This window comes from Flavobacterium ginsenosidimutans (assembly GCF_037478105.1).
GTDB classification, from domain to species: Bacteria; Bacteroidota; Bacteroidia; order Flavobacteriales; family Flavobacteriaceae; genus Flavobacterium; species Flavobacterium ginsenosidimutans.
This window is the reverse complement of record NZ_CP147988.1, coordinates 2,076,173-2,306,858: the sequence shown is the minus strand read 5'-3', so window position 1 is coordinate 2,306,858 and position 230,686 is coordinate 2,076,173. Positions and strand designations below refer to the sequence as shown.

Below are 230,686 nucleotides of genomic sequence, written 5' to 3'. Positions count from 1 at the left end.
ATATGATTTAACAAGCAAACAAATCAATGTTGTTTCTGATTTTATAAAAAACATTGACACATCAAAAGTGGAGTCGATACAGATTTATGGCTATTGTGATGATAGAGGTACCGATCAATATAATTACAGATTATCTATCAATCGTGCCAATACAATTCAAACCTTACTAATAAGCAAAGGATTCAATCAAAGTAAAATTGTTATCCTGGAAGGAAAAGGCCGAATTGTTGTAAAAGCAGATACAGTTGAAAATTTATACGAAACCCGTCTTCGAAATCGGCGGGTTGATTTAATTGTCATTAAAAAAAATAGCTTTGGAAAAGGCATTCACAATTCCTTCAAAGACAAATTAAAAGTTGGCGATAAGGTTTATCTGGAATCCATTTTATTTGAAATTGGAAGTGCGAAATTAACTCCAATTGCGAAAAAAGAATTAGACAAAGTTGCCGTAACGCTTCAAAAACACAGAAACTTAAAATTTGAAATACGTGGACATGTTTGCTGTACACCCGAAATCTATAGTGACGGAATTGACAGAGACACCAAAGAAAGAAGACTTTCCTGGAATCGCGCCAAAACTGTTTTTCATTATTTAATTTCCAAAAAAATATCAAAAAGCCGCATGACCTATGTCGGATGCGGCAATCAATACCCGTTAGGAAAGGGCGATAGATACGATCGACGAGTTGAGTTTTTGATTACGCAAATTTGATTTATTTCTAAATTTAGGAAAAAGAAAAAGTCCACAGAGCTCTCCAAGCATAGAAAACAAACAAACAAACACAAATCATAAAAATGATTCATTAATTTCCATTACAGAAAATGTAATAAATATTATTCTAGACCTTAATTTTTGATAACATAAATTAGGTAAATTTAAACTTCTTTAAGCAAAAGCCATTCAACAATATCTTTAAAGACATCATCCCAATGATAAGTAGTTTCTAATTCCTCACCATTAGCATTAATCTTTCTAAATTCAAAATTATGCCCATAATTTGGATAACTTTTGAGTTTTAAATTTTTCTTATTTAATAAAAATGGCAACAAATCATTTTGCAAAGAACCAATGTCTTTAGTACCGTAAACAATTAAAAGTGGATTTTTATAATGTTTAAAGCTTTCAAAACTCAAGTTTTGATTATAACTTAACCAATTCTTATACTTGATGTTATTGCTATAATTATTTTTATCATATTTAATAGTTAGATAATCTTTCAAATCTTCTTCTACATTCTTTTGAGATTGGTCATCAGTATCTCTATCAATACTATAAAATCTTTCTTTTAAAATACTTTCAGCAATCCTGTTAAATGGATTAGCTGACAAGCAAACCATCTTTGCAATTTTTTTATTATTTTCTGCCGCTTTAGCAACTACACGATATCCCTCAGAATGTCCAATTACAAATAATGGTTCATTTTTAAAATGTTTATTCTTACTAAGATCATTAACAACTGAAACAACTTGTTTTACACGATATTCTAAATTATCATTCTCTATAAAATTTTTAGGAACTTCTCCTTTTTCATTTACATATCCGCGGGAATCTCTATCATAACTTCCTATTAAAGGAATCCCTTTTCTCCCTATAATAACAAAATTAAACTTTGATCGATAATCATCAATTTTAAAAGGAATTATTGAGCCTGTACTAATGTCATCATAAAAAAGAATTGGCAAGGGTAATGATCCCTGTACAAAAACTAATGTTGGTTTAGGAACGGATGTTTTTTGTTTTGTAGTAAGATAAATAATCGTGTCATTTTTTGTTCTCAAGATGGTTTTATAAAAACCAGCCTGTTCTAAATAAAATTTTTCATCGTTTTGAGAATAAATATGATCTATAAAAACGAAAAAACACAATATTACTATTTGTATCCCTTTATTCACTTGAGAATTTATCTTTAATAATTTCGTCATAATTTAACTTTTGTAATTTTATCTTTTGCAAAACTTCTTGTGATAACCGCTGCAATAGTTCATTCTGGATATGACATATAATCTGAATGATTTCTTTGCAATAGATAGAAGGATTGTTAAATTTTTTTTCCAACGAATATCTGTGTCCTATAAATCCTCCTCCGCATATTGGCTTGAACAAACAACTCTCACAAGTTTCACACAATTTATCATGACTATAATAATATAATCTTGCTAATTCGGAGTGCTTGTAAATTATATTCAAGTCATGGTTGAGTACATTAAAACTTGTTTTAGTAAAACCATCTCCACAAGTTTTCAATGTATCAACTGTTTCAATACTTCCATCAGTTTCTATAACTAAAGTTTTATTTATTCCACAACCAAAAATTTCTGATTCACCACCAAATCCAAGAATCAGATTAATAAGATCAGAAAATGGTCTGACATTTGGTTTTTTTGATTCGTTATCATTTATCCATAAATCAAACATTTCTACAAGCCAATTGCCAATTTTAGGCACTTTATTACTATCAGAATTTATATAATTATAATCTTGAAATAAAAAATGAACATTATTTACTTCCAATTTTTTAAAATGCAGATAAACTTCTTTTGGATCATCACTTACATCAATTACGCATAAACAATTAGCAAAATCATCTCCAAATACATTTTTAATCGAGTTAAATCCATTTACAATTTGAAGATACATATTCTCTCCTTTATGGCCTACTCTATTAATACTATTAGATTTTGGCGTTCCATCAATGCTAATTCCGACTTGAATATTTAACTCTTTAAGATGCAATGCTATTTCTTCGTTTAATAATGTACCGTTAGATTCATACCATATTCAATACGAATTTCTTTTGGTATTATTCTTTTTTGAGTTTTAATAAAGTTCTCATAAAATCCAATGCCTGCCAATAGAGGTTCACCTCCATGAAAAACTACCAAAAATTCGCTAAGATTATTTTCAATACAATTATCTTTTATTCGCAATAGTAATGATTCGATAACATTCTGAGTCATAAATTTAGGCTGCAATTTATAACTTGTATCACCCATATTATATACGTAACAATAACTACAATTCAAATTACATCTACTTGCAACTTTAACTACAAGATTGTTAGTTACCATAAAATTATTCAATTAAAATGGGCGATCACTCGCCCAATAATTAATACATTTTTTTTAACGTCTTACATAAGTACTTTCAGTATATGTTCTGCCTGCTGGCGGATCACGATCCTCCATAACACCTCCAAATATCTTTTGCATTTCCGTTCTTAATAAAGGTCTTAATGAATCATCCTTTTTTTCAACATTACTAGTCTTGTCTAAAAAAAAACTTTACTTTTTCTTTCTTCATAATAAAAAATTTAATTTTTTAAAATCATAATTAATAACTAATTCAAATTTATAGGCTCTTCTTCAAAAACATTATTCAAAACTATGCAGTTTTTATGCGAATTGATTAATTAAAAAAATCAAAATGAAAGATTAAATTTTTAAAAGTTTAAAAAAAATGATATAATTGTAAGAAAAAAAATACAGTAATGAGAAGAAAATTAATCTTAGCGAGACTTGAAAAAGGTTATTCTCAAGAAAAATTGGCTGATTCAATTGGGATGAGTCAATCTGCTTACAGTAGACGTGAAAATGGAAGTATAAAAATAACTGTCAACGAGTGGAAGAGAATTGCTAAAGAATTAGATGTTAAAATAGAAGAAATTTGTGAATTTGAAGAAAACAAAAATTATGCATTATCACAATCATTTAGTATCCCTTCTTTCGTTATAGAACATATTGAATTATTAAAAAAGGAAAATAAAATATTAAAAAATGAGTTAAGTCGATTAAAAAAAACCAGCTAATCCCGAACCATTTCAATATGCGGAATATCATCTTCCAAATACATTTCGCTAGTTTGGACAAAACCATGGCTTTCGTAAAATTTCTTTAAGTACAATTGTGCACCAATAGTGATTTGATCTTTTCCAAAATTGGATTTAATTCCAGCAATTGCTTCTTTCATTAATTCGTGTCCCCATTTTCTATCGCGATAGTTTTGGTCAACAACTACTCTTCCAATCGAAGCATTATCAAAGCTTATTCCAGCATCAAATAATCGCGAATACGCAACAATTTTGCCTTCAAACTCTCCAATTAAATGCAATGCTTTCTTGTCTTTGCTATCAAGATCCAAATAAACGCAATTTTGTTCGACTACAAAGATTTCACTTCGCAATCTGAGCAAATCATATAACTCGTCTACAGTTAATGCCTCAAAAGGCTTTATTTTCCATTTTAGTTCCATTCTTATTTTTATGTTTTGCCGCGAAGGCACAAAGACGCTAAGTTATATTATTTTTTTAGCTGTGCTAAAGTTTCTCATAGAAATTGCAAAGACACAAAGTTATATCTCTTAGAATAAAACTTTGTGCCTTTGATTCTTTTACCTAAATAGAAAATTATTTTTTCGTCATTATAATTTCCATGCTTTTAAATTCAGAACCATTTTTTACATCGTACATTTCCATTTTACGAGTCTTTGGATCTACAATAGTATACACTTCGCGATAAGGTGTTTTTTCACCATTAACAGGATTCACCATTTCGCCTTTTAGTTCCATACTTTTTGTTTTTTCATCGTATTTTCCCATTGCAACCATCATTCCGGTTCCCATATTGTCAATAAAGGTTGTGGTGTATTCTTCGCTGGCATTGTTGTAGGCCAAAGTGCTTTTGCCTTCAAAAGGTTGTCCCATCATGGTACCTTGATAACTTGCTTCTTGGTAACGTCCGCCTAAAACCATTTTGATGTTTGCCGTAGAAGTTGCTTTTTCAGCTTTTCCATTTGGTTCTGACCAAAAAGTCATATCGCAATTCCAAGTTCCAACTTCGTCTGCCATTAATTTGTGTGCTGCACTTGGAGTTGCATAAGCTACCCAAGCTTTCATTTGCGCTGCAGAATCAAGCGGTTCTTCAACAACTGGTTCTTCCGTTTTAACACCGTCTACAGCTTTTGGGGTTGGCTCCTCTGTTTTTACTTCTTTTTTACACGAAATAAAACACAGGGCTATAATTGCGAATGTTGTGGTTAATTTTTTCATAACTATTTGTTTTTATGTTTGTTATGAATAAAATTACGAAATTTTTTGCTTCAGGTTTCACGTTGGATATGCTTTATCTTTTTAACTGCAAAGTTCACAAAGGTTTTACGCAAACACCACTAAGTAAATTTTTAAGGAAGTAACGTTCTCAGAGATTGAAACATGAAACTTTAAACAAAAAAACTATCTTTTATCAACTCTAACTGTTTTTATGATTGCTTCTAAGTCTAGCATTAAATCACGTTCTTGATGTGATGGCGAATAACAGAATCCTTCGATCACTAAAACTCTATTAAAAGTTTTATCTAAAATTGCATAATTGATAAAAGGACCACTCATAAAATCGTTCTTTAATTCCCATGTTCCTTTTGTTTCAAAAGCATCTCTGCTGTCTAAAGTAATTTTTGAAAAATAGGGCGCATAGGCTTCGCTGGTAATCATTTGCGTATTGGGTTCACGTCCTTGTATATATTTCCCAATAGAGTCTCGCATTTTTACTATAGCATTTACGACGTCTTTTTTCTTTTTGAAATTGTTCAATGGAATCTGATAAATCAATAAGCTTGTATTCCCACTTATGATTTCTTTTTTTAACCAAATAAACTTCTTTTTGTGTAGCATGTATTCATATCCCGTTGGAATTTGAATATTGATATGAAATTTATTTTTTATGATGGCTTTATTCAGCAAAGAAGCGCTGTTATCTTCCTGAATTTTTTGAATTTCGGCATCGTGAATAATCTTTATTATTTGAGGCGAATTCAATTCAAGACTACAAATAATATCATCGACAGATTTTCCGTAAATTCGAAAAGTGTTGTGTGGTAAAGTTTTACTTCGAATGATTTCGAATTTTTCTGCGGCTGTTTTTTTAACCACAATAATGCTTCGGCTATCTGTAACAAAGCCTTCCAATAATCTTGCAGGATATTGATTTATGGTAAAAAGAGGTTCTTCTTGAGTAAGTCCAAGAACCGGCGAAGCAAATTTATTTCTGATGCTGTCTCCTACTTCTCCATACCATAATTGATCGTCAATAATGACCGAAATAGTATTGGTTTTTCCTGAAACTGTTTCATTTTGCTTTTCACTCTTGAAACATGAAGTCAGTAAAAACGGAAGTAATAGCAATAAAAAATGGGTTTTATTCATTTTTTTAATTTATGAAATAAAACCCAAATTTAATAAGATTTTTCTATTATCCGTTTATTTTAAGTTTCATTCCCGGTTTAATATCTTCATCTTTAATACCATTCCATTTTTTAATATCTGAAATTGTTACTCCAGGATATTTTTTAGAAATGCTGTATAAAGAATCTCCTTTTTTAACGTAATAATCTTCACTAACGTTTTTAGAAGGTGCTTTTTTCTTGAATGTATCAACCGAGTTTGATGCAATTGCTGTTGAAACTGGCTCTTCTATAACTATCGCTGCTTTAGAAATAATAAGCGTTTTTCCTAAACCAATGTTATTTGAAGTTAAATTGTTAAGTTCTTTTAACTCCGCAATAGTCGTACCGAATTTTTTTGCAATGCTACCTAAATTGTCTCCAGCTACTACAACATAATCCATATCTACAGCTGATTTCTCTTTTTCATCAGCAGAAGCAATAGCTTCTTCTTTCTTATCTACAATTGGAGCACTTTTAACAGGCGCTTCTTCTTCAGATTTTATCTTAATATTTCTACCAATGGCAACTGAATTCGATTTTAAGTTATTCCATTTTTTTAGTTCACTGATGCTAACATTGTATTTAGATGCAATTGCTCCTAAATTATCTCCTTTTCTAACTTTATAGAATTCGAAATCTCCATTTTCAATCACAGCTGGTTTTGCTGCCGCTGGTCTAGCTTTTGGAGCATATTTTACCGCCAATCTAGAATTTGTTGATTTCATTTCAGAATCATACTTGACGTAAGCATAAATCTGATCTTCGTTTGAAACGAATGTTGCTACTTTATCTTTTGGAAGACGAATGAAGTGCTGTTCTCCTTGATAAAAAGGAACAACTCCCATTTTATAAGACGGATTTAAAAGCTGAATCTGAGATTGTGGCATATCTAATAAATCGGCAATCTGTTTGAAAGACATTTGATTTTTGACCGCTACTGTATCAGTTTCAAAGTTTTTAACCACTGCTCTTTCAGGGTTAATTCCATGTTCTTTATGATATTCAAAAAGATACATTGTTGCTAAGAAAGCTGGAACGTAACCTTGTGTTTCTTTTGGAAGGTAATTGCGAATGTCCCAGTATTTTGTTTTTCCGCCAGAGCGACGAATTGCTTTGGTAACATTTCCTGGACCTGAATTGTAAGAAGCTAAAACCAGTTCCCAGTCACCAAAAATATTGTACATTTTGGTCATGTATTCTGAACATGCGGCAGTAGCTTTAAGAGGGTCGCTTCTTTCATCAATATAAGAATCAATTTTTAAAGCGTATTGTTTTCCGGTTCCGTACATAAACTGCCAAAGTCCCGTTGCGCCCATTTTAGAAACTGCTTTAGGATTTAAAGCAGATTCTACAACGGCTAAATATTTTATTTCCAAAGGAACGTTTTGTTTTGCAAAAGCATCCTCAAAGATTGGGAAATAATATTCTGATAAAGCCATTAATCGAGAAAACGATTTTTTACGGTTCTTAAGAAATGACTTTATTATATTTTCTAAACCTTGATTGTATTCGATTTCAAAAGGTGATTTCTGATTCATCGCAACTAAACGCCGTTTCAGCAATTCGGTTGGAAGTTCTTCATCTACAGTAACATCTTTGTTGATGGTTTGTATGTCTTTAGTCAAATCATCATAAATATCTAGACTTACTAATTCGTTCATCCAAAGACTATCAACTTTTGAAGCTAAATGGTCTCTTTTGAATGTACTTTTAATAGAATCTAAATATGATAGTTTAACCTCAGGCTTAATCTCTAGATCTGTCTTCGCCGTTTCCTGTGCACAGACAGCTAACGAAAAGAAAGCCGAAACCACAAGTGATAATTTCTTTACAATCATATAACATTATTTTAAAATTCTGTAATTCAAACAATTACAAGAGTTGTATTTTTGCAAATCTAAGCCCTTTATTGAAGAAAACTGTTTAAAAAAATGTTAATTGTGATATTTTAGTCTAAAATCGCAGCGATTCCAGGCAAAATTCTTCCTTCTAACATTTCAAGCATAGCCCCGCCTCCTGTAGAAACGTAACTCATTTTATCTTCAAATCCGAACTGTTTTACTGCTGCAACAGAATCTCCACCTCCAACTAATGAAAATGCTCCGTTTTCTGTAGCTTCTGCGATATAATCTCCTAATGCAATTGTTCCTTTAGAGAAAGTTTCCATTTCGAAAACTCCTAATGGACCATTCCAAAGAATCGTTTTAGAACCTAAAATTACTTTTTTGAAGTTCTCTAAAGATTTTGGACCTGCATCTAAACCTTGCCATCCGTCAGGAATTTCAGTTACGTCTACAACCTTAGTATTTGCACTGTTTGAGAAATCGTCTGCAGCAATAACATCAACAGGAATATGAACCTGAACTCCTTTTTCTTTTGCTAATCTTAAGATTTCAAGAGCTAAATCTAATTTGTCATCTTCGCAGATAGACTCACCAATTTTTCCGCCTTGAGCTTTAATGAAAGTAAATGTCATTCCTCCACCAATAATCATGTGATCTACTTTATCTAAGATATTTTCGATAACCGTAATTTTAGAAGAAACTTTAGAACCTCCAAGAACAGCAGTTACAGGTTTTTCACTGTTTTTAAGAACTTTATTTAAACTGTCAATTTCTTTTGCCAATAATGTTCCAAAAGTTTTATCGTTTGGAAAAAATTGTGCAATAATAGTAGTCGATGCGTGTGCTCTGTGAGCTGTACCAAATGCATCATTTACATAAATATCTCCAAGAGAAGCTAATTCTTTAGCGAAAGCTACATCTCCAGCTTCTTCTTCAGAATGAAAACGTAAATTTTCTAATAAAAGAACTTCGCCTGGTTTTAAATCTTTTGCTGCAGTTTGAGCTGGTTCTCCAACACAGTTTTCAGCAAATTTTACTTTAACTCCTAAAATTTCAGAAGCTGTTTTTAAGATATGTTTTAGAGAGTATTTCTCTTCTGCTCCTTTTGGTCTTCCAAGATGTGACATTAAAATCACACTTCCGCCTTGTGCTAAAATAGTATCAATTGTTGGCTTTGCTGCTTCAATACGTGTAGTATCAGTTACATTAAAATTCTCATCCAATGGCACGTTGAAGTCAACACGGATAATTGCTTTTTTATTTTTAAAATCGAAATCATTTAAAGTTTTCATCTGCTAATTTTTTTAATTTTTTGAAAGAATAACAAATATAGGACTTTTACCGTACTCTAAATTTCAAAAAAGCAAAAATAATCCATTAATAAAAACGAAAACGTTGTAAATTATGAAAATAAACAAATTAATTCTTAAAAATGATAAAATTACTTGTTTAATCGTGAACAGGACCTTGTGTACAAGGACAGTTACTGATAGATTGTAAGAAATCGAATCCGATTGTGATTGAATGCGTTCCTGAGTTATAGCCGCTAAGACCGTTAAACATCAACTGGTATGAATATGCAAAATAGAATTTTGATTTCATAAAACCAGCCATTGGTCCCATCGCCAAAGGCTTCGGGAATTGGTCATTTAAGAAACGGTAAGAAACTCCAATCCAATAATAGTCTTCGTAACGATTGTAACGTCTGTACTTGAAGTTGAAATCGGTAGTAGAACGTTGGTCACTCGCAAAATATTGAAGGAAAACCGATGGTTCGTATTCTATACGTCTATTTTCTCCATCTTTAAAAGTGAATCCAGTATATAACTGAAAGTTAGAAAGTAAATCTGGTTCGTTTGTTCTTTCTGAAGTCAAATTTTTCTTTAAAACGTTATTCGCATTAAAACTCACGTAGAAGCCTTTATTACGATATAAAGCACTAAGGTCAAAGTTGTTGTTTGATGTACGACGATCATCTGTTACCCCTCCATCTGTACCAGTAAAATTACCAGTTTCTAAACGGAAAGTATTTATGTTGTACGAAATACCAAATGAAAGATACTGTTGTGAATAATAATCTAAGATAAGGTGATGTGCAAACGATACCTTAGCTCCCGTCTGTTTTGTATTACCGTTACTATCATTATACAATGAAATACCTACTCCCGAACGATCTAAAACTCGAAAATCTGCATACACTGATTGGTTATCTGGTGCATCTTTAATTCCGACCCACTGTGTTAAACCGTTGGCTCTAATACGGAGGTTGTCTCCAATACCGGCATACGCAGGGGAAATAATGAAAGGGTTATCAGCTAAATACTGGGTAAACACTGGTAGGTTTAACTCTTGGCTGTAACTTGTTGTTACAGCCATGAGTACTAAGGATAAAATAAACTTTTTCATTGTATTAAATTTTTTAGATAACATCATTGGGGCTATAATTTTGTTATCTGTATAATGTGAAATGTCCAACAAACTCTCTAGGATCTTTCGGATCATTTAGTTTAAGAACGTACCAGTAATCACCTGTTGGCAATTCGTCTCCATGGTATCTACCGTCCCATTTTTCACCTACATGGTATTTCGCTACTACTCTACCATATCTGTCATAAATATCGAACGTTAGTTCTTTGTATGCTAATGCACCACAATCTGGACCAATTGTATCATTTTGTCCGTCACCATTTGGTGTAAAGAAGTTTGGCAAGCAGAAGTCATAGAATATTCCATTAACATCGATTGTTGCCTCACAACCATTTTTGTCTCTCACGATCACTTTATAAATACCTGTTTTGTAGATTCTATAAGTGTTAGATGAAGAGAATGATTCACCATTGAAACTATACTCGTAAGGAGCAACACCACCAGAAGCTTTCACTACGATCATGTTGATGTCTTTACTTTGATTAGTTACATCAATTAAACTTACTGGGTCAACTGCGTTCACATCAAAAATTGCAGTTGGCACTTCACATCCGTTAGTATGTCTTGCTACAATGAAGTGGCTTCCTGGAGCAACATTTGTAAAGACATTACTTGGTTGGAATGTTCCATTATTGTCAAGTGAGTAATCAACATCAGCTGGATTTGTAATTGAAGCATCAATTGTTACTACTACCATATTAGCTTGAGCATTGTTCACACAGTCATAAGTTACTTCAGCCGTTGGGTTTAGAATTACTGCACTTGGCATGTTTTCTACAAACTGAACTGTACATCCTTCTGCATCTTTCACATAAACTGTATGTGTTCCACCAGCAAGATTTGTGAAATCAAATATTGTCTGAGTTGCTCCACCTACTGTAAATGGTCCATTTTCATTATCTAAACTTACGCTGTATGGTAATGTACCACCTTTAACTTCAATACTGAATGCACCGTCTTTGTCTCCGTCACAAACTTCAGGAATCATAGAGTTTGGAACTTCAGTTATAATAACTGGATTAGGCTGTGTAATTTCAATATCTGCTCTTACATAACATCCATTTTCATCTTGAGCAATTACGATATAAGTTCCTGGAGCAAGTCTATCGTATGTTGATTTAGAATCAAACTGATTTAAGTCTGGTGAAATCGCATACTTGATAACTCCTGTTCCTCCTGTTGCTGTAATAACAATTTTACCATTGTTTTCACCGAAACATGAAACATTCGTTGCATCGAAACTAGCTTGTAAAGCAACTGGCGGTTCATTGATTGTAATTGTTGCTGACGCATCGTTACAATCTCCACTTACTACTTTTACAACGTAATCTCCAATTACTAAGTTATCGAATGTACCGCTTGCTTGTGGACCTTGAACGATAACACCTGCTGTATTTTCTAAAGTGTAAACATAGTTTCCTAATCCACCTTTAGCTTCAGCTACAATAACTCCTGTTGCTTCTCCTGTACATTTTACAACTGCATTTGTAACATCCACATCAATATCAAGTGGCTCTAATGCGTCGATCGCGATTTCATTTGAAACAATTCCAACACATCCAGCAGCATCTTTCACATAGTAGCTGTATTTACCAACAGCAACTGGGAAAGTAACTGATGAAGCGAATGAACCTATTGTTGTTGCAAAATTAGCATCTGTACTATAAGTATATGGAGCTGTTCCACCTACTGCGCTTAATGTTAATGTTGCTTGAGTTAAACAAGTTTGTGAAGTTGCTTCAACTAAACTTGGAACTACCTCTGTTGGTTCACTGATTACAATATTTGTTGATGTTGCTGAACAACTGAATCCGTCTGTAACTGTTATACTATATGTTCCAGCTCCTAATCCTGTGAAAATTGGACTAGTTTGTGGTCCAGAAGAAATTACTGGATTAGCTGATTCAATATTTAAAGTATACATGTAGTTACTTCCTTGTCCGCCTGTTGGAGGATCTACAGTAATTACAGCAGATTTATCTCCGTAACAAGTTAACATTGTTGCACTTGCTGTTGCATTAATCACAATTGGAGCAGGAACAACTAATACTTCTGTTGCTGTATCAATACATCCTACATTATCTCTAACATTGATTGTATAAGTTCCTGCAGATAATCCAGGGAATACAGATTGTTGAGAGTAATCTACTAAGATTGTTCCGTTCAATACCAATTGATATTCGTATTTATTATCCCAACCACCTGCAGCAGATGCTGAGATTTCACCGTCACTATTACCTGCAGCACAAGTAATATCTGATTTAGTAGTTGTCAATTCTAACTCTACTGCTGGCTGCTCTATTGTAAACAGAGTAGTTACAGTACAGAATGGATTGTTAACCAATGTTGCAGTAACTGTGTACTGACCTGCAGTTAAATTAGAAATTCTAAGTGGACCTGCATTTGTTGTTGTTCCATTACTTGGAACTGGACCAGTAATTACATAGTTGAATGCACCTGCATCATTTGTTGGGTTCAATTGATTATCAACAAAAGTTAAATCAACGCTTCCGTTAGCAGCACCGTAACAAATTTGTCCGTTTACTGTTACTGCTTTAATATCGAAAGTATTAGGATTATTAACATAATGTACTGATTGAATTGAACAACCTGTCGCTGGGTTATTAACTGTAATTAGATACTCTCCTATTGTTAATCCTGTGAATACACCACTTGTATTTGTTTGAGTGAATGTATTTCCATTTGTACCTGTAACTGTATAGTTAAGAAGTACTGGAGTACCACCTGTTGATGTAACAGTAACTGTGATATCTTCGTTAGAAGTACAAGTTACAGCTGTATCTACATTTACATTTACAGCGTCTAAACTAATAAATGGAGTAATAACTGATGTTGCAGCAGTAGTTCCCATACATCCATTGTCATCGTAAACGTTTACAGTATAGCTTCCTCCTAAGAAATCAGCTTCAGTATATACGTTTTCAGCACCTTTTTGAACTACTACACCGTTTTTCAAGAACTCGTAGATTACAAAGTTTCCTGAACCACCTGTTACTGTAGCTACAGTAATCGTAGCATAAGCTGATGTATTTGTTCCAGTTGCGCAACCGTATTGTGCAATAATTGGAGCTGCTACTGTAATTACTGGGTTTTCGATAATTCTGATATCTTCAGAATCTTCACAACCTCTTCCAGATGTTACAGTCACTGTATAATCTCCCGCTTGAAGGTTTTCGAATACATTAAGTGTTTGAGCTGGTCTGTTTACCGCAACACCTAAAGCAGTCGTACCTGTTAATGTATAAGTGTAAACTGGATTATCATTTACACCTGCACTGCTTGGATCTAAAGTAGCAGTGATTGACGCATCTGATCCACCTTTACAAGAAACATTAGTTCCTTGTAATGCAAGTCCTGTTATCACTGTTGCTGGAGCAATTTCAACTGTTACTTGGAATGCACATCCTGTAACAACGTCTCTTACTCTTACAATGTGTGTACCTGGAGCAACATTATTGAATACTGCTGGTGTAGTATTTACAGAAACACCACCATCTAAAGTATATCTATAATTTGCTGTTGCAGAACCACCTGAAGCAGTTGCTGTAATCCTACCATTATTTAATGTACAGCTTGGAAGCGCATTTACAACAGTATTAAGTTGTAATGCTGGTGAAATAGTCACAGCTGCTGTCGCAGTTGCTGTACACGCATTCGCATCTCTTACAGTAATATCGTAAGTTCCTGCTTTATTTACTGTAAATGTTGGGCTAGATTGGAATCCGCTTCCGATGCTATACTCATAAGGTGCAACACCTGAACCAACGCTAACAGTAAATGTATATTCACCTGCTGCTGTTGGACATTGGCTTGTCACGTTAGCAGTAATTGCACTTGGCAATGGATCCATCACAATTGTAATTGGAATAAATGTTTCACAATTATTAGAATCGATAACATAAGCTCTCCAAGCTGTATTTACTGCTGGATCTAATATCACATTATTGTTATTAGAATAATCAGCAGCTGTTGGAGTTCCAGTTCCTGCGATAAATGCATATCTGTAATTTGGAGTTCCACCTGCAGCAGTTACGCTTACTTTTGCACCTGAATTACAATTTGCATGAACATTTACTGTTTCAGTTAATGCTAATACTGATGGTTGACCAACAGTTACTGAAGCACTAGCTTTACAGTTTGTTACTTGATCTGTAACTTCAATTGTATAATTACCGATTGGTAAATTAGTTAAAGTTACAACTTTTCCTACTTGTGTAATAGTTCCAGTAGTTGGACCACCGATTAATGCAGCAGTATATGTTGTACCAAAATTATTCACGTCAAATTTCACAGAACCATTTGCACCGCCATTACAGCTAACATCATTAACTAATTGACCAGCAATTGTAATGTTAACTAATGGTTTAACAGTGTAATATTCTTGGTCTTTACATCCGTTAGCATCTGTTACTTGGAATAAGTATGTACCTGCATCAAGTAATGTAAACACACCACTAGCAGCTCCCGAAGTATTTGTTATTGCACTTGCTGGAGAAAGAATCTCGAAATGCAATGGACCAACTCCGTTTGTAACATTTACAGTTACTGTACTAGTTGTATTAGCTGTCGGAGCACAATAAATATCGGTTCCGTTAATTGTACTAATCGTTGGAGGATTCAATGCAGGGATAGTTACACTAACTGGTACTGCAATGATACAGTTGTTAGCATCTTTTACGTAAGCTGTAACTGTTCCTGAGTTATAAGTAGTGAACGTATTTGTTGCACTGTAATTTGCTCCTCCGTTGAAGCTATATTGGTAAGGAGCTGTTCCTGTTCCTGTAGTTACATTTACTGTAACAACTGCTGGTTGAGTAGCATTTCCTGTTCCACATGTTAAGCTTTGTGTCAATACCGCTGTCGCTGCAAGAGCCAATGGCTGAGTAATCGTAGCTGTTACAATTACTGACGTACATTGTTTCGCATCGCGAACCTCAATGTTATAAGTTCCTGCTGTTAAGCCTGTAAAGATATTTGAACTTTGGTAAGTACCTCCGTTAATTCTGTATTGGTATGGTAAAATACCATTAGCAGCTGTAACGATAATGCTTCCATTGTTTCCTCCAATACAGCTCACATTTGTTTGTGTGAATGTTGCTGATGGAGTTGTTGTTGGTGTAACTATTACTGGAATAGATACTGCCTGACATCCTTGACTGTCTGTTACTCTGAAAGTGTAAGTTCCAGCTGCAGTTGCAGTGTAAGGTGATGTTGCAGGGAAATATCCTCCTCCGTTATAATCAACCTCGAAACCAGCGTAAGTTAAAGTTCCTTGAGTTGCCAATAATGTAATCGTAGCTGATCCTGCACAAGTTAAATCTTGTGTTAAAATAGCTTGTAATAACAATTCTTGACGTAAAGTGTAAGGAGACTCAACAATACATCCGTTTGCGTCTTTAATATAGAATTTATAGTTACCTGGCGCATTCAATACAAAGTTAGGACTAGATTGGTATCCGTTACCAATACTATAAGTAAAAGGCGTAACACCTGTTCCTGTAATAGTAATTGGAACTGGAGCTCCTGCGTAGCAATACAATCCAGCTGATGAATTGATTGTTGGACGCGGATCAGTATCAATTGTGATATCCAATTTAGCAACACATCCGTTAGCATCAATTACATAAGCATCCCACTGAGTATTTGTATTTGGATCTAGTACTGCATTTGAAGCAGTATCGTAATCTAATGGATTTGGTGTAACTCCATCCTCAACAAATTGGTATTTGTAATTTGGAGTTCCGCCTGCAGCAGCAACTGAAACTTTCGCTCCAAAATTACAGTTTGCATTTACGTTTGTTACTGGATTAAGAACTAATGCTGTTGGTTGCGTAACTGTTATAGAAGCAGTTGCTATACATCCCGTTGTATTGTCTACTACTCTTACTGTATAAGTTCCAGGAACAAGACCTGTAACATCAACAGTATTTCCTGTTTGAACAAGTGTACCTGTACCTGCTGTTAATGCAGCTGTGTAGCTTGTTCCATAATTAGCAACTGTGAATTTCACAGCACCGTTTGATTCTCCGTTACAAACAACATTGCTTACTAATTGTCCTGCAATTGTAATGTTTGTCACTGGAAGTACTGTATATGATTCTTTATAAGTACAACCGTTTGCATCTGTTACTTGGAACAAGTAAGTATCTGGCGCTAAACCTGCAAACACATTAGAATTTTGTTTAGCCACAGCAACTGGAGAAAGAATCTCATATTGAAGTCCTCCAATTCCATTTGTTACACTATTAATAGTCACAGTACTTGTTGTTCTAGCAATAGGTGAACAATAAACTGGTGTACCAGTAATGTCCATATCTGTTGGAGGGTTCAATGCAGGTACAATTACATCAACTGGCACCGCAATGATACAGTTGTTAGCATCTTTTACGTATGCTGTAACTGTTCCTGAGTTGTAAGTAGTGAATGTATTTGTTCCACTGTAGTTTGTTCCTCCATTGAAGCTATATTGGTAAGGAGATGTTCCTGTTCCTGCAGTCACATTTACTGTAACAATTGCTGGTTGAGTAGCATTTCCTGTTCCGCATGTTAAGCTTTGTGTCAATACACCTGTAGCTGCAAGAGCTGTTGGTTGAGTAATCGTAGCTGTTACAATTACTGACGTACATTGTTTAGCGTCACGAATCTCAATATTATAAGTTCCAGCTATTAAGCCTGTAAATATGTTTGAGCTTTGGTAAGTACCTCCGTTAATTCTGTATTGGTATGGTAAAATACCATCTGCAGCAGTAACGATAATGCTTCCATCATTTCCTCCAATACAGCTCACATTTGTTTGTGTGAATGTTGCCGTTGGAGTTGTTGTTGGTGTAACTACTACTGGAATAGATACTGCCTGACATCCTTGACTGTCTGTTACTCTGAAAGTGTAAGTTCCAGCTGCAATTGCAGTGTAAGGTGACGTTACAGGATTATATCCTCCACCGTTATAGTCAACTTCATATCCTCCTGTGTAAGAATTTGTTCCTTGAGTTGCTAAGAATGTAATCGTAGCTGATCCTGCACAAGTTAAATCTTGTGTTAAAGTAGCTTGTAATAACAACTCTTGGTTTAATGTATACGGAGCTTCAACGATACATCCGTTTGCGTCTTTAACATAGAATTTATAGTTGCCTGGCGCATTCAATACAAAGTTAGGGCTAGACTGGTATCCGTTACCAATACTATACATTAGAGGTGCAACACCCGATCCTGAAATAGTGATTGGAACTGGCCCGCCTGAGTAGCAATAAACTGATGCTGTCAAATCAATAGCTGGAAGTGGATCAGTATCAATTGTGATATCCAATTTAGTTTCACATCCGTTAGCATCAATTACATAAGCATCCCACTGAGTATTTACTGTTGGATCTAATACTGCATTTGAAGCAGTACCGTAATCTGCTGGATCTGGTGTAACTCCATCCTCAACAAATTGGTATTTGTAATTTGGAGTTCCGCCTGCAGCAGCAACTGAAACTTTTGCACCAAAATTACAGTTTGCATTTATGTTAGTTACTGGATTAAGAACTAACGCTGTTGGTTGAGCAACTGTTACAGAAGCAAATGCCGTACATCCTGTAGTATTATCTGTAACTGTTACTGTATAAGTTCCAGGAACAAGACCTGTAACATCAACAGTATTTCCTGTCTGAACAAGTGTACCTGTACCTGCTGTTAAGGCAGCTGTATAGCTTGTTCCGTAATTAGCAACTGTGAATTTCACAGCACCGTTTGATTCTCCGTTACAAACCACATTGCTTACTAATTGTCCAGCAATTGTAATGTTTGTTACTGGATCAACAGTATATGATTTTTGATCTTTACATCCGTTTGCGTCTGTTACTTCAAATAAATAAGTAGCAGGAGCTAACATCGTGAATATACCTGAAGCTGCACCAGAAACATTTGAAGTTGCACTTGCAGGAGATAAGATCGTGTACGTTAATGAACCAACTCCATTTGTAGCGGTAACAGTAACTGTACTTGTTGTATTAGCAGCAGGTGCACAATAAACTGGCGTACCTGTGATAGTTGTTATTGTAGGTGGATTTAATGCCGGAACATCAACTCCGTCTACTAAAGTATAGATACATCCTTTAGCATCTTTTACTAAAACATCAAATGTTGTACCTACGTAAGTTTCAAATGTATTTGAACTTGTATAAGTCGTTCCATTATCAAAACTGTATAAGTATGGAGAAGTTCCGTCCACACCTGTAACAGTTACAACCGCTTTACTTGGCACATTTCCTGTATTACAAACTAATGCTGTTGTAATCGTAGAACTAGCAGATAAAGCTGTTGGTTGAGTTATTGTAATTGCTGCACTTGGGAAAATACAAGATTTAGCATCTCTAACAGTAATAATGTATGAAGTACCCGCAGATAATCCAGTAAATACATTTGATGTTTGGAATGTTCCTCCATTTAATTGGTATTGGTAAGGACCAACTCCTGAAGTTACATTTACAGTAATTGTTCCGTCTGTACCTAAATTACAGCTTACATGTGTCTGAGCAGTTGTAAACACAGTATTTGGAAGAGGGTCTAATGTAAATGTTGCAGTAGCTTGACAAGCTGTTGGCAATTTATCATCGCTTACTCTGAAAATATAATTTCCTAATACACTTGTTGTAAGCACATTTGATGTCATAGTAATATAACTTCCTCCACCATTTGTAGAATACTCATAAGTATAATTTGTATTGTAGCCTCCTGTAGCAGTTAAAGTAATTTGTGCAGCTGGACTCGCTGTACAATCCAATTCTTTTGTTAATTCCACACTTAACTGTAACTGTGGTTTAACTTCGTAAGTAGTGGTTGCAGTACAGCCATTACCATCTTTAATAACTAAAGTATAAGTACCTGGAGCATTATACGTAAAGTCAGGGCTTGTTTGGAAAGTGCTTCCATTTACACTGTAAGTAGCAGCTCCACCAATAGTAAGATCTACATTTCCACCAACAGTTATTATAAATGGATTACCATCGTAACAAATTTCTGCTGGAGCAGTAATCGTTGGGTCTGTATATTTATCCAATGTAACTGCAGCAGACTTAATACAACCATAAGCATCTTTTGCATAGGCAACATAGTTTCCAGCATTTCTGTTAAATGTATTAGCAGAAGCCCATCCAGCAGTTAATGCTGTAGGTGCAGGATCTGTATCTAATAATAATAAATAAGTGTATGGGCCTGTACCGTCTTTAGCTACAGCTGTAATAATTCCTGAATTCGCATTACAGTTTGCCTTTTTAGAAACTGAAGCTGTAACTGACAATTCAACTGGAGACTCTTCAATGTTAAAGTTTGCAGAAGAAATTCCACATCCTACATTACTTCCAGAAGTTTCACTTACCAATACATAGTAACTTCCAACAGGTAGTGGTGTAGCAGCAGCTAAATTAATAACTGCAGATCCTCCAGCTGCTATTGTTCTTGTACCTGTATTTCCAGTTGAAACATTTGTAAATGCATTAATAATATCATAAGAAATATCTACTGATGTTGCATAAGTGTTTCTAACTGTAAAACTTACGTTCCCATCATTTGCACCTGTACACGTAATGTTTCTAGGAACAAAAGTATCAAGTACTAAAGTTGAACTAGTTGGAATTGGTCCGTTAGATGATTGGAAATAATAACAACGAGTATCTTCATCATAAACAATGAATGAATATGTTTTTCCAGGAGTAAGTCCTGTAAAAGTAGTTGTTTTACTGTTCGCTGGAATTTCTCCCTGCCATCCACCAACACCATCAGCAGTCCAAACTTGACCAGGACCATTATAGATGTTAAAATGGAATGGACCATTTCCTGCGAAAGCAGATAAAATACGAACTGTTGCTTGACCACCCGCACAATTTGCAGTTACATCAACTTGAATATCAAGTTCATTAACTGGAGCAGCAATCAATACATTTGAAATTTGTGCTGTACATCCATTTTGATCTACAACTCTAATTTGGTATAATCCAAAATCAACTACTTCAAAAACAGCACTTCCTCCTGATTGTCCTGTAATTGATTTATTATAATTGTTGATTCCTGTTACATAATAATCATAAAGAGGTGTTCCTCCCACTACTGAATTAATAGTAATTGTTCCTTGAGTAATTCCAGAACCATTACATCTTAAAGGTGTTGTTGCGTAATCAATTACAATAGGATCAGGTTGGGTGATTGTTATTGGGAATGTATCAGTACATCCTTTTGCATCAGTAATTGTAATTACATAATCACCAGCTGCTAATCCAGAAGTTTGTTGTCCGTAATCAACGCCTGTAGTTGTATTTAAAACAGTATATACAAATGGAGCTTGTCCTTTTGAATTGTCAATAGCAATAGAAATTGCTCCCGAATTATCTCCATTACAGCTAATAACCTGAGTTTGTGTTACACCAGTAATATCTGGAAATACTGGAGCTGTTATAACAACGGTAGCAGTTGCTGGACAACCATTTCCATCAGTAACAGTAAATGTGTAAGTTCCTGCTGTATTTGTTGTAAATACATTTCCTGCGAAAGTTCCTGTATTTGGAGAACTAGTGTAAGTATATGTTCCATTTCCTCCACCAGCAGTTAGAGTAACTTGAGCTGCAGTTGGTGCGCTACAAGTTATATCTTTATTCAACACTGCTGAAAGTGTCAATTTAGTATCAACGATAACGACATTACTATTTGCAGTACATCCGTTACCATCTTTAATTCTTACTGTGTAATTTCCAGGTGTAGTAATTACAAAAGTATTACCTGCCTGATAAGATGCACCGTTATTTATGCTATAAGATAAAGGCGCAACAAGACCTGCTCCTGGTGTAGCAGTAATAGTGTAGCTACCTACACCAAAACACTGACCTGTAGCAGAAGCTGTAACTGTAGGAACAGCATCTCTTGCAATTGTAACATCTAATTTGAATGTACAATTATTTGCATCAATAATATAAACATCCCAGTTTAAGTTAACCGCTGGATCTAAGTTTGCTTTATTATTATTTGAATATGTTCCAACTGCAGCACCGTCTTGTACAAATGAATATCTGTAAACTGGTGTTCCTCCAGTTGCAGTAACTGTAACTTCAGAAGTACCAACAAAACAGTTAGCATTTACAGTAGCGTATGTTGCTGCTAAAGCCGCTGCTGGCTCGTTGATTGTAATTGAAGCCGGAGCTGTACAACCTGTAACTTCATCAGTTACTACGATTGCATAAGTACCAGCAGTTAAGTTTGATAATGTAACTGTAGCAGTATTAACAGCTGTTACAGGTGTTCCACCATTAACTGTATAAGAATAAGTAGAACCAAAACCAGCAACATTTAATCTGATAGATCCTGTGTTACCACCATTACATAATACATCGCTTAATTTATTAGCTGTAAGAGTAATTGGTGTTACTGGCTTAACAGTATATGATTCTGTATAATAACATCCGTTTGCGTCTGTAACTTTAAACATGTAAGTTCCAGGAGCAAGATTTGCGAAAGCATTTGATGTTTGTTTTGCAATAATTACTGGAGACGGAGCAATTGTTTCATATTGTAATCCACCTACTCCGTTTACAGCTGTTAAAGTAACAGTTGTTGTAGTTGCAGTACATGTTACTGCTGGAGAAGCAAAAGTTAAATCTGTTGGAGGATTTAATTTTAATAAAGTTCCAGAACCTGTTACAGGACATCCTTTTGCATCTCTAACTGCGTATGTAAATGCTTGATCCGTTCCGTTGTCATTTAATGTTAATACATTATTTGAGCTATAACCACTTCCGTTGAAGCTGTATTGATATGGTGCAGTACCAGTTCCTGCAGTTACATTGATCGTAACTGTTCCTGCCACTTTTCCGTTTGAAGTGTTACAAGAGAATGGCACTGTAGCAATTGTAGCTACTAAAGTAGCTGGCTGAGTAATAGTCACAGCCACTGAACCTGTACATCCTTTGCTATCTTTAACATAGAATGTATAAGAACCAGCTGCTAATCCTGCAAATGTTGGACTAGCTGTGAAACCTGTTGTAGCATTGTTGCTATAAGTAAATCCGCCAGATCCGCCAGCACCTGTTAAAGTAACTGATCCATCTGAAGCTCCATTACAGCTAGCGTTTGTTTGAACCGCTGTAACAGTTGGATTTGTAATTGGATCAACTGTAACTACAGCTGTTTTTTGACATCCGTTAGCATCTGTAATTACAAATGTATAAGTATCTGCATTAGCAGGAGTAACTGAATAAGTAAATGTAGGGCCTGAAATTGGAGCGCTTGCTGCACTTGGAGTACCAGATCCTTTTTTCGTTGTATAAGTATATGGTGCTCTACCTCCTGTAATTGTAACTGTAATAGTTGCATTTGGAGTAGAAGTACAATCTAATTCTTTACTAACTGTACCAGCTGCTGTTAATTGAGGATAAACTGTTGTTGCTGTTGTAGCAGCTACGATACAGTTGTTTTTATCTTTCACATAAACTGTGTAAGTTCCTGCAGCAACTGTAAATGTATTACTTGCTTGGAAAGCACCAGTTGGGCCGTTAATTCCATAAGATAATGGAGCAAGACCAGTCGCTGTTGCTGTAATAGTAAATGTACTTCCTGAACCTGCACATTGGTTGTTTACTGTTACGTTAGTAATTGCTGGCAATGCATCTACAACTACTGTAACAGAAGTTTTAGTTGTACAACCATTTGCATCTTTTACATAAACATCCCAACCTAAATTAGCTCCAGAATTTGTATCAACTGTCAATACATTACTATTTACATATGCAGATGTTGGAACAGTTGATGGGCTTTGCGCGTAAGCGTAAGTATAATTTGGTGTACCACCTGCGGCAGTAACCGTGATTTGCGCATTATCATTATTACAATTTACATTTGTAGAAACTGCTGTTGCAGATAAAGCTACAGCTGGCTCATCAATAGTGATGCTTGCTGTGTTTGTACAACCTGTTGCAGTATCTGTTACTTGAACTGTATATGTTCCTGTAGCAACATTAGATAATGTCAGTGTGTTTCCTGATTTTGTAAGCGTACCTGATCCTAATGTTCCTGCTGTTAAAGTGAATGTATAAGCACCCACTGTAGCATTTCCAGATACTGTATAAGTACCAGATCCTGTAGCGCCTCCTTTACAAAGAGCGTCGCTTGTTTTATTTCCAACAACTGTAATAGGTGTTACTGGACTTACAACATAAGGCTCTGTATAATAACATCCGTTTGCATCTGTTACTCTGAAAGTGTAAGATCCAGGAGCAAGATTTGCGAAAGCATTTGATGATTGTTTTACAATAATTGCAGTAGACGGAGCAATTGTTTCATATTGTAATGTACCAACTCCGTTTACAGCTGTTAAAGTAACAGTTGTTGTAGTTGCAGTACATGTTACTGCTGGAGAAGCAAAAGTTAAATCTGTTGGAGGATTTAATTTTAATAAAGTTCCAGAACCTGTTACAGGACATCCTTTTGCATCTCTAACTGCGTATGTAAATGCTTGATCAGCTCCGTTGTCATTTAATGTTAATACATTATTTGAACTATAACCGCTTCCATTGAAACTGTATTCATATGGTGCAGTACCTGTTCCTGCAGTAACATTAATTGTAACTGTTCCTGCCACTTTTCCGTTTGAAGTGTTACAAGAGAATGGCACTGTAGCAATTGTAGCCGCTAAAGTAGCTGGCTGAGTAATAGTCACAGCCACTGAACCTGTACATCCTTTGCTATCTTTAACATAGAAGGTATAAGAACCAGCTGCTAATCCTGCAAATGTTGGATCAGCTGTGAAACCTGTTGTAGCATTGTTGCTATAAGTAAATCCTCCAGATCCACCTGCACCTGTTAAAGTAACAGATCCGTCTGAAGCTCCATTACAGCTAGCATTTGTTTGAACCGCTGTAACAGTTGGATTTGTAATAGGATCTACTTTTGTTACTGCTGTACTTTGACATCCGTTAGCATCTGTCACTACGAAAGTATAAGTATCTGCATTTGCAGGAGTAACTGAATAAGTAAATGTTGGACCAGCAATTGAAGCACTTGGAGCGCTTGCAGTACCAGATCCTTTTTTCGTTGTATAAGTATATGGTGCTCTACCTCCTGTAATTGTAACTGTAATAGTTGCATTTGGAGTAGAAGTACAATCTAATTCTTTTGTAACACCACCTACAGTAGTCAACTGTGGGTAAATAGTAAGTGCTGTAGCTGTAGTAGCTGTACAGTTATTTTTGTCTCTTACTGTTACAGTGTAAGTTCCAGCTGGAACATTAAATACATTTGAAGTCTGGAAAGAAGTTCCATCAATACTATACATTAAAGGAGCTAAACCTGTTCCTGTTGCTGTAATAGTAAATGAATTTCCAGAAGCCGAACATTGATTTCCGTTTGTAGCTGTAACCGTTGGAAGATTATCTTTAGCAACAGTAACGGCATTTTTAGCAATACATCCGTTAGTGTCTTTTACATAAACATCCCAAACTAAATCTGCACCAGAATTAGTATCTACAGTAACTACATTACTTGCATCGTAAACTGTTGGAGCTGTTGCTCCAGATTTTACCGCTGCGTATGTGTAATTTGGTGTACCACCAGTTGCAGTAACAGTAATTTGTGAATTATCATTGTTACAATTAACATTGCTTGCAACAGCTGTAAATGTTACAGCATTTGCAGGCTCTCCAATAACAATACTTGCTGTAGCAGTACAACCTGTTGCAGAATCTGTTATTCTAACAGTATATGTTCCAGCAACAACATTAGATAATGTTAATGTGTTTCCTGATTTAGTAAGCGTACCTGATCCTAATGTTCCTGCAGTTAATGTAAATGTGTAAGCACCTGCTGTCGCATTTCCAGATACTGTATAAGTACCAGATCCAGTTGCTCCTCCTTTACAAAGAGCGTCGCTTGTTTTATTTCCAACTACTGCAATAGGAGTTACTGCATTAATTGTATATGGTTTTTCGAAATAACATCCATTTGCATCTGTAACTCTGAAATTATAAGTTCCAGCTGCTAATCCTGAAAACACTCCAGTAGTATTAGTAGCTACAGAAGCAGTTGGTGATGTAATTGCGTATGTTAATGTTCCTACTCCATTTGTAGCAGTTGCTGTAACAGTCGTTGTTGTAGCTGTACATGTTACTGCATTTGCGCTAAATGTAATATCAGTAGGAGGATTTAATCTATTTATTGTAATAGTTTGAACAGGAGTTTTACAACCCTGAGCATCACTAACTACGTAAGAAATCGTCTGATTTGTTCCATTATCAGTAACCGTTAATGTACGTGTACTTGTAAAAGTTGTTCCACCGTCAAAACTATATTGATAAGGAGATGTTCCTGTTGTAGGAACTGCAATAGTAACAGTTGCAGATTGCTTAACATTTGATGAATTACAAGAAAATGCCGTCGCAGATGCAGTAGCTGTTAATGTTGTAGGTTGGCTAATAGTAATACTTCCAACTGCAGAAGTACATGTACCACTATCCATAACTCTATAATTGTAAGTTCCAGCAGCTAAACCTGTGTAACTTGTTTGAGTAGTATATGTAGTTGGAACTGGTATAGTTGTACTATTGTAGAACAAATATGTATAAGTCCCTGATCCACCAACAGCAGTTAATTCTACAGAACCTGTTGAAGCACCATTACATGTAGCATCAACTTTAGTTGCTGTTACAGTAGGGTTTGAACGAGCGCTAATTGTAGCACTTGTAGTTGTAACACATCCTTTAGAATCTGTAATTTCAAAAGTATATGTACCTGTATTTGTTGCTGTATAAACAAATGAATTACCTGTTACATTATTTGGAGAACCATAATTCCCATTTCTCTTCACTTTATATGTGAAAGCACTTGTTCCTCCTGTAATTGTAACCGTAATTTGAGCATTTGGAGAACTTGTACAATCTATTACTTTAGTAACCGCTGCAGTAGCTTGCAATTCTGGCGCAATTACAATATTGCTTATCGTAGCAGTACAATTATTGCTGTCAGTTACTACAACATTGTGTGTACCAGGACCAACATTTGTAAATCTATTAGAAGTTTGCGCCGCACCACCATCTAAACTATAAGTTAATGTTCCAGTACCTGTAGCAGTAACAACAAGAGTTGACTGATTAGTTGAATCGTAACATAAATCAGAACTTGCCGCCAATGTAGCTGTTGGTACAGTTGGAGACGAAATGTTAACAGTTGCTGAAGCTGGAGAAGTACAAGCATTTGTATCTTTTACTACAACTGTATACGTTCCCGTTGCAACATTTGTAAAGACATTTGATGTCTGGAATGGAACTACAACTGTAGTTCCGTTTGATCCTCTTAATTCGTATTGGTAACTAGGTGTTCCTCCTGTTACAGTAGCTGTAATAGAAGCACCATTCGAACAAGTAGGCTGAGCTGTAACACGAGCTGTAACAGCCAATGCTGCAGGAGCAGTAATTACTTGAGAGAATGGGAAAGTACAAGTTGAAGATGATGCATCAAAACGAACTTTGATAGCATATGTTTTGTTAGTTAATCCAGTAGCAGTAACTGGAGAAACTTTAGAATTTACCCATGTAGCTCCATTATCTAATGAATAATCGAAACCGTAAGGAAGATTAAAATTCTGAGCCGCTATTGTGATTTCTCCATTATTAGATCCAGCACAAGTAAGGTTTTTAAATCCTGTGATTGACGCGCTGAAAGCTTTATTGCTATCAATTACGATTGGGAAATCTTTTTGGCTAATACATGATTTAGGAATTTGACGAACCCAGATATCATCAATAACGATATCATTTCCGCCATATTCTATACTTCCAGAACGAATTCTAAATGTTAGATTAGTATTATTTCCTGGATTTAACGAAATGTTAATTGGAACCCATTTAGTTCTGTTTGGATCATTTGCCGCTTCAGCAATTTTTCCTGTATCTTGAGTAGCTACAACCTGTCCAGCAGAATTCACTAATTCAAATCGAACTATAGGAGCTGCACCAGTAACACCGGCATTTAATAAATTGGCAACATATAAATCAACCATTACCGGCTGATTTGGTATAACATCAACAATTGGTTTACTATATAAAACTCCGTAATTTCCAGCTGCTGCTCCAATATTTACTAATAAATATCTTCCGTTTGCATCGGCTCCATTTGTAGTATGGTCTGTAAAGTGGTACCATGCAGTGTCATTTCTCCAGAAGAAACTTGTAACAGAATATTGGTTATCCTCTACAGAACGTGTTGGAGTTCCATTTAAAGAACAAGTATAAGGAGGGTTCACTCTTTGGTCATTGAAGCAATATGCTGCTGCAATACCAGGAGTAGTTGTAGTTCCACCTGAACCAAAATCTTCAAGTAATAAATTACTATAAGTTGGAACAGAAACTAAATTATATTTTACTGAAATAGTATGAGACCCTGAAGGAACATTCACAAAAACATTAGATGGTGTATTTGTATTTAATACATTATCTAAATAATATTCATAAGAATAATTTGTACCTCCACCACTTGTAACTGTTACTGTACTTGTAGCTGTACCGTTACAATTATAAACTGGAGCGCCAACAGCTATTGTTGGATCTGCTGGTCTTGGATCTAAAATAACACCTGGCATGCTGTAGATACAGCCTTTAGCATCTTTGATATAAAGAGTATATGTTCCAGGTGCAACATATGCCTCATTTGAAGTAATGTAAGTATTACCTCCATCGAAGCTATAAGTATAAGGTGCAGTTCCTCCTTGAGGATTAGTAATACGTACTTTACCATATCCGTTACCAGAAGGATCACAACCTGCTAATTCAGCAACACCTGCTGATGCTGATAGAGAATTTGCTGGAGCTGTAATTGTTATTGAAGTAGCTGGATCTGTACATGTTGTACCTGCCATAGTATATCTCACTACAACATTATAAGTACCTGCTGCTACGTTAGAGAATACTGGATTACTGCTAAATGTTGCGCCATTGTCTTTACTATATTCTAAAGTATAGCCATTAGCATTGGTTACATTTACAGTAATTTGAGAAGTGCCTCCACTACAATAAATTTCTGAAGCCGTAACAGTATAAGTTGGTTTTGGATTTGCAGTAACTGTGATAGATGTTGTACCGCTACAGTTGTTAGCGTCAACAACTCTAATATCATATTTACCAGCCGCTGCTACATCAATATCATTTGTTGTTTGGAATGATGTAGATCCGTTTATAAAATAATAATAAGGAGCAGTTCCTCCAGTTGCTGTTACAACAATTTTTCCGTTAGAACAAGCTGTCAACGGAACAGTTAAAGCTGCCGTTACATTCAAGCCAGCTGGAACTGGATTTACTGTTACTTGTACAGTTTTATCACAAGCCGGTGCAGGAGTAGATCCTACAGCACCATTCGTTACTCTTACGCTGTAAACGCCTGAAGATAAATTTGCAAAAGTATAATCTGAATTTTGTGATGGGCCAAAACTGTTTACTAAAGTTCCTCCACTATTATAAATATAATAGTAATACTGAGGCTCAATATTTTCAGCTCCAACTTTTATACTTCCTTTATCAGTACTACATGTTGGTTGAGTTACCGAAGTACTAATGTTTAATTCTCTCGTTCTAATTAAAATACTTGGAACAGTAAAAATACAAGGATTAGTTGTTACACCAACTTGTCTAATATGAACCGTGTATGAGTTAGGAGAAGTAATAGGAAATACATTGCTAGTTTGATAAGCACTAAGTGTTCCATTAGGATCTGTACTTATTGCATATTCGTATCCAGCAGGAACTCCTCCAATAGTAATACTTCCTGGTGCACCACAGATAATATCTTTATGAGTTTCTGTTGGTGTTAAAGAGTTAGTATATACATTAAAGTAGAAACGAGTGAAACATCCTCCTGCATAATTTAATGTTACTCGAAATTGTCCTGCTTGATTTGCTGAATAATTAGGTCCACTTCCTACGCTTGACCAATTATTTTTACAAGCATCACTTTCATTAGCACAATTTTGGTTTGTAACTGGAAGACAAGCTCCTCCTTCAGTTAATTTCTCCCAAACGATACTAGTGGCATCCGAGATACTTAATGTAATTTGTTTAGATGCATTACCACCACATAAGAAAATGTTAGGTAATTTTTTTCCATCATTAGAACAAGTTACAACCTGATCAGCAAAAGGTATTATAGGATTTTCTACCGTAGTACCAAAACGCGTTACAACAAATGACTGATAAATTGATCTACATGGAGCAGCTGCCAAATTGTACACATAATAAGTACCAGGATTTTTTACATTTAATGTTTGTCCTTTTCCTATTTGTTGTGTTTGTGCTTCATCACTAAACCAAGTATAATCAGAATAACCACTTGCAGCAGTCAAATTAATACTATCACCACAAAGCGTAACATTGTCTGTATACTTACATCCGTCAACTCCAACTAAAAAGTTAGTTGCTTTTGGAACTAAGATACATCCTGTATTTGTGTTAACACTCGGGTCATCAGAAATTGTGAAAGCTGTATTCTGTGTTCCTTTGTAAGTTGCATACGCAGAGTTGTCAATACTATTAGAACAAGCCTCGCTCAAACTTTTACAATCTGGAACAACCTGAACTTTGAAACTAATTACTTTTTCAGGATCACCAACTTTAACTACACTATTATCTACCTTAAAAACAATATTTCTTGTAGCCGCATTATAACTTTGAACAGTTACTCCGGTTGGCAGAGAAACAATATCTGCAGGATAATTGAAAATAATGTTTATAGGCAGTTCGTCTCTAATGGTAAATGAAGTAGCGTTATCATTACCTGTATTTTTAAAACCAATTTCATAATTTAATTGTTGGCCCAATGTTACATTTTGTCCACCAATATTATTTCCTAACGCATCTTTTACAATTTTGGTTAAGACAATTTTTGGTTCAATAATCTCAACGTTAAAAGCATTAAAAAACAATCCGTAACCATCACCACTTGTGGTAAGTTTTAACGTAGCCGAAGTATCATTATTTTTAATGACACTACCTCCTGGATTTGCAGTCGTTGCCGGGTTGGGTACATTTAAAATACCTGCCTCAAAACCTAACGTATTTCCACTCGCAGGATTTCTATTTGTAAAAGGTCCATTAGTATCATTGATTGTACTATTGAAGAAGTTATTTACTAAACGCTCTGTAGTAGAAATATCTGTATTATTAATAGAATACTTATCACCCGTTAAGTTAACGTCACCCTCTAATGCCGCAAAAGCTAATTTTGCTTTTACAGTACCTGTAGGAATCGTTTTAAAACCTGAGATAGGATATGTTACAGCACCACTATTTGCCTGTATCCATCTGAAACCATCGAATGTTGTAATATATTTTGCAGAAGATTTTGGATCTTCATAAACAACAAACAAATTCCAACCTGCAGAAAAACCTCCATTAATTTTACCTCTAGCCGAAATAATATTCGCAACAGTATATTCACCTTCTGGATTTGCTAAGCCTTGCACTAATGATGTCAAATCATAATAGTATGCATAAGGCATTTGATCACCGTTTGAAGTAGAAGGATAATAATCATAAATCAGCTGACCTGTAATATCAGTATAAGCAGTCTGATTAGGCAATTTAACTTTAATCGATCCTAGATTACTTCTAGTAACCGTTTTATCATCAACAGATCCTTTACTGTAAATACCTGCCCAATAAAGCCCAGCATAAACAACTTTATAACACTCCCTGCTTGAACTAGGAACTGCCAATGTAGCCGAACTTGAACTGAAAGTACTGGCGTCATTATCGACGTCAATATATCCCATTGTAAGGTCATTGTTGTTTTGGTTTGTAGCATTAAAAGCATCATTTGGCCTCTCACCATCCTTATTATTATTTCTATTCAAAATGTTGTTACCAATCAAAAGCATATCTCCTTTTAAACTCGTATCAAAACGAGGGGTGAAATCCTTTTGAGCGTAAATAACAAAACTTTGAATACAAAGTAATACAGCTAAAACTAATTTTAAAGTAGTAGGTTTCTTCATGTTTCTATGGTTTCAATTTAACTGCTGTTTTTTAAAGGGGCATTTAAAAAACAGCTTGTGCTCTTTGTTTAAATTTTATTTTTATCCTGCTCTTCTCTTTTTAAAGAAGAGCATTTATATCTCAATTAATTATTCTTCTAATTTTCAACTTTTACTATAGCCATTTTGCCATTGTATGGTTTATTTCCTTTGGCCTCTAGTGCCTTGGTTGCCTCTTGTAAACCATCAAACTTTTCATAATAGATATAATATTTACTTGTTGCTACATTGTAGAAGAAATTAATATCTGAACGTCCTGAAGCGACAGCTTTTGTTAAGAATTCATCACGTTTTTCTACACTGTTATGAACTGCAAGAATTAAATAGTAACCGCTATCAGAATTTTTAATATTCTTAATAATCTGCATATTTGACTGCTCTTCTCCAAAATCAAAATCATTTGCTGTCAATGGCGTACTGCTTAATTTCGTTGTCTCCTTTATACGTTTTAAAGCTGCTAAATCTTGACTATATCTTCCCTCATCATTCTCATAAGCCGCACGTTTAATTCTACGTTTACGCTCAATTTCTGTTTCTGTTTTAATACGCTCTAAATCGGCAATTAAAGCAGCTCCTTCTCTTTCCATTTTCAATTGAGCCGCTTTCAATTCGTTTATCTTTTCAAGATAAGCTTTATTCAAAGGATCATCTTTAGGGAACTTTTTAAGTCTTTCATTATAAAGATTAGTCAACTTCGCAATTTCATTTTTCATGCTATTATTAGCATCTGCAATCTGAACTTTTAATGACTCAATTTGACTATTCTCTGCCGCCACACTCTTGAATGGTTTTGGCTCTTTATAAATTCCTTTTTCACTTAAATCATTCTCCTCTTTTAAATCATTCAAGTCTTTTTGCTTATTCGCAACAGTTCCTTTAAACTGATCTAATAAATCGTTCTGTATTTGACTTGTACCTTCAACCGATTTAGTTAAATTTTCAATAGACTTTCCAGTATCATCTTTCGCTTTTGCTGCAGCTGCTGCTTCCGCATCTGCCTTAGCTTTTTCTGCTGCTAATTTTGCTTGACGATCTTCTTCTTCTTTCAATCGTCTAGTCTCTTCTTCTGCTTTTAATCTCTCAGTAGCTTCAGCATCAGCTTTTGCTTTTGCATCTGCTAAAAGTTTAGCTTGAAGTGCTTCCATATCCGCTTTTGCTTTTGCATCCGCAGCTAATTTTGCTTGAAGTGCTTCTGCATCGGCTTTCGTTTTTGCTTCAGCTGCTAATCTTGCTTTTTCTGCTTCAGCGTCGGCTTTCGCTTTTGCATCAGCTGCAAGTTTCGCCTGACGAGCTTCTTCATCTAATCTTGCTTTTTCTTCAGCAGCTTGTTTAGCTTGTAATGCTTGTGCATCTGCCTTAGCTTTTGCTTCTGCCGCTAATCTTGCTTTTTCTGCTTCTGCATCTGCTTTCGCTTTAGCGTCGGCTGCAAGTTTCGCCTGACGTGCCTCTTCATCTAATCTCGCTTTCTCTTCAGCAGCTTGTTTAGCTTGTAATGCTTGTGCATCTGCCTTAACTTTTGCTTCTGCCGCTAATCTTGCTTTTTCTGCTTCAGCGTCTGCTTTTGCTTTCGCGTCAGCTGCAAGTTTCGCCTGACGTGCCTCTTCATCTAATCTCGCTTTCTCTTCAGCAGCTTGTTTAGCTTGTAATGCTTGTGCATCTGCCTTAGCTTTTGCTTCTGCCGCTAATCTTACTTTTTCTGCTTCTGCATCAGCTTTTGCTTTTGCGTCGGCTGCTAATTTCGCTTGGCGCTCTTCTTCTTGTAATTTTTTAGCTTCTGCTTCCGCTTTAGCTTTTGCTGTAGCTTCAGCATCTGCTTTCACTTTTGCATCTGCCAATAATTTTGCTTGTAAAGCCTCCATATCAGCTTTTGCTTTCGCGTCTGCTGCAAGTTTTGCTTGTAACGCTTCTGCATCGGCTTTTGCTTTTGCATCCGCAGCTAATTTCGCTTGACGAGCCTCTTCTTCAACTCTAGCTTTTTCTTCAGCAGCTTGCTTAACTTGTAATGCTTCAGCGTCTGCTTTTGCCTTAGCGTCAGCCGCTAATTTCGCCTGACGAGCTTCTTCTGCAACTCTAGCTTTTTCTTCTGCAGCTTGCTTAGCTTGTAATGCCTCTGCATCCGCTTTTGCTTTTGCTTCAGATGCTAATCTTACTTTTTCTGCTTCCGCATCAGCTTTCGCTTTTGCATCTGCTGCCAATTTCGCCTGACGAGCTTCTTCTGCAACTCTAGCTTTTTCTTCAGCAGCTTGTTTAGCTTGTAATGCCTCAGCATCAGCTTTTGCTTTTGCTTCAGATGCTAATCTTGCTTTTTCTGCTTCAGCGTCGGCTTTCGCTTTTGCTTCTGCTGCAAGTTTCGCTTGACGAGCTTCTTCTGCAACTCTAGCTTTTTCTTCAGCAGCTTGCTTAGCTTGTAATGCCTCTGCATCGGCTTTTGCTTTTGCTTCAGATGCTAATCTTGCTTTTTCTGCTTCCGCATCAGCTTTCGCTTTTGCATCTGCTGCAAGTTTCGCTTGGCGAGCATCTTCTGCTTCTTGTAATTTTTTAGCTTCTGCTTCCGCTTTTGCTTTAGCAGTAGCTTCAGCATCGGCTTTTACTCTTGCATCAGCAATTAATTTAGCTTGCAAAGCTTCCATATCTGCTTTTGCTTTTGCATCTGCAGCCAATCTTGCTTGTTCTGCTTCAGCATCCGCTTTTGCTTTTGCTTCTGATGCTAATCTTACTTTTTCTGCTTCAGCGTCCGCTTTTGCTTTTGCATCAGCATCTAATTTTGCTTTCGCCGCAGCTTCAGCATCTGTTTTTGCTTTTGCTTCAGCAACAAGTTTCGCCTGTAATGCCTCTGCATCAGCTTTAGCTTTTGCTTCAGCAGCTAACTGTGCTTGACGAACTTCTTCATCAGCTTTTGCTTTCGCTTCTTCAGCTTGTTTTATTTTCAATGCTTCTGCGTCAGCTTTCGCTTTTGCTTCAGCAGCTATAAGTGCTTGTCTTGCTTCTGCATCAGCTTTTGCTTTTGCATCTGCAGCTAATTTTTCTTTAAGCGCAGCTTCTTCTGCAACTTTTGCTTTTTGATCTGCTGTCAGTTTAGCTCTATTTGCAGCATCAATAGATGTTTTTGTCTTAGCTTCTGCAGCGGCTTTTGCTTTTGCTTCAGCAGCTAATCTTGCTTGTAAAGCATCTGAATCTGCTTTCGCTTTTGCATCAGCAGCTAAGATTGATTGCATATCTGCAGCCTCTGCTTTCGCTTTTGCATCTGCTTTACGTTTTTCTTCTGCAGCTTCTACTTTTGCTTTATTATCAGCTATTAATTTTAATCTGCGTTCTTCAGCATCAGCTTTTGCTTTTTCTGCCGCCGCCAATCTTGCTTGTCTTGCAGCTTCTGCATCGGCTTTTGCTTTTTCAGCTGCCGCCAATCTCATTTTTGCTGCTGCTTCAGAATTTGCTCTTGCTTTTTCTACTGCTAGTTGTGCAGCTGTTTTTTGCTGTGTTGGTGCTGCTGCATTCGCTGCGGCCGCTTTAGCTTTTGCAGCCTCTGCATCTGCTTTTGCTTTATCTGCCGAAGCTAATTTAGCTTGTAATGCTTCTGCGTCTGCCTTAGCTTTAGCATCAGCAGCTAATTTCAATTTCATTGCTTCAGCATCAGCATGAGCTTTGTCTGCAGCTAACTCTTCTTGTGTTTTTTGTACTGTTGCTCCAGATTTATTTGCTGCTGCTTGCGCTCTCGCAGCCGCTGCCGCATCAACTCGTGCTTTATTATCTGCAGCTAATTTCAATCTGCGTTCTTCCGCATCAGCTCTCGCTTTATCAGCAGCCAATTGCGCTTGTGTTTTTTTAGTTTCCGCTACCGCTTTATTTGCTGCTGCACTCTGTGCTCTAGCGGCTGCTGCTGCATCGGCTTTTGCTTTTGCATCTGCGGCAAGTTTTATTTTTATAGCTTCAGCATCAGCCTTCGCTTTATTATCTGCTTCTAATTTAGCTTTCGCTTTTGCTTCTGCGTCTGCCTTCGCTTTGTTATCTGCTTCCAGTTTAGCTTTCGCTTTTGCTTCGGCGTCTGCCTTAACTTTTTCAGCTGCCACTAATCTTGCTTGTTTTGCTTCGGCATCGGCTTGTGCTTTTGCTTCGGCTGCCAGTCTGTTCTTTTCAGCGATTTCAGCTCTGTTAACCTGAGTTGCCTCCGATTTTGGTTTGGCTGGAACTGATTTTGGCTTAGCTGGATCGATTATCGAACCTTCATCGTCATCTCCGTAATAGTAATTTCTATTTTTGAATTTGTAGGCAATGGCAAATTCATGTGAACCGCCTAGATTAGAGAAATTGCCCATTCCTCTTTCGTAATTATATTCAATAGCAATACTTGGAGAAAGATTAACCCCAAGTCCCGCTGAAACTCCGTATAAAGTGTTATAACCAACTTGTGCCCAAACTCCTTGCTGAAGTGCTAGCATTCCAAGTCCTGAAATAACTGTTTTGTCTTTTTTAATCTCTGTTCTAACGATTCCAGAAAATTTACTTCTGTCAAAAAAACCGTAGCTATCAATATATCCAGTGTACATTGCGTGCAATTGAATTGCTCTTTCTGGATCATCTTTTACCACTCCTGATCCGAAATTGTAAAGTACTAAGTTGTTAATCGATAATCCGAAATCAAGGAAATCTGTCCCGTAGTTAATACCTGGATTAACTGTAAGTAATGTACTTGAAGGATAATCTCCTGTTAGGATATCTGAATCTTCAGAGATAATTTTTCCTTTATTTAAACCACTTTGATAAACGCCAACGTTTAAACCAAAAGTTAAATTACTGTCATCTTGGATAACGATGTTATGAGCGAAATTGGCCACTCCGCCAAAAACAGTCATTAATCCATAATTTTGTTGAAACAAACCAAATGCAAAAGCTTCATTCTCTCTAAAACGTCCAGAATAATTTGCTAAATAGGTTTGTGGAGCATTTTCAAACTGAACCCATTGTCTTTTGTTATAAAAACTAACATAGGGGTTTGATTCTCTAACAAAACTGAAAGTTGGGTTAATTAAATATCTATTAAACTTTAACGAATTTCTTATTGGTAATGAAAACGAAACAACTCCATCCTCAGCTGTATTTTGAGAATAGAGTAAACTTGAAAAACCGTAAAATAAAGTGATGAATAGTAAAAGTTTCTTCATATTATTTTATCACAGTTATTGATCCTTTTTTCTCACCTGTATCCGATTGAATGACATAGTAATAAACTGGATTTACATTTTTAAAATCTATATTGTTTTGAGGCCAATCGCCTTGATAATTTACTACATCTAAAACCTTATCACCGTTTGAGCTAATGATAATTACTTTTGTAGTTGCATTTTTATATTCGTCAGGAATATTCCAATATGGATTCATCCCGCTTAATTTAATAATGTTTGGAATAACTCCAGAAGGAGTAGAATCACCATTAATTCTAAATGAAAACTCTTTACTAGCTATACAGCCAGATACTTGAGAAATTATTACTTTATAGTTCCCTTTTACAGAAATAACATAAGAATTTGCTGTTTGACCAGAAATCAAATTGTTATTCAAATACCACTCATACGTAGCGCCAGTAGCATCTGTTGTAACAGTAACCGTAATAGTCTCGCCTTCGTTCAATTTATATCCATCTTGAGCATCTATTGTTGCCTCAAAACTGTTGCTTTGAAGATCGATACTTCCTATGGCTTTACATCCTCCAAAATCTACTTCTACAGAATAAACTCCAGATTCATTAGTAGAATAAGTACGGGTTGTAGCGCCAGTAATTATTACACCATCTTTTTTCCAAACATAACTATTTCCTGAAGTTGCAGTTAAAACTGTTCCCGTTCCGCTTGCGCAAAATGGATTTCCTAAACTTGAGTCTATTGTTACCGCAGACCCACTGCTTGAAGAAGTAACGTTAACACGATTTGAACTAAAGTTCACATCAGAACATTGTCCATAATCGATTTCTGCATAATACTTTCCTGTACTATTTACCACTAACTCTTTAGAGCTTTGTCCTGCAATTAGAACATCATCTTTGTACCATTTATATTTAATGTTTGCGATTGATGCTGGAGAAGGATCTTCAGTACTAATACTAAGTGTTAAACTGCCGCCAGAACAAAGCATAGCAACATCACTTTTGTTATTAATAAAAAACGAACCTTCAAATTGTTTAAAATAAGCAGGAAAAGAAGTGTTTCCTAAAGAGTTTTTAAATCTAGTACTCGTAACTCCAGTAGAACTTTTAACTCTTAAACTATAAATATCTGAACCAACTAAATCTGTTGGAACCGCATATTTAATTGTTTGTTGGGTTGCAGAAACGTCTATTGTTTGAAGTAACGTTGTAGAAACAGGAGAAGTAAAATTTCCCGCAGCATCTGAAAGCTCAACTACGAACGTCGTACCTGCGGGAAAATCTATATAACTAAAGGTTGCATAAAATTCATTGAACGAGTTACCAGCACAAAGTTTTTCTAGGCCATCAAATGTTTGAGGCACTATCGTTTGGGCATAGGTACTCGATTTAGCAAAGAATAAAATGCTAAATAAAAGTAATAATTTGGTAAAAGATAAAGTAATTTTTTGAATCATATAGTGCGTTTTCTTGCTAAATCTATACGCTCAAAAAACAAGATATCTATAAAAGTTTCAGAAAAATCATATTTGTAATTTTCAATTATGTCTTTTGCAAGAATTGAAGTTGCAGCAAATGATGAATTCTCTTCACAGTTAGATACAGCATTTGACTCAGCTGCTATAGTAAGGCTGTCCTTGGGGTTGGACATCCCTACTATAAACTGATTTAAATTACTTGTCTGGCCATTGTTTTCAACAACAGCACTATTATTATTTTGGTTAATGTTAGCCAAAGTTAAACCACACTCAGAAACAGCAGCCTTAGTAGGATTTTCTGCTGTGTCCTGTGCATATAGAGTTAACGATACAGGCGAAACCAAAAATATTATATATAAAAAATATTTTTTCGTAGATACCATTATGTCTTGATCTTTATTTGGGGTCCTTTATAGACGATACATAAATTGTGTCTGGGGACTTTATTAATAAAATTTACGCCGTGGAAAATAAAAATCGAAACTATTTATCTATTACCGCTAGAAGCCGTGATTTTTCCTAATTGTAATCTAAAATCTGGTTTTTTTGGATTGAAGATATCAATGAATGTTTCTTTGTTATCACTTTGTGAGTACACGTTAAAGAAAACACTGTTTCCATACCAGCTTTCTAAATCTTCATTGTTAGAATTGTATTCAGTAAAGATGTTTCCTTTACATAAGTTGAAATACATTTCCTCAAATTTGATTTTTTTAAGGTTGGCATCATTGATTTCAGTTTTGCTGTCTAATAATACTGCAGGGTTGAATCCAGAGATCACACTTCTTTTCATTTCAAGAGAAGCATTTTCAGCTACATAAACAGCCTCTTTTACTAATCCTGCTTGAATGTCAGCATTGATGTTCTCGCTGTCATTAACCATTGTAATATTACTTGCAACAACTAAAGTTTGTTTTTTAGTGAAATCTGTTTCACTTTTCTTGTCAAAAGATCTAACCTCCATACAACGAGATCCGTCTTTAGTACTTGAGAAATAAGAAGATCTAACTGCTAAAGAGTTAAAGAAACGACATTGAACTCCTTGATTAAATTTAAAGTCGTCGTTAACTGATTTATAAGAAACGAATTTTGTAGCATTGATGTCACCACCTAAGATTCCGAAAGAATCTCCGCCAGCGTAGCTAACCATAATGTTCTCTAAAACTGTTTTGTTTCCAATACCTGCAAGAGTTAAACCATTGAAAGTATCTGCTCCTTTTACTTTTTTACCAGCAAACTCGATTCTAACGAATCTTAAGATTCCAGAGTTTGAAGCTACGTTGTCTCCACCGTAAGTAGTCATAGTTGGATCAAGATCTAGGTTATAAGAACCTACATTTCCGAATTTGTTAATTGGTGCATCTCCAAGAAGTACGATTCCACCCCAATCTCCAGCTTTTTTCATGCTTCGGTTTGAAGTAAATACAATTGGATCTGTTTCTAAACCATCAGCGATTAATTGTGCACCTTTAGTGATTACTAATGCTCCTTTAGTTTCGAAGTCTCCAATAATTACTGTTCCAGGCTCGATAGTTAAAACAGCATTGTTTGTAACATAAACGTTTCCTTGTAAAACGTAAATATTTCTTTTAAGCAATTTAGTATTAACAGAAATGTTTCCTGCCAAAATTTGGTTTGCTTCTCCATAGTCAACTTTGTTAGGCTTAAACTCAGTCCAGTTGTTTAACCAATTGGTGTAGCCCATAATTCCTTTCTCTTGTTGAGCACTCATACTCGTAACTGTCAAAAGAACGCAGATTAATTGAGTAATTTTTTTCATGATAAGGGGGTATTACTGTTAATAATAAATTTGGGTATGCGTAAACGAAAAAACTCCTCTCGAATTTTCCGAAATTTTCAGAACCTTCGAGAATGAGTTATTTTTTTATTTTGTTTTTTAAAAAACTACGCAAACCTTATCTGCTTGCGCGAACCCTTTAAAAAATATTTTAAAAAATTTGAGCTTTATTACATTTCGTTCAAATCGTTGAACTCGTGTAATGATTTCAATGTACTTTCGTAGAACAAAATTGCAGCGATTAGATTTCCTTTATCAGAATAAGGCATCATCTTTCTCTGAAACTCTACTGTCGTATCTAAGAATGTTGTTGTACCGATTGCTTGAGCATCTAAAACTTTTTTGTGTTCACTATCGTCTGGAATACCTAAGTCTGCCATAGTAACACCTGGTTTAGTAACCAAAGCGATGTAAGGGAGAGTTTTTACCAAAACTTTAATACGCTCAATGTATAATTCCAAAAGTTCTCCTTTTTGCATACCACTCAATTCTTTTTGATCATGGTATTTTCGGATAAGCGCAGTTGTACTAATAATACTTCTTGGTGCGTTTTTAGCTTGTGCTGAAGCAGCCGCTGTAGTTAAGATAAAAAAAGCACTAAATAGAATAATTTTCCCTTTCATAGATTCTTATTTTATAATTGGTTGTTGATAAAAACAAAAATATAGAAATTAAGTTAAATTACAACTTCAATGACTTTTTTTTTCAAAAAAAAATCTTAAAAAAACCTTAAAAACCAGCGTTATGTCGAGAAAATGTGCGTTTTAACGTGCTTTTTGTTAAAAATGTTAACGTCGCAAACGTAGGATATTCGCTATAAAAACAAAAAAAATCTAACTTTAAATAATAAAAAAAAACTTACGTTTGCCGATTTTCGAAAAAAAATATTAACAAAAACATCTTGATATTTACTCACTTGAAGATATTTATTAACAAAATTCTGTCGAAAATCATCTTAAAAAATTTCAGAAATCAGTTTCTAAATTTCAAAAATATACTGGCGAAATAATCTTAACTGGAAAATTTTTGACTATACCATTTTCTTCTATCTTTGTTCCATGCAATTTTCTCAAATTTTAGGTCAAGATTACATCAAAAGCCACTTGATAAAAAGTGCTGCTTCTGGTAGAATTCCTCACGCACAATTGTTCGTCGGTCCAGAAGGAAGCGGCACATTAATAACCGCCATTGCCTATGCCCAATATATTTTATGCAGCAATACTGGCGACGAAAATTCAAACGGAAATGATTCTTGCAATCTAAAGTTTGATAACATCTCACATCCCGATCTGCATTTTATTTATCCAACTGTTACAACCGAAGATGTTAAAACAAAACCCAAAAGTCTAGATTTTATTCAGGACTGGCGCAGTTTTATTCTGGAAATGCCTTACGGAGGGTTATTCGATTGGTACAAAATTCTCGGTGTCCAAAACAAACAAGGAGAAATTCGGGTTGAAGATGCGCAGGAAGTCTTAAAATCGCTTGCGCTAAAATCTTACGAAGGTGGTTACAAAATTATGATTATCTGGATGGCCGATAAAATGAATATCGCAGCATCCAATAAACTTTTGAAACTTTTAGAAGAACCTTCAGAAAAAACCGTGTTTATTCTGATTTCCGAAAATGAAGAAGATATTATTCAAACCATACGTTCGCGATGTCAGGTAATTCACTTTAACGGACTTCCAGAAAAAGTGATCGCTGAAGCATTAGCTGCCAAAGAAAATATCGATTTGAATTTAGCCAAAAAGATAGCACATCAAGCACAAGGAAATTTTAATAAAGCCTTGCATTTGTTAAAAGAAGACGATGATGAATTTCCTTTTGAACAATGGTTTGTCAATTGGGTTCGCGCCGCTTTTAGAGCAAAAGGAAACGCTGCTGCCATTCAAGATTTAATTTCTTGGAGTGAGCAGATTGCTGCACTAGGACGCGAAAGCCAGAAAAAATTTATTCAGTATTGTATCGAAATGTTCCGCCAAGCTCTAATGCTAAATTATCAAGCCCCGAGTTTAGTTTACATCGAACCAAAAGTGGATAAATTCAAACTGGAAAATTTTGCTCCGTTTGTAAATGGAAATAACATTCACGATATATTCAAAGAACTTTCAGATGCTATGTATCACATTGAAAGAAACGGAAATGCAAAAATAATCCTAACCGATTTATCGATCAAATTGACTCGTTTAATTCATAAAAAATAATTCATAATGAACAATGTTGCCTCAATTTTACTTTTAGCTTTTTTAGCTTTAACTTTTTTACAATCAGGTTACGAAAAAATTTTTTATTGGAAAGATAATGTCGCTTGGCTTAAAGAACATTTTGCCAAAACGCCATTAAAAAATCAGGTTCCGCTTGCGCTTTTACACTTACTTATTTTGGAACTGATTTCAGGAATTTTATGCGTTGTAGGAGGCATTCAGTTATTTACAAATAACGGAAGAGAATTTGGTTTTTACGGAGCAATATTTTCATGTATCTCTTTGTTAATGATGCTTTTCGGACAAAGACTTGCAAAAGATTACGATGGTGCGAGAACCATTGTTATATATTTTATACCAGCTGTAATGGCTGTTTATTGGTTGAATTAACCAATACAATTTTTAAATTTTTAGATAAAAAAAATGAATCCAAAACATCCTTCAGAATCCTTAACTATTTTAACTGATTTAGTTTTACCGAGCGAAACAAATCCTTTAAACAATCTTTTTGGCGGTGAGTTATTAGCCAGAATGGATCGCGCGGCAAGTATTGCAGCCCGCAGACATTCGCGCCGAATTGTAGTAACGGCTTCTGTAAATCACGTTGCTTTTAACAGAGCAATTTCGCTTGGAAGCGTTGTAACCGTAGAGGCAAAAGTTTCAAGATCTTTCAAAAGTTCTATGGAAGTTTTTATTGACGTTTGGGTCGAAGACCGCGAATCTGGAAACAGAACTAAAGCTAACGAAGCAATTTATACTTTCGTTGCTGTTGATGACACCGGAAGACCAGTTGAAGTTCCGGCAATTGTTCCCGAAACAGAACTAGAAATCCAGCGATTTGATGCTGCACTTCGTCGTAAACAATTGAGTTTACTGCTAGCTGGTAAAATAAAACCTTCTGATGCCACAGAATTAAAGGCATTATTTTTATAGATCAAATTTGTGACAATTTGGAACAATCAAACTTCAGAAAAAGAAGTAATTTTACAAATTGAAAATTTAGACTATTAAAATATAGCAGAATTTTCTTATTTTTATCCAGAAAGACAAAATAATAATTTAGATATTAGAAAAAAATGAGTTCAGACAAAGAAGCCAAATTAAAAGCGCTACAACTAACGCTTGATAAACTTGACAAAACCTACGGAAAAGGAACCGTAATGAAAATGGGCGATAGAGCCATTGTAGAAGTAGAAACGATTTCTTCTGGCTCACTAGGTGTTGACTTAGCTCTTGGGGTAAATGGATATCCAAAAGGAAGAATTATTGAAATATATGGTCCAGAATCTTCTGGAAAAACTACCTTGACACTTCACGCCATTGCTGAAGCGCAAAAAGCTGGTGGTATAGCTGCTTTTATCGATGCGGAGCACGCATTTGATAGAAACTATGCTGAGAAATTAAATGTTGATATCGAAAACTTAATTATCTCTCAGCCAGACAACGGAGAACAAGCTTTAGAAATTGCCGAAAACTTAATTCGTTCTGGAGCTATAGACATCGTTGTAATTGACTCTGTTGCCGCTTTAACTCCAAAAAGTGAGATTGAAGGTGAAATGGGAGATTCTAAAATGGGTCTTCACGCACGTTTAATGTCTCAAGCTTTGAGAAAACTTACTGGAACTATCAGCAAGACAAATTGTACGGTTTTCTTTATCAATCAGCTTCGTGAAAAAATTGGTGTTATGTTCGGAAATCCAGAAACAACAACTGGAGGTAACGCACTTAAATTTTACGCTTCTGTACGTTTAGATATTCGTCGTTCGGCTCAAATTAAAGATGGTGAGAACGTAATCGGAAACAGAACTAAAGTAAAAATCGTTAAAAACAAAGTTGCACCGCCATTTAAAACTGCAGAATTCGACATTATGTACGGAGAAGGAGTTTCTAAAACAGGTGAAATTTTAGATTTAGCTGTTGAATTTGACATCGTTAAAAAGGCAGGATCTTGGTTTAGCTACGGCGATACAAAACTAGGTCAAGGTCGTGACGCTGTTAAAGCTTTAATTAAAGATAATCCAGAACTAGCTGAAGAACTGGAAATTAAAATTAAAGAACACATGAAAGAATTAGCGAATGCTTAATAAATAAGTCAAAAAAGGACTATTAAAAAGCCGAGTGATTTTTATAATCCTCGGCTTTTTTTGTTTCAAAAAATAAAAATGAAATTTTCACGCAACCTTTTCTAAAAATTTTCATCTATTAAAAAAAGCGGTTTTATAATTGATACATGCCAATATCAATTTGCAGGTTTTTTTAGAATTTACATTGGTTGGTTATTTAAACATTAGAAATCCGCTAGATTATCTATCTAGCGGGTTTTTTATCAAATTTTCCATTTTTTTCGATTTTTTTCATTTTTTGACGCAACCTTTTTTACTTTTCTTCATCCATAATATTATGACGTTAACTTGAGTTATTATCTAAACTCTTTATTATCAACCATTAATATTTTTAACCATGAAAGAAAAAATAGAATTGTTGTACAATAAAAACCGAAGAAAAACCAAATTAAGATTTAAAAAAGTATTGCGTTTTATTTCAGAAAAGATAATTCACAGATAATATTTTGAATAAAAATAGGGGGTTTTTAATTCAAAGAAAAGCCGGTAGATTGATTAAATCTACCGGCTTTTGTATTTTACATAATGTTTTACTGTTTAATTTTGAAAATCAATTAAACCCTTGTAAATTATATCTCTAACTTGATCTCTTAATTCTTTTCTATGATCAATGGTCAAGCCTTTCGTTTCTATAAAAGGCAAAATTCTAGCACGCATTTTTCCAGGACTACCGCTCATGAATGTGTACGAAAAACGTTCTTTGTTATCAGGAAAAACAATTGGAACAATCGGAATCTGATGATCTATTGCTAATCTAAAAGCGCCATCTTTAAATTCGTCAAGCAAAATGCTTTCGTCATCTGGAACTCCGCCTTCAGGAAAAATGCAAATACTTAAACCTTGATTTAAACGACTTTGAGCTCTTTTAAAAACTTCATTTTTACTTCTTGATGAACTTCTGTCAACCAAAATACAAGTTCTTTTATAAAAAAATCCAAATAACGGAATCTTTACTAACTCTTTCTTTCCAACAAATACAAAAGGGTTTTTAATTAAAGCCAGCATAAGCATAATATCGGTCATCGAGGTGTGATTGGCCACAATCATGTAACTTTTGCCTTTAACGAGCTTCTGTTCGCGTTTTACGGTATAGTAAAAGCCCATTCCGAAAAGGATAAATTTAGCCCAAATGCGAGCCATTTTAAAAAAATAGGGATAACCTTTCTCTGAGAGAATAGAAATCAATAAAAATGGCAGCATAATAATTATCGGAATCGCCATCAAGACGTAAAACCAAACGCGCCAAAGAATCCAAAAAGCAATTTTAAATATTTTCATAGTTTCAAAAGTAGTAAAACCGAAATGAATATTATAAAGATTTTTTTCTTAGTAATTCGTCATTTTAACGCAAAAAGCGCAAAGGATTTTCGCAAAGGAAAGAAGTTTTATTTCTTTGAGAAATTGCTTTGCGCTCTTTGCGTTAAAAAACTACAAACTTTGAAGTTAAAAAAAACATCACGACATTTGCAGTTAAGAAAAAAATGAGAATGGCAAAAATACTTACTGGTGTTCAAAGTACAGGAACGCCTCATTTAGGAAATTTATTAGGAGCAATTATTCCGGCAATCGAATTATCTAATGATCCAGCAAACGAATCTTATTTATTTATTGCTGACTTACATTCGATCACTCAAATTAAAGACGGAAAAACTTTAAGAGAAAACACTTATAGCACAGCTGCAGCTTGGCTTGCGTGTGGTTTAAATCCTGAAAAAGTTACTTTTTACAGACAGTCTGATGTGGTTCAAACTACAGAATTGACTTGGTATTTGAGCTGTTTTTTTCCATTTCAAAGATTAACTTTAGCACATTCTTTCAAAGATAAAGCAGATCGTTTAGACGACGTAAATGCTGGACTTTTCACATATCCAATGCTTATGGCAGCGGACATTTTGCTATATGATGCAGAATTTGTTCCTGTTGGAAAAGATCAATTGCAGCATTTAGAAATCACTCGTGACGTTGCAGCTCGTTTTAACCATCAAATGGGAGAAACGTTTGTTCTACCTGAAGCTAAAATTGAGGAAAACATTATGCTGATTCCTGGAACAAATGGAGGAAAAATGAGTAAATCAGCCAATAATATCATCAACATTTTCTTGGACGATAAAACTTTAAGAAAACAAGTAATGAGTATTGAAACAGATTCTACACCACTTGAGGCGCCTAAAAATCCAGATACTTGTAATGCTTTTGCAATTTATTCTCTTTTAGCAAACGAAGAACAGACTGCGCAAATGAGAGCTAATTATTTAGGCGGAAATTATGGTTACGGCCACGCAAAACAAGCTTTGTTTGAATTGATTACAGAGAAATTCAAAACAGAAAGAGAGAAATATAACTATTACATCAACAACCTTGAAGAAGTCGATGCTCTATTGAAAAAAGGCGCTACAAAAGCTTCTGTTATTGCTGATGGTGTACTTGCAAAAGTTAGAGAGGTTTTAGGGTTTCAGAAATAATCAAAACCGCGAATTTATTACGATGACGAAGGAAGATGCAATAGAGGAATTAATGTACCAGAGTGGTAACCATGAAAATATAGAAAGCGAAAGATGGCAAAATGGTTTTCTAGGTCATCTTCGGCCATTTCGAGGACAATTGCGTGAAGAAAACTATCACTTAATTATGAAGGCTTTACAAATTCTTGCACACGAACTCGAAAAAGACTTTGTAGATAAAAGAATCATAAGTTCTATCATGGGAATTTGTCACCTCGGTCGAATGTGGGCAATTCATCCTGAAGGTATGTTACAAAGTAATAATTTGATTTCCAAAGAACAAACGGAACAAATTGACAATTGGTTAATTGATATATCATATGCCGCATTTTGCCTTTTAGATGGCGCTGGTGCTGTAGAAGCATTTTGGAACTACAACGAAAATAATCTATAAAATTCAAATATTTTAAATCATAAAAGCTAAGTGTTATAAGTCAGCTTTTATGATTTATATAAATTTTCATTCATTTTTTTGTAACTTCAAGTATATTAATATTTTAAACCTAAAAAAAGATGGACAAGTATATTGAAGATTATAATATTCCACCATACGTATTTCAAATTCTAAACATAGTTTTCGGACTCTTGCTGATTTATATTTTATACCGATTATTAAGCATTTTACGCGAAAATAAATATCAGATTTTCTGCGTTAAATTGACTCGAAAAGTTTTCCCGGAAGTGGTCTAATTACACCTTTCAATTCCATATTTATCAAAAAACCAGAAAGTTTGAAAATTGGAATTTCACATTCAATAGCAATGAGATCAAGCAATTCTTTTCCATTCTTTTGTAGAAAATCATAGATTTTTTGTTCGTCAGAGTCTAATTCTACGAAAAGCTGTTTCTGGACATTCTTTGGCTTTTCTTTAATATCCCAATTCAACATATAAACCAGATCAGCAGCACTTGTTAACACATTTGCCTTCTGAGTTTTAATCAAATTATTACATCCCTGACTGTACTTATCTGTCACTCTTCCAGGCACGGCAAAAACATCACGATTATATTCGTTGGCCATATTTGCTGTAATTAGCGAACCGCCTTTATCGGCAGATTCAATCACAATCGTAGCTTCAGTCATTCCGGCAACAATTCGATTTCGGCGCACGAACTTCTCTTTATCTGGATTCGAATCACTCCAAAACTCTGTTATAAATCCGCCGTTTTCTTCCATTTTTGCCATGTGCTTTTTGTGAGTACGCGGATAAATCTGATTTAATCCATGAGCCAAAACACCTACAGTCTGCAAGTTATGATCCATTGCTGCTTGATGCGCAACGATATCAACTCCATACGCAAATCCGCTGACGATTACGGGATCTAGTGGCGCAAGATCTTCAATCAGTTTTCTGCAGAAATCAGTTCCGTAAGAAGTAATCTGGCGCGTACCAACAATACTTATCATTTTCTTTTTTTTGAAATCCAGATTTCCAGCAGTAAAAATCAAAATCGGAGCATCAAAACAATGTTTAAGCCGTTCTGGATAACTTTCGTCCTGAAAAAAAGATACTTGGATATTGTTATTTTTTATAAATGAAAGCTCTTTATCAGCTTTTTCAAAAACAGCTTTATCTTTCAAATTTTTAAGTAAAACAGATCCTATTCCATCAACAGCGGCCAATTGCGCATTTTTAGCTTTAAAAATCTCCGATGCAGATCCAAAGGAATGGAGTAATTTTTTACCCAGAATATCTCCCACTCCATCAACTTTTAGCAAGGCAAGTAAACTAAACAAATCCTGATCGTTCATATCTTTTAAACATTATGTAAAATAGAAAAAATATTTTTACTTTTTCGAAGCGCAAATATCAATAAAACAAAGTAAATTCTTAATAAATTTTAATAATAAAATTGCGATACATCAATCAGCTCAGTAAAATCAATTCGTAATTTATTGAAAACGAATTGTCTAAAAATAATTCTCGATTGTTAATAAAAATTGTGAATAAAATTTTGATAACTATAGCCGTTGTCTAACTTTGTTATCATGAAAATCGAAGAATATATCTCACAGTTATTGTACCGTTATCAGTGTGTAACGGTTCCAGGATTTGGTGCATTTTTAACCGAAACTCATTCAGCACAGTTGAATGAAAGCACTAATTCGTTTTTTCCGCCAAAAAAAACCATTTCTTTCAACAGCCGTATCAAAAATAACGACGGATTGTTGGCAAATCATATTGCGCAGGCAGAAAAAACATCTTATGGTTTTGCTGTAAGTGCAATTGCATTTGAGGTTTTAAACTGGAAAAAAACATTGGAAGAAGAAGGTGTAATTCTTTTAAAGAACATTGGAGAATTGCGTTTAAACTCTGAAAGCAATATTATTTTCAAACCAAACGATCAGACAAATTATCTGTCAACTTCTTTTGGATTAAGCCCTTTTGTTTCACCGATTGTGAAAAAAGAAGCTTTCGAGAAAAAAATCGAAAAGATCGCAGCAAAAGAAAAAGATGCTGTTTTATTATATGAAAATGAAGAAGAAACGAAATCTTCAAATCCATTCTTGAGATATGCCGCAATTTTAGTGTTAGGTCTTGGAATTACAGGAAGCATTGGTTATCCTTTATATCAAAATCAAATTGATAATCAAACACTTGTTGTAGAACAGGCAGTTCAGAAAAAAGTACAAAACAAAATTCAAGAAGCAACTTTCTTTATCAAAAGTCCACTTCCAGCTGTAACACTTTCTGTCGATTCTGCTAAAGTCGAAACTACTGAAGTAACAATGCCGTATCACATTATGGCGGGTGCTTTTAGAAGTGAACAAAATGCAAGAAAAGCGTATGATCAACTTATCAAAGATGGTTTCAAAGCTAGAATGCTAAAAGAAAACAAACATGGCTTATTCCCTGTTTTATACGGAAGTTACGCTACAATGCAAGAAGCAGAAAAAGCTCAAAAAGAAATACAAAAAGGCGAAAATCCTGATGCTTGGATTCTGGTCGAAAATCTATAAAATTAAAAATCCTGTTCTTATCGAACGGGATTTTTTTTGTCCTATTCTGTTATTTTAAAAAATTTTAATGGCACTCTTTGATGATTTCTTCAAATAAATTAGCCTCAAAAATTTAAAACATTATGGACAAACTTTTTAGAACACTAGCGTTCTTACTATTACTAAGTTCTCAATCTTTTTTTGCTCAGCAAACTACAAACACAATGCAAGAATTGGAGCGACAACAAGCTGAACTTCAATTGCAAAAAAATTTGAAAGAAAATTATAAAATGTTGGATGACAAGATTTATCAGCTGAAAAAAGAACAAAAAGATCTTGAAATTAAAAAGAAGAATCTATCTAAATCTGATAGCAATTTGAAATCGACAAAAGAGAAAATTGAAAAGCTAGAACTTGCCAATCAGAAAATTGAAAACAAAATAACGACAACTTCGATTTCTGAAGAAGAAATTCAGAAACAGAGAATTAAAACCAAAGAAAATGAGGTTAATATTCAAAAGTTAAAACTAACTCAAATTACACAGGAAAAAGAGCTAGAAAAAGCAATGTCGAGTATTTAAAAATCGCTTTTCTAAAAAAATAGCTTTCATTTTGTAAGCTTCGGAGAAGCAAAATATTTATAGAAATAATAAATATGTACGATATAAAGCTCCAGCGGAGCGACATGTTTTTACAATTAATACATGTCGCTCCGCTGGAGCTTTTTTAATTTATTTTTATTGGAATTCTATAAATATTTAACCTCTCTGGGGTTCAGCGCATATTTCTATGTAGATATTACATCTTGTAAAAAAATATCTTTTTAAAAAATCTTCTTTCCAATGTTTATCGTGAAACAATTTCTGCATTTTGAGATAGAATCTCTTTACCCGATTGGTAAACTGTTAACGTTGCAGGCCGCGAATTTTTTTCTCCCAAAACAATGATATAGCATTCATATTTGAAATCACCTTTTTTAAATTCGTAGTAATGATTTCCGCCTGTTCCGTCGGCAACAAAAATTCCATTTTCGATTACAAGATCTGGAGTATCAGTCATTTTCTTTTTGATTGACCAAGAAACATAACGATAATTATCATTTCCTAAATCATCAATTCTAATTCTGAATTTTGAAGTTTCTAAAATAGCTATTGGTTCCTTGAAATTTGAGACTGAAGAATTTACCTTTTTTTTCTGCTCAGCAATCTTGTCGTTTTTCAATTTTAGTTCTGCATCCGATTGGTGATTGATGCTTATAATTTTTCCATCGGTATCTATCCATAAATCCCCTTGATTCAGCATTATTCCACGCCAGCCAACTTCTGACCAATCTTTCGCAGGATCAGATTTTGTTATTTTTTCAATCAAACCTTTATCAAAAATTTGATCATATCTTTTTACAAAATCTGCTTTATCTTTCACTGAAGGAATTGGATATTCCCGTTTGAACGGAAATTTTATTCGCTTTGCAATTGCTTCTTTATCGCCGTTTTTCACTTCCAAAATAAATTTCGAAATGAATTTTTGATATTCTGGTTTCAAATCCTGAGCAATCAAAAACGAAGAATTAAACAACAGAATTGTTAGCAATATTTTAAATGTTTTCATGTCAAAAATAATTTAATGCGTTAGAAATTAGATTTTTGAAAAACAGAAAACAGTGTTTCACGTAGGACGTTCAAAAAATCAATTTATGCTCGCTTTGAACATTTTTAGTTCATCCCAGGTGAATTCGTCGCCGTGTTTTTCTTTTAAACCGCTCAAAGATTCTTCTTGATAAAATTGAAAAGCTTCACGCAAGGCCAAAATTTTATCATAAGGCAAAACATCGATGATTTCAATTTTCTTCGACTGAATAAGTTTTATCAAATGTCCTTCGATCGTTTGAACATTCAATTTACGCATTCTCGCAATATCTTCAACCGAATTTTTATCCATCCACAAATCATACGTTTCTTCGACTGTCGTTTTTTTAGCCGTTTTAAGCTCACTTTTCTCCGTCTTAGTTGATTTGTATCGAACAACGGGTTCTTCTGTCCTAAAAATGTCCGTATTTGTCGTTTTCAGCTCTTCTCGAATCCTTTCTGCTTTGTTCGTTTTGTAATTTTTAATATTTGGCGACGTTAGTTTTTCTTTACTGATTTCTTCGCCGGCCACAACCACTTCGATCAATAACTTGGCTTTCATCAATCTCAAAACCGCCTTGGTCTGAAGATCTTCCAAAAAGTTAAGCTCTTCGTAGAACTCTTTTACTTTTTTAAATTTTTGAATTTCACCCATTTTGTAAATCAGATCATCCACCAATTTGTCCATTGGCTTGAAAAAATAATCGTAGGCCGCATCTACCCTTTCTTTCACAAAAAACAAATCGACCGTTTCTTTGATGAAAATTTTATTGAGTTGCGAAATGAATTTCTGCGAAGGATCTAAAAGCTGTTCCATGATTTCCATTCGCTTATGCGCCCAAACCGAATGTTTCGTTTTCTCCGAACCAGCCGCATTTTCGTTATAACTGAAACGATGATTTCGCCATTCTTGCGCCAATTCTCCCCAATTAAAACTGTTTATCAAATAGTTGTGAATAAAATTTTTGGTTTCGAAGTGAAGCGCTTTCTCCAAAGTTTCTTCCGTTGCCCTATTCAAAGCGTAATCCATCACATCTTGGTCGTTCGAAATGCCATTCATCTGCATCGGAGAAAGCAAAATAAGCCCGTCTAACGAACGCAAACGCGAAAGTGCTACATAGGCTTGCCCCGGAAGAAAAACTTGCGATACATCGAGCGCTGCTTTGTCAAAAGTTAAACCTTGGCTTTTGTGCACTGTAATCGCCCACGCCAGCTTGATTGGATAATGTGCAAAAGTTCCCAAAACTTCTTCTTCGATATCTTTGGTTTGTTCGTTGACTTTGTAACGGATATTTTTCCATTCGTACTTTTCCACTTCGAGTGTCATGTTCTCTTCTGGAAAGTGAACAAAGATTTCTTCATCAGAAAGTGATTTGATCACTCCCATTTTTCCGTTGAAATATCTCTTTTCAAAAGACAAGTCATTTTTGACGAACATGATTTGTGCGCCGACTTTCAATTTCAATTCTTCTTCGACAGGAAATATCTTTTCTGGAAAATCTCCCACAACAAATGGCGTGTAGATATATTCTTTTCCATCTAAATCATTGATAGACTGCGAGTTGATAGAATCTGCTTTAGCATTATGCGTTGTCAACGTGATATAACCTTTGTTCTCTTTGAAGTCAAAATCAGGCTTAACATACTGATTTAGAATGGCTATGTCTTCTGGAGTGATTTGGTTATTTCTCAAATTGTTCAAAACCGAGATAAAAGCATCGTCGGTCTGGCGATAGATTTTTGACAATTCGATATAAATTGGCGGATACGTTTGCAGCACATGAGAATGGAAAAAGAACTTCCCACGGTAATAGTTTTTCAGCGTTCGCCATTCTTCATCGCGAATCACTGGCGGCAATTGTAACAAATCTCCAATAAACAAAACTTGAACTCCACCAAACGGATGAGTGTTTCTTCGAACGGTCTGCATCATGAAATCTACCGCGTCCAACAAATCGGCGCGCATCATACTCACTTCATCAATCACAAGAAGCTCCATGTTTTTAATTACATTTCGCTTAACATTATTCATTTTGAAATGGCGACGAAGTGATTCTTTGTTTTCAAACTTTACCGTTTCTGTAAATTGCGCGCTCACATCATACGATGGAATAAATGCAGAAAACGGAAGTTGAAACATGGAATGAATGGTTACGCCACCAGCATTCAAAGCGGCGATTCCGGTTGGTGCAACAACAACAGTATTTTTGTGAGTTGTCGCGATGATTTCTCGCAAAAGCGTAGTTTTTCCCGTACCTGCTTTTCCCGTAAGGAAAATAGATTTTTGAGTCTGATTGATGAATTGTAAAGTGTAAGCTGCCGCTTCTGAAACGTTCTGCATTGGGCTTGTATTAGAAAATAAAATTACCGCATTTTTATAAAAAGAAAAAACCTAAATCTTAGTGGATTTAGGTTTTCAGTAATTTAGTTAGTTTGGTAGTTTTATTTTTTTGCTTCGCCTTCTTTTGTTTCAGCTGCTGGTTTTGCATCTGTTTTTGGCTCTGCTTTGTATTTATCATTTAAAGCTTTGATAATTTCTTTTGTGATATCGTATTTCTCTTCAGCATACAAAATTGTTGCAGCATCTCCAGTTCCGTAGATGTAAGAGTAACCGTTTTTCTTTCCGTAATCTTTAATGAATTTTTTAACTCCACTAACAAGAGAATCCATTTCAACACCACTTTCTTGTTGCAATTGTTGTGCTAATGCTTGTTGAGCATAACCTAATTGCTGCTCTCTCTTTTGCAATTCAGCTCCTCTTTGCTGTGCCCAAGCTTGACCGTTTGCTTGTGCCTGGCTTTGAAAATTAGCCGCGTCTTGTTTAAAACGTGAAATCTCAGCTTGTAATTGTCTACCTTTTTCTTCCGCTTGAGCTTTGTACTTTGCCTCTAAATCTTTTGCTTCAGTGTATTCTTTCATCAAAACCGAAGTATCCACGTAAGCTGTTTTTACTTCCTTTACCTCTGCTGTTTTATTACAAGAAACTGCGAAAACTGAAAGTGCGATAATAACTAATGCTTTTTTCATTTTTTTTAAATTCTATTTTTTAAGTATTAGAGACAAAAATATAAAAAAATCAATAGCATCAGCATAAAGTTTAAAAAATGCGTAAATTTTATGATATTGTTTTTATTTATAGAAAAAATAATAACAATAATCCAACGCTATTACTTAAATAAGGCTCATTTTTGCGCTTTTTTCAAAACTAAAAAAGCCATTTCATCTCAAGAAGACAAAATGGCTTTTTAGGCATGTTTTTATACTATTTGTTTTTTAAAACATAAATATGCGATGAATACTCTTTTGAGCTTTTCGCTTTCCAATTTGATTTCAAACCAACGAAAAAAGCTTTAATATAATTCATCTTTCCTGTTTTGTATTTTTCGGACAAAAGGCTCACATAAAACGAATCGAATTTCATGGGAAGGATTTTTTCCAATTTCATATCAACTCTTTCAAAAAGCACTTGAATTGATTTTTTCGAAAAATGCCAAAAGTGAATTGGCACATCGTAAGCTGCCCAAAAAGTTTGATAATGATTTGCATCAAACGATTTATAGTTTGGAACCGCAACAATTAAAGTTCCAGTTGGTTTTAATAAACGCTTCAATTCTTGGATCTGAAGTTCTAAATCTGGAACGTGTTCTAAAACGTGCCACATGGTAATTACATCCAGAGAATGATTTTCTAAAGTGCTAATTTCTTCTACAAATGAAATTCCCTTTTCTTTAGCAATGTTTTTAGCACGATCGCTCGGTTCTACTCCAATCGTCTCCCAACCGTCATTTTTTGCTGTTAAAAGAAAATCTCCTGTTCCAGCACCAATATCCAAAATTTTACCTTTTTGCAGTTGTTGGCTATTGATTAAATTTAATTTATTCTTAAGCGCAATATTTTTTACAAAGTGATATGCTTTTTCAAATAAAGAACGTTTGTTATCTGTATGCGAAATATAATCTTCGCTTTCGTAATATTTACCCAAATTTTGAAGTTCGGGCTGTGGAGAAGTAATTAGCATATCTAATTCTTCATCGTAATACAAATCAAAAATTTCTTTTGAAACAGAATGGTCTTTTACCGTAAGAAAGTGTTTTTTGTTTAAAACGTTCATTTTTTAATTTTATAGATATTGGGTTTAATTTATAGCAAATCCTAAAAACGATAAAAATTCGTTTTTAGGATTTTTTGTCTTTTTGTTTTTTTAATTCTTCTTTAGATTTCTTTCCGCATTTTTATAATTCAATATAACTGTAAAAGTACTTTTAATGAAATATTACTTTACGAAAATCTTCAAAAGGTTTCACGTGGAACAGCTACAATTTTAGATTTCTGACTTTAGATTTTAGATTTATAATGGATTCTGAAAATCAAAAACGAAAAATAGTTTCACGTGGAACATTTAATAGTTTTCAGTCGCGGTTTTCAGTCGCAGTAAAAACTGGAAACTAAAAACTGTGACTGCGAACTTCTTTATCTTCCCATATAAATCAAAAGCACAGAAATATCACTTGGTGATACTCCGCTTATTCTTGAAGCTTGCGAAATAGTTACCGGACGAATCTTACTTAATTTCTGTTTTGCTTCAATAGACATTGATTTGATTTTATTATAATCGAAATTTTCTGGAATTTTCACTTCTTCCAAACGATTTAGCTTATCTGCATTATTTCTCTCTTTTTCGATATAACCAGAATATTTTACCTGAATTACGGCTTGTTCTACAATTTCTTCATCCAGATTATTTTCTTCGATATAAGCCGAAACTTTTTCAAATTTCAACATATCTTCTAATTCAATTTGTGGACGAGAGAAAATCTTAAACATTTTATCTCCTTGTGAAATTGGTGCTGATTCTTTGGCTTCCAAAATTGGATTTGTTTCTGCAATCGTAACACTAGTTTCTTTGAAGAACTGAACCATCTTTTCAGATTCATTTAATTTCTTTTCCATTCTTCGTAAACGATCTTCAGAAGCTAAACCAATTTCGTATGACATTGGAGTCAATCTGAAATCGGCATTATCTTGACGCAACAATGTTCTATATTCTGCTCTCGATGTAAACATACGATATGGTTCTTCTGTTCCTTTCGTAATCAAGTCATCAATTAGAACTCCGATGTATGCTTCATCACGTTTTAAAATCAACGGATCTTTTTCGTGCACTTTCAAGTGTGCATTTATTCCAGCCATCAAACCTTGAGAAGCTGCTTCTTCATATCCAGTCGTTCCATTAATTTGTCCAGCGAAATATAATCCTTCAACTAACTTCGTTTCTAAAGTATGTTTCAATTGTGTTGGCGGAAAGAAATCATATTCGATAGCATAACCAGGTCTGAAGAATTTTACATTTTCAAAACCTGCAACAGAACGAAGCGCTTTAAATTGAATATCTTCTGGAAGTGAAGTTGAAAATCCGTTTACGTAAACTTCGCAAGTATTCCATCCTTCTGGCTCAACAAATAATTGATGACGTTCTTTATCTGCAAAACGATTTATTTTATCTTCAATCGACGGACAATATCTTGGTCCTAAACTTTTGATTCTTCCGTTGAACATTGGAGAACGATCAAAACCTTCTCTCAAAATATCATGAACATTCAACGAAGTGTATGTCATGTAACAAGAACGCTGATGCGTTAATGGAGCGGTCACATCTGAATAAGAAAACTTGGCTGGCTTTGCATCTCCTTTTTCTTCATTCATTTTAGAATAATCTAAAGAACGTCCATCTACTCGAGGTGGCGTTCCTGTTTTCATTCTTCCAGCTTCAAAACCAACTTTGATCAAATCTTCGGTAATTCCGGTTGCAGCACTTTCTCCTGCTCTTCCTCCTCCGAATTGTTTTTCTCCAATATGAATTAAACCGTTCAAAAAAGTACCATTTGTCAAAACGACAGATTTGGAACGAATCTCCACACCAAGTGAAGTTCTAATTCCTTTTATCTTTCCATCTTCGATTATCAACCCTTTTACCATCTCTTGATAAAAATCAAGATTTGGAGTCGCCTCCAACATCATTCTCCATTCTTCTGCAAAACGCATTCTATCACTTTGAACTCTTGGCGACCACATTGCAGGTCCTTTTGATTTGTTCAGCATCTTGAACTGGATCGCAGTTTTATCTGAAACAATTCCTGAATATCCGCCAAGCGCATCAATTTCTCGAACAATCTGTCCTTTTGCAATTCCTCCCATCGCAGGATTACAAGACATCTGTGCTATGTTTTGCAAACTCATTGTAACCAATAAAGTTTTTGATCCCAAATTTGCAGCCGCAGCCGCAGCTTCAGAACCAGCATGGCCTGCACCAACCACAATAACATCGTATTCTTCTAAAAACATTTTGTTTTATTATTCTCCAAAAACCGTATAAGCGGTTTCTAGAATTACTTTTATATTTTTTCTTGTTCCACGTGGAACGTATTTTTTTTTTTGTTTCAGGTTTAAAGTTTCAAGTTCAAACTCAATCTTCAAATTAAATCATCAAAAGTGTTTCACGTGAAACATCTTCAAACTTTCAATTAGAACTTTCAATTAGAACTTTCAAACAGAACTTTCAAACAGAACTTTCAAACAGAACTTTTAAACAGAACTTTTAAACAGAACTTTTAAACAGAACTTTTAAACAGAACTTTTAAACAGAACTTTCAAATCAGAACTTTCAAATCAGAACTTTCAAATCAGAACTTTCAAATCAGAACTTTCAAATCAGAACTCTCAAAGCAGAACTTTCAAAGCAGAACATCCGAAAGAAATGTTTCACGTGAAACATTTCTAAACTTCCATTCCAAACTTCCAAAGAATATTTTTAAACCATGTTCCACGTGAAACATCTTTTTTCTCTTTAAAATTCAAACTTAAAAATCGTTCCACGTGGAACGATTTAATCTTTTATCCGAATTATTCGCTTCAACGTTCCACGTGGAACGTTATAAAATTCTTTTATTCTACTTAAATATGTTTCACGTGGAACGTTTAAAAATCAAAAAAACAAAATGTTTCACGTGGAACATATATTTTAAAAGAGATATAATTACTGTTCCACGTGAAACATCTTCATCTTCTCTTCTTCCTTTCCTCTCATTAATTGAGCATCTTCATCTGTCTTATCCTTGTATCCACAATAATGAAGTATACCATGAGACAGTACTCTTTTTAGTTCTTCAGCAAATGAAACATTGAAGTCTTTTGCATTGTCTGCAACTCGTTCTATAGATACAAAAATATCTCCATTTAACTCGTTACCAACTGTATAATCAAAACTAATTATATCTGTAAGTGTGTCGTGATCTAGATATTCAACGTTGATCTTATGAAGATATTCATCGTCACAAAATATATAATTGATCTCTCCTTCAATCTTGTTCTCAGAAACAATTACTGCACTTAACCAGTCGCTAAAAGCCTGCTCGTCTCCTAAAGTAAAATCAGTTTCGTAATTAAAATTTATCATTTTGTATTAAAGTATTCTTGAACTTTTTGATTAAAATTCGAGCGCAAAGGTAGTGATTGTCTGTTTAATATCTCAACGCTGTTTAAATATTCCAATAATGAACTTGGTAAAGCATTCGAACGATTTGTAAATTCAGCCTTATTTGTTTCAGATTGTCTTTGTGTATCTTGCCCTTGTTGCTGAACTGCATTGTTTAATTTCCATAATTCTTGTTGGATGTTTAGTATACGTTGCAAGTTCTCATTCTTAAAACCTTTATTTAAAATTTGTTTTTCAGATTGCTTCATTTGATCTATCACAGATTTACCTTGAGAGTCTAAACCTTTCTTTGCTAATTCTTTTTGTAATGCTTCTCTAAGTTTAACTTGCACTTTATAAATTTCCATAATAGCTTCTGCATCTCCTTCACCATCTTCTCCTTCATTACCATTCTTCTCTCCTTTTCCATTCTTTCCATCTTTACCAGAAGAACCTTTATCACCACTTTTATTTCCTTGGCCTTCCTTACCTTGACCATCTTTACCCTGCCCGCTTTGTCCTTGTCCAGACTTTCCATCTTTACCTTCACCAGGTTTATCTCCCTGTTGTTGTCCTGACTTCATTCCTTCTTTCATCTTATCGGCTAGACCTTTTTGTTTCTGAATAATATCTGGCAATTGCATTCCAGGTCCGTCACCAGGTTTTGGTTTTCCAGCTCCTGGTTTAGGCATAGACATCTGCATATTGTTCAATAGATCGCTCAAGAAATCCGCTAACTTATTAGCAGATGAAACAGCATATTGTTGGTGTGAAACTCCTCTAGGAATTTGAACATCAGTTAAAGTTTCAATCGCTTTATCCATGTTGTATTGTACATTTCCAATTTCTTTAGTTACGTCTTCTGCTACCTTTGGGTTACGTAATGAAAGTGCAAACAAACTATCATCAACATGTCTAAACTGTTGTTTTAAATTCTGCTGAATCTTGATGTTCTTTGTAAATGTAGATGAACCTAATTTCATTGCCTTGAACTGTTTCATCACATCTTCTTGTGATAAAGAATAAGCTAAAAGATTGTCTAGAATCTGACGAAGCATTGCTACATCTTCTTCTAATTGTTCTTGTTCTCCACCTTCCATTTCGCTCTGCATTTCCTGAGCCATAGACTTCATTTTCTTTGCAGCACTTTTCTGTTTTGGCTTAGCACCAGAAGTATTCTTTTTGCTTAATTCTTCAGAAGCTTTATTAAGATCATTGTCTACATCTTTCTCTTTAGAAGCATCAGATGGAATGTCTAAAGGTTTCTTTAAAGTCTTATTTTCTTCTTTCAAATCTTTTAAATCTTCTTGAATTTTTTCAAAAGATTTATTGATTTCATCTTGCTTCTCTTTCGTATTTTCTTTCTCTTTATTAGATAACTGTTCCTGTTGTTCTGAGAGTTTATTTAGTTTCTCAGCAACTTGTTCTGCTTTTTTAGAAACATAAAAACGCTTGGTCAACTCAACCAATTGCTCTAAATTACGAGATTGGTTTTTACTGATTTGTTTGAACTTTTCCATTTTATCAAACAGTTCTTCACTGTTTAATTTATCATTCAAGTTCTTTAATTCGTCTAATAATTTCTGATTCTTTTCTAAATCTTTCTGTGCATTATCCAAACGCTTCTGTAAATCTTCAGCAGTTTTATCCTTCTTATCATCTTTGAATTTATCTAAATTCTGATTCATTTTCTCAGAAAACTGTTTCATCATTTCGTCTTGTTGTTTCTGACGTTTGATAAAATCATTGATCTTCTGCTGATCTTTAAACTCTAAATTATCTTTTTCTTTTCCGGTATTTTGAAGCTTATCCATTTCTGAAATTTGCTTCGTTTGGTTCTTCAAAGATTTAGATAAACTATTGATATTATTATTCTGCTGTTGTAATTCCTGATCCTGAATTTCATCTGTTGTAGCTACACGATCTGAAAACGTAGAAGACTTTGTAGACTTAAATCCGTGTGGAGCATCGTTATCAAAAACTTCAAAATAGTATTCGTAAGACACGCCTTCTTCAACTGGAAGATTACTTGGAAAATTAAAAACAAACTGATCGAATACTCCAGACTTCACAGGAATATTTCCACGCTTTGCAGATTGTGGTTTGTTACGTTCGTAGTATACAATTTGTAGCTTTGCTAGTCCGTAATCATCACTCAATCTTCCTAAAATATAGTTCTTATCTAACTTCAAACTGTCTGGCGCAGGCCCCACATTAATGGTTGGATACTGATCTTTGATTACAGACAGCTGATAGTCTAATTTCTCGTAGTATTTAACCTTATCATTAGACGTAAGAATTTGATATTCTGTATTTTGACTTATATTTTTAGCCAATTTAAACTCATTTTCTACCTTATTAAACTTGAAAACTTCATTATCTTTTTTCCATGCTACTTCTTGTGTAGATTTAGTATTAATTTTCCAAGTTACAGTTGTTCCTTCTGGTACAATTGCGTTTCCAGTTCCTTGAATTGTCTCTGATTTTTTCTTTAGATAAGAAGGAAAATTCAAGACCATTTCGAAGTTTGCAATTGATGGAACTGTGATTACTTTCAATTCGTATTCCTCAGAAATAACCGAATTTCCTTCAAAAGAAAATTGAATATTTTCTGCTGGTTTCTCTACTTTAAATTCAAACTTTCCAGGTTGAGAAGACTCCATAAAATAGCTTTCGTCACCAATATGAATCATCACATTTTCTGGAACTACATTCCCAACAGATTCCATTTTGATCACAAAATCTTTATTTTGTTCTGCCTGTAAATTCGAATTCAATACCACAAATTTGAAAGGAGCTGGCGGTAAAAATGCAGAATTGAAATGCACTACTCTATTCAAACTTTGAGAAATTACATTACTATTTCCAGAAATATAAAACACTGCAAAAAGTAAAATTGGTACTAAAGCTAATGGCAAATATTTTTTGTTAGCTTTAAAATTGATTGCATTTCCAAATGGAATTGGCTGAAGCGAATTTGCTTTTTGCTCGATTGAAGCTAAAACTAATTCAGAACTTTCAGCATTATTTTCAGAAGACAATTGTAAAAAGTTCGTCAGCTTATCACTCACTTCTGTGAAATGATTTCCGATAATTTTTGAAGCTTGAGTATAATCTATTCCCTTTTGAAGTTTGAATAACTTGAACAATGGGAAAAGAATTAAACGGATTAAAAGAAAAACTTCAACTCCAACAAATAACCAAAATAGAAAAGTTCTTCCAAGAGGTTTCAACCAAAGAAAGTATTCTATAAAAAGCGTAAATAGAAAATACAGCAACCCAAAACCTGTAAAAAGTAATATCCCTTTTATCAATTCATTGGTATAATATTTCTTAATGAAAGCCTCTAACTTTTGATATATGGCAGATGATGTTTTCAAAATAAATCTGTTTTAATTATAACCTATAAAAGTAGTAATTATAATAATACCTTTTTAAGATTCTAAGTTACTAAGACGCTAAGGTTCTAAGATTGAAAATCTGAAATCAACATTCTGAAATCTAAAATCATAAAACGTATCTTTGCAACAAAATTTTAAACAAATGTCAAAGCAAGTTCGTGTGCGTTTTGCACCAAGTCCGACTGGACCATTACATATCGGCGGAGTTCGTACTGCCCTATTTAATTATTTATTTGCAAAGAAACATAACGGTGTTTTTTATCTGAGAATTGAAGATACAGATCAGACTCGTTTTGTTCCTGGTGCAGAGGCTTACATTATGGAAGCTCTTGAATGGTTAGGAATTGCTCCTGAAGAAACGGTTGGAAAAAATGAAAAGTTTGGTCCATACAGACAAAGCGAACGTAAAGATTTATACCAACAATATGCTGATCAGTTGATAAATTCTGGTTGGGCTTATTATGCTTTTGATACTCCAGAATCTTTAACTTCATTAAGAAATGAGCATGAAGCTGAAGGAAAAACATTTATTTACAATCACCACAATCGTGAAAAATTAGATACTTCTCTAGTTATTTCTGCAGAAGAAACTGCTAAGAGAATTGCAAATGGAGAGCATTATGTAATCCGTTTTAAAACTCCAGTTGATGAAATTTTACATTTGAAAGATATCATTCGTGGAGATGTGAAGTTTGAAACTAATCTTTTGGATGATAAAGTTTTATTCAAAAGTGACGGAATGCCAACATACCATTTAGCAAATATTGTCGATGATCATTTGATGGAAACGTCACATGTAATTCGTGGTGAAGAATGGCTGCCATCTATGCCACTTCACGTTTTATTATACAAAGCATTTGGTTGGGAAGCTCCAGAATTTGCACATTTACCTTTGATTTTGAAACCAATTGGAAATGGTAAATTATCAAAAAGAGATGGAGACAAAATGGGATTTCCAGTATTTCCATTAGAATGGAAAACTGAAGAAGGCATTTCATCTGGTTACAGAGAAAAAGGATTTTTCCCAGAAGCAGTTGTAAACTTCCTTGCTCTTTTAGGATGGAACGATGGAACTGACAAAGAATTATTTTCGTTAGAAGAATTAGCTGAATCTTTTGACTTGAACAGAGTTCATAAAGCTGGAGCTAAATTTGATCCAGAGAAAAACAAATGGTTCAACCACCAATATTTAGTAAAACAAAATGATGCTGATTTGGCAAAAAGCTTCACTCCTATTTTAGAAGAAAAAGGCTTCTCAACTCCGCTCGAAGTGACAACTCGAATTGTATCACTTATCAAAGAAAGAGCAAACTTTGTTTCTGATTTTTGGGATTTAACAGATTTCTTTTTCCAGGCTCCAACATCATACGATGAAAAAGCAAGTAAAAATTGGAAAGAAGAAACTCCAACTTTAATGCAGGAATTGATTTCAGTTTTAGAAAATATTGAAGATTTTACTTCAGCAAATATTGAAACAATTGTAAAAGATTGGTTAACTAAAAACGAAATCGGAATGGGTAAAGTAATGCAACCTTTCCGTCTAAGTTTGGTTGGAGCTCTTAAAGGTCCTCACCTATTTGACATTGTTGAAATCATTGGAAAAGAAGAAACTATTTCTAGAATTCAGAAAGCAATTTCAAGTTTATAAAAAAAATTACCATTAAGATATTAAGTTAATTAAGCTTTTCTTGATGGTAAAATAGTAAAAGATTTTAGTTCATAAAACTCAGCTTTATTCTCTTGACAAAGCTTGATCTTAATTTTCTTAATGCCTTAATGTTTAAAAAAATAGAAACGCTAAGAAACATCTCAAAAATGTTCTTAGCGTTTTTTTAATGTTTGATAATTTTATTTTAGAAGAATTTTCGTAATTTACCAGAATCATAAATATAAATTAAAAAACCATGAGTACAGCATTAATTATCATTTTAGTATTGGCATTCTTCATTTTTATGTCGTCTTTCTTTACTGTGAAACAGCAATCTTCTGTAATTATTGAACGTTTTGGAAAATTCCAAAGTGTTAGAAATTCAGGATTGCAACTTAAAATTCCAATGGTTGATAGATTGGCCGGAAGAGTAAATCTTAAAATTCAACAGTTAGATGTTATCATCGAAACTAAAACTAGAGACAACGTTTTCATCAAAATGAAAGTTTCAGTTCAGTTTAAAGTGATTCAAGATAAAGTTTACGAAGCATTTTATAAATTAGAATATCCACACGATCAGATTACTTCTTATGTTTTTGACGTGGTTCGTGCCGAAGTTCCAAAATTAAAATTGGATGATGTTTTTGAAAGAAAAGATGATATTGCAGTTGCAGTAAAACGTGAATTGAACGAAGCAATGTCTACTTACGGATATGATATCATTAATACTTTGGTTACAGATATTGATCCAGACATCCAGGTAAAAAATGCAATGAACAGAATCAACGCTGCTGATAGAGAAAAAACTGCAGCTGAATTTGAAGCTGAAAGTTCAAGAATTAGAATTGTTGCAAAAGCAAAAGCTGAAGCAGAAAGTAAACGTTTACAAGGACAAGGTATTGCAGATCAGCGTCGTGAAATTGCAAGAGGTCTTGTAGAAAGTGTTGAAGTTTTGAACAAAGTTGGAATTAATTCTCAAGAAGCTTCTGCCCTAATTGTAGTAACTCAACATTATGATACGTTACAATCTATTGGATCTGATACAAATTCTAACTTGATTCTTCTTCCAAATTCTCCTCAAGCTGGAAGTGATATGTTGAATAATATGGTTGCTTCATTTTCAGCTTCAAACCAAGTTGGCGAAATGATGAAAAAGAATACCAAAAAGATTGAAAAACAAAAACCAACTCAACATCAATCTGGTTACGAAGACGACATTCAACCAGATGTTCAGCAATAAATTGAAAAATAAAAAAGAGGCTTAATCGCCTCTTTTTTTATTCATAAACCAACCAATCACATAAGGTAAAATTGATTGAATAATTTTTAGATAAGAATTTGAAAAGTATTCAGTGTAAGATGAAACAAAACCATTTACAATATTTTGCGGTGTGATACTTTCCTTAGTTTTCTGAAAACTTAAAACCAATTTCTGATAATTGATTTCTTTCTCCAATTTCAAAATTTCTAGATCTCTTTCAATCTCAGCATACGAAGAGTATTTTTTTCTTTCCATAATTAATCATTAAAAAAGATTTCAGAAAATTTCTCCAAAATTGGTCCTTCCACCATTTTGTCTTTTATGAAGAAAAGTAAAATAGTTATAACTAAATAGATTCCTCCTACTGTCAAAAATCCGAGAGCATTACTTTCAAACAAAGAACCAAAAGCATACGCTGCGGCAAAAGATCCAAAAATCATAACCATACTGAAACATAACAAAATCAAAGTAAACTTAAAGATCAAAGTTGTCGATTTCATTGCAACCTTAAAGCCCCAAAGTTTATAATAAGCTAAATGACTTTCAATATATTCTTTAGCCTGATCTTGAACTTTTTCAGTGTTTTCTTTTAATTCTTCAAAAGCCATAATTATAATTTTAAATAAAAAAAGCACAAAACTTCCTTATAAAAATAGGCAAGTAATGTGCTTTATAAAAATATTATTTCTGAAGTTTAGCGTTCTGTGCTTTTAACTCAGCTAATTTAGTTTCCAAAAAAGTAATTACTTCTTCTGTTTTATGACTAACATTTGAAAGTAAATCATTTAATGTTCCGTCAAGATTTTGAGTTGCACTTGTAAATCTTTCACGTAAGACTTCAGAACTAGCATCAAAAGAATCTTTAATATTATGTTTAGCATCATCTAAACCTTCTTTGATTTTTGCTCGAGTTTTAGATCCTTTATCTGGAGCAAATAAAATTCCGATAGCCGCTCCTGCAGCTGCTGCAGCCAAAATTGCTGCGGCTGTATTTAAGTTCTTAGACATGATATTACAATTTTAAATTATTACTTAAAGATACTCTTTTTTGAACTTATAATTTTCTGATTAATTGTAATTTACAAAAAATTAACAATCTAATTAATACACATAAGTTGTAGCTTCATATTTACCATCTTTTTCAGTTATGCTTACAAATGGAGAACCATTTGAAGCCGACTTACTTTTAATTCTCATGGCAGTTTGGTTTTGATTTGCAATAGGCGGTTCACCTTTTGTCTTGGTCGAGACTCCAGTAAAAGTTCCAGTCTGCTTCAGTCCTACTGTCTTTTCTTGTGGTAAAACTGTAACCATTTTGTAATCATCTTTTGAATCTACAATTATTCTATCAGAAATTTTTTGAGTTTGTTTTGTTTGTTTATTTGTGATAGATGAAACGGCATGTTTACTAATTTTAATTTCTTCAGAACTTCCGTTTACTGAATAATAAATTAAACCATTTTCATTTTTAATAAAATTTACATCAAGTTGTTCTCCATTATGTTTTGTAATTTGATGTGTTTGTGAAATTGCAACATTTGCAAATAATAACGCTAGCGTAAAATATAAAATTTTCATGATAATTAGATTTAAATTAAAAATTGTCAGACTTGAAATTTAAAAACTAAACTTTCACACAAATTCAACATTATGGAATTTTGTACATTACAATACAAATTGAAAAATATCTTTTACGCGAAATATTATCAAAATTACATCATAATAAAAATGAGAACATAAAATTGTCTTTTTGGGAAATCAGTTTTGATAATCTACTGTCATAAAAATTACGAGTTTTTAAAAACAATAAATCTCAGCTTAGATTCTTTACGGCAAATTTTAATTTTTTACAAAAATCATCTCTGACTTTTGATATTGAGTTAAAAATAGCAGTTTTATAAACAATTGTGTGTTAACAAGCAGTTAAACTGACTAAAATAACATCAAAAACTAAAATAAAAGCCATAAATAAATAATAATTCAAAAAATGAGTTATCTATCAATTAAGTTTAAAAAACGTCTTAAAATCGATTTATGGAGGTTGATTTTAATCTATAAAAACTATTACTTTTAATTTTTAAATCAATTTTATAAATAATAATAATAAATACAGTATTATTAAAAAAATAATAGTTAAAACTTATAATTATAAAATTGAAATTCAAAACTTAAAAAATAAGAAAAAACTTTAATTTTATTCTTGAGAAGAAAATTGAAATTTAAAACATCTAAATTTTCAAAAAAAGAGTTTTGTTAAATGAAATAAAAATGTGTCTTCAGGATTTAGCTAGTTTTTACTTTCATCTTCAAATATTTTTTGAAATTTATTATCATATATAAAATAAATTAAAAATTACATTATAATAGATTTAATAAATAATAAACATAAATAATTAAATTTTAAAATTAAAATAGTTAAAATCTATTTTTATAAGTTTTAAAGTAAAAATGAAAATTAAAAAACTAAAAATTTAAAATAAGAAGTTATAATGAATGAAAATTTAAAAAACATCTTCTTTACTCAACCATTTTTTATTTTAGCTTAAAGATAATTTATGAAGGTCATTTTTAATCTATAAAATAAATTAAAAATATAAAAATAATAGATTTTATTAATAATAAATATAAGTAATAATAAATATAAAATTATATCAATATAATTTATTAATAAAAATTTTATGGCAAAATTTGGAGATAAAAGAGGGTAAAATTAAAATAAAGGCTTCTAATAATCTTAAATCTAAAAAATGAATTCCTTATCCAACAAAATTTTATTTTCTATTAAAATCAATTTATGAAAGCCACTTTTAATCTATAAAAATTATAAATTTTATAATTTCAATAGTAAATCTATATAATAAAAAAAAGCGCTTATAAAAGCGCTTTTCATAAATTTAGCTGATATTACTTCTTCACCATTTCAGAAAGAATTTCAATTTCTCTTTCAGAAGCATTTTTTGGTGGATTTGAATATAATTTCAAAATTTCATCATCAAATTGATTTTTGAAACTTTCACTTTCAATATCTCTTATATTCAAAAGTGCTTTTGATCTTACATAAGTCGATTCACTTTTTAATGACATTGAATATAATTTCTTAATATCTTCTTCCTCAAAATCAGTTGATTTCCAATTTGAATATTTCAAAATAAATTGAGAAAATAACAATGAAGCCTTATTATTGTTGATATTCTTCTTTAATGAATGTTGTAAAAGTGAAAAACTAGAAACATTTTTGATGTTCTCCCCTATTGCACTTTCAATTGCAATTCGTTCTGGTTTAGTTTCAACTTTAAAATATTTGTTGATTTCTTTTAAAGAATTATTGATGCTGTTTTCTTCTTTTTTACCCTTTTCTTCCCAGGCATCTTTCAATCCAACAGTTTTGTTAAATACTAATTTTGAAGCAGTTGAGTCTTTATCAACAGTAAAATAACCTAAACGTTGAAACTGAAATTTATCTTCATTTTGAACTGTTGATAAACTTGGTTCAACAAATCCGGTTACAATTTCTAATGAATTTGGATTGACAAAATCTAAGAAATTTTTGTCTTTATAACTGTCTGGAGCTTCATCTGTAAACAAACGATCGTACAAACGAACTTCTGCTTCCAATGCATGTTTGATAGAAACCCAATGTAATGTTCCAGATACTTTTCTTTGGCTTGCTTCTGTTCCGCTTCCGCTTAAAGAATCAGTATCATATGTTACATGAATTTCTGTAATATTTCCTTCGGAATCTTTTACAACTGATTCTCCTTTAATGATATAAGCATTCTTAAGACGAACTTCTTTTCCTAAAGTCAAACGGAAATATTTAGCTGGAGCTTCTTCTAAAAAATCCTCTCTTTCAATGTATAATTCACGAGAAAAAGGCACTTTTCTGAAACCTGCATTTTCATCTTCTTGATTATTTTCAGCTTCCAACCACTCCTCTTTTTCTTCTGGATAATTTGTAATTACCAATTTTACAGGATCTAAAACAGCCATTACGCGAGGTGCAATTTTGTTCAAATCTTCACGAATACAAAATTCTAAAACCGATACATTAATCAAATTATCACGTTTTGCAATACCAATTGTATTAGCAAAATTACGTAAAGAAGCAGCTGTATAACCACGTCTTCTTAATCCAGAAATGGTTGACATTCTTGGATCATCCCAACCGTTAACATGCTTTTCCTTAACTAGTTGCTGTAATTTTCTTTTACTAACAACAGTATGCGATAAGTTACGTCTTGCGAATTCTCTTTGCTTTGGACGCAGTTTATTATCATCAAAAATCTGATCTAAAAACCAATCATATAATTCACGGTGAGGCAAGAATTCTAATGTACAAAATGAGTGAGAAATCTGCTCTAAATAATCACTTTGTCCGTGTGCCCAATCGTACATTGGATATATTTTCCAGGCATCTCCAGTTCTATGGTGTTCTTTATGTAAAATTCGGTACATAATTGGATCACGCATTAACATGTTTGTTGATTTCATGTCAATTTTAGCACGAAGAATATGTGTACCAGCCTCAAATTCACCATTTTTCATTCTTTCGAATAAATCTAAATTTTCTTCAACAGAACGATTTCTAAATGGAGAATCGGTTCCAGTTGTAGATGGAGTTCCTTTTTGAATCGCCATATCTTCAGAAGATTGGCTATCAACATACGCTTTATCTTTTTTAATTAATAAAACTGCCCAATCGTATAATTGTTGGAAATAATCTGATGCATAACATTCTTCTGCCCAAGTATATCCTAACCATTCTACATCTTTTTTAATAGCATCAACAAATTCCTGTTCTTCTTTTTCAGGGTTTGTATCATCAAAACGTAAATTCACAGGAGATTGATAATCAATTCCTAAACCAAAATTTAAAGCAATAGAACTTGCGTGCCCTATGTGTAAATAACCATTAGGTTCTGGTGGAAAACGAAAGCGAAGTTTAGTATTTGAAAGACCTGATTTTACGTCTTCCTCTATGATTTGTTCAATAAAATTGAGTGATTTCTCTTCTGATGCCATTATTTTATAGTAATTTTAGCAAAGATAAAAAAAAGGTTTCAGGTTTCAGGTTTAAAGTTATTTAAGTGGCGCAAAACATGAAACGTTAAACTTAAAATCTTCAATTAGTTTATTTAGTATTTTTGTATAAATATTCAGAATTATGAGACAATTAACCGTTACAATTCCAGACGATTTTTACGAAACATTTATTAGTTTTTTCAAACATGTTCCAGACGTTTCTATAGATGAAAATGTTGAGAATGAAATTCCATTATGGCAACAAGAAATGGTTTTGGATCGTATAAAAAATGCTAAACCAGAGGATTTTATTAGTTGGGAAGAGTCTAAAAAAAGACTCAATGCTAAATGGAATAAGAAGTAATGTTCGAAATAAATATTCTCTTAAGAGCTGAATTAGAAGTAGATGAAATTGCTGAATATTATGAATCTCTTTCTAATGGTTTAGGAACAAAATTTTTTAATGAATATCAAAAGTATGTAGATACTTTAAATACATTTCCATTTTTTGAAGAAAAGTATAATATAGTTAGAACCTTACCTTTGAAAAAATTCCCATACACTATTCATTTTACAGTTGATGAAATTAACAAAATAGTTACAGTATACGCTGTAACATCCAATTATCAAAATCCAAACACTACAAGAATAAAACTATAAAAATGGGAGTTATTAAACTTAAAAACATTCGCACTTTTTCTTATCACGGATGTTTAATTGAAGAAGGAAAAATTGGATCTGATTATACTGTTGATCTAAAAATTAAAACCAATTTACAGAAATCAGCAGAAACAGATCATCTTTTAGACACTGTTGACTATGTTCATTTGAACAAAATTGTAGCAGAAGAAATGGCAATTCGTTCGCATTTATTAGAACATGTTGCTAAAAGAATCAATATTCGCGTACTTGCAGAGATAGAAACAGTAGAAAAAACAACAGTTTGGGTTTCTAAAATTAATCCGCCTATTGGTGGTGATGTTGAGTCAGTTACTATAAAAATGACGGAAATTAGAAAGTAATCATTGCAATTAAATCTGTATTTTTTTAAAATAGTTCATTCGAAACTTTTGAAATTTAAAGATTTTAGTTACTTTTGCCAACCGTTCAAGTAATGGCGTCGTGGCCGAGCGGCTAGGCTGGGCTCTGCAAAAGCTCCTACTCCGGTTCGAATCCGGACGATGCCTCTAAAAGAGATACAGAAATGTGTCTCTTTTTTTTATGCCTAAACTTTCCACAATCTTGTCATTTCGACGAAGGAGAAATCTCCACGAGAAGCTCTACAAAGATTGGACAATTATTACGGAGTTACTTGCTAAGATTTCTCCTTCGTCGAAATGACAAACTGTGTCAACTTTGTCAAATTTTTAAACTTTGACAAAGTTCTTTACGAACATTATAAACATAAAAAAACCTCTGAAATTCAGAGGTTTGATTTTATATTTTTGAGTTATTAAAAACTACTTTTTTTCAATCTTTTCAAAAGCATTTTTAACCATTTCTTTTTCTTTTGGAAACCAGCCTTGGATCATTAATACAAATCCAAAAAACATCAAAACAATACTAATACCTTTTTTTATTTTAAGAATATTAGTTGGTGTCATTTTAGATTTTAATTGTTTGGCTAACAAAATTTTAATGCAGTCAACTAATAAATAAGTTATAATCACTGCAGCAAAAAAAGTGAACATTCTTGAATTCTGCATTTCTAATTTTGGTCCAACCGAAATAATAACAGCAAGCCAGAAACCAAGGACTCCAATGTTTATAACGTTTAGTAAAAAACCTTTTGCAAACAAACTTCCGTAGTTTCTTTTTAAGATATCACGATCAATTTCTTCGTCATTAATTTTTTCCTCTTTTTTTAATTTTACAAATGAAATAATGCCGTACGACAGCATAATTATTCCACCAAAAATAAACAGTGCAGGTTTATCTTTTAAACTGGAAATCAGTCTATAACTTCCTAAATATGCTATAGCAATAAAAAAAATATCGCCTAATACTACTCCAAAATCAAAAGCAATTGCAGCTCTAAATCCTTTTGTAATACTGGTTTCTAATAGAACAAAAAATACTGGACCTACCATAAAGCTAAGAACAAGTCCCCATGGCAGTCCAGCCAGAATATCATTTATCATCAAATATCTTGTGTTATTTTACTTCTTCGATTTTACCTCCAAAAACTGTTTTCTGATTAATTTGTTTCGGTTTCCCATAAATGTAAATAGAGCCTCCTGCGCTCACTTTTGCATCGACTAGGGTTGAAGCATTAACATCGGCTTTTCCTCCCGCAGAAACGCTTACAGTAGTCTGAGACGTATTTAATTTACTTGCCAACAAATAACCGCCAGCTCCTAAACTTGCAACCTGATTTTCTGCTTTTCCAGTCAAAGTAATCGAACCTCCTGAAACAGAGCTTACTTTAAGTTTATCAACATTTAAATCAACATTAATAATTCCACCTTCTTGAGCACTTACTTTAAATGAAGTTGCTTTGATAGCTTCATTGCTTGTTACAGTTGCTCCTTCATTAACATCAATCAGTTCTATATGTTTGTAATACAAAGTGATATCAAGATCATTTCCTGAAAGAAGTTTTGGAAAAGGCATTCTTAGTTTCAAAATACCATTCTTATTAACAGCTTCTACTTCTGTTTCTCTTGCCCCTTTTATAACAATTTTATTTTCAGATCCTTGAACTAATTTTACACTTAATTTATCAAATACTTTAACGGTATCAAAATCTCCTAACTCTTTGGTAACCTGACCAAAAGACATTTGTACAAATAAAATTGCTACTCCAATAATTAGCTTTCTCATACTTTTATTTTTAAATTAATACTTATTGTGCTCTTCTTAAAAAATGAAAATCAAGTTGTTTTTTAACTAAATCAGCATTTTTTACTTTAACATAAATTTCATCTCCTAACTGCAATAAATTATTTGAATTAGCTCCAACCAAAGCATATTGCCTTTCGTCAAAAGTATAGTAATCCTCTTTTATTTCTCTGATTCTTACCATTCCTTCACATTTGTTAGAAACGATTTCAACATAAATTCCCCATTCTGTAACACCAGAAATAACACCAAGGAATTCTTCATCCTGATGATCCTGCATGTATTTAACCTGCATGTACTTAATACTGTCACGCTCAGCATTTGTTGCTAAGTTTTCCATATTTGAACAATGCAGACATTTGGTTTCGTAAGTTTCTTCATCTACAGAAGCTCCTCCGTCTAAATAATACTGTAGCAATCTGTGTACCATAACGTCTGGATAACGACGAATTGGCGATGTAAAATGGCTGTAATAATCAAAAGCTAAACCATAATGACCAATATTATCAGTCGAATATTTGGCTTTGCTCATACTTCTAATAGCAAGAGTATCAATAAGATTTTGTTCTTTCTTACCGTTTACTTCTTCCATTAAAGCATTTATTGATTTGGCTATATCACCTTTTGTTCTAAAATCAATCTTATAACCAAATTTAGCAATTACGGTTTGCATTGCAATTAACTTATCTTCATTTGGTTCGTCGTGAATACGGTAAACAAATGTTTTCTTTTGTTTTCCAATGTATTCTGCTACTTTTCTGTTAGCCAAAAGCATAAATTCTTCAATCAAATGATTGGCATCTTTTGATATTTTAAAATATACTCCTTCTGGTTCTCCTTCTTCGTTAAGATTAAATTTCACTTCAACTTTATCAAAAGAAATAGCACCTTGCTGCATTCTTTTCTTTCTTAAAATCTTAGCTAATTCATCAAGTTTCAAAGTAGCTTCTCTAATTTCATCTGAAACAACATACGATTCTCCAGTAATAGAAACATCAACTGGAATGGTATTGTCTTTTGTTTCAATGATATATTGTGCTTCTTCATAAGCAAAACGCTGATCTGAATAAATTACTGTTCTTCCAAACCATTGGTTAATAACTTGCGCAGTTGGAGAAACTTCAAATATAGCAGAGAAAGTATATTTCTCCTCATTTGGACGTAACGAACAAGCAAAGTTAGACAAAACTTCAGGAAGCATTGGTACTACTCTATCTACCAAATAAACCGAAGTAGCACGCTGATAAGCTTCATCATCTAGGATTGTTCCTTCTTCCAAATAGTATGAAACATCGGCAATGTGAATACCAATTTCAAAGTTTCCATTCTCTAATTTTTTGAATGACAAGGCATCATCAAAATCTTTTGCATCTTTTGGATCAATCGTAAATGTAAGCGTATCGCGCATATCACGACGTTTTGCAATCTCAGATTCCTGAATCGAAGTATCCAGTTTTTGTGCAAAAACTTCAACTTCAACAGGGAAATCTGCAGGCAATCCATATTCTGCTAGAATAGCATGAATTTCAGTATTATGTTCACCAGGTTTTCCTAAAACTCTAATTACAGATCCAAACGGACTATCGGCTCTTTTTGGCCAATCTTCAATCTTAACTAAAACAACATCACCGTTTTCTGCTTCACCAATTTTATCTTTAGGGATAAAAATATCGGTATACATTTTAGGATTTGCAGTAGAAACAAAAGCAAAATTTGGCTGCATATCAATTACACCAACAAACTCTGTTTTATCTCTTTCTATAACTTCAATTACTTCACCTTCAGGTCTTTTTCCTTTTCTTCTGTTATAAACATAAACTTTTACTTTGTCTTTGTCTAATGCACGATTCAAATTATTGGTCGGAATAAAAACATCTTCTTCAAACTCATCACAAATAAAATATGCCGTTTTCCTGCTCGTCATATCAATTGTTCCTTCGTAGTAATCCTGACTAACTGCTTTAATTAAGTACTTTCCAGGTTCTGTTTCTATAATTTTCTTCTGAGCTGCAAGAATCTTTAAATCTTTTATAATCTGATTTCTGCTTTTTGTATCGTCTAATTCTAGCTTTGCTCCTATTTGTTTGTAATTGAAAGGTTTATTAGCATTTTGCGATAAAATCTTAAGTATTTTTCCAGAGAAATCTTTCTCCTTTTTTATCGGCTTTCTAATTTTCTTACTCATATATCTTTTCTTATAAGGTTTAAAATTACAAATAAGAAATCAGATAATACTTTTTAACAAATAGAATTATTAAAAATATAACTTTTCGTACATTTACAAAAAGACCTAAAATGGAAAGCTTCAAAACGATTGCCGTATTCAATTATCTGCACGAAACCGTGGTTCTCAAACACTTACTAGAACAAGAAGGAATCCCTTATTTTTTCGAAAACGAAATGACGCTCTCCGTCGTTCCATTATACTCAGCGGCACTGGGCGGAATCAAACTCAAAGTTCATCCAAACGATTTCGAACAAGTTCAAGAAATACTGGACAATCTCAACAATCCTCTCAAAATCGTCTGAAACAAAATTCAAACGAACTCAAAACAGAGTCAAATTCAATTCAAAAAAAAATTTTTTCCTTTTCAACTTTTTTAGTTTTCAACATATATTAAATACAACAAAAAAGATTTTTAAAAATTTAAAAAAATTTGATGGTTATTATAGTGTGTTAATATGTCGAATAATTTTTTTTTTGAAGTCATTGAAATCTCGTTTTACTTATTTATTCTGAGTTATCAACATAGTTATTTTTAGTTAAATGATTAATTTATAAGACTTTTTGTATTTTAATTAACAACGGTTGACAACCAAATTTGAATTGATTTTGTAGATAAGTTGATATGTTGATTTCTGTTGAAAATGGTGTTTTTGGTATTGATAACTTTTCCAAAAATTCACGAAACTTTTCTTGCATATTTAATTCCAGTTTTGGATTAGGTATTTTTTTGAAACAACCAAAAAAAACTTCTAATTTTCTTTTCGAACTTATTAACATTTTCTGTTAACTTAAAGTTAATTGAATATCAAGCAATTACAAACTCCTATTAACACCTCAAAATTTTAACAAATATTTTGTTTATTCTTTATTGATTATGAGATACTTATAGAGTTATCAAAATTGTTAATAACCTATAAGGTTTTGACAGTAAGATAGTTGTGATTCTTGTTTTTTGAAATGAATTTGAAGAATCTACATGAACTTATATTGGAATGTTTATATAGTATTGAAAAAGAAAATAATTTGTGAAAATTGGTGTAATTCGTGGCGAACATTTATTTATTGAGTAAATTTGCATCACACAACTTAATAGTATAGAAAAATGAAAATTTCGATAGGAAACGATCACGCAGGTCCAGAATATAAAAAAGCAATTGTTGAATGGCTTACAGCAAAAGGATATGAGGTAACTAACTATGGTACAGATACTGATGCTTCTGTAGATTATCCAGATTTTGGACATCCAGTTGCAAATGATGTATCTGAAGGAAAAGCTGATTTTGGAATCGTTATCTGCGGAAGCGGAAACGGAATTGCAATGACTGTTAATAAACATCCTAAAGTAAGAGCTGGTTTATGCTGGACTAAAGAAATTGCTTATTTAACTCGTTTACATAACGATGCAAACATTGTAAGTATTCCAGCGAGATTTACATCGATTCATCAAGCGGTTGAAATTGTTGAAACTTTCTTGAATACAGCTTTTGAAGGTGGAAGACACCAAAATAGAGTGAATAAAATTGCTTGTTCGTAAAAAGTCAAAAAAAAAATTCGGTGCTTCGCACCTATTAATAAACACACCGGGCGGATTTTTTAATTTGCCCTTTTTTTTGTTTAATGATTTGAAATTCAGTTATTTAAATTACATTAAAAACATCATTTTTTGAGTTATCAACAATGTTAATATCTACTTTTTGTAGTTTAAAAAGGCGATTATAAGTGCAGCTTGAATTACTAAAATCAGAACGAACTTTACAATAAAAGAAGTTTTACTCGTTTTATGTCTAAATAACAACATTGCTGTTAATAACCCTAGAGAACCACCTATTAAAGCCATTAAAAACAAGGTATTTTCGGGAATTCGTCTTTTATTTTTTCGAGCTTGGAATTTGTCATATCCAGCAAAAATAAAAACGAGAACATTTATAAATAAAAAATATAGTAATAAAACTTCCATTGGCTTAAAATTAAAAACAAAGATATTATTTTAGCCAAATGTTTGATTAATTTGCAAGACAGTTTTAACAAGTAAATTATATCAACTTATAATTAAGAATTTATTTCATTAAAAAGTATGACTAATATTCAATTCATTGCCAAGTCTGTGCAGGCGCCCGCAGTCAGTATTCAAAACACAGTAAAATTATTAGAGGAAGACTGTACGATTCCGTTTATTTCGCGTTACCGAAAAGATGCAACCGGAAACCTTGATGAAACTGTTATTGAGCTGATTGCTAAATTGCAGAAAGAATACGATACACTTATAAAACGTAAAGAAGCAGTTTTAAAATCGATCGAAGAGCAAAAAGCACTTACGCCAGAATTGAAGAAAAAGATCGAAGATAGTTTTGATTTGCAGGAAATAGAAGATTTTTACCTTCCTTATAAAAAGAAGAAAAAAACAAAGGCCGATGTGGCGCGCGAATTCGGTTTAGAACCTTTAGCAAAACTGATTATATCTGAAAGTGATGCTGATATCGATTTTATTTCGACACAATACATTAATGAAAATGTTATTAATGAAGAAGCAGCTATTCAAGGCGCAAGAGATATTGTAGCGGAATGGATTAATGAGAATATCTATGTTCGTAAACAGCTTCGTAGATTGTTTCAGCGAAAAGCGACTATTGCTACAAAAGTGGTTAAAAAGAAAGCAGAGGAAGAAGGAGCAAAAAAATTCGAGCAGTATTTTGATTGGGAAGAACCATTGACAAAAGCACCAGCTCACCGTTTACTGGCAATGCTACGTGCAGAAAATGAAGGTTTTATCAAAATGAAAATTGATGTTGATATTGACGATGCATACGATGTTATTGACGAAATCATCATTAAAAAACAAAATAATACAACAGCTCATTTGCAACTAGCAATTGAGGATAGTTACAAACGTTTATTGAATCCAGCAATTGGAAACGAAACGTTACAAGAAGCAAAAGCAAAAGCCGATGCCAATTCTATTCAGGTTTTTGCAAACAATTTAGGTCAGTTATTATTAGCTCCGCCGTTGGGAGAAAAACGTATTTTGGCAATCGATCCAGGATTTAGAAGTGGCTGTAAAGTCGTTTGTCTAGACGAAAAAGGTGATTTATTATACAACGAAACGATTTATCCGCACGCGCCTCAAAATGAGGAATCGATGGCAATCAAGAAAATCCGTTCGATGGTAAATGCGTATCAAATCGATGCAATTTCTATTGGAAACGGAACAGCTTCAAGAGAAACTGAATTTTTCATCAAAAAAATTGCGTTTGACAAACCTGTGCAGGTTTTTATTGTTTCAGAAGCTGGAGCTTCAGTATATTCAGCTTCAAAAATTGCGAGAGAAGAATTTCCAAATTACGATGTAACGGTTCGTGGTTCAGTTTCTATCGGGCGACGACTTTCAGATCCGCTAGCCGAATTGGTAAAAATCGATCCAAAAGCGATTGGAGTAGGGCAGTATCAGCACGATGTTGACCAAACTAAATTAAAAGAAGAATTAGATAATACGGTTATTCGCTGCGTAAACTCGGTTGGAATTAACATCAACACGGCAAGTAAACACTTATTAAGTTATGTGAGTGGAATCGGGGAGAAGCTGGCGGAAAACATTGTACAATATCGTTCTGAAAACGGACCTTTTGAAGACAGAAAACAGTTGAAAAAAGTGCCACGTTTAGGAGATAAAGCTTATCAGCAGGGAGCAGCGTTTATCAGAATTACAAATGCTAAAAATCCGTTGGATAATTCGGCGGTGCATCCAGAGGCTTATCCGGTTGTTGAAAAAATGGCGAAGGATTTGAATATTTCTTTGAATGACTTAATTGCGAATAAAGAGAAAACAGCGCTTATTAAGCCAGAAAAGTATGTAACACCTGAAATTGGTTTACTGACGCTGAAAGATATTATAAAAGAGCTTGAAAAGCCTGGATTGGATCCAAGAAAGTCGGCTAAGGTTTTTGAATTTGACGCAAACGTAAAATCGATTAAAGATGTAAAAACGGGAATGATTCTTCCAGGAATTGTTAATAACATCACCAACTTTGGCTGTTTTGTTGACATCGGAATTAAAGAAAGTGGTTTAGTGCATATTTCTCAATTAAAATCGGGTTATGTAAGCGATGTTAACGAAGTAGTGAAACTGCACCAGCATGTTGATGTAAAAGTGACTGAGGTTGATGAAGATAGAAAGAGAATTCAGTTGACTATGATTTTATAAAATTTCAAAACATTTGGAATCTTAAAAATAAAAAAACTCCCAAATTACAATTCGTAATTTGGGAGTTTTTGATTTAGAATTATTTCAAAATCACTTTTTTGGTGACACTTTTAAAATCTTCATCGGATATTTTTACAAAATAAACGCCTTTTGATTGATTGGCTAAGTTTATTTCTGTCAAATCTGAAATTGATTTTTGTTGATGAATAATACTTCCAGAAGGAGAAATTATTGAGATAATACACTGCTGAGGTGCCTTAATAGTGATTCGATCAGCACTCGGATTGGGGTAAAGCGTGACTGTAGATTTTTCAATATCGAAAGTATCATTAGATAATGTGGCGTTTAGCGGTAAATAGAAATTACCAGTTAGTAAAAGGGAGTATAATGTTTTAAGGGTCTGATTAAAATAACTGTTTGGTTCGTTGAGGTTATTAAGATCGGTATATGAGTCATCTAAATGCGCTTGATTTTCGCCAGCCATTGCAGCGCAGGCAAATGCACCTACAAAAGTAGCATTATGCCATTGCCCGCTTACAGTTCCGTTTTGGTTATAACCGTCTTTGATGTTTGCCGAACCGCCAAGATTGACACGAACAAAATCAGATGATTTTTTCAAGTATGTTTTGGCATCTGGAGTTCCGTACCAAACATAGTCAACTGCAATTCTCCAAGGAGTTCTTGCGGCATCATAAGAATAGGTTTTTCCAGCTTGGTTAAATCCATAATTTACAGCAATGGGAGCATAAGCTCCAGAAGCTTCACACCAGTCAGAAACTAAACCGCCTACGGCATTATTTTGTGTCAAATTATTATTGATAACGGTATAAGCTTTAGAGGCAACTTGATTCCAAAATGCAGTATCGTTAGTGAAAACACCAAAAGCTCTGAAATAAGCAGGAGAGAAGTACGATATATTGGTGATTTGGCTTCCGCCGAATTGATCGCCAGGTTTTAAAACAAAAGTATTGGCTTCAACTTCATGATTTTTAATTGCTGTAATAAGAGTTGTTGCATCACTTTTGTAATTGATGTTTCCGGTGCTTGTCCATTGATAATCGGCAACAATTAAAGCAAATGCTGCATCCAGTTCTGCATCTGTAGCTCCATTATTTTCTTTTGCTCCAGAACAACCATTTATTTTCCAATTCATAACACCATTTCCGTTCACATTGTCTTTGTAGTAAAGCCAAAATCCATCAAAGAGCGTTTTATCGGCCATGTAAGCAGAAAGTAGCATTCCGTATGCGATACCTTCGGAAACGGTTTCACTTGTATTGTCAAATTTTACTCTGTACCGACCATTATTACAGTCTTCGACAAAATTGTTTTTCCAGGTATTGTAATTGTTTTGTGCATCCTGACTGTTTTTGGGGACAGCCATGAGTCCGTTTCCGTGCACCTTATTGGCGGGAAAAGGCTGAGTTTGCGACTGACTTTCTGCTGTGAGCAGAAAAGCCATCACTAAAAGTAAGTTTTTCATATCTAAAAATTTGGGACTCTAAAAGTAGGAAATTTGAGATATAAAAAAAATCCCAAACTACATTTGTAATTTGGGATTTAATAAGTTTTTCGAATTTCTTATTTTGTTTCTTCTTCCTGTTTTTTAGGAGCAGCAGGTTGATCGTCTTTAGCAGCGTTCTTAAATTCTTTAATACCACTTCCTAAACCTTTCATTAATTCTGGAATTTTTTTACCTCCAAAAAGTAAAATCACAATACCTACTATTACAAGGATTTCTGTAAGACCTAATCTTCCCATGACTGTATATTTAATGCCGAAGCAAATTGTTTATCTTAATTATACCGCAAAGGTATATAGAAATATACGAAATAGAAGTATTTTTAGTTTAAAATATTTGTTCCAGACCACGTTAAATATTTTATAAAATCGTAAATTATAGCTCTTCATGAAATTTTTCGAACAAAATTCATGATGATTAATTACTATATTTGCTAGCATAAAGAAGCATAATGACTAATAAAAAGAAAAAGAATTTTAGGAAAAAACTGTTTATTAAAAACCGATTGGTAATTTTAAATGAAGACACTTTTGAAGAGATATTTTCTTTTAGGCTTACTTTAATGAATGTCTTTGTAACGTTTACTTTAGGAGGAATATTTCTAATTTTGGTTACTACTTTCATTATTGCATTTACTCCGCTTCGCGAATTTATTCCTGGATATTCTTCGACAGAATTGAAACGAAATGCCACAAAACTGGCAATTAAATCAGATTCTTTAGAAACGGCTTTGAGACAAAATGAAGCTTATATAAAAGGAATTCAGAAAGTTTTAAAGGGAGAATTAGAATATTCAAAATTCAATAAAGATTCAATAAAAGCGGAATCAGTTGAAGATGCTTCAGATTTAAATATGAAAGCCTCAGATGCTGAAATAAAATTAAGAGAAGATGTTGCTCAAACTGAAAAGGAGCTGAAGGCAAAATCTCAAGACAAAAAGAAAAGTGACAAAAAATAATACCACTGAAAATGTCAATTAAGTCAATTGCGGCGAAAATTTTTGCCCGAAAAATATACAAACAAACGCTTAGATGGGCCGAAAAACCCGTTGAAGCCCAGCAAAAGGTTTTTAAAAGTTTAATCGAAAATGCTCAAAATACCGAATTTGGAAAAGACCATCATTTCGATCAGATAAAGACTTTTGAAGATTTTCTGAGACTTGTTCCTATAAGAGATTATGAAGATTTAAAATCTTATGTAGAAAAGGTTGTAAAAGGCGAATCAGATATTTTATGGAAAGGAAAGCCATTATATTTTGCTAAAACTTCGGGAACAACGTCTGGAGCAAAATTTATTCCGCTGACCAAAGAATCGATGCCTTATCACATAGAAGCAGCGCGAAATGCGATCCTACATTATATTAATGAAACTGGAAATGCAGATTTTGTTGACGGAAAAATGATCTTTTTGCAGGGAAGTCCCATTTTAACTGAGAAATACGGAATTAAATTTGGCAGACTTTCGGGAATTGTAGCGCATTTTGTTCCGAAATATTTACAGAAAAACAGAATGCCATCTTGGGAAACCAATTGTATTGACGATTGGGAAACTAAAGTAGATGCAATTGTAGATGAGACAATAAAAGAAGATATGTCTGTTATTTCTGGAATTCCGTCTTGGGTTCAAATGTATTTTGAACGTTTGGAAAAGAAAAGCGGAGGAAAAAAGATTGGCGATATATTCAAAAACTTCAATTTGTTTATTTACGGAGGCGTTAATTACGAACCTTATCGCGCCAAATTTGAAAAAATGATTGGTCGAAAAGTGGACAGTATAGAATTGTTTCCAGCTTCTGAAGGATTTTTTGCTTATCAAGATTCGCAGAAAGAAAAAGGAATGCTTTTGTTATTGAATTCTGGAATTTTCTACGAGTTTATAAAAGCAGATGAATTTTTTAGCGAAAACCCAAAAGCGCTAACAATTGGTGAAGTTGAGGTTGGAGTAAACTACGTTTTAATTATTTCGACCAATGCAGGACTTTGGCGTTATAATATTGGCGACACGATTCAGTTTACCTCTTTAGCTCCGCATCGTGTTATAGTTTCGGGTCGTATTAAACATTATATTTCAGCTTTTGGAGAACACGTTATTGCTAATGAAGTTGAAAATGCGATGAAAGAAGCGGTAAATTCTACTAATATTGTAATAAACGAATTTACAGTGGCACCGCAAATAAATCCGTCAAACGGACTTCCGTATCACGAATGGCTGATCGAATTTGAAAAAGAGCCTGAAAACATGGAAGTCTTTGCTGAAACGATTGACAATTCAATGCGAAAGCAAAATATTTATTACGACGATTTAATTACCGGAAATGTTTTAAGAAAAGTAGTTGTCACGAAAGTTTCTAAAAACGGATTCCAAGATTACATGAAATCACAAGGAAAATTGGGCGGGCAGAATAAAATTCCTAGATTATCAAACAATAGAGATATTGCGGATAATCTTACAAAATAAAAATACTATTTCCTAGATTAAACAGTTTATTTATCTATATGAATTTGGACGGATAAATAAATGAAAATTAAATGGGGAAAGGAAAGTTTCAAAATAAATACCGTATTTCTTCAATAAGAGCGCAATGGTGGGATTATGGTTGGAATGGAGCGTATTTTATAACAATTTGTACACAGGATAGAAAACATTATTTTGGAGAAATTCAAAATAATAAAATGATTTTATCAGGAGTTGGCATTATTGCCGATTTATTGTGGCATCAAATTCCGATACACCATAAAAATGTTGAATTGGGTGATTTTGTGGTGATGCCAAATCATATTCATGGAATTTTGATTATTGATAAACAATTGGATAATGTAAATGTTGATAATACAAACAACGTGAGACAGGGCATGCCGTGCCTCTACCACCGATCGTCGAATTCAATAAACCAGGTTCACAACGTTTTCAAAACATTGGAAAAAATACCATTTCGTCAATTGTTGGATCATATAAATCTGCCGTAACAAAACACGCCAATAGATTGGGATATCCACATCAATGGCAAAAATTATTTTATGATAATATCATTAGAGACAATTAATCAATATCAAAGAATTTCTGATTACATTGTTTCAAATCCAGAAAATTGGGCAAAGGATAAATTTAAAACAGATGGTAAATCCTAATTTGAAATAAACGTTATAATTAAATGACATTTTTAGTTTTCAATTGAAATAATATTAATATTTCCTACTTTCGTTTATCGAAGTATTCGAATCTTCTTTAAAAAAAGAAAGATTCTAAAATAAAAAAGCATGAAAGAAACCAAACATATATCAAGATCTAGAGCGCAGGAATCATCTGCGGCGATAGAAAAAATGTACATTACAATGCGCCATTTATTCAACCGTGGTTTTTACAAACCAATGGGAGTTTCTGGCGACAGCTTACGCGAATCATTACTGGCTTTACGTCCTGAAATCTACGGGAATATTGCCGAAGAAAAAGTGGAACTAAACGGACTTTTATACGTTATAGAACGTCTTCCGATAGGAATTGAGCAATGCCGTTTTATCAATTTAACTTCAGACGAAGGATATTCTAAATCGCATTTCCAACCAATTGTTCCTCCAAAAAGAAGAAGAAATTGTTATAGAATTGACGAAGAACAAATGAATGTCGAAATCACGCGAGGACGTTCAGACATTTATGATATTCTAACGCATTTGACTTTTATTTTCATTGAATCTCATAAAATTAAAAATAGAGTTTTAATTGATGATGGAGGTGAAGTTTCTCGTGATTGGCAGAAATTGGAACAAGCTGTAATGCAAACCAAAAAGCTGACACAGATTGAAAAAGAAAAAGCTATTTCTCACGTTGCAAATATTTTAGCTAGAACTTTTGAAGAAGTTTTAGATATTTACGATGCTTTTGGTTCAGAAACTGCGCCAGATCGTTTCTTGCATGTTATTTATTGGTTAGGAAAATTAGCAATTGAAGAAATTGTTGAAAACAACAAACGAACCATTACTTTTAGTCCAGTTTTACGTGAGCGCCTTGGACATCATATTCACGGAGAAATTTGGGCAACTAACATAAAAGAAGTTCTAAAAGCAAATGATTTGTTGAAAAGACCAATTCACATAATCAGTGCCAATATGCACAGTGTGATGAATTCAATTTTTGCAACGCCTTTGCTGAAAACAAAATATAAAGGAAAAACTGATTTCTTTATTTATGAGGAATTAAGCAGTTCTGGCTCAAAAGAAATTAGAAGTCAGGTAGAAGAATTAGCATTTAAAAACGGAATGATTTCTTTACCAGATGCTTCAGGAACAAATATCGATGTTCAGATTTTTGATACAGCCAAAATTGACTGGTCAAAAACAGCCTTTTCTCATGCTAATGTAGGTGAAGATAAACCTGTTATTATCGTAATGGATTATGCTTTTGGTGAACAGGCGTATGAAACAATCGATGAACTTTTAAAACCTTATAAAAAGGAAACTTTACTAAATGTAAAATCGGTTTCGATTATGGGTAAAGCTGGAATTTTGGAAGGCGGAAAAGGAGATATCATGATTCCGACAGCACATATAAATGAAGGAACAGCCGATAATTATTTTTTCGAAAATGAACTTACGGGCGCAATGTTCGAAGGAAATGAAATTGATATTTATGAAGGCGCGATGGTTACCGTTTTAGGAACTTCGTTGCAAAACAGAGATTTATTGAAGTTTTTCCACGAATCGACTTGGGGAGTAATTGGTCTTGAAATGGAAGGATCTTATTACCAAAAAGCAATTCAGTCGGCATCAAAAATTAGAAAAAGTGTACCGCATGATGTTAAAGTTCGTTATGCATACTATGCTTCAGATAATCCTTTGGAAACAGGAAGCACTTTGGCTTCTGGCGGATTGGGAACAACTGGAGTTAAACCAACTTATTTGATTACAATTAAAATTTTAGAGCAGATTTTCAATATAAAATAACACTTTAAATGAGTACAAAAGTACCTCAGAATACAGAAGATCAAGAGATTGATTTGGCTCAGATTTCAAAAAAAATCGGCAATTTTTTTGACCGAGTTAGTACTTCTATTTTTAAAAGTATTCAATTTTTTGTGAAGAATTGGGTTACTGTCCTTATTTTAATTGTTGTAGGTTTTGGGACAGGATTTTTATTAGAAAGCTATAAAAAAAGCTATCAGCATCAAATTATTGTGGCACCAAATTTTGGGAGTACAGATTATCTGTATTCTAAAATCGAGTTAATTGATGCTAAGATTAAGGAAGGAGACACTTTATTTTTAAAAAATATCGTAGGAATCCAAAATCCTGATAACTTGAAAAAGATCGAAATTGAACCAATTGCAGATGTGTACAATTTTATCAACAATAAACCAGAAAATTTTGAATTGATAAAATTAATGGCCGAAGACGGGGACATTAAAAAAGTGCTTCAGGAAAATATAACAAGTAAAAATTATACGTATCAGACTATCGTTTTAACAACAAAAAACAAAACCTCTGAAGAAAAGCTGGTTAAACCATTTTTGAAATATTTTAATGCATCTGATTATTACAGTAAAATCCAAAAAGAGTCGTATCAAAATATTCAGCTAAAAATGAGAAAAAATGATACCATTATTAAACAAATTGATGGTCTTTTAGATAACTTTTCGAAATCAACAAATAGTAGTGCTAAAAATGATAAATTGGTGTATTACAATGAAAATACCCAATTAAATGATATTATTAAAACAAAAGAAACATTAATTAATGAGCAGGCAATCCATAAAATAGAATTGATTGCTTATGACAAAATAATTAAAGAAAGCAGTATTACAACTAATATAGAGTATGAAAAAATTACAGAGAAGTATTTGAAATTTATCTTGCCAGTTTTATTTGTTTTACTTTTTATATTCTATAGATCTTTTATTAAATTTTATAGAAGGCAAAAGGATTTTCAAGGAGCTTAAAATTTTGAGGTTTGGGTTTTTTAAAAAATACCACGACCGTATAATATTCAATAGTAAAAAGGCATATTTTTGCGCAAAAAACTTTAAATGAAGATAAAATTTATAATTTCAGTTTTAATTTGTGGACTTCTTTTTAGTTCATGTAAAGAAGAAAAAGTAGTAAAAGAAAAGAAAAATTTTTCGGTTATTATTGAAGGTGTTTTTGAAAAGAATGACAAACTTCAAGTCTTTTATTTAATATCGGGCGATGTATGGAAAGATGATAATTCTGTTTCGATTCCGGTATATGCTTCTAAAGAAATGCAGAAGATTGTGGTAGATTTTCCTGAGAAAGTTGTTCCAGAAAACATAAGAGTTGATTTAGGTTTTAATCCAACGCAAACTAATGTTACAATAAAAAACATTTCAGTAAAATACAAGTCAAAGATTATCAATGGGGATTTAGAGAAATATACTAAATATTTTTATCCTAATGAATTTGTCACTTGGGATCCTAGCTATTTTGGATATAAACTGAATGTGATTAATGATAAGTATGATCCTTTTTTAATGGGTAATGATGAACTAGCCATTCAATTAGTAAAAATTACACAATAAATAAAGAAACTACTTCAAATTGAGAAGTAGTTTTTTTGTTTTTGGATACACTTCCTAAGCTAATGAATTTGAAAAAAATTGAATTTAAAGAGATCCAAAATTATATAATATTTGGATCAGGTCAGTTTGTTAATTTATTAGCTCCTTTACTTGTTGCTCCTTATGTAATATCTGTTTGTGGAATTGAACAATGGGGAAAAATAGGTGCGGCAACCTCTATTTTTATAATTCTGGAAATATTTATAGATTTCGGCTCTAAACTTTTAGGAGTTAAAGAAATAAGTTCAAATCTAGAAAACAAAAATCGAATCTCACAGTATCTTAATGTTACCTATGCGTTTCGTTTTATTGCGCTACTGTTTATTATAACTTGTCTTATTTTCATTTTAGTTTTTATTCCTAATTTAGATATCAATTTATACCTTTTTGGATCATTTCTGTTGATGTCACAATTTTTTAATCCGATTTGGTTTTATATTGGAATTGAAAATTTTAAACAAATTAATAGACTAATAATAGTTTCTAAAGCAATTTATATCCTTTTGGTTTATTTATTTGTTAAGCAAAAATCAGATTATGTATATGTGATTTTTTTCTTAGGAATAGGTAACACGCTAGTTTACTCCTATTATTACTTTCAGATATTTAAAGAATATAAAATGTCCCTATTATCAATTTCTAAAAAGACATTGATTGATAGTGTAAAAAGAGAATATCCTATCGTAGTTTCAAATTTATCAATAGCAGTTTACACAAATTTTCCTATTCTGATTATAAAATATATTTTGGGAGATTTTTACGCTGGAATTTATAAAATAGGCGATATGTTTTTAAGCGTATTAAGAAGTTATTTGACCGTATTTTTTAATGTGAGTTTTCCAAAATTTTGCAGCATTTACTTTAATAACAAAAAAGAAGCAGTCTCTTATTTAAAAAAAATGAACGGTGCTAATATCTTATTTTTAACTTTTGTGGTTATAGTTCTATATTTAGTTTCATTATTTTTTATAGATGAGTTTAATCTTGAGAAAAAATTAATGACTTCTCTTTTATTCTGTACACCTATTTTATTTGTCTCTTTGATAGTTGCGTTAAATATTCCATTTTATCAGATGTTGATATTAAAGAATAAACAAAGAAAAATTGCTCAGATATCATTTTTAGGAGCTCTCGTAATGTTTTTTGGATGTTATTTTTTGACAGAAAATTTTAGTCTTCAAGGAAGTATAATTTCTTTATATATAGTCGAAATATTTATAACAGTATCGATTATAATATCAAGTTTAGCACTTTTCAAAGAATGACTATAAAAACGAATTTAACAAATGATTTTAGTACTAAAGATTTGAATCCTAAGGTATATATCGTTATTCTAAATTATAGAAGAACTCCAGATACTATAGAATGTATAGAGAGTCTTTTAGAAATAAATTATTCTAATTATCAAGTTTTGGTAATTGATAATAGTGAAATCGAATCTCCATTTCAAAATTTGTTAGATTGGGCTTCTTTAAAAAAAATTGAATTTGATCAAACAGACGAAAAAAGACTAAATCTTATTGAAAATCAAAAACAAATTGTTTTCATAAAATCAGAAAAAAACAAAGGATTTGCATCAGGAAATAATATTGGTTTAAGAGCTATTTTGGATGCTCAAAAAGGTGATTCTTATATATGGCTGTTAAATAATGATACAATAGTTGATAAAGATTCTCTAAAAGAACAGATTCTTTATCTGATGCAGAATCAGCATTCAAAAATAGGTATATTAGGCAGTAAATTAATATACTATTTTAAGCGAGATAGTTTGCAAGCAGTTGGTGGTAGATTTAATAAAAAATTCTTTATTTCAGAACATATAGGAGAAGGAGAGTCTACAATAAAATCCAAATCAAAATTTGAAAAAATTGATTATGTAATTGGCGCTTCAATGTTTGTAACATATAAATTTTTGAAAGAAGTAGGAACTTTAAACGAAGACTTTTTTTTGTATTATGAAGAATTAGATTGGGCGTATCGTGCACAAGAAAAAGGCTGGTTTTTAGATTGGTGTCCAGATTCTCTAGTGTTTCATAAAGAAGGAGCTAGTATTGGTTCATCGTATGATTCTAAGAAAAAAAGTTTTTTCTCAGAAGTACAAATATTTAAGAGCAGAAAGATTTTTGTAAAAAAATATTATAGACTGAAATTAAGATTTTATATCTCCAGTTTATTATTGATATTGAATAGAGTTAGAAAAGGAAAATTTAAACTTGGTGTAGAATTGCTAAAGATTACATTTAACAAATGAAAATAAAGGTAAAAACATTATTATTTTTTATTGTGCTTTTATTGGCTTTGTATCAGGACTTTCCGTTGGTGAATTTCTTTGGAGAAATAGCGCGTTCGCCAATTATATTTCTAACAATTCCAATGTTAGCTTATATATTAATGCACCAAAAACTAATGCTTTCAAAATATACGAGATACTTCATTTATTATATACTTTATGTATTAATAATATCCTTAATATTTATTCCGATTGTATATTATAACAATGGCTCATTGCTAGCATTAGGAGAAAATATTATTGTCAAAATGATAAAATTGTTTGTATATCCGCTATGTATATTGGTTTTTTATCAGTTTGTTTATTTGTTATTTAGCCAAGGAAAAAACAGTTTTGATTACTTTTTTAATGCTCTTTTTTGTCTTCAAATAATAATAGCTGTTTATTTATTTTTTGAAGTTATTTTTTTGAAAAGAGAAACCATTTTAGCGTCTTTTTTACATTCAGATAATTTAAAATATTATAGAGTACGATTATTTACGTATGAAGAAAGCTGGATAGGAACAGTACTTACATTTTTTATTTTTATTCCAATTTTCCTAGTAAACTATTTAGAGAAATCGAAAAAACTAAAACAAAGAGTATATTTTATTTCAGCCTTTATATTTCTTTATTATACCCTTTTTAGCGAATCAAAAGGATACTTGTTATTGATAATTATTTCGGTTTTGCCAATGACAATAAAGTATATGTACAATCATAATAAACTGAAAAAAGCTTTTCTCATTGGCTCACCAATTTTAGTTTTACTGATCATTTTTGTATTGGTGATTTTACAAAAAAACATAGATGAACAATTTCATTCGAGTATTACCTTTGGAACAAGACTGACATCCTATCTTTCTTCAATCAAGATTTTTGTAATCCATCCTTTTGGAGTTGGTTGGAGTGGTTTTATTTATTATTTTCCGGAATCAATAAGAGATATAATAAATACTTCTTGGGTTAGCACATTGAATTTGCAAGAAATAAAAAGCTATTTAACAACTACAAAAGCATTGTCAACAAAGACCGAATTTTTTGATAATTTAATGTATGGAGGTATCGGTTTTTTAATTTTCTTTTACCAGTTTTTTATAAAGAGGTATTTCTTTTTTTCTAAATTCAGCAATCCAAATTTCTTTTTTGTAAAAGTTCCTCTTCTGTTTTGCATTTTAGCAGGAGTAATTTATATCACATTTTACATAAAATATGAAGTTTGGTTTTTGATGGCTTTTCTAGATGTATTACAAAGTCAGCTAAATAATAAAAAATTGAAAGATGAAGGTGATTATTATAGCTAGTTTTTTTCCTTATCCAGCCCATTTTGGTGGCGCTTTTGATGTTTTGGAGCGTATAAAAGGAATAAAATCATTAGGACATGACATTGATCTAATATGTACATGTAAAGAATCTCCGCTGAAAGAAGATATTGAGTACATGAAACAATTTGTAAATGAAATTATAATTGTGCCTCGAAAAAACAAGATATCAAATTTGTTACTAAAAAAACCGCTTCAGGTTGTTTCTAGAAAATCGCTTAAAGCAATACCTTTAAAAGGTATTTACGATTTTGCAATTTTAGAATCGGAGTCTGTTGGAATGATTTTAGAAAACGGAAGTTTCAAAGCAAATCATATCATTGTTAGGGTGCATAATAACGAATCAAATTATTTTTATCAACTGGCCAAAAGCTCAAAAAAATACATTGATAAAGTTTATTATTATTTTGAAGCATTTAAGTTTAAATCATATTCAGAAGCAGTTTTTAAAAGAGCAGATAAGCTTTGGTTTATTTCTAACAAAGAAATTAATGCTAATCCAATATTAAAAAACAAATCTATACACTTGCCTACAGCTATTAATGACGGTTTTGTAGAGCAAGAATTATCTAATAAAAATGTTCTTTTTATAGGAGCTTTATTCATGCCGAATAATTTAGAAGCAATAATTTGGTATTTACAGAATGTGCACATTTTATTGGGCAACGAAAAAAATTATAAACTGATAGTTGCTGGAAGTACGGGAGATTTTGAGCCTAAGAGATACCTAGATATTTTTAAGAATTATTCAAATGTTGAGGTTCGATTAAATCAGGAAGATTTGGCGGATTGCTATTCAGAGTCAACAATTTTTATTAATCCTATGCTGCATGGAGCAGGAGTAAAGTTAAAATCAATAAATGCTATTCGAAATGGCCTGCTTCTAATTTCTTCTGATGTTGGAGCTGAAGGAACTGGTTTGATTGAAAATGAAATGTATTTAAAAGCCAATTCTCCACAAGATTTTTTAAATGCAATTTTGAAAGCCTTTGACATGAAAATTGAGGAAAAACAAACAATGATAAAGAAAGCACAAGAATTTTTAAATACTAATAACTACTTGTCTATTCTAAAAAAGGAATTGAAAAAATGAAAAAGAATAAGATAGATTTTTATAACTATGCCACTATATTTTTGGCTTCTTTTCCTGTTCTTGGATTAAAGAAAAGTGTGCTTGCTATTATTTTATGGAGTATTCTTTCTTTGATAATTATGATTTCTGAGAGAAGTTATAAATTTCTTCAAAAAAGAGACAAAATTAATATATTGGTTCTTACGAGTTATTACCTGGTTTTTCTACTTAGTTTTTTCTTTATTGAAGATAAAAAGCTTGCGACTAGGTTTTTAGAAAAAAACATATCTTTTTTGATTTTTCCTTTATTTATGATTATCAATAGGAAATTTTTCTATGAAAGCACTTTAAAAAAATCAATAAACGTTTTTATAATTTCAAACATCATTTTGGCTTTATATATCTGGATTATAATTTTATCTAAAGGATATAATGAAGTAATGGAATCAGATACTTATTATAATCCAATTATAAGAAACTTTTTCAGTGATATTTCTGAAATTCATTTGCCTTATTTAGGAATGCTATTTGTTTTCTCAAGCTTGATGATTTTAAATGATATTTTTAATAATCAGATCAAGTTAAACTATATTACTATATGCAGATGTTTAGGAATCAGTATATTGATTTTTTCTGTTATTACTTTCGCAGCAAGACTTTCTCTTGTGTTATTTATTGTCGTTTCACTTTTTTTGGTTTTCAAAAAGACATCAAAAGTTTGGATTAAAATAGGATTTTTAGCAATTATAATATCATCTGTTTTGTTAGTATTTACGATTCCTTCTTCAAAAAAAAGAATAGATGAAATTCGTAATACAAAACTTGTACTGCCTAATAAAGATCAAAAATCAGAAGAAGTTAATTTTAGATATGGTATTTATCATTGCGTTAATTTGATTTTGAAAGAGAATTGGATATTAGGTGTTGGACCAGGAAATGTCCAAAAAAGATTAAACGATTGTTACTCAGGTTATACTTATAAAAACTATGACGATTATTCCAGCAAGGATTACAATTCGCACAATCAGTATCTAGATATTTGGCTTAAATATGGTATATTTGGCTTGGCTCTTTTTTTTGTTTTTTTACTTTGGGGAATCAAAAACATGAGTCTGTCTTATTGTATTTTTCTATTCTTGATTATGATGGCAATGGTAACTGAGAATATATTTGACCGACAAATTGGTGTTGTATTTTTTACTTTTTATAACACACTTTTTTTTATTAACAGAATAGACTATTTTGAAAAAAGCACTAGTTAGCGATTGGTATTATGTAAATGGAGGAGCTGAAAAAGTCATTCATTCTATAAACGCAATTTGGAATGATTTCGACCATTTTGCGCTTATTGATTTTTTGAATGATGAGGATCGTAAGTTTATTCTAAATGGTAAAAAAGCAAAAACTAGTTTTATTCAAAAACTACCAACTGTAAAAAAAAATCATCGCAAATTTTTGCAATTATTTCCAATTGCTATAGAACAATTTGATTTAAGCGATTATGATTTAATAATCAGTTCATCATCAGCAGTTGCAAAAGGAATTAAGGTTGAAAAAAAACAGTTACATATTTGTTATTGTCATTCTCCAATGCGTTATGCTTGGGATTTAAGAGAACAGTATTTAAAAGATGCTGGATTATCTAAAGGTTTAAAGGGACTTTACGCAAAATCGGTTTTGGATAAAATCCAGAAATGGGATCTTTCCAACTCTGAAAACGTTGATTATTTTATTGCTAATTCTAAACATATTGCGCAACGAATTAAAAAAACATACGATAAAGATTCGGTTGTAATTTACCCGCCAGTCGATGTTGATTTTTTTACTTTAGAAGAAGAAAAAGAAGAATATTATTTGACGGCTTCTCGATTAGTTCCATACAAAAAAACGCAATTAATTATAGAAGCTTTTAATGAAATGCCTCATCTAAAATTGATTGTCGCAGGTGAAGGGCCAGAACTAGAAAAATTGCAAAAAATTGCTAAAAGTAATATTGAATTCGTTGGCTTTGTGGAAAATAAAAAACTTCGAACCCTAATGCAGAAAGCAAAAGCGTTTGTTTTTGCTGCCGAAGAAGATTTTGGTATAATTCCTGTCGAAGCACAAGCTTGCGGAACTCCCGTTATTGCATTAAAAAAAGGTGGAACTCTTGAAACCGTTATCGAAAATCAAACAGGCATTTTCTTTGAAGAACAATCTTCTAAAAAAATAAAAGAAGCAGTAATTGAATTTGGAACGAAAAAATTTGATCCAAAAATAATCCGACAGCATGCTCTTATATTCTCTAAAGAACGATTTGAAAAAGAGATAAAAGAGTTTGTCGAAAGAAAATTTAAAGAACATCAACAATCAATGAAAGAAAGATAAATTGAGAATATAACTGAAAAATATTTTTCAAATCAACTACATTTGCGTTGGCTAAACAATTAACATGAAAAGAATACTTATTACTGGAGCGGCAGGTTTTTTAGGATCGCATTTATGTGACAGATTTATAAAAGAAGGTTATTTTGTAATTGGAATGGATAATCTAATCACAGGAGATCTTAAAAATATTGAGCATTTATTCAAACTGGAAAACTTTGAGTTTTATCACCATGATATTACCAAGTTTGTTCACGTTCCCGGTGATTTAGATTATATATTGCATTTTGCATCACCAGCAAGTCCAATCGATTATTTAAAAATTCCAATTCAGACTTTAAAAGTAGGATCTTTAGGAACGCATAATTTATTGGGATTAGCTCGAGTTAAAAAAGCTAGAATTTTGATTGCTTCGACTTCAGAAGTTTATGGAGATCCATTAGTTCATCCTCAGACTGAAGAATATTACGGAAACGTAAATACAATTGGTCCGCGTGGAGTTTATGATGAAGCAAAACGTTTTCAGGAATCTATCACAATGGCGTACCATACTTTTCACGGAGTAGAAACTAGAATTGTTCGTATTTTTAATACTTATGGTCCAAGAATGCGATTAAACGACGGACGTGTAATTCCAGCATTTATTGGTCAGGCATTACGTGGAGAAGATCTAACAATTTTTGGAGACGGAATGCAAACGCGTTCTTTCTGTTATGTTGACGACCAAGTTGAAGGTATTTTCAGATTACTGCATTCTGATTATGTGTATCCGGTTAACATTGGAAATCCAGACGAAATCACGATCAAAGATTTTGCAGAAGAAATTATAAAATTGACAGGAACAAACCAGAAAGTGGTTTATCATCCTTTGCCAATAAACGATCCTTTGCAGCGTCAGCCTGATACAACAAAAGCAAAAGAATTGTTAGGTTGGGAAGCAAAAGTGAGCCGTGCAGAAGGAATGAAAATTACTTATGATTATTTCAGATCGTTGTCTCCAGAGGAACTTTCGAAAGAAGAACACAAAGACTTTTCAAGCTATATTAAATAAAAATTCCACTTTTTAAGAAAACAAATTCTAATGAACGATTTAGTATCTATTTTAACACCAACATTTAATACTGAAAAGTTCATTAGATTAACAATAGAATCTGCTAAAAATCAAACCTATACAAATTGGGAAATGATTTTGATTGATGATGCTTCTACAGATAATACGGTTGCTATAATTGAGGAATTTGTTAAAAAAGACAGCCGAATAAAGCTTTTCAAATTACTAGAAAATCGCGGAAATGGTTTTGCCAGAAACGCCGCTTTAGAAAAAGCCACAGGAAAATATATCGCCTATTTAGACGCTGATGATTTATGGTTTCCTGAGAAATTAGAAAAGCAAATTCAATTTTTAAAAGCAAATAATTTGCACTTTACTTTTAGCTTTTACAATTCTATTGATGAGAACGGAAATGATTTGAATAGAAAAGTAGAATCACCAAATCCGTTGACTTATAAACAATTGTTTTTCTGCAATTATGTTGGCAATTTGACAGCCATTTATGACGCAGATTATTTTGGGAAAATCACTCTAGAGACGTCGCAAAAAAGACAAGATTGGAGAATATGGCTTACAATTTTAAAACAAATTAAAATAGCAAAACCAGTTCCAGAATCTTTAGCTTTTTACAGAATTAGAAAAGATTCTGTTTCCTCTTCAAAATTTAAATTGATCAAACATAATTTTGGTGTTTACAGGGAATTTCATGGGTATAATCTTGTTTTTTCTGTTTTATTGATGATAAGGTTTTTGTTTACTCAATTGATAATCAAACCAAAATATATAAAGAAGATTTAAAATCCTTCAAGGTCGCAATTTGCGACCTTAGATAATTATTTTTTATATCCAATTTTCACTCTTTCAGATTCATTTTCTTTCTTTTCAGTTAATTCATCTAAATAAGAAAATACCAATTCAATATTCTTATCATGATTCTCTAACTTCTTCTGAATCTGTAAAATATCAACTTTTATTTCTGTTGTATCGAGAAGCATTTGTCTCACTTTTGTGAAAATACGCATGATTTGAATATTGGTTTGAATGGCTTTGTCGCTTTTTAAGATACTTGAAAGCATTAAAATGCCATGTTCTGTAAAAACAAAAGGCAGATATTTTTGATATTTACCTCTTCCTTTCTCTAAGGTCACAATTTGTGACCTTAGAGAATCATATTCTATTTTAGTAAGTTCAAACATAAAATCTTCCGGAAATCGGGATAAATTTCTTTTAACAGATTGTTTTAGAACTTTAGTTTCTATTTCATAAAGCATCGCCAAATCACGATCAAGCATCACTTTTTGACCACGGATAAAATATATTTTATTAGAAATTGTTTCTTCAGAAAGTAAAGATTGATCTTCCATAAATTTTTAATTAAAAAAACAAATGTAAGATTTTATTTATATTTACAAATAAGATTTAAACTGCTTTAGTTTCCCGCGATTGGTTCTTGCTAAAACAGTTTTTCTGGTGAAAGTGAAGATTAGATTTGGCTCGAGATACAAATCAATTGCTTCTTTTATTTTTTGAATTTGTTCTGAAACTAATTCATTTTCAGAAATATATTCAATTTCAAAAGTATCTAATTTAGTTTGTTTGATAATGAATTCTTTTACGTTTCCATCATCTTCAATGATGCTTTTGGTTACATAATAAAATGTCAAACCTGGAGATTTTTTACCACTTGGCAAAACAGCAACATCATTGGTTCTTCCAATTAATTTTTTAAGAATTGGTTTTTGAGGTGTACTTTTTTCATCCAAAATTCCAATATCGCCAATTTCATATCGAATGAAAGGATTTGCTTTGTTGAACAAAGATGTAATCACAATTTTTCCTTCCGTTCCATGTGGAACAGGATTATTGTTTTCATCTAAAATTTCCACAAAAAGAGTTTCAGCATTTACCTGCCATTCGCCTTTAGGATTTTCAAAAGCAATTAAATCTAATTCAGAAGCACCATATTCATTGATAATCGGAATTCCGAATTGTTTTTCTAAAAGTTTTTTATCCGATTCAAAAAGCATTTCGGAAGTGACAAAACAAGCTTTTAAAGTTGGACAAATGTCTTTTAAAACAATATTTTTCTTTTCTAAATATTTGGCAAATAATACAATAGAACTGGTATAACCGTTAATATAATCGAATTTTTTGGTTCTGAATTTTTTTAGGAATTTCTCTAAAATAGCATCAGACAAATCAAAAACAGGAAAACGAAAACGTCCGCTCAAAAAATCCTTAAAGCGCTCTTTTTGATATCCAATAAAATCCATTGGAATTCCATAAAAACGTGCCTGATACGAATGGTTAAAATCAATGCCAAACCAGCCAAAACGCATAATGTTGGAAGCCCAAGTTAAAGCGTGCGAATACTTGTCTTTTGCAAAAACAAAAGGAGTTCCGCTGGATCCAGATGTTTTGTTGAGGTAAACCGTTTTTTTAGAATAACCTTTTGAAAGTCTTTCTTCCAGAGGTTTCTGCAAATTTTGCTTATTTAAAATTGGAAGTTCTTCCCAACTTTTAGCAGTTGAATTTCCAGCTAATTGGCTATAAAAAGGATTATTTTCCAAATGAAAATCGACAATTTCTTTTTTCTTCTTTTCAAGAAAAAGAACATATTCTTGTTCAGATAAATTGACAATTTTTTGCAATTCGGCTTTAGCTTCCTTTATCGGAAAACCATTTAAACGAAGCGTAATGTCAAATAGAGAAATCATTTGGGACTAATTTTTCGTCAAAAGTAATATTATCCAGTTACTAACATGGAAGAATGAGCAACTTTTTAAGATTAAATTATTTTTTAAGTTCAAAAGCAATTATTTTTGCACCACAACTAAAATACAACAACACATGACAATTTTATTATTGGGATCAGGCGGAAGAGAGCATGCATTTGCGTGGAAAATGGTTCAAAGTCCACTTTGCGAAAAACTTTTTGTAGTACCTGGAAATGCGGGAACTGCTGCAATTGCTGAAAACGTTGCAATTTCTGCAACCGATTTTGAAGCAGTAAAAGCATTAGTGCTAAAAGAAAATATAAGTTTAGTAGTCGTAGGACCTGAAGATCCTTTAGTAAAAGGTGTGTACGATTATTTTAAAAACGACGAAAGTTTAAAACATATTCCGGTTATTGGACCATCAAAAGTTGGAGCTCAATTAGAAGGAAGTAAAGAATTTGCAAAAGAATTCTTGATGAAACATAACATTCCCACTGCAGCTTACGACAGTTTTACTGCCGAAACAGTTGAAGAAGGATGTAAATTTCTGGAAACTTTACAGCCACCTTACGTTTTAAAAGCAGACGGATTGGCAGCTGGAAAAGGAGTTTTGATTATTCAAGATCTTGAAGAAGCAAAAACTGAATTAAGAAATATGTTGGTTCATGCCAAATTTGGAACAGCGAGTTCAAAAGTGGTTATTGAAGAATTCTTGGACGGAATCGAATTAAGCTGTTTCGTTTTAACTGACGGGAAAAGCTATAAAATTCTTCCAACAGCAAAAGATTACAAAAGAATTGGAGAGGGAGATACAGGTTTAAACACAGGCGGAATGGGAGCAGTTTCTCCAGTTCCTTATGTTGATGCGGTTTTAATGGAAAAAATTGAAACACGTATTGTAAAACCAACTATCGAAGGTTTCCAAAAAGACGGAATCGAATATAAAGGATTCGTGTTTATTGGTTTAATCAATGTGAAAAACGAACCAATCGTTATCGAGTACAACGTAAGAATGGGAGATCCTGAAACTGAAGTTGTAGTTCCAAGATTGAAATCTGATTTAGTTGAATTGTTTTTATCTGTTGCAGACCAGAAATTAGGAGACTTTAATTTAGAAGTTGATCCAAGAAGCGCAACAACGGTAATGGTAGTTTCTGGCGGATATCCTGAAGATTTTGAAAAAGGAAAAGTAATTTCTGGTTTAGAAAATGTAACCGATTCTATAGTTTTTCACGCAGGAACAAAATTAGATGGCGAAAATGTCGTTACTAATGGAGGACGTGTAATTGCAGTAACATCTTACGGAGATAATTTCCAAGAGGCCATAAAAAAATCTTACCAAAACATAGATAAACTAAGTTTTGATAAGATGTATTTTAGAAAAGATATCGGTTTCGATTTAATCTAAAAATAAGTTCACAAGCCCTTTTTAATTAAAGGGTTTGGTTTTTTATTTTAAAAATGAATGAGCCGTTGTATCTTGGTTTTCTGTTCCAGCGTCATCAAAAATGCGTAATTGTTTAATCCAATAAACGATTGCACATGCACAGATGATCATAAAAATCCAGTTAATAGTGTTTGCACCAAACCATGTTTTTAATTCTAAGTGACGTAAAAAGTCAAGTGGAGCAAACAAAATGTTAACGAATAGGTATTGAATTCCTTCAAAAAAAGCTGTCATAATTTTAAAAATTATATGTTATTATTGTTGTGTAATGCCTTGAAGATAAAATTCGGCGAACCAAATCTTTTTTCAACTTGTTAGGTTTTTCCTTTTAAACAAGTATTATCTTTACAATCACAAAAGTATAAAATATCCTTATGATAACAAGTGTTTTTAAAAAATCTACGCCATTAAATTATTCGTTGGTTGTAATTTTAATACTGGTTTTCTTTTTTATGTTCCAAATTAAAGACCCATCTTGGGTTACTTCTTATTTTTTGGCTTTTCAAAAAGTGAGTTTGCTATGCTTTATTTTGGCTTCGTTTTTTATGATTAATTTCATTGTAAAAAAGAACGGACTCAGTAAAGACAATGGTTACGCGATACTTTTTTACTTATTGTTTATTTTATTTTTCCCAACAATATTTAATGACTCGAATGTTATCTATGCCAATTTTTTCATTTTATTGGCTCTTCGAAGATTGATTTCGCTGCAATCTTTAAAATCATCAAAAGAAAAAATATTTGATGCGGCATTTTGGATTTTTGTAGCTTCTTTATTTCAATTTTGGAGTATTCTCTTTTTAATATTGGTTTATATCTCTATTATTTTTCACGTTTCAAGAGATTATAGAAACTGGGTTCTGCCTTTTATAGCACTTTTGGCTGTAACGATTTTATTCTACATGACATCATTAATTTTAAATATTGACGCTGTAACTTTCATTCAAGAAAGAGCAGTAGTCGATTTTAGAATTGATTATTTTAAGAATAATTACGAAAATGCCGCACTTTCTATTTATACGGCTGTAGCATTATTTTTTGTTACTTCGATGTTAATGACACTATCAAACAGACCACAAATTGTACATTCATCGTACAAGAAAATTGTGGCTTGTTTTTTTATAGCGGTTTTTGTTTACATCATTTCGCCAAATAAAAGCAATGATTTATTATTGTTTAGTATTGCACCATTAAGTATTATGGCAACAAGTCATGTGGAATATATGCAGCAGAAACTTAATAACGAAATTGTTTATTATACCCTGATTGTGTGTAGCTTATTTACTTTTTTCTCTCAGTTATAATTTACTTCCATAAGCAAGATCGCCAGCGTCGCCAAGCCCTGGAACAATATAGTTTTTCTCATTTAGTTTTTCGTCTAGAGAAGCAACCCACAAGTGGCAGTTTTCAGGAAGATTTTTTTCAAGGAAAGCAATTCCTTCTGGAGCTGCAATGACTACAACAATGTGAATTTCTGTTGGAGAAGCATTTTCTACTAATTTTTCATGAACAGCAACAATCGATTGTCCTGTAGCAAGCATCGGATCAAGAAGCAGTACAGTTTTATTATTTAAATCTGAAATGGCCTGATACTCAACTCGAATTTCAAATTCATCATCATGGTTTGGATGGTATCTGCAAGCAGAGACAAAGCTGTTTTCTGCGTGGTCAAAATAATTTAAAAAACCATTATGCAGAGGCAGTCCCGCTCTTAAAATTGGGCATAATACCAAATCGGTATCAATTTCTGTGGTCTTCTTAATTCCAAGCGGCGTCTGAATTTCAACTTCTTTATATGGTAGAATTTTGCTCAATTCATAAGCCATAATTTCTCCAATACGCTCAATATTTCTACGAAAACGCAGACTGTCATTTTGAACATTTACATTTCGGATCTGACCTAAAAAATGATTTAATACGCTGTTGTTTTCAGAGATATAATGAATTTTCATAATATTTTTTTAGAAGATCAATTGTTTATTAAGAATAATTGAAAAATTAATGTTTTTTTTCAAAGTATAAAAGTATAAAAAGTATCTTTGTTTTATAAAAAAATAAAAACATGTTTTCAAAATTAGCATATTCTGTTTTCGAGCAAAGCATCAAAGATTATCATCAATTTGATAATGTAGATCAGCCGATCAATAATCCTTATCCAAAAGATAAGTTCGAGCATTTGTTATATCTAAAAAATTGGATTGACACCGTTCAATGGCATTTTGAAGATATTATCCGTGATCCGCAGATTGATCCAGTTGCGGCATTAACTTTAAAAAGAAGAATTGATGCATCAAATCAGGAACGTACTGATATGGTGGAATATATAGATAGCTATTTTTTACAAAAGTATAGCACTGTAAAAGTAAAAGACGGAGCAAAAATCAATTCTGAGAGTCCTGCTTGGGCTTTTGACAGATTGTCTATTTTGGCTTTAAAAATTTATCACATGCATGAAGAAGCAAATCGTGCAGAAGCTTCTCAAGAACACAGAGATAAATGTCAAGAAAAATTAAATGTACTTTTAGAGCAAAGAACAGATTTATCTACAGCAATTGAAGAATTATTGACAGATATCGAAAACGGAGATAAATTCATGAAAGTGTACAAACAAATGAAAATGTACAACGACGATGATTTGAATCCAGTTTTATATCAAAATAAAAAATAATAATTTGGCAGACTTGTCTAGCAAAATTAAGCATATAGCCGTCATGAGACTATCCGCAATGGGAGATGTCGCCATGACGGTTCCTGTTTTACGAGCTTTTGTAAAACAATATCCAGAGGTAAAACTTACGGTTATTTCCCGTCCATTTTTCAAACCTTTCTTTGAAGGAATTCCGAATTTGGAATTTTTTGCTTTTGATGAAAAAGAAAGGCATAAAGGATTTCTTGGACTTTTACGTTTATTTCAAGATGTAAAAAAACTGAAAATAGATGCCTTTGCAGATCTTCATAACGTTTTGAGATCTAAGGTTGTGAGTTTACTTTTCGCTTTAAGCGGAAAAAAAAGAGCAACAGTTGATAAAGGAAGAGAAGGAAAAAAAGAACTAACCCGTGCTGAAAATAAGATTTTCAAACAATTGCCAACAATGTTTGAAAGACACGCAAAAGTATTTGAAGAACTTGGTTTTCCTGTAGATTTATCTCATCCTGAATTTCCTAAAAAAGCGATTTTAAGTGCAGAAATTACCGATTTAATTGGAGAGAATTATCAAAAATTAATTGGAATTGCGCCTTTTGCCCAATACGATTCAAAAGTTTATCCTTTAGATTTAATGAAAGATGTGATTGAAAAATTGGCCGAAAATAAAGATCAAACTATTTTGCTTTTTGGTGGCGGAAAGAAAGAAATTGATATTTTAAATTCGCTTTCAGAACCTTTTAAAAATGTAATAAATGTTGCTGGAAAAATTAAATTTCAGCAAGAATTAAAATTGATAAGCAATCTAGACGTAATGCTTTCTATGGATTCTGGAAATGCTCATATTGCAGCAATGTTGGGAGTAAAAGTTGTTACGCTTTGGGGCGCAACCCATCCATACGCTGGATTTTTGCCATTCAATCAAAGTTTAGAAAACGCACTGACTTCAGACCGAAATCAATATCCAAAATTACCAACTTCGGTTTATGGAAATAAAATGGTTGAAGGTTATGAAGATGCGATGAAAACGATTTTACCACAACAGGTTGTTGAAAAAGTTGTAGAGCAGCTTTCATAAAAGATTAAAAAATAGCGTTTTTTTGTTATAAGCTTCGGAGAAGCGAAATATTTATACAAAAGAATCACGTCTACAATATTAAAGCTCCAGCGGAGCGACATTTTTTATTATAATGTCGCTCCGCTGGAGCTTTTTTCTTTTGTTTTATTGTGATCCGATAAATATTTTACCCCGCTGGGGTATTTGCTGATCAAACAATATTTAAGCAATATTTTTGTTTAGATCATATCTTTCATTAGAATCGAGGAAAGAATATCCGATAGTTTTTTTTCTTTTTTTGTTTACTATAATGCTGACAAAGTTGTTTTTGTCTTCGGTTGACAATAGAATGTGTTCAAATTTATCAGATGAATCTCTGTAAATTTTATAAATTAAGTCATGATCTTTTATTTTCTTAGATAAAACTTTAGCCGATTTAAGTTTGCTTACATAAGGCCAGATATTAAAAATATTCGAATCGGTCTTTTTAACTTCTACCATTTTTTCGGTCAACGTTGAATTGTATTTTTCTCTTTCAAGCATCTTTGGACCTTTTTTGTTTTTCATTTTTATAATAACTGCCAGAACGCATAGCGAAGCAGTTACAAATAGCATAATAAATAGATATAAATGAAAGTGTTGAACGTGAGCTGTCATGATATTTAATGTTTAAATGTTTGACAAATTTGATTTAGCTCTACAAATTCTCAAAAGGCGAGATTGATATTGCCATAATTATACCCCTAATTTAATGAAAATTTGGCAAAATTTTAATAAAATTTTGTTTTTATTTCAATTAGAGCCAAATCTTCTCATCGCGACAACGACGGTAGATATAACTTTTTAGATTTGCAATGGTTTCCTGGTAATTTGGCGCGTCATAACCGTAGCGTTCATGCTCCATTTGTTCTCTTTCAATGGCATCACATCCTTTTATAACTTCTTTGATCATGTCGAGCAAAGCAAGTTCTTTATTGTCGGTTTTTTGAAATTTAAATTCAACAATTTCATCCTGAAGTTCTTCACAGTAATCAATCAGCTTCATAACTTCAGGTTCATCCAGAAGATATTCTTTGTTTCTAAAAATTTCTCGTACAGATTTCATATTCAATTCAATTTCAATTTTTAAATGCCATCCCGAGGCCTCGGGACCAAGCCAGATCTTTGTCAAAGTTTTAAACTTTGACAAAGATTAGAAATAACGCAATTAAACAAAAAAAAATCCAAATCCCAATTGTAAAATTGGAATTTGGATTTTTATATTTTGGAATTTTCAAATACTATACGTCGTCGTAATCAACATAAATAGTTTCTGAAGTTGGATGTGCTTGGCAAGTTAAAATTAAACCTTCGGCAATTTCGCTGTCTGTTAAAATAGAATTTTTCGTCATTTCTGCACTTCCTTTTGTCACACGCCCTAAACAGCTACTACAGATTCCGCCTTGACAAGAATATGGTGCGTCAACACCTTGTTTTAGTGCTGCGTCAAGAATAGTTTGTTTTTTAGACATTTCAAAAGTAGTCTCTTCATCATCTACTAAAACAGTAATTTTTGTATGTCCCTCTTGAGAACCTTGAATTGCATGCTCTTCAGAAGAAGACGTAAATAGCTCAAATTTAATAGCAGACTCTTTTACATTTTTCTCTTTCAAAACATTTGAAACAGTATTGATCATGTCTTCTGGTCCACAAAGGAAAAACTTATCAAATTGAAGCTCTTTGTGTTTGTTGTTTAAAACAAAATTCACAGAAGATTTTTCAATTCTTCCAAATAAAGCATTTTCAGCTTTTGCCTGACTGTAAACGTAATGCACAAAAAATCTTCCTACATATTGTAGTTGTAAATCGTGAAGTTCTTGAAAAAAGATTGTTTCTTCAGGAGTTTTATTTCCGTAAACTAATACAAATGAACTTTTTGGCTCATTTTTTAAAACCGATTTTATGATTGAAAGAACAGGAGTAATTCCGCTTCCTGCAACAAAAGCTGCATAGTTTTTTTGTCTTTCAGCGTCTGGCTCAAAAGTAAACTTTCCTTCTGGCTGCCCAACTTCTAGAACATCACCTGCTTTTAAAGTTGTGTTGGCAAACTGAGAAAAAAGACCATTTTTTACTGCTTTTACAGCAATTCGTAATTCGCCGCTGTCTGGTGCAGAGCAAATAGAATAAGCACGTCTAATTTCTTGATTATCAAGAGTTAGTTTTAAATTTATATATTGACCTGCAATAAATTTATAGTCAGGTTTTAGTTCTTCGGGAACATTAAAAAGTACAGAAACAGCATTTGCAGTTTCACGTTTAACCTCTTTAATTATTAGTTTTAAGAATGAAGGCATGATAGAATTTTTATGCAAAAGTAGCAAACCACTATTAAAAGATTGCCACTAAATTATTTTTTTTAACTTTTTTTGTAACGTTTTCCTACATTTGATCTCTTACTACAAAAATACTAAAACCAAAAACAATGATTAAGAAGTTTCTTTACCTCGAATGGAAGGCTTTCAGCAGATCGGCATCTTTCGGTAAAAACCTGGCAATGAAAATTTTAATAGGTTTTTTAATGATCTATTTTTCCCTAATTTTTATTGGTATGGGAGTTGGAGCATTTTATGTCCTTAAGGAGATGAAATTGGAACCATTAGTAACTGTCAACAAATTTCTGATTTATTATTTCCTTTTAGATTTAATAATTCGATTGTTGCTACAATCAATTCCTGTTTTAAATATTAAACCATTATTGGTTCTTCCTTTTAAGAAGCCAACAATTGTGCATTTTTCTTTAGGCAAAACGGCTTTGTCTTTTTTTAACTGGGTGCATGCTTTATTTTTTATTCCATTTTCGGTTGTACTAATTTTAAATGGTTACGATGTTGTCGAAATTATTTTTTGGCATTTAGGAATAATGGCTATGATATACATCAATAATTTCCTGAATATTATTTTGAGCAATATTGACAAATTGTTTGCTGTATTTGTGGTATTGATTGTCGTTTTTGGAGGCGCGCAATATTATAAGTTATTTGATATCACGACATTTACAACGCCATTTTTTCAGAGCTTTTATGATATCGATGGAATATTTTTAATTCCAATTTTAGTATTAATTGGGCTTTATGCTTTTACTTTCAAATACTTTGAAAAGAATTTATACTTAGATGCAGGTCTTTCTGTAAAACATGATGTTGCGTCAACAGAGAATTTAACTTGGCTGAACCAATTTGGAACTTTGGGAACATTCCTTAAAAATGATATTAAACTTATCAAAAGAAATAAAAGGTCTAAGACAACTATTGTAATGAGTGTGATCTTTTTATTTTATGGATTGATTTTTTTCGCCAACCCGCATCAACCCGCGGCAATGCACATTTTTGCTGGAATATTTGTCTCGGGAGGATTTCTTTTTGTTTTTGGACAATTTGTACCAAGCTGGGATAGTTCATATTATCAATTAATGATGACACAGAATATTCCGTATCGAGGTTACATTACTGCGAAATGGTGGCTTATTGTAATTGTTACTTTTATTTCTACCATTTTGGCATCATTTTACCTTTTTTATGGATGGGAAGTTTATTTAACGATTGTAGTTGGAGCGATTTATAATATTGGAGTCAATTCTCATTTAGTTCTTTTAGGCGGAGCTTTTACAAAAACTCCAATTGATTTGAGTAACGCCGGCGGAGCTTTTGGAGATAAAAAAGCTTTTAACGTTAATTCAATGCTTTTGTCTTTACCAAAAATATTTCTGCCTTTATTATTGTATTGGCTTGGATTACATTTTGCAGATAAAACTGTGGCGTTAAGCTTAGTAGCTGGAGCTGGAATTTTAGGTTTTATCTTCAAAGAAAAAGTATTTTCTCTAATCGAAAAAAGATACAAGATTGAGAAATACAGTACGATTAGCGCATACAAACAAAAGAATTAATTAGAAAATGAGTCAATTAGATAATTAATCTAAAATCAACAATCTAAAATTTACAATTACCATGATACAAGTAAGTCAACTTTCAAAAACATATAACGGAACAACTGTATTAAATATCAGCAATCTTGAAATTCCAAAAGGGCAAAGTTTCGGATTGGTTGGAAATAACGGAGCAGGAAAAACAACTTTTTTCAGTTTGCTTTTAGATCTTATCCAACCTTCAACAGGATATATAAAAAGCCATGATATTCAGGTAAATACAAGTGAAAACTGGAAATCTTTTACAGGATCATTTTTAGATGAAAATTTCCTTATCGGATATTTAACTCCTGAAGAATATTTTTATTTTATTGGTGATTTGCGTAATCAGAATAAAGCAGATATCGATGCGTTATTGGCGAAATATGAGGAGTTTTTTAACGGAGAAATTTTAAAGAACAAAAAATACCTTCGTGACTTGTCAAAAGGAAACCAGAAAAAAGTGGGAATCATAGCAACACTTATTGGAAATCCTGAAGTTGTAATTTTAGATGAACCTTTTGCAAATCTAGATCCAACAACGGTTAGCCGATTGAAAAAAATCATTAAAGAATTGGCAGATGATCCAAATGTAACGGTTTTAGTTTCAAGCCACGATTTGCAGCATACAGTAGAGGTTTGTGACCGAATAGTTGCTCTTAATAAAGGTGAGGTTGTGAAAGATATTCAAACTTCAAAAGAAACCTTACAAGAACTCGAATTGTTTTTTGCAGTATAAATTTCAATATTTAAAAAAGAAGCGTATTTTTACAAGTCAATATACTAAAAACAATTTTTAGTAGTTATCTGATTTAAACTCTTTCTATTGAAAAAGAATACTCTTAAATATAGTTTTATTCTCATTTTTTTATTCTTTTTGATAGCTTGTTCTACCAAAAAAAATACATTTTTGTCTAGAACTTCTCACTCTGTTGGTACTAAATATAATATTTTGTACAATGGAGGGATTAGTTTAGATAAAGGTTTGCTTTCTATTCAGTCTAATAATGAAGATAATTTTTGGAAATTACTGCCAATAGAAAAAATGCAGTTTGACGAAAATTTTTCTGAAGGAGAAAAAGCTAAAAACCCTGATTTTGAAAGAGCTGAGACAAAAGCGACCAAAGCGATTCAGAAGCACTCGATGAATATTGGGGGTAGAGAAAAAAACACTCAGATAGATGAAGCTTACTTAATGTTGGGAAAAGCGAGATATTATGATCAGCGTTTTATCCCAGCAATTGAGGCGTTCAATTATATTTTATACAAATATCCAGAAAGTAATAATATTTACATTGCAAAAATCTGGCGCGAAAAAACCAATATGCGCTTAGGTAATGATGCCATCGCATTAAAAAACATCAAACTTTTACTTAGAAATACAGATTTAGACAAACAAACTTACGCCGATGCAAATGCTCTTCTTGCAGAAGCTTTTCTGAATTTGGAAGAAAAAGACAGTGCTGTTTCTAGACTTAGAATTGCAGAGCAGTTTACTAGAAAAAATGAAGAGCGCGCTAGATACCGTTTTATTCTTGGCCAAATGTATCAGGCTGAAGAAAAACGAGATAGCGCAATCTATTTTTATGATGCTGTAATTGATTTAAATAGAAAAGCAGATCGTAAATATATGATGCACGCTTACGCGAAAAAAGCACAAATGTTTGATTATGGAAAAGATAACGATACCATCTTTTTAAAAACATTCAATAAGCTGGTTACAGATCGTGAAAACCGTCCTTATTATGATTTTCTTTTTTATGAAATGGGAGTTTACTATGACAAAAAGAAAGATCAAGAAAATGCTTTAGTATTTTACAATAAATCTTTAGGAAGAAAATCCAAAGATCCATATTTAATGGCATCGGCATACCGTAACATTGGAAATATGTATTTCAAAAATACAGATTATACAATGGCCGCGAAGTATTATGATAGTACTTTGACAAAATTAGATCCAAAAACTAGAGAGTATGCGTTTATAGAAAAAAACAGAAAAAATCTAGATAACGTAATTAAATACGAAGCGGTTGCAAAACGTAATGATAGTATTATTACAGTTTACAATATGCCACCGACTGAAAAGAAATCTTTCTTCGAAAATTACATTGCTGAGCTTAAAAAGAAAGACGAAGAAAAAAAACTGTTTGAGGAAAAAGAAAAAGAACGATTAGCAAACATCGATCGAAATTCACAAGCACAAGGACCTGTAAATGGAGCTGTTAATCCACAATCTTTAGGTAAACCTGCAGAATCTGATGGAATCGGAATGCCTCCAGGAACTAATAATGACAATGCAAGTACTTTTTATTTCTACAATCCAACAACGGTTGCCTACGGAAAACTGCAGTTTAAAAAAATGTGGGGTAGTAGATCTCTAGGAGGAAATTGGAGATTAGGAGGAACAAAATCTGCTAGCGATGCAATTAATGATAGCATAAATACAAAAGAAGTTGCTAATGTATTGAAAGATACCATTGTACCAGAAAAATATACTGTAGCTTATTATGTTAAACAGCTTCCAACTTCAGAAGCTGCGATGGATAGTATTGGTAAAGAACGCAATTTTGCATATTACCAATTAGGACTTATATATAAGGAGAAGTTTAAGGAATATAATTTAGCTAGTGATAAGCTCGAACAATTACTGCATAATAATCCTGAAGAAAAACTGATTTTGCCATCAATGTATAATTTGTATAAAATTTATCAAATTACAAATCCAGAAAAAGCGGAAGCAATAAAAGCTGAAATTTCGACAAAATATCCAACTTCGAGATATGCTCAGATTTTAAATAATAAATCGGACGATCCGAATTCTAATCCTGACGTAGAATACAAAAAGTGGTTTAAACTCTTTGAAGAAGAACACTTTGATGAAGTCTTAGCCAATATTGATAATTTAATTAATCAATATTCTGGCGAAGATATTGTTTCTAAATATGAATTATTAAAAGCCAATACTTTAGGAAAAGTAAATGGTTTGGAGGCTTATAAAAAAGGTCTTGAAAATGTAGCAGACAATTACCCGAACAGTGAAGAAGGTAAAAATGCTAGAGAAATTCTCGAAAAACAAGTTCCGGTTTTAGAGAGACTTAATTTTACAACTGTCGACAACAAAAATTGGAAAATACTATATCGTGTTGCTAATACCGATACTAAAACGGTTAAAAGAATTGAAGAAGCAATTAGAGTATTTTTGTTAGTTGAAAATTACGAAAGATTGACAACATCTTTGGATAAATACAATAAAACAGAAAGTTTTGTAGTTATTCATGGTTTAAAATCTGAAGCTTATGCGAATGATATTGCTGGAGTTTTCAGAGATGATAAAAAATATAAAATTCCAGATCAGGCAATAATTATATCAGCTGATAATTATAAAATTGTTCAGATTAAAAAGAATTTAGAAGCATACTTGACCCCAAAAACCCCTTAACCGCCATGTTTGAAAAAGTAAAAAAAAACGGAACTGAACAATTAGGAAAAACGAATAGAATTGTAGAAGGAACATCAATAGTAGGAGACATCGTCTCTAAAGCCGATTTTAGATTAGACGGCGAATTAATTGGAAATTTTACTTCGCAAGGCAAAATTGTTATTGGGGCCAAAGGAGTTATTAAAGGAGAAATTATTTGTAATAATGCTGACATAGAAGGAGAATTTCACGGAAAAATAAAAGTTCTTGAAACCCTTAATATTAAATCGACTGCTCAAATTCACGGAGAAGTTGCTGTAGGGCAACTCTCTATAGAACCAGGCGCAGACTTCACAGCAACTTGCACGATGCTTGCACATTCAAATCAGGTAATAATGTTAGAAGATGGAAAAGGAGCCGAATAATAATAGGAGAAACAAATGGCTTGCATTTATTAATATCCCCTTTCAAATGGGGGTTATTATTTTCTTATTCTCTTATTTCGGAACCTGGCTAGACGAAAACCATCCAAGCCCTAAAGTATATTATAATACCATTTTTGTATTAATTGGTGTCGGTATTGCATTATATAATGTAATCCGACAGGTTAATGAGATCAATAAAACAAAGTAGTTTGTAAATAAAAACCGCTTGAGATAAAAATTGCATCTTTGCATCAAAATTATTTCAAATGCTTTTAAAAAATTACAAATCCGTTTTTTATTTATTTTGTCTATCTTTAACAGCCTACATTTCACATAAAGCAATTTTTTTCGTTGGCGGAATCAATAGTCAAAGTTTTCATTATAGCTTAGAATTATTGTATTTATCATTCTTCGGAATTTCGGCTTTATTATACCTTATATTATTATTGATGAAAAAGAAGAATTTTGAAATTGTCGGGATGACATTTTTATTTGGAACTTTTGCACAAATGTTATTAGCCTATTTAGTTTTGCAGCCAATTTTAAAAATCAAAACAGGAGAGAGCGATGTTGAAAAAATGAGTTTTTTTTTAACATTTGTGCTGTTTTTGTTATTTCAGACGCTTTTAACTGTCCGATTATTAAATGAAAAGCCATAAAATAACAATTCTTTAAAACAAGGTTTAAAAATAATTTTTCATATCCTTTTGAATATTAATAAAAAATGTACCTTTGCACCAAATTTTAGAAACGTAAAAAAATAAGATTTTCCACGATATGGTGATTTCAAACAAACCACTCAGCTTTATTCTTGCTGCTTTTGTAGCTGCTTTACCGATTATGGGTTTCGCAAATCCAGAAAATGACTCGACGCATGTTCAAACTGAAACAGCTCACGAAGAGAAAGTAGTTTCACACAATGCTCACGAAGAGGGAGAGCATGTTGCTCTTGATCCAAAGGCTAAAGTAGATGCTTTTATTGATCACCACTTACAAGATTCTCATGACTTTGTTTTCTTTTCAGATGAAAAAGAAAATAAGCACTACGGTTTTCCATTACCAGTTATTTTAATTGATGGAGGTTTAAAAGTTTTCTCTTCTTCAAAATTACACCACGGAGAAGAAGTTGCAGAAGTTGACGGTAGCTACTACAAATTAGTTCACGGTAAAATTTACAAAACAGATGCAGCCGGAACAATCAACTTTGATGAGCACGGTCATCCATCAAACGAAAAACCATTAGATTTTTCGATTACTAAAAATGTTGTTTCAATGCTTTTCGTATCAGTATTATTATTCTTTATGTTTACTGGTTTAGCAAGATCATATAAAAAAGGACCAATCCCAACTGGATTTGGTAGAGTTTTAGAGCCACTAGTAATTTTCATTAGAGATGAAATTGCAGTTCCAAATATTGGAGAGAAAAAATACCGTAAATATATGGGTTACCTATTAACTGTATTTTTCTTTGTTTGGGTTTTAAACTTATTAGGAATGACTCCGCTAGGAATCAACGTAACAGGAAACATTGCTATTACAGTTTGTTTAGCAGCCTTTACATTTATCATTACTCAATTTAGTGCAAACAAAGATTATTGGGGACACATCTTCTGGATGCCAGGAGTACCAGTTCCAATGAAAATTATCTTAGCTCCAATTGAGATTTTAGGAACATTAACAAAACCATTCGCATTATTAATCCGTTTGTATGCAAACATTACTGCAGGTCACGTAGTAATTATGAGTTTGATTGCAATGATTTTTGTTGGAAAAAATTTAGCAGCAGATTTACCAATATCATTAGGTTTAACATTATTTATCTCTGTTATTGAAATCTTAGTTGCATTTTTACAAGCGTTTATTTTCACAATGTTATCATCATTGTTTATTGGTATGGCTGTTCAAGATCATGATCATGCTCACCACCACGAAGACGAAACTGCGATTATTTAATTTTTAGAAGTTTAATTTTATATATATAAATAGTTATGGGAACAATTCCAACTTTAGTAGGTGCTGGTTTAGTAGTAATCGGTGCAGGTTTAGGTTTAGGTAAAATCGGTGGATCTGCTATGGACGCTATTGCTCGTCAGCCAGAAGCTGCTGGTAAAATTCAAACTGCGATGATTATTATCGCGGCTTTATTAGAAGGTTTAGCATTCGCTGCTTTAATCTTAGGAAAATAATAAAGAGAGAAATAACAGCATCTTTAACGGTTGGTTAAAGATGTTGTTACTTTTAAAAAAGAAATTAAATATTTTAATATAGTTATAAAATGGATAAGTTAATTAACGATTTTTCATTCGGGTTATTCTTCTGGCAAGCTTTAATCTTGGTAATACTAATTTTGCTTTTAGTGAAATTTGCTTGGAAACCAATTATGGAATCTATTACTGCAAGAGAAGAAGGTATTAAAAATGCATTACTTTCAGCTGAAAATGCTAAGAGAGAAATGGAAAATTTACAAGCTGACAATCAAAGAATTTTGAATGAAGCTCGTGCTGAACGTGACGCGATGTTGAAAGAAGCTCGCGAAATGAAAGAGAAAATGATTGCTGATTCTAAAATCGAAGCACAAGAAGCAGGTCAAAAAATGATCGAGCAAGCTAAAGCTGCTATCGAAAGCGAAAAAAATGCTGCAATGGCAGAATTGAAATCTCAAGTTTCAACTCTTTCATTGAGTATTGCTGAAAAATTATTGAAAGAAGAATTATCTAACAAAGAATCTCAAACTAAATTAGTTGAGAAAATGTTAGGTGACGTAAAGTTAAACTAAGATTATGGCAAGTACAAGAGCAGCAATTCGTTATGCAAAAGCAATTCTAGACTTAGCAAACTCTAAAGGTGTTGCCGAAGCTGTCAATAACGATATGAAGTCAATTGTTTCTGCAATTGAGGCAAATGAAGAATTGAGAACATTTATTCTAAACCCAACTACAAAAGCTGAAGTTAAGGAAAGTGCTCTTTTAGAAGTTTTTTCAAATGCAAATGGAGTGACTAAAGGATTATTCCATTTATTATTCGAAAATAAAAGATTTGAAATTCTAGATGCAATTGCATTAGGATACAATAAATTATTTGATGAAGATCAAGGTGTTGAAGTAGCAAAAGTTACTACAGCAATTCCGATGGATGCTGCTTTAGAAGCTAAAGTTTTAGCAAAAGTTGCAACTTTATCAGATAAAAAAATTACAATTGAAAATATAGTAGATCCTTCAATCATTGGTGGATTTATTTTGAGAATAGGAGATAATCAGTACAACGCTTCAGTTGCAAACAGATTACAAGTATTAAAAAGAGAGTTAAGTAATTAGTTTTATAACACAAAAAGTGTCTAAATTATAAATTAAGATGGCGGAAATCAAACCTGCTGAAATTTCAGCGATATTAAGAAAGCAAGTAGAAGGTTTTGAATCTGGCGCTACGCTAGAGGAAGTAGGATCTGTACTTCAAGTTGGAGACGGTATTGCTCGTGTTTACGGGCTATCTAATGTACAATATGGAGAGTTAGTGGAATTTGATAACGGTATGGAAGGTATCGTATTGAATCTTGACGAGGATAATGTGGGTGTTGTATTATTAGGACCTTCAACAGGTATTAAAGAAGGATCTACAGCAAAAAGAACTCAACGTATTGCTTCTCTTAAAGTTGGTGAGCAAATGGTAGGACGTGTTGTTAATACTCTTGGTTTTCCAATTGATGGAAAAGGACCAATCGGTGGAGATTTATACGAAATGCCTTTAGAAAGAAAAGCACCTGGTGTTATCTTCCGTCAACCAGTAACTGAGCCATTACAAACTGGTGTAAAAGCTGTTGATGCTATGATCCCAGTTGGTCGTGGACAACGTGAGCTTGTTATTGGTGACCGTCAAACAGGTAAATCAACTGTTTGTATCGATACAATCTTAAATCAAAAAGAATTTTACGATGCAGGAAAACCTGTATTCTGTATATATGTTGCAATTGGACAAAAAGCTTCAACTGTAGCAGGAATCGCTAAAATGTTAGAAGAAAAAGGAGCAATGGCTTATACAGTTATCGTTGCTGCAAATGCTTCTGACCCAGCTCCAATGCAAGTTTATGCTCCATTCGCTGGTGCTGCAATTGGAGAGTACTTTAGAGATTCTGGTCGTCCAGCTCTTATCGTTTATGACGATTTATCTAAACAAGCTGTTGCTTACCGTGAGGTTTCTCTTTTATTAAGAAGACCACCGGGACGTGAGGCTTACCCTGGAGACGTTTTCTACTTACACTCTCGTTTATTAGAGCGTGCTTGTAAAGTAATTGCTGATGATGGTATCGCTAAAAACATGAACGATTTACCAGATTCTATCAAATCTATCGTAAAAGGTGGTGGTTCATTAACTGCTTTACCAATTATCGAAACTCAAGCTGGTGACGTTTCTGCATATATCCCAACAAACGTAATCTCTATTACAGATGGTCAGATTTTCCTTGATGGAGATTTGTTCAACTCTGGAGTTCGTCCTGCAATTAACGTAGGTATTTCTGTATCTCGTGTTGGAGGTAATGCTCAAATTAAATCTATGAAGAAAGTTTCTGGAACTTTAAAATTAGATCAAGCTCAATTCCGTGAATTAGAAGCTTTCGCTAAATTTGGTTCTGACTTAGATTCTGTTACTTTAAACGTAATTGAAAAAGGTAAAAGAAACGTTGAGATCTTAAAACAAGGTTTAAATGATCCTTATACAGTTGAAAACCAAGTAGCTATTATCTACGCTGGTTCTAAAAACTTATTAAGAAACGTTCCTGTAAATAAAGTAAAAGAATTTGAAGCTGATTTCTTAGCTTACTTAAACAGTAAACATAAAGATACGCTTAATGCTTTAAAAGCTGGTAAATTTGATGACAGCATCACTGATGTTATCGAAAAAGCAGCAAAAGAAGTTTCAGCAAAATATAACTAATTAGATAATTCGTTAATTAGATAATTAGAAAATGAAAAAACATTCTTCTAATTATCTAATTTTCAATTGTCACATTTTCTAAATAATAGATGGCAAATTTAAAGGAAATCCGTAATAGAATTACTTCCGTTTCATCAACGATGCAGATTACATCGGCTATGAAAATGGTTTCTGCTGCAAAGCTGAAGAAAGCACAAGATGCAATCACTGCAATGCGTCCTTATGCCGAGAAATTAACGGAGTTATTGCAAGATCTTTCTGCTACACTTGAAGGTGAAGTAGGAGGAGATTACACTACACAACGTGAAGTAAAAAAAGTATTGCTAGTTGCGATAACTTCTAACAGAGGTTTATGTGGTGCTTTCAATTCAAATATTATTAAAGAGATTAAAAATCGTACTGATTTTTATGCTGGAAAACAAGTTGATGTTTTTGCAATTGGTAAAAAAGGAAACGATTCTTTAAGCAAAACTCATAACGTTCACGGTCACCATAATGCAATTTTCGATAACTTAACTTTTGAAAATGTTGCTGGAATTGCAAATAATTTGACTGAGAAATTTTTATCTGGAGAATACGACAGAATTGAGTTAGTTTACAATCAGTTTAAAAATGCTGCGACTCAAATTGTTCAAACTGAGCAGTTTTTACCGTTAGCACCTATCAATACTGATGCAGCGGCTTCTACTGGAGATTATATTTTTGAACCATCAAAAGAAGAAATCGTTTTGACTTTAATTCCTAAGTCTTTAAAAACGCAATTGTATAAAGGAATCCGTGATTCATTTGCTTCTGAGCATGGAGCGCGTATGACTGCAATGCATAAAGCAACAGATAATGCAACTGAATTAAGAAACCAATTGAAATTAACTTACAACAAAGCCCGTCAGGCTGCGATTACAAGTGAAATTTTGGAAATTGTTGGTGGAGCAGAAGCTTTAAACGGATAATTTATTCCGTAATATATAAAAAGAAAAGCCAGCATTTGCTGGCTTTTCTTTTTATTGGAAGTTTTATTCTTTTTTAAAAATAATTTTTTATAAAATGGTGATTCTCAAATTATAGTTAAGTTGAGAATCACTACCATTTTATAAAAATTGACAGATAACTCTGTGTGCTTTGTCTTTCATGGGAACAAACTAGCTTTATTAATCCCAATGCTCTGTTTTTTAAGGGTTACATTTCAGCAGAATCAATCCCTGTGCTTTGTCTTTTATGGGAACAAACAAGCTTTATTAGTCCCAGTGCTCTGTTTTTATTAGGGTTACACACAGCTGAATCAATCCCTTATGCTTTGTCTTTTGTGGGAACAAACAAGCTTTATTAGTCCCAGTGCTTCCTTTTTTATAAGGGTTGTATCTAGCTTTCTCAATCCCTGTGAAACAAATTTATGCAGAACTCTTAAAAAAATGTTACATAATTTTCTGCCATATTTTATATATTTCACATGTTGTTGTGTGTTAATTATGTAACTGTTAACTAAATTGTTAAGTAATTTTGATTATAATAAATAGCAAAATTTATGAATCTATATATAAAAGAACTATCTATAATTTCTGAAATGTTAGCTGAAATTGAAACGATAAAATTTCTTTATCCTAAATTGAGTTTAGAAAAATATGAATCTTATCTTTTAGAAATGATACCGCATAACTACACTCAAATTGCAGTTTTTGAAAGTGATTTTTGTGTAGGATTAACGGGCTGTTGGTCGGCTACAAAATTGTGGACAGGAAAATATCTTGAGATTGATAATTTTGTTGTAAATCCTGATTATAGATCAAGAGGCATTGGAAAAATGCTTACCGATTATGTAGAGAAAAAAGCGAATGAATTAAAATGTAGTAGTATCGTTCTCGATGCTTTTACAGGAAATTTTGCTGCTCACCGATTTTATTACAACCAAGGATATGCACCAAGAGGATTTCATTTTGTCAAAATTTTAGATGAAAAGAAAATGACGGTTTAAAAACAAACATAAGTTTTCTTTATTGCATCAACAAAAGCACCATTAAACAAAAGAAATGGTTATTTTTGTCTTACAAACATTATTAGAATTATATTTTGGGATTATATAAAAATCTATTCAAGCAAACGGCAATTTACGGACTGGCGACAGTTTTACCGAGAATGCTAAGTTTTTTATTAGTGAGATTATATACAGGAATTTTACCTACTGCCGAGTATGGTGAAGTGTCGATCGTATTGTCTTGGATGGTTTTCTTTAACGTAGTTCTTTCCTACGGAATGGAAACCGCATTTTTTAGATTTTACAGTGCAGAAGAAGATAAGAAAAATGTAATTGCAACCTCTACGATTTCAATATTTTGGACTTCAATTCTATTTCTTTTTGCAGGTTTAATTTTTAGAAATACATTGGCAAGTTTAGCAGAAGTCGATGTACAATATATTACTTATTCGGTATGGATTTTAGTTTTAGATGCATTGGTTTTAATACCGTTTTCTAAACTTAGAGCTAATCAAAGACCTATTGTTTATGCAGCAATTAAAATTGGAAACGTTGTTATAAACTTATTACTGAATATATTTTTCTTGATGTATCTTCCAAAATTAGCTGCGTCAAACCCAAATTCTGTTTGGGATAATTTATATGTAGAGAATTTCCAAATCGCTTATATTTTCATTGCTAATCTTTTGGCAAGTTTAGCAACGTTCATTGTGCTTTCTCCAAATTATCTTTCGCTTGGACGAAAATTCGATCCAATTCTTTGGAAAAAAATGATGAAATACGGGCTTCCTATTTTGGTTGCCGGTTTGGCTTTTGCCGTAAATGAGCATTTCGATAAAATTCTTTTAGGATATTTACTCCCTGAAAATTTAGCAAAATCTGAAGTTGGAGCATATTCTGCTTGTTACAAATTAGGATTGTTTATGGTTCTTTTTGCAACAGCTTTCAGATTAGGAATCGAGCCTTTCTTTTTTAGTCATGCAAAAAATGAAAATGCTCCGCAAACTTACGCCGTTATTACTAAATATTTTGTGATTCTTGGATCACTGATTTTATTAGGCGTTATCGTTTTTGCAGATTTTTTAAAATATTTATTATTAGATAACAAATCGTATTGGGAAGCCATGAAAGTTGTGCCATTAATTATTCTGGCAAATTTCTTTTTAGGAATTTACAACAACTTGTCGGTTTGGTATAAACTTACGGACAAGACAAAAATTGGTGCTTACATTTCTATTGTAGGTGCTATTGTTACTTTAATTTTAAATTATCTTTTAATTCCGAAGTACAGTTACTATGGTTCTGCGATTGCAACTATTTCGGCTTACGGAAGCATGATGCTTATTTCGTATATTCTAGGAAATAAGTATTATCCAATTCCTTATGATATGAACAAAATTGGTGCTTATTTAGGAGTTTCAATATTATTTTCCATTATCTCATTTTATGGATTTAGAGAAAAATATTATGTTGGAATTCCACTTCTTTTAGTGTTTATGTATATGGTTTACCATTTTGAAAAAGATACTATTAAAGGAATAATGAAGAGAAAATAAGACGCTTTAAAAAATTTTATATTTAAAAATGAAAATTCAAATTATCAATAAATCACAACACGATTTACCAAATTACGAAACTATTGCATCTGCAGGAATGGATTTGCGTGCCAATATTACGGAACCAATTACGTTAAAACCTTTAGAAAGAACTATTGTAAAAACAGGACTTTTTATCGAATTACCAATAGGTTATGAAGCGCAAGTAAGGCCAAGAAGCGGTCTGGCTGCAAAAAAAGGTGTGACTGTTTTGAATTCACCAGGAACTGTTGATGCAGATTATAGAGGAGAAATAGGAGTAATTTTAGTAAATTTATCTAATGATGATTTTGTAATTGAAAACGGAGAGAGAATTGCACAGCTGATTATTGCAAAACATGAAAGAGCAGAATGGATTGAAGTTGAAACACTTTCTGAAACATCAAGAGGTGAAGGAGGCTTTGGAAGTACTGGAGTGAAATAAATTTCTGCAAAAGAAATACTGAAAAAAGAAAGACCAAACCCAATGAAGATTTTTTAAAATCTTCCCATAAAATCAAATAAAGAAATGAAGATAATTGTGCCAATGGCAGGCCGTGGATCGAGATTGAGGCCTCATACATTAACAGTTCCAAAACCATTAATTCCAGTTGCAGGAAAATCGATTGTACATCGTTTAGTTGAAGATATTGCCAAAATATTAAAAGAACCAATTGAAGAAGTTGCTTTTATCTTAGGAGATGAAGCTTTCTTTGGAGATGATGTTGTAGCAAGTTTAGAAGATTTAGCAAAAGGATTAGGAGCAAAAGCTTCAATCTACCGTCAGGATCAACCGTTAGGAACTGGACACGCTATTATGTGTGCGAAGGAATCTCTTTCAGGACCAGCTGTAATCGCTTATGCAGATACTTTAATTAGAGCAGATTTCGAATTAGATCCAGAAGCTGATGCTGTGATTTGGGTAAAACAAGTAGATCAGCCAGAAGCTTTTGGTGTGGTAAAATTGAACCAGAATAATGAAATTATAGAGTTGGTTGAAAAACCAAAAGAGTTTGTAAGCGACTTAGCAGTTATCGGAATTTATTATTTTAAAGAAGTTGGAATTCTAAGAAATGAACTTCAAAATGTTTTGGATAATAATATTCAGAATGGTGGCGAATACCAGATTAATGATGGTATCAAAGCGATGATGGCAAACGGAAAAGTTTTCAAAACAGGAAGCGTTGACGAATGGATGGACTGTGGTAACAAAGATGTTACTGTTGAAACCAATACAAGAATGTTAGGCTTTTTACACAATGACGGCGAGCACCTAGTAGATTATGGTGTAACTTTAGAAAATTCAACAATTATTCCTCCGTGCTACATTGGACAAAATGTTGTTTTGAAAAACACTACAATCGGACCAAATGTTTCGCTTGGAAATGGTTGTCATGTAACAGACAGTACAATCAAAAACAGTTTGATTCAAACGTATTCTCAAATTAAAAATGCTAGTCTTGATAATGCAATGATCGGAAATCATGTAAGTTATGATGGTAAATTTACAAGCATTAGTATTGGGGATTATGCTGTTTTAGAATAAAATAAAAATTAAGAAAGTTTCGTTTTGTTTTAAATGTAATTTTTAGAAATGATCAGAAAAAGAGTTTTTACAGTTTTATTTTTTGCTTTGTTTAGCACTTCATTTTCGATTTTTGCACAAACAGAACCCGAAGATATTGCTATGGCAACAGATGAATATCAAGACTCATTTTATGAATCGTTAAAACAAAAAGGAATTGAAAATTATGATAAAGCTATTGTGTCATTGGAGAAGTGTATCAAGCTAAAACCCAATGACGCAGTTGCTTATTTCGAATTAGGGAAAAATTATCTGTCGCTTAAACAATACCAAAATGCACAAGATGCTTTTGAAAAAGCGACACAGCTTGATCCTAAAAACAAATGGTTTTGGCTTGGAATTTATGATGTAAGTTACGAGACAAAAAACTATCCGCTGGCAATTGAAATTATTCAGAAAATAATTGTTTTTGACGAAGAGTACAAAGATGATTTGATTTCGTTATACATGATTACCAATCAGTATGATAAAGCGCTGATTGCGATAAATGAAATGAATGATAAGTTCGGAAAATCTTCTGATCGAGAAATTTATAAAGCGCAGATTTTATCGCAGGGAAAATATCAGAATGCTGAAATTGATAATCTAATTCAGCAGATTAAAAAAGATCCGAAAGAAGAATCCAATTATTTGAATCTTATTTTATTGTATTCAAAAAACAATGAAAATGAGAAATCGCTTGAAGTAGCAAAACAGTTGGCAAAAGAAATTCCGAATTCAGAATGGGGACAGGTGAGTTTGTTTAAAACTTATTTAGATGCAAATCAAGCAGATAAAGCAATAAAATCGATGAATGTGATTTTAGCAAGTTCAAAAATCGATTCAAAAATCAAACACAGAACTTTGAATGAATTTTTGATTTATGTAAATAAAAACCCACAGTATTCTGCCGATTTGGAAAAAGCTATTTCTTATTTTGACAATGATAAAGATGTTGATGTTGCTAAAGAAATTGGAAAGTTTTATCACAGCAAAGGTCAGTTTGAAAATGCAATCAAATATTATGAAAAAGATTTAAAAGCAAATTCAGACACTGATCTTGAAACTAATATGTTATTGCTAGAAGCGTATGCACAGGCAAAACAATTTGAACCCATGACAAAAAGAGCCATGATGCTGATTGAAGTTTATCCGAGTCAGGCTCAGTTTTATTACTTTGCAGGTTTAGGAAGTAATCAGCAAAAGCAATTTAAAAATGCAAAAACTGTCTTAGAAATGGGTCTTGATTATGTGGTGGATGACGTAAAATTAGAATCAAATTTTAATATTCAATTAGGAGAAGCTTACAATGGACTGGGAGATGCAAAGAAAAAAGAGGAATACTTTTTGAAGGCAAATGAAGTATTAAAAAAGAAAAAATAAAAGAAGAATGCAGATGAAAAAATATATATCAATACTAGTATTGTCTATTGCTGTAATTTCATGTAAGTCGAAAGCAGTAGCAGTACAAGGAAGTACAAGCCAGACAGTTGCACCAAAAGAAGACAAAAAAGTAATCGAAAAACATTATGACAACAAGTTAGATTTTTCTACTTTATACATAAAAGCAAGTGCAAAATATGTTGATGAAAAACAAAGCCAAAATGTTACTGCTGAAATCAGAATTGAAAAAGATAAACAGATTTTAATTAGCGTTCGTTTCTTAGGAATTACAATGGCTAAAGCCTTAATAACACCTTCTGCAGTAAGTTATTATGAGAAAATAAACGGTAGTTATTATGAAGGAGATTTTACAAGTTTGAGCAAATGGTTAGGAACTGATTTAGATTATAGTAAAGTTCAGAATCTTTTGGTTGGAGAAGCTTTTGACGATTTAAGAAAAGGAAAATATACGCAGACAATTGTAGATAATCTTTTCAGACTGGATGAAGAAAAAGATGCTAATTTGAAGAAAACCTTCTTCTTAGATGGTGAAAAGTATTTAGTTCAGAAAGAAGAAATTTCACAGCCATCAGAAAACAGAACATTACAAATTGCATATTCTGACAGTAAAAATTTCGATCAGGGAACACTTCCAACAAGTATCGAAATTAATGCAGTACAGCCAAAAGGAAAAACAAATATAAATTTGAATTATAATAATATTTCATTTAATGAAGAACTTTCTTTTCCGTATAGTGTTCCAAGCGGTTATAAAAAAGTGACAATTAAGTAAATTTGCAAAAATAAAAATAGAAACATGCCAAAATTTCTCCTAAGTCTAGTTTTAATTTGTGCCACTACGTTTGTATGGGCGCAGGATTCTCAGCAAGAAAAACTGGAGCAACGTAAAGCTCAAATTCAGCAGGAAATCAGAGATAACGAAAAGATGCTTCAGTCTGTTCGAAAAAAAGAGAAATCTGCTGTGAATGAATATTTAATTCAGGCGAACAAAATAAAACTAAAAGAGAAATTAATTAATACTACGGCAAAACAAGAAAGATTGATTAGTAACGATATGTATATTAATCAAGTTCAGGTAAATAAACTTAAAAAAGAACTAAAAGTTTTAAAAGAAGATTATGCTGTGATGATTTTAAAATCATACAAAAGTCGTTCTGAACAGAGCCGTGCAATGTTCATTTTATCTTCTGAAAGTTTTTTACAAGCTTATAAAAGAGCACAATACTTAAAGCAATATACTGCTTTCAGAAAAAATCAAGGTCTTGAAATTCAGTCCAAAACGGCTCAGTTAGTTGATTTTAATGCTAAACTTGACGGACAAAGACAGGTAAAAAAGAAGATAATTGCTGAAAATCAGAAAGAGAAAGTTTCTCTTGAAGCAGAGAAAAAAGAACAGCAGAAATTAGTTAATTCGCTTAAAAAAGATAAAAATAAGATTGCGGCTGATATTAAATCAAAGCAAAAAGAGTCAAAAGCAATTGATGCAAAAATCAAAGACCTTATTCGAGAGCAAATTAGGAAAGCAAATGAAGAGAGAAGAAGAAAAGTAGAAGAAGAAAGACAAAGAATAATAGCTGAGAACAAGAAAAAAGGTGTTGAGACTAAGGATGCTGATTTGCCAAAACCGCCACCGCCTGCCTCTTCAGATAGAATTGAATTAACACCTGAAGGTAAAATTTTAGCTGCTGATTTTAAAGCGAACAGAGGAAAGTTGCCTTGGCCGGTTGAAAAAGGATTTATATCTCTTGGTTATGGAGATAACCCTCACCCGTTGCATCCATCAATTACAGTACACAATTCTGGAGTTGAGATTACTACAGAAGATGGTGCAACAGCTCGTGCGGTTTTTGAAGGAACTGTGTCAAAAGTTATTGCATTGTCGCCAGTAAACAGAGCAGTTTTTATTCAACATGGTGATTATTTTACTGTCTATCAAAATCTTAGTTCTGTATCGGTTGAACAAGGCGATAAAGTAAAAGTTAAACAAAGCCTTGGAAAAGTAAGAACAAGTGGAGATACAGGAAAAACAATTATTAAATTCCTTATACTTCAAAATACTTCATACAACAATCCAGAAGGATGGTTGCAAGGTAGATAAAAATTTAAGGGAGCATTTAGCTCCCTTTTTTATTCAATTATAATTTAATCGTATTGTTCTATTAAATATTTTATGACATCAGTAGTTGTTACAATTCCTTTGAGTTCACCTTTATCAACAACAGGTAGAGCATGAAAATCTTCTTTTGCAAAAATCTCTGCCAAATCTCTTATTATTGTATCAGATGATACTGTTTTAGGTTTCGAAGTCATAACCTGAGAAATAGTTAGCATTTCTAGTATCGCTTCATCGGCATTTTGCTGACCTTCAAATAAAGCTCCAAAAGTTAATCGGTTAATATCTGTTCGGCTAATTATTCCAATTACTTCTTTACCTTTTACAATCGGAATGTGACGGATTGTATTTGCTTTTAATTTTTCGACTACTGTTTTAAGATCATCTTTTTCGTTTGCAGTCACTACTGTTTTTGTCATAATATGACTGATTGGTTCTCTTTTTTTCATAATATTTTGGCTTTTATTTTATATTAAAGATGTAAAATATTTCAGACAATAAATATGATTTTTATCATCTTTAAATAGTGAAATAGAGAGAATTAAAAAGGAAGAATTGGCTTTATTTAGCAAAAGAAATAAAGTTATTTTGGAGAAAACGATATCAGAATATAAAAATCACTCCATTGTTCATTTGAAATTGTAGAGAGTAAAATTTAAAAGTAGTATTTTTGCAGTATGGAAACAAATAGACAGAAAAAAATAGGCGGTGTTCTTCAGAAAGATCTGGTTGATATCTTGCAAGGTGAAGTGAGAAAAAACGGAATTACTAATTTGGTAATTTCTGTATCCAAAGTAAGTGTAACTACAGATTTATCTGTGGCAACAGTATATTTAAGCATTTTTCCGCAAGTAAAAGCCAAAGAAACTTTAGAGGCAATAAAAACCAATACAACTTTAATCAAACATGATTTGTCACAGCGTGTGCGTTTGCAATTGCGTCGTGTTCCGAATTTGGTATTCTTTATAGACGACTCTCTAGATTACATCGAGAAAATCGACAATGCGCTTGCAGATAAAGAAAACCCAATAGAAAATCGTGATCTTTTAGAAAAAAGAAGAAAGTCATAATTTGAATTTTCCTTTATACATAGCCAAACGTTATATTTTTAGCGGCAGTAAAAACAATGCTATAAATATCATTAATCGTATTGCCAGCATGGGAATCATTGTTGGTACGATGGCTTTGTTCGTAGTTTTATCTGTTTTCAGCGGACTTAAAGTTTTTAGTCTTTCGTTTACAAATGAAATTGATCCTGATTTAAAATTGGTAAGTACGTATGGAAAGTCTTTTGTACTTACACCAGATCAGGAAAATCAGATTAAGAAAATTAATGGCGTTGCTTCTTATACCAAAATAATAGAAGAGCGTGTACTGTTTTTATTTAAAGACAAACAGCAAGTTACTTATTTAAAAGGCGTTGACAGCTTATATCCAGTTGTTAATGATATCAAGAAAAAGCTATTTAATGGACAATGGCTAAAACCAGATAGTTTTCAGGTTGTCATTGGTTATGGTTTATCTCAAAATTTCTCTATGGGAATTCTTGATTTTGAAAACCCACTTCAGATTTTTGCCCCAAAACCAGGAAAAGGAGCAATCGATAATCCAGAAGAAGCTTTCAATAAAACAGATGTTTTACCTGTTGGAATTTATTCAATTAGCGAAGATTTGGATTCAAAATATGTATTTGCAGATTTAGGATTAGTACAGGAATTATTAATGTACAAACCAAATCAGATTTCTGGAATTGAATTTAAATTAAAAGAAAATGCTGATGAAGCTTCAGTAACCGCGCAGCTTAATTCTATTTTTAAAAATAAAATCACTTTAAAAAATAGAGCGCAGTTAAATGAGTCTTTGTATAAAATGCTTAATACAGAAAATATTGCGGTTTACTTGATTTTTACTTTAGTGATTATCGTGGCACTTTTTAATTTGATCGGAGCCTTAATTATGATGATTTTAGAAAAGAAAGGAAATCTTAAAACTCTTTTCAATTTAGGAACAGATATCAGTCATCTTCGAAAAATATTCCTGCTTCAGGGAACATTATTAAGTGTTTTTGGTGGTTTGATAGGACTTGTTTTAGGAGTCATTCTCGTTATTCTTCAACAGCAGTTTGAACTTATAATGATCACGCCAACTCTGGCTTATCCAGTAGTTTTTACTGTAGAAAATGTTCTAATTGTAATGGCAACTATTATTTCTCTAGGTTTTGTTGCTTCACTAATTGCAAGCGGCCGCGTTAGTAAAAAACTACTTGATTAAAAACTACTTAAGAAATATTAATTATATTTACCGCCTTAAAAAACTACAGCATATGATTGTTTCTGCCTAATCCTAATTTTATTTTTTAGAATAATTAGGATACTTACGTTTACTTTTTTAGTTCAGATTTAAATGCATCTGAACCAATTTTATCATTTATCCTAAAATATCATGACAGAAACAACTATAAAGAAAAGCTTCTTTTCTAAATTTTTTACCACTTTAAAACAAGCCTTAAAAGGCGACGAATCTTTTGATTATACTTCTGGAAGTATCAAAAAAGCCGTAATTCTATTGGCCATTCCGATGGTTTTAGAAATGATGATGGAATCGGTTTTTGCTCTGGTTGATTTATATTTCGTTGGGCATTTGGAACATAGCAGTTTTGCCATTCAGACTGTTGGTTTAACCGAATCGGTATTGACTGTAATTTATTCTCTAGCAATCGGAATGAGTATGGCAGCAACAGCAGTCGTAGCAAGACGAATTGGAGAAAAAGATCCTATCGCTGCAGCGAAAGCTGGAATGCAAGCGATTATTGTAGCATTTGTAATTAATAGTTTGATGAGTATTTTCGGAATTATTTATGCAAAAGATATTCTACTGTTTATGGGAGCATCTGCTGAAGCTGCCGAGCATGGTTTCCGATTTACGCAAATTATGATTGGTTCAAGTTTATGTATTATGCTTTTGTTTTTAATAAACGGAATATTTCGTGGAGCGGGAAATGCAGCAATTGCCATGAAAAGTCTTTGGATTGCGAACATTTGCAATATCATTTTATGCCCTATTTTAATTAATGGTTTTGGACCAATTCCAGCTTTTGGATTAGTTGGCGCGGCGCTGGCAACGACTATTGGAAGAAGTATTGGAGTTTTATATCAAGTGTATCATTTGTTTTTTGGAAACGGGATTTTAAAAATTAAGATTCCATATTTTGCTCCAGATTTTACACAAATAAAAGCATTAGTAAAAATTGCGGCTCCAGGAATTTTACAATTCGTAATTGCATCTTGCAGCTGGATTTTCTTAGCACAATTAGTGGCAACAACTGGAGGGGACCATGGTTCTGCGGGTTATCAGACAGCTTTAAGAATTATGATGTTTTTCATACTTCCAGCTTGGGGTTTGAGTAATGCAGCTGCGACTTTGGTTGGACAAAATTTAGGAGCTAAACAAATCGAACGTGCCGAAAAATCGGTTTATACGACTGCAAGATATAATGTAATTTTCATGGCTTCGATTATGATTATTACTTTGGCTTTTGGACAATATATTATTTCGTTTTTCACGAATGACGATCAAGTAAAAACCATTGCAATTGAAGCATTACAAATCATGAGCATCGGTTTTATTTTCTACGGAATAGGAATGGTTTTGATTAATACTTTCAATGGAGCAGGAGATACCTGGACACCAACCGGAATTAACTTCTTCGGATTTTGGCTGTTTCAAATTCCATTAGCTTTTGTTCTTGCAAAACATTTTAATATGGGACCAACTGGAGTTTTTATTGCGATTCCTGTTGCTGAAACTGCTATAACTTTGGCAGGAATCTTTTTTTATAAAAGAGGTAAGTGGAAACGAGTTCAAGTATAAGAAACAAAACGGTCTTCATAATTGGAGGCCGTTTTTTTTGAATTAAAAGTTAAATATTTTACATAGTAAGTTTATAAATGTAAAATATTGTACCTTTGGATGTACGTTTTAAAGTACGAAATTATGAAAGCAATTACAATATCAACATTAAGAAAGAATATAAAAAATTATTTTGATGAAGTTTCAGAATCATCAGAAGTAATAGTTGTTCCGAGAAATTCGGAAGAAGATGCGGTTGTAATAATTTCTATGAAAGAGTACAATTCAATATTAGAAACACAACATTTGTTATCTACTAAAGCAAATAGAAAAAGACTTTCAGAATCTATAGAACAAATGGAAAAAGGAAAACTTGTAGACTTTAACCCAGATGAACTTTAGATTATTATGGACATTTGTTTTACTAAAAATGGTTGGGAAGAATTTGAATATTGGTTAGAAAACGATACAGATACCGCAATAAAAATAAAAGAATTAATAAAATCTATTCGCGAAAATCCTTTTAAAGGAATTGGAAAACCGGAGCCTTTAAGACATGACTTAAAAAGTTTTTGGTCTCGCCGAATTACAGGAGAACATAGGCTGGTTTATAAAGTTTCAGGAACGAAAAGTGTTGATCAAAAATGTGTGATTTTACAATGTCGATTCCATTATGATGATTAAAAAGAAAGACCTTCAAATTTTGAAGGTCTTTCTTTTTATAGTTCTTTGACAAAGATTAATTTTAAACAAATTCATAACCTGCATAAACCTCCTCAATCTCTTTCATAATAACGAATAAATCTTCAGGTGCATCAGTTGTAACTAATTTTTGTTTGAATTCTTTAAACGAATGAATTCCTTTGAAATAGTTCGTGTAATGACGACGCATTTCTACAATTCCTAAACGCTCGCCTTTCCATTCCATAGACCATTTTAAATGATTTCTAGCAGCTTCAACACGATCAATAACCGTTGGAGCAGGCAAGTGCTCACCAGTTTTGAAATAGTGCTTGATTTCGTTAAAAATCCACGGATAACCAATTGCAGCACGGCCAATCATGATACCGTCAATTCCGTATTCGTTTTTATAATGTAATGCTTTTTCTGGACTGTCGATATCTCCGTTTCCGAAAATTGGCATTGTGATTCTTGGGTTGTTCTTTACACGAGCAATGTGTGACCAGTCAGAATGACCTTTGTACATTTGCGCACGAGTTCTAGCGTGGATTGTTAAAGCTTGAACTCCAATATCCTGAAGTCTTTCAGCAACTTCATCAATATTAATTGAGTTTTCGTCCCAGCCTAAACGTGTTTTTACCGTAACAGGCAAATCAGTTCCTTTGATAACGGCTTGCGTCAAACGCACCATCAAATCAACATCTTTTAAAACTCCAGCACCAGCACCTTTACAAACTACTTTTTTTACCGGACATCCAAAATTAATATCCACTAAATCAGGTTTTACAGTAGAAACAATTTTAGAAGACATTTCCATTGCTTCTTCATCACCACCAAAAATTTGAATTCCAACAGGGCGTTCGTAATCAAAAATATCCAGCTTCATGCGGCTTTTTATAGCGTCACGAATTAATCCTTCCGATGAAATAAATTCAGAATACATCATGTCAGCGCCATGCGTTTTGCATAATCTGCGAAACGGCGGATCGCTAACATCTTCCATCGGTGCTAGTAATAAAGGAAATTCAGGTAATTCTATGTTGCCAATCTTGACCATCTTCGTAATTTTTTGCAAAATTACAACATTTAGTTCAATTTGTACCAAATTGAGGTTCAAAGGTTCAAAGTGACAAAGTTGTATAGGTTTTATATTCAGATATTAAATCTTTGTAACTCTGAGCCTTTGTAACTTTGTACCTTTAACGATAATCAAAAAATCGAATTGGTTTTCGACTCATTGGATTAAAAACTATAGGATTTAAAATCTCTTTTGGAACAAATTCTATTTTTGGAGTTACTCTCAATTTGGCTCTAAAGTGATCTTTTATCTCCTGTAAAAATTCTGGAGATTGATTTTTTACCGCAATTTTAATCAGGATTTCATCTGTACCTAAATCGTTAGTAGAAATTTCAATCAAATGATTTTCGATATTATCAAAACTGCTCAAAACATCGTTCATCGCTGGCGGATACAATGTTGTTCCTTTATATTTGATCATTTGTTTTTTGCGCCCAACAACTGGCCCGACGCGTAAAGTATTTCTGCCACAAGCGCAAGGTTCGTCATGAAACTGAACCATATCTCCAGTTTTAAAACGCAATAAAGGCATCGCTTCAATTCCTAAAGTGGTAAAAGTAAGTTCGCCCGTTTCTCCATTTTTTACAGGCTGATTATTTTCGTCTAAAACTTCAACAATAATCAATTCTGGATGATGATGTCCGCCTTTTCCATGTTCACATTCTGTAAAAGCAGTACTCATTTCGGTAGAAGCATAAGTCGAAAACAACTTAATATTCCATTTATCTGTGATTTTTTTCGATAGAATATTCATTGAAAAATCCTGTTCTCTCAAAGATTCTCCAATGCAGATTGCACCTTTTATGCTCGAATTATTATAATCGATACCGTGCATTTCTGCGTATTCAATTAATTTCAAAAGGAAAGAAGGAACGGTAATTAAATAAGTCGGATTATATTTTAAAATAGAATCCCATTGCATTTCTGGGATTCCTGCACCAACACGAATAACGCCCACTTTCAATTTTCGAAGACCAAGAAAATAAGCTAAACCAGCCATAAATTTTCGGTCAATTGTTGTCATCAATTGTACTACATCTCCTTCTGCAATTCCGGCGCAGGCAAATGAAATTGCTTCATTGTAAGCCAATCGGTCTAAGTCAGAATCGGTTAAACCAAAAGTTACAGGATCTCCTAAAGTTCCTGAAGTAGAAGCGTAATCAATAATTTTATGTTGCGGAACGCATAAGAAATCATCGTTGTATTGCTGCAAATCTTCTTTAGTAGTAACAGGTAAATGCTGTAAATCTTCCAGAGTTTTAACTTTGGAAATATCAATATTTTGTCCAGCAAAAAGTCTTTTGTAAAAAGGAGAATTTTCGCTGATGTATGCTAAAAGTTCGGCTAATTTTTTTTCTTGAAAAATTTTAATTTCTTCTAAAGAATCTTTTTCTATTGCTGGAATCATTGTAATTTTCTTTTGACTTTTTTTAAATATTTTTCAATCTTTTCTTTATCAGGAACTGTAGTGATTTCGTGACTTAAAGCTTTTTCGAAATTAAGTTTAGCCTGAAGAAATTCCTTTTTTTGGTAAAAGTACAATCCTGTCTTATAATATACAACCCAATAATTAGGGTTTAATGCTTGATAATTCTGAAGAAACTCTGGAGAGATCGTTTCTTTTTTTTCCAGAAGCGAATCTATTTTATGATTTTCGATTTTAAATTTTTTAAAATTCTGAAATGCAGTTGTTTCCAGAAAAGGATCTTTAGCAATATTCAAATCTTCTTTCTGAAACGATTTGGCTACATTTCGGTTTTCACCAAAAATCGAATTTAAATCGTAACAAATAAATTCGCCCAATTGAAATGGATTTGCCGAAACCCAAACTAATTTTTCTTTTGGTTTAAAGATAATTCCGTGATGTGCCAGTAATTGATTAAGTGCTTTTTCGTTACCAAGACCTAAAGAAATATTTTTCAAGCCTTCTTTATTTCGAAGAATTTCTGAAGCAATTTCAGGATTGACTTTTGAATTTTCGGACAGCAATTCTTGCATTCTTTCATAACGATATTGAGAATGACTATTGGCAATTTGTTCCAAATTCCGTTTGTCATTTTGAAAAACTTCGCCTTGAAAATGGTTCGAACAGATCAATTGAGCATTATTTGGAACATCATAAACGTCCATTTTATTTGGCGAAACTTCAATCAGAATCGCTTTGTTATCATTGGCGCTTCCAACCATAATTGATTCAGAAACAAATACTTTTCGTTTTTTTGCGATAGCAATTGCTTCGTCCAGATTTTTGGCGTGCTGCAAAATTTCGCGAGTTAAAATCGAAATCGGAGTTTTTGCGCTAAACGGAATTTTAGATTTTGAAGCATTTATAGTAATGGTCAAACCTTCTAGATTCATTCCAGAAACGGCTCCAATCATTCCTGGCCAAGTGACCATCATAAACGGAAATCCTTCTTTTGGTTTGATAAAAGCGACTATTTTATTTTCCGCGAAAGCGTCGCTTACATAAAAATCGAAATTTCGTGCCAGAATCAAATTTCCATCTTCCGATTTTTCGTTCCAAGCCGCAAAGGAAGAACAGCCAACTAAAGCTAAATCTTGAAGCGCGTGCCCAATATCATGCGCAGCGTGCAGGTATAAACTGCGCTGAAATTGCGGTGCGATATTATCAAATTCGTTCGAAGTGTATTGAGAAACGCCGTAAATTTCGGTTTGGTATTCATCAGGAACATTTAGATATAGTTTCCGATTGTACCATTTTAGAAAATTTCGAAGTAATCTTTGTTGGAATTTTGAAGGAATCAAATCGGTTATTTTCGAAAAAAAAATACGTTGCTGTTTATGTAAAAGTGAATCCGTTAACGCACCAGTTGAAAGTCCAATTTCGAGAGGATCGCCTTCAACATATAATTCCCAAAGACCTTGTTTGTTTTTTAAAAGGGAGTTTTTTCCAGAAATAAAAATACTATCAGATAATTTGGTGACAACAGGTTTTGCATCATTTAAACCAGTAAGATCTGGGGTGTGTTTTTTTGATTTTGAAGTACCGCACGAAGTCAGCAAGATTAAAAAACCGATGAGGGAAATATAAAGAGTTCGGTTTTTCATAAGGAGACTATTCAGATGCTTTTTTAATTTTTTCCAGCAGATATTCTTTTCCTACAATTTCAGAGCAAGTTATGACCGCTCCAACCGTAACTCCCAAGACACCATGCATATTAATACTTTGGCCTGTAAGATAAAGATTTTCTACCTTAGTTTTAGTAGGAATCATGGTTTTCATCGGATTATTTGAATCTTTAACATATCCGTACATATTTCCGCCGTCTCCGCCAATGTAATCGCGATACGAAAGTGGAGTAGAAGTGTGCACTGATTTGATGCAATCTTTTATTCCTGGAAATTTTTTTTCGATTTCTTCTAAAAATTGGGCTGCTTTTTTAGTTTTGAATTCCTCATAACTTTCGCCTCTTTCATTTTCTTCAAAAGTGGTGTTAAAAGTGTTTTCCCAAGTTTTAACATCATCATATTTCATGTACGTTAAAAACGTCATTCCATCTGCCCATTCTTCGTCTTTTTTTGACGGATTCATAGAAGCCATAAAAGTTTTTGGCCACGAATTTTTGTCGTATTCATAAGCGGTCCAAACATCATTGGCACTTTTGAAATGATAATAATTGTGGTTGATGTATTTGAAAGTTTTTGGTTTGAAAACGATATACAAACTGAAAGCAGAAAGTACGCTTTCAAGATTTTGAATTCTATTGAAAAATGGTTTTCTAAAGTTTTCTTGACCCGCCATTTTCAAAGTCGTTTTAGGTTCGATGTTCGAAATAAAATACGTACCAGAAACTTCGGTTCCGTCTTTCATTTGTACTGAATTTACCTTTTGGTTTTCGACTTCAATTTTGGTGACTTCTTTATGTTTGAAAAACTCACCGCCATATTTTTTAAGCTGTTTAATCAATTGTTTGGTAATTTGGCTTCCGCCATTTACACAACGCCACGAACTTTCAATGTATGAATTAACAACAAGCGCATGAACGTAAAAAGGCGATTTATCTGGAATTCCAGCGTAGAGAAAATTAGATCCAGCCAAGACCGCTTTTAGTTTCTCATTTTTAGTAAAACAATCGATGGTTTCTTTCGCGTTAAGCGTTAAAATTTCATCGTCATATTTCCCCTCAGATTCTAGATTGTAAAGCGGAAATGTTTTGCAGACTGCTTTTATTTTCTGGCAATAATTTTCGAGATTTTCTTTTTCTTCGGGAAAGAAATGGGTTAGTTGTTTAATGAAATTTTCGAAACCCTGTGCATGCGGATATTCGGTTTTATCATCGTCAAAAGAAATAATGTCAAAACCATTTTCGTCCAATTTTTTCAGATTCAAATGATCCATTATTCCAATATATTTGAAATATTGATGAAGATTCTGGCCTTCGCCTAAACCTCCGATATAATGAATTCCAGTATCAAAAATAGTTTTATCTCTAACAAAAGTCTGAAGATTTCCGCCATATTGATTGTTCTTTTCGAGTACACAAACGCTGTAGCCTTCTTTTGCCAGAATAACAGCAGAAACCAATCCGCCTAAACCGCTGCCAATTATAACTACATCGTACTGTTTTTTCATTGTTTTTTCTTTAAAACGATTAAAGCATTTTCTTCAGAAACAATTTCAAAATCCTTTAACTGATTTTTTAAACGAGAACAATTCACTAAAATTATAGAAGAAACGGCAGAAATTACTTTTTCGATTTCCTCTTGATAACTTTCGTCAGAAATTAAAAGTATATCATAATGATTTTCAAGTGCCAATTCTAATTTTTCGAGATAAGTTATTTTTCTCTTTTTAACTAAATAATTTGTTTTGGCAACCAGTAATTTTTCTTCATCACTTATAAAAGAAAGTATTTTTCGCTGTGGTTCCTGCAAGGCAAGCAAAACATCCAGTTGTCCGTAATCGCTTCCTAAATGAAGGAGTTTTACCTTTTGCGGAATATGTTTGTTTAAGTTGTAATACGTTTCAAGATTCTGTTTTACATCTTTTTTTACGCTATTTCCAATTTCGATTTCTTTATAATCATAACTGTTAATTAGCATTGTTTTAAAATAATCAGGACCTTCAAGTTCTTGTCTTATTTTGCGATATTCCGCTTTAAAGAAAGAACTTATTTGTTTGGTTCTTTCTGTATAATTGGTTCCAAATGAAAGATTTTCTGGTGTGATTCTTTCTAAAATTGTAACCGTTAATTTTCCGTGATGAATTACAAAATCGCCTTTCGGAATTAATTCTGAAGCACCATGAATCACAACAGGAACAATGTCTATATTAAATTCTTCGGCGAGGAAAAAAGCACCTTTGTGAAATCTTTTTACAACATTACTTTCTGATCGTGTTCCTTCCGGAAAAACCATTAACGAATAACCTTCATTTACTTTTTTGCGTAAATGTTCAACTCCGCCTTCAAGGCCTTCAGAAACGGGATAAAAACCTGCTTTTCTCACAACACCGCCAAAAATAGGAGAGTTGTAAACCCAATCGCTCACCAAGAAAATGATTTTTGGACTTAGCATTCCGATAGATAAAATATCTAGAAACGAGGAATGATTGGCAATAATTACAGCTGGTTTCTCAAAAGTTTCATTGAAATTATTTACGACTTTTTTACGAATAAACGGATTTGAATACAATACCGATTTCATGAATTTTGAAATCACATATCGGAAAACTTTCATTTTTGATTTTTTGCTGAAAGGCAAAATCGGCATGATAGTAAAACTGAAAATCGACATTACGATTCCGCCCAAACCATAATAAGCAAACGAAATTACACCATGAACAAAAGTTCGCAATTGAAAAGGAGGATTTCCTTTTTTGGGACGATTCGATAAAAACAGTTTGAATAAAATCGGATAGAAAATAAAAGTAATAATCAGCGCCGCAAAAACTCCAATTAATGAAACCAATGAAATGGAAGTAAGTGCAGGATGTTTTGCAAAAATCATCGCGCCAATTCCTAAGATTGTCGTGATAACTGCCAGAATAATTGAGGTTCTGTAAATGGCAATTTCGTTAACACCATTGGTGTATTCTTTTTGCAATGCACTGGTCATGAAAATACTAAAATCGACTCCGTGACCAAAAATTAAGGTGCAGACAATCATGCTGAAAATATTCATTTGAATGCCAAAAATGCCCATAATTCCTGCGGTTACAATTCCCGTCAAAGCAATTGGAATACAGCTGATAATTACTAATTCGATTCTTCGGAAAAAGAAAAATAGAATTAAAATTACAGCAACAAAAGAATAATTTACTAACGAATTAAAATCGGTTTTTAAAGTGCTGAAAAACGTTTCGTTCATTTGCTGACGATCAATCGCAATTATATTTTCTTTTGCTGAAGCCGATTTTACAAAAGCATCACGCTGCTCGGGAGCAACTTTTACTAAAGTTGAAATCGTATAAAAACCATTTTTCTCTGTGATGAATTCTTGTAGTTGAAGTGCTTTAATTTTTAAAAATTCAGCTGCAGAAACTGGTTTGAAATCAGAATCTAAATGATCAAAAAATAAATTATAAGTTGAAGGTTTAAAACCAAGTTTAGCGCCTTCTGAAATTAATTCAGATTTTATAAATTGTTTTTTCTGCGAAGTCCAGAACGAATTCCATTTTTCAATTTTTTTGATTTGTTCTTTTTGCGAAAGTACAATTCCGCCAACTGAACTAAAGTTTAGAATTTTATCTTGTTGTTTTGCTGTAGATAAATCGGCAAAAAGTTTACTATTATGTTGTAAAGCTTCTTCCATCGTTTTTCCATAAGAAGCAACATAAATAGTTTTGGAAGTTAAACTTGTACTTTCTTCCAACTGTTTTTCGGCAGCTTTAATTTCTTTCGGAATAAAATTCAGCTGCGATAAATCGTTATTGAAACCCACATCATTATAAGTAAAACAGCAAATAATGGTAATGATAACGCAAAGCCCGATTAAAATTTTATTGTTGTGAAAAGAAAAATGAGCCATTTTATCGATCACATTCTTTTTATGATCTGCCGGATTTTCTTTTGGTTTATATAAATGAGGAATAATTAAAAGAGAGAAAATAGCTGAAGCCATAACGATAACAGCAGCGAAAATTCCGAGATCGTTTAAGGCATCCGATTTTACAAAAAGCAGACATAAAAACGCAACCGCAGTTGTAGAACTACTCATAATGACTGGCATTGTAATGTCTTTGTACAACGTTTTTACATCGCTATTATGTTTGTAATGCGTAAGAATATGAATAGAATAATCAATCGTGATTCCCAATAATATAGAACCAATTCCTAATGAAATTGCTGAGATTTGTTCTCTCACAAAGTATAAAAATGCAACTGCAAACAAACCGCCAAAAACGGTTGGCAGAAAAATAATCAGGGGAATTAATACTTTTCTATAAAATAAAATCAAAATGAGCATTAAAGTAAACATCGCAATTGATGTCGTCAAAATAATGTCGCCTTTAATCTGATTGGCATTGGCAACGGCAATTAAAGCAGAACCAAAATAACTGATAGACGTTTTTCCTTTAAATTGTGTATTTAGGTTTTCCTGAATTGACTTTAGTTTTTCAGCAAAAATGGTATTCTTTTCTGTTTCGCTCGAAGGAATATTTGAAGTGATAAAAAGCAGTAATTTCTTTTTATCCTTCGTCATTACAAAACCATTTTCGAGCGTAAAATCGTCGCCAATATTTAACTGCTGTAATTTTTTTAAAGCAATAAAAGAAATTCCAAAAGGATCTTGCAGAATAAAATCTTTGGTTATAAATCCAGAAGGAGAAATAATCGATTTGTAATTTCCCTGAACGGTTGCCGCAATACTGTCTTTTTGAAGTTTCTTTTCGATGTCAGCATAATCTTTATCATCTAAAAAAAGAGGCAAATTATTGTATACAAAATCAATAGTTTCCTGAATGTTTTCTTCGTCAATTTTCCCTTGAATTCCTGTTATATAAGGTTTGCAGGATTTAGAAACGCTGTCTGAAAATACGGTTGCCATTTCTTTCAAATCATCGGCAGAACCATTTTTATCCAAGCTGAAAATTACGGTTGTTTTATCGGCAAAGTTTAATTGTTTTAAGACTTTGGCGGTAACATCGGTTTTATCATTTGTCGGGATAAGCTTGGTTATGTCTTCTTCAAATTTTAGTCTTGAAGCAAAAAATCCAAAAACTAGAAGCATCAGAACAGCCAATAGAACCGAAAGAGATTTTCTTCGATTTACAAATAAATGAATGGCGTAGAAGTATTGATGCATGGTTTAGGTTTAAAATTTTTTCGCCACGAATTAAAAGATTAGCTTTAGTTTGTCACCCTGAGCGATCCCGAGGCTTCGGGAGAAGGGCGTTCCAATTGGAAGTGGGCTTCGACTTCGCTCAGCCTGACAAACTGGATATAAAAATCATTTTAATCCTTTTAATCTGTGGCAAACTTAACTTAAATATTCGGTTTGTTTTTAGAACTAAAAGCCGTTAAAAGCAGATAACTTATAAAGCCAACTGATAGTGCTGAAACGGATGCTAAAATAAGACTTCCTACGATATATTGCGTAGCATTTTTTTGAATATCGTCGAGCGTAATCGAACTGTCCAAAACCAATGGCGCATCGCTGGACACGAAAATACTCCCAACTTGCAGCGAAGCATAAATAATAAACGGAATAAACGGCGGGAAACTTACGTTTGAAGTAAGGTAAGCAATGACTTTGTTAAGCCTGAACAAAGCAGCAAAAGTAAAAAGCAATATGGTTTGAAATCCCCAAAAAGGAGAAAGTCCGATAAAAATACCTAAGGCGATTGCAGCCGATTTTTTAAAATTTGAATCGTTGCTTTCTAAAATATCTTCTAGAAAGAATTTTTTAAAACCTTTTTTTTTTGCTCTTCTAAAAAAATCTCTCGGCTTTATATAAAGCAAAGCATTAGTTACCAAAACCGTATTTAAAATACTAATTCGGGTAAAATCTTGAAACGGACGAAAATGTGAAACTCTTTCGGCTGGATCATATAAAACCTGAATCGGAATGTTTTTTACTACAATTCCTTTCCAAGCCGCGCGAACGATAACCTCAATTTCAAATTCAAACTTATTGGTATAAAAACGTTTTGGAAGTAATCGAAGCGGATATAATCTAAATCCAGATTGTGTGTCGTCTAGTTTAATTCCAGTTTCAAACTTGAACCAGAAATTAGAAAACTTATTTCCAAAACTGCTTTTCTTTGGAACATTTTCCTGTGTCATATTTCGGCTACCAATCAAAAGAGTGTTAGGCTCATTTTGAATTGCTTCTAAGAAAACAGGAATATCAGCTGCAAAATGCTGTCCGTCAGAATCGATTGTAATGGCATATTCAAAATCCAGTTCCAATGCTTTTCTAAATCCGTTTCTCAGCGCTCGTCCTTTTCCTAAATTTTGAGGGTGATGAATTTGAGTAAGATGCGAATACGATTTTAAAATTTCGCTCGTAGAATCAGTTGAACCGTCATTAACAATTATGACATTTGTGGTGAAATCTAAAATAGAATCCAATACTTTTTTCAGCGTTTTTTGATTATTGTACGTAGGTACAATAACGCAAAAGTTAGTTGAAGTAAGTAATTCTTGTTGTGATTTCATGAGGTGTTTTTTGAGCTTACTTCACGAATTGTTTCTCTTTTTCAGAGAAACTTTTAGATTGTAAAACAAAGTCTTTAAGATAATCTTTCAAAGCCGCACCTTGCGCAGCATAATACGTTGTTATGAATTTTTTATCTTCTTTAATGTTTTTCTTATAGCCTGTAATGCCCGGAACATCTTCCTGAACACTCAGTCTGATCATTCGCATTTCAATATTACTTGGATCACTTTTTATTGTTGCTTCAAGCAATTTTGCACCTTCTTTAAAACGATCCATTTTCTGGCTTAATTTTTTTTCAAATTTAGAATCCAATAAAATAGAAGCCGCTTTATAAGCCACTAAAATTTTATCATCATTATTTGAAACTCCAGAAAGTTTGGCTACAAACTCTTTGGCATTGCTTTCTGATTTTGCTACATCAGAATACATTTTGCGGATCGAAGCCAAATCTGGCGTGCCAGCAAAACTAACCCATAAAAGTAATGTCAGTAACAGTTTCATAATTATATTTTTTTGTACACTGTGCTCAATTTAAGAGCAGTAGTGTCGTTAAAGTAAGTCGTGTTTTTCACTTTTACCAAACCGTCTTCAGTTGTTGTAACATCCAATTCCAATCGCAGTTCCGGAGTAACTTCTGGATTAATCAGCGCCATGAATTTTACATTTGCCAAAGACTGAATCATCAGCGAACTTTTCGTAATTGATTCTGTCAGTTCTTTGATAATCTGAATCATACAAACACCAGGCATAATTGGATTTCCAGGAAAATGTCCTTTAAAAACCTCATGTTTTTCGTTAACTAAAATTGTAATTGTATATTTCGAATCAGATATTTTTTCTTCTGATAGTATTTTATAAAAATCTTGTAAAATCATATTTTTTATTTTCCAAATGAATAGGAAACCCCTAACTGAAAATTAATATTTGTGTTATAATCGCCAAATAAATAATAGTTATTAGAATCATTTTGATAATAATCGCTGCTTAAAATATCAAGTAGTCCTTTTTTGAATCGTGCTTCAAATGTCAAACCTGAAGGCAGGGCATAAGCAACTCCTAAAACTAAACCAAGATCATTTTGTGCTTTTCTAACGGCGAGATTATCATTCAATAAAATATCTAATGTCGGTCCTGCTTGAAATTGAATTCCTACTGGTAAAGTAAACTTATTCATAACAGAAAGCGACAAATAATTTATATCAAGATCTAAATACTCGACTTTATTCGTCTGTGTATTTTCGTCATAATAATTTCGCGCAACATTATTAGAACCTTGCCTGCTGTAATTAATTTCTGGCTGAAGCGCGTAAACTTTCGTTATTTTAATTTCTGTAAAACCTCCGGCATAAAAATCGGTTTTATAATCGGCGTGCATTTCAGAAATGGTAGAAAAACTAAATCCAGCTCTAAAACCTGGCTTTGCAGTTACTTGGGCTTGTATGCTTAAAAACGTAAAAAAAACAGCAATAAAAAATAGAATTTTTCTACTCATACTTTTTTATTTTGTTTTGAATGTATAGCTAATACCAAGTTGGAAAACCTGATTTAAAATTACTTGATCATAATAATAACCATCGTCAATTCCATCATAGCCATAAATATCAATTAATCCTTGTTTAAGTCGAGCTTCAAAAGTTAAACCATTTGGCAAAGTATAACCAACACCTCCAACAAATGAAAGATCAAAATCTTCGGGTTTTGTATTTATATAATTATCACTAACTTTTAAATCTAAAGAAGGGCCAGCCAATAGATGAAAACCTCCACCGCCAAAGTTAAATTTTGCAACAGCTCCCAGTGTTATATAATTCAACTCATACTTTTCAGTATAATAACGGCCGTCTTCAAAATATCTTCCTTCATCACCTTGTCTTGAATAATTTATCTCTGGCTGAACCGAGAAAAATTTATTAAATTTAATATTTACCAATCCACCAATATAGAAATCAGTTTTAGAACTATTATCATCAATATTGGTTAATGTTGATATATTCAAACCGCCTCTAAGACCTGGACTAGCTTTTACTTGTGCATTACTTGATCCTATTCCGATCAATAAAACAAATGCAATTACAATATATTTTCTCATTTCAAATTGATTTAAAGTTTATGATTAGTTTAATTTTTTTATTCTGATTTCAGCTGTTGTAAATCGATTTTCAGCTTTATATTTTGATGAATTATTTGAATCTTCTCAGCAAAAATATTGTTTTCTGAACTGAAAAGCAGTGTAAATTTTTCTTTTGTTTTAGATGAATGAACGATCTTTTCTAATTTCTGATCTTTTTTGGAGATAAAAATATAATTATCGCGTTTGCCATCTGCCGATTTATATATGTCATCTGATTCGTTTTCAAATTGTTCCTGAATCTGATATTCTTTCTTTAAAAGCAATCTGAAATCCTCTTTTAAAGTATTGATTAATATTTTTCGATCTAATTCTGAAACAATAGAATTAACTTTAAAATCGGTTTCTGAGATTTCAAAATCCATTAATTTATTTCCAAATTCAGTTGTAAAAACGACTCTATGTGTGCTGTCGTTTATTTTCTTGGCAATGAAAATTCCAGACAATTCGTTTCCGTAAACACTGATATTAGTTTTATAAACATAATCGGTTTTTGAGTCTGAAAAATACGGAACGGTATAAGACGTTTTGTCTAATTTTTTAGGCGTATAATTTTTTGTGACCGAGCCACAAGAAATTAAAACAATTGCCAGAAAGCAATTAATTAGTAAAAACTGAATCGTCGATTTTTGCATTGATCACTTTATTTTTAAGTACAATTCGGGTATAATCTTCAGATGATTCTAATAATTTTACCTGAACAACTGTTGCTTCTTCTTTATCAAAAGTCAGTTCAATTTGTTTGATGTATTTTTTCAGCGTCGCATCTTTCGGAATAAATTTCGCCAGATTCTGACCTTTCAATTTAAAATACGAAATGGTAAATTCTTTATCATCAAACATATTTCCGCTCACACTTCCCACGATCAATTTATTAATTCGGGCAAAGATTTTACTGTTTCCAATATCAACAGCGCTTTTCTTTCCTTCATCGTTAATCAGGATTTTTCCGTTTTTGAAAGTGATGCTGTAATTGTATGGTTTTTTATATTGCCATTGAAGTAAAGAAGGTTCTTTAAAAACCATTTTTCCTGAAGTTTCAATGTCCTTCGATAAAAAATCTAAATGTTTGTACTGAACAAAATCGGTACTTAAGGTTTTGATTTTTTTCGCCACCACATTTACGTCTTGTTTAAAAGAAGCAATTTCGGCATCGGTCATTTTTTGTTCCTGCGCCGATAAATGGAAACCGCTGATAATTAAAAATAAGAAAAGATATATTTTAGTTTGCATAAGCTTTAAGATTCAAAAGTTCTTCGATCGAAATGACTTGATAATTATTTTGCTGTAAAAATTGCAAAAACTGTTCCAGTACCAAAACCGAATGTTTGCCTGTATCATGCAAAAGTACGATTCCACCGGGAGAAATATGCTTAATTAACCGATTGAAAATTAATTCTTGATTTGTGGTTCCTCCATCAAGAGAACGAATATTCCAGCCAATTGTTTTATGTCCGGTTACCTTTAAAGCTCTTCTTATCGAAGGAGTTGTGACTCCATAAGGCGGACGAAAGAAGTTTATTTTTTTGGAAGTGAATTTCTCCAGAAGCGCATCTGTTTTCTGAAGTTCCTCGGTTATTTTTTCAGCATTATAAAAATCAAAAAATTTAGAATGAGAATAGGAATGATTTCCAACCAAGTGCCCTTCATCAATCACTTTTTGAAGAATTTCAGGATGCGTTTCGATGTTTTTTCCAATACAGAAAAAGGTCGCTTTGGCATTGTATTTTTTCAGAAGTTCCAAAACTTCCAAAGTGTAAATACTTGGGCCGTCATCAAAAGTAAGCGCAATTTTTTTTTCTGTTTCTAACGGATTACTGCAAAACGCTTTTACATGATAATTGGAAGAAATTCGTGCAGAACCAAAAGCATTTATTCCAATCCAAAGTAGAATTATAACCACAAACCACAGAAAATGAATTGCGTTATACAGATTCAGAAGAAACAATAAAAGCAATAAAAAGATAAAAAACAGCGATATGTTTTTATGCGTTATCATTTTGACAGCAGCGTAAAACTATGGTTTTTTCCGTTTAATTGGTTGTATAGTAAAATCGTTTTGTAGCTTGATTTTTCGACAGCATTTACTTTTGTAATTTCAGGAATTTCCTGAGTTTTCAAAATTTTAGCAGCCATCCAAAAAGCAAAAGCCGAAGCTGTATCATATTCTCCGCTCAAATGTTTGTAGTATAAAACAGGAGTTTGAGCAAATGTATTTTCAGCAAGATTTCTATAATAATTCTCAAAATCGACATTTCCGTCAAAACCTAAAACAAGAGCATCAACATCTGAAATTTCTAAGTTATTTGATTTTAAGAACGAAATAATTGCTGCTTCAACTTCATTTTCTTCCAGAGTATTTACAATAGAAACATCTATAAGTTCGGCATAAGTGTTTTCTTTTCTTTCATTTTCTAAAACAAAAAAACTGGCACCTTCGCCATAAACCGCTCCGCTTGTTGAAGAATTTAAAACATCGTACGGAGCAGAATTGTCTGCTTTAATGCGACCGTTTAATTTAAAAAGCGAAGTAGTATAATCGCCATTTTCGTCAACACCGCCCACTAAAATTGAATTGGCTTCAGCTTCTTCAATCTGCATTTTAGCATCAATAAGAGCCGATTCAAAAGAAACAGCACCATTTACATACGTAAAATTATAACCTTTACATTGCTGTAAAAGTGCAATCTGCGCTCCAACCGTATTGTGTGTAGATTGAATAAAAGAAGTCGGAGTTAAAAACTCTTCGTTATTATCTAAAATACTTTTCAGGAATTTTTCAGAATCTTCAATACAGCCTAAACCCGTTCCTGTGATAATGGCATCGACTTTTTCAATATTGGCATCTTTCATGGCCAAAGCCGAAGCTACGATTCCGTTTTTTACACCTTTTGCCATTCTTCGGCTTGCAGCAGGCGAAATATATTCTTTGTATACTGGCGGAACAATTGCCAGTACATTTTCTTCATGATTTACAACAGCTTCTTCTAAAAAAACAGTATCAAATGTTTTTTGAGTCGAAATACAGCCTACTCCATTTATATATGTCTTCGTCATTAGCTTTTTGAAAATATAAGGGTTGAACAATTTCCTCCAAAACCAAAAGAGTTGGATAAAACGTGCTCGATATTTTTATTTTTTAAGGATGTCTGAGGTTTCAAATCGAATTCTTCCATCGGAACTTCAAAATTCAAATTGGGGTAAACCACATTATTCTGAATTGCCAAAACACTATAAACAGCTTCAATCGCAGCCGCAGCCGCTAATGTATGTCCCGTAAAAGGTTTTGTAGAACTGAAATCTGGAACTTTTTCATTTTCATAAATTCGAAGTAAAGCTCTTCCTTCAGATAAATCGTTATTTGGCGTTGCTGTTCCGTGCACGTTGATGTAATCAATTTCAGAAGGTTTTAAACCTGAAACTTCAAACGCTTTTTTCATGGCCAAATAAGCGCCGTCTCCGTTTTCTGAAGAAGCGGTTTGATGAAAAGCGTCGTTGGCATTTCCGTAACCAGAAACTCTTGCCAGCACTTTTTTGTTTTGCTTTTCTACAATTTCATCCGATTCTAAAACTAAAAATGCGGCAGCTTCTCCAAGATTTAATCCTTTTCTGGTATTGTCAAAAGGTTTGTTGTAATCGTCAGATAAAATCATCAAAGTCTTAAATCCGTTGATGGTGAATTTTGCCAAAGCATCGGCTCCGCCCACAATTACGCGATCCAGTTTCCCAGTTTTAATTAATCTCGCACCCAACATAATCGAATTGGCAGCAGACGAACAAGCAGTGCTTATAGTTGTTACCATTCCTTTTAAACCTAATTCTTCAGCAATTTTTTCGGCAACATCTCCGCCATCGTGGCAAGTAATGTACTTGGTCAATTCTGGTTTTTCGAAATAATCGTAATAATGTCTTTCCGTCATGTCCATTCCGCCTACACTTGTAGCCGAAATAAGTCCCGTTCTAAATTCATTTATATCGGTAATGCCAGCATTTTCAACAGCTTGTTTTGCTGCCAAAGTGCCAATCATTGCGGTTCTGGAAAAATTATTATCCTCATTTAATTTCAGTTCATCAACAAGATCTTCGTTGGTTTTTTTGATTTCGCCAACTTTGATAACATCTGCATGAACAGTCGAAATATTTTGAATACGAGAAACACCGATTTTGTTTTCAATCAAGGAAATATAATTTTCCTCAACCGAATTACCAATCGCAGAGATAATTCCCATTCCCGTTATTGCAACACCTCTTGCCATTTTAGATTTTAGATTTATGATTGTAGATTCTTAGAACTTTGTCAAAGTTTGAAACTTTGACAAAGTTGACGGATTTTTAAACATTTAAAATTTTAGATTCAGGATGGAATCTAAAATCTAAAGTCTAAAATCTGAAATCTATTTAGTTCTATTTGCGCTAATGTACGTCGCCATAGTTTCGATAGATTGGAAAATAGATTTTCCTTCTTTCGGATCTACTAATTTAATTCCGTAATCTTTATCTAAAATCACGATCAATTCAAGTGCATCAATCGAGTCTAAACCTAAACCGTCTCCAAACAAAGGATCGTTATCAGCAATGTCTTCAATTGTGATATCTTCAAGGTTTAAAGTTGTTATGATTTTATTTTTTAATTCTTCTTTTAATGCTTCCATGATTATTTATTGTATAATGTATTGATAGTCTCGTTTGTATATTTTGCATTTTCTTCTGTACTAATTGTACATAAAAAAGCTTTATAATTGTCGTTAAAATATTCTACCCAACCGCACAAAACCACATCTGCTTTATTCGTATTCAGAAGAATATTCGAATAATTGGACATAAATTCGGTGTTAAAGGCATCAAATATAAAGAAAGAATTTTCACTTTTCAGCTGATGACGGATACTTATTTCGCCCAAACAAATATTTGGCAGCGTATAAACAAAAACCGCTGGACTCGGAAAATAGTTTTCTTTGTCTGAAATAGATTCCTGATATTTTACATCGGTATCCAAACTCGACGATTTATTGGCCAAAACCAATGCGATATTATTTTCCTGCTCTGTTGAGGTTATCGGACTCAAAAGCAATTCTGATCCTAAAAAAGCCAGTTTGCTCAAAGCATCCATTTTGAAAAACTTTGGATATTGCATTTCAAAATTACGATAGGCTTGTTTAGAAAAATCAGCAAAATCTGTCGGTTCAATTTTGAATACAGAAGTTCCGTTCAAAACAATTTCGTTGTTTTGGATGGTGATGTAGGATTGTATGTAGGTTTTGTTTTGAGTCATTTTATTTTATGTAATCTTCTGCCTGATAAGCATCAATAGGAAAATCTTTTTCTGTTACCGATTTATAAAAGAAATCTCCTATACTCATTTTTAGATCAATGTAAACTTTGTTTAAATTTTCAATATTTTCTTCTTCCCAAAGAATGTCATGAAAAATATATCCAACATTCAGTGTTTTAGTATTTACAACAATTGGATCACCATTTGCACCTGAACCAATTATAAGTAAATCTTTTTTATAGATTTCTTTGTTCTCCTCTTCAAGATTTTCTATTCTAATTCTATTTACACAATTAAAATAAATGCTTCCAAAATCTATCTCTTCTCTAAAGGAAAATGCTTTAAAAAAAGTTATTAAATCTTTAGATACATTTAAGCTTTCAAGAAATTCAATAATTTTATCCGTTACTTTTACTACATCATTTTCGAAATCAAAACCTTGAATTTTTAAAGCTTTTTTAAATAGTGATTGATCTAAATTCATGATATTTAAATTTTGAACTTGTAAGGAAAATTTACAAGTTGGATTTTATCTTCTCAAAAACCACAGCCGTATTACAACCTCCAAAACCAGAAGCCGTTTTCAGGAAATATTCAATATTTTTATTTTCGTTTTTCTCAATAATATTTACAACTTCACTAACCCCAATTTCATCAAAACCTTTCGATTCAAAAAGTTTATTTTGGTTGGCAGATTCTATGGCAATTACGGTTTCCAATAATCCCGAAGCACCTAAAGTATGACCGTAAAATCCTTTTAAACTATTTACTGGAACATTTTGTAAATCTAAACGAGTTAGGGCAATCGCTTCCATTTCGTCGTTGTAAGGCGTTGCAGTTCCGTGTGCTGAAATATAATCTAATTTTTGAGCTTCAATTTGAGCTTCTTTCAAAGCATTCTGAATACTTCTAAACAAACCTTCACCTGTTCTTGAAGGACCCGAAATATGATTGGCATCGTTTATCGAACTGTCGCCAATTACTTTTATTTTAGCGTTTTTGGCTTCCGCCGTAACTAAAACTGCTGCTGTCGCTTCGCCTAAACTTACTCCCGTTCTGTTTTTAGAATAGGGTTTACAAGGCAGTTCGCTCATGGCTTGGAAAGCATTAAAACCAGATAAAACAAATTCTGAAACTTCATCGCCAGCCACTGCAAAAATGTTGTCGTAAAGTTCAGACTGAATCATTCTTTTGGCAACAGAAACGGCTAAAATTCCAGAAACGCAAGCATTTGAAACTACAATGGGTTGAGTTTGGAACCTGAAGTAATTGGCAACGTTTTTTGCTAAAACATCTAAATGTGCGTTGTTGAAACTTTCTTCAGAATCATTTGCCAAAGCGGTTACATTTCCTTTTGTGGTAGAAAGTATAAAAGCGGTTTTTGAATTTAATTCTACGTTTGAGTTTTTGATAATTGGTTCTAAAGCCAAAATCATCATTTTCTCTAAACGGGAATATTTTGTCTCAGTGCTGATTTTTGAAAAAGCACTGTTTATTTTTTCATCAGAAATAATCGAAGCATAAAACGGATTTAGCATCAAAGAAACATCGTTATGAAGCTGGATTCCAGAATCGCCACGAAGAATGGCGCTGATATTAGATTCAACATCAAAACCTAAAGGCGTGATGCAATTCGTTTCTGTAATGTATATTTCTCTTAACATTTTAAATTTCGATTTCTCCTGCAAGGTTTTCTAAACCTTGTAGGTATTTATTTTAAAGCTTTATCTGAAAAAAGGTTTCACGCAGATTTTGCAGATTTAAGCAGATTTGCACACATTCTTTTTATTTTTAATTCGTGAAAATTCGTGTAATCCGTGTTTTATTTCAATAACCCCACTTTTCGTTTCCATTCCTCATAAAAAGGCGGATTCGTCAGCATTAAATTTCCTTCTTTATCTAAAAAAACCTGAGTTGTTTCGCCTGTGCAGGCCACTTCTCCTTTATCATCAATAATTTTAAAACGGTAAATCATTTTGGCTGCGGGAGTGTCAACAACTGTAGTTTCAATTGTAACCACATCACCATAACGCAAAGACAATTTATGTTCGCAAGTCGATTTTACAATTGGCGTTGTATAACCCGTTTTGGCAATATCTAGATAAGTAAGTCCGTGTTGGCGTCCAAAGGCTTCTCGTCCATCTTCGAAATACGTGATATAATTGCCGTGCCAAACAATTCCAAGCGGATCAGTTTCGTTAAAACGAATCCTGATTTCGTGCGAAACGGTTAGATCTGTAGCTTCTTTAAACTGCTCTTTTCTTTTTATCATAAAATAATGCGATGGAAGTGGTAATAATGAAAAACAAAAATAATAAACTTATTCTTGGTATGATTTCGACGAAAGAAACGTTTCTAAGCAATACATCGTAAAAAGCCTCTAATCCCCAGTTCATTGGAGATGATTTTGCGATATATTGCATGATTTTCGGCATAGCAAAAACAGGAACCCAAACACCGCCAATTGCCGCTAAAATGATCACACTTGTAGCACCAAACGGAGCCGATTGTTCTTGTGTGCTGGCTACAGTTCCTAATAAAATTCCGAATCCTATGGCTGCAAAACCTGAAAATAATGCGACAACACTTGTTAGCAAGAAATGACCTTCGATGTTTAAAGAAGGCAATCCGATGGACGGGAATAAGAATACGGCAACGGCAACCATCATGTAAAACTGAATCATACAGATGATCGAGTAGGTGATAGTCTTTCCAATAATCACCACTAAATTAGAAACAGGATTGGTTCTTAATCGAACAAAAGTTCCTTGCGATTTTTCTTTTACAATATTAATAGATAATGGAATGACAATAAAAAAGATAGCAAAAAGCGTCCACGCCGGAACGTTATGCTGAACTGAATTTGGACGAACTTCTTTGTTGTTGATTCTCGGAATTATTTCTTTGAAAGTAATAAAGTTCTTTTGTTCAAAATCGATTGTTTCTTCTCCTAACTGTTTTTGAAAAGTGCTGTAAATCGATTTGGTTTCAATCTGCGAAATCATTTTGTCTATTGAACTCATAACGGCATTTTTGAAACTCATCTGAACCGCTGGATCGAAATACAGTTTTACTTCTTTTTCTTTAATAACGCGCTGAGGTTCGGCAGCTGAAGTGCTGTCAGTCAAGCCTAAATTGCTCACAATTTTCTCTACATTCTGATTTACTTTTTCCTGCAAATCAGAACTTAGGTTTTCTGGAATTACAATTGCCAATTGAAATTTTCCTTTGTACACATTTTCTTTGGCAATTTCTTCGGTAATCGGTTTATTGTCAATTTGGGTTACAACGGTAAAATATTTGCTTTTTTCTAAATTTTCAAAAACGGTTTTAGAAACAGATCCGTGGTCTTTATCGACCAAAAGAATCTGAAGTTTAGAATCGGTTACGGCTTTAAAAGTGCTGTCCTGAATTAAGGTTACGGCAATTACCAAAACCAAAGGCATGATAAATAAAATAATCAATCCGCCTAAATCTCTTTTTAGCAAAAGGAATTCTTTTACTACCGACATCCAAATTTTATATATCATCTCTCAACGCTTTACCAGTTAATGAAATAAAAACATCTTCGAGATTTCGAGCATCTTTTGTAGATTCAATCAATGCCGACGGAGTTGCTTGTGCGTAAATCTGTCCTTGATCTAAAATGGCAATTTGAGAACAAAAATCTTCGGCTTCGGCCAAATGATGCGAAGTATAAATAATAGTTGTTCCGTTTTGGTTCAACACTTTCAAATAATCGATAATGGCAGTTTTAGAATGTACATCGACACCAACAGTTGGCTCATCCAAAAACAAAACTTTAGGATTATGAAGAATTCCTGCAATCAGATTGACACGGCGTTTCATGCCGCCCGAGAAAGTCTGAACTTGTTTGTCGGCAAATTTCAATAAACCTAAAAGATCCAGAGTCTCGATTACTTTATCTTTTAAATCAGAACCTTTCAAGCCATACATACTTCCAAAATAAAGCAGATTTTCTCTTGCTGTCAAAGTCGGATACAAAGCATATTCTTGTGGAACAACACCTATGATTTTTTTAATTTTTGAAGCGTGATGCTGATAGTCTAAACCATCAATTGTAAAATGTCCCGAAGTTGGTTTTACCAATCCGCAGAGCATCGAGATTAAGGTTGTTTTTCCGGCACCGTTTGGGCCAAGTAAGCCAAAAATCTGACCTTCATTTATATTTAGCGAAACGTTGTTCAAAGAATACATTTCTGCATTTTTGTACTTTTTCGAAAGGGATTCTATTTGAATGATAGATTGCAAAATAGTGTTTTAGCTGATCGCTTTTTTTAGTTTTTTGAAAAAGATTTCTTCTCTATTGGCAATGTCCAAAAGTTCATAGGCAATAGTGTTGTAGGCGTCTTCTTTGGCGCTTCTATTTTTATAAATGCGTGAAGCTTCAACAGCAAAATCACGCCATGAATCTCCAATTTGAGTCATTTCTTTAGAAAGTTCTTTCAGTTCTTCGTTAGCTAAAATAACCGAAGCTTCCTGTAAAAACGCGGCATAAATAAAACGGAAACCACCGCCGCCAGTTCCAATTTCTTCCTGCATGCGAACCATTTGTGCCAAGTAATGATTGGCTTTTCTAACACCATGTTTTGCAGGCCATTTACGAATCTGGCGAGAAACCATTTTAATGCCGCGAACACCAACAATTGGCATTGGCGCGAGCATATCTCGGCACGTATTTTTGATTCCTTTAATAATGGCGCTTTTTAAATCGACATCTTTTGGAATCTGAATTGGATAGTACATTTGTCCGCGAGGGGCAAAAGCTCCTTTGGCAAAACGTACTTTATTCATGTCCTCGTAAGTTAAAGTCGTAACGGTTTCCATTACTGGATCGCTCACTAAATATTCCGTTTCGGTTTTTCCATAAACGACTAAATTGTGTGCGTTGAAATGAAAACGATATTCATCTGGGAAATAACTTAAATTGTAAACGCCAACTTGTAATCCGGTTGGGATATTATTTTTTAAATTTTCGTCTAAAGCTTTATTGGCATTTGCTACAGAAGAAAATTTTTGTCTTTTTATTTTTAAATTTAAACGGGTGGCTACTTTATTGAAAATCTGTCCAGGCAAAGTTCTGTAACTGATTGCTGGTGCATGATTCACTTTTATAAAAGGCAGATATACAAAAAACAATCCGGAGCCAATACCAAAAACCATCGGTTCGCTAATGTTTAGTCCGCTGTTTTTTAGCAGATTTGACGCTACTCCATTCTCGCAATGAGCAGACTGATGATGTGTGAAAGTTAATTCCATTTATTTGGTAATGCTGTTTTTTAATTCTTCGATTGAAATTCCAAATGTGTCGGCGTATTTCTGTAAAATCTTATCGCTTAAAGTTGCAAAAACACTTGGTTTAAAATGTCTTTTTACGCGCCATTTCCAAAAACCGACATAACTGGATAATATGTTAAGATCCATTTTATTGACTTCCATAAAATACACAATCGGACTTACTTCGCCATTTAAAACCTGCTGTTTGGCATCGGCAATTCTTTCGTTTATTTCATCAATAGAATTTGAAAGGGCTATTGTTTTAGGTTCCCAGCCGGTACTTAATGTTGTGGTATAATTGCCGTTTTCATCAGTTGCATACAAAAGCTCTTTTACATTGTTCTTAGTTAAGTTGCTTTGATCCTGAGGTACTTGATCTTTTTCCATTACCTAGTTTTATTATTTTCAAGTGAAATTATTGCGAAACGGAAATTGTTTTCTGAATGAACAAATTAATTTCGCATTCTAAGAGAATCTGGTCTTCTACTAAGCTTTTGCATTTCATTGTGCATAAAGTATAATCGTCTCCAGTAAATTTAGAAACCAAATCGGCTTTAGTTATAATGGTGTCGCCAACTTTTGGCAAAGCATGAATTTTGACACTTTTTAAAGCGCTGATAAATCCAATTACATTTACGTTTTCATTCTCGATTCCGTTGTCGTCAAAAAAGTATTTTTTTCCAACAATTGCAGAACAAGTCTGTGCCGTATTTTCGATTAATCCTGCTTCTATAAAAACATTGTTCTGAATAAAAACATTGTCTTCTTTTATCAAAAATATGGTTTCTACAAAGTTGGCATCAATATCCAAAATCAAATCCACCATAAGCATCGGTGCTCGGTGTGGTAAATAATTTTGTATGTCAACAGCAGAAGTAGTTTTCATCGATTGCTTTTATTTTGCCAAAACGGTTTTCATTTGTCCTCTGGCAATTTCTTCGTTATTTAAAGTCGTAACAATATCCACTAAAGTAATTCCTGCAAATTCCTGTAGAATCGTTACTTCAGTTTGAATAGTATCGTTAAGCTTCGGAAGTTTCTTAATATCAATTTCTTTAATAGAACCAATATAGCCCGTTGGAGCAATTTCGTTTTTCAAAAAATATTGATATCCAGTATGCAATGCCACAGATTGTGCCATATGTTCTATTAATCCTGCTTCAAGAAAAACATCATTTGATACAAAAATATTTTCGTGCTGAATTTTTAAACCCGAAACTAACGAAGTTTCGGAATAAGAATGCATAGCGTCTACCATCACAAAAGGGAACTTTTGAGGCAGTAAATTTTCGATCATTTTTTTTTCTAAAAGCATTGTTTCCATTAACAAACCGTTAAATAGGCATACGCAAAAGAGAATCTTCCGCTTTCTGGAACAGATAATAAAATTTTATCTCCTTTTTTCAAATTCCCTGAACTCATCAATTCTTCAAGAGCTAGGTAAATAGAGGCAGAGCCAACATTTCCTACTCTAGAAAGATTCATGAACCATTTGTCATCGCTCATTCCGATACCTTTTTCGTTTAATCCTTTTTTCAATCCTTCAACAAAAAAGTTTGAAGAAACGTGAGGAATGAAATAAGTAACATCTTCCGATTTAATATTGTTTTTATCCATGGCGTCTTTCATGCTTTGAGCACCTTTTGACAGGATAAATTCGTCTAATAATTTAACGTCTTGTTTTATTGAAAAAACAGATTCGTTTAGCCATTGTTCTGGCGAATAATCGCTCCAACCTTTAATTTCTCCATTTTCCAATTTATCACCTCCAGCATACATGCAGGTTTCTAATTCGTAGGCATACGAAAAAGCTTCCATCCATTCAATTTTTAGCGAAATTGGTCCTCTTGGTTTGTTTTCTAAAAGAAAAGCTCCCGCACCGTCAGATAGCATCCAACGAAGGAAATCTTTTTTGAAAGCAATAATTGGCTGTTCTTCAAGGCTTTTTAAATTATCGGCCTCGTGATTGTATTTTTGGGCATTCAGCCAAGTAGAAACTTTTTCTGATCCTGTGCAGATTGCGTTTTTTGAATTTCCAGAACGTACGGAAAGAAAACCAAATTTAAGGGAGTTCATTCCGGCACAGCAAACTCCTGTTGAAGAGTTTAATTCTACCGATTTATTTTTTAGCAGACCATGAACCATTGCAGCGTGCGAAGGCAGAAATATGTCTGGAGTCGAGGTTCCACATGAAAGTACTTCTAAATCTTGAGGCGTAAAATTTTCGTCGAATAACGGTAAAATGGCATTTTTAGTTAATTCGGCATTGCTGTGAGTGCTTTTTCCTTCTTTGTCAACAGCGTAATATCGGCTTGTAATTTTATTGTTGCGCAAAATAATGCGTCTTGCTTTAGAAGCAGTATCATTGATAAGGCCCAAGTAGGCTTCCATTTCGTCATTTGAAACGGCTTCGTTTGGCAAATATTTTGCAGCTTTTGTAATATATACTTCAAACATAATTTAAATTTCGTCTTCTAAACTCCCTGATAATATTGAGTTTCCTTTTTTATAGATTTTAACTTAAGCGGATAGGTAATAAGGTGCAATATATACACTATTGGTGAGATTAACCATATTGCAAGGAATAAATAAACATTAAATACCTTAAGCAGCTGTTTTCGGTTTTTTTGATTTTTATAAATGATATTTGACCATTTATTAAAAATTTTATTGGCCGTTTTGTCAACAGTTACCAGATACGAACTTATTTTTACAGCTCCAGCATTGACTAATTTTGGTTGTAATTGTGCTAAATTATTTTGCTGTAATGAATCAAGCATGATTTCTCCAAACTGACTCGATTCTTGTATGTCTTTTTCTGAAACTCCTGGAAGCGGAAAAATACCTAAATATTTTTTCTTAACTCCAGAAAACATCCATTCTACAATTGTTATAACGCTGATTAAATTTCCAACGCGGTCTACCAAAGCTACGTTTCCAACCAAATTGGCATTGGCTTTTCTCAATAAAACTTTGATTTTTTCCTGAGCCATGATCCACATATTTCTAGATCCGCTTATTGTGATAACAGGCGTATTGTTCAAAATTTTCTTGGCATCGTCACTTTTCAAAAATGAATTAATCGGAATAGAAGGCGATAAATACCAAACCTGATAATGAAATAATATTAAGTCAAACTTCGTGTTTAAAATTTCTTCAGGAACAGGTTTTAATGCAGTCGGAATCTGTAAAAATGACTCTGGAAAAGCATCAAAAAAAGACTCTTTATTCCAAGGAAACGGAAACGGTTTTTCTAATTGTATTTCGTGAAATGTGAGATTTATTTCGTCTGAATTTAGGAATGGTTTTGCAATATTTTTTGCAATAGATTCCAGCTGTCCAGATTGTGTATAATAAATTACGAGAACATTTTTCATTAGGTTTTTGGCTTTGGTGGTCAGCAAAAATAAGTAAATTTATTTAAACGAATTTTCTTATTTCGACCAAGGTTTTTTTATTAGCATCGAATTCACGAATTATTTAAATACTGCTGTTATTAATGATTTTCCTTAAATTATAAATAGTAATAATTTCACGAAAAACGAATTAGTAAAAATTAGTGTAATTTGAAGTAAAAATTCTGCCCAATAATTAGTGAAAATTCGTGAATTTGTGGCCTAAAAAAAATATCGCAGTAAAAAAACTAGGATTTTATATCGTTCCAAAAATCAAAATAATTGAACCATTGTAATGGATAACGATTCAAAATGCTTTCAACGCTTTTTACATATTCTTTCAAAAGCGCTTTTTCGTCTCGATGTTTGACTTCGGCTTCTCTTGCGTACAAATGATAATGAAGATTTGGTTCTTTCATTACATAAACAAAAACCACAGGAACTTTTAATCTTGAAGCAATTAAAAATGGGCCAGCTGGGAAATTGGCTTCTTTGCCCAAAAAGTTTTCAGAAAGTGATTTTGTTCCTTCAAAATAACGATCGCCTGTAAAGCAGATTAATTCGTTATTGGCTAAAGCAGCATTGATCTCAAAAATATGAGACAAATCTTCTTTGATGATAATAAATTTTACGGTTGGTTTTTGAGAAACACTTTCGAGATAATTCTTAATAGCAGAATGCTCTAAATCTGTTGTAACCAAATTAATTTGAAAATCAAGATCGATTTCTCCGAAGAAATGTTCGGCAATTTCAAAATTACCAACATGCGCACTAATTAATACACCGCCTTTTTTCTCGGCAAGTAACTTTTTAAGCGTTTCTATTCCGTCAAATTCATAGGTAAATTTGTTTCGCATTCCTGCCGAAATAGAAACTTTGTCAATGATGGTCTGTCCAAAAGTATAGTAACTTTTGAAAACCATTTTTTTGGATTTGAAATAGGAATATTGAAGCCTTTCTTTAAAATAATAGAAAATGGCTTTGTTACTTTTTCTTAAAAATAAAAAATAATAAGAAGCAACAAAATAAAGCAAGACATAAGCAGCTTTTACACCCGCTTTTTGAATTAAAAAAACGAATATTCTATAACCTAAAACAGTTCCTTTGGATTTACCATCCCATTGACTCATTTAAGCTGATTTGGCTTTGATTTTAGTTTCGATTAAGTCATAAAAGCTTTGAAAATCAGAAATTCCAACAAAATCTGCTTCAACTAGTTTTACACCAAAGTTTGACTCTATTGAAACGACTAAATCAACATAATCCAGACTGTCCAACCCAAGTGTATCTTTTAAATTAGCATTTGGTTCAATGTCGTCATTGTCTACTTCAAATTCATCAACTAAAAAACCATTTATTCTTGCTATAATCTCTTCTTTATTCATCGTTCAATTTAAACTTTTTAACCACCAACGCAGAGTTGGTTCCTCCGAAACCGAAAGAATTGGACAAAAATATGTCAAATTTTTTGTTTAACGTAGTTTTAACTAAATTTAATTTTGAAGCGTCTTCGTCAGGATTTTCTAAATTGATGTTTGGCGCGATGAAATCGTTCTGCATCATTAAGATAGAATAAATGATTTCGCTGGCTCCAGCCATCCAGCATTCGTGGCCTGTCATTGATTTTGTAGAACTCACAGGTGGATTTTTTTCTCCAAAGACTTCAAAAATAGCTTTGGCTTCGTTGGCATCTCCAACAGGAGTTGAGGTTGCATGGGCATTTATATATTCAATATCTGAAGCGTTTAGTTTTGCATCATCCAATGCACGTTTCATTGCTGTTGCTGGTCCTTCAACGTTTGGTGTAGAGATATGTCCGCCGTTTGATGAAAATCCGTAACCGCCAACTTCAGCGATAATATTGGCACCGCGAGCAATAGCAGATTCGTAACTTTCCAAAATTAAAGTTGCTCCGCCGCCACTCGGAATTAATCCGTCACGACCAGTATCAAAAGGTCTTGAGGCTTTTGTTGGATCGCCTTCTCGGTTAGAAAAAACACCTAATCCATCAAAACTGCTCATGGCATATTTATTAATTTCCTGGGCACCGCCAGTAATTACAATATCTTGGAAACCGCTTTTAATTAAAAAATATGCTAAACCAATTGAGTGCGATCCGCTGGCACAAGCCGCACTTACAGTAAGATTGATGCCGCGAAGTTTAAAAATCGTAGAAAGATTCATCGTAACCGTAGAATTCATCGATTTAAAAATGGCGCCAGAACCAATAAGAGCAGTATCTTTTTTCTCGCGAACAATATCTGTTGCATCGATAATTGCTTTAGAAACGGAGTCGTTTCCGTACATAATACCTACTTCGTGATTGTCAAAAAAAGTATCGTCGATGTTGGCATTTTTAAGTGCTTCTATAGTAGCCATATAAGCATACTCGGTTTCTTCACCGATGCTCATACGTTGTCTTCTAGTCAATAAATTTTTAAGATCAGCTTTCGGAACCATTCCTGTCAAGGCTGATTGAAAACCAAATTCTTTACGTTCAGAATCAAACTGAATACCAGATTTTCCTTCGTATAACGAATCTTTTACTTCGTCTAAAGAAGTTCCGATACAAGAATAAATTCCCATTCCAGTAATTACAACTCTTCTATTCATCGTCTTTCAAAAGTAATTTTTTATCCTTAAAGTGTAATTTTTTAATCTTGCAGCAAAGGCACTAAGGCACTAAGTTTTTTTAAAGTCTTTTTGCTTAAACTTTGCGACTCTGTGTCTTTGTGAGCAATTTTCTATGTTTAAAAATCTTTAAAATAATCTCGCAAACATAGTATTCTTTAAGAATATATTCCGCCATTTATGTTGATAATTTCTCCTGTAATATAGCTTGCTTTTTTAGAAATCAAAAAGCTTACCAAATCTGCTACTTCTTCGGCTTCGCCAAAACGGTTTACCGGAATTAGTTTTAATAATTCTTTTTCGTCCAATTCGCTCGTCATATCGGTTCTAATGAAACCTGGAGCGACAGCATTTACAGTAATATTTCGTTTTGCAACTTCTTGAGCCAAAGCTTTGGTTGCAGCAACAATTGCACCTTTTGCAGCCGAATAATTGGTTTGTCCTGCAGTTCCTTTTACTCCAGAAACAGAAACCATATTTACGATTCGGCCGTATTTATTGCGAAGCATTTTTTGAATAAAGAACTGCGTAACATTAAAGAAACCGTTTACACTTGTATTCATAACGCCATTCCAGTCTTCTGGTGTCATCCACATAAAAAGACCGTCTTTAGTGATTCCTGCATTGTTTACAATTGCTTCAACCAATTTCTCAGGATTTGCTTCCTGCCAAGCAGTTAAAACATTTTGTACATTTTCAAAATTAGAAACATCAAAACCTAAGATTTCTCCTGTTCCGCCTAATTTTTGTACTTCTTGTAATGTTTCTTCGGCAGCTGTTTTATTCGAATGATAATTAATCAGAATATGATAATCGGATTCTACGGCTAGTTTTTTACAAATCGCACTTCCAATTCCTCTCGAACCGCCTGTTACTAATACACACTTCATTTATGTAGGGTTTATTTTTATTCGTCATAAAATGAAACCGCTTTATAGAATGCGATTTCATTTATGCAAATTTCTAATTTATTTGGAGATAAATATTATTTCTTTTTTTTCGATGCTGATTTTGCAGCTGGTTTTGTCGCTGGCTTAGTTTCTTGTTTTGGTTTTTCGGCAGAAACAGGAGCTGCAGCAGGCTGAGGTTTTTCTGTACTTTTAGAGAATAGTTCAGCATTTTCAAACCACTGGTTGGCCAAAACTGTTCCGTCTGGTTTTAGAAATCCCCATTTTCCTTCGTTTTTTACTCGGGCAACGCCACCAATAAATCCTTTATCTTGTTGTGTAAACATTGCGATAATAGCATTTGTTGTGATGCCATATTGGGTTGGAATTACCAGTTTTCCAGATTCATTGATAAATCCCCAGTTGCTTTCTTTTACTGGAGCTAGACCGTTTGTACTGAAAACTTCTGCATCGTTGTAAGTGGGTTCAATAACAAATTTTCCTTCCAGATTAATGAATCCCCATTTTTTTCCAACTAAAACTGGAGCTAAATTTTTTGAAAACGCTTTCCCTTTATCATAAATAGGAAGAATTGCCCAATTTCCTTTCAAATCGATGTATCCAATTTTTCCGTTCTTTTTGGCAAATGTTAAATCTTGAGTTTCGAAATCCCAGATTTTTTCTGCACCGTCAATTGGAATAAATTTTCCAGCGTTTACCAATCCGAAAGTTTTATTTTTTTTAGCCCAAGTTGTTCCTTTAAAATAATTTCCAACTTCGGCATAAACTGGTTCAACCAATTCTTTTCCGTTAGTATCAATAATTCCCCAGTTTTTGTTCAATTCAACTCTGGCGTAACCATTTTCAAAAGGTTTGATCTGATCGTATTTTGGTTCTAGAACAACAGTCATTTTGTTGTTGATTAATCCCACTTTATTGTTTTGTCTGAAGAAGGCAACTCCATCATTAAAATCAAACACTTTGTCAGTAGTTGGTCCTTTTTGAATTTCTCCTTTTGTATTAATATAAACCCAGTCTTTGTCTTTTTGTACAACTGCGATTCCGCTGTTAAAATCTTTAGCATCTTTAAAATCGGCTGGAATTATCCAAGTACCTTTTGCATCTATAAATCCCCATTTTCCGCCGTTTTCTACAGCCGCTAAACCTTCAGAAAAACTTCTGGCAGATTTGAATTGAGGGTCAATTTTAAAAGATCCATCTTTAGAAAGATATCCAATTTTGGAGTTTTTTTTAACTAATGCTAATTCTTGACTATTAACAAATTGAATGCAGCATAGCAATAAAAATACAAGTGACTTTTTCATGATTTTAAGATTCAATATTAATACTGTAAATTAAAGAATTTTAACTGTTTATCAAATAATCTTTTACTTTTTGTACGAAAGGATACATTACTTGATCTTCTTTAAATTCTGGAATTATGTTTCGAATATCGTCGTACCATTTTTTAGTCGTAGACGAAATTTGATCTTTTTGTTTCAAATAATCAATTGCCTGAACAATTGTAATTAATTCGATAGCTAAAACTTCAAATGAGTTTTCGATCACTTTTGATGTAATCACCGCAGCATTTGTTCCCATACTTACAATGTCTTGATTGTCATTGTTGTTTGGAATACTATGAACGTACATTGGGTTAGATAACATTTGGTTTTCGGCAGTTGTTGAAGTGGCTACGAACTGAACGCCCTGCATTCCGAAATTAAATCCTAACGTTCCTAAGTTTACGAATGGTGGAAGAATTTCGTTGATTTTTGAATTCAATAAATAATTCAATTGGCGTTCTGCCAGCATCGTTAATTTGGTAATAACGATTTTCAGTTTATCCATTTCTAGCGAAATATAATCTCCGTGGAAATTTCCGCCGTGGTAAACATGTTTGTTTTTTACGTCTATAATTGGGTTGTCGTTTGCTGAGTTAAATTCATCTTCCAAAATAGAAGCGACATTATTAATCGTTTCTAAAACTGGCCCCAAAATTTGAGGAACGCATCTTAATGAATAATATTCCTGAACTTTTTCTTTGAAGATTTCTTCGGTATTTTCGCCAGAATATAAATGGTCTTCTCTTTTACGAATTAAAGTACTGTCAGAAAGGTTTTTTCTCATTCTTTCAGCAACTTCCTGTTGTCCTTTATGACGTTTTGTTTGGTTTAATTCTTCTGAAAAATGATCATCATAAGCTTGAACTAATTCGTTAATCGCACAAGAAGCTTTTAATGACCAGTCTAATAATTTATTTGCATAATGAACATTTACAACTCCAATTCCTGTCATTACAGAAGTTCCGTTGATTAATGCCAAACCTTCTCTAATTTCAACTTGAATTGGTTTTAAACCTTCAATTTCGAAAACTTCTGCAGTTGAACGTCTTTCGCCTTTGTAAAAAACTTCACCTTCGCCAATTAAAACCAAAGCTAAATGTGATAGCTGTACCAAGTCACCGCTGGCACCAACACCACCGTGTTCAAAAATTAAAGGCGTAATATCTCTATTAATTAATTCTGCCATTAAATGAATTACAGAAGAATGAACTCCTGAGTTTCCTAAAGAAAGTGTATTTAATCGAGCTAAAATTGCTGCTTTTGCACACTCAGCATTTAAAGGTTTTCCTGTTCCAGAAGAGTGGCTTCTAATTAAATTATATTGCAATTGAATTTGATCAGACTCTTTAATTCTATATTGAGCCATTGGACCAAATCCTGTATTTACGCCGTAGATTACTTTATTTCCTGAGAATTCTTTTAAGAAATTAAAACTTTCGTTTACTCGATTTAAAACCACATCGCTTATGGCAACTTTGCTTTTTCCAAAGATTATGGCTTCAAATTCTGCTAAACTTAAATATTCATTTATTGTATTCATTAAATCGATTTTGGTTGTGCTAATTTAATTTTATTTATCAAAATAAATGTAGTTATTTTGATGATGGCAAATGTAGGTTAATTAAATGATAATAATTCTAATATGACAAAGGAGTTTGTTGATGTTTTAGTGATTGGTGCGGGACCTTCTGGATGTGTTTCGGCATCATATCTTTTTAAAAACAACGTAAAGGTAAAAGTTGTAGAGAAAACAAAGTTTCCGAGACTTGTAGTGGGCGAAAGCCTTATTCCGCGTGTGATGGATCATTTTGCTGAAGCAGAATTGTTTGAGGCTCTTGATGCAATGAATTTCGAGAAAAAATTAGGAGCTCGTTTTATTAGAGGCGAAGAAATATGTGTTTTTGATTTCAGTAAAAAATTTGGAGAAGGATGGGATTGGACTTGGCAAGTTCCAAGAGCTGATTTTGATAACACAATGGCGCAGGAAATTGTGCGAAAAGGAATTGATTTAGAATTTGAAACAGAAGTTCTAGAAGTTTCTTTTGAAGGAAAAAAATCAAAAACTATTGTAAAAGATAAAGACGGGAATTTAAAAGAAATTCATGCCAATTTTATAATTGATTCAAGTGGATATGGACGTGTTCTTCCAAGACTTTTAGATCTGGATACTCCTTCAAAATTAGATCCGCATTCTTCTATTTTTACTCATGTTAAAGATATTAATAGACCAGAGGGTGAAGAAGGAACTCAGATTTCTTTTGATATTTTGGAAACCGAAGTTTGGCTTTGGGTAATTCCTTTTTCTAACGGAAATACAAGTTTAGGAGTTGTTGGTCCGACAGATTTTATCAATTCGCTTTCTGAAAACAAAGACAATGCAGAGGCTCTGAAAAATGCAATTCAGAAGTCGGATTATTATATTAAAAGGTTTGCTGGAACAGAATTTTTGTTTGAGCCAGTTAAATTAGAAAACTATTCAAGAGCGGTTAAAAGAATGTATGGCGATGGTTTTGCTTTAACAGGAAACAGTTCAGAATTTTTAGATCCAGTTTTCTCTTCGGGAGTAGCTTTTGCAACCGAATCTGGAATGTTGGCAGCAAAATTATATTTGAAAGAATCACAAGGAATTCCTGTTGATTGGGAAGTGGAGTTTACCCAATATATGAAACGCGGAATCGCTGTTTTCACGACTTATGTTCAAGAATGGTATACTGGAAATTTGCAGACTTTATTTTTCCATCAGCCAGAAAATCCAGATGTGAAAGAAAAAATATGTGCTGTTTTAGCTGGATATGTTTGGAACGAAGAAAATTCGTTTGTCAAGAAACATGATCACGTAATTGCGAATATGGCATATTTACTGAATATGCAAAAAGAACAAAGCCCTGAATAATCAGGGCTTTTTTTATGAATTATAATTCAAATATTTTATCCATTAAGATCCATTTTTGTCCTGGTTTTGCCCAAGGAAGTGCTTGCTGGAATTTCCACATTAAAGTTTCCCATTCCTGTACTTTTTCATTTGCAGCGTCGGCTTTGTCTTTTTTCTCAAAAGAAAAATTCTCGTCGCCTTCGATGATCATGAAAAGTCTATTTCCTGTGCAGTAAATATCCAAAACTAAAATTCCAGCATCTTGAATGCTTTTTTTAATTTCTGGCCAGATGTTTTCATGCAGTTTTTTGTATTCTGCAATTAATTCTACATCATCTTTTAGGTCTAAAGCCAGACAGAATTTTTGAGTTGCCATAATTTTATTTTTGTTGGTAAGCTACAGCTGTTTGTTTACTTGTACCTAAACCTTCAATTCCTAATTCGATTACGTCACCCGCTTTAATGTAAATTGGATCTGGTTTGATTCCTAATCCAACCCCTGGAGGTGTTCCTGTACTAATCACATCACCAGGAAGCAATGTCATAAACTGACTTAAATAATGAACTAAAAATGGAATTTTAAAAATCAAGTTTGAAGTGTTACTGTTTTGGAACGTTTTTCCGTTTACAGTAAGCCACATTTTTAAGTTGTTAACATCGCCAACTTCGTCTGGAGTTGCCATAATTGGTCCAAGAGGAGCGAAAGTATCAGAACCTTTTCCTTTTGCCCATTGTCCGCCGCGTTCGATTTGGAATGCTCTTTCGCTGTAATCATTCAAAAGACAATATCCAGCAATGTAGTTTGGAGCATCTTCTTCAGAAACGTAGCTTGCTTTTTTACCTACAACAAAAGCTAGTTCAACTTCCCAGTCTGTTTTTTCACTGTTTTTTGGAATGATTAAATTGTCATTTGGTCCGCATAAAGAAGTTGTTGATTTAAAGAAAATAATCGGTTCTTCTGGAATTGCAGCACCAGTTTCTTCGCAGTGATCTACATAATTTAATCCGATGCAGATAATTTTTGAAGGACGCGCCACAGGCGAACCTAAACGTACTGAATCACTTACTTCTGATAAAGATGGATTGTTTTTTAAAGCTTCTTCTAATTTCGCTAAACCGTCATTTTCAAAAAAAGCTTCGTTGTAATCTGTTACAATAGACGAAACATCGTATCTTTTTTCATTTAGTAAAACACCTGGTTTTTCCTTTCCTTCTTCTCCGAATCTAATAAGTTTCATATTTTAATTTTTTTAGTAATGTGTTTGTTTTTTTTTGCCACAGATTTAAAGGATTAGAATGATTTTTAAATCCAGTTTTGTCAGGCTGAGCGAAGTCGAAGCCACATCCAATTGGAACGCCCTTCGACTTCGCTCAGGGGGACAAAAACAAAATATAAAAATTTGCTTAATCCTTTAATATGTAGCTTTATTTTTTTAGCCACGAATTCACGAATTAAAATGATTTTAAAAATCTGTGAAATCTGTACTAAATAAAAATAACCGCAAATTTCACGAATTATGATTTGTAAAAATTCGTGAATTCGTGGCTATTTCCTTTTTTTAGTTGTTTAATTTGATAAAACCTCCATCAATTGGGTAATCTGAACCTGTGATGAAAGACGATTCGTCGCTGCATAAGAATAATGCTAAAGTTGCAATTTCTTCTGGTTTTCCCATTCGGCCGATTGGCTGTGATTGTGATAATTTTTCGAAGATTTCTTCTTCTTTTCCAGGATAATTTTTAGCGATAAATCCGTCTACGAAAGGCGTGTGAACTCTCGCAGGAGAAATTGAATTACATCTGATTTTATCATGTAAATAATCTTTCGCAACTGATAAAGTCATTGCCATAACCGCTCCTTTTGCTGTAGAATAAGCAAAACGATCAGGAATTCCAACCCAGCAGGCAATCGAAGCTAAGTTCAAAATTACACCTCCGCCAGAATTTCTTAGTGCGGGAATCGAAGCGTGAAGACAGTTGTAAACTCCTTTTACGTTTACATTCATAATACGGTCAAAATCAGATTCAGAAGTTGTGTCTACTTTTCCAACGTGAGCAATTCCAGCGTTGTTTACCAGAATATTAATATTTCCGATTTTTTGGAAAGTTGAATTTACTTGTTCGTGGTTCGAAACGTCGCAGGCGTGAGCAAAAACATTTCCTCCAGCTGATTTTATTTCTTCAACGGTTTCTTTTGCACTTTCTTCCGTCAATTCTAAAATATGAACTTCAGCTCCTTGTTTCGCAAATAAAACAGAAATCGCTCTTCCAATTCCGCTTCCTCCTCCAGTGATAATTGCTTTTTTATTTTGTAATGAAAACATTTGATATAAATTTTTATGAGTTGTTTTTTAATAGTCTTTTACAAAGATACGCCGCGTTTCCAAGGAATAAAATCGTCTTGGTTTAATTGAACGGCTCTCGGAATAATTTCGCCGCTTGCCGCTTTGATGCAATATTCTAAAATTTCTTCGCCCATTTCTTCAATAGATTTTTCACCACTGATAATTGGTCCGCAATCAATATCGATAATATCTTTCATTCTGGTTGCCAAAACAGAATTCGTAGCCACTTTAATTACGGGACAAACTGGGTTTCCTGTTGGAGTTCCCAATCCGGTTGTAAATAAAATTAAAGTTGCTCCAGAAGCTGCTTTTCCAGTTGTAGCTTCAACGTCATTTCCTGGCGTACAAACCAAACTTAAACCTGGTTTTGTAACCAATTCGGTATAATCTAAAACATCAACAACAGGAGACGTTCCGCCTTTTTTGGCTGCTCCAGCACTTTTGATAGCATCTGTAATTAATCCGTCTTTGATATTTCCTGGAGAAGGATTCATGTGGAAACCAGAACCCACTTTATGCGCCAGTTCATCATAAGATTCCATTAAATCTATGAATTTTCTAGCTTTATCTTCGGTAACACATCTGTCAATTAAATTCTGTTCTGCACCACACAATTCTGGGAATTCAGCCAAAAGAATTTTTCCGCCTAAAGCTACGACTAAATCTGAAGTATAACCCACAGCAGGATTTGCAGAAACACCGCTGAAACCATCGCTTCCGCCACATTTTACCCCAATACATAAATCGCTCAAAGGCGCATCGGTTCTTTCATATTTGTTGATTTCAATTAAACCTTCAAAAGTTTTTTTGATGGCATTGGTAATCAAAACTTCTTCGCTTTCGGTCTGCTGCTGCTCAAAAATAAACAACGGTTTGTCAAACTCTGGGTTTTGTCTTTTTACATCATTTACAAAATCTTGAACCTGTAAATGCTGGCATCCTAAACTCAAAAGTGTAATTCCGCCCACATTTGGATGATTGGCATAAGAAGCCAATAAAGCGCTCAAAGTTGAAGCATCTTGACGAGTTCCGCCGCAGCCTCCTTGATGATTTAAGAATTTAATTCCGTCCACATTTTCAAAAACACGTTTGTTTTTTGGCGTCGGATTTAGTTCAATATTGATATCATTAATATCATTTCCGTTCAAATAACCTTCTAGTAATTCGTGCGTGAATTGGTTGTATTTGTCCGTTACAGCATAACCCAATTGTTTGTGTAAGGCTTCTTTGATAACATCTAAATTTCTGTTTTCACAAAAAACAGTTGGAACAAAAAGCCAGTAATTTGCCGTTCCAACGCGTCCGTCTTTTCTTTTGTAACCTTTAAAAGTTCTGTTTTCAAATTTAGAAACATCTGGTGCATTCCATTCGTAAGAAGCGTTTCTGTATGCGTAAGGATCAGCGGCATGTTTAAGATTCTCGGTTGTCATTAGACTTCCTTTGACAATGTCATTTTGCACTTTTCCCACCAAAACTCCATACATATTTACTTCTTCTCCTTGCTTCATGTCCTGCATGTAGAATTTATGTTTGGCCTTGATGCGGTCTTGTAAAACATAAGTTTCATTTTCAAAAAGAATGGTTTCTCCTTTTTGTAAGTCGGTTAAAGCAACCAGAACATTATCGTCCGGATGCAATTTTACGACTAGTTTTTTAGTTGTGTTCTCCTGCATTGTTTTTGTTTTTTTCTTTTTTTGTGTCGTCACTTTCTTATTTAGGAAAATCAGTTAAGCACTTTATTTTCACTAAAATTTGGGCAGTAAACGAAAAATAAAATTAGTTTTTTTAGTCCTTTATTATTAGTCTAATATTATCCGTGTATAATCTTTAATTATCTTTGCAGTATGAAATTGGAACAAACTAAAATAACGTCTTATCTCAACACCAAAGTTTCGGTGCTGAATCGGATTGAACCGTTTTTTCAAGCGCCCTTTCATTCGCATCCAGAATTGGAATTGGTTTATGTGAAAGAGAGTTTTGGAAAGCGAATTATCGGAAATTCGGTAATGCCGTTTGAACCTGGAGATATGGTTTTTTTAGGTTCTGATATTCCGCATGTTTGGTTAAATGATGAAAAATATTATCAGGGAATTGAAGATTTAAAAGCCAATTCGATTGTCGTATATTTTCATAAAGATATTTTCGGGCCGACTTTTTACGAATTAAAAGAAACCCAAAAAATCAACGAACTTTTTTTTCAGGCAGGAAAAGGAATTTCGATTATAGGAAAGACCAATAAACAGATTGCAAAAAAACTGGAGAAATTGGTTTCTAAAAAAGACTTCGAAGTTATTGTTGGGCTTTTTGAAATTTTATCTATTCTTTCTGATAGTCAGGATAAGATTTACATCAATGATGAAATTTATTCATTGATGCAGAAAGATTCGAAAGTTGATAGGCTTTCAGAAGTTTTTCAATATGTAAATAAAAATTACAAGAAGAATATTTCGTTAGAAGAAATTGCCACTGTTGCGAATATGACACGGACTTCTTTCTGCAGAATGTTCAGGATAAAAACGAAAAAGAATTTTGTAGATTATCTTCACGAAATCAGGATTTCGAATGCTTGTAAATTGTTATTAGAAACCGACAAAAGTATGTCTGAAATCGCTTATGATTGCGGTTATAAAACAGCTTCAAACTTCAATAAGCTTTTTAAAAAGTGTAAAGGAATAACGCCAACGGAGTTTAAAAGCAATGTAGATATTCAGTACCAAAACAATTAATTGCATATTAGACAATTTTCCTCATTAGAAAATTTAGTAGTAGCGCACCATGTTTTTGATGAAACTACATAAGCGTCTCTCTTTGGATCAATTGTTTTTATTTTTTTAGCTAAATCTTTTGCATCTTGGTAAGAACTATTTACAGGTATTACCGTAGTGTAAAAATTTCGTTTTTTGTAAATTACAGCATTTGAACTTATGTTTTCTTTTGCCCATTCTAATTCTGGAGTAGCGCTTTTAACAGTGAGATCGGCTCCCAAAATAACGAGATAAGATGTGTTTTCAACGGCATTTAAGTTAGAAAGGATTTTTTGTTTTTGAGCTTCATCCGTTTCAAGGCTTACTAATTCTTCTTTTGTTGGCAGTTCACTTTTGTTCGTTATAGAAAGTGTTTTAGCCTTAGAAGTTTCATTTAGATTTACCAATTTTTCTTTTTCGCCTTCTAAGTATGAAGTGTATTTTTCCCAACCGTCTCTTAAGTCTCCTTTTGGGGTTACAGATGCAAAAAATTTACAAAAATTTATTTTCTTATCTATTGTTCCAGTTGTATCAATGACATAAGGTATGTATTCATTAAACGCGACCATTTCACTTTTATCGTAATCACGTTCTTTAAAATAATCTGATACAATGTTGACTATTATCGTAGCTACGGTTGTAACAATAGCGATTTTAAATACGTCTATAATTTTATCTATTCCTTCGTTTTCAACGGTTTTATTTTTAATTAACAGCGTAATATAAATAGTCCCGAATACTAAAACAAGGATGAAAAATATATTTAACAACAACGAAATTTTTATAATATTCATGGTGATATCGATTTAAATTCTACATCTATTTTAGAGTAAAAATAAAAAAATATCTTCGTTGGTTTTAGGGGGTAAATCCCTGTTTTTTAATTTGTTGTAAAAAAATGCCACGAATTTATAATTCGAGAAAATTAGCGTAATTCGTGGCAAAAAGTTTTTTAGATTGATCGATCTAAATGAGTGTAACCTCCGTCTACATAAATAATCTGTCCAGTAGTATGGCTTGATTTTTCAGATAACAAGAAAACCACCATATTAGCGATTTCTTCAGCTGTTGTCATTCTGTTTTCTAACGGAATATTTTTGGTGATTGCAGCCAATTTTTCTTCTTTATTTTCAAAAGTATTGATCCACGTTTCATAAAGTGGCGTATAACATTCAGCCACAATTACCGCGTTTACACGAATGCAGTATTTTAATAATTCAACGGCCCATTCTCTGGTTAAGGCATTTCTTCCTCCGTTTGAAGCAGCATACGCTGAGGTTCCGCCTTGACCGGTTTCGGCAGTTTTTGAACCAATGTTTACAATTGCTCCTTTCGATTCTTTCAAATATGGAAGTGCGTGCTGCGCCATTAAATAATAATGCACTAAATTTTTGTGTAGCGAAGCAGCGAAATCTTCATAATTTCCATTTTCTAATCCAACACCGTCATTAACTCCGGCATTGTTTACAAGTCCGTCAATTCTGCCAAATTTTGCGATTACGGCTTCAACGGCTTTTTTGCAGTCTTCAGGTTTTGTTAAATCGGCAGCAACTTGATGCGCTTCTTTTCCAAGGGCTTTTAATTCTTCTACGGCTTTGATGTTGTCATTTTCGTTACGTCCAACGATAAACGGAATGGCATTTTCTTCGGCTAGGACTTTAACGATTCCTAAACCGATTCCTTTTGCACCGCCAGTAACGATAATGATTTTTTGGGTTAATGATAACTGCATAATTTTATTTATTATAATTTATTGCGATTTTTTTTTGCTACGAAATTAAAGGATTAAAATGATTTTACTCTGCTTTTTGTCAGGCTGAGCGAAGTCGAAGCCCATGTCCAATTGGAGCGCCCTTCGACTTCGCTCAGGGTGACAAAATAAAGCGAATCATTTTAATTCGTGGCTTTTATTTCTATTTTAAAACCTTTTTTAAAAATTTACAGCTGTTGTTCATGACAAACAACAGCTGTAAAAATAGAGAGAATAGAACTGATAATTTATTACCAGAACTTAACATAAAGAGCCACAATAATCAGTAATGTAATTACGATTAAAACTGTTGTTTGTGGCTGTACTTTGAACATTCCAGGTTCTGTCTCGAATGCTTTAGGGTTTACTTTTGGTCCAGCAAAACTTATCAAGATCATCGCGATCATTGTGAATAAGAATGATAATCCCATACAGATGTGGAAAGGAATTTCGAAAGCTCCTTTTCCGTTAGCGTAAGCTGTGTATAAAAGTGTGTCGTTTCCAAATAAAGCTGGAGCGTATTCGTTGAATAAAACAGATAATAAGAATCCTAAAATTACCCCAACGATTGCCGCTGTTCCAGTAGTTCTTTTCCAGAACATACCTAAGAAGAACATAGCGAAAACTCCAGGACTGATGAATCCAGTATATTTTTGGATGTATGTAAATCCTCCAACGCCACCAATTCCTAAGATGTCATTCCATGTAAATAAAACAGCTAAAAGCATTGCAACAAAAACGGCAATACGCCCTATGTTTACTTGTTGTTTTTCACCAGCTTCTTTTTGAATGTATTTTTTATGAACATCTAATGTATAAATTGTAGAAATACTGTTTACTTTTCCAGCTAAAGACGCTACGATCGCAGCAGTAAGAGCCGCAACAGAAAGACCTTTTAATCCAGTTGGAAGGAATGTTAAAACAGCAGAATAAGCTCCATCTTTTCCTCCAACTAATTGAGGTAAATGTCCGTTTGTGTATAAAACGTAAGCAGCAATACCAGGAAGCATTACGATTAATGGCATTAATAATTTTAACATACCAGCAAACAAAATTCCTGTACGCGCTGTCTGTAAATCTGCTCCAAGAGCTCTTTGCGTAATGTATTGGTTACATCCCCAGTAGTTCAAGTTGATGATCCAGATACCAGCAGCATAAGATAATAATCCTGGGAAAGTTAAATATTTATCGATTTCTAACTGAGAAGAAGTTGCAGTTGGTTTTGGGATAATCATTTTGAAATGCTCAGGAGCTTCTCTCATCAAAACTTTGAAACCTGCAATTGCATTTTCGCCAACACCAAAATATTGACCAACAGTTGTCAAAGCTATATAAGAAGTTACTAAACCTCCAATGATTAATACAGCAACCTGAATAACGTCTGTGTAAGCCACAACTTTCATTCCTCCAAGAGAAATAAATAAAGCAAAAACAGCTAATCCGATCATGATCACGTGAAGGTATTCTCCTCCAGCAAGACCGTTAATTGCAACAGCTCCTAAATATAAAATAGAAGTTAAGTTTACAAAAACGTATAAAAACAACCAGAAAACCGCCATAATCAAAGCAGTAGATTCGTTGTAACGTGTTTTTAAGAATTGTGGCATAGTGTAAATCTTATTTTTAAGATATACAGGAATAAACCACACAGCAACAATAATAAGAGCAACGGCTGCAAGCCATTCGTAAGCAGCAACTGCGATTCCTAAGAAGAAACCTTCACCGCTCATTCCGATGAATTGTTCTGCAGAGATGTTAGAAGCAATAAGAGAAGCTCCAATTGCCCACCAAGTTAAATTTCCTTCAGCCAAAAAGTAAGCTTTAGCATCATGTTCGTCTTGTTTACGTTTGCGGTAAACGCTGTAACCGTAGACAGAGACTACAATAAAATAAATAATAAAAACCGCATAGTCTGCGAAAGCGAGGTTTTGGTTCATTGTTAGTAGTATTTTAAATAATTATTATAAGGTTGTTTGTTTATTTAGTTTTTTAATCAGTTTTTATGTTGTCAAATCTTGTTAAAAATACAAGATGTGTTTTATTTCTGTTATTTTTTTGCGAAAATAAAAGAGAGAGCCAAATGTAAAATAAAAATTTATAAATCAACCATCATGAAATGTATTTTTTACATTTATTGACGGCATATTATGTTAAATTTTCACTTTTAGGTTCTTCAAAATGAGTAAATGCTACGCTTTTACAAGACTTTTATAGTGTACATCTGAAAGCTGTCTTAAAATTTCGGCACTTTTTTCAGGAGTAATATCGCGTTGTGACTCACCTAACATTTCATATCCAACCATAAACTTTTTTACTGTTGCTGATCTCAACAATGGTGGATAAAAATGCATATGGAAATGCCACTCTGGATGAATTAAACCATCTGTTGGTGATTGGTGAATTCCTGATGAATATGGAAAAGAAGTATTAAATAAATTGTCATACTTCGTAGTTAGCTGTTTTAAGATTTTCGCGAAAGCGGTACTTTCGTCAGCAGTAAAATTGGTGATTTTGTTTACTGCTCTTTTGCTCACAATCATTGTTTCATAAGGCCAGATTGCCCAAAATGGAACAAGTGCTACAAAATGATCATTCTCGATTACGATACGCTCACCAACTTTTAGCTCAGCTTGAACATAATCTTCTAATAATGTTTTTTGATTTTTATCAAAATATGATTTTAAGCTGTTTTGTGTTTTTTCAACTTGAGTTGGTAACGAAGATTGCGCCCAGATTTGTCCGTGTGGATGCGGGTTGCTGCATCCCATAACGCTTCCTTTGTTTTCAAAAATCTGAACGTGATTAATGTATTTTATATTACCTAAATCAGTGTATTCTTTCTGCCAAGTTTTGATGATGTTTTCAATATCAGCAATTTCCATTTCTGGTAAAGTCAGATCGTGTCTTGGCGAAAAGCAAACTACTCTTGAAATTCCTTGCTCTGGTTTTGCCTTAAAAAAAGTATGTTTAATATCATCTTCAAAAATAATTTCGTCCTGCTTCATTGCAGCAAAATCATTTTCAAAAACAAAACTGCTTTCATATTGCGGGTTATTCATTCCGTTTGCACGAACATTTCCTGGACATAAATAACAAGTTGGGTCGTATTTAGGAAGTTCTTCTGTTGAAATAGTTTCATTTTGCCCCTGCCAAGGACGTTTTGCACGATGAGGTGAAACTAAAACCCATTCATTAATTAGAGGGTTGAAGCGTCTGTGCGGATCTTCGTTAATGTCAAAATTTTTCATTGTAGTGTGTTGTGGTTTTAAAGTAGCGTTGTTCCGTTCGAGATTTTTACATCATAGAATTTTAATTCAATTCCAAATGTATCTAAATAAAGCTTTGAAAACTTACGCTTAACCTCATTTTCATGTCCTTTTTTAACTAAATTGATAGTACAGCCTCCAAAACCGCCTCCCATTAGTCTTGAACCAATGATCGCTTCATCTTCTTTTGCCGTATCAACAAGCATATCTAATTCTTCACAGCTTACTTCATATTCTTGCGATAAACCATAATGTGTTTCAAAAAGTAATTCGCCTAAAAGTTCGATATTTCCTTTATCTAAAGCTTCACAGGCTTTGATAACGCGATTGATTTCTTTTACCACAAAATGAACTCTATCGAAAACTTTCTCAGTCATTTTATCTTTCAGACTTAGAACTTGCTCTTCTGTAGCATCTCTAAAACTTTTTATTTCAGGGAAATGACTTTTTATGATTGATAAACCTTCTTCACATTCGATTCTTCTCGTATTATATTCTGATGTAAAAAGGGAATGTTTTACATTAGAATCAAATAAAATCAGAGAATAATCTTTGAAGTCGGCATTGTGATATTCAAAATCTAAAGTGTTGCAGTCTAATTTGATCACTTTATTTTCAAGACCATGAACGCTAGAAAATTGATCCATAATTCCGCAGTTGATACCAACCCAGTGTTCTGCTTTTTGTCCTAATAATGAAATGTCAACTTTTTCAATTTTTAAATCGAAAAGAGATTTGATTCCGAAAATCATTCCGCATTCTAAAGCTGCAGACGAAGACAATCCAGAACCAACCGGAATATTACTGCTGAAAACGCAATTGAAACCTTCAAACGAAAATCCGTTATCTTGCAATTGTTTGATTACGCCACGAATATAATTGGTCCAAACTACATCGCTCAATTTTACTTCTTGAGTCAAATCGATTTCAAATTCTTCATTTAAATCGATGGCGATTATTTTAGAAGTTTTAGTGTTGTTTTTTTCAAAAGCAAAACAAATTACTTTGTCAATTGCAGCAGGCAAAACATAACCGTCATTGTAGTCAACATGCTCTCCGATAATGTTAATTCTACCTGGAGAAAGTACCGTTTTTTGAGGAGAAGAACCAAAAGATTTCTCAAAAAAAGCAACGGTGTTTTGTATTAAAATATCATTCATTATATAGTTAGTTGTATTGTGGTTTTTAAGATTTATTATTGTGAGTGATTTTATTTGCTGGATGAAACTATTTTATTTTATCTCATCAAATGTTTATTGTATTAATCTAAACTTTCAAATTTATAAAGTGTTTTTTGCGTGTATTCTTCGCTTTTTTTCAAAACGGCATTCGGAAAATGAGCGTGATTTGGAGCATCTGGGAAATTTTGTGTTTCAAAACAAATTCCGCTTTGTGCATTATAATCTACATTTTCTTTTCCTTTTAATTTTCCGAAACAATTTCCGCCTACATATATATGTACACTTGGCTGATCGGTGTAAATATTCATTCTCAGTTTATTTTTTAAGCTGATTAATTGTCCAACAATTTCAGTTTTAGAATTCACAACAAAAGAGTTGTCAATTGGAAACGGACAGTTTTTTGGAGTTCTAAAATCAAAATCATGATTATTTAAATCCGTGAAATTTCCAGTTGGAATATTGTCTGCATTTGTTTCCAGCATTTTAGCCGATTTGATAAACATCTGCTGTTCTAAAACATTTCCGTCGTGTCCATCAAGGTTAAAATAACTATGATGCGTCAAATTGATAATCGTATCTTCTGTTGAGGTAGCTTTATATTCTAATTTTAATTCATTTTCCTCAGTCAAAGTATACGTCAAATAAACAGTCATTTCGCCAGGGAAATTTTCGTCTAAATGCTCGCTCAAAAGACCAAAAGTAATAGAAGGATTTTCGCCAGAAATTGCATTAACAACGCTCCAAGCTTTTCTTCCAAATCCCATATCTCCTCCGTGAAGCGTATTGCCATTATTGTTTCCGCCAAGCTGAAATTTTTTGTCGTTAAGACTAAAAGTTGCATTATGGATACGTCCAGCGTAACGACCAACAGTAGTTCCAAAATAAGGAGCACTTGGCAAATTATAAGATTCTAAATAAGCTTCCAGATTATCAAAGCCCAAAACAACATCTACAAGTTTTCCATTTAAAGGAATTTGGATTGAAGTTACAGTTGCACCATAATTGATGATCTGAACTTTCATTCCATTTTTATTAACTAAATCAAAAGAGAAAATTTCTTCCTTATTAGGCATTAGACCAAACAATTTGCAATTGTGAGTCTCTTTTAAATGCGATATGTGTTTTATTTCCATATAATTTTTACCAATAATGAAATCCAAAAATAGAAACATTTATTACTTTTGCATACCAGTACCTACCAGTTTTTAATTATTATAGTCAAAATGACTTTTATTATGAGCATTATTTCAATTCAAAATAATATTGGTCTGCCAAAATATAAGCAGATTATTCTTTCAATAGAAAAAGCGATTGAAGAAGGAAATTTGATCAAAGGTGATCGTCTTCCGTCGGTAAATAAAGTTTGTCTAGCCTTTTCTTTATCTCGAGATACGGTCTTATTAGCCTATGACGAACTCAAGAAAAGAGGAATTATTTATGCTATTCCGGGCAAAGGATATTATGTTAAAAGCGTTGAAATCACTATAACTCAGAAGATTTTTCTACTTTTTGACGAATTAAATATTTTCAAAGAAGACATTTATAATTCGTTTTTAAGAAACATAGGAAAAAATGTTCAGGTCGATATTTTCTTTCATCATTTTAATGTTCAGGTTTTCAAAAAACTGATAAATGACAGCAACGGAAATTATACAAAATACATTATCATGCCGACGAACTTAAACGATGTCGTAGATTCTATAAAAACCCTACCAGTAGGTGATGTAATTATTTTGGATCAAACCAATCCGGAGTTAAAAATGTTTCCCGCAATTTATCAAAATCACCAAAAAGATATTTTTGAAGGATTGATGAAAGGAAAAAAAAGATTGTCAAAATACAAGAAACTGATTTTGATTTTTGCTGGTTTTAGAGAGCCGCTAGGAATGAAAACGGGTTTTGAATCTTTTTGCGAAGAATATGGTTTTGGTTATGAAATTATTTCAGATTTCAGCAACCAATCTATCGCGATTGGTGATTTGTATATTATTCCTCATGATCGTGATTTGCTTTTGGTGATTGAAAATGCCTTAAATAGAAATTTAAAACTAGGAGAAGATTTTGGAATTATATCCTATAATGAAACGCCGTTGAAAAAAATTGCGGCAAATGGAATTACAACCATTTCAACCAATTTTGAATTGATGGGGAAAATTTTGGCAGATATGGTTTTGAAAGGAACAAAAGAGCAGATCGAAAATAGATCTGCTCTGATAGTTAGGAATTCTTTATGATTAGTTGTCAATTACAAATTGAGCACAAAATCATTTAGTAATTTTTCTTCGTATTTCTCTTTATTAAAGGTATATAAGTAAGAACCTTTTCGAGAAGATTGCATGTCTTTTTCGTCTAGTTTATTCAAAATACCTAAAGAATTAATTTTGCTGATGAAATTTCTTTTGTCCAATTCTTTGCTCAAAATCGCTTCATACAATTCTAAAAGCTGACGCATGGTGAATTTCTCTGGAAGCAATTCAAAACCAATTGGTTTGACAGAAGTTTTGTATCGAAGTCTCTTAATTGCATTTTGCACCATTTCGTTATGGTCAAAAATTAAGTGTGGAGCATCATTAATAGGAAACCATTCTGCGTGATAATTTTGAATTAATTCTGCATTATGGTTTTCGATATTGATCAATGCAAAATAAGAAACCGAAATGGTTCTTTCTACGGGGTCACGATCGATTTCGCTGTAAGCATACAGCTGTTCCATATAAATATCATTCAGACCGGTATAAGTGTTTAAGATTCTTGTAGCAGCACTATCTAAAACTTCATCTCGTTTAAGAAATCCTCCAATCAAAGACCATTTTCCTTTTTCTGGTTCAAAATCTCTTTGGATTAAAAGTATTTTCAGACCCTCATTGTCGAATCCAAAAATGATGCAGTCAACCGCCAGTAAAACTTTATCAGCAGAGCTATAACTATTTAACATATGTAATTAATTTGGATGGTAAATATATAAACTTCCTAAAACGTTTCATAATTTATTAATGTAGATTTCACACTTACATAAATAACTGCTCAAAAATAGAGTTAAAAAAATGACTTTTTACATAAAAATAACATTCATTTCTGTTTTTTAAGAATTTTTTAATACAAAAACAGGGTAGATCAGGATAGTTTTTTGAAAAAAGATCGAATAATTATATAAAAATTCACAAAATTAAACAATCTTTTACCTACAAAAATATAATTTTTTAGAATTCAAATCATTAAAAAACAGATTATTTATGCTTTTTTTTCTTCTCATCATTTTTTGATTAAAACAGCGCTTTTTTGTAAAAAGTGTATTTTTTACACAATTAAATCATATAAAACCCCTTCTTTTTTGCAAAAAACATTGAATTTTAAATGTTAATTCAACACTTAATTTATGATATGTGTTTTTTTTCAGACTTTTTTTTGTGATATTAATTTGTTTTCATGCTTTTTTTTTATTTAAATTTACAAATGTAAGATTAACACTTATTAATTCAACCACTAACCAATCTTAATTAAACCACTATGATTACAAAGCAACAATTAATTTTGTATTGCAATTTTGTATTGCCAAAAACAAATTGGATTTTAGCAGTAATGATGCTGCTATTTTCTGTTAATCAAATGTCTGCTCAGGGCAAAACGATTAGCGGAGTTGTTACATCGGCACAAGACAATCTGCCTTTGCCGGGTGTAAACATTATTATAAAGGGAACCAAAACAGTTGCTACAACTGGTTTTGATGGAGAGTATTCGATTAAAGCATCTCCAAATGATGTTTTAGTTTTTTCATTTATAGGATTTCAAAACAAAGAAGTTACCGTAGGAAGCCAATCTAAAATAGATGTAGCTTTAGGAGAAGACACAAACAAACTTAATGAGGTAGTTGTTATTGGTTACGGAACTCAAAAAAAATCTGACTTAACAGGTTCTGTAAGTGTCGTTAATTTAGAATCGGCTAAAAAAGTAGTTACCTATGATGCAGCAAAAATGCTTCAAGGACAAGTTCCAGGTGTTACTGTGCAGTCTTCGGGAGAACCGGGAGGTTTTGTTAATGTGAAGATTAGAGGTATAACTTCTTTTACCAATAATAATCCACTATTTATTATTGACGGAATTATGGTCGATGCTCCATACGACTTTGCTCCAGGAGAAATAGAATCTATGCAGGTTTTAAAAGATGCTTCGTCTGCCGCAATTTATGGTGTGCGTGGTGCGAATGGAGTAGTAATTATTACGACTAAAAAAGGTAAGGCCGGTAAAATGGATATTAAATTCAAGTCTATCGTAGGTTTACAAAATGTCGCTAAAAAATGGGATGTTACAGATCGTGTTGGTTATCAAAAAATCACTAGCGAGGCAGAAAGAAATAGAGATATTAGAGCGGGTGTTGCTGTAAATATTGCTCCAGGGAATGATCCTAATAGTCCATACTATATTTCAAATGTAAATACAGATTGGCAGAAAGAATCTTTCCAGACTGGTGTTGTGCAAAATCAGGCTTTGACTTTTACTGGTGGCGCAGAAAGTATTGCGTATAGTTTTAATGTTGATTATTTTAAAAATACAAGCTACATCAAAACGCCTCAGGACTATGAGAGATTGTCAACGAACTTAAATTTAAATGGAAAAAAAGGGAAATTTAAATATGGTGCAAAAATAGCTTATACACAATCTGATAAAGAAATCTTTAATGAGTATAATGCAGGTCAAACGGTTGTAAGTGACATTTTAGGAGCTATTCCAACGATGCCTGTTTATGATGCAAATAGACTTGGAGGTTATGGAGGTACAGACAACTTAACTCAAAAAGCGATTTCAATGAACCCAATTGGATACAACAATCTGATTGATAATAATGGAAAAAGAAACCGTTTTATTGGAGATGTTTGGGGAGAAATAGAAATCGTAAAAGGTCTTAAATACAAATTGGACGTAAGTTATGATAGAACGGATTGGGAAAACAGAAAGTTTATTCCGCCAAGTGATTTAGGATGGTATTATATTACTACTAATGACGAAGCATCTTTGGATGTTGAAACTGGAAATGAGTTAAGAACGTTTTTGAATAACTTATTAACTTACGAAATTACACTTGGAAAACATAAAATTGATGCGCTTGCAGGTTTGATTCAGGAAAAGAGAGATTATCATAGATATAATATGAGAGGTGTAGGTTATACTCCAGACGAAATTCCAATGCTTCAATATGCTGATTCTAGAAACGCATCAGAATATAAATTTACTATTACAGGAGTATCTTACATCAGTAGATTAAACTATTCTTATGATGACAGATATTTGCTTCAAGGAAATTTCAGACAAGATAAAACGTCTCTTTTCAGTGAAATTAATAACTCAGCAAATTTTTACTCTTTTTCAGGAGGATGGAGAATCAGCAACGAAAAGTTCATTCATTTACCAGAATGGGTAAGTAATATTAAACTTCGTGGTGGTTATGGTACAATTGGTAACAATACAATTCCTCAGTATTTCTTTGCTTCAACAGTAAATAGTTTTGCGGGGTACGATTTTAATAATGAGTTAGCTCCAGGAACAACTGTAGTAGCAGCGCTAGATCCAAATGTACACTGGGAAAAATCTACTAACTCAAATGTTGGTATCGAATTAGGTTTCTTAAATAATGATTTACAATTTACAGCAGAATACTTTATAAAGAAATCAGACGATTTATTGTTAGGAGTTCCAATTCCATATTCTACAGGAGCATTTCCAGCAAATATTACTACAAATGCAGGAGCAATGAAAAACACAGGGGTAGAGTTTACAGCTGCCTATAGTAATCATCATCATAAATTTAAATATGATATCTCTGCAAACTTTGGAACGCTGAAAAATGAAGTTACTAAAATTGGTGTAAACGGAAATCCAATTTATGGAGTATATTCTAAAACAGAAGTAGGAAGATCTGTTGGTGAATTATTTGCTTGGGAAGCGATTGGAATTTTCCAAAATGCAGCTGAAGTTGCTTCTTCTCCAACACAAACAAATGCGGCTCCAGGAGATGTGAAATTTAGAGATGTAAATGGTGACGGAGCTATAACAGATGCAGATAGAACTTTTCAAGGTGTAACAATTCCTAAATATGGTTTCGGATTAAATTTCAGTGCTTCTTATCAAAATTTTGATTTCTCAATGTTCTGGCAAGGTGCCGGTGGTAACAAAGTATTCAACGCTATGTACCGCAATTTAATGATCGGACAATATACAAACCATCATACAGACGAATTAAATTATTGGACACCGACAAATACAAATACAAATGTTCCTGCTCCAGTTATTGGAGATCCAAATGGAAATGCTAGAGAATCAAGCAGATTTATTGAAAGCGGAGATTATGTTAAGCTGCAAACAATGGAAATTGGTTACAACATTCCAATAAAAGATAAATTTATTGAAAAAGCTAAGGTTTACCTAAATGGTCAAAACCTGTTGATTATTTCGAAATACAAAGGATACGATCCTGATTTTAACAGCGACGGATTACTTTCAAGAGGATATGATGCAGGATCTTTTCCAAATCCAAGAACAATTTCTTTAGGAGTAGAAGTGAGCTTCTAACCAGGTCTAACCATTAAAACGTATTAAAATGAAATCTAAAATTTTTAGCTATATAACCGTTTTTCTTTCACTAGCCTTGGTAACAACAAGCTGTGTTGATAACGAAGATTTGACTCAATTAGACCCAAATAATGATGCAGTCGATAATTTTTGGAAAACCGATGAAGATGCACTGCAAGGTGTGAATGCTGCATACGGAAGTTTGTTAACAGATGGTACTTACATGAGAAGTACACCATTATTGTTAGATGTAAAAGCTGATGATTCTCGTACAAACAGCCCTTGGGGTTCTATGTATAACGTTGGACATTTCAATTCAAATGTTGCAGACGCAGCTATTTATGGATGGGCTTACGAAACATATTACCAAGGTATTTATCGTGCCAATCAAGTATTGACAAATGTACCTGGAATTGAGTTTGAAGACCAAGCCTTAAAAAACAGAATTATAGGTCAGGCTTATTTTTTAAGAGGATTGTACTTTTTTCATGCAGTAAATATGTTTAAAAACGTACCGCTTCCAACAGAACTAGCGGTTTACTATCCGCAGAAAACACAAGAAGAAGGCTGGGCACAAGTTATTGCAGATTTTAAAGCTGCTGCAGAATTACTTCCAAACACTTACGATGGTATTTCAGGATTAGACGCAGGTCAGAAAGGACGCGCTACTAAAGGTGCTGCATTAGGCTACTTAGGAAAAGCTTATTTATTTACAAAAGATTTTTCTAATGCAAGAACTACTTTCAAACAAGTAATAGATTTAGGAGTTTATTCTCTTGTATCAAATTACCGCGATAACTTCACTACAGCAAACGAAAACAATTCAGAATCTTTATTTGAAGTACAATTTAGCCGTGATGCTGGAGGAGTTGATTTAGGTTGGGGAGGCGCGCCTGCTTCAGGATGGGGAAAAACATCTGCAAGAGCGATTACTTATGCACCGCGTGCTTTCGGATGGACAGATGTTCAGCCAACTTGGGCATTATTTAATGAATTTCAAGAAGAGAAAACAAAAACAGGAGATTTAGATCCGCGTTTAGATGCTACAATTTTCTATAATAAACCAGGCGGAATGCAATTGTATGGAAAAGATTTCGCAACATTCTATGCATCAAGCCCTGCTGATTTAAATGATTTATTCTGTAGAAAATATCAAAACTCTGACGGACAATTTGCAGACGAATATGACTGGCGTTCAGGAATCAATGAGCGTTTATTAAGATATGCGGATATCTTATTAATGTATGCTGAATGTTTGAATGAAACTGGTGATACTCAAGGAGCTTACACTTATATTCAAATGGTAAGAAACAGAGTAAATCTTCCAGATTTAGCAACTACAAAACCAGGAATGAGTCAAGCACAAATGAGAGAACAGATTGGTCACGAAAGATTCTTAGAATTCCCTCTTGAAGGACATCGTTTTGATGATATCCGTCGTTGGGGATGGCTTCAAGATTCAGCTAAATTAGCTTGGTTAAAATCAAGAGATGCTGAGTTTAATTCTTATACACCTGGTCGTGAATATTTCCCAATTCCACAATTGGAAATGGATAATAATCCTGGAACAATCCAAAACGACAGTTATTAAGTTTACAGTCTCTGTTTTCAGTCGCAGTCTCACTGTATACTGTTACTGAAAACGGAGACTAAAAATATTTTGAGTTAGTTTTAAATACCAGATATCATGTGAAGGCCCAAAAATCTTCACATGATATTATGCCTTAGAATTTGGAATACAAGAGAAGTAATTTTTAACCGTAACTAAAATTATAGAACAATGAAAGCAATTACAAGTTTGGTTTTATTAGCGATATTATTATGGAGTTGTCAAAATGAAGATATTGTCCCAACAAAAGAAGCAGCAACAGTTGTTAATGCTCAAGATTCACAGGTTACCAATTTAACTGCTAAAACAGTAAGCGGAAATGTGCCATCACACGATCCAAGTACAATTGTAAAAAGCGGTGTTAATTATTATGTTTTTACTACAGGAGATAATATTCCGATGACTTATTCGACAAATTTAACTAGCTGGACATGGGGAACATCAGTGTTTTCATCAACCCCGAGCTGGATTACAGGATATGTTCCAGGATTCGTTAAAACGTTCTGGGCGCCAGATGTTGCTTGGTTTAACAATAGATGGAATATGTATTATTCGTGCTCTACTTTTGGTTCAGCCACTTCTGCAATCGGATTGGTTACGACACCAGCTATTTCGCAAAGTGCAGGAACAACTTGGACAGATAGGGGCGTTGTCGTTTCTTCCTCTTCAGCATCAGATGTTAATGCAATAGATCCGTCTATTTTAGTTGATGGAAGTAATGTCTATATGGCTTATGGCTCTTGGCATGCTGGTATTGGAGTTATCCAAATTAATCCTTCAACAGGAAAAACAACTGGAAGCAGAACTATTGTTGCAGGCGGAAACAGCGCATCATGGGAAGCTCCTTGTTTGATCAAAGAAGGAAGTTATTATTACATGTTTGTAAACCGAGGTACTTGCTGCAATGGCGTAAACAGTACCTATTATATTGTAGTAGGACGTTCTACAAGTCCGTTTGGCCCTTTTGTGGATAAAAATGGAGTAGCATTAACCAATGGCGGAGGTACAACTGTTTTGGCTACACAAGGAAATTACATTGGTCCAGGACATTTATCTAGAATTACAGGAACGCAAAAAGGATCTGTTCATTATTATGACGGAGCCGACAGCGGAAATCCAAAACTCGAAATTGTATATTTTACATGGTCATCAGGATGGCCAACACTTTCTTATTAAAAAATTAAAATTCAGAGGAAAGTTTTCGGACTTTCCTCTTCAATAAAAACCACTATGAAAAAAGCACTTTTAATCACATTTCTTATTTCGCTTTGTAGTCAGCTGAATTTTGCGCAGACTACAATTACCATTAAAAATACTGCAGATGCGCCAACAATTGATAAAAACATTTACGGTCATTTTGCAGAACATTTAGGCCGTTGCATTTACGGAGGATTTTTTGTGGGAGACACTTCAAAAATTCCAAATACAAACGGAGTAAGAAATGATATTATTAAGGCTTTAAAAGATTTAAAAATTCCAAACTTAAGATGGCCAGGAGGCTGTTTTGCAGATACATATCACTGGAAAGACGGAATTGGACCAAAAGAACAAAGACCAACTATTGTAAACAAATGGTGGGGCGGAGTTACTGAAGATAACAGTTTTGGAACACATGATTTCTTGAACATGTGTGAACTTTTAGGCGCTGAACCTTATTTGTCTGGAAATGTAGGAAGCGGAACGGTTCAAGAATTAGCTGACTGGGTTCAGTATACGAACTTCAGCGGTAAAAGTCCAATGAGTGATTTACGTGCTAAAAATGGAAGAAAAGAACCTTGGAAAGTAAAATACTGGGGAATTGGAAATGAAGCTTGGGGATGCGGAGGAAACATGACTGCAGAATATTACGCAGGCGAATATCGTAAATATGCGACTTTCATGTCAGATTGGGAAAATACTGGAGGAATTACAAGAATTGCTTCTGGATCAAACAGTGCAGATTACAATTGGACAGAAGTTTTAATGAAAGGAATTCCGTTGAATATGTTAGGCGGAGTTGGAGTTCATCATTATGCTGTAATTGACTGGGGCAAAAAAGGAGATGATAGAAATTTTACAGAAGAAGGCTATTTCAAAACGATGCAGTCAGCGCTAAAAATGGAAGAATTGGTTACAAAACATTCTGCTATTATGGACAAGTACGATCCTGAGAAAAAAGTAGCCATGATTGTTGACGAATGGGGAGGCTGGTATGAAGTTGAAAAAGGAACAAATCCAGGATTTTTATATCAGCAAAATACAATGCGTGATGCGGTTTTAGCTGGAGCAACTCTTAACATTTTCAACAACCATTCAGATCGTGTTCGTATGGCAAACTTAGCGCAATGCGTTAATGTTTTACAAGCCGTAATTCTTACTGATAAAGCTAAAATGATTGTAACGCCAACATACCATGTAATGAAAATGTATAGCGTGCACCAAGATGCAAAATTATTGCCAGTAAGTTTCGAATCGCCATCATACACTTTTAATGGAGAAAAACTTCCTGCAGTTTCTGCATCGGCATCAAAAGACAAAAACGGAGCTATTCACATTTCATTAGTTAATGTAGACGCAAAAAATAAGAACAAAATCGAAATTGATGTAAAAGATTTAGGTGTGAAAAACTTCACAGGAACGGTTATAACATCGGCTAAATTACAAGATTACAATTCATTCGAAAATCCAGACAAAATTGCACCAGCAGTTTTTAAAGGTTTCGAAAACAAAAAAGGGAAACTTGAAATCACTATTCCTCCTTTCTCAGTAGTTGTTTTAGAAGGAAAATAAAATAGAACCAAATGAAAAACCAAAAATTCATTTTAAAAACCATTTCTGTCATCGGATTTTTTGCAGCAGCGATTTTAATGGCAAGCTGTTCAAAAGATGATCCGGCAACTAAAGATACAGATCCGCCTGTAGTGGTTGATCCGCCTGTGGTTACGCCAACATTTAACGGACCAACTTATGCAGACAATTATACGTCAATTGCTGGTTGGGCAAATAGATCACAATGGAATCTAGCAAACGTACACGATCCATCAGTTGAGAAATCGGGCGAATATTATTATATGTATCAAACCGATGCTTCATACGGAAACGCGCATGATGGCAATGGACATTTTTTCTACAGAAGATCAAAAGATTTAATCAGCTGGGAATTTATGGGACCTTCAATGCTTCAGGCTCCAGCTTGGGTAAAAGATTCTTTAAATAATAAAAGAGCGAGAATGAGTCCAGCACTTCCTCCGATAGAAAATCCAAATTACGGATTTTGGGCGCCATGTGTTCGAAAAGTGGGGAATGTTTTCAGAATGTATTACAGCATCGTAGTAACAAATCCAATTACGGGAACAGATACAAATACTTCTTGGACAGAACGTGCTTTTATTGGTTTGGCTGAAACAACAGATTTAGCTTCTAATAATTGGGTTGACAAAGGAATGGTAGTTTGCTCAGAACCTGACGGCGTAAAAAGTTATGTTAGAAACGGAGGAAACGATTGGGATGCTTATTTTAAATTCAACGCCATCGATCCGAGTTTTATTGAAACTCCCGAAGGTGAACAGTATTTAATTTACGGTTCTTGGCACTCTGGAATTGCAGCTTTAAAACTAAATCCAACGACAGGAAAGCCAGATAAATTAAAAACAATTGATGATTACGGAGTTCGAATTGCAGGTCGCGGAAATGTAAATACAAATCGTTGGCAAGCACTCGAAGGACCAGAAATCATCTACAATCCAGATACGCAATATTATTATTTGTTTTTGGCTTATGATGAATTATCGGTTGCTTATAACACACGAGTAGCTCGTTCTAAAAACATTCTTGGACCTTACGTTACAAACACAGGAATCAGTATTACGAACGGAGCAGAATGCTATCCTTTGGTAACACATCCATATCAATTTAAAAATCATACAGGATGGGTTGGATTTGCGCATTGTGCTGTTTTTCAAAACCCAGAAACAAAACAATGGTTTTATGCTTCACAGGCGCGTTTGCCAGAAGGAGTTGCTGGAATCAATGTCTCAAATGCAGTCATGATGGGGCATGTTCATGGAATTCAATGGACAGAAGACGGATGGCCAGTAATAGAACCAGAACGCTATGCGGGCGTACCAACAACGACTTTTGCAGAAGGAAATCTGGTTGGAACTTGGGAACAGATTACCTTGAATTACCAATACAAAACCATGCAAAAAGCAGTTACAATTTATCTAACGGCTGACAAAAAAGTAAGCGGGGATATAACGGGAACTTGGTCTTATGATGCCGCAAAAAAAATCGCTACCATAAACGGAGTTAAATGCAATGTAGTTGACGCTTGGGATTGGGAATCGGCAACCAGAAAAGTGACCTTAACCTATACCGGAATCAATAGTGCAGGAATAGGGGTTTGGGGAAAAAAAATAAATTAGAAAAACCCCAATTATTAGAGAATTAAAAATAAAATCTGCGTAATCTGCGAGAGAAAAATAGCCACGAATTCACGAATTAAAATGATTAAAAAATCTGTGAAATCTGCTTGAATAAAAATAACCGCAAATTTCTCGAATTATAATTTGTAAAAATTTGTGAATTCGTGGCAAAAAAATAAAATAACAATGAAAAACCTATTTACAAGCCTGTCCATTTTGTTTTTATCGATTGCCGCAACTGCACAATCGGTAAAATTCAACAATCCTGCCATTACAGATAAATACACAGGAGATCCTGCCGCATTGGTGTACAAAGACAAAGTGTATTTGTATGCTGGTCATGACGAAGCGCCAAATGATTTTCATTTTTATAAGATGAATGAATGGCTAGTGTATTCTTCTTCTGATATGAAAAAATGGGAATCACATCCTGTTCCGCTTAAAGTAACTGATTTTAAATGGGCAAAAAGTGATGCTTGGGCTTCGCAGGTAATAGAAAGAAATGGAAAATTTTATTGGTATGTAACGGTTGAACATGGAACTGTTCACGGAAAATCGATTGGAGTTGCTGTTGCTGATAACCCGCTTGGGCCTTTTAAAGATGCATTAGGAAAAGCCTTAATCACCAATGATATGACCAAATTTAGCGACATAACCTGGGACGATATAGATCCGACGGTTTTTATCGATACTGATGGACAAGCTTATCTTTTTTGGGGGAATACCGCTTGTCATTATGCTAAATTAAAAGAAAATATGACGGAAATAGAAGGTGAAATTCATCACATAAAACTGCCTAACTTTACTGAAGCACCGTGGATTCACAAACACAAAGACTGGTATTATTTGTCATACGCTTATGAGTTTCCTGAAAAAATTGCCTACGCCATGAGTAAATCAATTACAGGACCTTGGGAGTTTAAAGGAATTCTGAATGAAATTGCTGGAAATAGTAACACAAATCACCAATCAATAATTGATTTTAAAGGACAATCGTATTTCATTTATCACAACGGAGCATCAAAACCAGATGGAGGAAGTTTTAGAAGATCAGTCTGTGTCGATAAATTATTTTATAACAAAGACGGGACAATGAAACGAATTGTTATGACATCTGAAGGAATTCAATAGATTTAGTATTCAGTCGCAGTCTCAGTTTTCAGTTAACCAAAAACTTAAATTTTTTATATCACTTATATGGTTTACAAAAACATAAAATATACAATTTCGGCTTTTCTAATGTTCACAGTTTCTGTGGTTATGGCACAGGAAATTGTTGTGCACGATCCTGTTGTTATCAAACAAAAAGATACATACTATTTGTATTGTACAGGCAACGGAATAAGTGTTTTTAGTTCGAAAGATTTAAAAAAATGGAACAAAGAACCACAGGTTTTCGCAGAAAAACCAGTTTGGGCAGATGGTGTTGCAGCAGATTTTAAAAATCATATTTGGGCACCAGATATTTCATTCCACAACAATATCTATTATTTGTATTATTCTGTTTCGGCTTTCGCCAAAAATACGTCGGCGATTGGCGTTGCAACTAATACGACTTTAGATCCAAAAGATAAAAATTACAAATGGGTCGATCAGGGAATTGTCATTCAATCACAACCAAACAGAGATATGTGGAACGCCATTGATCCAAATTTGGTTTTTGATGAAAACAACACGCCTTGGCTTTCTTTCGGTTCTTTTTGGGAAGGATTGAAATTGGTAAAATTAAACCCCGATTTAAAATCAATTGCGCAACCTCAAGAATGGCATACAATCGCAAAACGTAAAAGAACTTTCGAATTGCTAGATTCTGATCCAGGTGATGGTGCACTTGAAGCTCCTTTTATCTTTAAGAAAAATGGATACTATTATCAATTTCTGTCTTGGGATTTATGCTGTCGCGGAGAAAAAAGCACTTACAAAGTGGTTGTTGGAAGATCTAAAAATGTAACAGGACCTTATTTGGATAAAGAAGGAAAACCACTAGATCAAGGCGGAGGAAGTATAGTAGTTCAAGGCGATCAAAACTATTTTGGAGTAGGACATAATAGCGCTTATACTTTCGACGGAAAAGATTATATCTTTTATCACGCTTACGAAAAGAAAACTAATGGAACACCAAGGTTAGTAGTCAAAGAAATACAATGGGATGCTGATTTGTGGCCTGTTTTAAAATAGAATACAAGAATAATGATGAAATACAACTTACCAATTTTAACGATTTTTATGTCACTTCTGGTTTTGGTTTCGTGTAAAGAAACCAAAAATAATGTGGTGCAAAATAAAACGTCAGTTTTAAAAGCAGGTTACGAAATCGAACCCGTAAACATTCAAAATGTAAAATTAACTGATTCTTTTTGGCTTCCAATTATCAAAAGAGTGCAGGAAGTAACCATAGAATATGCAATTAAAAAATGTGATGAAGAAGGTCGTTTTGAGAACTTTTTAATCGCAGGAAAACAAAAAACAGGAACAGTGAGAGGTGAAATGCCTTTTGATGATACGGATGTTTACAAAATTATCGAAGGCGCATCAAATACCTTAATTTCTGCTCCAAATCCAAAACTAGAAAGAGTTTTAGATTCTTTGATTGCGATTGTGAAAATTGGTCAGGAAGAAGATGGTTATTTGACAACATGGAGAACAATAAATCCTGCAAAACCGCCTGCTACTTGGGTTCCAGTTATTGAAGGAAAACGTTGGGAATCATTGCAAATCAGTCACGAATGCTATAACGCTGGTCATTTAATTGAAGCTGCAGTTGTGCATTATGAGGCGACTGGAAAAAGAAATTTCCTTGATATCGCCATCAAAAATGCCGATTTGTTCGTGAAAACTTTTGGCGACGGTCCAGGTCAGGTAAAAGGCGTTCCAGGACATCAAATTATAGAAACGGGTTTGATTAAATTATATCAAATTACTGGAAAAGAAGATTATTTGAAACTTGCCAAATATTTTCTGGACAATCGAGGAAATCCGAACAATCATAAATTGTATGGAGAATACGCTCAAGATCACATGCCAGTTGTAGAGCAAAAAGAAGCAGTCGGGCATGCTGTTCGTGCCGTTTATATGTATGCTGGAATGACCGATATTGTTGCAATGACCAAAGACAAATCATATGAAAATGCCGTAAATAATTTATGGGATAATATGGTTAACAAAAAGATGTACATCACAGGCGGAATCGGATCGAGACATGACGGTGAAGCTTTTGGAGCAAACTACGAATTGCCAAATCTAACTGCTTACAACGAAACATGTGCGGCAATTGGAGATGTATATTGGAATCACAGATTGCATAATTTATATGGAAAATCACAATATTTTGATGTCATCGAAAGAACGATGTACAACGGATTGATTTCGGGTATTTCGCTTGACGGAAAACAATTTTTCTATCCAAATGCCTTGGAAGCAGATGGGATTTACAAATCAAACAGAGGTTCTTGCACGCGTCAGGCTTGGTTTGACTGTTCTTGCTGTCCGACTAATTTAATTCGTTTTATTCCGTCAATTCCAGGATTAATTTATTCGAAAACCAAGAATGATTTGTATGTGAATTTATATGCTTCAAACAATGCTTCTTTCACTTTAGGAAAAACAGATTTACAGATTTCACAACAGACTTCTTATCCTTGGAACGGAAAAGTTGGAATTTCAGTTAATCCTAAAAAAGAGAGCAAATTCACGATTAAACTTCGCGTTCCAGGTTGGGCAAGAAATGAAGTTTTACCAGGAGATTTATATACGTATAAGAAAGCTTCAAGTCAAAAACCAACTATTACTGTAAACGGAGAAACATTAGCGATTCAGCCTGAAAACTGCTATTTTAACGTAACTAGAAATTGGAAAAAAGGAGACAAAATCGCTCTTAATTTTCCAATGGAAGTTCAGGAAGTAGAAACCAATTCAAAAGTAGAAACGAATAAAAATAAAGTCTCTTTAGAATACGGTCCGTTAGTGTATGCGGTTGAAGAAATCGACAATAAAAACAATTTTGATAAGATCGATGTTTCGGCTTCAGACACTTTCAAAGTGAGAAAAGAAACGAACTTATTGCAAGGTGTAAATGTCATCGAAAATTCGAAATTCAAAGCCATTCCTTATTATTCATGGTCAAATCGTGGAGTTGGAAAAATGAAAGTCTGGCTGGATTATAAATTGAATTAAAAATTAAAATTCCGAAGGAACGATTCATATTGTAGATACGTCCCGAGGCTTCGGGATCAATCCATCAGATGTATAGAGAATAAAAAATATAGCCACAGATTAAAAGGATTTAAATAAATCTGCCAATCTGCGAGAGAAAAATTTAAACACATAGAAACATAGATTTTTTTAATCCATAAAAGAGAAAAAAAACAAATCTAGATTTGAACACATAGCTATGTGAATTTAAGAAAAATGAAATGCCTTTTTAGACAAGGAATGCTATGATTCTATGTGTTTAAAAAAAATAAAGACAAAAAACAAAAATAAAAACATGAATACCAATCTTATTACCAAAATTACCCTTTGCGGAGCACTGTTAACAAGCATATACACATCGGCACAAAAAAACAATTTTGAAGTAGATGCGTCCAAAACCATAACCAAAATTCAGCCAACGATGTACGGAGTGTTTTTTGAGGACATCAACTTTGCTGCAGACGGAGGATTGTACGCAGAAATGATTAAAAACAGATCATTCGAATTTCTGTTTCCAATGATGGGATGGAATGAACCAAACAGCGACCGCCATAAACTAAATCAGCAATCTGGAATTGCAAATGTCATTCAGTATTCTCAACAAGGAACCAATCACAATTACTGCCGAGTTACAGTTAACGATGCGAGCGGTTATCAGTTGGTAAATGAAGGTTTCAGAGGAATGGGAATCAAAAAAGATTTGAAATACAATCTGACTTTAAAAGCTTCAAAAATTTCAGGAAATATTTCAAAAATTAAATTCCAATTTATTGATAAAGACAATAAAGTACTGGGAGAAACTTCAGTTGTTCCAACATCAAAAGATTGGTCAAATTATTCTACGCAGTTAACGTCAACCGCGACAGAAGCAAAAGCAAAATTAAAAATCACTTTTGAAGGAAACGGAGTAATTGATCTGGATAATATTTCACTATTTCCAGAGGATACTTGGGCAGGAAGAAAAAACGGACTTCGTAAAGATTTAGTGCAATTATTATACGATTTAAAACCAGGATTTTTGCGTTTCCCAGGAGGCTGTATTGTTGAAGGAAGAACTTTAGCAGAGCGTTACCAATGGAAAAAATCGGTTGGAAAAGTGGAAGACAGAGAAACTGCTGTAAACCGTTGGAACATGGAATTTGCGCACAGACCTGCACCAGATTATTTCCAAAGTTTCGGATTAGGATTCTTTGAATATTTTCAGCTTTCAGAAGATATTGGCGCTTCTCCGCTTCCAATTTTAAGTTGCGGAATGGCGTGTCAATTCAACACAGGAGAATTAGTTCCGATGGATCAAATCGATCCTTATGTACAAGATGCTTTGGATTTAATTGAATTCGCAAATGGCGGAACAGAAACAGCTTGGGGAAAAGTGAGAGCCGATATGGGACATCCAAAACCATTCAACTTAAAATTCATTGGAGTTGGAAATGAGCAATGGGGACCAGATTATATCGAGCGTTTTAAAGTGTTTGAAAAAGCCATCAAAAGCAAATATCCAAACATTACCATTGTTTCAGGAACAGGACCTTTCCCTGACGGAGATTTCTTCGAATATGGAATGAAGGAACTTAAAAAACTAAACGCAGAAATTGTAGACGAACATTATTATAAAAATCCAGAATGGTTTCGTAAAAATGCAACGCGTTACGATAGTTACGATCGTAAAGGACCAAAGATTTTTGCTGGAGAATATGCTGCACAAAGCGTAGCTATTGCAAGTCCAGACAACAAAAACAATTGGGAATGTGCTTTTTCTGAAGCTGCTTTCATGACGGGAATGGAACGAAATGCTGAGGTAGTTCATTTAACTTCTTATGCTCCATTATTGGCTCATGAAGAAGGCTGGCAATGGACACCAGATATGATTTGGTTCAACAATCTGCAGTCATTTGGAACACCAAATTATTATGTACAAAAATTGTTTTCTAACAATAAAGGAACTGACTTAATCAGTATTACAAAAGACGGAAAAGCGGTTACAGGGCAAAACGATTTATTTGCTTCTGCGGTAAAAGATGCCAATTCAAAAGAAGTAATTCTGAAAATTGTAAATACATCGGCTTCAGCTCAAAATTTTTCAATTGATTTAAAAGGAGCAAAATTAGATTCAAAAGGAACAGCAGTGACTTTGAAAGGAGATGGATTAAATGATGAAAATTCATTTGCTACGCCAACTAAAATTAGTCCAAAAGAAAGCCAATTTAAAGTGAGTGGAAGCAAAGTTCAGTACGATTTTCCAGCTTATTCTGTAACGGTTTTAAAGATTAAGATGAAATAATCGCAACATAATAAATGTAACAATGACATTTATTTTTTGTTTTGAGCTTAAATCTTTGTTTTGATGCATTTTTTGTAAAAATTAAGGAACAGAATTTTATTAAGTGTTTTTTATACACTTATGAATTATTTATAATTATATTTGTCAATATTTTAAAATAAATACGAATGAAAAATTATGTAATAGGATTGGACTACGGAACAGATTCTGTTCGCGCGGTGCTAATTGATACAGAAAATGGGCAGGAGCTGGCATCGAATGTTTCTCATTACAAAAGATGGAAAAACAAACAATATTGTGACGCCTCTATAAACCAATTTCGTCAGCATCCTTTGGATCATATCGAAGGATTAGAAATTACGATTCAAAATGTTGTAAAAGAAAGTAAAGTAGATCCTTCTTTAGTAAAAGGAATCTGTATCGACACAACAGGATCTTCTCCAGTTCCAGTTACAAAAGATGGAACGCCATTAGCATTAACAAAAGGTTTTGAAGAAAATCCAAATGCAATGATGGTTTTATGGAAAGATCATACTTCTATTAATGAAGCAAACGAAATCAACGAACTTGCTGTAAGCTGGGGCGGAGAAGACGTTACAAAATACGTTGGAGGAATTTATTCTTCTGAGTGGTTTTGGGCAAAAATCCTTCACATTGCAAGACAAGATGAGGCGGTTCGAAATGCAGCGCACACTTGGATGGAGCATTGCGATTTAATGACCTATTTATTAATTGAAGATAAAGATTTAAAAACATTCAGAAGAAGCCGTTGTGCAGCAGGACATAAAGCAATGTGGCACGCAGACTGGAATGGATTACCGCCAGTTGAATTCTTAGAAAAATTACATCCATATTTAGCGACTTTACGCGGGAATTTATATGATGAAACATATACTTCAGATTTAGTTGCTGGAAAACTAAGCCAAGAATGGGCAGATCGTTTAGGACTTTCTACAGAAACAGTTGTGGCGGTTGGAACTTTCGATGCACATTCTGGAGCTGTTGGAGCTAAAATCGAAGAGAATACTTTAGTTCGCGTTATGGGAACTTCAACTTGTGATATTCTGGTTGGTTCTTATGATGAGGTTGGAACAAAAACAGTTAGAGGAATCTGCGGACAAGTTGATGGATCTGTTATTCCAGGATTTATTGGTTTAGAAGCAGGACAATCTGCTTTTGGTGATTTATTGGCTTGGTACAAAGAATTATTAATGTGGCCGACGGAACATTTATTAAGTGAATCATCTCTTTTAAATGATGCTCAAAAAGAACAATTAAGAGAAGAATTCAGCGATAAATTAATTGTTGAATTAACGAAAGAAGCAGAGAAAATCCCGGTTTCAGAAAGTCTTCCAATTGCTTTAGACTGGATTAACGGACGCAGAACTCCAGATGCTAATCAGGAATTGAAAAGCGCGATTTCAAATTTATCTTTAGGAACAAAAGCGCCTCATATTTTTAAAGCTTTAGTAAACGCAATCTGTTTTGGAGCGAAGAAAATTGTAGACCGTTTTGAAGAAGAAGGCGTAAAAATCGACAGCGTTATCGGAATCGGTGGTGTTGCTCGTAAATCTCCTTTCATTATGCAGACTTTAGCAAATGTTTTAAACAAGCCAATTAAAGTTGCAGCTTCAGACCAAACTCCTGCTTTAGGTGCAGCAATTTACGCAGCCGTTGCAGCTGGAATTTATCCAAACGTAATCGAAGCAAGCCAAAAAATCGGAAGTGATTTTGACGGAGAATATTTCCCTCAGACAGATAAAGTTGAAGCGTATCATAAACTGCTTTTAGGATACGAAAAATTAAGTGCTTTTGCAGATCCAACTATTAAAATTTCTCAAAATGAGTTCTCTTTATAAAGATTTAAAACAAGAGTGTTACGAAGCCAATATGCAGTTGAATGCATTGAATTTGGTGGTTTACACTTTCGGAAACGTAAGCGCTGTAGACAGAAAAAATGGTGTTTTTGCCATTAAACCAAGCGGTGTTCCTTACGAAGATTTAAAACCTGAAGATATCGTAATTGTCGATTTTGATAATAATGTTATTGAAGGCACAATGCGTCCGTCTTCAGATACTAAAACGCATGCTTATTTGTACAAACATTGGCCAAATATTGGTGGAGTTGCACATACGCATGCAACCTATTCTGTGGCTTGGGCACAATCGCAGCAATATATTCCAATTTTCGGAACCACGCATGCCGATCATTTAACAGCTGATATTCCGTGTGCGCCCCCGATGGCAGATCATTTAATTGAAGGAAACTACGAACACAATACCGGAATTCAGATTTTGGATTGCTTCAAAGAAAAGAATCTTTCTTACGAAGAAGTAGAAATGATTTTAATTGGAAATCACGGTCCGTTTGCGTGGGGAAAAAATGCAGCAAAAGCGGTTTATAACAGTAAAGTTCTAGAAGTTGTGGCAGAAATGGCATATCTGACTTTACAAATAAATCCAAACGCACCAAGATTAAAAGATTCATTAATAAAGAAACATTACAACCGTAAACACGGAAAAGATTCGTATTACGGACAATAATAATTTTGTTTCAGGTTTCAGGTTTTATTTGTTTCAAGTTGTTGGAACGTAACTTGAAACCTGAAATAAACAAAACAAAAATAATAACATAACAATAAGATTTTCCGCATTTCAGAACCTGAAACTTGAAACAAAGGAAACTTGAAACAAAATAAAAAACATGATAGATATATCTCAAAAAGAAGTATGGTTTGTAGTAGGAAGCCAAGAATTATACGGTGAAGAAACACTTAGAAAAGTAGCAGAACATTCTCAGATTATTGCAAAAGGATTAGATGCTTCATCTTCAATCCCGGTAAAAGTGGTTTATAAAGATGTGGTAAAATCTCCATCGCAGATTTTAGATGTTTGTTTGGCTGCGAATTCGGCTAAAAACTGTATTGGAATTATCGCTTGGATGCATACTTTCTCTCCAGCAAAAATGTGGATTGGAGGATTAAATATCCTTAAAAAACCATTATGCCACTTGCATACACAATACAACGCTGAAATTCCGTGGGGAAGCATTGACATGGATTTTATGAATTTAAACCAATCGGCTCACGGAGATCGTGAATTCGGTTTCATCATGTCTAGATTACGTAAAAAGCGTAAAGTAGTTGTAGGTCACTGGGAAGATCAAAGAGTTCAAAAACAATTAGGAATCTGGTCAAGAGTAGTTCTTGGATGGGATGAACTTCAAAACCTAAAAGTAGCTCGTATTGGTGATAATATGCGTGAAGTTGCCGTAACAGAAGGTGATAAAGTTGAAGCTCAAATTCGTTTTGGAATGTCTGTAAACGGATACGATTCTTCAGATGTTACCAAACATATTGAGAAAGTAACAGACAAACAATTAGCTGATTTATTAGCAGTTTATGAGTCTTCTTATAACTTAACGGATTCTTTAAAAGAAGGAGGATCACAAAGAAGTTCTTTGGTTGAAGCAGCAAAAATCGAATTAGGATTAAGAGCTTTCCTTGAAGAAGGAGGATTCGGTGCTTTTACAGATACATTTGAAAACCTTGGAGTTTGGAAACAATTGCCAGGAATTGCAACACAAAGATTAATGGCCGATGGTTATGGTTTTGGTGGAGAAGGAGACTGGAAAACCGCTGCAATGGTTAGAGCTTTAAAAGTAATGTGTGTTGGTTTAGAAGGTGGAACTTCTTTCATGGAAGATTACACGTACCATTTCACACCACAAAAATCATACGTTTTAGGATCTCACATGTTAGAGATTTGTCCATCAATCGCTGACGGAAAACCTTCTTGCGAAGTGCACCCGTTAGGAATTGGCGGAAAAGAAGATCCAGCTCGTTTGGTATTCAATTCGCCTGCTGGAGATGCAATCAATGTTTCTTTGGTGGATATGGGAACTCGTTTCCGTTTAATTGTAAACGAAGTTGAAGCGGTTAAACCAATGGCAGAATTACCAAAATTACCAGTTGCACGTGTTCTTTGGGATTGTAAACCAAACCTTGAAGTTGCAGCAACGGCTTGGATTTTGGCTGGTGGAGCGCATCACACGGTTTACAGCCAATCTATTACAACAGAATATATGGAAGATTTTGCAGACATCGCAGGAATCGAATTATTGGTAATTGATGAAAAAACGACTGTAAGAGAGTTTAAAGATAAAATCAATGCTAACGAAGCATACTTTCATTTGTTTCAACACGGATTGTAATCTGAGATTCTAAGTTGCTAAGGTTCTAAGTTTTTTATTACTTTTAGCTTTTAACATCTAACATTTTACTTTTTACAAATCAAAAAAATATCATTTATGAATGTATTAAAACGTTGTGTTTTCGGTCTAAGCCTTTTAAGTTTGGCTGCGGTTTCAGTTCAGTGTAAAGGCGATAAGAAAGCTGATACAGAAAAAGTGGCAACTGATGAAAAAGCATTAGTTACAATTGACAAATCGGAATATGGAACTACTGCTAAAGGTGAAAAAGTAGAGAGCTATAAATTGAAAAACCAAAATGGGATGGAAGTGGACATCATCACTTTTGGAGGAAGAATTACAGATTTGAAAGTGCCTAATAAAGCAGGAGTTTCAGAAAATGTAGTAATCGGATTCAGTTCTTTAGCGCAATACGAAAAAGAAAATCCATTTTTTGGAGCTTTAATCGGAAGATACGGAAACCGAATTGCAAAAGGTAAATTTTCATTAGATGGAAAAGATTATCAATTAGCGATTAACAATGCACCAAATGCTCTACACGGAGGTCCGCAAGGATTTTTTAACGTAGTTTGGAAAGCAGATGAGGTTAAATCTGGTGAAACAGCTTCATTAAAATTGTCTTACTTAAGTAAAGATATGGAAGAAGGTTACCCAGGAAACTTAAAAGTTGCAGTAACTTATACATTGACAAATGACAATCAGTTGGAAGTTTTGTACGAAGCGACAACAGACAAAAAAACGGTTGTTAACTTGACGCAGCATTCATACTTCAATTTATCTGGAGATTTTACAAAAACAATCTTAGATCACGAATTGACTTTAAATGCAGATAAATTAGTTCCAGTTGATGCAGATTTAATTCCAACAGGAAAATTAGAAGATGTTGCTGGTACGCCTTTCGATTTCAGAACTCCAAAATTAATTGGAAAAGATATCAATGCTAAAAATGATCAGTTAGAAAAAGGAAAAGGTTACGATCACTGCTGGGTGTTGAACAACCCTGAAAAAGGAAAAACAATTATTGCAAAAGTATACCACGCAGCAAGCGGAAGAGTTATGGAAATGACAACAGACGAACCTGGAATTCAATTCTACTCTGGAAACTTCCTTGACGGAACTTTACCAATGCCAAATGGAGGAACTTTTGCACACAGAACAGGATTGTGTTTAGAAACAGAACATTATCCAGATTCTCCAAACCAGAAAAATTTCCCAACAACGGTTTTAAACCCTGGAGAAAATTATAAAACTAAAACTACTTTTAAATTCTCGGTAAAAAAATAGTTTTAGAATCTGTTAATTAGTTTAGTAATTCTCTAAAAACCTCGGAAGTTAAATGCTTTCGAGGTTTTTTTATTTTTAGAAAGAATGATAATTTATTTCGCTACTGTTAAAAGATTAATTTAGCGAGCTTAATTCATCTTAGGAAACTGAAAAATTGTAATATGAAAAGAAAAGTTATTTATATTTTATTCTCCATTTTATTTCTACAAAGTTGTCAAAATAAAGAAAAAAGCCAACAGAAAAGCAATTCTATTGATAAGGTAGATTCAGGCAAAAAGACAGATTTATCAAATGATAGCAATGAACAAATAAAATTAGTTAAAAACTTTATGAAATGGTATATTAAAAACATGGATATGCTGGGAAAATTTGATGTCATTGGCGGAGGACCTATGGATGTAAAAGAGAATGAAGAGGCAGAAAATTATTATGTAGATTTTAAAGAAGCTGAAAAATATATTTCGGAATTGAAAAAAAGTGGTTTTTTAACTGATAACATTCTTAAAAATGAAGAAACATCATTTTTAGAAGCAGACAAATATTACAAAGAAAATCCAGAAAATGATGGTCCGCCTTATGGTTTTGATTATGATCATTTTTTTCTTACTCAAGAAGCATTTGAAGAAGATTTACTAAATATTGATAAAATTAAATATGCTATAAATCAAAAAGACGATTTTAATTCAGAGGTGACGTTTGTTCTACCTATATCTGGAAAGTATAAGTATTCTTTAAAAAAGATAAATGAGAAATGGTTTATTGATAAAATAGAATCTGTTAATTAGTTTAGTAATTCTCTAAAAACCTCGGAAATTAAATGCTTTCGAGGTTTTTTTATTGGTAAAAATTGAAACAATTATGATTAATAAGTATTTTGTAAGGTTATTCAATTCTTTCTTACATTTGAGAAATAACTATCCTAAAAAACTTTACTTATGAAGAAACCAATTAAATTATTAATGCTGGTATTAGCCTATTCTGTATGTGTAGTAGCAAGTGCTCAGGTTCAGATGAATTTTAAATTTGATACTCCTTATGGTAAAAATACCGCTATTGGAAAGTTTGCTGAAATCAATGGAGCTAAAATTTATTATGAAGAATACGGAAAAGGAGAGCCTTTGCTATTGATACATGGAAACGGAGGAAGTATTGAATCAATGGGAAATCAAATGGATTATTTTAAAAGTAAATACAGAGTTATTGCTGCCGATAGTAGAGGACAAGGCAAATCGGAGTTGAAAACGGATTCTCTTACCTATGTTCAAATCACAAAAGATATGGAAGGATTAGTTAATCACTTAAAACTGGATTCGATAAGTATTATTGGATGGAGTGACGGAGGAATTGTTGGGTTGCAAATGGGGATTTCAGGTAAGTCAAAAATAAAGAAAATTGTAGCGATGGGCGCCAATTTACGACCTGATTCTACAGCTATTTATTCTTGGGCAACAAAAGATGTTCAGAACTTGAAAAAAATGATTGTTTCAAAAATTAAAGAAAAAGATACTAGCGAGAATTGGAATCTAATGAAACAACTTTGTGGACTTTTGGTAGATCAGCCTAGTATTGCAACAAAAGATTTATCAAAAATTAAAGCAAAAGTGCTTGTAATAGCTGGAGATAGAGATGTAATTAGAAATGCACACACAGTTGAAATTTTCGAAAATATACCTGAAGCACAGTTGTGCATTATGCCTGGAGAGACGCATTTTGCGCCAGCTTCAAGTCCGGAATTGTTTAATGCATTAGCAAATAAATTTTTATCAGAACCTTTCAAAAGACCAGATTCAGATTGGACTAAATGGGGTAAATAAAATTGAATCGATAGAATTGTATTATTTTAGCCATGAATTTCAACTTCATTTAATTCGTGGCTAAAACAACAAAAAAATGACTTTCAAACACATATTCAAAGCAGAAGCAAATTGGACTTCCAAACAAAACCTAGCAGATTCTTCTAAAAGATTCTATAGCAAAAGCCATCAGGTTAAAATTGAAGGAAAACCGATTTTAAATGTTTCAGCAGCAAAAGCATTCAAAGGCGATCCGTCATTATATAATCCCGAAGATTTATTGCTAAGCAGTTTAGTTTCCTGCCACATGATGTCGTATTTATATGTCTGCTCTCAAAACGGAATAGAAGTTTTGGAATATTCAGACAACGCAGAAGCAACATTAGAAGTAAATCCAGATGGAAGCGGACGTTTTACAGAAGTTCGATTAAATCCAAAAATTACAATTGTAAACTCTGATAAAGTAGAATTAGCTTTAGAACTGCATCAAAAAGCAAATCAGTTGTGTTTTATTGCTAATTCCTGCAATTTTCCTGTTTTGCATGAGGCAAGTTGCGAAGTGATATAAAAAGAAAAAACCTCTTCCGTTAAGAAGAGGTTTTTCGTACCCGGAGCCGGAGTCGAACCGGCACGGTTTCCCACAGGTGTTTGAGACCAGCGCGTCTACCAATTCCGCCATCCGGGCGTAGCAGACGAAAAAATAAATGATAAATCAGTTATTTTAACGCAATAGAATGAAGTCATAAATGATGTCATTCCTTTAACACGGTGCAAATGTAAAAAATAAAATTAAAAATTCTAATAAAAATACTTAAATATTTGCTTTCAGTGTTCAATAAATTTTATAAATTTGCAGCTCGTTAAAACGAAGCACACACAACTAACTACATCCGAGACATTTATACGCTTTCTGCTTTATTCAAAAGATAATGCAAGATTTTTTAAAAGTAACGGAATAAAACAACAAATTACAATGTCGCACCTAGAACCAGAAGCTAAAATTTTTGCTTGTTCACAAAGTGTTTATCTTGCAGAAAAAATTGCAAAAGACTACGGGATTCCGTTAGGAAAAGTAACGATGTCAACGTATAGTGATGGTGAATTTCAGCCATCTTACGAAGAATCAATAAGAGGATTACGAGTATTTATCGTATGTTCAACTTTTCCAAGTGCAGATAATCTGATGGAATTGTTGTTAATGATTGATGCAGCAAAACGTGCATCGGCAAGACATATTACAGCTGTTATGCCTTATTTTGGTTGGGCAAGACAAGATAGAAAAGACAAACCAAGAGTTCCAATTGGAGCTAAGTTAGTAGCAAACCTATTAACTGCTGCAGGAGCAACAAGAATCATGACTATGGATTTGCACGCAGACCAAATTCAAGGATTCTTTGAAAAACCAGTAGATCATTTATTTGCATCTACGATCTTCTTACCATACGTAGAAAGTTTAAATTTAGAAAATCTGACAATTGCATCTCCAGATATGGGAGGTTCAAAAAGAGCATACGCTTACTCTAAGTTTTTAGAATCAGATGTAGTAATCTGTTACAAACAAAGAAAAGCAGCCAACGTTATCGACACTATGGAACTAATTGGTGAAGTAAAAGGACGTAACGTAATCTTAGTAGACGATATGATCGATACAGGAGGAACTTTAGCGAAAGCGGCAGACCTAATGATCGAAAAAGGAGCGCTAAGTGTAAGAGCAATTTGTACACACGCTATTTTATCTGGCGGTGCGTATGAGAAAATTGAAAACTCAAAACTAACAGAATTAATCGTAACAGATTCAATTCCGTTAAAGAGAGAATCAAAAAAGATAAAAGTGGTAAGCTGTGCACCTTTATTTGCAGAGGTTATGCAGATGGTTCACCACAACAATTCCATCAGTGGAAAATTTATAATGTAAAAGCAGTAAGCTGTAGGCATTAGGCCGTAAGTTTATTTACTTTGCATAAAAAGCCTAAAGCCTATGGCCTAAAGCTTACAGCAAAATAGAATATTTATTATTAATAACTATATTTTTTTTACAATGAAATCGATTACAATTAAAGGATCAGAAAGAGAAAGCGTGGGCAAAGTGTCAACTAAAGCCTTACGTAATGCTGGAGCGGTTCCTTGCGTGTTATACGGAGGAAATCAAGCAGTACACTTCTCAGCAGACGCTGCAGCGTTCAAAAACTTGGTTTACACTCCAAATGCACACACAGTTGTGATTGAGCTTGGAAAAGGAAAATCATTCAATGCAATTTTGCAAGATATCCAAGTTCACCCAGTAACTGACAAAATTTTACACATTGACTTCTTCCAATTATTTGATGATAAAGAAATCACAATGGAAGTTCCTGTGAAAATCGTTGGTACATCTAAAGGTGTTCTTGCGGGAGGTGTTTTACGTTTAAACCAACGTAAATTAAAAGTTAAAGCTTTACCAGCAAATCTTCCTGATTTCGTTGAAGCTGATATCACTCCACTTGAAATGGGTAACAAATTATATGTTACTAAAGTTGGAAAACCAGAGTACAAAATTATGCACCCAGACAACACAGTTGTTTGTCAAGTGAGAATCTCTCGTGCTGCTATGAAAGCTGCTCAAGAGGCTGCAAAAGCTGCAAAAGCTCCTGCAAAAGGAAAGAAAAAATAATTTTTTTCACTCAATACAAAAAGCCTCAATCTTACGATTGGGGCTTTTTTTTTGCTTGTAAGTTTCTATCCCGAAGCCTCGGGACTGAGATGCTAAGTTTTTTACCATCAAAGAGCCTCAATTTCGCTCAGCCTAACAAAATTAAGCGTGTCAGGCTGAGCGGAGTCGAAGCCCTTTTTTTACGGTTATTTTTTTAGAAGCAGAAACTTTCCTTTTCATAAGATGTGACATTCCTGCCATCCGCTGTATCTTTTCCTGGCTAAAGAAGCCAGAAAAAGGATGCCGCTTTTGTCAGGGCTAATAAGAAAATATCTTTTTCATAAGATTCTAAGTTGCTAAGATTCTGAGATGTTAAGTTTTTTCATCGTTGTCAGGCTGAGCGAAGTCGAAGCCCACTCAAAGTATGGAATTTAGATTATCGAACTTCTTGCGTTCCTTTGACTCCGCTCAGGATGACAAGAAAATCTGTGAGAGACATTTTCTTTGTGTTCTTTGCCCATCTCGATTGAAACTATTTCTTAGCGCCCTTTGCGTAAACCCCTTGCGCCCTTTGCGGTTAAAATTATCCAGTAAACAATTCTCTAATTTTCACATTTTCAAATTATCCAATTGCCACATTCTCTAATTAATCTTACTTTTGCAAACATGATAAAATGGATAGCAAAACTGTTTTCATCAACACCAAAAGAAGAGAACACAGAAGACAATATGAAACCGGAGGTTCACGAACACCAAAAAAACAATATAAAAAGCGTGAGTAAAAAATATTTAATCGTCGGATTAGGAAATATCGGAGCAGAATACGTAAATACCAGACACAATATAGGCTTTAAAGTATTAGATTTTTTAGCCAAAAAAGAAGGACTTTTGTTCGAAACTGTAAAATTAGGTTCAATGGCTGAATATAAATTTAAAGGAAGAACCTTTTTTCTTTTAAAGCCAAACACTTACATGAATTTAAGCGGTAAGGCGGTAAAGTATTGGATGGATAAGGAAAATATACCTTTAGAGAATATTTTGGTCATTACAGACGATTTAAATCTGTCATTCGGAACCATTAGAATCAAACCAAAAGGAAGTGATGGAGGTCACAACGGACTTAAAAACATCAATTTGGTTTTGAATACACAAAACTATACGCGTTATAGATTTGGTATCAGCGATCAATTCAAAAAAGGGCAGCAGGTAGATTATGTTTTAGGAGAATGGAATGCCGATGAAGAAGCAAAACTTCAAGAGCGTTTAGAGGTTTCTGCAGAAATTATTAGAACTTTTGGAACTGCCGGTTTAGAAAATACAATGACGACATTTAATGGAAAATAAAGATTTTCAGGTGTTTATGTTGTAAAAATGTAAATTATCAGTTAATTAAATTCAATTATAACGAAATAGTATTTTCAATTCCAAAGTTAAATGTCTAAATTTGGAATAAATTATTATAAACCATAAAAATCATTATACCATGGCTTTTGAATTACCACAATTACCTTATGCATACGATGCATTAGAACCACATATTGATGCACGTACAATGGAAATTCACCATACTAAGCATCACAATGCATATACTACAAATCTTAATGCAGCAATTGCAGGAACAGATTTAGAAGGAAAAACAATCGAGAATATCTTAATCAATTTAGATAAATCAAACGCAGCAGTTCGTAACAATGGTGGAGGTTTTTACAACCACAATTTATTCTGGACTGTAATGTCTCCAAACGGAGGAGGATTGCCAACAGGTGATTTATTAGCTGCAATTGAGGCTTCTTTCGGAACTTTCGAAGAATTTAAAGCAAAATTTGCTAAAGCTGGAGCTACACAATTTGGTTCAGGATGGGCTTGGTTAGTTGTTCAAAAAGGTGGAAAATTAGAAGTTGTAGGAACTCCAAATCAAGACAATCCATTAATGCCAGAAGTTGCTGGTCACGGTGGAACTCCAATCTTAGGAATGGACGTTTGGGAGCACGCTTACTACTTAAACTACCAAAACAGAAGACCAGATTATATTGAAGCTTTCTTCAGTGTAATTAACTGGACAGAAGTTGCTAGAAGATTTGCTTTAGATAAATAATCTTTTAAGAAATATTAAAAACCCGATTTAAGCTTTTGCATTAAATCGGGTTTTTTTGTTTTACCATTTTCCGAAGAAACTATTTATATCAAAATAATATTTGATTTCTTCACCTTTATCATTAACTGTGTTTAGAAGATCATAATGTTTTTTTCCTTCACTTATTAAAGCTTGACCTTTTACTTTACAACTTGGGCAAAGCTGTTTCACTATTTGATATTCTTCGGCGATACTTTTTACTTTTATCGCTGTTTTTATAGAACCGCCTTCTCTTTTAGGATCTTCATTTGTAGAAGAAGATTTGCTTTCAGAAATTGGGATATTTTCGCTATTGTTTTGATTTTCAATAGAAGTACTTGCAACTGTTTTAGGTTTGGCACCAGAACAATTGAAAAGGAATAAACTGAATAGGATAAAGAAAGAAATTTTAGCAAATTGTTTCATAAGATTGTTTTTTAGTTGAAACAATTATATGATTTTTTTTCAATAAAAAAGGTGGAATCTCTTCCACCTTTTTTGCCCCAAATCTACCATAAACTTAACCTACTAATGTTATGGTTCAGTAAAGGTATTACAGATATTTATTTAAAGAAAAAATTTCAGATGAAAGGTAAGTATATCCGATTAAAGGCTTATAATCGTTGTTTTAGAAAATATTTGAGTTTATTTCAATAAAAAAGGTGGAATCTCTTCCACCTTTTTTGCCCCAAATCTACCATAAACTTAACCTACTAATGTTATGGTTCAGTAAAGGTATTACAGATATTTATTTAAAGAAAAAAATTCAGATGAAAGGTAAGTATATCCGATTAAAGGCTTATAGTTCATTGCTTTAGAGAATTATCTTGCATTTATTTCCTTTGTTCAATTCTCTGAAAAGAAGAAAATAAAAAAGGTGGAATCTCTTCCACCTTTTTTGCCCCAAATCTACCATAAATTTACCTACTAATGTTATGGAGCAGTAAATGTATAATAGATATTTATTTAAAGAAAAAATTTCAGATGAAAGGTAAGTATATCCGATTAAGAGAAATATAATCGCTTGTTTTAGAAATGTTTGGGAATATTCTTAAATAAAAAAGGTGGAATTGCTTCCACCCTTTTTGCCCCAAATCTACCATAAACTTAACCTACTAATGTTATGGTATCTCAAAAGTATCATTGCTTTTCAATTTCACCAAAGAAATAGGATGAACGGCAAAAAAAACCGATGAAATGCACAATTTAACCTTTTGTTAGTATTTTATTAATACGCTCTGGCGTCTTTTCCTTCGTAAAAATTCATAAAAGCACGATTTACAACTCGATTTCCACCTGGAGTAGGATAGTCTCCTGTAAAGTACCAGTCACCTAAATTTTTAGGACAAGCTTTGTGTAAATCATCTACCGTTTGGAATATGATTTTTACTTCGGCATTAATTTCTGGAGAGCTTAACATTTCTGCGATTTTATCTGAGATTTCTTCGTCAGTAAATTGATCATATATTGCTGTAACATAATTGATCACATCTTTATCTTCGAAATTTTCTTGTGCTTTACATTTTGCATATACTTCATCTACAATATGGTAAAGGTTTCTTTCTTTTAATAAAGCAAGTGCTGCTCTAAATGCAACTAAGCCTTCTAATTTTGCCATATCAATTCCGTAACAATCTGGGTAACGAATTTGTGGTGCCGATGAAACGATTACGATGCGTTTTGGTTTCAAACGATCCATCATTTTAATGATACTCATTTTCAATGTAGTACCACGAACAATACTGTCGTCAATAATTACCAAGTTGTCTTCTGGTTTAATTACACCGTAAGTAACATCGTAAACGTGAGCTACCAAATCATCACGGCTGCTGTCTTCTGTAATAAAGGTTCTAAGTTTAGCATCTTTAATTGCCACTTTCTCTGTACGTATTTTTACAGCTAAAAGTTCCTGAAGCGTTTCAGCAGTTAATGTATTTCGGTTTTCTAAAATATAATTGTTTTTTCTCTGATTTAAGAAATCTTGCGCAGCTTCGACTAAACCATAAAATGAAGTTTCAGCAGTATTAGGAATATAAGAGAAAACAGTATTGTCTGTATCGCTGTCAATTGCTTTAAGAACGGCAGGTAAAATTAATTTTCCTAAATCTTTACGTTCTTGGTAAATTTCAGCATCACTTCCTCTTGAGAAATAAATTCTTTCGAACGAACATGCTTTTTTGATTGTTGGTTCCAAGATTTGTTTCATCGAAACATTTCCGTTCTTTTTGATAATCAAAGCATTTCCTGGATCAATTTCTTGAACACTTTCAAAAGGAACATTAAATACAGTCTGGATAACTGGTCTTTCAGAAGCTACAACTACTACTTCATCATCTTGGTAGAAGTAAGCTGGACGAATTCCTGCTGGATCTCTAAAAACAAATGCATCACCATGGCCTAATAAACCTGCCATAGCATAACCTCCATCTAAGTTTTTAGCCGAACGACCTAATATTTTAGCAATGTCCAAACGTTCTGCAATTACAGGAGAAGCTTCTCTTTTAGAATAACCTTCAGCTTTACAGTCTTGGTACAATTGCATTACTTCTTTGTCTAAGAAATGACCAATTTTTTCCATTACAGTAACGGTATCTGCCATTTCTTTTGGGTGCTGACCCAATTCAACAAGATTTTCGAAAAGTTCTTTAACATTCGTCATGTTGAAGTTTCCAGCTAAAATCAAGTTACGATGCATCCAGTTACTTTGACGTAAAAATGGGTGAACGCTTTCGATGCTGTTTTTTCCAAAAGTTCCGTAACGAACATGACCTAAAAACAATTCACCTACGTAAGGAATGTTTGCTTTTAATTCTTTCATGTTGTCTCCCAATTCAGGATGCGCTTTTAGCTCTTCGCTAACACGCTCGTTGATTTGTTTGAAAACATCTTGAATTGGTTGTGCATGATTAGAACGAACTCTGCTGATGTAGCGCTGTCCAGGTTCAACATCCAATTTAATGCTTGCAAAACCAGCACCGTCTTGTCCGCGGTTATGCTGTTTTTCCATCATTAAATACATTTTCTGGATTCCGTAGAATGCAGTTCCGTATTTTTCTTTATAATATTCAAGCGGTTTTAGTAGTCTAACTAAGGCTATACCACATTCGTGTTTTAAAGCGTCGCTCATTGTTTTTTGTTATTTGTGTGTTGTTGTAAGTTGTGTATTAACGTAATAAAAAAGCCCCGTTTTATCGAGGCTCTTAGGCATTATATTTCTATGTCAAACTGAGTTAACGATTTAAATTGCTGTAATCGAATCGCTACTTCGGCTTTACTTAATGTTTCCATCCTTTCAGTTCCAAATTTCTCTACGCAGAACGAAGCTAAATTTGAACCGTAAATAATTGCATTCTTCATATTGCCAAATGAAATGTTTTCGCTTTGCGCAATAAATCCAGAGAAACCACCTGCGAAAGTGTCTCCAGCTCCAGTTGGATCAAAAACATCTTCTAATGGTAAAGCTGGTGCAAAGAATACTTCTCTATTGTGGAATAAAAGTGCTCCGTGTTCTCCTTTTTTGATAACCACATATTTTGGTCCCAACTCTTGGATTTTAGCAGCAGCTTTTACTAATGAATATTCACCTGATAATTGTCTTGCTTCTTCGTCATTGATTGTAATAACATCAACACGTTTAATAACGTCTAATAATTCAGGAAGAGCGCAGTCCATCCAAAAGTTCATAGTATCTAAAACTACTAATTTTGGTTTTTTCTCCATTTGATCTAAAACACTGCTTTGTACTAATGGGTGTAAGTTTCCTAACATTACAACATCAGCATCTTTGAAGTTTTGAGGAACTTTTGGCTGAAAATCAGCTAAAACGTTCAATTCAGTAACTAAAGTATCTCTAGAATTTAGGTCGTTGTGGTATAAACCGCTCCAGAAAAAGGTTTTTCCGCCTTTTACAATTTCGATACCCGAGATATCAATATTTTTTGAAGTCAATAAATCTAAATGTTCTTGAGGAAAATCGTCGCCAACTACAGAAACAATGGCTGATTGCAAGTTAAAAAATGACGCTGATAATCCGATGTAGGTTGCAGCACCACCTAATATTTTATCTGTTTTTCCGAAAGGAGTTTCAATCGCGTCGAAAGCAACTGTTCCAACAATCAATAGTTTATTCATTTTATGAATTTCGAATTAGGGTGCAAAGATACTCTATAAGTTACAATCTTGCAACGGTTTAGGTTCTCAAAATTTTCTTAAAAAAATGAGAACGATTTCGTAGTAAAACTATTGTAAATGAATGGGTTAAAATTGATTTTTTAGCGAGAATAAAATATGTTTTTTAGATTTAAGTTGCAAGTTTTTTGAAAATAATTGCGAATAAATTACAACTGATTCTTCTACCTTAGTTTTTAAATGAAGAAGATTTTCTTTTTCCGATTAAAACACGAAAAATTCTTTGCGTACGATTCCTTAATTTATTTTGATATTTTTAATCCAATTGATTGCATCTTTCATAGGTTCTTCAGAGTCGGAAAATGCTGTGTTATGACCCAAGTTTGGAAACAATTTGTATCCGTAATGTTTTCCTTTAGATTTTAATTTATCAAGATATTCAATTGATAATTTCGCAGGAACTTGAATGTCTTTGCCTCCAAAAATCCAAAATCCTGGAATTGATAATTTAGAAAGAACATCATTCGGATTTGTATCGATGAATTCATATTTGTCTGGATCATTGAATACATGTTTTCTCGCTTCTTCTTCAGAATGCGTATCCCAAAAAGTTTTATCTCCATTTGTATAAAACTGGAATCTCAATTGTTCTTTAACCGTTATAAGAGCTCCGCTAAATATTGTCATAAATTTAACTTTCTTATTTTTCTCTGCAGCCAATGGAATTATCCATCCAGCTTGACTACCGCCAATTAAACCGATTGGTATTTTATTATTTGATAAAGATTTAGATAAAGTGTTTACAGCAGCACTTGCATCGAAAGACAAAAGATTTAGATTTGAAAAATCAACATTATTAGTTCCGACTTCAGGTCCGGCATATACACCACCTGATTCTCCAACTCCACGTTTATCATACGTTAAAACTGCAATTCCATTATTGGCTAGAGTTGTAGCAAAGTCTATCATTCTTTTTTCTTGTCCAGATCCATGAACAATTACAACGGCAGCCTGAATGTTGTTTGGTATAAAAACAGTTCCAGCGAGTGAAATTCCTTCACTAACAAATTTTATTTCCTTAGTGGTAAAGTTTGATGGAATTGCTGATGCATAATTAGTAACAAATAACAACAGCATTAAAATAGAATGTATATGTGTTTTTTTTGCTCTTAGAACGTGTTTAAAAATTGCCGTTTTATTTTTCATTTCTAAGTCTATAGTTGATACTTCTTGTCAAAATAATTCTTCAAAATTCCAACCTGAACCAAAATCATAATTGGAACAATCAAAATGGCATACAAGATATTTTTAGAAAAATGAATTCCTGAAAACGCTGTTAAAATTCTATCAGAATATAATTTTCCGACTTCGTCAATTTTGAAATCAGTTTCTGAAACTGAAAATAGAGAAACATAAATAACTAATGCCGCTACAGCCAATCCGATCGAAATCCAGATTGGTTTCGAAATTAAAGGCTTATATGCTTTCAATTTTTTCTCTTCTAAAATTTGAACATTTGCCATAATTTTTGAAGTGAAATCTAATGATGGTGACTGCAGTTTTTCTTCAGCCATCATTTTCTCAATAAGTTGTTCTATATTTTTATCGCTCTCTTTCATAACATTCTATTATTTCTGGTTCTAACTGCTGTCTCAAAATTACGGCTAATTTCTGTCGGCTCCTAAATAATTTTACTTTCGCATTATTGGCCGAAATATTCATGATTTTTCCGATTTCCTCCAAATTCTGATCATCAAAATAAAATAAGGTTAAAAGGAAGTTTTCATCACTTGGTAATAAATTTAAACATTTTTGAATGGTTTGCTTTCGTTCTTTTTCTTCTAAAGCGCTCAAAGCATTGTCCATGGTTTTGATTAAATGAGACGAAAAATCATCAATAGAAATGTTTAAATCGTCTTTTTTGTTTTTCTTTAAACGATCCAGACAAGTATTATAAGCAATTTTATAAATCCAAGTCGAAAATTTAGATTCTCCTTTAAATTTTGTCAGCGAATTATAAATCTTTATAAAAGTGTCTTGTGCAACTTCTTCAGCTTCTTCACGGTTCTTAACCATTTTTAGAGCCAAAGTAAAGATCATATCTTTATAGCGATCCACAAGAACGGCAAACGCATTTGTCTCGCCCTGCAGAATTTTATCGATATAATGTTGATCATTTAACGTACTCATATTATATAGGACGACAGTTTGTTTGTTTAGGTTACAAGAAAATTGAAAAATAAATTCCAAACTTTTTAAATTCCAATCTTTAATATAATAAAGTATAGAGTTGAACTTTGTCAAAGTTTTAAACTTTGACAAAGTTGCAGGGATGAATTAATTTCGAATCAAAATTAACTGATTATCAGTTAGTTTTAGAGTTTGGGATTTAAAATTTGAAAATTTTCATTAAAACTTGTAACCTCAATTTAAAAACCCTCGTCATATGGGATATATCAATCAATTAAAAACGTAAATTATCATGGACGACAAAATTTTAATCCCAATTAGCTTTTTCTTAATGATCTTCGGAATTGTTTACCTTATTTATTCAACAAGAAACAGAGAGCGCCTAGCTCTTATAGAAAAAGGTGTAGATGCAAGTATTTTTATTCAAGGAAAAGGAAATGGAGTTCCGGCTTGGAAAATCTTTGTGGTAAATCTAGCATTCTTATTAATAGGTAGCGGTGTTGGAATTTTTCTTGCGCTGTTAATTACGACTTACACATCTCTTAATGATGGAGCGGTTTATCCTTCAATTATTTTCATCATGGCAGGAATCGGGCTTTTGACTGGATTTAAAACAGCAAAAGATTTAGATAAAGAATAAATTAAGAAATTAAGTTAGTACAAAAAACGCATCAAGTAATTGATGCGTTTTTTTATTCTTTAGATCCGATGGTTTCGTAATAAACATCGACAGAAAGTTTCGGCTGCATAGATGCCATAACAGCCAATTGATCGCAGCGTTCGTTTTGCGGGTGGTTGTTATGACCCTTTATCCATTTAAAATCGACTTGATGTTTTCGGTAAGCAATTAAAAAACGTTTCCATAAATCTGGGTTTTTTCTGCCGGCAAATTTCTTTTTTTCCCAGCCCAAAACCCATTTCTTTTCAACGGAATCAACAACATATTTAGAATCTGAAATAACGAGAACCTTCATGTTTTCTTTTTTTAGTTTTTCCAAACCAACAATTACAGCTAAAAGTTCCATTCTGTTATTTGTCGTCAAGCGAAAGCCTTCGTAGAATTCTTTTTTGTGTGGAGTTCCAACCAATTCCATTACCACGCCGTAACCGCCATTTCCGGGATTTCCTTTTGCCGCGCCATCTGTATATATATGTACTTCGTGATTCATTTATTTTAGATTGTAGATTTTAGATTGCAGATTTACTGCTTATCTAAAATTGGAATTTGGAATTTAAATTTTGGAATTTTCCTCAAGGATTCTATGAATAATTTCTGGGAAATGTTTTTGTTCCAGTTCATGAATTTTCTCAGCAACCGTTTCTGGTGTGTCTTCTTCTGTTAAGGCAACATTTGCTTGGAAAATAATTCCGCCTTCATCATAATGTTCGTTAACGTAATGAATCGAGATTCCTGTTTCTTTTTCCTTATTATTCACAATAGCCCTATGAATATGCATTCCGTACATTCCTTTGCCACCATAATTAGGCAAAAGCGCAGGATGGATATTGATTATTTTATTTGGATAAAGTTCGATTATGTTTTCTGGGAATTTCAACAAAAAGCCAGCCAAAACTATCAAATCCGGGTCGATTTCTTGCACTTTTTGCAGTACTTTTCTTTCTAAAAGTTCGGTTTTTGAGAAGATTTCGACGGGAATTTGATGATTTTTTGCTCTTTCAATCACTTTTGCCGAAGCATTATTTGTAAAGACCGAAACAACCTTTGCAATTTCAGTTTTTTCAAAATATTTTATAATGTTTTCGGCGTTAGTACCTGATCCTGAAGCAAAAACAATAATTTTTTTCATAATGAAATTATTTTTTAGACTGCAAAAAACGGAATAAAAATCGAAAATAAATAGCTTTAAAAGACCTTTCTTGAAATTAATTTTATAAATTAGTGTCACATTTATAAACTAAATAGTTGTTTTAAAATAAAGTTTTTTATTTTTGCCAACAAATTAAATTCTAAAATTAAAGATTATGTCAGACATTGCATCAAGAGTAAAAGCGATTATCGTAGACAAATTAGGTGTTGACGAAAACGAAGTTGTAACAGAAGCAAGCTTCACTAATGATTTAGGAGCTGACTCATTAGACACTGTTGAGCTTATTATGGAATTCGAAAAAGAATTTGATATTCAAATTCCAGACGATCAAGCAGAAAACATTGCTACTGTTGGTCAAGCTATTTCTTATATCGAGGAAGCTAAAAAATAATAATACCACACCCGATTTTTAAAAATCCCAATTTTAAAAATTCCAAACTCCAAGATTTTGGAATTTGTTTTTTTGGAAATTTGAAAATTTTTAAAAGTCGGGTGTTATTATTTTTTTGAAATTTAAATTTCGATTGATTTTCAATCAATAAAGATATATTTATATTGTAATTCCCATGGCTCTTAAGTAACAATAAGTTAAGAAAGCGTGGGTTTTATTTGTTTAAAGTACAAAACACATATTTATGGCATTAAGGCGAGTTGTTGTAACAGGATTAGGTGCACTTACTCCTATTGGAAACAATATTCAGGAATATTGGAATGCACTTGTGAATGGGGTTAGCGGAGCCGCTCCGATCACATATTATGATACCGAAAAGCACAAAACGAAATTTGCCTGCGAAGTAAAAAACTTCAATATTGAAGATTACATGGATCGCAAGGAATCTCGTAGATTAGATAAATTTGCACAATATGCAGTTGCTGCCAGTGATGAAGCTATTAAAGATGCTGGAATTACAAATGATAACGTAAACAAACAAAGAGTTGGTGTTATCTGGGGAGCAGGAATTGGAGGTTTAGAGACTTTCCAAGAAGAAGTATTGTATTATGCAAAAGGAGATGGAACTCCAAAGTTCAATCCTTTCTTTATCCCTAAAATGATTGCTGATATCGCTCCTGCGCATATTTCTATGCGTAATGGCTATATGGGACCAAATTATACTACGGTTTCTGCTTGTGCATCTTCTGCAAATGCATTAATCGATGCTTTCAACTACATTCGTTTAGGAATGTGCGATGTTATTGTTTCTGGTGGTTCTGAAGCTGCTGTAACAATTGCTGGTATGGGAGGATTTAGTTCAATGCACGCATTATCTACAAGAAACGAAAGCCCAGAAACAGCTTCAAGACCTTTCGACGCGACTAGAGATGGTTTCGTTTTAGGAGAAGGAGCAGGAGCTTTAGTTCTTGAAGATTACGAGCATGCAAAAGCTAGAGGAGCAAAAATCTATTGTGAAGTTGGTGGCGGAGGTATGTCTTCTGATGCTTATCACTTAACTGCACCACATCCAGAAGGAATTGGGGTTATTGCAGTAATGGAAAATACATTGAGAGATGCAGGAATGACGCCTGATCAAGTTGATCATATCAATACTCACGGAACTTCTACTCCATTAGGAGACGTTGCTGAGTTAAAAGCGATTAGCAAAGTTTTTGGTGAACATGCTAAAAACATCAACATCAACTCAACAAAATCAATGACAGGACACTTATTGGGTGCGGCTGGAGCTATTGAAGCAATTGCTTCGATCTTGGCAATGCAACACGGAATTGTTCCTCCAACGATTAACCATACAGTTGTTGACGAAAATATTGATCCATCTTTGAACCTTACTTTAAACAAACCTCAAAAAAGAGAGGTAAATGTTGCAATGAGTAATACATTTGGTTTTGGTGGACACAATGCTTGTGTATTGTTTAAAAAACTAGCTGATTAATTTTCTGTATATGAATATTATCAAAAAAATATTTTCTAAATCCCGTTCTCTAGAAGACGGGATTTTTTTTGACACTATTCAGAAAATTCTTGGTTTTCCGCCTGCAAATGTTGATTTTTATAGGAGAGCATTCACACATCGCTCTTCAAATAAATTAGATCAGAATGGACATCCTATTAATTATGAACGTTTAGAATTTTTAGGAGATGCCATGTTAAGTGCTGTTATTGCGGCACATTTATTTAATAAAGCTCCAAATGGTGACGAAGGTTACCTGACTAAAATGCGTTCAAAAATTGTGAGTCGTGAACATTTGAACGAGTTAGGTAAAGATTTAAATTTAGTACAGTTTGTAGAAAGTAAAGTGCCAATTCAGCATTTTGGAGAAAACATTCATGGTAATATTTTCGAATCTTTAATAGGTGCTATTTATTTAGATAAAGGCTATTCTTTTTGCGAGAGATTTATTCAAAAAAGAGTAGTTACGCCTTATGTCGACATTGCTCGATTAGAAGGAAAAGTTATTAGTTATAAAAGTCTTGTTATCGAATGGTGCCAGAAAGAAAAAAGAGTTTTTCATTATGACATTTTCGAAGATAATGGGATAGACGGTCAGCGTTTATTTGGTGTCAAGCTTAGTATTGATGATAAAGTCGTTGCGAGAGCGAGAGCAACTTCAAAAAAGAAAGCAGAAGAAAAAGCATCGCAGAGAGCTTATTTTGCTTTTCAAGAAAAAATTGACAAGAAATAGCTGCAAAAATGTTGTAACTATCACAATGCTATAACGTTTTCGTTTATAATTTAACAAAACAACCATGTCATAACTGTTGACGCTCCGTTTAGAAATAGTATATTTACAACTTGATTTTTCAAGGGATGGCTATTCATAGATTGGATTTAGACGAATTTGACGAAGTTGATTATTATTTAATGGCAATTCATACTTCATTAGAAGATTATAGATTAGCCTATTTTATTAATAAAACCCTTCCAATTAACTTAAGTAAGAGCAAAAACGAGATCCATGCTCAAACTAAGGAAGGTGAAGCAAATTTTTCTAGATTCTATTATTATGATGAAGAAAAAGCTGTTTCCTGGAATTTAATTCAGAATAAAAATGAAATCATTTCTGTGAGTACAAATGATTTTCAGAATTTGTTTTCTAATGAAACAAGTGAGGTTTCGACAACAATTCATTTACTTCCTGAATTTAAAAAAGTCGATTTTTTCCTGAAAATTGATAATAGCGAAGAGGCGCTTAATTTTTCAGAAATTCAACAAAAACTAAACACAATAGAAAGTATTGCGGCTATTTATGCTGTGGATACAGATAAGATAAAATCAAAAAACAATCTAATTTTTTAAAAAAAATGCTAACAAACAAGAAAACCAAAATTGTTGCTACACTTGGGCCCGCTTGTAGTACAAGAGAGATCATTAAAGATATGATCGATGCAGGGGTTAATGTGTTTAGAATCAATTTTTCGCATGCAGATTACGAAGGAGTAAAGGAAAAAATTAACATTATTAGAGATCTAAACGAAGAGTTTGGTTACACAACAGCAATCTTAGGAGATTTGCAAGGACCAAAACTTAGAGTTGGTGTAATGGAAGAAGGAACTGTTGTAAACGACGGAGATGAAATCACTTTTACAACTGCAGAAGATATTATCGGAAATGCAAAAAAAGCATTTATGAAATATCAAAATTTTCCAAATGATGTAAATGTTGGAGAACGTATCTTGCTTGATGATGGTAAACTTATTTTTGAAATAGTTTCTACAGATAAAAAAACAGAGGTTGTTGCTAAAGTTATTCAAGGTGGAGAATTAAAATCTAAAAAAGGAGTTAATCTTCCAAACACAAAAATTTCTTTACCAGCTTTAACTGAAAAAGATATTGCAGATGCGATTTTCGCAATCGAACAAAAAGTAGACTGGATTGCACTTTCATTTGTGAAAACGCCTCGTGATTTACAAGACTTACAAGAGTTAATCGCGAAACATTCTGAGGTTAAAATTCCAATTATCGCTAAAATCGAGATGCCAGAAGCTCTTGAAAATATGGACAAAATTGTTGCATATTGTGATGGTTTAATGGTTGCTCGTGGAGACCTTGGTGTTGAGCTTCCAGCTCACGAAGTTCCATTGGTTCAAAAAGATTTGATCCGTAGAGCTAAAACTGCTAGAATTCCTGTTATTGTTGCTACACAAATGATGGAAACAATGATTACAAGTTTAACTCCAACAAGAGCAGAAGTAAACGACGTTGCTAACTCAGTAATGGATGGTGCAGATGCTGTAATGTTGTCTGGAGAAACTGCTACAGGAAATTATCCAGTACAAGTAATCCAAAGAATGGCTCAAATTTGTGAGGCTGTTGAGAATTCACCACTTATCCAAGTTCCTCAAAACACTCCACAAATTAAAACAAACCGTTTTGTGACTAAAACAGTTTGCCACCAAGCAGCTTTATTAGCTAATGAAATTGAAGCTAAAGCTATTTGTACTTTAACAAACAGTGGTTATACAGCTTTCCAAATTTCAGCTTGGAGACCTTCAACTTCTCATATTTTAGTATTTACTTCAAACAAAAGAATCTTAACACAATTGAATTTATTATGGGGAGTTAAATCTTTCTATTATGATAATGAAGTTAGTACAGATGATACTGTAACAGATGTAAATAAAATTGCTGTTGAAAAAGGATATGCACAAACAGGAGATTATTTGATTAATCTTGCTGCAATGCCAATTAAAGAAAAAGGAATGGTTAACACGATGAGAGTTTCTCAAATCGACTAACAATTTTTTATTTAAATATAAAGCCACTTATTTTTAAGTGGCTTTTTTTGTTTTAATACTTTTTTTAAATCTAAATTTATTTTCCCTTACTTCGACATTTTGTCTTTTAGAGGATATTTTACCAGTCAATTTTCTGATAATATGACAAAAGTTTGACTGAAAAAGACTATATTTTTGTTTCATTTGACTATATTTCTCAAAAATAGTTACCCCAAAAAAACTTTTAAACCATTATTTCCTCTTTTTTCTTCATTCTTAAGATAAAATTGTAACTACTTAATTTTCTGATGTTTTCATATGTTTCATTTTATAAAATGAAACATTTTGGTGCAAATTCTCAAATTTTGTTGTTTCATATTATAAAATGAAACAAGCTCTTGCCGTTTAAATACAATTGTTCGCTCTTTTATTAGTTAATTTTGAGAGACTTAAGAAAAAGTTAAAAATATTTTGTTTCAGATTTTAAAATAAAATGAATTTGAAACACATCAAAAAGATGCAACCTGACTTAAGAGTTTTTTTTTTGAAAGCTTGCAATGTTCCCATTTATTTTTTTGGATTTTCAAACTCATATAAATAACGAGAATTACTAACGAATTTTTTTATCATGAAACAAATCAAATTAAAATGCGGAGTTACAAATACCTTTAGGGTACTAGCGTTACTATTTTTTTCTGGAGTTTCTGTTACAGCTCAAAACAAAAAGCCAAACATTTTGGTGCTTTGGGGTGATGATATTGGAACAACTAATATAAGCGCCTACAGCGATGGACTTATGGGATATACGACCCCCAATATTGATCGCTTAGCTAATGAAGGATTACGATTTTTACATTATTATGGAGAACAAAGCTGTACTGCAGGACGTGCCGCTTTTTTAACGGGACAGCACGGTCTTAGAACAGGACTGACAAAAGTTGGTTTCCCAGGAGCGCCAATGGGAATGAGTCAGCTAGATCCTTCTATAGGTGGTATTATGAAAAGCTTAGGATATGTTACTGGGCAATTCGGTAAAAACCACGTAGGAGATCGAAATGAAAGTTTACCAACAGTTAATGGTTTTGATGAGTTTTTTGGAAATCTGTATCACTTAAATGCAGAAGAAGAACCAGAATTGCCGGATTATCCAAAAGATCCTGAATATTTGAAAAAATTTGGACCAAGAGGAGTATTGAAATGTACAGCAACAAATGTTGATGATGCAACCACAGATCCTCGATTTGGGAGAGTAGGTAAGCAAAAAATTGAAGACACTGGAGCACTTACTAAAAAAAGAATGGAAACTGTAGATGATGAAACTTCTGCCGCAGCTATTGATTTTATCAAGAGACAAAACGCTGCAGGAAAACCATTTTTCTGCTGGTTTAATGCGACTCGTATGCACCTTCGTACTCACGTAAGAGCAGAACACAGAGGAAGATACACACATGGTGATAGCGAATATATTGATGGTATGATCGAACATGATGAAACTATCGGTAGTATTTTAAAAGCATTAGACGATTTAGGAATTGCTGACAATACTATTGTTGTTTATTCTACAGATAATGGACCTCACATGAATACATGGCCTGACGGAGCAATGACACCATTTCGTTCAGAGAAAAACACTAACTGGGAAGGAGCCTTCCGTGTACCATGTATTGTACGCTGGCCAGGACATATCAAACCAGGAACAGTAACTACTGAATTGATGAGCCATAACGATTGGATTCCTACATTTGCTTCAATTGCAGGAGAACCAGATATTGTAAATAAACTTTTAAAAGGTTATAGCGCTAATGGGAAAACTTATAAAGTGCATTTAGATGGTTATGACCAAAGTAAATTTTTAGAAGGGAAAACAGCGAAAAGTGCCAGAGATAAATTCTTCTATACAGATGATGATGGATTATTAGTTGGTTTAAGAGAAGGAGATTATAAATATGTTTTTGCTGAACAGCGTTTAGAAGGAACATTAGGTGTTTGGGCAGAACCTTTCACTAAACTTCGTCTTCAAAAAATATTCAATCTATATCAAGATCCTTTTGAAAGAGCCGACATCACTTCAAATACTTTCTGGGATTGGCAAATGAACCATGTGCAATTAATGTATGGAGCAATTCAAGATGTAGTTGTATTTGCTGAAACATTTAAGGAATATCCACCAAGATCAATTCCGCCAAGTTTCTCTGCTTATACCATTATGGAAGAAGCTATGAAAGATATCAAAGCTCAAAAGTATATAGAGAAAAATGTTCTTCCTAAATTAAAAGAGGAAGAAGAGACAGCTTCAAAAAAGAAAAAATAAATAATTCAAAAAGAGATTCAGACTGACAACTCTGAATCTCTTTTATAACATAAAAACATCATGAAAAAAAGTATCTATATATTATCTCTGGTGGTTTTGTTTCTCTTTTCCTGTAAAAAATCTGACACTTTAACTTCTCCAGCAGAAAATAAACAGACAGAAACGGCTGTAAGTAGCGATCCGTTGCCAAGCTGGAATGATGGAGCTTTAAAAAGTGATATTATTGCCTATGTTGAGAAAGTAACCAAAGAAGGAAGCCCAGATTTTATTCCAGTTGAAAATAGAATTGCAACTTTTGATAACGATGGAACACTTTGGGCTGAAAAACCATATGTTCAAGAACTTTTTGCTTTTTATAGAGTAAAAAAAATGGTAGAAGCCAAACCAGAATTAGCACAAAAACAGCCTTTTAAAGCAGTAATCGAAAAAGATAAAACATTCTTTGAAAAAGGAGGCGATAAAGCACTTATAGAACTCGTTGCTGCAACGCATACCGGAATGACCGAAGATGAATTTGAAACTTCAGTTAATGACTTTTTTAAAAGTGCACAGTATCCGGGTAAAAATGTTCCGGTAAAACAAATACGTTATCAGCCACAATTAGAACTGCTTAATTATCTCCGTGCCAACGGATTCAAAACCTATATAGTTACAGGCGGAACAATCGAAGTGGTAAGAGCAATATCTCAGGACTTTTACGGAATTCCAAAAGATCAGGTAGTGGGAACTTCATTTAAATATAAATATGATGGGACCAAAAATGCCGTACAGCGTGAAGCGGCTCTAGATCATTTTAATGATAAAGAAGGAAAACCTGTTGGGATTCAATTGCACATTGGGCAGCGACCTGTTTTTGCCTGCGGTAACGAGGGCGGAGCTGGTGATATCGCAATGCTGCAATATTCTCAAGGAAATAAATACCCATCATTTCAATTACTGGTAAATCATAATGATTCAATAAGAGAATATAAATATCAAGAAAAAGATAATGCTTCTCTAAATATTGCTGCTAAAAACAAGTGGCATGTTGTTGATATGCAAAAAGACTGGAAAAAAGTTTTTTCCGACAATTAGGTTGAGTTAGTTAGAATTAAAGTGAAACAACTTTATTGGTTGGTTGTTTCATTTTGATTTTAAAAGAGCATTTATAAATTCTAAAATGGGAAAACCTATGAAGCTTCATAAAGTTATCAGATCACTTTTATTTGCAGTCTGTTTAATCTTAAGTTTAAACTCTTATGCTCAGGAAGAAGAACAGAAAACAGGAAACAGCGCACAAGAACTCGCTGATAAAATGGCAAATCCTGTGGCAAGTTTAATTAGTGTTCCGCTGCAAAATAATCTTACTTATGGAATTGGAGCTTATAATGGATCAAAATATCAGATCAATATACAGCCTGTTGTTCCTTTTAAATTAAGCGAAAATTTAAATTTAATTACGCGTTATATTCTTCCAGTTGTAGATCAGCAGGATGTTACAGGAGAAAATACACATGAGTTTGGTTTAAGTGATGCAACGGTAACGGCATTTTTTGCCCCTAAAACAAAAGGAATTATTTTAGGAGCTGGCCCCGCTTTTTTAGTGCCAACGGCTACAGAAAAATTGTTAGGAACAGAGAAATTTGGAATTGGCCCGAGCGTTTTGGTAATGCATCAGGGAAAAGGACTTTCGATAGGTTTTTTAGCTAATCAAATCTGGTCTGTTGCAGGAAATGCAGATAGAGCAGATTTCAATCAGTTTTACACACAAATATTCTTAACGCATAGTTATAAAAGCGGTGCAAGTTTAGGAATCACTTCAGAAATTACTCAAAACTGGCAAGGAAATACAACCCTTATTACGGTTAGCCCAAATGTTGGTGCAATTACAAAATTAGGCGGTCAGACTATGCAATTTGCTGTTATGCCTTTAATTCCGGTTGTGGGTCATTCAAATATAAGACCAGATTGGGGATTAAGAGCGGTCGTTGCCTTTATATTTCCACAATAATAAAAGAAGTTTAAACGGTCTCTTTAATTTTATCTATCGGAATTATGGAAGAAGATTTAAAACATACAGCCGAAACCGCATTTAATCCGATAGCATCAAAGGCAGAACGTTATCAAAAAGGAGCTTCGATTAGAAAGAAAATACCTTTGGTGAAACATCAGGAATGGAATTCTTTTAAAAACCGCAAAAATCCAGTAGATATTTTAATTCAGACCAGCGAAGGAAGAGTTGAAAGTTTGTTGCCAATTCGGTATAGAAGAATGATGGAATCTCCATTTTCATTTTACAGAGGCGCTGCTGCTATCATGGCTGCCGATTTGGCTCATACTCCAGTATCTGGAATAAATCTTCAACTTTGTGGTGATTGTCACTTGATGAATTTTGGCGGATTTGCAACTCCAGAACGTAAATTGGTTTTTGATATTAATGATTTTGATGAAACTTTTCCAGGACCTTGGGAATGGGATGTAAAAAGACTCGCAGCCAGTTTTGTGATTGCTGGGCGATGGAGAAAATTTTCCAATAAAAATTGTAAAGAATTTGCATTGAACGTTGCAGATAGCTACAAAAGACATATGCTAGATTACAGTAAATTATCGGCGCTTCAAATCTGGTATGCTGATATTGATTTGGCAGAATTGATCGAATTAGGTCGAGACAAAGAATTTAAAGAATTTGACCAGAAAAGAATTAAAAAAGCATCAGAGTATACGGCTCATGAAAAAGAGTTTGCAAAGATGACTTATTTTGATGGCGCCAGAGCTCGCATAAAAGATGATCCGCCATTGATATTCCATCCAAGCGGAGAACTTGAAAAACAAGTGGCTAAAGAGGGTGAAATTATCCATAATAGATATTTAGAATCGCTTTCAGAAGAAAAGCAGATTTTGTTAAGCCGATACATGCTTCAAGATATTGTCATAAAAGTAGTTGGCGTAGGCAGCGTTGGAACATTGTGCGGTATTAGTCTGTTAATGTCGGCAACTGGAGAACCTATTTTTTTACAGTTTAAAGAAGCTCGAAAAAGTGTTTTGGAAGGAAATGTAAAAATAAAAGGAAAATACAGCCATCAGGGCGAACGGATTGTAATGGGACAAAAGCTAATGCAATCTGCCTCGGATATTTTTCTGGGCTGGACAGACGATAGTAAAAATAGGTTTTTCTATATCCGTCAGCTTAGAGATGCCAAAGTAAAACCAGTTCTCGAAGTGATGAAACCTAAAAACATGGCAGAATATGCCAAAGCCTGCGGATGGGCGCTTGCGAGAGCTCATGCTCGCTCGGGAGATCCTTCGGTAATTTCAGGTTATATTGGAGATACAGATGAATTTGCAGATGCCATTTCGGAATTTTCGGTTTTATACGCCAATCAAAACGAATCGGATTATAATAAAATGCTGGAGGCAATAAAACATGGAAAACTGCCTATTTCAGATGAAATCTAATTCTATGAATCAAAAGAAAATAGAAATTAGTATGTAGTTGTACAAAGTAAAATAAACTTTAAAAAAGGAACGAAATATACTAGAAAACGGCAAAGTAAGATTTTATTTATTTAATACTGTTAATTAAATAAAATGATTTATCTTTGAGAGTAAGCTAAGTAATTGTTTAGTAGATGTTTGTGTCGAATAGGCGATTATTAATGCACGCTTTGCCCCCCGTTCAAGATTTTTACGATTTTAATACATTCGAGTTAAACTGATTTAATTATTAATTTAATAAATACCACAACATGAATATTAAAAGAACAAATCTTCGCCTTATCCCAATTTTATTTTTGGGTTTAATTTACAGCTGTTCTCCAACTGTAAAAGTAACGACCGATTATGATCATGCTGTTAATTTCAGCGAATACAAAACATTTGCTGTTTATGATCTAAGAGCACAGGAAGGTCAGGTAAATCAGTTAAATGTTGATCGTGTAGCAAAAGCAATCCGAAATGAAATGCTTGCTAAAGGATTTACAGAATCTTCTAATCCAGATTTAAAAGTGAATGCTGTTTCCATCTTAAAAAATAAAACTTCTGTTAGTGCCAACACTAACTTTTATGGATATGGCGGAATGTATCGCCCTTATGGATATTGGGGCGGTGGCGCTATGATGGGTGGTGCCAATACGACATTTGATACTTATGACTATGTTGATGGTTCATTAGTAATTGATATTGTGTCTACAAAAACGGATAAGTTAATTTGGCAAGGAATTGGAAATGCCGAAATTGACAGTAAACCAGACAATCCGGAAGAATTTATTAACGGTGCAATCAAAAAAATACTTACAGGTTTCCCTCCGGGAGCAGATAAAAAATAATTAATATAAAGTAAAGCTGTTGTACTTGCCGGTCTTTGGCAAGTACAATTCTTTATGGTTACACGCCCCTTCTCGTACTCTATTTTTAAGATTTTAAGAAAAATATTTACTCAGTTAAGCTTAAAAAAATGATCGATATATTACTCTCACTTTTCTTTTTCATAGCCACAATTGCGGGGCTAGCTACATCAATTATGGTTCTTTTTTCCAGAAAAAACTATTCTAAAAGTTTCTTTTTGGGAATGTTTTTATTGAGTTTGGCGGTAGTAAGTATCTACAATTTTTATCTCTCGGCCAACTTATTTAAAAATTTCCCAGATCTATTTACCATTACAAAAGCGTTTATATTTTTAACCGCGCCATGTTCTTTTTTATATGTTAGAAATATTTTATCACTTAATAAAAGTTTTAGAAAATACGATTGGCTGCATTTTGTGCCTTTCATAATTTATTTCGTTTTAACGTTGGTTGTTTATGTTGGAAGTCATACCAATATAAAGGCTGTCGATTATATTTCAAGATTAATCAAAAATCCATTTTCTGTTTTAACATTGACGATTTGGCTTTTCTATGTATTTTTTCAAACCATGTTGATTTTAAACTATGATCTGAAAAAATTTAGAGGAAATCAATTTCATCGAATTAAAGTAATTAACTGGATTAGAGTTTATAACCTTATGATTTTGTTCTTATTTTCGGCGCTTTTTGTTCATCATTTTTTACTGAGAAAAGTTGAAGCCACAGATCTTTCGTGTTACGTACTCATTTCTTCTGTTTTATTTTTTACTGTTGGATGGCTGTATTTCAAACCACAGATTTTTCATGACGAAGAAGAAACATTTGACTTTGTTGTAGATAATACAGTATTGGTAAAAACAAAAGAAACCAAAACTGTTATTCCAATTGCGAATGAATTAACGCTTGAAAAAAGAGAAGAATACCTTCTAAAATTAGACTATGTTTTAAACTCGAAAAATCTTTTTCTAAAGAAAGATTTCGTAATCAGAGATCTATCTGACGAAACGGGAATATCTGTACATCATTTGTCCAATTTAATTAATTCTGAATTTGGACTTCATTTTCAGGATTATGTTAATTTGAAAAGGATAGAATATTTTAAAGAAAAAATAAACGATCCAGAATGGAAAGATTTATCGCTGGAAGGAATGGCGTGGGGTTCTGGTTTTAAATCCCGTACAACCTGCTTTAGAGCCTTTATAAAGCATACTGGAAAATCTCCTTCAGAGTATTTTAAAACCATTCGAATAAACCCAGATCGAACAGGCGCTTATTATTTTAAATAAAATTCTTCGCATAAATATTAGCGACGGTTGTAAATCTTAATTCATCTTAAAACATTTCGATATGATAGAAAAGATTAATAATTCGAAAAAAGTATTACGATCAATTTTGACAGTAATGTCACTACTGCTTTCCTTATATGGTAATGCACAATTAAAAGGCGGACATATTCTTGGCGCAATGGGACTTCAATCTGGAACTCAGGCTCCTGAAAAAACCTTGAGCGTGTATATTCCAGGATATATTTATACAGCATCTTCATTGCGAAACGGCAACGGAGATAAAATTGGAAATCCAGATATTACGATGTTTATAACAGGTGTTGGAGCCAATTATGTGAGTGATTTTAAAATTTTAGGAGCCAATTACGGAGCTACAATTTTATTAGCTGGAGCTTCAAATACCATTCAAGGAAGTTATGTCGATTCACAAAGTGATTTTGCTTTTACAGATATGTACGTGCAGCCCGTTCAATTAGGCTGGCACAACAAAAGAGCCGATTTTGTTTTCAGTTATCAAATGTATTTGCCAACAGGGAAATACGACCTTGGCGACAGCAACAATAGCGGTTTAGGAATGTTTATGAATGAGTTTTCTGCAGGAACAACTTTATATTTTAATGAAAAGAAAACATTTCATTTTTCTGCATTGGCAGCTTATGAAATCAACGGAAAAAAGAAAGATACCGACATTAAAACAGGAGATATTTTAAGTGTTGAAGGCGGTTTAGGAAAAACATTCTATTGTATGAATGCCGAAAAAACGGCTCCAAAAGGCATCTTAAATGCGGGTTTAATTTATTATCTGCAATACAAATTGACAGAAGATAAAATACCTGTTGGAACAGGTATTATTATAGAACCAGAAAAAGACAGAGTTGGCGGACTCGGAGCCGAAATCAATTATTTACATCTTAGTAGCATGACTTCGGTGGGTTTTAGATGGGTTGGAGAAGTAGATGCAGTAAATAGATTTCAGGGAAATACTTTTTTTATAACGCTGGCGCACGTTTTCAATTTCAATAAAAAATAATTTCTGAGTTTATTCTAAGAGATTTCAGGTTTTTGAGATGAGGTAATTTTAAATATAAAACGATAACATTCTTATATGAAAAACAAAAAGCCAACATCAAAAATAATACTCTTTTCGCTTTGGATGTTATTGTCATTCAGTTTTTTAAATGCACAAAAACACCAAGTTGTTTTTAAAGATTCTCTAGACGGTGCTTTCGATTTGAGTGATTTTCTTATCTACGCCAACGGATTTATAGTAGTGCCAACTATTATTACAGAACCAGCTGTTGGAGGTTTTGGAGGTGCAGTCGCGCCAATTTTCCTTAAAAAAAGAGCCCCAGTTATTGAAGAAGACGGAACAAAACGTTTTGTAAATCCAGACATTACAGGAGGAATCGGAATGTATACTGCCAACAAAAGCTGGATGGGTGGAGCTTTTCGTTCTTCAACACTTGTTAAACCTAAAATATTATATCGTGTTTTCGCGGCTTATGGCGACATGAATTTATCATTTTATGCCAATAATTTACCTAATCAGGCAGATCAGGAATTTAAACTCAACTTTAAATCGACCATTTTTTATACACAATGGCTCAAACAATTTAAGAACGCAAAATGGAGCGCAGGTCCACAATATCTGTTTTTAAACTCAAAAATAAACCTGCCCGATTTTAATCTTCCGCCACCATTTGTAGATCCAAAAGATATTAAAAGCACCATAAGTCAGCTTGGAGGCGCAGTGCAGTTTGACGGACGTGACAATATATTTACACCAGACAAAGGGATAAGGGTTCAGGCCGATTTTTTCTGGTCAGATAAAGCACTTGGAAGCGATTACCAAGCTTGGCGTATTAATTTATCTACAATAGGCTATTATCCATTGGCTAAAAAACTAATTGGCGGACTAAGGATTGAAGGGGAGCAGGCGTTGGGAAGTCCGCCTTTTTATTTAAAACCTGGAATCAATTTACGAGGAATTCCCGCAGCGAGATACATGGGAAACACCAGTATTGTTGCCGAAGGCGAATTAAGATGGGATGTCTACAGACGTTGGAGCGTTATGGGATTTGGAGGTCTCGCAAGTGCGTTTGACGATTGGGACAAGGCTTTTGCAAAACCCGTTGTTTACAGCTACGGAAGCGGTTTTAGATACCTCTTAGCCAGAAAGTTCAAACTTCGTATGGGAGTAGACATTGCAAAAGGCCCAGAAGATTGGGCGTACTATATCGTTTTTGGAAGCAATTGGATGCGATAAACAAAGACGCAAAAAACTTGTAAGAAGTTAATTTATAAAATAATAACCCCAAAAAACCTTAATAAGCCATTATTGAGGTTTTTTGTATTAAATGTCTTAATAATTCTAGTCGTTAAGAAAATATTAACAATTAAACATCACACAAATTGTATAATATTTAATTGTTTTGTAACAAATTAGAAACAATGGAGACTAATTTTGTTAAATCTTAAACATAAATTATGAATACATTTTCATTCAAATCAGTGTTTGCAGCTTCAGTATTTTTAGCTGGAACAGCAGGCTGTTTTGCGCAAGACGTATTAGTGAACTCACTTAAACTAAACGCGAGCGACAAAAGTAAAGAGAACTTCAAATTTACAGAAGTAATTAATCTAGGAACAACATCAGTAAAATCTCAAGGATCATCTGGAACTTGCTGGAGCTACTCGACAAACTCATTCTTAGAGTCAGAAATGATTCGTTTAGGGAAACAGCCAGTTGAGTTATCTCAAATTTATTCTGCAAGAAACGTGTATGTTGAAAAAGGGGTAAACTATGTTCGTATGCATGGAGCAATTACTCTTGGAGACGGTGGAGCTTTGCACGATGTAATTAATATGTATAAAAAATACGGAACTGTGCCAAGAGAAGTTTATACAGGATTAAACTACGGAACAGACAAAAACAAATTTGCTGAAATGGGCGCTCTTATCGAAGGTGTTCTTACAGCAGTGGTTAAAAACCCGAACGGAGAATTAACTCCAAACTGGCAAAAAGCTTACGCAGCAGTTATTGATTCTTACTTAGGAAAAGTGCCAGATAACTTTAACTACAAAGGAAAAAACTACACTCCGCAATCTTTTGCTAAAGAAGTAGTAGGAATTAACCCAGATGAGTATGTAGAAATGTCATCTTTTACAAATGCTCCATATTACCAAAAAACAACTATGATGGTGCCAGACAACTGGTCATTGGATCAAGTTTACAACGTAAAATTGAACGATATGACAGATGTTATCGACAACGCACTTAAAAAAGGATATACTGTAGCTTGGGCAACAGATGTTAGCGAGAAAAGCTTTAGCTGGAAAAACGGGGTAGCTTATGTAACTTCTAAAAAATTTGACGATATGACTGCAGAAGAAAAAGCAGACATGTTTAACGGACCAAAAGCAGAACCAGAAATTACTCCAGAAATGCGTCAGGCTGCGTTTGATAACTACACTACAACAGACGACCACGGAATGCACATTATTGGTCTTGCAAAAGATCAAACTGGAAAAGAATACTATATCGTAAAAAATTCTTGGGGAGAAACAAACGACTACAAAGGTTTCTTGTTTGTAACTAAGAACTTCGTAAAATATAAAACTACTGCATTACTAGTAAACAAAGGAGGAATTCCTGCTGAAATTGCTAAGAAATTAGGGGTTTAAAACGTATCGATTTTATGAAAAAAAAGCAGTATTACTTAAAAGTAATACTGCT

194 protein-coding genes and 2 tRNA genes (1 of these 196 only partly in view) are annotated in these 230,686 nt (G+C 33.3%); 99 read left to right on the top strand and 97 right to left on the bottom strand.

Annotation, left to right across the window (positions count from 1 at the left end; genetic code table 11):
- Positions 1-712, top strand: partial view of an OmpA family protein gene (locus V6624_RS10180; RefSeq protein WP_111284829.1) — the 3' portion only. The gene continues 92 nt to the left of window position 1, outside the view; the window shows 712 of its 804 coding nt (coding positions 93-804); the start codon falls outside the window, past its left edge; its stop codon occupies positions 710-712.
- 164 nt (positions 713-876) lie between these two features.
- Here V6624_RS10180 and V6624_RS10175 read toward each other — a convergent pair whose 3' ends face one another.
- The 3 genes from V6624_RS10175 to V6624_RS10165 are packed head-to-tail and all read right to left on the bottom strand — an operon-like array spanning position 877 to position 3,069.
- On the bottom strand, positions 877-1,923 hold the full coding sequence (locus V6624_RS10175) for a hypothetical protein (RefSeq protein ID WP_111284828.1): 1,047 nt from the start codon (positions 1,921-1,923) through the stop codon (positions 877-879).
- A complete protein-coding gene (locus tag V6624_RS10170) occupies positions 1,886-2,734 on the bottom strand; it encodes a hypothetical protein (protein WP_111284827.1) in 849 nt (282 codons plus the stop codon). Before V6624_RS10170 ends, V6624_RS10175 begins: the two co-directional genes overlap by 38 nt.
- 14 nt (positions 2,735-2,748) lie before the next feature.
- Positions 2,749-3,069: a 4Fe-4S cluster-binding domain-containing protein gene (locus V6624_RS10165; RefSeq protein ID WP_111284826.1), complete on the bottom strand. Its 321-nt coding sequence runs from the start codon at positions 3,067-3,069 to the stop codon at positions 2,749-2,751.
- Between the two features lie 419 nt (positions 3,070-3,488).
- Between V6624_RS10165 and V6624_RS10160 the strand changes: the two genes are divergently transcribed.
- Positions 3,489-3,806: a helix-turn-helix transcriptional regulator gene (locus V6624_RS10160; protein WP_111284825.1), complete on the top strand. Its 318-nt coding sequence runs from the start codon at positions 3,489-3,491 to the stop codon at positions 3,804-3,806.
- On the opposite strand, the gene V6624_RS10155 is transcribed toward V6624_RS10160, so the two are convergent.
- The 12 genes from V6624_RS10155 to V6624_RS10100 form a co-directional block, all read right to left on the bottom strand.
- Positions 3,803-4,249, bottom strand: a complete 447-nt coding sequence (locus tag V6624_RS10155; protein ID WP_111284824.1) for a GNAT family N-acetyltransferase — start codon at positions 4,247-4,249, stop codon at positions 3,803-3,805. The genes V6624_RS10160 and V6624_RS10155 overlap by 4 nt on opposite strands.
- A gap of 154 nt (positions 4,250-4,403) precedes the next feature.
- Positions 4,404-5,045 carry a DUF1579 domain-containing protein gene (locus V6624_RS10150; protein ID WP_111284823.1) on the bottom strand — a complete coding sequence of 214 codons (642 nt, stop codon included), beginning with the start codon at positions 5,043-5,045 and terminating at the stop codon, positions 4,404-4,406.
- Positions 5,046-5,228: 183 nt separating this feature from the next.
- A complete protein-coding gene (locus V6624_RS10145; protein WP_111284822.1) occupies positions 5,229-6,197 on the bottom strand; it encodes a DUF4837 family protein in 969 nt (322 codons plus the stop codon).
- Between the two features lie 46 nt (positions 6,198-6,243).
- Entirely contained in the window at positions 6,244-8,055 is a 1,812-nt protein-coding gene (locus V6624_RS10140; RefSeq protein WP_111284821.1) for a LysM peptidoglycan-binding domain-containing protein, read from the bottom strand.
- A 110-nt stretch (positions 8,056-8,165) separates the two neighbouring features.
- Positions 8,166-9,353: a phosphoglycerate kinase gene (locus V6624_RS10135; RefSeq protein WP_111284820.1), complete on the bottom strand. Its 1,188-nt coding sequence runs from the start codon at positions 9,351-9,353 to the stop codon at positions 8,166-8,168.
- Positions 9,354-9,510: 157 nt separating this feature from the next.
- Complete coding sequence (locus V6624_RS10130; protein WP_111284976.1) at positions 9,511-10,494, bottom strand: PorP/SprF family type IX secretion system membrane protein; 984 nt, start codon at positions 10,492-10,494, stop codon at positions 9,511-9,513.
- A 16-nt stretch (positions 10,495-10,510) separates the two neighbouring features.
- Positions 10,511-31,504, bottom strand: coding sequence for a T9SS type B sorting domain-containing protein (locus tag V6624_RS10125; RefSeq protein WP_338841686.1), 20,994 nt, complete (start codon positions 31,502-31,504; stop codon positions 10,511-10,513).
- A 137-nt stretch (positions 31,505-31,641) separates the two neighbouring features.
- Positions 31,642-36,702, bottom strand: coding sequence for a PorP/SprF family type IX secretion system membrane protein (locus V6624_RS10120; protein WP_338841685.1), 5,061 nt, complete (start codon positions 36,700-36,702; stop codon positions 31,642-31,644).
- A 1-nt stretch (position 36,703) separates the two neighbouring features.
- Complete coding sequence (sprC, locus tag V6624_RS10115) at positions 36,704-38,137, bottom strand: gliding motility protein SprC (RefSeq protein ID WP_111284232.1); 1,434 nt, start codon at positions 38,135-38,137, stop codon at positions 36,704-36,706.
- Complete coding sequence (locus tag V6624_RS10110; RefSeq protein ID WP_239455579.1) at positions 38,134-38,541, bottom strand: hypothetical protein; 408 nt, start codon at positions 38,539-38,541, stop codon at positions 38,134-38,136. Before V6624_RS10110 ends, sprC begins: the two co-directional genes overlap by 4 nt.
- Before the next feature lie 104 nt (positions 38,542-38,645).
- The gene (locus V6624_RS10105; RefSeq protein ID WP_111284236.1) at positions 38,646-39,938 is read right to left on the bottom strand and encodes a hypothetical protein; all 1,293 of its coding nucleotides are present in this window, start codon (positions 39,936-39,938) and stop codon (positions 38,646-38,648) included.
- 188 nt (positions 39,939-40,126) lie between these two features.
- Positions 40,127-40,579, bottom strand: coding sequence for a hypothetical protein (locus V6624_RS10100; protein ID WP_111284238.1), 453 nt, complete (start codon positions 40,577-40,579; stop codon positions 40,127-40,129).
- A 435-nt stretch (positions 40,580-41,014) separates the two neighbouring features.
- Here V6624_RS10100 and V6624_RS10095 point away from each other — a divergent pair, with 435 nt between their 5' ends.
- The 4 genes from V6624_RS10095 (at position 41,015) to recA (ending at position 44,247) form a co-directional block, all read left to right on the top strand.
- Positions 41,015-42,163, top strand: coding sequence for a DNA polymerase III subunit delta' (locus tag V6624_RS10095; RefSeq protein WP_338841684.1), 1,149 nt, complete (start codon positions 41,015-41,017; stop codon positions 42,161-42,163).
- Between the two features lie 6 nt (positions 42,164-42,169).
- Positions 42,170-42,553: a DoxX family protein gene (locus V6624_RS10090; RefSeq protein WP_111284241.1), complete on the top strand. Its 384-nt coding sequence runs from the start codon at positions 42,170-42,172 to the stop codon at positions 42,551-42,553.
- Positions 42,554-42,586: 33 nt separating this feature from the next.
- Positions 42,587-43,096, top strand: a complete 510-nt coding sequence (locus V6624_RS10085; protein WP_111284243.1) for an acyl-CoA thioesterase — start codon at positions 42,587-42,589, stop codon at positions 43,094-43,096.
- 143 nt (positions 43,097-43,239) lie between these two features.
- Entirely contained in the window at positions 43,240-44,247 is a 1,008-nt protein-coding gene (gene recA / locus V6624_RS10080) for a recombinase RecA (RefSeq protein ID WP_111284245.1), read from the top strand.
- Between the two features lie 576 nt (positions 44,248-44,823).
- On the opposite strand, the gene V6624_RS10075 is transcribed toward recA, so the two are convergent.
- Entirely contained in the window at positions 44,824-45,564 is a 741-nt protein-coding gene (locus V6624_RS10075) for a lysophospholipid acyltransferase family protein (protein ID WP_338841683.1), read from the bottom strand.
- A 209-nt stretch (positions 45,565-45,773) separates the two neighbouring features.
- On the opposite strand from V6624_RS10075, the gene trpS reads away from it, so the two are divergent.
- Positions 45,774-46,748: a tryptophan--tRNA ligase gene (trpS, locus tag V6624_RS10070; protein WP_338841682.1), complete on the top strand. Its 975-nt coding sequence runs from the start codon at positions 45,774-45,776 to the stop codon at positions 46,746-46,748.
- A gap of 22 nt (positions 46,749-46,770) precedes the next feature.
- Positions 46,771-47,181: a hypothetical protein gene (locus V6624_RS10065; protein ID WP_338841681.1), complete on the top strand. Its 411-nt coding sequence runs from the start codon at positions 46,771-46,773 to the stop codon at positions 47,179-47,181.
- A 258-nt stretch (positions 47,182-47,439) separates the two neighbouring features.
- On the opposite strand, the gene dprA is transcribed toward V6624_RS10065, so the two are convergent.
- Positions 47,440-48,540 (bottom strand): DNA-processing protein DprA, encoded by a 1,101-nt coding sequence (gene dprA, locus V6624_RS10060; protein WP_338841680.1) that lies wholly within the window; start codon positions 48,538-48,540, stop codon positions 47,440-47,442.
- A 237-nt stretch (positions 48,541-48,777) separates the two neighbouring features.
- Here dprA and V6624_RS10055 point away from each other — a divergent pair, with 237 nt between their 5' ends.
- Positions 48,778-49,749: an SPOR domain-containing protein gene (locus V6624_RS10055; RefSeq protein WP_338841679.1), complete on the top strand. Its 972-nt coding sequence runs from the start codon at positions 48,778-48,780 to the stop codon at positions 49,747-49,749.
- A gap of 122 nt (positions 49,750-49,871) precedes the next feature.
- Positions 49,872-50,309 carry a hypothetical protein gene (locus tag V6624_RS10050; RefSeq protein ID WP_338841678.1) on the top strand — a complete coding sequence of 146 codons (438 nt, stop codon included), beginning with the start codon at positions 49,872-49,874 and terminating at the stop codon, positions 50,307-50,309.
- Positions 50,310-50,574: 265 nt separating this feature from the next.
- Here the strand turns inward: V6624_RS10050 and V6624_RS10045 are convergent, their stop codons facing one another.
- The 7 genes from V6624_RS10045 to V6624_RS10015 form a co-directional block, all read right to left on the bottom strand.
- Complete coding sequence (locus V6624_RS10045; protein WP_338841677.1) at positions 50,575-51,336, bottom strand: hypothetical protein; 762 nt, start codon at positions 51,334-51,336, stop codon at positions 50,575-50,577.
- Between the two features lie 78 nt (positions 51,337-51,414).
- On the bottom strand, positions 51,415-53,694 hold the full coding sequence (locus tag V6624_RS10040) for a helix-turn-helix domain-containing protein (protein ID WP_338841676.1): 2,280 nt from the start codon (positions 53,692-53,694) through the stop codon (positions 51,415-51,417).
- A 101-nt stretch (positions 53,695-53,795) separates the two neighbouring features.
- Positions 53,796-54,380, bottom strand: coding sequence for an OmpH family outer membrane protein (locus V6624_RS10035; protein ID WP_095930173.1), 585 nt, complete (start codon positions 54,378-54,380; stop codon positions 53,796-53,798).
- A gap of 235 nt (positions 54,381-54,615) precedes the next feature.
- Complete coding sequence (locus V6624_RS10030) at positions 54,616-55,464, bottom strand: class I SAM-dependent methyltransferase (protein WP_338841674.1); 849 nt, start codon at positions 55,462-55,464, stop codon at positions 54,616-54,618.
- Between the two features lie 359 nt (positions 55,465-55,823).
- Entirely contained in the window at positions 55,824-57,695 is a 1,872-nt protein-coding gene (gene mnmG / locus V6624_RS10025) for a tRNA uridine-5-carboxymethylaminomethyl(34) synthesis enzyme MnmG (RefSeq protein ID WP_338841673.1), read from the bottom strand.
- A gap of 691 nt (positions 57,696-58,386) precedes the next feature.
- Positions 58,387-58,806, bottom strand: a complete 420-nt coding sequence (gene ybeY, locus V6624_RS10020) for an rRNA maturation RNase YbeY (protein WP_111284269.1) — start codon at positions 58,804-58,806, stop codon at positions 58,387-58,389.
- On the bottom strand, positions 58,803-62,204 hold the full coding sequence (locus tag V6624_RS10015; protein ID WP_111284271.1) for a DUF4175 family protein: 3,402 nt from the start codon (positions 62,202-62,204) through the stop codon (positions 58,803-58,805). The genes ybeY and V6624_RS10015 overlap by 4 nt, the downstream gene beginning before the upstream one ends.
- Positions 62,205-62,367: 163 nt before the next feature.
- Here V6624_RS10015 and gltX point away from each other — a divergent pair, with 163 nt between their 5' ends.
- Together gltX and V6624_RS10005 are read left to right on the top strand one after the other, a co-directional pair.
- Complete coding sequence (gltX, locus tag V6624_RS10010) at positions 62,368-63,873, top strand: glutamate--tRNA ligase (RefSeq protein WP_111284273.1); 1,506 nt, start codon at positions 62,368-62,370, stop codon at positions 63,871-63,873.
- A gap of 256 nt (positions 63,874-64,129) precedes the next feature.
- Positions 64,130-65,113, top strand: coding sequence for an SPFH domain-containing protein (locus V6624_RS10005; protein ID WP_111284275.1), 984 nt, complete (start codon positions 64,130-64,132; stop codon positions 65,111-65,113).
- A gap of 21 nt (positions 65,114-65,134) precedes the next feature.
- Here V6624_RS10005 and V6624_RS10000 read toward each other — a convergent pair whose 3' ends face one another.
- The 5 genes from V6624_RS10000 to V6624_RS09980 form a co-directional block, all read right to left on the bottom strand.
- The gene (locus V6624_RS10000; RefSeq protein ID WP_111284277.1) at positions 65,135-65,389 is read right to left on the bottom strand and encodes a DUF6327 family protein; all 255 of its coding nucleotides are present in this window, start codon (positions 65,387-65,389) and stop codon (positions 65,135-65,137) included.
- 2 nt (positions 65,390-65,391) lie between these two features.
- Positions 65,392-65,742 carry a competence protein gene (locus V6624_RS09995; protein ID WP_111284279.1) on the bottom strand — a complete coding sequence of 117 codons (351 nt, stop codon included), beginning with the start codon at positions 65,740-65,742 and terminating at the stop codon, positions 65,392-65,394.
- 73 nt (positions 65,743-65,815) lie between these two features.
- Positions 65,816-66,142: a YtxH domain-containing protein gene (locus V6624_RS09990; RefSeq protein WP_111284281.1), complete on the bottom strand. Its 327-nt coding sequence runs from the start codon at positions 66,140-66,142 to the stop codon at positions 65,816-65,818.
- A gap of 93 nt (positions 66,143-66,235) precedes the next feature.
- Positions 66,236-66,712 carry a hypothetical protein gene (locus V6624_RS09985; RefSeq protein WP_111284283.1) on the bottom strand — a complete coding sequence of 159 codons (477 nt, stop codon included), beginning with the start codon at positions 66,710-66,712 and terminating at the stop codon, positions 66,236-66,238.
- Positions 66,713-68,038: 1,326 nt separating this feature from the next.
- The gene (locus V6624_RS09980; RefSeq protein ID WP_111284285.1) at positions 68,039-70,156 is read right to left on the bottom strand and encodes a glutamine--tRNA ligase/YqeY domain fusion protein; all 2,118 of its coding nucleotides are present in this window, start codon (positions 70,154-70,156) and stop codon (positions 68,039-68,041) included.
- 142 nt (positions 70,157-70,298) lie between these two features.
- Between V6624_RS09980 and V6624_RS09975 the strand changes: the two genes are divergently transcribed.
- From V6624_RS09975 to V6624_RS09960, 4 genes are all read left to right on the top strand, one after another.
- Complete coding sequence (locus V6624_RS09975) at positions 70,299-70,520, top strand: hypothetical protein (protein ID WP_109191193.1); 222 nt, start codon at positions 70,299-70,301, stop codon at positions 70,518-70,520.
- A complete protein-coding gene (locus tag V6624_RS09970) occupies positions 70,520-70,816 on the top strand; it encodes a hypothetical protein (RefSeq protein WP_111284287.1) in 297 nt (98 codons plus the stop codon). Before V6624_RS09975 ends, V6624_RS09970 begins: the two co-directional genes overlap by 1 nt.
- Before the next feature lie 2 nt (positions 70,817-70,818).
- A complete protein-coding gene (gene folB / locus V6624_RS09965; RefSeq protein ID WP_095930566.1) occupies positions 70,819-71,178 on the top strand; it encodes a dihydroneopterin aldolase in 360 nt (119 codons plus the stop codon).
- A 94-nt stretch (positions 71,179-71,272) separates the two neighbouring features.
- Positions 71,273-71,343 (top strand) — tRNA-Cys (locus tag V6624_RS09960).
- Positions 71,344-71,616: 273 nt separating this feature from the next.
- Here V6624_RS09960 and V6624_RS09955 read toward each other — a convergent pair.
- The 3 genes from V6624_RS09955 to rnr are packed head-to-tail and all read right to left on the bottom strand — an operon-like array spanning position 71,617 to position 75,182.
- Positions 71,617-72,297 (bottom strand): LysE family translocator, encoded by a 681-nt coding sequence (locus tag V6624_RS09955; protein WP_338841672.1) that lies wholly within the window; start codon positions 72,295-72,297, stop codon positions 71,617-71,619.
- A 13-nt stretch (positions 72,298-72,310) separates the two neighbouring features.
- Complete coding sequence (locus V6624_RS09950) at positions 72,311-72,979, bottom strand: head GIN domain-containing protein (protein WP_338841671.1); 669 nt, start codon at positions 72,977-72,979, stop codon at positions 72,311-72,313.
- 22 nt (positions 72,980-73,001) lie between these two features.
- Complete coding sequence (gene rnr / locus V6624_RS09945) at positions 73,002-75,182, bottom strand: ribonuclease R (RefSeq protein WP_338841670.1); 2,181 nt, start codon at positions 75,180-75,182, stop codon at positions 73,002-73,004.
- A 110-nt stretch (positions 75,183-75,292) separates the two neighbouring features.
- Between rnr and V6624_RS09940 the strand changes: the two genes are divergently transcribed.
- On the top strand, positions 75,293-75,526 hold the full coding sequence (locus V6624_RS09940) for a putative signal transducing protein (protein WP_111284293.1): 234 nt from the start codon (positions 75,293-75,295) through the stop codon (positions 75,524-75,526).
- Positions 75,527-76,326: 800 nt separating this feature from the next.
- On the top strand, positions 76,327-76,758 hold the full coding sequence (gene rpiB, locus V6624_RS09935; RefSeq protein ID WP_111284295.1) for a ribose 5-phosphate isomerase B: 432 nt from the start codon (positions 76,327-76,329) through the stop codon (positions 76,756-76,758).
- A gap of 153 nt (positions 76,759-76,911) precedes the next feature.
- Here the strand turns inward: rpiB and V6624_RS09930 are convergent, their stop codons facing one another.
- Positions 76,912-77,181: a DUF1294 domain-containing protein gene (locus V6624_RS09930; protein ID WP_111284296.1), complete on the bottom strand. Its 270-nt coding sequence runs from the start codon at positions 77,179-77,181 to the stop codon at positions 76,912-76,914.
- Between the two features lie 117 nt (positions 77,182-77,298).
- Here V6624_RS09930 and V6624_RS09925 point away from each other — a divergent pair, with 117 nt between their 5' ends.
- Entirely contained in the window at positions 77,299-79,422 is a 2,124-nt protein-coding gene (locus tag V6624_RS09925; RefSeq protein WP_338841669.1) for a Tex family protein, read from the top strand.
- A gap of 79 nt (positions 79,423-79,501) precedes the next feature.
- On the opposite strand, the gene V6624_RS09920 is transcribed toward V6624_RS09925, so the two are convergent.
- Both V6624_RS09920 and V6624_RS09915 read right to left on the bottom strand, forming a co-directional pair.
- The gene (locus V6624_RS09920) at positions 79,502-80,905 is read right to left on the bottom strand and encodes a glycosyl hydrolase family 8 (protein ID WP_338841668.1); all 1,404 of its coding nucleotides are present in this window, start codon (positions 80,903-80,905) and stop codon (positions 79,502-79,504) included.
- A gap of 98 nt (positions 80,906-81,003) precedes the next feature.
- Complete coding sequence (locus V6624_RS09915) at positions 81,004-81,183, bottom strand: Sec-independent protein translocase subunit TatA/TatB (RefSeq protein ID WP_111284299.1); 180 nt, start codon at positions 81,181-81,183, stop codon at positions 81,004-81,006.
- A gap of 212 nt (positions 81,184-81,395) precedes the next feature.
- Here V6624_RS09915 and V6624_RS09910 point away from each other — a divergent pair, with 212 nt between their 5' ends.
- From V6624_RS09910 to V6624_RS09845, 14 genes are all read left to right on the top strand, one after another.
- Positions 81,396-81,902: a peptidase gene (locus tag V6624_RS09910; protein WP_338841667.1), complete on the top strand. Its 507-nt coding sequence runs from the start codon at positions 81,396-81,398 to the stop codon at positions 81,900-81,902.
- Positions 81,903-81,913: 11 nt separating this feature from the next.
- A complete protein-coding gene (locus V6624_RS09905; protein WP_338841666.1) occupies positions 81,914-83,401 on the top strand; it encodes a GH3 auxin-responsive promoter family protein in 1,488 nt (495 codons plus the stop codon).
- 71 nt (positions 83,402-83,472) lie between these two features.
- On the top strand, positions 83,473-83,910 hold the full coding sequence (locus V6624_RS09900) for a hypothetical protein (protein WP_338841665.1): 438 nt from the start codon (positions 83,473-83,475) through the stop codon (positions 83,908-83,910).
- Positions 83,911-84,201: 291 nt separating this feature from the next.
- Entirely contained in the window at positions 84,202-85,881 is a 1,680-nt protein-coding gene (locus tag V6624_RS09895; RefSeq protein ID WP_338841664.1) for a DUF6909 family protein, read from the top strand.
- An 8-nt stretch (positions 85,882-85,889) separates the two neighbouring features.
- Positions 85,890-86,873 carry a hypothetical protein gene (locus V6624_RS09890; protein ID WP_338841662.1) on the top strand — a complete coding sequence of 328 codons (984 nt, stop codon included), beginning with the start codon at positions 85,890-85,892 and terminating at the stop codon, positions 86,871-86,873.
- Positions 86,874-86,960: 87 nt separating this feature from the next.
- A complete protein-coding gene (locus V6624_RS09885; protein WP_338841661.1) occupies positions 86,961-87,470 on the top strand; it encodes a hypothetical protein in 510 nt (169 codons plus the stop codon).
- A gap of 68 nt (positions 87,471-87,538) precedes the next feature.
- Positions 87,539-88,774 (top strand): oligosaccharide flippase family protein, encoded by a 1,236-nt coding sequence (locus V6624_RS09880; RefSeq protein ID WP_162614914.1) that lies wholly within the window; start codon positions 87,539-87,541, stop codon positions 88,772-88,774.
- On the top strand, positions 88,771-89,760 hold the full coding sequence (locus tag V6624_RS09875) for a glycosyltransferase family 2 protein (protein ID WP_111284313.1): 990 nt from the start codon (positions 88,771-88,773) through the stop codon (positions 89,758-89,760). The genes V6624_RS09880 and V6624_RS09875 overlap by 4 nt, the downstream gene beginning before the upstream one ends.
- Before the next feature lie 155 nt (positions 89,761-89,915).
- Positions 89,916-91,082 carry a hypothetical protein gene (locus V6624_RS09870; protein WP_338841659.1) on the top strand — a complete coding sequence of 389 codons (1,167 nt, stop codon included), beginning with the start codon at positions 89,916-89,918 and terminating at the stop codon, positions 91,080-91,082.
- Positions 91,060-92,193 carry a glycosyltransferase gene (locus V6624_RS09865; RefSeq protein WP_111284317.1) on the top strand — a complete coding sequence of 378 codons (1,134 nt, stop codon included), beginning with the start codon at positions 91,060-91,062 and terminating at the stop codon, positions 92,191-92,193. Before V6624_RS09870 ends, V6624_RS09865 begins: the two co-directional genes overlap by 23 nt.
- On the top strand, positions 92,190-93,434 hold the full coding sequence (locus tag V6624_RS09860; protein ID WP_338841658.1) for an O-antigen ligase family protein: 1,245 nt from the start codon (positions 92,190-92,192) through the stop codon (positions 93,432-93,434). Before V6624_RS09865 ends, V6624_RS09860 begins: the two co-directional genes overlap by 4 nt.
- Positions 93,415-94,539: a glycosyltransferase gene (locus V6624_RS09855; RefSeq protein WP_111284321.1), complete on the top strand. Its 1,125-nt coding sequence runs from the start codon at positions 93,415-93,417 to the stop codon at positions 94,537-94,539. Before V6624_RS09860 ends, V6624_RS09855 begins: the two co-directional genes overlap by 20 nt.
- A 64-nt stretch (positions 94,540-94,603) precedes the next feature.
- A complete protein-coding gene (locus V6624_RS09850; protein WP_111284323.1) occupies positions 94,604-95,587 on the top strand; it encodes a UDP-glucuronic acid decarboxylase family protein in 984 nt (327 codons plus the stop codon).
- 30 nt (positions 95,588-95,617) lie between these two features.
- Entirely contained in the window at positions 95,618-96,385 is a 768-nt protein-coding gene (locus V6624_RS09845; protein ID WP_111284325.1) for a glycosyltransferase family 2 protein, read from the top strand.
- 35 nt (positions 96,386-96,420) lie between these two features.
- Here V6624_RS09845 and V6624_RS09840 read toward each other — a convergent pair whose 3' ends face one another.
- Together V6624_RS09840 and V6624_RS09835 are read right to left on the bottom strand one after the other, a co-directional pair.
- Positions 96,421-96,951: an ORF6N domain-containing protein gene (locus tag V6624_RS09840; protein ID WP_111284327.1), complete on the bottom strand. Its 531-nt coding sequence runs from the start codon at positions 96,949-96,951 to the stop codon at positions 96,421-96,423.
- 42 nt (positions 96,952-96,993) lie between these two features.
- Positions 96,994-98,304 (bottom strand): phenylacetate--CoA ligase family protein, encoded by a 1,311-nt coding sequence (locus V6624_RS09835; protein ID WP_111284329.1) that lies wholly within the window; start codon positions 98,302-98,304, stop codon positions 96,994-96,996.
- A gap of 133 nt (positions 98,305-98,437) precedes the next feature.
- Here V6624_RS09835 and purD point away from each other — a divergent pair, with 133 nt between their 5' ends.
- Positions 98,438-99,712, top strand: a complete 1,275-nt coding sequence (purD, locus tag V6624_RS09830) for a phosphoribosylamine--glycine ligase (protein WP_338841657.1) — start codon at positions 98,438-98,440, stop codon at positions 99,710-99,712.
- Positions 99,713-99,754: 42 nt separating this feature from the next.
- On the opposite strand, the gene V6624_RS09825 is transcribed toward purD, so the two are convergent.
- Complete coding sequence (locus V6624_RS09825) at positions 99,755-99,985, bottom strand: DUF6341 family protein (protein ID WP_198855047.1); 231 nt, start codon at positions 99,983-99,985, stop codon at positions 99,755-99,757.
- A 140-nt stretch (positions 99,986-100,125) separates the two neighbouring features.
- Here V6624_RS09825 and V6624_RS09820 point away from each other — a divergent pair, with 140 nt between their 5' ends.
- Positions 100,126-101,055: a DUF6427 family protein gene (locus V6624_RS09820; RefSeq protein ID WP_338841656.1), complete on the top strand. Its 930-nt coding sequence runs from the start codon at positions 100,126-100,128 to the stop codon at positions 101,053-101,055.
- Here V6624_RS09820 and upp read toward each other — a convergent pair.
- Positions 101,050-101,703, bottom strand: a complete 654-nt coding sequence (upp, locus tag V6624_RS09815; protein ID WP_338841655.1) for a uracil phosphoribosyltransferase — start codon at positions 101,701-101,703, stop codon at positions 101,050-101,052. The two genes, V6624_RS09820 and upp, sit on opposite strands and share 6 nt — an antisense overlap.
- A 110-nt stretch (positions 101,704-101,813) precedes the next feature.
- Between upp and V6624_RS09810 the strand changes: the two genes are divergently transcribed.
- Positions 101,814-102,419, top strand: a complete 606-nt coding sequence (locus tag V6624_RS09810) for a DUF4254 domain-containing protein (RefSeq protein WP_338841654.1) — start codon at positions 101,814-101,816, stop codon at positions 102,417-102,419.
- Between the two features lie 43 nt (positions 102,420-102,462).
- Complete coding sequence (locus V6624_RS09805; RefSeq protein ID WP_338841653.1) at positions 102,463-103,473, top strand: glycosyltransferase family 9 protein; 1,011 nt, start codon at positions 102,463-102,465, stop codon at positions 103,471-103,473.
- Between the two features lie 201 nt (positions 103,474-103,674).
- On the opposite strand, the gene V6624_RS09800 is transcribed toward V6624_RS09805, so the two are convergent.
- The 3 genes from V6624_RS09800 to V6624_RS09790 all read right to left on the bottom strand — a co-directional run bounded on the left by V6624_RS09800 (position 103,675) and on the right by V6624_RS09790 (position 105,785).
- The gene (locus V6624_RS09800; protein WP_239455581.1) at positions 103,675-104,019 is read right to left on the bottom strand and encodes a hypothetical protein; all 345 of its coding nucleotides are present in this window, start codon (positions 104,017-104,019) and stop codon (positions 103,675-103,677) included.
- A 229-nt stretch (positions 104,020-104,248) separates the two neighbouring features.
- On the bottom strand, positions 104,249-104,623 hold the full coding sequence (locus V6624_RS09795) for a hypothetical protein (RefSeq protein ID WP_239455582.1): 375 nt from the start codon (positions 104,621-104,623) through the stop codon (positions 104,249-104,251).
- A 109-nt stretch (positions 104,624-104,732) separates the two neighbouring features.
- On the bottom strand, positions 104,733-105,785 hold the full coding sequence (locus V6624_RS09790) for a 2Fe-2S iron-sulfur cluster-binding protein (RefSeq protein WP_111284343.1): 1,053 nt from the start codon (positions 105,783-105,785) through the stop codon (positions 104,733-104,735).
- 128 nt (positions 105,786-105,913) lie between these two features.
- Between V6624_RS09790 and V6624_RS09785 the strand changes: the two genes are divergently transcribed.
- The 19 genes from V6624_RS09785 (at position 105,914) to V6624_RS09695 (ending at position 124,773) form a co-directional block, all read left to right on the top strand.
- Entirely contained in the window at positions 105,914-107,374 is a 1,461-nt protein-coding gene (locus V6624_RS09785; protein ID WP_111284345.1) for a DUF5687 family protein, read from the top strand.
- Between the two features lie 61 nt (positions 107,375-107,435).
- Complete coding sequence (locus V6624_RS09780) at positions 107,436-108,131, top strand: ABC transporter ATP-binding protein (RefSeq protein ID WP_111284347.1); 696 nt, start codon at positions 107,436-107,438, stop codon at positions 108,129-108,131.
- A gap of 171 nt (positions 108,132-108,302) precedes the next feature.
- Positions 108,303-110,831 (top strand): tetratricopeptide repeat protein, encoded by a 2,529-nt coding sequence (locus tag V6624_RS09775; RefSeq protein WP_422389337.1) that lies wholly within the window; start codon positions 108,303-108,305, stop codon positions 110,829-110,831.
- A gap of 5 nt (positions 110,832-110,836) precedes the next feature.
- Positions 110,837-111,235, top strand: coding sequence for a bactofilin family protein (locus tag V6624_RS09770; RefSeq protein ID WP_111284351.1), 399 nt, complete (start codon positions 110,837-110,839; stop codon positions 111,233-111,235).
- On the top strand, positions 111,216-111,443 hold the full coding sequence (locus V6624_RS09765) for an AtpZ/AtpI family protein (protein WP_111284353.1): 228 nt from the start codon (positions 111,216-111,218) through the stop codon (positions 111,441-111,443). The genes V6624_RS09770 and V6624_RS09765 overlap by 20 nt, the downstream gene beginning before the upstream one ends.
- A gap of 58 nt (positions 111,444-111,501) precedes the next feature.
- Positions 111,502-111,894: a hypothetical protein gene (locus tag V6624_RS09760; RefSeq protein WP_111284355.1), complete on the top strand. Its 393-nt coding sequence runs from the start codon at positions 111,502-111,504 to the stop codon at positions 111,892-111,894.
- A 118-nt stretch (positions 111,895-112,012) separates the two neighbouring features.
- Positions 112,013-113,188, top strand: coding sequence for a F0F1 ATP synthase subunit A (gene atpB / locus V6624_RS09755; protein WP_111284357.1), 1,176 nt, complete (start codon positions 112,013-112,015; stop codon positions 113,186-113,188).
- A 35-nt stretch (positions 113,189-113,223) separates the two neighbouring features.
- Positions 113,224-113,421 (top strand): ATP synthase F0 subunit C, encoded by a 198-nt coding sequence (gene atpE, locus V6624_RS09750; RefSeq protein WP_008465835.1) that lies wholly within the window; start codon positions 113,224-113,226, stop codon positions 113,419-113,421.
- Positions 113,422-113,510: 89 nt separating this feature from the next.
- Entirely contained in the window at positions 113,511-114,011 is a 501-nt protein-coding gene (locus tag V6624_RS09745) for a F0F1 ATP synthase subunit B (protein ID WP_111284369.1), read from the top strand.
- Positions 114,012-114,015: 4 nt separating this feature from the next.
- On the top strand, positions 114,016-114,549 hold the full coding sequence (gene atpH / locus V6624_RS09740) for an ATP synthase F1 subunit delta (RefSeq protein ID WP_111284372.1): 534 nt from the start codon (positions 114,016-114,018) through the stop codon (positions 114,547-114,549).
- Between the two features lie 37 nt (positions 114,550-114,586).
- Positions 114,587-116,164: a F0F1 ATP synthase subunit alpha gene (atpA, locus tag V6624_RS09735; protein WP_111284374.1), complete on the top strand. Its 1,578-nt coding sequence runs from the start codon at positions 114,587-114,589 to the stop codon at positions 116,162-116,164.
- An 89-nt stretch (positions 116,165-116,253) separates the two neighbouring features.
- A complete protein-coding gene (gene atpG / locus V6624_RS09730; protein ID WP_111284376.1) occupies positions 116,254-117,114 on the top strand; it encodes an ATP synthase F1 subunit gamma in 861 nt (286 codons plus the stop codon).
- Between the two features lie 572 nt (positions 117,115-117,686).
- Complete coding sequence (locus V6624_RS09725; protein WP_338841648.1) at positions 117,687-118,133, top strand: GNAT family N-acetyltransferase; 447 nt, start codon at positions 117,687-117,689, stop codon at positions 118,131-118,133.
- A 95-nt stretch (positions 118,134-118,228) separates the two neighbouring features.
- Positions 118,229-119,689, top strand: a complete 1,461-nt coding sequence (locus V6624_RS09720) for a lipopolysaccharide biosynthesis protein (RefSeq protein WP_111284380.1) — start codon at positions 118,229-118,231, stop codon at positions 119,687-119,689.
- 28 nt (positions 119,690-119,717) lie between these two features.
- On the top strand, positions 119,718-120,152 hold the full coding sequence (dut, locus tag V6624_RS09715) for a dUTP diphosphatase (RefSeq protein WP_111284382.1): 435 nt from the start codon (positions 119,718-119,720) through the stop codon (positions 120,150-120,152).
- A gap of 84 nt (positions 120,153-120,236) precedes the next feature.
- Complete coding sequence (locus tag V6624_RS09710) at positions 120,237-121,253, top strand: sugar phosphate nucleotidyltransferase (RefSeq protein WP_111284384.1); 1,017 nt, start codon at positions 120,237-120,239, stop codon at positions 121,251-121,253.
- 48 nt (positions 121,254-121,301) lie between these two features.
- On the top strand, positions 121,302-122,654 hold the full coding sequence (locus V6624_RS09705; protein ID WP_338841647.1) for a tetratricopeptide repeat protein: 1,353 nt from the start codon (positions 121,302-121,304) through the stop codon (positions 122,652-122,654).
- Positions 122,655-122,667: 13 nt separating this feature from the next.
- The gene (locus tag V6624_RS09700) at positions 122,668-123,447 is read left to right on the top strand and encodes a DUF4292 domain-containing protein (protein ID WP_111284520.1); all 780 of its coding nucleotides are present in this window, start codon (positions 122,668-122,670) and stop codon (positions 123,445-123,447) included.
- Positions 123,448-123,471: 24 nt separating this feature from the next.
- Positions 123,472-124,773, top strand: coding sequence for a murein hydrolase activator EnvC family protein (locus tag V6624_RS09695; protein WP_111284388.1), 1,302 nt, complete (start codon positions 123,472-123,474; stop codon positions 124,771-124,773).
- 44 nt (positions 124,774-124,817) lie between these two features.
- Here the strand turns inward: V6624_RS09695 and V6624_RS09690 are convergent, their stop codons facing one another.
- A complete protein-coding gene (locus tag V6624_RS09690; protein WP_111284391.1) occupies positions 124,818-125,237 on the bottom strand; it encodes an HPP family protein in 420 nt (139 codons plus the stop codon).
- Between the two features lie 228 nt (positions 125,238-125,465).
- Between V6624_RS09690 and rbfA the strand changes: the two genes are divergently transcribed.
- From rbfA to V6624_RS09665, 5 genes are all read left to right on the top strand, one after another.
- The gene (gene rbfA, locus V6624_RS09685) at positions 125,466-125,858 is read left to right on the top strand and encodes a 30S ribosome-binding factor RbfA (RefSeq protein WP_111284393.1); all 393 of its coding nucleotides are present in this window, start codon (positions 125,466-125,468) and stop codon (positions 125,856-125,858) included.
- Between the two features lies 1 nt (position 125,859).
- Positions 125,860-127,059 carry an ABC transporter permease gene (locus V6624_RS09680; protein WP_111284395.1) on the top strand — a complete coding sequence of 400 codons (1,200 nt, stop codon included), beginning with the start codon at positions 125,860-125,862 and terminating at the stop codon, positions 127,057-127,059.
- Positions 127,060-127,230: 171 nt separating this feature from the next.
- On the top strand, positions 127,231-128,658 hold the full coding sequence (locus V6624_RS09675; protein ID WP_111284397.1) for an MATE family efflux transporter: 1,428 nt from the start codon (positions 127,231-127,233) through the stop codon (positions 128,656-128,658).
- A gap of 123 nt (positions 128,659-128,781) precedes the next feature.
- Positions 128,782-129,039 carry a type II toxin-antitoxin system Phd/YefM family antitoxin gene (locus V6624_RS09670; protein ID WP_162614916.1) on the top strand — a complete coding sequence of 86 codons (258 nt, stop codon included), beginning with the start codon at positions 128,782-128,784 and terminating at the stop codon, positions 129,037-129,039.
- Between the two features lie 6 nt (positions 129,040-129,045).
- Positions 129,046-129,321: a Txe/YoeB family addiction module toxin gene (locus V6624_RS09665; RefSeq protein ID WP_109191262.1), complete on the top strand. Its 276-nt coding sequence runs from the start codon at positions 129,046-129,048 to the stop codon at positions 129,319-129,321.
- Positions 129,322-129,382: 61 nt separating this feature from the next.
- Here the strand turns inward: V6624_RS09665 and dusB are convergent, their stop codons facing one another.
- The 34 genes from dusB to V6624_RS09495 all read right to left on the bottom strand — a co-directional run bounded on the left by dusB (position 129,383) and on the right by V6624_RS09495 (position 162,517).
- Positions 129,383-130,375 (bottom strand): tRNA dihydrouridine synthase DusB, encoded by a 993-nt coding sequence (gene dusB / locus V6624_RS09660; RefSeq protein ID WP_111284401.1) that lies wholly within the window; start codon positions 130,373-130,375, stop codon positions 129,383-129,385.
- 142 nt (positions 130,376-130,517) lie between these two features.
- Positions 130,518-131,804 carry a phenylacetate--CoA ligase family protein gene (locus V6624_RS09655; RefSeq protein WP_111284403.1) on the bottom strand — a complete coding sequence of 429 codons (1,287 nt, stop codon included), beginning with the start codon at positions 131,802-131,804 and terminating at the stop codon, positions 130,518-130,520.
- Complete coding sequence (locus tag V6624_RS09650; RefSeq protein WP_111284405.1) at positions 131,801-133,465, bottom strand: C45 family autoproteolytic acyltransferase/hydolase; 1,665 nt, start codon at positions 133,463-133,465, stop codon at positions 131,801-131,803. The genes V6624_RS09655 and V6624_RS09650 overlap by 4 nt, the downstream gene beginning before the upstream one ends.
- A gap of 7 nt (positions 133,466-133,472) precedes the next feature.
- The gene (locus tag V6624_RS09645; RefSeq protein WP_111284407.1) at positions 133,473-134,990 is read right to left on the bottom strand and encodes a phytoene desaturase family protein; all 1,518 of its coding nucleotides are present in this window, start codon (positions 134,988-134,990) and stop codon (positions 133,473-133,475) included.
- Complete coding sequence (locus V6624_RS09640) at positions 134,987-138,664, bottom strand: 1-acyl-sn-glycerol-3-phosphate acyltransferase (protein ID WP_111284409.1); 3,678 nt, start codon at positions 138,662-138,664, stop codon at positions 134,987-134,989. The genes V6624_RS09645 and V6624_RS09640 overlap by 4 nt, the downstream gene beginning before the upstream one ends.
- A 179-nt stretch (positions 138,665-138,843) precedes the next feature.
- Positions 138,844-140,019 carry a DUF2062 domain-containing protein gene (locus V6624_RS09635; RefSeq protein ID WP_111284411.1) on the bottom strand — a complete coding sequence of 392 codons (1,176 nt, stop codon included), beginning with the start codon at positions 140,017-140,019 and terminating at the stop codon, positions 138,844-138,846.
- A gap of 16 nt (positions 140,020-140,035) precedes the next feature.
- On the bottom strand, positions 140,036-140,521 hold the full coding sequence (locus V6624_RS09630; RefSeq protein ID WP_111284413.1) for a hypothetical protein: 486 nt from the start codon (positions 140,519-140,521) through the stop codon (positions 140,036-140,038).
- A gap of 2 nt (positions 140,522-140,523) precedes the next feature.
- Positions 140,524-140,895, bottom strand: coding sequence for a 3-hydroxyacyl-ACP dehydratase (locus V6624_RS09625; RefSeq protein ID WP_111284415.1), 372 nt, complete (start codon positions 140,893-140,895; stop codon positions 140,524-140,526).
- A 5-nt stretch (positions 140,896-140,900) separates the two neighbouring features.
- Positions 140,901-141,512 carry an outer membrane beta-barrel protein gene (locus tag V6624_RS09620; protein WP_111284417.1) on the bottom strand — a complete coding sequence of 204 codons (612 nt, stop codon included), beginning with the start codon at positions 141,510-141,512 and terminating at the stop codon, positions 140,901-140,903.
- 6 nt (positions 141,513-141,518) lie between these two features.
- A complete protein-coding gene (locus tag V6624_RS09615; RefSeq protein WP_111284419.1) occupies positions 141,519-142,109 on the bottom strand; it encodes a porin family protein in 591 nt (196 codons plus the stop codon).
- 38 nt (positions 142,110-142,147) lie between these two features.
- Entirely contained in the window at positions 142,148-142,783 is a 636-nt protein-coding gene (locus V6624_RS09610) for a hypothetical protein (protein WP_111284421.1), read from the bottom strand.
- The gene (locus tag V6624_RS09605) at positions 142,749-143,381 is read right to left on the bottom strand and encodes an outer membrane lipoprotein carrier protein LolA (protein WP_111284423.1); all 633 of its coding nucleotides are present in this window, start codon (positions 143,379-143,381) and stop codon (positions 142,749-142,751) included. Before V6624_RS09605 ends, V6624_RS09610 begins: the two co-directional genes overlap by 35 nt.
- Positions 143,371-144,147 carry a polysaccharide deacetylase family protein gene (locus V6624_RS09600; protein ID WP_111284425.1) on the bottom strand — a complete coding sequence of 259 codons (777 nt, stop codon included), beginning with the start codon at positions 144,145-144,147 and terminating at the stop codon, positions 143,371-143,373. The genes V6624_RS09605 and V6624_RS09600 overlap by 11 nt, the downstream gene beginning before the upstream one ends.
- Positions 144,144-145,205: a beta-ketoacyl synthase N-terminal-like domain-containing protein gene (locus V6624_RS09595; protein ID WP_111284427.1), complete on the bottom strand. Its 1,062-nt coding sequence runs from the start codon at positions 145,203-145,205 to the stop codon at positions 144,144-144,146. Before V6624_RS09595 ends, V6624_RS09600 begins: the two co-directional genes overlap by 4 nt.
- Positions 145,205-146,404, bottom strand: a complete 1,200-nt coding sequence (locus V6624_RS09590) for a beta-ketoacyl-[acyl-carrier-protein] synthase family protein (RefSeq protein ID WP_111284429.1) — start codon at positions 146,402-146,404, stop codon at positions 145,205-145,207. Before V6624_RS09590 ends, V6624_RS09595 begins: the two co-directional genes overlap by 1 nt.
- 138 nt (positions 146,405-146,542) lie before the next feature.
- On the bottom strand, positions 146,543-146,800 hold the full coding sequence (locus V6624_RS09585) for a phosphopantetheine-binding protein (RefSeq protein ID WP_111284431.1): 258 nt from the start codon (positions 146,798-146,800) through the stop codon (positions 146,543-146,545).
- 2 nt (positions 146,801-146,802) lie between these two features.
- Positions 146,803-147,420, bottom strand: a complete 618-nt coding sequence (locus tag V6624_RS09580) for a 3-oxoacyl-ACP synthase (protein ID WP_338841643.1) — start codon at positions 147,418-147,420, stop codon at positions 146,803-146,805.
- A 1-nt stretch (position 147,421) separates the two neighbouring features.
- Positions 147,422-147,904 (bottom strand): hypothetical protein, encoded by a 483-nt coding sequence (locus tag V6624_RS09575; RefSeq protein WP_338841642.1) that lies wholly within the window; start codon positions 147,902-147,904, stop codon positions 147,422-147,424.
- 31 nt (positions 147,905-147,935) lie between these two features.
- On the bottom strand, positions 147,936-149,084 hold the full coding sequence (locus V6624_RS09570; protein WP_338841641.1) for a beta-ketoacyl synthase N-terminal-like domain-containing protein: 1,149 nt from the start codon (positions 149,082-149,084) through the stop codon (positions 147,936-147,938).
- A 158-nt stretch (positions 149,085-149,242) separates the two neighbouring features.
- On the bottom strand, positions 149,243-149,692 hold the full coding sequence (locus V6624_RS09565; protein WP_338841640.1) for an acyl-CoA thioesterase: 450 nt from the start codon (positions 149,690-149,692) through the stop codon (positions 149,243-149,245).
- The gene (locus V6624_RS09560) at positions 149,667-150,950 is read right to left on the bottom strand and encodes an ABC transporter permease (protein WP_162614917.1); all 1,284 of its coding nucleotides are present in this window, start codon (positions 150,948-150,950) and stop codon (positions 149,667-149,669) included. Before V6624_RS09560 ends, V6624_RS09565 begins: the two co-directional genes overlap by 26 nt.
- A complete protein-coding gene (locus tag V6624_RS09555) occupies positions 150,940-151,638 on the bottom strand; it encodes an ABC transporter ATP-binding protein (protein ID WP_008465897.1) in 699 nt (232 codons plus the stop codon). Before V6624_RS09555 ends, V6624_RS09560 begins: the two co-directional genes overlap by 11 nt.
- Positions 151,639-151,701: 63 nt before the next feature.
- Entirely contained in the window at positions 151,702-152,700 is a 999-nt protein-coding gene (locus V6624_RS09550) for a BtrH N-terminal domain-containing protein (RefSeq protein ID WP_338841638.1), read from the bottom strand.
- Positions 152,701-153,105: a hypothetical protein gene (locus tag V6624_RS09545; RefSeq protein WP_338841637.1), complete on the bottom strand. Its 405-nt coding sequence runs from the start codon at positions 153,103-153,105 to the stop codon at positions 152,701-152,703.
- A gap of 28 nt (positions 153,106-153,133) precedes the next feature.
- Complete coding sequence (locus V6624_RS09540) at positions 153,134-153,604, bottom strand: ABC transporter permease (RefSeq protein WP_111284447.1); 471 nt, start codon at positions 153,602-153,604, stop codon at positions 153,134-153,136.
- Positions 153,605-153,613: 9 nt separating this feature from the next.
- Positions 153,614-154,042 (bottom strand): hypothetical protein, encoded by a 429-nt coding sequence (locus V6624_RS09535; protein WP_111284449.1) that lies wholly within the window; start codon positions 154,040-154,042, stop codon positions 153,614-153,616.
- Positions 154,042-155,175, bottom strand: coding sequence for a beta-ketoacyl-ACP synthase III (locus tag V6624_RS09530; protein WP_111284451.1), 1,134 nt, complete (start codon positions 155,173-155,175; stop codon positions 154,042-154,044). Before V6624_RS09530 ends, V6624_RS09535 begins: the two co-directional genes overlap by 1 nt.
- A gap of 17 nt (positions 155,176-155,192) precedes the next feature.
- On the bottom strand, positions 155,193-156,095 hold the full coding sequence (locus V6624_RS09525) for a hypothetical protein (RefSeq protein WP_111284453.1): 903 nt from the start codon (positions 156,093-156,095) through the stop codon (positions 155,193-155,195).
- Between the two features lie 266 nt (positions 156,096-156,361).
- Complete coding sequence (locus tag V6624_RS09520) at positions 156,362-157,243, bottom strand: lipid A biosynthesis acyltransferase (protein WP_111284455.1); 882 nt, start codon at positions 157,241-157,243, stop codon at positions 156,362-156,364.
- Positions 157,244-157,498 (bottom strand): acyl carrier protein, encoded by a 255-nt coding sequence (locus tag V6624_RS09515; RefSeq protein ID WP_111284457.1) that lies wholly within the window; start codon positions 157,496-157,498, stop codon positions 157,244-157,246.
- Positions 157,491-158,726, bottom strand: coding sequence for a beta-ketoacyl-[acyl-carrier-protein] synthase family protein (locus V6624_RS09510; protein ID WP_111284459.1), 1,236 nt, complete (start codon positions 158,724-158,726; stop codon positions 157,491-157,493). Before V6624_RS09510 ends, V6624_RS09515 begins: the two co-directional genes overlap by 8 nt.
- A gap of 176 nt (positions 158,727-158,902) precedes the next feature.
- On the bottom strand, positions 158,903-159,634 hold the full coding sequence (fabG, locus tag V6624_RS09505; RefSeq protein WP_111284461.1) for a 3-oxoacyl-ACP reductase FabG: 732 nt from the start codon (positions 159,632-159,634) through the stop codon (positions 158,903-158,905).
- A 95-nt stretch (positions 159,635-159,729) separates the two neighbouring features.
- On the bottom strand, positions 159,730-160,956 hold the full coding sequence (locus V6624_RS09500; protein ID WP_111284463.1) for a WG repeat-containing protein: 1,227 nt from the start codon (positions 160,954-160,956) through the stop codon (positions 159,730-159,732).
- A gap of 40 nt (positions 160,957-160,996) precedes the next feature.
- Complete coding sequence (locus tag V6624_RS09495; protein WP_338841636.1) at positions 160,997-162,517, bottom strand: aromatic amino acid ammonia-lyase; 1,521 nt, start codon at positions 162,515-162,517, stop codon at positions 160,997-160,999.
- Between the two features lie 102 nt (positions 162,518-162,619).
- On the opposite strand from V6624_RS09495, the gene V6624_RS09490 reads away from it, so the two are divergent.
- Positions 162,620-163,870, top strand: a complete 1,251-nt coding sequence (locus tag V6624_RS09490) for an NAD(P)/FAD-dependent oxidoreductase (protein ID WP_338841635.1) — start codon at positions 162,620-162,622, stop codon at positions 163,868-163,870.
- Between the two features lie 19 nt (positions 163,871-163,889).
- On the opposite strand, the gene V6624_RS09485 is transcribed toward V6624_RS09490, so the two are convergent.
- From V6624_RS09485 to V6624_RS09470, 4 genes are all read right to left on the bottom strand, one after another.
- Entirely contained in the window at positions 163,890-164,225 is a 336-nt protein-coding gene (locus tag V6624_RS09485) for an L-rhamnose mutarotase (RefSeq protein ID WP_111284469.1), read from the bottom strand.
- A 4-nt stretch (positions 164,226-164,229) separates the two neighbouring features.
- Complete coding sequence (locus V6624_RS09480; RefSeq protein WP_338841634.1) at positions 164,230-165,087, bottom strand: fumarylacetoacetate hydrolase family protein; 858 nt, start codon at positions 165,085-165,087, stop codon at positions 164,230-164,232.
- 321 nt (positions 165,088-165,408) lie between these two features.
- Entirely contained in the window at positions 165,409-166,173 is a 765-nt protein-coding gene (locus V6624_RS09475) for a glucose 1-dehydrogenase (protein ID WP_338841633.1), read from the bottom strand.
- A 38-nt stretch (positions 166,174-166,211) separates the two neighbouring features.
- A complete protein-coding gene (locus V6624_RS09470; RefSeq protein ID WP_338841632.1) occupies positions 166,212-167,867 on the bottom strand; it encodes an altronate dehydratase family protein in 1,656 nt (551 codons plus the stop codon).
- A gap of 171 nt (positions 167,868-168,038) precedes the next feature.
- Between V6624_RS09470 and V6624_RS09465 the strand changes: the two genes are divergently transcribed.
- Positions 168,039-168,920, top strand: coding sequence for an AraC family transcriptional regulator (locus tag V6624_RS09465; RefSeq protein ID WP_338841631.1), 882 nt, complete (start codon positions 168,039-168,041; stop codon positions 168,918-168,920).
- Here V6624_RS09465 and V6624_RS09460 read toward each other — a convergent pair.
- The 6 genes from V6624_RS09460 to V6624_RS09435 all read right to left on the bottom strand — a co-directional run bounded on the left by V6624_RS09460 (position 168,917) and on the right by V6624_RS09435 (position 176,208).
- A complete protein-coding gene (locus V6624_RS09460) occupies positions 168,917-169,732 on the bottom strand; it encodes a hypothetical protein (RefSeq protein WP_338841630.1) in 816 nt (271 codons plus the stop codon). The genes V6624_RS09465 and V6624_RS09460 overlap by 4 nt on opposite strands.
- 158 nt (positions 169,733-169,890) lie before the next feature.
- On the bottom strand, positions 169,891-170,670 hold the full coding sequence (locus V6624_RS09455) for an SDR family oxidoreductase (RefSeq protein WP_338841629.1): 780 nt from the start codon (positions 170,668-170,670) through the stop codon (positions 169,891-169,893).
- A gap of 269 nt (positions 170,671-170,939) precedes the next feature.
- A complete protein-coding gene (locus V6624_RS09450; protein WP_111284479.1) occupies positions 170,940-172,625 on the bottom strand; it encodes a sodium/sugar symporter in 1,686 nt (561 codons plus the stop codon).
- 252 nt (positions 172,626-172,877) lie between these two features.
- Positions 172,878-173,936, bottom strand: a complete 1,059-nt coding sequence (locus tag V6624_RS09445; RefSeq protein ID WP_111284480.1) for a UDP-glucose--hexose-1-phosphate uridylyltransferase — start codon at positions 173,934-173,936, stop codon at positions 172,878-172,880.
- Between the two features lie 17 nt (positions 173,937-173,953).
- Positions 173,954-175,114, bottom strand: coding sequence for a galactokinase (gene galK, locus V6624_RS09440; RefSeq protein WP_338841628.1), 1,161 nt, complete (start codon positions 175,112-175,114; stop codon positions 173,954-173,956).
- Between the two features lie 101 nt (positions 175,115-175,215).
- Entirely contained in the window at positions 175,216-176,208 is a 993-nt protein-coding gene (locus V6624_RS09435) for an aldose epimerase family protein (RefSeq protein WP_422389336.1), read from the bottom strand.
- A gap of 162 nt (positions 176,209-176,370) precedes the next feature.
- Here V6624_RS09435 and V6624_RS09430 point away from each other — a divergent pair, with 162 nt between their 5' ends.
- Positions 176,371-177,369, top strand: a complete 999-nt coding sequence (locus tag V6624_RS09430) for a GntR family transcriptional regulator (RefSeq protein ID WP_111284526.1) — start codon at positions 176,371-176,373, stop codon at positions 177,367-177,369.
- A gap of 11 nt (positions 177,370-177,380) precedes the next feature.
- Here V6624_RS09430 and V6624_RS09425 read toward each other — a convergent pair whose 3' ends face one another.
- The gene (locus V6624_RS09425) at positions 177,381-178,070 is read right to left on the bottom strand and encodes an NUDIX hydrolase (RefSeq protein WP_111284486.1); all 690 of its coding nucleotides are present in this window, start codon (positions 178,068-178,070) and stop codon (positions 177,381-177,383) included.
- Between the two features lie 572 nt (positions 178,071-178,642).
- Here V6624_RS09425 and V6624_RS09420 point away from each other — a divergent pair.
- The 16 genes from V6624_RS09420 to V6624_RS09345 all read left to right on the top strand — a co-directional run bounded on the left by V6624_RS09420 (position 178,643) and on the right by V6624_RS09345 (position 202,038).
- A complete protein-coding gene (locus V6624_RS09420; protein ID WP_338841626.1) occupies positions 178,643-181,699 on the top strand; it encodes a TonB-dependent receptor in 3,057 nt (1,018 codons plus the stop codon).
- Between the two features lie 28 nt (positions 181,700-181,727).
- Positions 181,728-183,290, top strand: a complete 1,563-nt coding sequence (locus tag V6624_RS09415) for a RagB/SusD family nutrient uptake outer membrane protein (protein WP_111284490.1) — start codon at positions 181,728-181,730, stop codon at positions 183,288-183,290.
- A gap of 189 nt (positions 183,291-183,479) precedes the next feature.
- The gene (locus tag V6624_RS09410) at positions 183,480-184,484 is read left to right on the top strand and encodes an arabinan endo-1,5-alpha-L-arabinosidase (protein ID WP_338841625.1); all 1,005 of its coding nucleotides are present in this window, start codon (positions 183,480-183,482) and stop codon (positions 184,482-184,484) included.
- Positions 184,485-184,538: 54 nt separating this feature from the next.
- A complete protein-coding gene (locus V6624_RS09405) occupies positions 184,539-186,077 on the top strand; it encodes an alpha-N-arabinofuranosidase (RefSeq protein WP_338841624.1) in 1,539 nt (512 codons plus the stop codon).
- A gap of 11 nt (positions 186,078-186,088) precedes the next feature.
- Positions 186,089-187,711, top strand: a complete 1,623-nt coding sequence (locus V6624_RS09400) for an arabinan endo-1,5-alpha-L-arabinosidase (protein WP_111284496.1) — start codon at positions 186,089-186,091, stop codon at positions 187,709-187,711.
- Positions 187,712-187,897: 186 nt separating this feature from the next.
- On the top strand, positions 187,898-188,842 hold the full coding sequence (locus V6624_RS09395; protein ID WP_111284498.1) for a glycoside hydrolase family 43 protein: 945 nt from the start codon (positions 187,898-187,900) through the stop codon (positions 188,840-188,842).
- Positions 188,843-188,908: 66 nt separating this feature from the next.
- Positions 188,909-189,889, top strand: a complete 981-nt coding sequence (locus V6624_RS09390; RefSeq protein WP_239455583.1) for an arabinan endo-1,5-alpha-L-arabinosidase — start codon at positions 188,909-188,911, stop codon at positions 189,887-189,889.
- 12 nt (positions 189,890-189,901) lie between these two features.
- A complete protein-coding gene (locus tag V6624_RS09385; protein ID WP_239455584.1) occupies positions 189,902-191,884 on the top strand; it encodes a glycoside hydrolase family 127 protein in 1,983 nt (660 codons plus the stop codon).
- Between the two features lie 313 nt (positions 191,885-192,197).
- Entirely contained in the window at positions 192,198-194,183 is a 1,986-nt protein-coding gene (locus V6624_RS09380; protein ID WP_338841623.1) for an alpha-L-arabinofuranosidase C-terminal domain-containing protein, read from the top strand.
- A 167-nt stretch (positions 194,184-194,350) separates the two neighbouring features.
- On the top strand, positions 194,351-196,042 hold the full coding sequence (locus V6624_RS09375) for a ribulokinase (RefSeq protein WP_338841622.1): 1,692 nt from the start codon (positions 194,351-194,353) through the stop codon (positions 196,040-196,042).
- Positions 196,026-196,727, top strand: coding sequence for an L-ribulose-5-phosphate 4-epimerase (locus V6624_RS09370; protein WP_338841621.1), 702 nt, complete (start codon positions 196,026-196,028; stop codon positions 196,725-196,727). The genes V6624_RS09375 and V6624_RS09370 overlap by 17 nt, the downstream gene beginning before the upstream one ends.
- Before the next feature lie 160 nt (positions 196,728-196,887).
- Positions 196,888-198,396, top strand: a complete 1,509-nt coding sequence (gene araA / locus V6624_RS09365; protein ID WP_111284504.1) for an L-arabinose isomerase — start codon at positions 196,888-196,890, stop codon at positions 198,394-198,396.
- 96 nt (positions 198,397-198,492) lie between these two features.
- Entirely contained in the window at positions 198,493-199,677 is a 1,185-nt protein-coding gene (locus V6624_RS09360; RefSeq protein WP_338841620.1) for an aldose epimerase family protein, read from the top strand.
- 161 nt (positions 199,678-199,838) lie between these two features.
- Positions 199,839-200,462 carry a hypothetical protein gene (locus V6624_RS09355; RefSeq protein ID WP_111284508.1) on the top strand — a complete coding sequence of 208 codons (624 nt, stop codon included), beginning with the start codon at positions 199,839-199,841 and terminating at the stop codon, positions 200,460-200,462.
- A gap of 150 nt (positions 200,463-200,612) precedes the next feature.
- Positions 200,613-201,491, top strand: coding sequence for an alpha/beta hydrolase (locus tag V6624_RS09350; RefSeq protein WP_338841619.1), 879 nt, complete (start codon positions 200,613-200,615; stop codon positions 201,489-201,491).
- Between the two features lie 76 nt (positions 201,492-201,567).
- On the top strand, positions 201,568-202,038 hold the full coding sequence (locus tag V6624_RS09345; RefSeq protein WP_338841618.1) for an OsmC family protein: 471 nt from the start codon (positions 201,568-201,570) through the stop codon (positions 202,036-202,038).
- A gap of 37 nt (positions 202,039-202,075) precedes the next feature.
- Here V6624_RS09345 and V6624_RS09340 read toward each other — a convergent pair.
- Positions 202,076-202,155 (bottom strand) — tRNA-Leu (locus V6624_RS09340).
- A gap of 288 nt (positions 202,156-202,443) precedes the next feature.
- On the opposite strand from V6624_RS09340, the gene V6624_RS09335 reads away from it, so the two are divergent.
- From V6624_RS09335 to V6624_RS09320, 4 genes are all read left to right on the top strand, one after another.
- Positions 202,444-203,385 (top strand): ribose-phosphate pyrophosphokinase, encoded by a 942-nt coding sequence (locus V6624_RS09335; RefSeq protein WP_008465976.1) that lies wholly within the window; start codon positions 202,444-202,446, stop codon positions 203,383-203,385.
- Between the two features lie 123 nt (positions 203,386-203,508).
- Positions 203,509-204,120 (top strand): 50S ribosomal protein L25/general stress protein Ctc, encoded by a 612-nt coding sequence (locus tag V6624_RS09330; protein ID WP_026727205.1) that lies wholly within the window; start codon positions 203,509-203,511, stop codon positions 204,118-204,120.
- 645 nt (positions 204,121-204,765) lie between these two features.
- Positions 204,766-205,443 (top strand): aminoacyl-tRNA hydrolase, encoded by a 678-nt coding sequence (gene pth / locus V6624_RS09325; protein WP_111286432.1) that lies wholly within the window; start codon positions 204,766-204,768, stop codon positions 205,441-205,443.
- A 139-nt stretch (positions 205,444-205,582) separates the two neighbouring features.
- Entirely contained in the window at positions 205,583-206,194 is a 612-nt protein-coding gene (locus V6624_RS09320) for a superoxide dismutase (RefSeq protein ID WP_111286430.1), read from the top strand.
- A gap of 60 nt (positions 206,195-206,254) precedes the next feature.
- Here the strand turns inward: V6624_RS09320 and V6624_RS09315 are convergent, their stop codons facing one another.
- From V6624_RS09315 to V6624_RS09290, 6 genes are all read right to left on the bottom strand, one after another.
- Positions 206,255-206,638 (bottom strand): hypothetical protein, encoded by a 384-nt coding sequence (locus tag V6624_RS09315; RefSeq protein WP_338841616.1) that lies wholly within the window; start codon positions 206,636-206,638, stop codon positions 206,255-206,257.
- Positions 206,639-207,440: 802 nt separating this feature from the next.
- A complete protein-coding gene (locus tag V6624_RS09310; RefSeq protein WP_111286426.1) occupies positions 207,441-209,339 on the bottom strand; it encodes an amidophosphoribosyltransferase in 1,899 nt (632 codons plus the stop codon).
- An 80-nt stretch (positions 209,340-209,419) separates the two neighbouring features.
- Entirely contained in the window at positions 209,420-210,343 is a 924-nt protein-coding gene (locus tag V6624_RS09305; RefSeq protein ID WP_111286424.1) for a PfkB family carbohydrate kinase, read from the bottom strand.
- Positions 210,344-210,637: 294 nt separating this feature from the next.
- Positions 210,638-211,546 carry an alpha/beta hydrolase family protein gene (locus V6624_RS09300; protein WP_338841615.1) on the bottom strand — a complete coding sequence of 303 codons (909 nt, stop codon included), beginning with the start codon at positions 211,544-211,546 and terminating at the stop codon, positions 210,638-210,640.
- Positions 211,547-211,554: 8 nt separating this feature from the next.
- Positions 211,555-211,959 (bottom strand): hypothetical protein, encoded by a 405-nt coding sequence (locus V6624_RS09295; RefSeq protein WP_338841614.1) that lies wholly within the window; start codon positions 211,957-211,959, stop codon positions 211,555-211,557.
- Positions 211,943-212,530, bottom strand: a complete 588-nt coding sequence (locus V6624_RS09290; RefSeq protein WP_338841613.1) for an RNA polymerase sigma factor — start codon at positions 212,528-212,530, stop codon at positions 211,943-211,945. The genes V6624_RS09295 and V6624_RS09290 overlap by 17 nt, the downstream gene beginning before the upstream one ends.
- Positions 212,531-212,822: 292 nt before the next feature.
- Between V6624_RS09290 and V6624_RS09285 the strand changes: the two genes are divergently transcribed.
- Positions 212,823-213,170 carry a DUF6249 domain-containing protein gene (locus V6624_RS09285; RefSeq protein WP_095930687.1) on the top strand — a complete coding sequence of 116 codons (348 nt, stop codon included), beginning with the start codon at positions 212,823-212,825 and terminating at the stop codon, positions 213,168-213,170.
- Positions 213,171-213,222: 52 nt separating this feature from the next.
- Here the strand turns inward: V6624_RS09285 and rnhA are convergent, their stop codons facing one another.
- Positions 213,223-213,699 (bottom strand): ribonuclease HI, encoded by a 477-nt coding sequence (rnhA, locus tag V6624_RS09280; RefSeq protein ID WP_338841612.1) that lies wholly within the window; start codon positions 213,697-213,699, stop codon positions 213,223-213,225.
- A 63-nt stretch (positions 213,700-213,762) separates the two neighbouring features.
- Positions 213,763-214,338, bottom strand: a complete 576-nt coding sequence (gene purN / locus V6624_RS09275) for a phosphoribosylglycinamide formyltransferase (RefSeq protein ID WP_338841611.1) — start codon at positions 214,336-214,338, stop codon at positions 213,763-213,765.
- A gap of 175 nt (positions 214,339-214,513) precedes the next feature.
- Between purN and V6624_RS09270 the strand changes: the two genes are divergently transcribed.
- From V6624_RS09270 to V6624_RS09205, 14 genes are all read left to right on the top strand, one after another.
- A complete protein-coding gene (locus V6624_RS09270; RefSeq protein WP_007137004.1) occupies positions 214,514-214,750 on the top strand; it encodes an acyl carrier protein in 237 nt (78 codons plus the stop codon).
- A 244-nt stretch (positions 214,751-214,994) separates the two neighbouring features.
- On the top strand, positions 214,995-216,248 hold the full coding sequence (fabF, locus tag V6624_RS09265) for a beta-ketoacyl-ACP synthase II (protein ID WP_111286412.1): 1,254 nt from the start codon (positions 214,995-214,997) through the stop codon (positions 216,246-216,248).
- A 10-nt stretch (positions 216,249-216,258) separates the two neighbouring features.
- A complete protein-coding gene (gene rnc, locus V6624_RS09260) occupies positions 216,259-216,999 on the top strand; it encodes a ribonuclease III (protein WP_338841610.1) in 741 nt (246 codons plus the stop codon).
- A gap of 125 nt (positions 217,000-217,124) precedes the next feature.
- A complete protein-coding gene (locus V6624_RS09255; RefSeq protein ID WP_111286408.1) occupies positions 217,125-217,613 on the top strand; it encodes an IPExxxVDY family protein in 489 nt (162 codons plus the stop codon).
- A gap of 5 nt (positions 217,614-217,618) precedes the next feature.
- The gene (gene pyk, locus V6624_RS09250; RefSeq protein WP_111286406.1) at positions 217,619-219,052 is read left to right on the top strand and encodes a pyruvate kinase; all 1,434 of its coding nucleotides are present in this window, start codon (positions 217,619-217,621) and stop codon (positions 219,050-219,052) included.
- A gap of 607 nt (positions 219,053-219,659) precedes the next feature.
- Entirely contained in the window at positions 219,660-221,342 is a 1,683-nt protein-coding gene (locus V6624_RS09245) for an arylsulfatase (RefSeq protein ID WP_111286404.1), read from the top strand.
- Between the two features lie 60 nt (positions 221,343-221,402).
- Entirely contained in the window at positions 221,403-222,416 is a 1,014-nt protein-coding gene (locus V6624_RS09240; RefSeq protein ID WP_111286402.1) for an HAD family hydrolase, read from the top strand.
- A 97-nt stretch (positions 222,417-222,513) separates the two neighbouring features.
- Positions 222,514-223,332, top strand: a complete 819-nt coding sequence (locus V6624_RS09235) for a hypothetical protein (protein WP_111286456.1) — start codon at positions 222,514-222,516, stop codon at positions 223,330-223,332.
- Between the two features lie 44 nt (positions 223,333-223,376).
- Positions 223,377-224,777, top strand: coding sequence for a DUF2252 domain-containing protein (locus V6624_RS09230; RefSeq protein WP_111286400.1), 1,401 nt, complete (start codon positions 223,377-223,379; stop codon positions 224,775-224,777).
- Between the two features lie 290 nt (positions 224,778-225,067).
- Positions 225,068-225,646 carry a DUF4136 domain-containing protein gene (locus tag V6624_RS09225; RefSeq protein ID WP_111286398.1) on the top strand — a complete coding sequence of 193 codons (579 nt, stop codon included), beginning with the start codon at positions 225,068-225,070 and terminating at the stop codon, positions 225,644-225,646.
- Between the two features lie 128 nt (positions 225,647-225,774).
- Positions 225,775-226,950, top strand: a complete 1,176-nt coding sequence (locus V6624_RS09220) for a helix-turn-helix domain-containing protein (protein WP_111286396.1) — start codon at positions 225,775-225,777, stop codon at positions 226,948-226,950.
- Between the two features lie 61 nt (positions 226,951-227,011).
- Complete coding sequence (locus tag V6624_RS09215) at positions 227,012-227,980, top strand: SphA family protein (protein ID WP_111286394.1); 969 nt, start codon at positions 227,012-227,014, stop codon at positions 227,978-227,980.
- Positions 227,981-228,055: 75 nt separating this feature from the next.
- Positions 228,056-229,216, top strand: coding sequence for a BamA/TamA family outer membrane protein (locus V6624_RS09210; protein WP_111286392.1), 1,161 nt, complete (start codon positions 228,056-228,058; stop codon positions 229,214-229,216).
- A 221-nt stretch (positions 229,217-229,437) separates the two neighbouring features.
- On the top strand, positions 229,438-230,634 hold the full coding sequence (locus V6624_RS09205; RefSeq protein ID WP_111286390.1) for an aminopeptidase C: 1,197 nt from the start codon (positions 229,438-229,440) through the stop codon (positions 230,632-230,634).
- Positions 230,635-230,686 lie beyond the last annotated feature (52 nt).

Bases quoted from the DNA above. Each gene is read 5' to 3' on its own strand.
- V6624_RS09630 (WP_111284413.1), bottom strand. From the start codon at position 140,521: ATGAAACTGTTACTGACATTACTTTTATGGGTTAGTTTTGCTGGCACG.
- V6624_RS09455 (WP_338841629.1), bottom strand. From the start codon at position 170,670: ATGCAGTTATCATTAACCCAAAAAATCATTATCGTTACTGGCGGTGCA.
- V6624_RS09205 (WP_111286390.1), top strand. From the start codon at position 229,438: ATGAATACATTTTCATTCAAATCAGTGTTTGCAGCTTCAGTATTTTTA.
- V6624_RS09230 (WP_111286400.1), top strand. From the start codon at position 223,377: ATGGAAGAAGATTTAAAACATACAGCCGAAACCGCATTTAATCCGATA.
- V6624_RS09435 (WP_422389336.1), bottom strand. From the start codon at position 176,208: ATGCCTAATAAGGAAGAAATTTTCTCTTTTGATTTAGTTAATAAAAAT.
- V6624_RS09610 (WP_111284421.1), bottom strand. From the start codon at position 142,783: ATGCAAAAATCGACGATTCAGTTTTTACTAATTAATTGCTTTCTGGCA.
- V6624_RS09445 (WP_111284480.1), bottom strand. From the start codon at position 173,936: ATGAAAAATTTTGACATTAACGAAGATCCGCACAGACGCTTCAACCCT.
- V6624_RS09315 (WP_338841616.1), bottom strand. From the start codon at position 206,638: ATGAAACAATTTGCTAAAATTTCTTTCTTTATCCTATTCAGTTTATTC.
- V6624_RS10045 (WP_338841677.1), bottom strand. From the start codon at position 51,336: ATGAAAACATTTAAAATATTGCTAACAATTCTGTTGTTTAATTCTTCG.
- V6624_RS09380 (WP_338841623.1), top strand. From the start codon at position 192,198: ATGAATACCAATCTTATTACCAAAATTACCCTTTGCGGAGCACTGTTA.
- V6624_RS09625 (WP_111284415.1), bottom strand. From the start codon at position 140,895: ATGATTTTACAAGATTTTTATAAAATACTATCAGAAGAAAAAATATCT.
- V6624_RS09710 (WP_111284384.1), top strand. From the start codon at position 120,237: ATGAAGATAATTGTGCCAATGGCAGGCCGTGGATCGAGATTGAGGCCT.
- V6624_RS09400 (WP_111284496.1), top strand. From the start codon at position 186,089: ATGAAAAACCAAAAATTCATTTTAAAAACCATTTCTGTCATCGGATTT.
- V6624_RS10130 (WP_111284976.1), bottom strand. From the start codon at position 10,494: ATGATGTTATCTAAAAAATTTAATACAATGAAAAAGTTTATTTTATCC.
- V6624_RS09825 (WP_198855047.1), bottom strand. From the start codon at position 99,985: ATGACAGCTTTTTTTGAAGGAATTCAATACCTATTCGTTAACATTTTG.
- V6624_RS09475 (WP_338841633.1), bottom strand. From the start codon at position 166,173: ATGTTTTCATTACAAAATAAAAAAGCAATTATCACTGGAGGAGGAAGC.
- purD (WP_338841657.1), top strand. From the start codon at position 98,438: ATGACAATTTTATTATTGGGATCAGGCGGAAGAGAGCATGCATTTGCG.
- V6624_RS09635 (WP_111284411.1), bottom strand. From the start codon at position 140,019: ATGAAATCACAACAAGAATTACTTACTTCAACTAACTTTTGCGTTATT.
- V6624_RS09600 (WP_111284425.1), bottom strand. From the start codon at position 144,147: ATGATAACGCATAAAAACATATCGCTGTTTTTTATCTTTTTATTGCTT.
- V6624_RS09595 (WP_111284427.1), bottom strand. From the start codon at position 145,205: ATGACGAAGACATATATAAATGGAGTAGGCTGTATTTCGACTCAAAAA.
- V6624_RS10065 (WP_338841681.1), top strand. From the start codon at position 46,771: ATGACGAAGGAAGATGCAATAGAGGAATTAATGTACCAGAGTGGTAAC.
- mnmG (WP_338841673.1), bottom strand. From the start codon at position 57,695: ATGTTTTTAGAAGAATACGATGTTATTGTGGTTGGTGCAGGCCATGCT.
- V6624_RS10140 (WP_111284821.1), bottom strand. From the start codon at position 8,055: ATGATTGTAAAGAAATTATCACTTGTGGTTTCGGCTTTCTTTTCGTTA.
- V6624_RS09290 (WP_338841613.1), bottom strand. From the start codon at position 212,530: ATGAGTACGTTAAATGATCAACATTATATCGATAAAATTCTGCAGGGC.
- V6624_RS10040 (WP_338841676.1), bottom strand. From the start codon at position 53,694: ATGCAGAACGTTTCAGAAGCGGCAGCTTACACTTTACAATTCATCAAT.
- ybeY (WP_111284269.1), bottom strand. From the start codon at position 58,806: ATGATAAATTTTAATTACGAAACTGATTTTACTTTAGGAGACGAGCAG.
- V6624_RS09700 (WP_111284520.1), top strand. From the start codon at position 122,668: ATGAAAAAATATATATCAATACTAGTATTGTCTATTGCTGTAATTTCA.
- V6624_RS10085 (WP_111284243.1), top strand. From the start codon at position 42,587: ATGAATCCAAAACATCCTTCAGAATCCTTAACTATTTTAACTGATTTA.
- V6624_RS09395 (WP_111284498.1), top strand. From the start codon at position 187,898: ATGAAAAACCTATTTACAAGCCTGTCCATTTTGTTTTTATCGATTGCC.
- V6624_RS09980 (WP_111284285.1), bottom strand. From the start codon at position 70,156: ATGGCATCAGAAGAGAAATCACTCAATTTTATTGAACAAATCATAGAG.
- V6624_RS10120 (WP_338841685.1), bottom strand. From the start codon at position 36,702: ATGAAGAAACTTTTACTATTCATCACTTTATTTTACGGTTTTTCAAGT.
- V6624_RS09560 (WP_162614917.1), bottom strand. From the start codon at position 150,950: ATGATATATAAAATTTGGATGTCGGTAGTAAAAGAATTCCTTTTGCTA.
- V6624_RS10075 (WP_338841683.1), bottom strand. From the start codon at position 45,564: ATGAAAATATTTAAAATTGCTTTTTGGATTCTTTGGCGCGTTTGGTTT.
- V6624_RS09850 (WP_111284323.1), top strand. From the start codon at position 94,604: ATGAAAAGAATACTTATTACTGGAGCGGCAGGTTTTTTAGGATCGCAT.
- folB (WP_095930566.1), top strand. From the start codon at position 70,819: ATGGGAGTTATTAAACTTAAAAACATTCGCACTTTTTCTTATCACGGA.
- V6624_RS09310 (WP_111286426.1), bottom strand. From the start codon at position 209,339: ATGAGCGACGCTTTAAAACACGAATGTGGTATAGCCTTAGTTAGACTA.
- V6624_RS09870 (WP_338841659.1), top strand. From the start codon at position 89,916: ATGCTTTCAAAATATACGAGATACTTCATTTATTATATACTTTATGTA.
- recA (WP_111284245.1), top strand. From the start codon at position 43,240: ATGAGTTCAGACAAAGAAGCCAAATTAAAAGCGCTACAACTAACGCTT.
- V6624_RS09605 (WP_111284423.1), bottom strand. From the start codon at position 143,381: ATGCAAACTAAAATATATCTTTTCTTATTTTTAATTATCAGCGGTTTC.
- pth (WP_111286432.1), top strand. From the start codon at position 204,766: ATGATAAAATGGATAGCAAAACTGTTTTCATCAACACCAAAAGAAGAG.
- V6624_RS10050 (WP_338841678.1), top strand. From the start codon at position 49,872: ATGGACAAACTTTTTAGAACACTAGCGTTCTTACTATTACTAAGTTCT.
- V6624_RS09465 (WP_338841631.1), top strand. From the start codon at position 168,039: ATGAAATTGGAACAAACTAAAATAACGTCTTATCTCAACACCAAAGTT.
- V6624_RS09320 (WP_111286430.1), top strand. From the start codon at position 205,583: ATGGCTTTTGAATTACCACAATTACCTTATGCATACGATGCATTAGAA.
- V6624_RS09810 (WP_338841654.1), top strand. From the start codon at position 101,814: ATGTTTTCAAAATTAGCATATTCTGTTTTCGAGCAAAGCATCAAAGAT.
- V6624_RS09270 (WP_007137004.1), top strand. From the start codon at position 214,514: ATGTCAGACATTGCATCAAGAGTAAAAGCGATTATCGTAGACAAATTA.
- V6624_RS10125 (WP_338841686.1), bottom strand. From the start codon at position 31,504: ATGAAGAAACCTACTACTTTAAAATTAGTTTTAGCTGTATTACTTTGT.
- V6624_RS09745 (WP_111284369.1), top strand. From the start codon at position 113,511: ATGGATAAGTTAATTAACGATTTTTCATTCGGGTTATTCTTCTGGCAA.
- V6624_RS09425 (WP_111284486.1), bottom strand. From the start codon at position 178,070: ATGTTAAATAGTTATAGCTCTGCTGATAAAGTTTTACTGGCGGTTGAC.
- V6624_RS10135 (WP_111284820.1), bottom strand. From the start codon at position 9,353: ATGAAAACTTTAAATGATTTCGATTTTAAAAATAAAAAAGCAATTATC.
- V6624_RS10035 (WP_095930173.1), bottom strand. From the start codon at position 54,380: ATGAAAAAAGCATTAGTTATTATCGCACTTTCAGTTTTCGCAGTTTCT.
- atpA (WP_111284374.1), top strand. From the start codon at position 114,587: ATGGCGGAAATCAAACCTGCTGAAATTTCAGCGATATTAAGAAAGCAA.
- V6624_RS10095 (WP_338841684.1), top strand. From the start codon at position 41,015: ATGCAATTTTCTCAAATTTTAGGTCAAGATTACATCAAAAGCCACTTG.
- V6624_RS09355 (WP_111284508.1), top strand. From the start codon at position 199,839: ATGAAAAGAAAAGTTATTTATATTTTATTCTCCATTTTATTTCTACAA.
- V6624_RS09845 (WP_111284325.1), top strand. From the start codon at position 95,618: ATGAACGATTTAGTATCTATTTTAACACCAACATTTAATACTGAAAAG.
- V6624_RS09255 (WP_111286408.1), top strand. From the start codon at position 217,125: ATGGCTATTCATAGATTGGATTTAGACGAATTTGACGAAGTTGATTAT.
- dut (WP_111284382.1), top strand. From the start codon at position 119,718: ATGAAAATTCAAATTATCAATAAATCACAACACGATTTACCAAATTAC.
- V6624_RS10155 (WP_111284824.1), bottom strand. From the start codon at position 4,249: ATGGAACTAAAATGGAAAATAAAGCCTTTTGAGGCATTAACTGTAGAC.
- V6624_RS10160 (WP_111284825.1), top strand. From the start codon at position 3,489: ATGAGAAGAAAATTAATCTTAGCGAGACTTGAAAAAGGTTATTCTCAA.
- V6624_RS09985 (WP_111284283.1), bottom strand. From the start codon at position 66,712: ATGAAAATTTTATATTTTACGCTAGCGTTATTATTTGCAAATGTTGCA.
- V6624_RS09695 (WP_111284388.1), top strand. From the start codon at position 123,472: ATGCCAAAATTTCTCCTAAGTCTAGTTTTAATTTGTGCCACTACGTTT.
- V6624_RS09865 (WP_111284317.1), top strand. From the start codon at position 91,060: ATGAAGGTGATTATTATAGCTAGTTTTTTTCCTTATCCAGCCCATTTT.
- V6624_RS09390 (WP_239455583.1), top strand. From the start codon at position 188,909: ATGGTTTACAAAAACATAAAATATACAATTTCGGCTTTTCTAATGTTC.
- V6624_RS09780 (WP_111284347.1), top strand. From the start codon at position 107,436: ATGATACAAGTAAGTCAACTTTCAAAAACATATAACGGAACAACTGTA.
- V6624_RS09580 (WP_338841643.1), bottom strand. From the start codon at position 147,420: ATGACTCAAAACAAAACCTACATACAATCCTACATCACCATCCAAAAC.
- V6624_RS09510 (WP_111284459.1), bottom strand. From the start codon at position 158,726: ATGAATAGAAGAGTTGTAATTACTGGAATGGGAATTTATTCTTGTATC.
- V6624_RS09760 (WP_111284355.1), top strand. From the start codon at position 111,502: ATGCTTTTAAAAAATTACAAATCCGTTTTTTATTTATTTTGTCTATCT.
- V6624_RS10100 (WP_111284238.1), bottom strand. From the start codon at position 40,579: ATGAAAGGGAAAATTATTCTATTTAGTGCTTTTTTTATCTTAACTACA.
- V6624_RS09375 (WP_338841622.1), top strand. From the start codon at position 194,351: ATGAAAAATTATGTAATAGGATTGGACTACGGAACAGATTCTGTTCGC.
- V6624_RS09235 (WP_111286456.1), top strand. From the start codon at position 222,514: ATGAAGCTTCATAAAGTTATCAGATCACTTTTATTTGCAGTCTGTTTA.
- V6624_RS09240 (WP_111286402.1), top strand. From the start codon at position 221,403: ATGAAAAAAAGTATCTATATATTATCTCTGGTGGTTTTGTTTCTCTTT.
- fabG (WP_111284461.1), bottom strand. From the start codon at position 159,634: ATGAAGTGTGTATTAGTAACAGGCGGTTCGAGAGGAATTGGAAGTGCG.
- upp (WP_338841655.1), bottom strand. From the start codon at position 101,703: ATGAAAATTCATTATATCTCTGAAAACAACAGCGTATTAAATCATTTT.
- V6624_RS09495 (WP_338841636.1), bottom strand. From the start codon at position 162,517: ATGAATACAATAAATGAATATTTAAGTTTAGCAGAATTTGAAGCCATA.
- V6624_RS09545 (WP_338841637.1), bottom strand. From the start codon at position 153,105: ATGGAAAAAGATCAAGTACCTCAGGATCAAAGCAACTTAACTAAGAAC.
- V6624_RS09875 (WP_111284313.1), top strand. From the start codon at position 88,771: ATGACTATAAAAACGAATTTAACAAATGATTTTAGTACTAAAGATTTG.
- V6624_RS09470 (WP_338841632.1), bottom strand. From the start codon at position 167,867: ATGCAGGAGAACACAACTAAAAAACTAGTCGTAAAATTGCATCCGGAC.
- V6624_RS09640 (WP_111284409.1), bottom strand. From the start codon at position 138,664: ATGCATCAATACTTCTACGCCATTCATTTATTTGTAAATCGAAGAAAA.
- V6624_RS09225 (WP_111286398.1), top strand. From the start codon at position 225,068: ATGAATATTAAAAGAACAAATCTTCGCCTTATCCCAATTTTATTTTTG.
- V6624_RS09525 (WP_111284453.1), bottom strand. From the start codon at position 156,095: ATGAAAAATGTTCTCGTAATTTATTATACACAATCTGGACAGCTGGAA.
- V6624_RS10165 (WP_111284826.1), bottom strand. From the start codon at position 3,069: ATGGTAACTAACAATCTTGTAGTTAAAGTTGCAAGTAGATGTAATTTG.
- V6624_RS09690 (WP_111284391.1), bottom strand. From the start codon at position 125,237: ATGAAAAAAAGAGAACCAATCAGTCATATTATGACAAAAACAGTAGTG.
- V6624_RS09785 (WP_111284345.1), top strand. From the start codon at position 105,914: ATGATTAAGAAGTTTCTTTACCTCGAATGGAAGGCTTTCAGCAGATCG.
- V6624_RS09905 (WP_338841666.1), top strand. From the start codon at position 81,914: ATGTCAATTAAGTCAATTGCGGCGAAAATTTTTGCCCGAAAAATATAC.
- V6624_RS10175 (WP_111284828.1), bottom strand. From the start codon at position 1,923: ATGACGAAATTATTAAAGATAAATTCTCAAGTGAATAAAGGGATACAA.
- V6624_RS09900 (WP_338841665.1), top strand. From the start codon at position 83,473: ATGGGGAAAGGAAAGTTTCAAAATAAATACCGTATTTCTTCAATAAGA.
- V6624_RS09285 (WP_095930687.1), top strand. From the start codon at position 212,823: ATGGACGACAAAATTTTAATCCCAATTAGCTTTTTCTTAATGATCTTC.
- V6624_RS09530 (WP_111284451.1), bottom strand. From the start codon at position 155,175: ATGTTTGAAGTATATATTACAAAAGCTGCAAAATATTTGCCAAACGAA.
- rnr (WP_338841670.1), bottom strand. From the start codon at position 75,182: ATGAGTAAGAAAATTAGAAAGCCGATAAAAAAGGAGAAAGATTTCTCT.
- V6624_RS09450 (WP_111284479.1), bottom strand. From the start codon at position 172,625: ATGAACCAAAACCTCGCTTTCGCAGACTATGCGGTTTTTATTATTTAT.
- V6624_RS10055 (WP_338841679.1), top strand. From the start codon at position 48,778: ATGAAAATCGAAGAATATATCTCACAGTTATTGTACCGTTATCAGTGT.
- V6624_RS09705 (WP_338841647.1), top strand. From the start codon at position 121,302: ATGATCAGAAAAAGAGTTTTTACAGTTTTATTTTTTGCTTTGTTTAGC.
- V6624_RS09940 (WP_111284293.1), top strand. From the start codon at position 75,293: ATGGAAAGCTTCAAAACGATTGCCGTATTCAATTATCTGCACGAAACC.
- atpG (WP_111284376.1), top strand. From the start codon at position 116,254: ATGGCAAATTTAAAGGAAATCCGTAATAGAATTACTTCCGTTTCATCA.
- V6624_RS09520 (WP_111284455.1), bottom strand. From the start codon at position 157,243: ATGAGTCAATGGGATGGTAAATCCAAAGGAACTGTTTTAGGTTATAGA.
- V6624_RS09405 (WP_338841624.1), top strand. From the start codon at position 184,539: ATGAAAAAAGCACTTTTAATCACATTTCTTATTTCGCTTTGTAGTCAG.
- V6624_RS09480 (WP_338841634.1), bottom strand. From the start codon at position 165,087: ATGAAACTTATTAGATTCGGAGAAGAAGGAAAGGAAAAACCAGGTGTT.
- V6624_RS09295 (WP_338841614.1), bottom strand. From the start codon at position 211,959: ATGAAAGAGAGCGATAAAAATATAGAACAACTTATTGAGAAAATGATG.
- dprA (WP_338841680.1), bottom strand. From the start codon at position 48,540: ATGAACGATCAGGATTTGTTTAGTTTACTTGCCTTGCTAAAAGTTGAT.
- V6624_RS09335 (WP_008465976.1), top strand. From the start codon at position 202,444: ATGTCGCACCTAGAACCAGAAGCTAAAATTTTTGCTTGTTCACAAAGT.
- V6624_RS09925 (WP_338841669.1), top strand. From the start codon at position 77,299: ATGACTAATATTCAATTCATTGCCAAGTCTGTGCAGGCGCCCGCAGTC.
- V6624_RS09460 (WP_338841630.1), bottom strand. From the start codon at position 169,732: ATGAATATTATAAAAATTTCGTTGTTGTTAAATATATTTTTCATCCTT.
- V6624_RS09540 (WP_111284447.1), bottom strand. From the start codon at position 153,604: ATGAAAACTACTTCTGCTGTTGACATACAAAATTATTTACCACACCGA.
- V6624_RS09360 (WP_338841620.1), top strand. From the start codon at position 198,493: ATGAATGTATTAAAACGTTGTGTTTTCGGTCTAAGCCTTTTAAGTTTG.
- V6624_RS09800 (WP_239455581.1), bottom strand. From the start codon at position 104,019: ATGAAAAACAAAAAAGGTCCAAAGATGCTTGAAAGAGAAAAATACAAT.
- V6624_RS09835 (WP_111284329.1), bottom strand. From the start codon at position 98,304: ATGATTTCTCTATTTGACATTACGCTTCGTTTAAATGGTTTTCCGATA.
- dusB (WP_111284401.1), bottom strand. From the start codon at position 130,375: ATGGTCAAGATTGGCAACATAGAATTACCTGAATTTCCTTTATTACTA.
- V6624_RS09670 (WP_162614916.1), top strand. From the start codon at position 128,782: ATGAAAGCAATTACAATATCAACATTAAGAAAGAATATAAAAAATTAT.
- V6624_RS09485 (WP_111284469.1), bottom strand. From the start codon at position 164,225: ATGGCAACTCAAAAATTCTGTCTGGCTTTAGACCTAAAAGATGATGTA.
- V6624_RS09725 (WP_338841648.1), top strand. From the start codon at position 117,687: ATGAATCTATATATAAAAGAACTATCTATAATTTCTGAAATGTTAGCT.
- gltX (WP_111284273.1), top strand. From the start codon at position 62,368: ATGTCAAAGCAAGTTCGTGTGCGTTTTGCACCAAGTCCGACTGGACCA.
- V6624_RS09910 (WP_338841667.1), top strand. From the start codon at position 81,396: ATGACTAATAAAAAGAAAAAGAATTTTAGGAAAAAACTGTTTATTAAA.
- V6624_RS10105 (WP_111284236.1), bottom strand. From the start codon at position 39,938: ATGAAAAAAATTACTCAATTAATCTGCGTTCTTTTGACAGTTACGAGT.
- V6624_RS09990 (WP_111284281.1), bottom strand. From the start codon at position 66,142: ATGTCTAAGAACTTAAATACAGCCGCAGCAATTTTGGCTGCAGCAGCT.
- V6624_RS09970 (WP_111284287.1), top strand. From the start codon at position 70,520: ATGTTCGAAATAAATATTCTCTTAAGAGCTGAATTAGAAGTAGATGAA.
- V6624_RS09765 (WP_111284353.1), top strand. From the start codon at position 111,216: ATGGAAAAGGAGCCGAATAATAATAGGAGAAACAAATGGCTTGCATTT.
- V6624_RS09915 (WP_111284299.1), bottom strand. From the start codon at position 81,183: ATGGGAAGATTAGGTCTTACAGAAATCCTTGTAATAGTAGGTATTGTG.
- V6624_RS09585 (WP_111284431.1), bottom strand. From the start codon at position 146,800: ATGGAAGCATTAAAAGAAGAATTAAAAAATAAAATCATAACAACTTTA.
- V6624_RS09500 (WP_111284463.1), bottom strand. From the start codon at position 160,956: ATGAAAAAGTCACTTGTATTTTTATTGCTATGCTGCATTCAATTTGTT.
- V6624_RS09895 (WP_338841664.1), top strand. From the start codon at position 84,202: ATGAAAGAAACCAAACATATATCAAGATCTAGAGCGCAGGAATCATCT.
- V6624_RS09420 (WP_338841626.1), top strand. From the start codon at position 178,643: ATGATTACAAAGCAACAATTAATTTTGTATTGCAATTTTGTATTGCCA.
- rpiB (WP_111284295.1), top strand. From the start codon at position 76,327: ATGAAAATTTCGATAGGAAACGATCACGCAGGTCCAGAATATAAAAAA.
- atpB (WP_111284357.1), top strand. From the start codon at position 112,013: ATGGTGATTTCAAACAAACCACTCAGCTTTATTCTTGCTGCTTTTGTA.
- V6624_RS09955 (WP_338841672.1), bottom strand. From the start codon at position 72,297: ATGATAAATGATATTCTGGCTGGACTGCCATGGGGACTTGTTCTTAGC.
- V6624_RS09840 (WP_111284327.1), bottom strand. From the start codon at position 96,951: ATGGAAGATCAATCTTTACTTTCTGAAGAAACAATTTCTAATAAAATA.
- V6624_RS09535 (WP_111284449.1), bottom strand. From the start codon at position 154,042: ATGGAAACAATGCTTTTAGAAAAAAAAATGATCGAAAATTTACTGCCT.
- pyk (WP_111286406.1), top strand. From the start codon at position 217,619: ATGCTAACAAACAAGAAAACCAAAATTGTTGCTACACTTGGGCCCGCT.
- V6624_RS09245 (WP_111286404.1), top strand. From the start codon at position 219,660: ATGAAACAAATCAAATTAAAATGCGGAGTTACAAATACCTTTAGGGTA.
- V6624_RS09820 (WP_338841656.1), top strand. From the start codon at position 100,126: ATGATAACAAGTGTTTTTAAAAAATCTACGCCATTAAATTATTCGTTG.
- atpH (WP_111284372.1), top strand. From the start codon at position 114,016: ATGGCAAGTACAAGAGCAGCAATTCGTTATGCAAAAGCAATTCTAGAC.
- V6624_RS09930 (WP_111284296.1), bottom strand. From the start codon at position 77,181: ATGGAAGTTTTATTACTATATTTTTTATTTATAAATGTTCTCGTTTTT.
- V6624_RS09210 (WP_111286392.1), top strand. From the start codon at position 228,056: ATGAAAAACAAAAAGCCAACATCAAAAATAATACTCTTTTCGCTTTGG.
- V6624_RS09565 (WP_338841640.1), bottom strand. From the start codon at position 149,692: ATGATAAAAAGAAAAGAGCAGTTTAAAGAAGCTACAGATCTAACCGTT.
- V6624_RS09885 (WP_338841661.1), top strand. From the start codon at position 86,961: ATGAAGATAAAATTTATAATTTCAGTTTTAATTTGTGGACTTCTTTTT.
- purN (WP_338841611.1), bottom strand. From the start codon at position 214,338: ATGAAAAAAATTATTGTTTTTGCTTCAGGATCAGGTACTAACGCCGAA.
- V6624_RS09675 (WP_111284397.1), top strand. From the start codon at position 127,231: ATGACAGAAACAACTATAAAGAAAAGCTTCTTTTCTAAATTTTTTACC.
- V6624_RS09770 (WP_111284351.1), top strand. From the start codon at position 110,837: ATGTTTGAAAAAGTAAAAAAAAACGGAACTGAACAATTAGGAAAAACG.
- V6624_RS09995 (WP_111284279.1), bottom strand. From the start codon at position 65,742: ATGGCTTTTGAAGAATTAAAAGAAAACACTGAAAAAGTTCAAGATCAG.
- V6624_RS10005 (WP_111284275.1), top strand. From the start codon at position 64,130: ATGAGTACAGCATTAATTATCATTTTAGTATTGGCATTCTTCATTTTT.
- V6624_RS09410 (WP_338841625.1), top strand. From the start codon at position 183,480: ATGAAAGCAATTACAAGTTTGGTTTTATTAGCGATATTATTATGGAGT.
- V6624_RS09570 (WP_338841641.1), bottom strand. From the start codon at position 149,084: ATGTTAAGAGAAATATACATTACAGAAACGAATTGCATCACGCCTTTA.
- V6624_RS09805 (WP_338841653.1), top strand. From the start codon at position 102,463: ATGAGACTATCCGCAATGGGAGATGTCGCCATGACGGTTCCTGTTTTA.
- V6624_RS09220 (WP_111286396.1), top strand. From the start codon at position 225,775: ATGATCGATATATTACTCTCACTTTTCTTTTTCATAGCCACAATTGCG.
- V6624_RS09890 (WP_338841662.1), top strand. From the start codon at position 85,890: ATGAGTACAAAAGTACCTCAGAATACAGAAGATCAAGAGATTGATTTG.
- V6624_RS09650 (WP_111284405.1), bottom strand. From the start codon at position 133,465: ATGAAAAACCGAACTCTTTATATTTCCCTCATCGGTTTTTTAATCTTG.
- V6624_RS09645 (WP_111284407.1), bottom strand. From the start codon at position 134,990: ATGAAAAAACAGTACGATGTAGTTATAATTGGCAGCGGTTTAGGCGGA.
- V6624_RS10030 (WP_338841674.1), bottom strand. From the start codon at position 55,464: ATGAACGTTTTAAACAAAAAACACTTTCTTACGGTAAAAGACCATTCT.
- V6624_RS09330 (WP_026727205.1), top strand. From the start codon at position 203,509: ATGAAATCGATTACAATTAAAGGATCAGAAAGAGAAAGCGTGGGCAAA.
- rbfA (WP_111284393.1), top strand. From the start codon at position 125,466: ATGGAAACAAATAGACAGAAAAAAATAGGCGGTGTTCTTCAGAAAGAT.
- V6624_RS09345 (WP_338841618.1), top strand. From the start codon at position 201,568: ATGACTTTCAAACACATATTCAAAGCAGAAGCAAATTGGACTTCCAAA.
- V6624_RS09665 (WP_109191262.1), top strand. From the start codon at position 129,046: ATGGACATTTGTTTTACTAAAAATGGTTGGGAAGAATTTGAATATTGG.
- rnhA (WP_338841612.1), bottom strand. From the start codon at position 213,699: ATGAATCACGAAGTACATATATATACAGATGGCGCGGCAAAAGGAAAT.
- V6624_RS09790 (WP_111284343.1), bottom strand. From the start codon at position 105,785: ATGCCTTCATTCTTAAAACTAATAATTAAAGAGGTTAAACGTGAAACT.
- V6624_RS10110 (WP_239455579.1), bottom strand. From the start codon at position 38,541: ATGGTATCTACGAAAAAATATTTTTTATATATAATATTTTTGGTTTCG.
- V6624_RS10000 (WP_111284277.1), bottom strand. From the start codon at position 65,389: ATGGAAAGAAAAAAATACTCTTCGTATGCTGAGATTGAAAGAGATCTA.
- V6624_RS09590 (WP_111284429.1), bottom strand. From the start codon at position 146,404: ATGGCAAGAGGTGTTGCAATAACGGGAATGGGAATTATCTCTGCGATT.
- V6624_RS09490 (WP_338841635.1), top strand. From the start codon at position 162,620: ATGACAAAGGAGTTTGTTGATGTTTTAGTGATTGGTGCGGGACCTTCT.
- araA (WP_111284504.1), top strand. From the start codon at position 196,888: ATGATAGATATATCTCAAAAAGAAGTATGGTTTGTAGTAGGAAGCCAA.
- V6624_RS09655 (WP_111284403.1), bottom strand. From the start codon at position 131,804: ATGATTCCAGCAATAGAAAAAGATTCTTTAGAAGAAATTAAAATTTTT.
- V6624_RS10150 (WP_111284823.1), bottom strand. From the start codon at position 5,045: ATGAAAAAATTAACCACAACATTCGCAATTATAGCCCTGTGTTTTATT.
- V6624_RS09305 (WP_111286424.1), bottom strand. From the start codon at position 210,343: ATGAATAAACTATTGATTGTTGGAACAGTTGCTTTCGACGCGATTGAA.
- V6624_RS09215 (WP_111286394.1), top strand. From the start codon at position 227,012: ATGATAGAAAAGATTAATAATTCGAAAAAAGTATTACGATCAATTTTG.
- galK (WP_338841628.1), bottom strand. From the start codon at position 175,114: ATGAATGATATTTTAATACAAAACACCGTTGCTTTTTTTGAGAAATCT.
- V6624_RS10090 (WP_111284241.1), top strand. From the start codon at position 42,170: ATGAACAATGTTGCCTCAATTTTACTTTTAGCTTTTTTAGCTTTAACT.
- atpE (WP_008465835.1), top strand. From the start codon at position 113,224: ATGGGAACAATTCCAACTTTAGTAGGTGCTGGTTTAGTAGTAATCGGT.
- V6624_RS09615 (WP_111284419.1), bottom strand. From the start codon at position 142,109: ATGAGAAAATATATTGTAATTGCATTTGTTTTATTGATCGGAATAGGA.
- sprC (WP_111284232.1), bottom strand. From the start codon at position 38,137: ATGATTCAAAAAATTACTTTATCTTTTACCAAATTATTACTTTTATTT.
- V6624_RS09515 (WP_111284457.1), bottom strand. From the start codon at position 157,498: ATGAATAAAGAAGAGATTATAGCAAGAATAAATGGTTTTTTAGTTGAT.
- V6624_RS10145 (WP_111284822.1), bottom strand. From the start codon at position 6,197: ATGAATAAAACCCATTTTTTATTGCTATTACTTCCGTTTTTACTGACT.
- V6624_RS09430 (WP_111284526.1), top strand. From the start codon at position 176,371: ATGAGCATTATTTCAATTCAAAATAATATTGGTCTGCCAAAATATAAG.
- V6624_RS09575 (WP_338841642.1), bottom strand. From the start codon at position 147,904: ATGAATTTAGATCAATCACTATTTAAAAAAGCTTTAAAAATTCAAGGT.
- V6624_RS09555 (WP_008465897.1), bottom strand. From the start codon at position 151,638: ATGTATTCTTTGAACAACGTTTCGCTAAATATAAATGAAGGTCAGATT.
- trpS (WP_338841682.1), top strand. From the start codon at position 45,774: ATGGCAAAAATACTTACTGGTGTTCAAAGTACAGGAACGCCTCATTTA.
- V6624_RS09385 (WP_239455584.1), top strand. From the start codon at position 189,902: ATGATGAAATACAACTTACCAATTTTAACGATTTTTATGTCACTTCTG.
- V6624_RS09860 (WP_338841658.1), top strand. From the start codon at position 92,190: ATGAAAAAGAATAAGATAGATTTTTATAACTATGCCACTATATTTTTG.
- fabF (WP_111286412.1), top strand. From the start codon at position 214,995: ATGGCATTAAGGCGAGTTGTTGTAACAGGATTAGGTGCACTTACTCCT.
- V6624_RS09950 (WP_338841671.1), bottom strand. From the start codon at position 72,979: ATGAGAAAGCTAATTATTGGAGTAGCAATTTTATTTGTACAAATGTCT.
- V6624_RS09300 (WP_338841615.1), bottom strand. From the start codon at position 211,546: ATGAAAAATAAAACGGCAATTTTTAAACACGTTCTAAGAGCAAAAAAA.
- V6624_RS09415 (WP_111284490.1), top strand. From the start codon at position 181,728: ATGAAATCTAAAATTTTTAGCTATATAACCGTTTTTCTTTCACTAGCC.
- V6624_RS09920 (WP_338841668.1), bottom strand. From the start codon at position 80,905: ATGAAAAACTTACTTTTAGTGATGGCTTTTCTGCTCACAGCAGAAAGT.
- V6624_RS09550 (WP_338841638.1), bottom strand. From the start codon at position 152,700: ATGGAATTAACTTTCACACATCATCAGTCTGCTCATTGCGAGAATGGA.
- V6624_RS09975 (WP_109191193.1), top strand. From the start codon at position 70,299: ATGAGACAATTAACCGTTACAATTCCAGACGATTTTTACGAAACATTT.
- V6624_RS09620 (WP_111284417.1), bottom strand. From the start codon at position 141,512: ATGAGTAGAAAAATTCTATTTTTTATTGCTGTTTTTTTTACGTTTTTA.
- V6624_RS09350 (WP_338841619.1), top strand. From the start codon at position 200,613: ATGAAGAAACCAATTAAATTATTAATGCTGGTATTAGCCTATTCTGTA.
- V6624_RS09370 (WP_338841621.1), top strand. From the start codon at position 196,026: ATGAGTTCTCTTTATAAAGATTTAAAACAAGAGTGTTACGAAGCCAAT.
- rnc (WP_338841610.1), top strand. From the start codon at position 216,259: ATGAATATTATCAAAAAAATATTTTCTAAATCCCGTTCTCTAGAAGAC.